Here is a 230686-nt window from a genome sequence, read left to right on the forward strand (position 1 = left end):
GGCCGAGCTGGCCGAGCAACACGTCGTGATTAAAGAGACCTTCGCCGAGGCGAGCCAGGTCCTGGGTTATGATCTGCTCAGCCTGGTGCTGGACGGTCCGGCCGAGGATCTGAACAAGACCTGGCGCACCCAACCCGCGCTGCTGACCGCCTCCGTCGCCCTGTGGCGCCTGTGGCAGCAGCAGGGTGGGGCCACTCCCGCCGTCATGGCCGGTCACAGCCTGGGCGAGTACTCCGCCCTGGTCTGCAGCGGTGCCCTGGACTTCGCCGATGCGGTCAAGCTGGTCGAACTGCGTGGCTTGGCCATGCAGGAAGCCGTGCCGGAAGGCACCGGCGCCATGGCCGCCATCATAGGTCTGGACAACGACTCCATCGCCGCCAACTGCGAGAAAGCGGCGCAGGGCCAGGTGGTCTCCCCGGTCAATTTCAACTCCCCGGGCCAGGTGGTGATCGCCGGTCACAAGGAAGCGGTCGAGCGTGCCAACCTGCTGATGAAAGAGTCCGGCGCCAAGCGTGCACTGCCGCTGCCGGTCTCGGTGCCGTCTCATTGCGCCCTGATGCAACCTGCCGCCGAAAAATTGGCAGCGGCGCTGGATGGGATCGAGATCAAGGTTCCAACCATCGCAGTCATCAATAATGTCGACGTATCCTGTGAACAGGATCCGGCCGCCATCAAGCAAGCCTTGGTGCGTCAGTTGTTCAGCCCGGTTCGCTGGACCGAAACGGTCGAGCGGATGGCGAACGACGGCGTGACCCTCGAGATCGAGATGGGACCGGGCAAGGTATTGACCGGGTTGGCCAAGCGCATCGACAAGCGCGTGGAAGGTATCCATGCCAACGATGCCGCCTCATTCGAGCAGGCGCTGGCCCAGATCAAGTAAACAGGAGCGAGTCATGAGTTTTACCGATAAGGTTGTGTTGGTCACCGGTGCCAGTCGTGGCATCGGCCGTGCGATTGCCGAAACTTTTGCGGCCCGTGGCGCGAAAGTGGTGGGGACAGCAACCAGCGAGAGCGGTGCCGAGGCTATCAGTGCCTACCTGGGTGAGCAAGGCTGTGGCATGGCGCTGAATGTGACCAGCCCAGAATCCATCGAAGCCGTCTTCGCCGCCATCAAGGCGCGCTTTGGCGACATCGACATCCTGATCAACAACGCGGGCATCACTCGCGATAACCTGTTGATGCGGATGAAAGATGATGAGTGGAACGAGATCATCGACACCAATCTCACCTCTCTGTATCGTCTGAGCAAGCCGGTATTGCGTGCCATGATGAAGAAGCGTCACGGCCGCATCATCAGCATAGGTTCCGTGGTCGGAACCATGGGCAATGCGGGTCAGGTCAACTATGCTGCCGCCAAGGCGGGCCTGGTTGGCTTCACCAAGTCGCTGGCCCGTGAAGTGGCATCCCGTGGTATCACGGTGAATGCGGTGGCGCCCGGTTTTATCGAGACCGATATGACCAAGGCCCTCAATGATGAACAGCGTGCCGGTATCATGAATCAGGTGCCTGCCGCCCGTTTGGGTGATCCGAAAGAAATTGCTGCCGCTGTGGTATTCTTGGCGTCTGATGACGCTGCTTATATCACCGGCGAAACCCTGCATGTTAATGGCGGGATGTACATGGTGTAATCAATTTGTCGTGAGATCTGTTCAAATTTGCGATAATACGCCGAAGTTTGGCGAATTTCGTGGTTTGACCAGCGGCAAGCTACTTGCAAACTCACGTCAATTGAATACACTACCCCAACCAGACGCAATAGCGTATTTTTAAAGGAAAATTCAGGTCATGAGCAACATCGAAGAACGCGTAAAGAAAATCATCATCGAACAACTGGGTGTTAAAGAGGAAGACGTTAAAAACGCTGCCTCCTTCGTCGACGACCTGGGCGCTGACTCTTTGGATACCGTTGAACTGGTAATGGCGCTGGAAGAAGAATTCGATACCGAAATTCCTGATGAAGAAGCCGAGAAGATCACCACTGTTCAAGCGGCTATCGATTACATCACCGCTAATCAGGAATAAGTTCCTGTTCTGAAAGAAGCGGCCCAAGGGCCGCTTCTTTTATGTTTACTCCCTTTCAAAATACCTCTCGGAGACTAGCTCAGTGTCAAAACGCAGAGTCGTGGTGACCGGCCTGGGGATGCTTTCCCCGGTGGGCAACACTGCCGAATCCAGCTGGCAAGCCCTGCTCAACGGGCAGAGCGGCATTTCCCTCATCGACCATTTTGATGCCAGCGAGTTCGCTACCCGTTTCGCCGGTCTGGTCAAGGATTTCGACCCCGAACAGTTCGGCATCAACCGCAAAGAAGCCCGCAAGATGGATCTCTTCATCCAGTACGGCGTGGCGGCGGGTGTGCAGGCGCTGGACGATTCCGGTCTGGTCATCAACGAAGAGAACGCGGAGCGGGTTGGCGTGGCCATCGGCTCCGGCATCGGCGGTCTGGGTCTCATCGAGCAGAACCACACCAGCCTGATGAACGGCGGCCCGCGCAAGCTGAGCCCCTTCTTCGTGCCCTCCACCATCATCAATATGGTGTCCGGTCATCTCTCCATCATGAAGGGGCTGCAAGGTCCGAACATCGCCGTGACCACAGCCTGCACCACCGGCACCCATGCCATCGGCATGGCCGGTCGCATGATCGCCTACGGTGATGCGGACGTGATGGTTGCCGGCGGTACCGAGAAGGCTTCCACCCCGATGGGGATGGGCGGTTTCGCGGCGGCCAAGGCGCTCTCCACCCGCAACGACGAGCCACAGAAGGCGAGCCGTCCCTGGGACAAGGATCGCGACGGTTTCGTGCTGGGTGATGGCGCCGGGGTGCTGGTGCTGGAAGAGTACGAACACGCCAAGGCGCGCGGTGCCAAGATCTATGCCGAACTGGTCGGTTTTGGCATGAGCGGCGATGCCTATCACATGACGGCGCCTCCCTCTGACGGTAACGGTGGCGCCCGCGCCATGCGCAACGCCATCAAGGATGCCGGCATCGCGCCTGAGGCGATTGGCTATATCAATGCCCACGGCACCTCCACCCCCCTGGGTGACGTAGCCGAGCTGCGCGGCATGAAGAAGGTGTTTGGCGAGCACGCCAGCGCCCTGATGATCAGCTCCACCAAGTCGATGACCGGCCACCTGCTGGGTGCTGCCGGCGCCATCGAGGCCATCATCACAGTGCTGGCGCTGCGCGATCAGCGGGTACCGCCCACCATCAATCTGGATAATCCGGATGAGGAGTGCGACCTGGATCTGGTGCCCCATGTGGCCAAGGCGGGTCAGTTCGATTATGCCTTGTCCAATTCCTTTGGTTTCGGCGGCACCAATGGCTCCCTGATCTTCAAACGCGTATAATTCTCGCTGGGCGGCTTGCTAAGCGAAGAGTCGGGCCCGATACCAAGTATCGGGCCTTTTTTATCGGAGGGATCCACTTGCTGATCAATGGAATACCAACAGAGACCTTATCCGCAACGGATCGTGGACTGGCATACGGTGACGGCCATTTCACCACCATGCAAGTGCTGGACGGGCGGGTGATCTGGTGGCCGCAGCACCTGGCGCGATTGCAACATGCCAATGCCAGACTCGGTTTTGCCGAGTTGCCCTGGGACCTGCTGACCGAGGAGGTGGCGCAACTTGCGGCAGGGCAGACGCAGGCTGTCGCCAAGATAGTGCTGACCCGTGGCAGCGGTGGTCGGGGCTATGACGGCGCCGGTTGCCAGTCGCCCACCCGCATAGTGTCTCTGGCCGAGTACCCGGCGCACTACCCGGAGTGGCGGCAACAGGGCATAGAGGTACTGGTCTGCCAACAGCGACTCGGCGATGCGCCCATGCTGGCGGGGCTCAAAACCCTGGGTCGGTTGGAGCAGGTGCTATTAAAAAGCGAACTTGCTGCGCGCGGCAGAGTCGAAGGTATAGTATTGAACAGCCGCGGATTTCTGGTAGAAGGAGTCAGCGCAAATCTGTTTTGGCGTCGCGGCAAGACGGTGTTCACGCCGGATCTCTCCCACGGGGGGATCGATGGCATCATGCGCCGTCGCGTGATGGCGATGCTTAAACAGATGGGCATTGAACTGCGTGTCGTGGAGGCTCCGTTGGAGTCACTGTGGCAGGCCGAAGAAGTATGGCTGACCAATACCCTGATGGGCATAGTGCCGGTGACCGGCATCGGGGATCATCAGTATCCCAGCCCGGTATTGATCCGCCGTTTACAGGAGCGTTTGGTCATTGAAGTTTAATCGGCTTTACACCCTGCTCGCGGGGGCGGCGCTGACAGTTGCCGTCGCCGGGGGCTATGTATATTACAAATGGCAGCAGGTGGAGACGCTCACCAACAAGGGGCCGACCCGCCTGTTCACCGTCGAGAAAGGGGCCCACGCGGCGCGCCTGATCGCCGAGCTGGGGGAGGGGGAAACCAGTCCCTGGGCGGTGCGACTCTGGCTGCGTGGTCATCCCGAGCTGGTCGCCATCAAGTCGGGCACCTACGAGATCAAGGAAGGGGCGCCGCTCAAGGATGCCCTCTCCCTGTTTGCCTCCGGCAAGGAGTTCCACTTCAGCCTCACCTTCGTCGAAGGCTCCCGTTTTGAGGACTGGCTGAAGCAGCTCTCCGGCGCACCTTATCTGGAGCGGTTGACCGTGGAGCAGACCGAGGAAGATCTGGCCCAGGAGCTTGGCATCGAGAACGGCAAGCTGGAGGGCTGGTTCCTGCCGGAGACCTACGCCTATACCACCCATGCCAGCGACATCTCGATCCTGCGCCGCGCCTATCAGGACATGAAGGCCTTCCTGCAGGAGAACTGGGACAAGCGTCAGGCCAACCTGCCTTACAAGACCCCGTACGAGGCGCTGATCATGGCCTCCATCATCGAGAAAGAGACAGGTCAGCCGGACGAGCGGGCGCAGATCGCCTCGGTGTTCGTCAATCGCCTGCGCCTTGGCATGAAGTTGCAGACCGATCCTACCGTCATCTACGGGGTCAAGGACAGGTACGATGGCAACATCCGTCGCAGCGATCTGACCGACGTGAACCCGTACAACACCTACGTGATCGACGGTCTGCCGCCCACCCCCATCGCCATGCCGGGCAAGGCCTCCATCGAGGCGGCGCTCAATCCCAAGTCGACCGATTATCTCTATTTCGTCGCCAAGGGGGGCGGGGCCCACCAATTTTCCAAGACCCTCGACGAGCACAATAGAGCGGTTCGTGAATACATATTGAAGAAACCCTAATGTCTAAATTTATCGTAATTGAAGGACTGGAGGGGGCAGGGAAGAGCTCCGCGGTACGCTATGTGACCGACTATTTGCGCAGCCATGGCATCGTTCGGATCGAGTGCACCCGCGAACCCGGTGGCACGCCACTGGCCGAGCGGATGCGGGCCATCGTCAAGGAGGTGCACGACGAGCGCCTCACCATCGAGGCCGAGTTGCTGCTGATGTATGCCTCCCGGGTGCAGCTGGTCGAGACCCGGATCAAACCGGCCCTGGCCGAAGGGATCTGGGTGGTGGGGGATCGCCACGATCTCTCCTCCCGCGCCTATCAGGGCGGTGGTCGTGGCATAGACGCCGCCTTGATCGACGCCATCAAGCAGGCGGTGCTCGGCAACTTCAAGCCGGATCTGACGCTCTATCTCGACATAGATCCCGCGCTCGGTCTGCAGCGGGCCCGCCATCGAGGCGAGCTGGATCGCATCGAGCTGGAGCAGCTCAGCTTCTTCGAGCGCACCCGCGCCCGCTATCTGGAACTCGCGGCCAAGGATGATTCCATCCTGGTGATCGATGCCGGGCAGACCCCGGAGCGGGTCAAGGCCGCCATCGAGGCCGCACTGGACCATTACCTGTCGAACGAGCGCCTATGTATCCCTGGCTGATCCCGGACTGGCAGGCCCTGAGTCAGAGTGCCCAGAGCGGTCGTCTGGGTCACGCCTGGTTGCTGCTCGGGGATCCTGGGCTTGGCAAGGAACAGCTGGCCGAGCGATTGGCCCGCCTGCACCTCTGTCAACAACCCGTGTCGGGGGAACCCTGCGGTCATTGTCACTCCTGCCAGTTGTTCGACAAGGGTCATCACCCGGATCTCGGCACTATCGCCGCCGATAGCAAGTCCATAGGCGTCGAAGCCATTCGCGAGATCTGCGGCCGCTTGCAGAGCACCGCCCAGCTAGGGCGCGGCAAGGTGGTGATCATTCCGGAGGCGGAGCGGATGACGGAGTCCGCCGCCAACGCCCTGCTCAAGACCCTGGAGGAGCCGGCCGGCGACAGCCTGCTGCTGCTGATCGCATCGAGGGTGTCCCGCCTGCTGCCCACCATACTGAGTCGCTGCCATAAACATGTCTGTCAGCTGCCGGCGGAGGGGGATACCCTGCGCTGGTTGGCCGAGCAGGGGCATCAGGCCACCCAGGCCCAGGTGCGGATCTGTCAGGGGGCGCCGCTGCGGGTGTTGCGCTACATCGAAGAGCAGCAGGATGTTGCCCGGCGGACGTTGCTGGAGAGTTTCGTCGCGCTGGCCCAGATGCCGACCCGCGCCACCAGCGTCTGTACCCAGCTGGCGGAGGAGAGTCAGGTCCGCCTGCACTGGCTGCAGCTATTCTTGTGTGACGCCCTCAAGACCCAGGCCGGTTGTGGCCATCACCAGCTGGCGATGCCGGATCTGGCCACCCTCAGCCAACAGCTGGCCGAGCGGCACTCCAGCGAGAAACTGCTGGAGGCGGAGCAGCAGCTCGTCGCCCTGAAAGCGGCCTGCCAGCCGGGCCAACTCTCCAATCCCACCATCCATCTGATGAACTGGCTCAGTCGCTGGTTATGACAAGCTTTAAGGTTGTGTATGTTACTCGTTGATTCCCATTGTCACCTCGATCGCCTCAGCTATGGCAGCAAGCAGACCGACATGGCCGATGTGCTGGCCAAAGCGGCCGTTCAGGGGGTGGGATACTTCTTGTGTGTGAGCGTCACTCAGCAACAGTTCCCGACCATGCTGGCGGCCATCACCCCTTATCCCCAGGTGTTTGCCTCCTGCGGCGTGCACCCGCTCAACCAGGATCCCGGTGTGGACGCGGATCTGCTGCTGACCCAGGCGGCAGACAGCCGAGTGGTGGCCATAGGTGAGACCGGGCTCGATTACTTCTATTCACCGGAAAACAAGGAGGTGCAGCAAGCCTCCTTCCGCGAGCATATCCGGGTGGCCCGCGCCCTGAATAAACCCCTCATCATCCATACCCGGGATGCCCAGCAAGATACCTTGCAGATCATGCGCGAAGAGGGGGCCGATCAAGTCGGCGGTGTGTTGCACTGTTTCACCGAGTCTTTGGAGATGGCACAAGCCGCGATGGAGATGGGCTTTTATATTTCCATCTCGGGTATCGCGACCTTCAAGACGGCCACGGCCCTGCAAGCCGTGGTCAAGGCACTGCCACTGTCACGGCTGCTGGTCGAGACCGATTCTCCTTATCTGGCCCCGGTGCCTCACCGGGGGAGGGAGAACGAACCGGCCTTCGTGCGAGACGTCGCCCAGTTTATCGCCGACCTGCGCCAGATCCCGCTCACTGAATTGGCCGAAGCCACCAGCCATAACTTCTTCGAATTATTCAAGCTGGCAAAAAAGTGATCCATGAGGCCCCATAAACCGGGGCCTCATTCTTTTAAATGTTCAGCATAATCAGCCGCACCATTCCCACCTCAATCAGTCGTTATCTCTCACATAGCATTTCCTGACCAAGCGCTAATAACCTGGAAAACCAGCTCCATTTCCCATGTTGCTTCGGAAGAGATGCGGAGGCAGATGGGGTTAAACCGAGATATCATAAGTATCGATAATATTCATTATCGATACTTGATGTACCTGAAAGATCCTGTAAGATCCTTCTAAACTCCGCATAGAATCATAGACTTAAGTGGCATATCCAACCGTCTCACCCCCTGTTCATCAGTCCTTGCAGGCCGTGTTCGATCCAGCGCTCAATAACCGGGCTCGGCGGTTCCTGCGCAGTGCCAAGGCGGACTCGACCCTCAACGCCTATCAGGCAGATACCCGCATCTTCGTGTTCTGGTGTCAGCTGCACGGGCTGGATCCACTGCAAACCAGCCATCACGACATCATGAACTTTCTGGCGGATCAGGCCGATGGCATCCTGGCCGACTGGGTATGGCTGGACAGGGAAGAGGGGAAGGGGGAGCTGCGAAACGGCGAGCCGCGCAAGCCGGCCACCCTGGTACGGCGACTCGCCGGGATCCGTTACGCCTTCAAGCAGAAGGGCATTCATCCCATGCCGACCGAGCATGCGGAAATCAAAGAGATGATGCGCGGCATAGTGCGCCTCGGTGATAACCGCAAACGCAAGACGGGAGCCTTGACCCTGCAACCCCTGACGCGGGTGCTCGATGAGATCGACACCTCCAATCTGGCCGGTTTGCGGGATCACACCCTGCTGCTGTTGATGTTCAGCGGCGCCTTGCGTCGCTCGGAAGCCGCCCGCATCGAGGTGAGCGATCTCGACTTCGTGGGGCAGGGGATAAGGCTTCGCCTCAAGCCGAGCAAGCATCAGCTCCATGAAACCGAGATCGCGCTCATTCCTGGCAAGCAACATTGTCCGGTGTCGGCCCTGAGCCGCTGGTTGAAAGCGAGCCGGCTAAGCCAGGGCCCGTTGTTTCGGCGGATGACCCGCTGGGGACAGCTCACCGCGGATCCCCTGGGCCCGCAGGGCATCAACCTGATGATAAAGCGGCGCACCGGCCAGGCCATCGACGATCTCTATGTCAGTGGCCATAGCCTGCGACGGGGATTCATCACCTCGGCCGTGACCGCCGGCAAGCCGATGAACAAGATCATCGAGGTGACAAGGCACAAGGACATGCGTACCCTGCAGGAGTATTTCGACGATGCGCACAAGTTCTCCGATCATGCCCTGGAAGGCTTGCTTTGATAAAACCGCGTCACCACATTATTTATGTTAAATACTATCTCGTTGATCCTGTTACCTATAATCCAATCCCTTCTGAAGGGAGCAGGGCGGATGGGAGACATGCCATAGGGCGGCTCTCCACCAAGAATGAGAGATAACGAGTCACAAAAGTGAAAGATGCAAGGTCATATGAACCAGGAAATAACAGCGAATGAAGCGCAAGACAATGCCGAGCGGCAGCGTCAGCATGTGAAGCGCAAGCAGGAAACCCATAGTCGGCTGCAGTGCTGGATCAGCAATCGCCACGCGCAGCGGTTGCAGGAACTCGGTCACCATCTGGAAGACAGTCAGGCGTCGCTTATTGAGCAGGCTATTGATCTGCTCTACCAACATGAGCTGGTGCCACAGATCCGCTCCGAGCAGGCGTTGGCGGAGACTATCGAATAATATGCCGAACGCTCGAACATAAAAAAAGCCAGGTACGAATTCCTTGTACCTGGCATAGGGGAATTGGCTCCTTGCAGAGCCGTGCGCTAATTGATATGCGGATTGCCTTAAGCTTAGACAAGGCTAGAGGCATTTCAAGATCTGACTAAAAGTTCAAACAGAGTGTGGGTTTTCCAGACTCGATCAGGTTTTACACTCGCGGCAACGCCCTGGTTCAGAAGGCAGTCTTGCTCCGGCTGCCAGCCTGTTTAGGCCTCAGATGTTGAACAGATTGTTGTCACGCACCAGCTCGCGGGGCAGGGCATTCTTGATGCGACTCCCGACCCATTTCCCCATCCCCAGCGGATGTCCCTGATAGCGGACGATCACCTCGCCAGTACCAGCCTCCAGCTCGGGCCAGACATCCCGCCCCATCATGAATTCACGGGCATTGGCGACATCCAGCTCGACGAATCCCCGGGTGGCCAGACTGCCATAGGCCAGCGCCCATTCGTGGGTCACTCGATAGCCCTTCTTGAAGGTCTCCGCCAACTTGATGCCGATGCGGTCGAAGCGCAGCTTGCCCCGCACCTGTTCAAACGCCTGGGGGAAGAGCCAGATCTCGTCGTTGCGACCGGACAGCTGACCGCGCGGAACTATTCCGAAGCTCGCCTCAATCTCGCGCAACATGGGCTCGGCCTCTTTCACCGGCAACAGGGAGAAGGGGAACTTGCCGAGCCTGCCCGGCTTGAACATGGTGTTCGGCACAGAGTGATGCTTGCGCAGCCTGGCGACGAAGAAGCCCTCGCTGTCGAAGATCTGGGGCCAGACATGCAGGTAGCCTTCTGCGGTGCAGGCTTGCTCGGCACCCGGGAACAGACCGGCAAGGGAGTCGAAGCTCAGGGCATCGCCGAACTGGTCCAGCAGGGACTGGCAGATGGCCTGGTTCTCCTGCTCGCTCAGGGTACAGGTGGAATAGACCAGTACACCGCCCGGTTTGAGCGCATGGAAGGCACTCTCCAACAGGCCCTGCTGCACCGCGGCGATCTCATCGATGCTCTCTATGCTCCAGTTGCGCAGGGCATCTTCGTCCTTGCGCACAGTGCCTTCTCCCGAGCAGGGGGCATCGAGCAGGATGGCATCGAAGGTCTCCGGCAACCACTGGCCAAACACCTTGGCATCGAAATGGGTCATGCCCACGTTGGTCACGCCACAGCGCTGGATGTTGGCACTGAGTACCTTGAGCCGGCTGCTGGAATATTCGTTGGCGATCAGCATCCCCTGGTTATCCATCAGGGCGGCGATCTGGGTAGTCTTGGAGCCCGGCGCCGCCGCCGCATCCAGCAACATGCCATCCCGCTTGATCTTGTCGCTCGCAAACAGTGCCGTCACCGGCAGCATGGAGCTCGCCTCCTGGATGTAGAACAGGCCGCTCAGGTGCTCGGCGGTGTTGCCGAGGGGCACTGTCTCATCGGCGCGAACCAGCCAGAAGCCGGTCTCACACCAGGGTACGGGATCCAGCTGCCAACCCAGCCCCTGCATCCGCGTGACAAAGGCCGGCACTGTGATCTTGAGGGTGTTGACCCGGATGCTGCGCCGCAGCGGTCGCCGACAACTCGCCACAAACTCCTCCATGGAGAGGTGCGCCGGCATGATGGCCGCGATATGGCGTAGGAAGTGATCGGGAAGATAGGTGTTATCGTGCACGGCGCAGTCTCGCTGACCCAAAATGAGGGGCCATATCCTATCACAGGATAAGGGTTTTCTTTAGCGAGCTTGCTGGATGGCGTGGGAGAGCAGAATGAACAAACCCGGCAGAATGCCGGGTTTGGAGATAACAGCAGAGGAGGATCAGGGCTGGATGCGGGGGCTCCACTCCAGCCACTCTTTCTCCGCCTTGCCATACAGCGGATAGCGGTGGCCAGCCTTGACGGTCGGCCCCATCTCCCGCTCCGGGGTGTTGAAGGCGATGCCGCCGGCCAGCAGGCTCTGCACGGTTTCCACCTCTATGGTGCCACCGGTCAGACCGATGTCGGCCTTGACGCCGGACACGTTCCAGAAGCGGCTGTTGGCGCGCACCAGATGGGCATACTCCCGATCGATGCTCACGTCGATCAGCACCTCACTGCCGTCCCGGGCCAGTGCCACCCCGGTGACACTGCCGACCATCATTTTGCGGAACAGCAAGGGGCTGCCGACGCTGATGCCGCTGACCGACGGGCTCCTGAGGGTCAGTGCCAGCCCGACGGGGCCGCTCTGACTCAGGGGGAAGCGATCCTTGCCCGCGCCCTGGCCCGGGCTCGCCTCGACGAAGGATCCCTTGATCAGGGTATCGAGATGGGCGACGCCGCCCAGCCCCAGCTTGGCCTGCACCAGGGTGAACCTGGCCCCGGACTGCAGGAAGCGCGCGGCATACTGCTCATCCAGCTCGGCCTTGAAGCTCACCTGACCGAGGGAGGGGTCCAGTTCGATCTGCTCCACCTTGCCGATGTCGACCCCCCGATAGCGAATGGGGCTGCCCACCCCGAGCCCGGGATTGCGCTCGGCGGTCAGCGTCAGCGTCCGCACCCGGGTTCTGGCCTGCTCCTTGCTGTCGAACAGCTGGTGACTGCTGCGGCCGGTGCCGAGCCGATCAAATTCGATGCCGCCGCGCAGCAAGGTGGCGAGGTTCCCCATCTTGACCTGTACCCCGTCCAGCCGGATCTTGCCGTCGATGGCCGCTTTCTTCCAGAACTGGGGCTGTTGCTTGAGCAGGGGCGCATAGACGGCATCGATCTCCAGGGTGATCTCCACACCGCGGTCATCCGCCTTCAATCCCTTGACCTTGCCGGCTTCCAGTCCCAGATAGAGGACCGGCGAGCCGATGCTGACGCCATCCGCCTGCTCGGCGCGCAGCAACCAGCGTTGTGGCCTGGCGTTGCGGGTGCCAAGCAAGGCCAGTTCCTGACTGGGGTAGAGCTTGTCGATGCGCTCGCCCGCGGGGGCTTGGACCAGCTTGATCCCGCCCGCCAGCCAGGCGCTCGCCGGGCTGGTGTCCACCTTGATGCCGCTCAGATTGGCCTCGATCTGCAGGGGGGCGGCGCGATAGAAACGCGCCCCCTTCAACAGGTGACTATGGTTCTCGTTCACCAGCAGGCTGACGCTGGCATTGCCCTTGGCATCCAGGGTCAAGGGACCCACCTGGCCGATCTGCAGGCCTTTGAACCATAGCGGCGCGCCTTCGCTCAAGCCGGCGAGATCGTCAGCCTGCAGGGTCAGCTTGATGCCGCCGCGCTGGGCCTGACTCTCCAGGGTCATGGTGCTGACCCTGTCACCCGCCACGTAGTCGAGCCGGATGGCCGGCCCCGCCAGCAGGCGATCCGCGTGCTTGAGCCCGCTCGGGGAGAGCGACACCGTCTCCCAGACGAGGCGGCTCTTGCCGGTCACTCTAAATGCCTGCTCCGGGTTGACCAGGGCGGTGACAATTCGGCCCTGCTCGGTCAGACGGATGGGGTCAACCCTGCCAATCTCGATCCCCTCATAGAGGATGGGCATGCCCTCCTTGATCGGCAGATCACCCGCCTGGATGCTGATGCGCTCACCCCGCGCCGCCTCGGCCAGTCCCTTGTAGAGGGTGAAGTTCAGCCCCTTCTGGGCGACCGGCGACTCTTTGGGGGAGTCGAACGCTATGCCGCCACTCAGGATGGAGGCGAGGCTGCCGGCCTCCACATTGACGCCGGTCAGGCTGAAGGAGCCCTTGATGCCGCTGATGTTCCAGAAACGGGTATCCATCTTGACCAGGTGTTCGAAGCGCGGCTCGATCACCAGATCCAGGATCACATTCTGGTTGTCCTCGCTGAGGCGGGTGTTGATGACGCTGCCGACCTCTAGCCCACGGAAGTAGATCTTGGCGCCGATGCCGACCGATCCCAGCGAATCGGCGGTCAGGTGCAGGGTCCGCCCCTGGGCCTGATAACCGGGGGGAGGGCCGTCCTGGGCATCGAACTCATCCTCCTGCGGGTTGTTGTCCCGGCCGGGCTGCAGGTTGATGTAGTTGCCGGAGACTAGGGTATCGAGGCCGGAGATCTCGGTCAGCGAGGCCTTGGGGCTCACCAGCCAGAACGCGGAGCCCTTGCGGATCAGCGGGCGGGCACGGCTGTCTATCTTGGCCAGCACCGCTATCTTGCGACCATCCTGAGCCAGTACCAGCTCCTGCACCACCCCGATGGCGACCCCCTGATAGCGTATCTGGGTCTTGCCCGGCAGAATGCCGTTGCCCTGGGCAAAGTTGATGCGAATGATCTGACCACTGCTCGTCCACTGCTGGTAGATGAAACCGCCCGCCAACAACAACGCTATGACGGGCAATAACCAGACTGGGGATAACCAGCGATGTTTCTCGATGACGGGTTCAGCCCCGATCATAACGACTCCTTATTGGCTGTGATAAACAGCGCATCCGATACAGACGAAAAAAGCATTAGCGGGACGCCTTGTCCCATAACAGGCGGGTGTCGAGCATGCGGGCCGACATCATGGTGAGCACCACCACGCCGGCGAAGGCGGTGGCACCGGGGCCCGCTCGCACGTTGAGCAACACGCCGCGATCCACCAGGGCCACCATCAGCGAGATGACGAACAGATCCAGCATGGACCAGCGCCCGATGAAATCGATGATGCGATACATGATGAGCTGACGCTTGCGCCGCACCGGCTTGGCCCGCTGCAACTGCCAGCAGATCCAGCCCAAGCCCAGTATCTTGCCGATGGGGACTATGATACTCGCGGTCAGCACTATGGTGGCGATGCCCGACATCTTGCTGCGATAGAGCGCCATGATACCGCTGAAGATGGTATCGGACTGCAGCAACCCCTTGTTGTAGAAATGGGTGATGGGCAGCAGATTGGCGGGCAGCAGCATGAAGGTGGCCAGCGCCAGCAAGCCCCATGACCAGGCCAGCGAATGGGGGATGCGCATCTGCAAGGGGCTGTGGCAGCGGGGGCAACTCAGCGAAGGCTGATAGCGCACCAGCAGGCCGCAGGTGTGGCAACGGCACAGCCCCAGCTCACGGGCGCTGGTCGGGATCATGGTGTTGCTCCTGCGAGGCTGCTTGCAAGGGTATCCGCTCCCAGTAGGGGGCGGGGTCAAACAGGATCAGCAGCGTCATGTTGAGCAGCATCAGGATCCCGAGGCTCAGCAGCCCGCCCCCCAAGCGCACATCGGCGATGTCGATGAGCTTGAACAGCGCGACCAGCAGGCTGACGATGTAGACCTCCAGCATGGCCCAATGGCGGAACACCTCCACCATCTTGAGGGTCAGGGCCAGTATGCCCCAGCGTTTGGCGATGCCGGAGGCGAGCGCAAAGATCCCCAGCAGCAAGCCGGTCGGCGCCAGCGCGGCGCACCAGAGCACCAGAGCCGCCACCCAGAACTCGCTCTCATCCAGCAATACCATGATGCCCTTGAGCAGGTTGGCATCGGAGTTGACCCCGGCCAGGCGCAGGTAGATCAGCGGCTCGAAGAAGGCGGAAGGCAACAACAAAAAACCGGTGATGGTGAGTGCCATCAGCTGGGAAGGGCGAAAGGCATAGCGCCCGTAGAGGTGCTGATGACAGCGGGGACAATGAGCATGACGGCGCAGCGGCAGCAACTTGCGTTCGATCAGCAAGTCGCAGGCCGGGCAGACGAGCACGGAATGGGGATCCGACATACGATTCAACCTGTTGAAGGAATTGATGAAATTTACCCTAAAAGTGCTCTCCTGTCTTGTTTGGGGCAGGGCGGCGGCCATAAGAAGAGCGGCTCGCCGGCCAGTTGCCGGGGGGAGGGGACATGGCATCCACCCAACAGCGCCGTACAGCAGAAGGCTGCGGCCCAGTCACGATGGGATCTCAGCGCCCCGAAGCATCGGCTCATGGCGTTATTTGCAATACTGTATATGCGTACATATACTTGTGCTCACTATCATGAGGAGGACGCCACTATGGCCGTTGAGATCAAGTATGTTGTCGTGCGTGGGGGAGTGGAGAAGATGACCTTTGCCAGCAAGAAAGAGGCGGATGCCTATGACAAGCTGCTGGATACCGCCGATGAATTGATGACGCTGCTGGCCGGGGCCCCCGTCCAGCTGACGCCCGAGCAGCAGGAGAGCCTGGCCTTTTACCTGGCCGAGCAGCGGGATCTGCTGCAAAACGTGCTGCGCGGTGGCAAGGGGCAGGGGATCAGCCCCAAGGAAGAGAAGGTGGACGTCGAGAAGCCCAAGGGAAAATCCCTCAAGAGTGTGGCCTGAGGCGAGGAGGGCGGGGTGATCTCCTGACAACTCAGATCCGCACCTTGTCTATTCATAAACTTAGAATTCACAGTCATTTTTATCGATATTCACCCGGGGAAATTTCCAACCAGGGTGCATATCCATTGAATAATGTCATGTTGCGCCGCAGCCTGAGACACTAACGCGACCGACCGGCAGTCTATGCCAGAGCAGTCCAGCCGACCCTGATGCCGATAACCCCATTTATCGGCATCAGGGTCGAGCGGCCCCCAATCTCACTTCAGTCCACAAGAACCACAAGCGCTACCATGATCCATCCGTCACTTCCGCCCGCCATGCCGCTGTTCGACAACTTGCTCCATCTGGAGGCGGGCAACCCCCAGGTTAACCAGTATCTGGCCAATCTCAGCCTGGGCGGCGTGCCCGACGCCGGCCTGGTCTATGAGCTGGCCGTCGACTGGCTGCTGGAGCAGCGCCATAGCGAGAACAACTACAAGACCTATCGCAGCGAGCTGACCACCTTCCTGCATTGGTGCTTCAGCGAGGTGGCCATCAGCCCGAAGGATCTCACCAGGCGCATCATGATGCGCTATCTCGACTACTGCCAGGCACCGCCACAGGTGCTGATCGCGTATCGTAACGTGGCCCAGTTCATGCTCGACAAGGAGTGGGGTGAGCGACTGCCCAACCCCCAGTGGCGGCCATTCCTGGGCAAACGGGAACTGGGCCTGGAGCTGCCATACCGCCTAAGCGAGCAGGCGATGAAGACCAAACTCGCCATCTTGTCGGCCTTCTTCCAGTTCCTGATCCAGGAAGAGTACATGGACCGCAATCCGGCGCTCCTGCTGCAGCGGGTGAAACGACCAGTCAGCCAGGATGCCGACGATCAGGGCCAGTCTTTTACCGAATTGCAGTGGTCCTATGTGATGCAGGCCACCGAACAGTTGGCGGACGAATGCCCGGCCCAGCACGAGCGCAGTCGGTTCCTCATCAGCCTGATGTATGCCTGCTATCTGCGTATCTCTGAGGTGGCGGCCAGACCCGGCTTCAGCCCGGTCATGAGCCAGTTTCGCCGAGACAGCAAGACGGGCGTCTGGGGCTATTACATTCCACGCAGCAAGGGCGGCAAGCGGCGCACCGTGGCCGTATCCCAGGCCTTGCTGGAGGCACTCAAACGCTATCGCACCTTTCTGGAACTCTCGCCGTTGCCTGCGCCCAACGAACAGACACCGCTCTTCGTCCGCCACAAGGCGGCAGCCCACGGCCGGGAGCAAGGTGAGCTGAATGCCAACCTCGGGATCCGCCAACTGCGGGACCTGGTGATGACGGTACTGGAGCAAGCGGCCAACCTGGCAGAGCTGGACGGCTTTCCCCAAGATGCGGCCGAGATGCGCCAGCTGACGCCACACTCCATCCGCCATACCGGCATCACCCACGACATCAACTTGCATGGCCGGCCGCTGTCCCACGTCCAAGCAGATGCGGGACACGACAGCATCGACACCACCTCCAAATATCTGCACACCGGCAACAGCGAGCGCCACGAGAGCGCCAACCATAAACCGCTGGATCGTCTACATGAATAACCGCGCATAATGTCCGGTTTGGTTAAATGCCCATTCGAAGCTTGCCGATAAGCCACTCCACGCAATTTTGCTGGTTTATCAGGTATTTACTTGGATGGAACGAGAGTTGACCAAAAACTTCATTTTTCGTTGGTTTGAATGCGGCTTATCCGAAGAGGAAGTCGCAAAACTGTGTTTCGTTTCTGTGAGGCAGGTCACATATTGGGATAAGGGGATAGAGATCCCACCTGCCTATAAACGGCTTATGCGTATGGCATCTGGGCGGGAGCTGCCCACGATCTTCAAGGCCAGGGAAGGCTGGAGGATGAAGAATGACTGCCTGATCGCTCCTAACGGTGTGATGTTCGATAGAAGAAGGATCGAGGCGATGGCCATCATCCAGGCAGAACTGTCAGAGAAGCAGAGAGAGGCATTCCACTGGAGGAAGAAGCTAGGCATCAACTAGACAGGGGAGGGGGCGAAAGCCCCCTTTTCATTTTTGCAGAATGATATGCCATAAGTGCTCAACCAGGCACACCACGAAACAGCATATATCACTACACGATGGTGCAATTACGGTACATACCTACACGCCTAAGCATATTGACTGATTTATCCACCATCAATAGCTTGTTTTGCAACCATTAGTTATTGGATTTGACCCCATAGATCCAGACACTTTTTCCCGCTTAGGGTTGTGATACCCGACTGCGCAGAAATTCCCGGGGTGAACGGTATCCCAAGGCGCTGTGCGGGTGGTGCTCGTTATAATGCTCAAACGCGATGGCCAAATTGCCTACCGCTGTTCGGCTATCTGGTTTCGGCATCATCTCGATATAGTCTCGCTTCATCGTCTTCACGAAACTCTCCGCTATACCGTTGCTCTGTGGGCTTCTCACCGCAGTCGTTCTGGGCTCCAAGCCGATTTCTCGTGCAAACGCGCGAGTCTCATGGGCTCGATACGCCGAACCATTATCAGTCAGCCACTCCACCGGTGATGCCGGCAACACATCCCCGAAGCGACGTTCGACAGACCTCAGCATGACATCTTGCACCGTGTCACTGTCGTAACCCCCAGTACTGGCAGCCCAGTCCAAGGTTTCCCTGTCACAGCAGTCCATGGCGAACGTGACACGTAGTTTCTCACCGTTATCGCAGCGAAACTCGAAGCCATCTGAGCACCAACGTCGATTGCTCTCTTTGACGGCAACACGCCCCTTATGTGCCTGCTGGGTCAATGATGCTGCCGGTTTTCTTTCGAGCAGCAGGCCATGATCGCGCATGACGCGATATACCCGCTTGGCGTTTACCACAGGCTGTCGTGTTGCCTCTGACTGACGCCGTAACAGCGCCCAGACTCGGCGATAGCCATAGGAGGGAAGCTCTGCCATCGCCTCCATGATCCGGCCAAGTAAGGCAGCATCATCACGCTGGCGATGATGACGACCATCTTGCCAACCCGGTTTTCGATGAACACGAACGGATAGCTGCGCACGCGATACATTAAGGGCCTGGCTCACAGCACTTAATCGTCGTCCCCCGGCAACAAGGGCGCATGCGCAATCCATTTTTTTGCTCGGCCATACTCCACGGCTTCTTTGAGGATCTCGTTCTCCATGGTCTTCTTCCCGAGCAGACGCTGGAGCTCTCGGATCTGCTTGATGGCAGCAGCCAACTCTGAGGCTGGAACAACATCCTCACCGGCGGTGATCGCCGTGAGAGAGCCTTCCTGGAATTGTTTGCGCCATTTGAAAAGCTGGTTGGCGTTGACGTCGTGCAAGCGAGCAACATGAGAGACGGTCATCCCGGGCTCAAAGGTCTGCTGCACAATGGTGATTTTTTCTTGCGGAGTCCGGCGTCGACGGCGCTCGGCTCCTGTTAACACTTCGACCATCTTCTCGTTGCGACTAGTACTGAACATAGTTCCAAGACTACCTCTTAAGTTAAGAGGGGCGAAGTGTCAGGATCCTCCAGGGGCCAATCTAGTTATGATACTCGCACGAAGCCATGCTGGAGCTAGTGCGGTACGGGATTTGTTCGTGCAAGCCCTGATGGCACGAACAGAAGCAACATTGATCAGGGTCTATAGTTAACGCGCTGTCGGCAAAGGAGTTGCTAGTGCAAGATGATATTTGTTTTCACCCTGGTGAGTTAGTGAGGTTGCGGAGCGGGGGACCAGACATGACGGTCAATTATGTGCGAGCAAATAATGAGCATGTTGATTGCTCGTGGTTCGACTCAGCATTAGGCCCAGAGCCTTTCTATGCAACATTCAGAGCTAATACACTGCATCTGCGTGAAGCTTTGCCCCGTAGTCGTCTGGATGAACAGCTGCAAGCTGGGCAGGTTGTGAGGCTTCGCAGTGGTGGACCAACGATGACGATTGAGTACTACTCACGAGACAATGGCAGTGAACAGGAAGTGTCATGCATATGGTTTGATGAGAGCAGCCATAAACTCTCTTCATCCCTGTTCCATCTACATGGCCTTGTCATCAAAGATGATCCGCAGAGGATCGAGGCGAGAGCCCCGCAGGGGGTCGTATGAGCTCGACCTGGGAAACATCAACTAGATAAGGGGGCGTAAGCCCCCTTATCGTCTTAGCTTGTGTGACACGTCCGGCAGCAGTGATAGCAGCCGTTAGATTTAGTGTGGCTCAGCTTAGCCTGACGCACAGCTGATGCACAGTTGTCATGGTGCCCCAAGCTGGAGACGTTCGTTGCCTGTGCTAAGTAAGTACAGCTGGAGACATGCACCTCATGATCCCCATTAGGTTGAGCCTTATTGTTCACGTAGTAATGCTGCAGCATAACAACCTCCTTATTGTCAATGAAGTCAATACTATACCATGAGATACGAACAAAAAACATACTGAAAAAGGTCTGTTCGAGACTTACAGGATGATATGTCGTGAATGCTTCACCTGGTGCGCTGCAGGACAGCACAAACCACTAAAGATGTGACCCAGGGGTCCAGGAGGCTCTGTGCAACGAATTCCCCCCGTATTACTATACGGGGGTCAACAATCACAATACAGGGCATAAAAACAAATGGATATTTTTTACAAATATACAGGCTTGTTACCTTTAAGCTATTTTGATGAGCCAACTATAAAGTTATCTCCTACCGCATATTTGAATGATCCTTTTGAATATAACGCATGTGAAAACATAGCGTCATCAATTAAGGAGTTCCTAGAAAAAGTAGGACTAGATGAAAATGCGGTAAATAAAGGAGTAAATGCATGTGAAAAGGCCATAAATATGATGTTGTCTTTGAATGGAATTGTGTCTTTTTCTGAAACGCCTAGAAATAGCCTCATGTGGGCGCATTATTCAAATCAACATAATGGGATCTGTATCGGTTACAAAAGAAATGTATTAGAACATGTGCAGTTAGATGTTCTAATAGAAAAAGAAAAGATGTTTTTACTGCTTTTTAATTCACCTAAAAAAATAAACTATGACAATTTAAGATTTGAATCATCTGGGTACACAGGTGCCGACATTAACACGCTCAGCAAGAATGCGACAATAAATCATCTATTCAAAAAAAGTGACGAGTGGATATATGAAAAGGAACATCGATGCATTATCCCATACGTTAAAGCAAATACACTTGTTGTGACTAATGACAACGCAAGGATTGACAATGAACTTAGCCCTTCAAAATCAAGGGTCAATATAAGCGAGGACATGACATATCAACACCTTATCAGCAATCAATTAGCTGGAGGTTATATTTCAAAAACCCAAACCCCAAACAAATACATTATCAATAGCGATAACATCAACTCAGTTATATGCGCAGCATTACAGTCATCCAAGGACGCAATGCATTTAATAAATATAGATAAGGACGCAATAAAATCTATATATTTCGGGTGTAAGGTAGATAAGAAAGTCATCAAGCCATACTATGATAAACTTCATGATCAATATGAGCTGTATCAATTTCACTTGTCAAAGAAAAGATTTGAACTGATACCAATTAAAATAACATCAAGCATGTTTGACACCCAATAAAAACACATCCACTATTTTCCTCACTCAGATTAGGAAAGCCCAAAGCCGGTTTAGCAGGGAAGGGGGTTATTTCAGCGGAGACGCTCAATGTCGTGAATCACCCCAGGGAGGCAGACACTTGTGGGGCATAGGTCCTCGGGACGCAAGCGCCCTCCGGCAAGGCGTTTATCATGGTTCGCTCAGCTCACCATATGCTGATGGGCTGCGGCAGGTTATGGGAGCCCAACTCCCTGGAAGTCAGTGGCCATTCTTGAGACGAGCGGCAGCAGCACTAGCACGGCGTTTAGCGCGGCAATGGTGCTGCCACTTCACCTCCAGCCCGATAAGGTGGCCCCCAAAGAGCCAGAGCAAGGGAGGCAGCGAGAACAGCGCTACCAGGGCAAAGCAGGTCCAACGAGTCTCGGCGGAATAGCTAGGATTGCTCCCAATGGCTACCAGGATGGCAATATCAATGCAGACAACGACGATGCCAATCACAGCAATCTCCCATTAGAACCGCAGTCATCTTTATGTCCGGTCATCGCTAGACGCCTCGCCATTCTTGGTGCCAGCAAAGAGCGCCCCGTTAACCCGCTTGCGCAGCGCATCCCCGTCAGGGTCGCAATACACATCCACAGACTGCCCCTGGTACTCGATCACCGCATGGCATGCCGTCATGGCCTTCACGCCCACGAAATACTGGGGCCACTCCTCGGCATAGATGGCCTGTTCGTCGTCGCCCTTGCGCAGCGCGAAGCAATACTCGACGTTGTAGACGTCTCGATCACTTTTGGTCAGCACATGGCAGTTGATGATCAGGCGGTAGCCGGCGAACGGCCCTACAGCAAGGACGCCATCAGCAGACGAAGCAGGAGCGCCACCAGGACGTACATCAGCAGTGGGCGAAGCACCCACCGCCCCAGGAGCCGGAGCAGCGGCAGGAGAGGGCGCAGAGGCCTTAGCAGGCGCATCAACATATTCAGGCTTGATGAAGCCAAAGTATAAACAGAGTCCCCAAATCGCCAGAATAAAGAGAACTTTAGGATCTCGCAGTACCGAACTGCCCGCGATTGTATCCGAGACCTTACCGGTTGTAGTCGAGTCATAAAGCTTGAAAACATATTTCGGCACCTTATTAAATGGCTTGGCTTGCAGCACATCCGAAATAGAGGTGCCGGAGTTATCGGAGAGGTGGAGCACAGTCTTATAACGGCCACCGATACCCAATACCGCCATATTGGTATGACGAATCGCCGTTTCGGCAGCTGCACGGATTACCTGGTGAACCTTTTTGATGTTCGGAGTCGTTAATACAAAGTCCCAGTTATGGTGACGGTGCATATCAAAGGCCACTTCGATAGTTTCCGGTCGGCCATCATCTTTAGCGACATCTGGCCCACCAGGATAAGCGAGCCTGTCCAGGTCACTCTGGCGCCATGCTGGCGGAAATACCCGTTGCACCTCATCGACCAGGAAAAATGCCCCCTTGGGCGCCCAATGATAGAACCGCGCCAAACGGTCGCGGCCTTCCTGGGATTCGGTCTCGATATAAAGCACCTCAAAGCCATCGGGTACATCCTTACCAAGCACCTCACGGCAACGCTCGACCGAGAAGCCGCGCACGTTGGTAATAATGAAGCGGCCCGCTTTGATAGCCGGGATCACATCGGTATGAATGGCGCCGGACGACTTATAAGAACCAGGAGCACCGTGATGGATTTTAATCGACATGGATCACCACCCGAAGATATTAAGCATAAAGCGTGTCACAAACGCCTGAGTCATCACCGACAAGCCCTTATCGAAGTGCAGATAGAGCAATATATCGCGCACCGACTCCGGTAAATTATTGAAAGAGGTGGAGATCAAATCGCTGAATTGCAGGTTAATCAGGATTTCCCTGGCAACGTCCCAGGAAAACATTAGCATGAATAATTTAAACTCCACCCACTGAATCGCCATCTTAACCGTAATCCAGGCAGTTACCTGGACAGTGAGGTTATATATGTCGTTGAATAACCCGTTGAACAAATCCCCTAACCATTCCATGATTTACCTCCTGACCACTATCATTAACGCAACGAAGTAGAAAATAAATATCATGATGGCTGCCAATATTTCCCAATAGCCATCCACCTGAGGGCAAACAGAATAAGACTTGCCGCCCATTGAAAACATATCAAAGCATTTAGGGGCCGCCCCTGACCCGCTGAGATTGAATTTGAATATATCGGCGACCTCTTCCTTGATGCCCTTGTAGGCATTTTTTAACTCTTCCTTGCTCTCATCATACTTTTTATTTATCTGACCCTGGTCAAAGAAGTATTTCACATCACCAGAGCACAATGTGGATTCATAGTCAGCCTTAGCCACCTGCAACGGATTTTGGGCCGAGCCAGGCATCTGAGAATAATCAACACCTGCACCACCTGAAGCTTGACCAGCTTGCAATAAATCGACCACTGCGAATAAATTTTAATTTATCCGCCCCAGCGTATCAGACTGCGCAGAGTTAGCCTTTACAATGTCAGCACTAATAGTGCGAAGTGAATTTCTAGAATGCCAAGTGTAATCAGAAATTTGATCTACAGATGACTGCATATCCTTCATGGCTACTGAAATAGAAAAAGGCTTATCATCCGAATCACCGCCATCAGGCTGGCCATCATGATCGCAATCATTGTTCTTGGGATTGGTGACGCAATTAGTTAAGTACTGCAACGTTTCTTGCGTTTTCACCAGCGACGTAAGCATTTCAAATTCAGTTTTTCCAGATGATTCATTATTGCTAATTTGCGTTCTTAACGCATCAGTCACCTCCATCAAATCTCGACTAAAGGTAGTAAACGTCGCCCCCATCTGCTTATTTTGCGTAAAATTGGCATTAGCAAATAGACGAAAATCCGAATCAAGCTGCCTAAGCCCTGACGTTGTCATTTCTTGATTTTCACCGCCCACGGAGATAGGGCTCTGAACCTGCTTAAACAGTGTCCCTAGGGGATCCCATGGGCCGCCGCCATCACCACCACCAGGGTCACCGCCATCTCCACCCCCATCGCCCCCACCGAGCTTGCATTCACTGCCCGTCGTTTCCATAGGGCCCTTGGTGCCATCAATAGGGAACTCGACGCACACACCCGGACAAGCCACCTGACAGCCGCCCAAGCTGGAAGATTCCCATTTCACGCAGTAAGGCAGTGCCGTGCTTATCGGCACGTTGGACAGCTTGAGCCCAGCCGGACAGCTCGCAAACGCCCCCAGCGGCAGCAGAAACAGCAAATAAAGGACTCTCACACGACCCCCAATAAAAAAGGCGACCGAAGCCGCCTTATGTCATATCGAAAACGATGATCTGTAGCCTTCGACAAAGAACAGAAACCACAGCGTCCCGATGAGCAGGGACATGGCTTAGGCCTTGCGGATGAGCCCGATGAGGATGACGCACGCCACCACAGAGGCGACGACCATCATCACCTTGGGCGAGGTGGTATCCACATCGGCCTTGGCCGCATCCAGGGCAGCAGCCGCAGCGGCAGCCGCGCCACCAGTTTCAGCATTCGCAGCCATTGCAGACATGGAACAGGTCAGGGCAATACAGCCATTGCGGAAATAGTTTTGCATTTCGATTTATCCTCTTTTTGCACCTACGATTAATCGGGCAATTGCGCCCACTTTTAAACCCAGAGCCCATATAACAATGCCAGAGCTAAAGGCTATTCCTACTTCCGTCATATCGAACTGAAACCAGTTGGATATATCGGTGAGTTTGGAATGCTCCTGGAGAGTCAGGAGCACATATTGACAGCTATCCGGCTGAGCGAGTCTGATATATCCCTCAGCGGTAATATCCGTGCAGATCATGGTTTTTCCACGCTATCGTCGTCGGTCGCTGCGCGCCCTCGCTCCTCCTCCTCAGCGCGGCATATTAAAGAGGCTTCTTGGTTGCCTGGAAGGCCACCACCACGTTGCGGGTCGGATTGCTGGGGTCAGCTTCCAGGACAAGATCCACCGCCACCAATTTAGGGCAGTCAGACAGCTCTTTAATAGTGGCCGCGTCATTACGCAAGGCCAATTGGCGCACCTCATAGCCCCAGGAGGTGATATTGCACTCCGGCTTGTTCACGTTATTTGCAGGTGCCAGGTATTCCACCTGGGCAAAGTCATAAGGAACAGGCGAACCGGATTTACGGGAGACGCCATAACCATGAGTCACGCGAGTGACCAGAACACCGGACAGAATAGACATAGATATTACCTCGTTGAAGAACCTTGATTAGGTCGTAAATAATGGCAGCTCACCCACATCAGGCGGGAGCGGCATCGTTAACCGCGCTGGAATATCCAACGGTTCCAGGTGCGCTGTTAATTGGTTAACGATCTTGTCAGGGGATAACCCCTCAATATTCGCTAACCAATTGACAAGGCGGCCCGCCATTCTCGACATATTGAATACGGCATTATCCCGCGATGTTTTAAAACGGTTTTTAAAGGTGGTGATCCGAATTGGCTCATTCTCTACCTGGGCGACTTGTTCCAGCCATTTGGCGAACTGCGGATACATGCCCGCAAAATAGGGGTCTGGGTTAATCAGCACATCCAGCGGAATGATCCGGTCTTTATTGTGCAGCTCGCCTTCGGCGCGTACCCAATCTGGGAAATCAGCCGACTGCATCTGTTTGCCTTTCTCATAGATGCGGGCGCACTTGCCATTGATACGACTGCCCACGTAGAACGAGCAGCCCTTGGAGGGCTTGAGGCCGTAGCGCTTGACGATGCCCTTGGCGACCTCAGAGGGGACGATCTCGCCGGACTGGATGGCCATCCAGCAAGGGGCATTGCCCCGTTGCGGGTGGAACTGACCAGACTCGGCCGCATCGACCGCCTTGAGGTAGCTCACCGTCTTGCCCTGGTAATCGTCCAGGGCCAAATCGACCCGGGTGATCCGAATGCCAGGAATGTGAGAGATAACGTCATGCAGAGCCGGCAAGTCGAGGGCCGCACAACCCACGCCGGAAAAACTCACCATGCAACCGTGGTTGGCCGCACCCCAGGCAATGAGGCCACAGGGCAGACCATCACACAGCAGGTCGGCAGAGTGAGCGTAACCGTGCAGACCGGAGCGGCGATCCCGTTTGCTGAACCGAGGGGAGGGGATAGGCACCCCAATCCGCTGATTCAGCTCCTCAAGCCAGAAATCGATCTCGGCGCAGCAGAGCGCATCCAGGAACTGGACGCCGTAGCTGTCGATGATGTCGTTATAGACGTGCCAGTATTTCGCATCGGCCACCACCTCGAACTCGGAGAAGTCGAGCAGGGCAGAGCAGACCGCCTTGAGCTCTTTGCGCATGTCGGCGCGAGACTTGTAGTCCGAGTGCAAGGCCCGCTCCATCATTTCTGTCATGGACGGGGTACACACAGGGGAGGGTGCCTTGATGATGGGCTGCGACTGAGCGGCAACCTTCTCACAAAGGCGCGCCGTGACCTTATCGAAGTGGGTGAGGGGATTGAACCCGGCCGGGCGCTTCCACAGGTAACGCAGGCCCTCAACGGGCGTAGCAGAGAAGGCGGCCTGGATAGCCTTGTTCTGACTCTCAAAGCGCGGGATGGCCTTGAGCAGTGCGCCTTGCTTGGCAAGGTCGGTCATCCGGCGCAATTCGTCCGGTGCCCAGGTGAAAGACAGAAAGTCGATCAGGGTTTTGTTGCCGATAACCCCATTTATCGGCATCACGGAGCTATGACCAGTCATCGAAAAATACTCCCTGGTCATAGAAGCCTTGCCAGGTCTCCTCAGTCACCTCGACCAGCTCGAAAGCGGTGTCGGGGTACGTCATGGACAAGTAGATCCGCATCTCATGCAGGTCGCGGAACATCTCGACCTGGCCCGCCACACAAGCGGAAATGTCGCCCGTGGGCTCATCCTGCCAATAGACCTTGCGCTCCAGGAGCGCAGGCAGATCGGTGTTTTGTGGGCTAGAGTGGGTCATGTGTTATCTATTTAATTAGTTACTTAAGCGCATTCAATCATGTAACCATCTAAATAGAAACGAGCTGATTTTCGCCAAAATGGGTATGATGGGCCGATTGTCTAACTACTCAGGAGACAGAAACATGGACTCTAAAACACTGATTGAGGCCTACATGAGGGCCAAAAAGTACAGCCAGTTTCAGGAAGTAGCCGCAGACCTAGGATTTACCAGCTCTTACATCTCATCCATCAAGCATGGAAAGGCGCAACTCACTGATGCGACTGCAAAAAAACTCGCCGAGGAAATTGGCCTCGACGTCAGCGAAGTGCTAATCAGCATGGCTGCCGTGAGAGCCACCGATCCCGAGCTAAAGAAGGCTTGGTACGAACTCCTGGCAAAGTACACAAAGGGAGCCAGTACGGCGCTAGCCCTTGGTGTGACGGTACTTCTGGCGCCAATGACCGGGCCTGACCTGACCGCGCATAATGTATATTATGTTAAATGATATGATCTTGTTTCCTGTTCCCGCTAATCGAACTGTGTATAATGGAAACAATTGATCCTATCCCCGACCGGATGTCTTAAGTGGCTGAATTAACATCAGAACAATTAAAACCCGCTTTTGCGATTGAGCAGTTTCCTACGCTCAGCGAGCTCGATCCCATCCCTTTTGCCGCCTTACAACCCAGAGCCATTTCTGGCATCAAACGACTGGCCAGTTTCGACGGTGACTGCCCGGTCATGCTGCTCAACGGCTTCCCGGGGGCCGATTATGAGAATGTCTGCCAGACGCTGATCGCTGCCTCCAATGGCAAGGATGGCGATCTGTTCGATCTCTGCTACACGGAGAACCTCAACAACCCGTTCAAGCCGATCTGGCTGCGCCTGCAACCCGGCAGCGGTTTCGAGTTTTGCGAGATGGTTGGCGAGCTGCTCAAGCTGATGAGCCATCATCTGGATGCCGAGCGTCTGGTCACCCGGATCATCCGCAAACAGAAAAATGACCCCAAGATCGTGGATTTTCTCTCCGATCTGGCGGCGCACGTGGCCCAGGGGCTCGAATTCCAGCATCCGGTGCTCATCAATCTGTTGATCCATCATGAGGACCAGCAAGCCCCCGTCATTTATGGCCGGGACCTGAACTGGGACACCCTGTTCGGTTCGATCAACTACCAGACGGAACAAGGCTCGGTCTATGCCAACCAGCATCTGCTGGAGCCGGGCCTGCTGCGAGAAGCCAACGGCGGCTATCTCATCCTGCAGCTCGACGAGCTGCTCGATCAGCCCCATCTCTGGTTCAAGCTCAAGAATGCCATGCAAAAAGGCGAACTGGACTGGAACGCCTATCAGGAAGGCAAGACCCTGACCCCTTTCTTTACCCCTGAGGCCACCCCGATCCGGTTCAAGCTCATTCTGGTTGGCGACCGCCTAGAGGTGGCCGAGTTCCAGATGCTGGACAGGGACATGTCGGAGCGTATCTTCCTGCGGGCCGATCTGGTGTCCGAGGTGAACATCGAAGAAGATCTGCCCGAGTTCCTGCAATACCTGGCCTGGTTGCGGCTGCGCTGGAACCTGCTGGACTTCACCCCGGGTGCCCTCCTCGCCCTGTGCCGCCATGCCAGCCGCCTATGCGACCATCAGGAGTGGCTCGCCCTCTCCGAGGTGCAACTCGGCGCCATCATGCGCATGGCCGACAGCCTGGCTCGCGAGCTGGAGGCAACGACCGTCACCGACGAACACATCCTGCTTGCCCTGGAAGAGCAGGATTACCGCCTCAACTATCTGGTGGAGCAGTCGGATCAGGGGGTGATCGATGGTCAGATCCTGCTGCAGACCGACGGTGAGGAGATCGGTCAGATCAACGGCCTGTCCGTCATTCAGGTGGCCGGACACCCCTATGATTTCGGTGAGCCCGTCCGCCTGACCGCGACCGTGCACCTGGGGGATGGCGATGTGGCGGATATCGAGCGCAAGGCCGAGCTGGCTGGCCACATTCACGCCAAGGCGATGATGATCATCCACGGTTATCTCTCCAACAAGTTTGGGGCCGAAAACCCCTCGCCGCTCTCGGCCAACCTGGTGTTCGAGCAGTCCTATCATGAGATCGACGGCGACAGCGCCTCCCTGACCGGTCTGTGCGCCCTGCTCTCCGCCCTCGCCCGCCAGCCCATCTCTCAGCGCTTCGCCGTGACCGGCGCGGTCGATCAGTTCGGCAATGTGCAGGCGGTGGGTGGCGTGAACGAGAAGATCGAAGGCTTCTTCCGGGTGTGCAAGATCCACGGCATCACCGGCAAGCAAGGCATTATTCTGCCCGGCACCAACGCCCAGCAGCTCAACCTGTCCGATGAGGTGATTGCCGCCGTCGAGGCGGGTCAGTTCCATATCCATCCGGTGGATCATGTGGAAGAGGCCATCGAGTTGCTGACCGGCTGCGTGGCGGGTGAGCCGGATATTCCGGATACCCTGTTTGGCCGGATCCAGGACAGACTGGATGAACTCAATGGCACCGCCCCCAAGAGCGGGCTGCTGCGCAGCCTGCTTGGCCGCCTATTCGGCCTGTAAATAAAGAGATCGGAGTTGTTTAGCGCACAACTGTACGCTAAATTGGCCCGGCTTTGACTCATATGAAGGATAAACAGCGTGACCCTAGATAACGACACCATTCAGCCCCGCCTTTCCCTGTGTGAACAAGGCAAAGAATCCTTTACCCGTGACGAGCTGCTTGCTTGCAGCCGCGGCGAATTATTCGGTGAAGGTAACAGCCAACTGCCCGCCCCCAACATGTTGATGATGGATCGTATCGTCAGGATCACCGACAACGGTGGCGAACATGGCAAGGGCGAGATCATCGCCGAACTCGATATCACCCCGGACCTCTGGTTCTTCGACTGTCATTTCCCGGGTGACCCCGTCATGCCAGGCTGTCTGGGTCTGGATGCCATGTGGCAGCTGGTTGGCTTCTTCCTGGGCTGGAAGGGTGGTCCGGGCAAAGGCCGCGCCCTCGGCGTGGGTGAAGTGAAGTTTACCGGTCAGATCCTGCCGACCGCCAAGAAGGTCACCTACAAGATCACCTTCAAGCGGGTCATCAATCGCAAGCTGGTCATGGGCATCGCCGATGGCGTGGTCGAAGTGGATGGCCGCCCCATCTACAGCGCGACCGACCTGAAAGTGGGCCTGTTCAAGGACACCACCGCATTCTGATATGTGACCTGCGCGCATAAGGTCAAGGGGCTGAACATGGCCCCTTTTCCTTTTTCAGGATGGGTGACCAGAGTGATCTTGCTCGAGAGGGAGCTTCTCGGGGAAACGTAAAGGGGCCAGCACGGCCCCTTTCCTTTTTTGATGAGTGATGAAGTCTCGGTTACTTCATGAAGAGGCCTGAGCCTCGCCCCTCCATGGCGTCGCGCCAACCACCAAGCCAGTGCCCTCTGGCATCCAGGCATTGGTACGGACACGCTTCTTTCTGTTTGCCGACTACGCCAGCCTGATAACCACGAGCGCGAGCTCTTTCCAGACGGTCCCGTTTCTGTCTCTTCATCATCTACGACCCTCTTCGTGGAACAAAAAAGCGACCAAGTTTTCACCGGTCGCTTTCATCTTTACCCCACGGGGGGAACAGGGTCAAACAAAAAATGTCATGTTATTCCGGCATTGTGACACAAGGTGCTGAACTGCATTAATTTTTCATTACCCCACTTTTTATCGCGGGTGGCGGCGCAGCCAGGCAAAAGGCAAGGCCAGCAGCGTCAACCAGAACAGGCTGCCACCACCGCCATCACCATCCTGACTAATCGGGTTATCGACCGGTACGTTGCTGACAATATGAGCGGCCGGGTCATTACCCTGATAATCCTTCACCGCCGGCTCCAGCTTCACCGCAACCACTGTAGCACCGGTGCGATTATTCAGATCACTCTCGCTGCTGTAGCGATAGGCGGTCGCGGCGATGGTACCATCGGGGCTGATGCCGCTGGCGTAGGCGATATGATAGTAGGCCCCCTTCTGGGAGCACTGCTTGGCGCCGGCATCGTCCAGACCACAGATCAGATCGTTGAGATACCAGTTGTTACCAGTAACCGCATCGAGCAGGAAGCCTTCCTGCATGCGGTTGGTACCGTTGGCCACAGGTTGCTTCTGATGGCGGGAGTCACGCCAACCAACTACCATATCGCGATCGTTGATGGCAGCCGCTTCCGAACTGGCACCGTTGATGGGCTTGTCTTTGAGCGGTACGCTAGCATTGATAGTCGGGTTGCTGAGGTTGAATACAAACATTTCGACGGGACGGTTCTGGCTCTTATTGGTACCAAAACGCTGATTACCGATGATGTAGCCATTGGCGTTGATGCCGATAGCCCAAGTACTACGCAAGCTAGCATCCTCATCATCATCCGGCTTACCTTCATCTAAGGGAATAGCCTTGGCTTCGCCAGCCGACTTCTTAGCCAGATCCAGGGTCCAGTAAGTAGCGAGATCCAGACTGTGCTCATCCATCTCTTCCGCGGTAGCGGAATAGCCTACCGCGACCCAGCTGCCATTCTCTTGCTTGACGGCCTGAGCAGCAGACGCGGTTTGTACCATGTCATTGCTGTTGTTGTAATAGCTAGTCGGCTGGAACAGGGTAGCAGAGCCATCGTTCACCAGCCAGAAAGCGGCCTGAGTGTCAGTGCCCGGGCAACGGAGGTAGTCACCAAAGTTGTCATCGTCACCACTGAAGCAATCTCTATATTCATCCGTATCGACCGTGCGGTTTTTGCCGGTAGCAGCAGTGCCGGTCACTAGATATTGACTGCCACTGACCAAGGCGACACTGGTGGCACTGCTCAGCACGTTGGTGTTGTTCACCTTGTAACTGCCATCCAGAGGAACCTGACCATTATTGTCGATCACGACGAAGGCGGTACGACTGTTGGCCAAACCCTCGACCGCATTTTTGCTTGCCTTGTAGCCTACGTAGGTACCGCTATCCGGCCCCATGGCCAATGCCAGACCATCGGTCTCATTGCCAGAGACACCGAAGCTGTCACGCTGGGGAGTAGAATCAAGGAAATCACGGCGCCAGCTGTAGCCATAGTTGGCGTTATCTTCCCAAAGGGCGTCACAGACGTCACCGGATAGAATACAGGCCTGCTCGAAGCGGAAGCGATCCACCAAGAAGTCAGAGAAGGGGGCCATTGAGAAGAAACTTCCCGCATCATTCTTCGGTTTCACCGCCAGTACGCTATTGTCGGCACTGATCCCTGTCGCATAGCCCTGCCCTACTTCAGTAATGGTGAAAAAGGGGCTCTGTGCCGCCTGTGCATTGAGGCTGGCGCCGACCAGGATGGCCAGCATGGATAATTGCTTTTTCATCTACTTCCTTAGTCTTGATGTTTCAACGCTTCCAACTCCTCCCAACGGGAGAAGGCGTGTTCCAATGCAGCCTCTGCTGCATTCAATGCATCCAGTTTAAGCTGGGTTTGCTCGGCAGGCAGGGAGAAGAAACTCGGGTCGTTTACCTCCGCCTGCAGGGCATCAAGTTCGGTCTCCAGCTGTTCCAGTCTGGCCGGCAGATTATCCAGCTCCAACTGCAACTTGTAAGAGAGCTTACGTGTTTTTTTCGCCTGCTCCGCCGCCAATGCGACAGGCTCTGCCACTTTCGGCGCCGCGGTCTTGACCGCCAGCTGTGCCTCTTGCAGGGCACGGGTTGCCATCATGTCGGCATAACCACCCACATAATCGCTGATCCGGCCATCCCCTTCAAACAGCCAGCAACCGGTGACAGTGTTGTCGATGAAGCGACGATCGTGGCTGACCAGCAGCAGAGTGCCAGGGTAATCCGCCAGCAACTCTTCCAGCAATTCCAGCGTTTCGACATCCAGATCGTTGGTTGGTTCATCCAAAATCAACAAGTTACTGGGTTTGAGGAACAACTTGGCCAACAGTAAACGGTTTTTCTCACCCCCTGACAAGGCCTTGACCGGGGTCCTTGCCCGTTTGGGTTCGAACAGGAAGTCCTGCAGGTAGCCGAGGATGTGGCGGGAACGGCCGCGCACCATCACTTCCTGCTTGCCCTCCCCCACGTTTTCCATCACCGTCTGCTCGGGATCGAGCTGATCGCGATACTGGTCAAAATAGGCCACTTCCAGCTTGGTACCGCCCTTGACCACACCACGGCTGGGCTCGAGTTGGCCGAGCAGCAGCTTGATCAGCGTCGACTTGCCGCAACCGTTGGGGCCCACCAGCGCAATCTTGTCGCCGCGCAGCACCTGCAGATCCAGCCCCTGGAACAGGGTACGATCGCCAAAGTCCAGCCCCAGACCTTCGGTCTCGAACACCAGCTTGCCGGAGCGATTCACATCGTCCATCTGCAGCTTGGCCTTGCCCTGCAGCTCACGGCGCTGACCACGCTCCATCCGCATCGCCTCGAGGGCGCGCACCCGGCCTTCGTTACGGGTGCGACGTGCCTTGATGCCCTGGCGGACCCACACCTCTTCCTGGGCCAGCTTGCGATCGAACTCGGCGTTTTTCAGCTCCTCGACCCGCAGCCACTCCTCTTTACCCAGCAGGTACTGATCGTAGTTGCCGGGCCAGGAGGTGATCTCGCCGCGATCCAAGTCGATGATCCGGGTCGCCAGCTTGTGGATGAACTCCCGATCGTGGGAAATGAAGACGATGGCACCACGGAAATCTTTCAGGAACTCTTCCAGCCAGTTGATGGCTTCGATGTCCAGGTGGTTGGTCGGCTCATCGAGCAGCAGCAGATCCGGATCGCAGGCCAGGGCGCGGGCCAGCGCCACTTTGCGCAGCCAGCCACCGGACAAGCTGTCGAGGGTCGCATCGGGATCGAGGTTGAGCAGGGTCAGCACCTGGCTGATCCGGGTCTCTAACTGCCAGCCATTCTGGTAATCGAGCTGCTCTTGCAGCTCGCTCATCTTGCGGATGTTGGCGTCGGAGGGATCGTGACCCAGCTCAATGGCGATATGGTGATACTGCTTGAGCAGTTCACCCACCCCGGCCAGCCCTTCGGCGGTGTAGTCAAACACCGTCAGATCGCTCGACGCGGGCGGATCCTGCTCAAGGCGGGTCACCTTCAAGTCTTGCTGCTGCACCATGCGGCCGTCATCGAGCGGCAGTTCGCCGGCGATGACCTTCATCAGGGTGGACTTACCCGCCCCGTTGCGTCCCACCAGACAGAGACGCTCGCCACGCTCGATCGCCAGTTCGGCATGGTCGAGCAGCGGGAAATCACTGAACGACAGACAGGCGCCGTGCAATGTTAATAAAGCCATGTCATTTCCTTAATTCTTCATGAAAAAGCGGGCCAGACCCGGTCTGCCCCACTCTCAATGTCATACGCACACAATAGTGTTTCGCCTACACCGCCAGCCAGAGCCTGAGCTCGGCCAAGGTGAAGGGCCAGCCCAGCTCGCGGCCGGCCTCGTCACGCAGCACCGGGATGCGCACCCGGTAAGCGGCCAACCAGTCGGCATCCTCCATGATGTCGCACTGGCGGGTCCGCGCGGCCAATCCCGCTTCCTCCACCAGCGCCCAGGCCTGTTCACACAGGTGACAGCCGTCGGTGTGAAACAGGGTCAGCATCAGCTGGCATCCGCCGCTTGGTCGGCGTGGGTGATGATCCAGCAGTTATGGATATGCACGTTGCGCTCGAAGTCTTTCGGCCGGGTCTTGCTGGTGATGTTCTGCGCCTTGAGGCCCGTGGCCTCCAGACCGGCCAGGTCCATCTTGAAGTGACGCTTGTTGTTGGAGAACACCAGGGTGCCGTCGGCCGCCAGCAGACGTTTCAAATGCTGCAACAGCAACAGGTGATCCCGCTGCACGTCGAAGCTCTCGTCCATCCGCTTGGAGTTGGAGAAGGTGGGCGGATCGATGAAGATGAGGTCGTACTGATCATCGGCCTCGGAGAGCCACTTCAGGCAGTCGGCCTGCACGAACTTGTGCTGGCGACCCACCTGGGAGTTCAGACGCATGTTGTCCTGCGCCCAATCCAGGTAGGTATAAGACATGTCGACCGTGGTGGTCTCGCTCGCACCGCCCAGCGCCGCGTGCACTGTGGCACTGCCGGTGTAGGCGAACAGGTTCAGGAAACGCTTGCCCTTGGCCATCTGACCCAGCATGCGGCGGGTCTGACGGTGATCCAGGAACAGACCGGTATCCAGGTAGTCATAGAGGTTGACCCAGAGGCGGGCACCGTACTCCTGCACCTCCATCCGGTGTTGCTCGGTGGCAAGCTTCTGATACTGCTGCTTGCCTTCCTGGCGCTCGCGCACCTTGAGGATCACCTTCTCGCCGTCCATGCCGGTCACCTTGATGGCGGCCTGTACCATGTCGAGCAGACGCTGACGGGTCTTCTGGGCGGGGATGTCCTTGGGCGCCGCATACTCCTGCACCACCAGATAATCCTGATAGCGGTCGATGGCGGCGTTGTATTCCGGCAGGTCCGCATCGTAGATGCGATAGCAGTCGATGCCCTCTTTACTCGCCCACTTCTCCAGGGTCTTGAGGTTCTTGCGCAGACGGTTCGCGAAGTCCTGGGCCACCTCTTTCTGGGACGCCACGGAGTCCAGCGCTATCTGGTAGTTGCGCAGCTGACACTCGAGCGCGCCGTTGAACAGGCGATACTGCTTGTCGGCCCGCAGGCGCAGGCAGCTTAGCAGCTCCGGCGAGGCAGACAGGATGGAGACGCGCCAGCCCTGGAAGCTGCGACGCAGGGCATCGCCCAGCGCCTGGTGCACTTCCAGCAGGGCCGGGAATTCGCCCAGGCGCTCGCCATAGGGCGGGTTGGAGATCAACATCCCCACCTGACGAGCCTCATCCTCACCGGCCGGCATGGGCAGCGGGTTCTCCAGCGCGCTCACATCGGCCTGCTTGAAGGTGATGAGGTGAGCGACACCGGCGGCTTTGGCGTTGTCACGGGCCTTCATCAGCACCCGGGGATCGGCGTCACAACCAAACAGCTTGACCTCGCAGCGCTGCATGCCGCGCTTGGCACGCACCTGGGCTTCCATCATCAGGCTCTGCCACAGCTCGGCATCGTGTTGCAGCCAGCGATCGAAACCGAAGCGCTCGCGGCGCAGGGCCGGCGCCATGTCGGCGGCGATGAAGGCCGCTTCGATCAGCAGGGTGCCTGAGCCACACATGGGGTCCATCATGGGCTCACCGGCCCAACCGCTGCGGGCTATCATGGCGCAGGCCAGGTTCTCCTTGAGCGGCGCCTCACCGGTGCCCTGGCGATAGAAACGCTGGTGCAGGGCCGGGCCGGACAGGTCCAGGGTGATGTTGGCCTTGCCCTTGCCAAGGTGTGCCATGATGCGAATGTCCGGCGACTTCTTGTCGATGTCCGGGCGCACATGACCGCGCTTGGTGAAGCGATCGACGATGGCATCCTTGATCTTCAAGGCGCCATACTGGGTGTTGCGAATGGCGGGGTTGGTACCGGTAAAGTCCACCGCAATGGTAGAGGTGCCGGGGAAGTGCTCCTCCCAGGGGATGGTGTGGGCGCCCAGATAGAGATCCAGATCGTCGTTCATCTGGAACTCGGACAGCACCAGCACGATGCGGGAGGCGAAGCGGCTCCACAGACAGGCCTTGTAGCCCATCGCCAGCTCGCCTTTGAAATGCACGCCGGCCACGGTCTCACGGACCTGCTCTGCGCCCAGGGTGGTCAGCTCGTCGGCCAACAGGTTTTCCAGCCCCTTGGGGCAGGTTGCAAAGAATTCTTTCATCACGCTCACGGGGATGCCATAAAAATAGTGCCGCATTATACCTTATCGGCCCGCACTCGGCATCCGAACCTTGGGGATCCCGCGAATATAAAGGGCCGTCCGCCATGGGCACGCGCCGGGGCGGCCTGTTATCTCGCCGATCCAGGGTCTATTTGAGGGGGCCGTCAACATCCTGCGGTTGCAGGCCAGCTACCGCTGACTCAGTCCCTGTCGCAATGACGCATTTTAAAAAAAGGGGAAATAGAGACAGCGACGATCTCGCTCGATGAGCCGCCAGGCAGAGATGGATATCATTGAAAATAACCGGAGCCGATCATTGGAAGGTGAGTTTAAAAAACGAACTATTAATGGCGGCGCGCTATTAGCTGACCTGCCGATACTGCGCCACCGTTGTCGTTCTGATCTGCATGCGATTATTCATCACCTTGATCACTCCGAACCGTGGCAGGATCTTGCTGGTCGCCAACACTAATTCCTCGGTCAGGTTCAGACAGACGCTCGCCTGTTCGCCTGCCTCTATGATCATGAATTCTCCCCTGCCATGGGAGGTATCCATACGCACCAAGGTACCGATATCGAGCGTGCAATGAGCCTGCTGTTCATTAAAGAACCAGCTCTGCGGCATCAAGGGTTTATAAAAACGACTGACGGCGATGGCATTCAGTACCAGCTGAACCTGATGGGGTGTACTCCAATCGAGTTCGGCAGCCTTGTCCATCAGCTGATAATAGAGGGCGGCGTCGTCCACACAGAATGGCTGGGTGGTGAAGGAGCTGGGGACGAGTTGTCGCCCCTTATATTCGGTGGCAAATATCATGCGATCGGACAAATCCAGCATCAGACGATCATCCTGAGCATCGTAATGCCACTGCCAATTGTCATTGGGTTGGATACACATGGAGTTGCCCTTACTTAAGCCGTTACTCGACTTTATTCCATGTCGAGAATTTGAGCAACTTTAAATAAGGGCAACCGTCTATTTTTTAAATATGGGTGACGATCTCTTTCACCAGACTCGGGCCCTTATAAATAAAGCCGCTGTAAATTTGGACCAGACTGGCACCCGCGGCTAATTTCTCCCGGGCGGCCATGGCACTGTCGATGCCCCCTACCCCGATAATAGGCAGCGCGCCATCGAGGGCCTTGGCCAGCTGGCGGATCACTTCGGTGCTCTTGTGTTGCAGGGGGCGCCCGCTCAGGCCACCCGCCTCGCCGGCGTGGGGCAGGTCATAGATCATGTCACGATCCAGGGTGGTATTAGTGGCGATGACCCCATCGATCCCGTTTTTGATCAAGGAGGTGGCCACCTGATTAATTTCATCCAGGCTCAAGTCAGGGGCAATTTTAACGGCGAGCGGGACATACTTCTTATATTGCGCCGCCAACTCCTGCTGTCGAACCTTCAACGCCGCCAGCAACTCATCCAGTGCCTCGCCGTATTGCAATTGGCGCAGACCTGGGGTGTTTGGTGAGGAAATATTGACGGCGATATAACCGGCATGATCATAAACCTTGTCCATGCAGATCAGGTAATCATCCTTGCCCTGCTCGATGGGGGTATCCTTGTTCTTGCCGATATTAATGCCGATCACCCCCTGATATTTGGCCTCCTTGACCCGGGCCACCAGATGATCGACACCCTTGTTGTTAAATCCCATCCGGTTGATGATCCCCTCCGCCGGAATAACCCGGAACAGACGCGGCTTGTCATTCCCGCTCTGGGGCTTGGGAGTCACTGTCCCAACTTCGATAAAGCCAAACCCCATGGCGCCAAATGCATCGATACACTCCCCGTCTTTATCCAGCCCAGCGGCCAGTCCCACCGGGTTGGCAAAATTAAGCCCCATGACGGTGACGGGGCGAGTGGGCAATGCGTGGCGGAAGAAACAATCGAGTGGCGTACCGAGAAGGCGGGGCAAATATTTGATGGAGAGATCGTGTGCCTGTTCAGGATTGAGCTTGAACAGGAAATGCCTTGCGAGGGGGTACAGCATGTTTGCTCCTTAAAAAAGCCCCGGCAACTGGCCGGGGCTTTTGGTGTGATGATGCCAATAAACGTTATATCGAGGTTCGGCAATTCAACTGGAGCAGGTTCAACTCTCGCAAGGCCACCGAGAACTTGGCGAACTCGTGAGTACTGGTGGTCTTGAAGTCGGCCAACATGTGGGTCCAACGGGACAAGAGTTGCTCATGCTCCGAAATCCAGTCGGCCAGTATGGTAGCGCATTCGCCCTGCTCTTTGCACCCTTCCAGTACCACGGAAGTGAGGCTGCGTTGCTGCCAGTCCAGATCTTCGCGGAAGGAGGCCCGTGCCATCGCCTGCCAGTGGTTGCCCACGGGTTGATGGTTGATCTGCTCGAGGAACCAGTGCAGGTCGAGCTTGGCACCGAGGCGGTAGTAGACGTTGGCGGCGCGCAGTATGTCGGTCTTGTGCTCAGCGGCGATCTGCGCCAGATCCAGGCTGGAGAACAGGCTGCTCATGTGCGCCACCTGACGGGCAATCTGCTCGGGGACCTGCTTGGCCACCAGCGCGGCCACCGCCTGCTGGTGCTCGGCCACTTCGCTCTCGTCCATCACCTCGTAGAGGTGCTGGGCCAGGGTCTCGAAGGCCGGGCGGAAGAAGGCGATGTTTTCGCTGATGCTCCAGCTGCGATTGCGGGCGCGCAGGAACCAGCGGGTGGCACGGCGCACGATGCGGCGGCTGTAGAACATCAGTTCGAGCTGGGTATTGGCATCCACCAGGTTGTCGCAACCCTCGATGTCACGCCAGAGCGCATTGAGGCCAAACACCTCGCGGGCCATGGCGAAGCAGCAGGCCACTTCGGCCACCGAGGCACCGGTCTCGTCCTTCATCCGGCTGGCGAAGTTGAGCCCCATGTCATTGACCAGCATGTTGGCGACGCGAGTCGCGATGATCTCGCCCCGCAGCGGATGCTGGGCAAGCTGGGCACCGAACTGCTGCTGCAGCTGGGCTGGGAAGCTGGTCACCAGCATGTTGGCGAGGAAGGGCTCGTCGATCACTTCCGGGCAGTTGAGTTGCTCCTTGAGCACCATCTTGCCATAGGCCACCAGCACGGCGAGCTCGGGACGGGTCAGCCCCTGCCCTGCCGCCATCCGCTCGGACAGCTCCTCATCGGAGGGCAGGAACTCCAGTGCCCTGTCCAGCTTGCCTTCGCGCTCCAGCCCCTGGATGAAGCGTTGCTGCTCCTTGAGCTGCTCGGCGCCACGGAAGGCGGTGACAGAGATGGACTGGGACTGACGGTAGGCGTTGGTGATGACGATCTTCGCCACCGCATCCGTCATCTCGTACAGCATCTGGTTGCGCTGCTTGAGGGTCATGTCGCCTGCAGCCACCAGCTGGTTGAGCAGGATCTTGATGTTGACCTCGTTGTCGGAGCAATCCACCCCGCCCACGTTGTCGGTGAAGTCGGTGTTGATGTGACCGCCCTGGCTGGCGTACTCCACCCGACCGAGCTGGGTGAAGCCGAGGTTGCCGCCCTCGCCGACGATGCGGGCACGCAGATCACGACCGTTGACCCGCAGCACGTCGTTGCTGCGATCGCCGACCTCGGCATCGCTTTCGCGGGAGCTCTTCACATAGGTGCCGATGCCGCCGTTCCAGAGCAGGTCGACGTTCAGGCAGAGCAGCGCCTTGATCAGCTCGTTCGGCGCCATGCTGGTCTTGTCGGTGCCGAGCAGGACCTGAGTCTGCGGGCTCAGCTTGATGGACTTGGCCGAGCGCAGGAAGATGCCGCCGCCCTCGGAGAGCAGTTCGCGATTGTAGTCATCCCAGCTCGAACCCGGCAGATCGAACAGGCGCTGGCGCTCGACGAAGCTCTTGGCGGCGTTGGGGGTCGGGTCGATGAAGATGTGCATGTGGTTGAAGGCGCCCACCAGCTGGGTGTGCTCGGAGAGCAGCATGCCGTTGCCGAACACGTCCCCCGCCATGTCGCCTATCCCCACACAGGTGAAGTCGCTGGTCTGGCAGTTGAGGCCGAGTTCGCGGAAGTGGCGCTTGACCGACTCCCAGGCGCCGCGGGCGGTGATGGCCATCTTCTTGTGGTCATAACCGACCGAGCCGCCGGAGGCGAAGGCATCGCCGAGCCAGTGACCGTATTCGTGGCTCAGCTCGTTGGCGATGTCGGAGAAGGTCGCGGTGCCCTTGTCGGCCGCCACCACCAGGTAGTAGTCATCCTCGTCGTGGCGAACCACGTCTTTGGGCGGGATCACCTCCCCCTGGATGATGTTGTCGGTCACATCGAGCAGGCCGCGGATGAACAGGCGATAGCAGGCCTTGCCCTCTTCCTGAAGGACGGCGCGGGGGGCGCCGACCGGCATCTGCTTGCAGTAGAAGCAGCCCTTGGCACCGACCGGCACTATGACGGTGTTCTTGACCTGCTGCGCCTTGACCAGACCCAGCACCTCGGTGCGGAAGTCTTCCTTGCGATCGGACCAGCGCAGGCCGCCACGGGCGACCTTGCCCCAGCGCAGATGCACCCCTTCCACTCGCGGCGAGTAGACGAAGATCTCGAATTTTGGCAGCGGCAGCGGCATGTCGGTGATGCTGGACGGCGCCAGCTTGAAGGAGATGTAGGGCTTGATCTCGCCCTGCGCGTCCCTCTGATAGAAGTTGGTGCGCAGGGTGGCGTCGATCATCTCCATGTAGCGGCGGATGATGCGATCGTCGTCCAGGTTCGCGACCTGATCCAGCTTGGCGGCGAGCTGCTCGTGCAGTTTCTCCTGCGCCTTGGCATCTTGCTTGATGGTCGGGCAGAGGCGTTGCTCGAACAGGGTGAACAACAGCTGGGCAATCTCGGGATAACGGGTCAGCGTCTCCTCGATGTAGGACTGGCTGAAGGAGACACCGGTCTGGCGCATGTACTTGGCATAGGCCCGCAGCACCGAGACCTGACGGCCGGTGAGGCTGGCACCCAGCACCAGACGGTTGAAGCCGTCATCTTCCAGGGTCTTGTTCCAGACGCCGGCGAAGGCCTGCTGGAAGCGCTGCTGGCTCTGGGCCAGATCGAACGGCTGATCGCCGCGCAGCAGCATGGAGAAGTCGAGGATCCAGAACACCTCACCGGTCGGGGTGCGCACCTGATACGGGGTCTCCCCTATGATCCGCAGCCCCATGTTTTCCAGCATGGGCAGGACGTCAGAGAGGTGGATAGGTTCGGTGCGGTGGAACAGCTTGAGGCGCACCCGGCGATCGTTCTCTTCTTCCTGGGCGCGGTAGAACAGCATGCCGAGCGGATTGCTCTCGCTCAGGCTGTCCAGCGCTATGATGTCGGCCACGGCGGAGCCCGGCAGCACATCTTCCTTGTAGGCACGGGGGAAGGCGGTGCTGAAGCGGCGACGCAGGCCGTTGCCGAGGGCCTCGCCGTAATGGGAGAGCAGCACGGAATCCAGGCGGTCATCCCAGCTGCGGGCGGCTTCAATCAGGTTGTTCTGTACTTCGTTCACATCCACATCCACGTTGTTATTGTTGACCCGCACTATGTAGTGGGTCCGGGCCAGCACGCCTTCGGAGAAGTAGACGTTGAACTCCACCTCGTCGCTGCTGCCAAAATATTTCTGCAATATCTGCTGGGTCTTGACCCGCAGCGCCGTGTTGTAGCGCTCCTTGGTGACATAGACCATGCAGGAGAAGAAGCGGCCGTACACATCGCGGCGCACGAACAGGCGCAGCATGTCGCGCTCCTGCATCTCCAGCACGCCGAGGCCGGTGGCCAGCAGCTCCTCCTCGCGAGCCTGGATCAGCTCGTCGCGCGGGTAGGTTTCCAAGACGTTCAGCAGCGCCTTGTAGGCGTGGGAGCCCTTCTCGTGACCAGAGGCGGCCATGATGCGCTCGAGACGATGGCTGATGAGCGGTATCTGGGTGGCACTGGTGTTGTAGATGGACGAGGCATAGAGACCGATGAAGCGATCCTCCCCCACCACCTTGCCGTGCTCATCGAAGCGCTTGATGCCGATGTAGTCCACATAGGCCGGGCGGTGCACGCGGGCCTTGCTGTTGGACTTGGTCAGGATCAGCAGATCAGAGCTCAGGGCCGCGTGACGGGCGCTGGCGGGCATGCTGCCCAGCCGCTGGCCCTCGTCCTTGACGGAGTTCTTCATCAGACCGAGGCTGGAATCCGACAGCGGCAGGATCTCGTGATCCCCTTCCACCGCTTTCACGTCATAACGGCGATAACCCATCAGGGTGAAATTATTGGCCGCCACCCACTTGAGGAAGGCGACACTGGAATCGACCTCGGCCTGGCTGACCGGGTTCTTGCGCCTCGGCAGTTCGTCGATGATCTCGTTCAGGCGAGCCAGCATCGGCTGCCAGTCACCCACCGCCAGCGCCACTTCGCCGGCCACGGATTTCAGTTCGGCGGCCAGGGCCTCCATCTGCTCGTCAGAGGTCAGATGGTCGATCTCGATGAGGAAGGCGGTCTCCACCGAGGTCTGCTCGGCGGTGTTGTCGAGCTCAAGAATGGCGCTGATCTTGCCCTCGCCGCTACGAATGAGGTGCAGCGGCTGGTGCAGCATCATGTGAGCGGTGATGTTGAGACGCTTGAGGGCCATGCGGATGGAATCCACCAGGAAAGGAGTGTCCTGCAAGATGATCTCGACGATGGTGTGGGGAGACTGCCATCCGTGGCGGGTCAGCTCGGGGTTGTAGACCCGGATATAGGGATCCGTGCTGGTGCGCTGGTTGAGCGCATTCCACAGGCTCAGCGCCGCCCCGTAGAGATCGCTGTCATTGCGATCGTGCAGATCGGTGCTGGCCATGTTGCCGTAGAACTTGGCGACGAAGCACTCGACCAGGGAGGCACTCTTCTTGGGCAACTTCTGATGGATCAGGCTGAGAACGTTTTCGAGCAGAACTGAGGTAGGGGCGTCTTTCAATGCCATTGCTAGTTTCCTTATCGGACGACATCACCGACACATGGGTAACCACGCTGGATACCCACCGGTACAGAGTTGCTGCGAAGTGTAATGTCTTGGATCAAGGAAGGCGAGCAATGGTGATAATGGGATGTTAAAAACAAGGGGCAGATCACGGCTTGGGTTGTGATAAATTTTGCCAAGTCGGCAAAAAATAGAAAATCACACTGGCTTATGGCAAATCTACCGGATAGATAGTGACTTAAAGCAGATAATTACTCGGGAATCTGTTCTGTTTTTGTTAATTTATGCGTTCCAGGCTGATGAAGCGATGATCGTCCTGGGTTTTCAGCCGAAAGTAGCCGTATACGCCAGTGGTTGCGACAAAACTCCGAATTTTTTCCAGCCCGAGCTCTATGGTCAACCCCTGCTCGGTACGTACCACCAGCCGCCTGGCATGGCCCTGATACATCAGCAGGATCTCCTCGCTGCTCAATGCCAGTCGAAAGGTATATTGCCTCACCTTGTTGGTTCCTCTTCTCTCTATATGCACGTCATGAATGGGTCTGCCGGATCCGAACGAGAGGGCAGGAGAACCAGGCTCCCCTGCCCTCTGTTCAACCAGGCGAGATTACTGCTGCAGCGCCTTGCTCACCTTCTCGAACAAGTCTCGCGCCAACCCGTCCAGCTTGAACAGCCGGAGCAGCTCGGCCCGGATCAGCCCCTTGCGCACCTCGTCCAGCCGTTTGAACTGGATCAGCGGGGTGATCAGGCGGGAGGCCACCTGGGGGTTGACCTCGTTGAGCTCGATCAGCAGATCGGTCAGGAAGCGATAGCCGCTGCCGTCGATGGTGTGGAACTGCACCTGATTGTTCATGGCGAAGCTGCCCACCAGGGCACGCAGCCGGTTCGGGTTGCGAATGCTGAAGGTGGGATGGCCCATTGCCTGACGCACCTCGATCAGCACATCGCTCGCCGGCTTGCTGCCGACCAGGCGCAGCCAGTTGTCCAGCACCAGACCATCCTGGGCCCACTTGCCCTCAAAATCGGCCAGCAGTTCGGCGCGGCACGGCAGCAGATGGCCATTGGCCACCTGCAACGCCATCAGGGTGTCGGTCATGTTGTCGGCCTGGGCGTATTGCTCGCGCACCAGGGCATCGGTGCCCTCACTGTCGAGCGCCGCCAGATAACCCAGCACCACCCCTTTGAGGGCGCGCTTGGCCATATCGGCATGCACCACCCGATAGCCTTGCAGGCGCAGTCCCTCGTAGTTGGCGGCCAGTCTCGCACCGAACGCCTGCGCCAGGGCGCGGTGGATGGCATCACGGACCCGGTGGATAGCATCGATGTCGGCAACCTCGAACAGCTCGGCCAGGGTCGCCTCCCCCGGCAGGGCCAAAATCTCGGCCTTGAGCGCCGGATCGAGTTCGGCCTCGTCCAGGATGGCGACGAAGGCCGCCAGCAGGGTCGCGGAGAGCTCGACATCCAGGCCCTGTTGCACCCGGGCCACCCCTGCGATCACCGCCTTGTTGATCAGCATCTGGGCCGCATCCCAACGGGCGAACTCGTTGCGCGCGAAGCGCATCAGGAAGGCCAGCGCCTCGTCGCTGTACTCATAGTGCAGCTTGACCGGGGCGGAGAAGTCCCGCAGCAGGGAGATGACCGGCTTGACCGGCACCCGATCGAAGACGAAGGTCTGTTCCGCCTCCAGCACGTCGAGCACCTGGCCGATGGCCTGGCCCTGATACTGCAGCGGGATCACGGCCCCGTTTTCGTCATACAGCTCGATATCGAGGGGAATGTGCAGCGGCAGCTTCTGCGGCTGATCCTGAGTCGGCGGCGTGTGCTGGCGCACGTGCAGGCGGTAGATACCGGTGGCGGCATCGTACTCGTCCGTCACGGTGAGCTCAGGAGTGCCGGACTGGCTGTACCAGCGACGGAAGCGGCCGAGATCTCGGCCTCCGGCATCCTCCATCGCCTGCACGAAGTCATCGCAGGTGACGGCCTGGCCGTCGTGGCGCTCGAAATAGAGCCGCATGCCGGCCTGGAAATTATCCTCACCCAGCAGGGTATGCAGCATGCGGATCACTTCCGAGCCCTTCTCGTAGACGGTCAGGGTATAGAAGTTGTTCATCTCGATCACCACATCCGGGCGGATGGGGTGCGCCATGGGGCCGGCGTCTTCGGCAAACTGCGGGCCGCGCACGGTGCGCACATTATTGATGCGGTTGACCCCGCGCGAGCCCAGATCGGAGGAGAACTCCTGATCCCGGAACACCGTCAGCCCCTCTTTCAGGCTGAGCTGGAACCAGTCGCGGCAGGTGACGCGGTTGCCGGTCCAGTTGTGGAAATACTCGTGGCCTATGACCCGCTCGATGCCGTGGTAATCGGCGTCGGTAGCGGTCGCCGGGTTGGCCAGCACGAACTTGGAGTTGAAGATGTTCAGCCCCTTGTTCTCCATGGCACCCATGTTGAAGAAGTCCACCGCGACAATCATATAGATGTCGAGATCGTATTCGAGGCCGAAGCGCTGCTCGTCCCAGCGCATGGAGTTGATCAGGCTCTCCATGGCGAAACCGGCTCGGTCCAGGTTGCCCTTGTCGACGAAGATCTCGAGGGCGACTTCGCGGCCGCTTCTGGTGCGGTAGCTGCTGCGCTCCACATCGAAGTCACCGGCCACCAGGGCGAACAGGTAGCTGGGCTTGGGGAAGGGATCCTGCCACTGCACGAAGTGACGGCCCCCGTCCAGATCGCCGCTCTCGACCTTGTTGCCGTTGGAGAGCAGGAAGGGATACTTGGCCTTGTCGGCGCTGATGCGGGTGCTGTAGCGCGCCAGTATGTCGGGGCGGTCCAGATAATAGGTGATGCGGCGGAAACCCTCGGCCTCGCACTGGGTGCAGTAGGCGTCGCCGGACTTGTAGAGCCCCTCCAGCGCCGTGTTGGCGGCGGGATCCAGATCGGTGACTAGGGTCAGCACACATTCGGCCGGCAGGTTGAACAGCGTCAGGCTGTTCTCCCCCTGCTCGTACTGAGTGAACGGAATACCATCCACACTGATGCTCCGCAGGACGAGTCCCTCGCCGTCCAGCACCAGCGGCGCCTTGTGTTCACCGTTGCGACGCAGACGGGAGATGGCTGTGACACGGGTCAGGGGCTCCTGCAACTGGAAGTCGAGATCGATGCTGTCGATCCAGTAGAGCGGCGCCTGGTAATCCTGGCGATATTTGGCCGTCATGGCCTGGGAGTGATCGGTCATTATTGTGTGCTTCCACGCTTTGTTATTGACGTGTCAGAGGCTGTCACAACGGATCGGCAGGGTCAAATGGTTTGCATTCCACTGGCTAACTGCGGCCAAAAAGAAAGGGCGACCGAAGTCGCCCTTGTCAGTTCGCATCGCTGCGTGTTCGATCAGCTTTTCTTGCTCAGGCGAGCCAGATCCGCCGTGATGTTCGCGGCTTCGATCTGGTACTCGTCAGGTGCCTCGAAATCGGTCGGCAGTGCATCCAGGCTCTTCACCGTCGGCTTGCCAAGACGGGTCAGTCGCTCATTGGCTCGCACCAGCGCCTTCTCGTCCTGCTTGGCCTGCTCGGCCAACCGCTCGGCTTCGTTCAGGGAGACCGACTTCTTGTCCTTGTCCTCCTGATACTCCTTGATGTCCTGCATCACGTAGGCAAACTCCGGATCCTTGTTGATCCGCGCCTCGTGATCGCTCTTCAGCCTGGAGAGCAGGCTGGAGAAGTCCCCCAACTTGCCATAACTGGCCGAGGCAATCTTGTCCCAGGGCAGCGCATTGAACTCGCGGCTCTCCCCCGTCTCCTCCGGTGACACGGCGGTGGGGAAGCTGATGTCCGGGGCGACTCCCTTATTCTGGGTGCTGCCACCGTTGATCCGGTAGAACTTGGCGATGGTGTACTGCACATGACCCAGCGGCTGCTCGTAGAAGTCATAGACCTTAGCCAGGCTGCGATGCTGCTGCACAGTGCCCTTGCCGAACGAGTTTTCACCCAGGATCAGGGCGCGACCATAGTCCTGCATGGCGGCGGCGAAGATCTCGGAGGCCGAGGCGCTGTAGCGATCGATCATCACCGACATGGGGCCGCCGTAGTAGACATTGCCGTCATCGTCGCCATTGACCGTGATGCGGCCCATGTGATCACGGATCTGCACCACGGGCCCGCTGGCGAAGAACAGGCCGCTCAGGGCCGAGGCCTCGGTCAGGGCACCGCCGCCGTTGCCACGCAGATCGACGATGAGGCCATCGATCTTCTGCTTGTTGAGGCTGGAGAGCTCCTTGATGACGTCGTCATGCAGATTGACGTAGAAGCTCGGGACCTCGAGTATCCCTATCTTCTTGCCTTCGGCATTGATCACCTTGGACTTGGCGGCCCTGTCTTCCAGGCGCACCTTGTCACGGGTCAGCTCGATCAGCTCGGTCTTGGCGGTTGCGCCCTTGCCGCGCTGGATCTCCAGCTTCACCTTGCTGCCTTTGGGACCCTTGATGAGTTCGACCACGTCATCCAGACGCCAGCCGATCACATCGACAATCTTGCCATCGTCCTGCCCGACCCCGGTGATCTTGTCATCGGGTTTGAGGTGGTTGGACTTGGCGGCCGGGCCACCGGGCACCAGGGAGCGGATGACGGTAAAGTCATCCTCCGCCTGCAACACGGCACCTATGCCTTCCAGCGAGAGGTTCATCTCGGTGTTGAAGCGATCGGCGCTGCGCGGCGAGAGGTAGCTGGTGTGCGGCTCGATGGCCCGGGCGAAGGAGTTCATGAAGAGCTGGAACACGTCCTCGCTCTCGGTCTGGGACATCCGCTTGATGGCGTTGTTGTAACGCTTGCCAAGCAGCTCCTTGATCTCGGGCCACTCCTTGCCGCTGAGCTTGAGGCTCAGGGCATCGAACTTGACCCGTTGACGCCACAACTCGTTGAGCTCGGCCTCGTCCTTGGGCCAGGCCGCCCCTTCCCGATCGAAGATGTAATTGTCGGGCTGGGTGAAATCGAAGGGAGTGTCTAGCAGTTTAAGGGCGTATTCGAACCGCTCATAACGCCGCTGCTGACTCAGGTTGAACATCTCGTAGGCAGGAGCCAGCCGTCCTCTTTCGAGATCGGTGTCAAAACCGGTACGGTACTTTTCAAAGCGGCTGATGTCAGAGGCCAAAAACAGGTTGCGGCTGTAGTCCAGATTCTCCAGATACTTGTCGAAGATCACGGAGGAAAAGGCATCGTCCAGCTTGAACTGTTTGTAATGGGAGCGGGTAAACAGATTGGCAATTCGCTTGCTGGCCGTAGCATGTTGGCTCTCTTGAGCCAACACAGGCAAATCACTTTCCTTGAGCACCGGCTCGATGGCCTGTGCAAGCCCGGCAAGCGCCAGGCTACAGGCAACGAGGGAAAAACGAATTACGCCATGCTTCAACATTTGTCTCCTTAGAGAACCAGATGCTCGAACTTGACCCGCAACATCATGCCGGTCTGCAATTGAACCTGTACGTCGTCCTTGGTCACTTCCTTGATGGTGGCCGGGACAGGGTTCTTGCCCAGCACGACGCGCACGCCCTGGTCCACTTTCAGCGTCGCGGCATCGACTTTCACCAGCGGAGCTTCGGCAACGGGAGCGGCCTTGGGGGCGGCTTTCGGTTTGTCGGAACGGGCGGCATCGGCTTTGCGTGGCGCGGGACGGCGCGGCTGCTTCGGCTTGTCTTCCTTTTCCTTGGTATTGGTGCGGCGGCTGGCAAAGACACGCTCTTTGCTCTCTTTCAGCGCCTGTTTGGCATGTTCGATGTGCTCTTCGGTCAGCAGCTCACCGGGGTTGCCGTCCAGATCGACACGGGCCTGGCCAGCCTTGAGGCCATGCAGGTAACGCCAGCTGGAGGTGTATTGACGCAGAGCAGAGCGCAGCATGGTCTTGGAGACTCTGTCGTCATCAGCAAGGCGCGCGGCCAGATCCTGGAAGATGCCAATCTTGAGTGGCTTGGCCTCTCCTTCAGCGATGAAGCAGGCCGGGAATTTCTCGACCAGGTAGGCAACGATCTCTTTACTGTTCTTCAGCTTTTCAGTGTTTTCCATGTATAACCTTGGCTTTCATATAGACGCACGGGCCATGCCCGAACACAACAAAGGCCCTATTATAGAGAGCTTGGGGCCTTTTGCGAACCATCTAGCAATGACTTAGAGCATGCTTTCCAAAATTTGCACCGTTTCTTCGAGGCCAATTCGGTCCTCCTGGTCAAAACGGTTAAAAATCGGACTGTCCACATCCAGGACCCCGATGATGTCACCGCCACGGCGCAGCGGGATCACGATCTCCGAGTTGCTGGCGCCATCGCAGGCGATATGGCCGACGAACTGGTGTACGTCGTCCACCAGCTGAGTCTTGCCCTCAGCCACGGCGGTGCCGCAGACCCCTCGCCCGACCGGAATGCGCACGCAGGCCGGCTTGCCCTGGAAGGGCCCCAACACCAGGGTGTCACCTTGCAGCAGATAGAAGCCGACCCAGTTGATGTCAGCCAGCTCCTGATTGAGCAGCGCGGACAGGTTGGCCAGGTTGGCGATGAGGTCCGGCTCTCCCTCCAGCAACGCCTGGGCCTGCTGGTTCAGGGTGCGATAAAATGCTTGTTTTTCAATCATGATTAAATGAACTTCACTCCTTGATAATCAGTGCAAGGTACCGTCCTGCCTGAAAAATTCAAATCAAATTTCACTCGGCCCCCTGCTTTTACCCAAACAGGCCAGCCCCATCAACGGGAAACGGAGAGCGCCAGCTGCTGGCGCTGGCCATTGCTCCACTCGATATTGAGCAGCCAGACCATGGTCGCCGAGGTGCAGGAACCCACCTGGGCTTTCCCCTGCCAACCGCCATCGCTGGCCTCAAATTGCACCGGGATCCGGCCCATGAACATCTCCTTCCCCTCCAGCCAGGCCTTGACCGGGGTGATGGCCGCATCCCCCCCCTGAAGGCGCAAAACAAAGTCATGTTCGGCCTGCACCGGCGCCCCCTCGACGCTGACCGTCAACGGCTTGTTGCCGATGAGATCGCCGCACGGGCTGTGGGTCAGATCACAAATCTGATCATTTCCTGCCTGCGGCAGCGCCGTCTGCGGGCCCGAAAACCAGGTCCGATACGCCATCAATGAGAGCAAAATGGCAAGGACAATCGTCAAGTGCCCGATTTTGCGTGAAGTGAGTCTCTCTTTCATGAAAAAACAGCCTTGTAAGGTACTTTGAAAATACGATTTTCGTGATCTCGCGCAAGGTAAAAACTGGCGAACACGAGACCCGTCAGAGCCAAATATATCACTGTTTGTACTGTTATTTTACCGGTCAGTTCAGTATCATTCTCAATGAATTTTCATTTAACCACCTTTTGCTTTTCCTTTTATTAACAGATGTTAACGAGAGGGATTTCGCAGATTTGGGGTGAAAATGGTCCTGGTCACCGGACAAAAAAATCAAACAACAGCAGCATCGGAAGCGGAATACAACGATGAGCCATACAACAAACCATCCTGAGTACAACTACACCGTTGTGCGCCAGTTCACCGTCATGACAATTGTCTGGGGAATTGTCGGTATGTCGGTTGGTGTACTGATTGCAGCCCAGTTGATCTGGCCTGCCCTCAACTTTGACACTCCCTGGCTGACTTACAGCCGATTACGCCCCCTGCACACCAACGCGGTCATCTTCGCGTTTGGCTGTAGCGCCCTGATGGCCACCTCTTTCTATGTGGTGCAACGCACCTGCCAAACCAGACTGTTCGGCGGCCCCCTGGCCTCCTTCGTGTTCTGGGGCTGGCAGGCCATCATCCTCGCCGCCGCCATCTCACTGCCGCTGGGATACACCACCTCCAAGGAATACGCCGAGCTGGAGTGGCCCATCGACATCGCCATCGCCGTGGTCTGGGTGAGTTACGCCATCGTCTTCTTCGGTACCCTGGCCAAGCGCACCACCTCCCACATCTATGTGGCGAACTGGTTCTTTGGCGCCTTCATCATCACGGTTGCCGTGCTGCACATCGTCAACAACATGGAAGTGCCGCTTTCCGGCATGAAGTCCTACTCCATGTATTCCGGTGCCATGGATGCCATGGTGCAGTGGTGGTATGGCCACAACGCGGTCGGCTTCCTGCTGACGGCTGGCTTCCTCGGCATGATGTACTACTTCGTGCCCAAGCAGGCGGGACGCCCGGTCTACTCCTACCGTCTCTCCATAGTGCACTTCTGGGCGCTGATCTCACTCTATATCTGGGCCGGTCCGCACCACCTGCACTACACCGCGCTGCCCGACTGGGCCCAGTCCCTCGGCATGGTGATGTCCCTGATCCTGTTCGTGCCCTCCTGGGGCGGCATGATCAACGGCATCATGACCCTGTCCGGTGCCTGGCACAAACTGCGCTATGACCCCATCCTGCGCTTCCTGATCGTGTCCCTGTCGTTCTACGGCATGTCCACCTTTGAAGGCCCCATGATGGCGATCAAGACGGTCAACGCCCTCTCCCACTACACCGACTGGACCATAGGTCACGTCCACTCCGGCGCGCTGGGCTGGGTTGCCATGGTATCCATCGGCGCCGTGTATCACCTGATCCCGAACCTGTTCGAGCAGGGCCGCATGTACAGCATTCGCCTGATCAACGTTCACTTCTGGCTGGCGACCGTGGGTACCGTGCTCTACATCGTCTCCATGTGGATTTCCGGTGTGATGCAAGGCCTGATGTGGCGTGCGGTCAACGACGACGGCACCCTGACCTACAGCTTCGTGGAAGCGCTGCAGGCCTCTTATCCCTTCTACTTCGTGCGCTTCCTGGGTGGCTGCTTCTTCGTCACCGGCATGTTGCTGATGGCCTACAACGCCTATCGCACCATCACTGCGCCCAAGGGTTCCCTGGAACCTGTCGCACAGCCAGCATGATTGAAGAGGTCAAAGCATGAGCAACAAAAATCGTCACGAGATCTTTGAAAAGAGCGTACCCATGCTGGTGGTCGGCATCATCTTTGCCATCAGCCTGGGGGGCCTGGTCGAAATCACCCCGCTGTTCTTCCAGAAACAGACCACGGAGCCGGTGGAGGGCCTCAAGCCCTACACCGCCCTGCAGATGGAAGGGCGCGACATCTTCATCCGCGAAGGCTGCACCGTCTGCCACAGCCAGATGATCCGTCCGTTCCGCGCCGAGACCGAGCGTTACGGTCACTACTCGGTCGCCGGCGAGAGCGTGTGGGAGCACCCCTTCCTGTGGGGCTCCAAGCGTACCGGTCCGGACCTGGCCCGGGTCGGCGGTCGCTATTCCGATGACTGGCATCGCGCTCACCTGATCAACCCGCGCGACGTGGTGCCCGAGTCCAACATGCCCTCCTTCCCCTGGCTGGAGACCAACGTCCTGACCGGCGAGTTGACCGGCAAGAAGCTGGCGCTGTTCCGGGACAACTTCGGCGTGCCTTATACCGATGAGGACATCAAGGGGGCGAGCGATGCCGTGAAGGGCAAGACCGAGCTGGATGCCCTGGTGGCCTATCTGCAATCACTGGGTCATGCCCTGAAATAAGGAGTAGGGATATGGATTACGGCACATTTCGCGGCCTCTACACCCTGCTGTTGATGGCCATCATGATCGGCATCATCGTCTGGGCTTACAGCAAGCGCCGCAAGGCCTCCTTCGACGAGGCTGCCAACCTGGTTTTTGCCGACGACGAGCAACCCAGTGCTGATAACAAGAACGCAGGAGCGAAGCAATAATGAGCACTTTGTTTAGCATTTTTGTGACCGTCATCAGTTTGGGCACCATCTTGGGCTGCTTCCTGCTGCTGATGTGGTGCATGAAGGACAAGATGGGGTCCGAAGAGGGCAAACCCATGGGGCACACCTTCGACGGCATCGAGGAGATCAACAACCCGCTGCCGAAGTGGTGGTCCTACATGTTCCTCTTCTTCATCGTCACCGGCCTCATCTACCTGCTCGCCTTCCCGGGCCTCGGCAACTGGAAGGGCCTGCTGGGCTGGCAGAGCTCCAACCAGGACATCCGCTCCCTGGCGGACTCCAAGGCCGCGGTGGCCTCCGCCAAGGCGGAAGGGCGCGCGGTCGAGTATGACCGTGAACTGGTCAAGGCCGACGAAGTCTATGGCGCCAAGTTCCGCGAGCTGGCCTATCAGGCTGACGGCAAGAGCTATCGTCCCATCGAAGACGTCGCCGCCGATCCGGAAGCCCGCAAGGTGGGTCAGCGTCTGTTCCTGCAGAACTGCTCCCAGTGCCATGGCTCCGATGCCCGTGGCGGTCGCGGCTTCCCGAACCTGACCGACAGCGAATGGCAATGGGGCGGTCAACCGGATCAGATCAAGACCACCATCATGGGCGGTCGTCAGGGCATCATGGCGGCCTGGGGCGAGATCCTGGGTCAGGATGGGGTCAAGGAGGTTGCCTCCTATGTGCTGAGCCTGTCCGGCCGCAAGGTCGATCTGGTCGAAGCCAAGAAGGGGGAAGCCCGTTTCGCCATGTGCGCCGCCTGTCACGGCCCGGACGCCAAGGGCGGTATCGCCTTCGGGGCACCGGATCTGACCAACAATACCTGGTTGTACGGCGGCTCCCGTCAGGTGGTGGAGCAGACCATCACCCACGGGCGTCACGGCGTGATGCCGGCCTGGAAGGATATCCTGGGGGAAGACAAGGTCCATCTGCTGGCATCCTATGTCTATAGCTTGTCCCACAACGATAAGTAAAATAAGCAGTAACATGTGATAAGCACGTGATTACTCAGCAAAAAGCCTCGACTCTTCGAGGCTTTTTGTTATCTTGTGTTGGTTAAAATCCCTCTATTTTGTTAATCATAGGTTTCGGTAGCACTATGACTCAACCCTGGTATCGCCAATTCTGGCCCTGGTTCATCATCGCCCTCCCCTGCGCCGCCGTCGTCGGCAGCATCGCCACCGCCATCATCGCCAGCAAGGACGGGGTCAACCTGGTGGCCGAAGACTATTACAAGCAGGGCAAGGAGATTAATCAGGACCTCAGCAAGTTTGATCGCGCCGAGGCCCTCCACATCCGCATGGCCCTGACGGTCAACGGCAACGAGCTGACCCTCAAGCCCCTCGCCGGCGATATCCCGCCCGGGCAGGCGCTGCGCCTCTCTCTGTTCCATCCGACCCTGGCCGGCATGGATAGCGAGCACCTGATGACGGCCGACGGCAATGGCGTCTATCGCCTGCTGTTCGACAAGGCCCCCACCGGCAAGTGGCACATCCGGGTCGATGCCTTCGACCACGAGTGGCGCCTGCAGGAGACGGTACAGCTGCCGACCAAGGCCCCCATCGAACTCGATCCCAAGGGACGCTAAGCCATGACGGGTTGCTTCCACTGCGGTGAGCCGGTGCCCGCTGGCAGCAGCTATGCACTCGAGATCAAGGGCATAGTGCAACCCATGTGCTGCCCCGGCTGCCAGGCCGTGGCCCAAACCATTCTCGAATGCGGTCTCGCCAGTTACTACGAACACCGCACCGCCCCCGGCCTCAAGGGGGAGCTGGTGCCCAGCGAACTGGCCGCCCTCAGCCACTACGATCTGGCCGAGGTGCAGCAGGATTTCGTCACCGACAGCGGCACGGGCAGCCAGCGCGAGATCCAGCTCAGCGTGGAAGGGCTGACTTGCGCCGCCTGCGCCTGGCTCATCGAGCGCCACCTGACCCGACTCGACGGCCTGCACTACGTCAACGTCAACACCACCACCCACAGGGCCCGCATCAAGTGGGATCCGGCGCGGCTCTCCCTGAGTGACATCCTCAAGGGCTTCGCCAAGATCGGCTATCGCGCCTACCCCTTCCAGACCCACAGCCAAGAGGCGCTCTACGCCCGCGAGGTGCGCAGCTACATGTTCCGCATGGCGCTGGCTGGCCTCGGCTCCATGCAGGTGATGATGTGCGCCGTGGCGCTCTACATGGATCTCTTCATCAGCGTCGAGGAGGAGTTCATGATCTACTTCAAGTGGATCAGCCTCTTGCTCTCGACCCCCATCATGATCTACTCGGCCCAGCCGTTCTATGTGGGCGCCTGGCGCAGCCTGAAGCAGGGCCACCTCTCCATGGACGTGTCGGTGTCGCTGGCGCTGATCGGTGCCTTCGTCGCCTCCATCTGGGCCACGGTATTCAATACGGGTGAGGTCTATTACGACTCCATCACCATGTTTGTCTTCTTCCTGCTGCTGGGGCGCCTGCTCGAGCTGCGGGCCAGGCGCAAGGCGTCGGAGTCGAGCTCCAACCTGGCGCGGCTGGTGCCCATCATGGCGACCCGCATCGACGAGGATGGCGAGCACGACGTGGCCGCCAAGACGCTGCAAGTCGGGGACAGGGTGCGGGTGCTGGCGGGGGCCACATTGCCCGCCGATGGCATCATCACCCTGGGGCAGGCCAGCCTCAACGAAGCCATGCTGACCGGCGAGCAACTGCCCCTGCTCAAACGACCCGGGGATCCCGTCTATGCCGGCACCATTAACACGGATGCGCCGCTCGACATCCGGGTCAGCCACCCCATCGCGGAGTCACGCCTGGCCCAGATCATGCGGCTGCAGGACAGCGCCCTCGATGACAAACCCGCCATCGCCCAGCTGGCCGACGTACTCTCCCGTCACTTCATCCTGGTGCTGCTGCTCATCGCCGCCGGGGTCTGGACCTACTGGCACTTCCATCAGCCGGAGCAGGCGTTCTGGATCACGCTGGCGGTGCTGGTGGCCACCTGCCCCTGCGCCCTGTCGCTGGCCACCCCGACCGCGCTCACCTCGGCCACCGCCCACCTCACCCGCACCGGCATACTGCTGCGCCGCGGCCACGTGCTGGACGTGCTGACCCGCGCCAACCGGGTGGTGATGGACAAGACGGGTACCCTGACCACCGGCAGCATCAGCCTGACCGGCACCCAAGTATTGGCCGAGCTGAGTGAGGCCCAGTGCCTAGCCATCGCCCAGGCGCTCGAGGCCTATTCCGAACACCCCATCGCCCGCGCCTTCAGGGGCTCGGCCGCCGAAGCTGCCGCACCGTTGCCGGCGAGCGAGGTGCTCCCCGTCATCGGCCACGGCATTCAGGGAACGGTCGCCGGCACCCGTTATCGCATCGGCAGCGCCCGCTGGCTCGGGCTGGCTGAGGAGCAGAGCGCGACTCAGGGGCTGGCCATCTATCTGGCCGACGACGCCCGCCTGCTGGCCCGCTTCACCCTGGCGGATACATTGCGCCCAGATGCCAGGGCGCTGATCCAGGCCTTCAAGGCCGCCGGGCTGCACACCACCATACTCACCGGGGACGGCTCGGCCGAGGCCGACGCGATCGCCCGCGAGCTGGGGGTGGATGAGCTGGTGAAAGGGGTGACGCCGGATGGCAAGCTGAGCTACCTCAAGGCGCGAGAAGCCGCGGGCGACATCAGCATCATGGTGGGGGATGGCATCAACGATGCTCCTGTGCTGGCCGGCGCCCACGCCTCCTTCGCCATGGCGGGTGGCACGGATCTGGCCAAGAACAGCGCCGATGCCATACTGCTGGCCGATGATCTCTCCCGCCTGCTGACGGCCCGCACCCTGGCGCTGCGCACCCGCAAGATCATCAAGGAGAACTTCGCCTGGTCCATCGGCTACAACCTGTTGGTGCTGCCGCTGGCGGCCAGCGGCTGGTTGCCCCCCTATCTTGCGGCGGCGGGTATGTCCCTGAGCTCCCTCATAGTAGTGACCAACTCCATGCGCCTGAACCGTTGAGGCTCAGGCGCCAGGGCCACCTGCCGCGATGACAGGGGCATGCCGGCCTCAACTGGTTTATCATGACCCCCCCCACAGCAAGGCTCGCATCATGAACATCATCTTCGTCCTCATCCCCATTGCCATCCTGTTCGTCATCATCGCGGGCGTCGTCTTCTTCTGGGCCATTCGTTCGGAGCAGTTCGAGGATCTGGATCGCCAGGGCTCCAACATCCTGTTCGACGAGGAGCAACCCACCGCCAAGGGCGAGGACCCGCAACGTGATGACAAACAGCCTTGATCTGATGGGGGCCCTGCTGGTGGGGCTGGCAGGCTCTGGCCACTGCATCGCCATGTGCGGTGGCGTCTCGGCCGCCCTCTCCATGGCGATCCCGCCCGACAAGCAGCACTTCTGGGGACGGCTCGGCTACCTGCTCAACTACAACCTAGGGCGGATCCTCAGCTATGTGATCGCGGGCGCCCTGGTCGGTGGACTGCTGGCCACCACCGGCGAGCTCGGGGCCGGCAAGCATGCCATCGCCGGCTTGCGGCTGGTGGCGGCGCTGCTGATGGTAGCCCTCGGTCTCTATCTGGCCGGCTGGTGGCAGGGCATACTGCTGCTCGAGCGTCTCGGCGCTCGGCTCTGGCCCCACATCAGGCCGCTGGCGGGCAAGTTTCTCCCCTTCCATTCGGCCCTACAGGCCCTCCCCTTTGGCATGGTGTGGGGCTGGCTGCCCTGCGGTCTGGTCTACTCCATGCTGACCTGGAGTGCGGCGGCCGGCTCCGCCAGTGGCGGGGCCTTGCTCATGCTCGGCTTCGGCATCGGCACCCTGCCGACGCTGTTTGCATTGGGCGGTCTGGCGGACAGGTTGCGTTACTGGCTGACCCTGCGCAGCCTGCGCGTCGGAGGGGCTCTGCTGCTCATCCTGTATGGACTGCATACCCTCTGGATCGGCATTGCATCCTTTTGAAACCCTATCCAAAACGGATGAGTTGATGGTAAACTTGTTTGATATAAATCAATTATTCATATGAGCCTATGATCCCGGACAAGAAACCTGGCAGACGTATTCAGAGCGGTGGCTGTGCAATTCATTGCCAGGATTGCAGCATCAGCCAGCTCTGCATCCCCTTCACCCTGAACGACAACGAGCTCGATCAGCTGGACAGCATCATCGAGCGCAAAAAGCCGATCCAGAAGGGCGAGGAGCTGTTCAAGGCCGGTGATGAGCTGAAGTCGCTCTACGCCATCCGCTCCGGGACCATCAAGTCATACACCATCACCGAGCAGGGCGACGAGCAGATCACCGCCTTCCACTTGGCCGGGGATCTGGTTGGCTTCGACGCCATCCACAAGCAGGCTCACCCCTCCTTCGCCCAGGCGCTGGAAACCGCCATGGTGTGCGAGATCCCGTTCGACGTGCTCGACGATCTCTCCGGCAAGATGCCCAAGCTGCGTCAGCAGATCATGCGACTGATGAGCAACGAAATCATGGGGGATCAGGAGATGATCCTGCTGCTCTCCAAGAAGAATGCCGAAGAGCGCCTCGCCGCCTTCCTGCACAACCTGTCGGTGCGCTTCTCCGAGCGTGGCTTCTCCGCCAAGGAGTTCCGTCTCTCCATGACCCGCGGCGACATCGGCAACTACCTCGGCCTCACCGTTGAGACCATCAGCCGCCTGCTCGGTCGCTTCCAGAAGTCCGGCCTCATCAGCGTCAAGGGCAAGTACATCACGGTGCTGGATCATGTGGCACTCGGTGTCATGGCTGGCGCCACCCGCCCCGCCTGCGGCTGATCACACCCGCCTCTCCCCCCTATTGCCGGATCGGTTCGTCCTGAAATTTGATCCGGCACAGTTCCCCGCCTCTCCCCTTGGACTAAGCTGTAAAGGCTAAAGAGTTGCCATCATTGGCGTTTTTGCCAAGGAGGAGAACATGGTCAAGTACCGAAATATTCTGGTGGTGATCAACCCGGAAGAGGAGCGCCAGATCGCGCTCGAACGGGCGGTCAAGATCGCCGAGCTGGACGAGGGCGCCCAGCTGACCCTGTTGCTGACCATCTACGACTTCTCATACGAGATGACGGCCATGCTGTCGGTGGATGAGCGGGAAGAGATGCGCCATGGGGTCATCTCGCAGCGCCGGGAATGGCTCGATGACATACTGCAGCCCTACCGTGCCAAGGGGGTCGAGTGCGAGGTCAAGGTGGTGTGGCACAACCGCCCCTTCGAATGCGTGATCCAGACAGTGCTGGCACAGCGCCACGATCTGGTGGTCAAGGCGACCCACCATCACTCCTTCCTGCAGACCTTCATCTTCACCCCGACCGACTGGCACCTGCTGCGCAAGTGTCCCTGCCCCGTCCTGCTGGTCAAGGAGGGTCATTGGCAGCGAGGCGGCAACATCATTGCCGCCATCAACTGCTCAAGCGATGATCTGGAGCAGAAGGTGCTCAATGAGCGCATCACCCGCGAGGGGGCCGCCATCGCCGATCTGCTCGGTTCCAACCTCTATCTGGTCAATACCTACCCGGGCACCCCGGTCAATGTGGCCATCGAGCTGCCCGAATTCGATCCCAACGCCTATAACGACGCCATCCGCAAGCACCACGAGGATCTGCTGCGCGAGCATGCGGATCAATTTGGCATCGGGCACATGTGGACCAAGGTGGCAGAGGGGCTGCCGGAAGAGGTGCTGCCCGACCTGGCCGACGATCTCAAGGCCACCCTGATGATCATGGGCTGCGTCGGCCGTACCGGCCTCTCCGCCGCGCTGCTTGGCAACACCGCCGAGCACGTGGTGGATCGGCTCAACTGCGACATCCTGATCCTCAAACCGGACGATTACAGCTGTCCGGTGGACGACAGGCGTCATCCGGCATAAGCGTTTCTTGCCCTCCCCCGGGACATGGCTATAATAAGCCGCTTATTTTTGTCCCGGGTTTGAGGCCATGCACGAAGAGCTTAACGCCAAAGAGAAATACAGTTTCAACAAGCTGCAGAAGCGCCTGCGGCGCAACGTGGGTCAGGCCATCGCCGACTTCAACATGATTGAAGAGGGTGACAAGATCATGGTGTGCCTGTCTGGCGGCAAGGACAGCTTCGCCATGCTCGACATCCTGATGAGCCTGAAGGCGAGCGCCCCCATCCATTTCGATCTCGTGGCCGTCAACCTGGATCAGAAGCAACCCGGCTTCCCCGAGCACGTGCTGCCAGAGTACCTGGCCGCCCTCGGCGTCGACTTCAAGATCGTCGAGGAAGACACCTACTCCATCGTCAAGGACAAGGTACCGGAAGGCAAGACCACCTGCGCCCTCTGCTCCCGCCTGCGTCGCGGTATTCTCTACCGCAGCGCCCTGGAGCTGGGTTGCACCAAGATTGCCCTCGGCCATCACCGCGATGACATCCTCGAGACCCTGTTCCTCAACATGTTCTACGGTGGCAAGCTCAAGTCCATGCCCCCCAAGCTGGTGAGTGACGATGGCAAGAACGTGGTGATCCGCCCGCTGGCCTACTGCAAGGAGAAGGACCTGGTGCGCTACGCCGAGGTCAAGGCCTTCCCCATCATCCCGTGCAACCTGTGCGGCTCTCAGGAGAACCTGCAGCGCAAGGCCATCAAGCAGATGATGCAGGATTGGGATCGCCGCTTCCCGGGTCGGATAGAGACCATGTTTACCGCCATTCAGGACGTGATCCCGAGCCACCTGCTCGATCACAAGCTGTTTGACTTCAAGAGCATCAACCGCGACTCCGGCATCATCGACGGCGGCGACAAGGCCTTCGATCCGCCCGAGCTGCCGACCGCCCCCCTGCTGAACATCGACGAGATGGACATGCTGGATGTGATAGAGGTGCGCTAAGTACCGCCTTCCCTGTACCGCACATAGAAAAAAGGAGCGCCTGGCGCTCCTTTTTTATGGATTCTATTCATGGCGGGCCCTGATCAACCCTTGTGCAACCAGGGGGTCAGTCGCAGGATCTCCCCCTGCAGCTGCAATTTGCCTGTCGCAAAGTCGGCCAGCAGCGCATTGTCGAGCAGCAGCTGGCCATCTCGCCAGGGCAGCGCCTGCTGGCGATCCCCATCGATGAGGTAGGCGGTGCCGCTCGGCTGTGCCAGGCTCACCCGTACCCCTTCCATCCCCGGCAGGAAGTACTTGCCGATCATGCCCGCCAGCTTGTCCAGCAACGCCTGCATGTCCTGCTGACGCCCCAACAGCTCGCTCACCTCGAACGCCCCCGCTGGTGCATCCGCCATCACCTGCACCGACAGATCGCAGCTGGCGTGCGGCTCGGTCAGCGCCACCACCACGGTGGCCTTGTCCAGATTGAGATCATCGTCATAGGGCAGGCGCAGTTCGCCGTCCACCGTCACCTCGGCAGCCACCTCTCTATCCTGGGTGCTGACCCGCGCCGCGCTCAAGCCACAGCGCTGGCCCGTCTGCGGATCGGTCAGATAAAAACCGAGTCTCGCCTGGCCAAACTCCCCCTTGGCGAAGGTCTTCATCTGGCTGTAGAAGGTTGAGTACTGCAGATCCAGCGAGGGCTGCGCCAGCCCAAGGGTCGGCAGTAGCAGCAAGCTTGCCGCCATGCCATGTCGAACCAGCTTCATATGCCGTCCTTTTGCATCATGCGTTGAAATGATCGGGGCCCTCTTTGCTTGCGCTCTCCCCTACCTCGGTCACCTCGACGGCGACCCCGCACAGATCCCGGTAGAGGATCCCCTTGCAGTTGAAATAGAGGGGGGCCACCCAGATAAGTCCCAGCCCCATGGGGATCAGGGCGAGGAAGAACAGCGCCAGCATGACGCCGTGCAGCAGCACTATGCTGGGCCAGCCACGGGCAAACAGCTTGAGCGAGACCAGGATGGCCTGGGCCGGCGGCAGGCCACGCTCCAGCACCAGGGGGACGGTAAACACCAACCCCATGCCCACCAGGGCGGAGGGAATGAACGCCAGCATCACCGGCAGCCCCACCAGCTCAAACAGCGGGCCAAACAGGCTGGTGATCAGGCTGCCCAGCAGACTCAGGCTACCGAGGCGCAGGAAGTGGCGAAAGAAGTCGAACACCTGGTTCGGGCGCGCTCGCACACCGACCGACTGTTGCAGCCCCAGCATGTCGAGGGCAGAGGTCATGGGGGACATCATGACGGTGATGAGCAGGCTCAACACCAGCGCCATGTCCATGTCACCTTCCCGGCTGAGATAGGGAGCCAGCAGGGTATTGCTCAGCAGGATCCAGATCGCCATGACACCGGCGATGGCCAGCGACAGGCCAAAACCGGTGCGCCTGGTCTGTTGCCAGCCCTCCTTCACCACCCCTTGCAGGTCCAGACGATATCCCTGGCTGAGGGACTGTTCGAGGGTTCCACCGATCCGCATTTTATTACTCAATTGACTGTCCAACATCGAAAGCGACTGATCCAAGGTGGCACATTATAGCGATTTGACCGGGCATGCGTAGCCGTTTTTCCTGTTATCTGTTGTTCATAAAGCCATTGATTTTGTTGGCCGGCGCCCGGCTAGGCCGCGATGGCGAGCGGGTGTCAGGCCGGTCCGGCGCCAGCGATCACGACAGCCGGCTTGGCCCATGCCCGTCATGGGCGTAGGATGCCCAAGACCCATTTGATCGCCGGCGACTCGCCCTCGGGTACAGGCCGGCGATCGTACACAAGGAGACCCGCAATGTCCGAACTGACGCTCTATCTCGCCCCCGGCACCTGTGCCATGGCGGTACGCATCGCCCTGGTGGAGGCCGATGCCCCGCACCGGATCAAGCGACTCGATCTGGTCGCCGGCGAGCAGCGCACCCCCGAATATCTTGCCATCAACCCCAAGGGGCGGGTGCCGGCACTGGTCACCGAGCGCGGCGTGCTGACCGAGACCCCGGCCCTGCTGCTCTATGTGGCACAGCGCTTCCCGGCGGCCGGACTGGCGCCGCTGGAAGACCCCTTCCTGCTGGCCAGGATGCAGGAGGTCAACCTGTTCCTCGCCGCCACCCTGCACATCTCCCATGCCCACGGGCGCCGCGGCAGCCGCTGGGCCGATGACGAGCAGGCCATCGCCGCCATGAAGGCCAAGATGCCGCAAAACATGCGCGACGGCTTCGCCGAGGTGGAAAACCACTACCTGACCGGCCCCTGGGTGCTGGGGGATCGCTTCAGCCTGGCCGACATCTACCTGTTCGTGGTGGCCAGCTGGCTGGAGAGCGATGGAGTATCCATCGACGAGTTCCCCAAGGTGGCGGCGCACTCCCGGCGGATGCAGGCCCGTCCCGCCGTGCAGCAGGCCCTGGTGATCTGATCCCGGAAGCGGGCGCCTGCCAGCGCCCGCTTTTTCAGCCATCATCCCCTCGCATTGAGATCGTTTTCACATTTTCATCATCTGTCGCTAGACCCGTTAACGGTTAACGCCTATCTTTCGCCTCACGACGCAACCGGTTGCGTAACCGGTTGCCTGACAGGATAACAGAGATGCGGGGTCCACCCGCCGAGGTGCTGTATGAAACGAGGCAAGCTGCTCAATGCCCCCCTGAGTGCCCTGGTGGCACAGATGGGTCACACCGACGAGATCACCGTTTGCGATGCCGGTCTGCCGATCCCGGCGGGCCCGGAGCGCATCGATCTGGCGCTGATGGCGGGCACCCCCAGCCTTGAGGCAGTGCTGACCGCACTCTTTACCGATCTGGTGGTGGAGAAGGTGATCATGGCGAGCGAGCTCAAGCTGATCAGTCCGCTCGCCCACCAGGCACTGCTCGATCATATTGCGGCGCACGCGCTCGATCAGGGCAAGCCCATCGCCGTCGAATATTGCCTGCACGAAACGTTCAAGAGCCGTACCCGGCAGAGCAAGGCCATAGTGCGCACCGGCGAGGTGACGCCCTACGCCAACCTCATCCTCTGCGCCGGCGTGGCGTTTTAAGGCCATCCTAAGGAAACTGCCATGAGCACCCTCTCCTCGCCTTCCCCCGACCTCACCGGGAACGCCAAGGCCCTCCCCTCGCCCATTCTGGAGCTCACCGGGATCGTCAAGACCTTCCCCGGGGTGCGCGCCCTCGATGAGGCCGGCCTGCGCGTCTACCCGGGTCAGGTGATGGCCCTGCTCGGTGAAAACGGCGCCGGCAAGTCCACCCTGATGAAGGTGCTGACCGGCATCTATCAGGCCGACGGCGGCGCTGTCAGCTATCGCGGCCAGCCGGTCCACTTCAAGGGGCCGCGAGACTCTCAGGATCAGGGCATCAGCATCATCCATCAGGAGCTGAACCTGCTGCCGGAGCTCTCCATTGCCGCCAACATCTTCCTCGGCCGCGAACCGCGCACCCGCTTTGGCAACATCGATCACCCGCAGTTGCGCGCGCGGGCCGGCACCCTGCTGGCTCGGCTCGGGGTCAAGCATGGGCCGGACACCCGGCTCGGGGATCTCTCCATCGGCGAACAGCAGATGGTGGAGATCGCCAAGGCGCTGTCGTTCGATGCCAGCGTCATCATCATGGATGAGCCCACCGATGCGCTGACCGACACCGAGACCGAGCAGTTGTTTGTTGTCATCCGCGAACTGCGCGAGCAGGGCTGCGGCATCGTCTACATCTCCCATCGTCTGAAGGAGATCTTCCAGATCTGTGACCGCGTCACCGTGCTGCGGGACGGCAAGTGGATCGGCGAGCAGGCGGTGAGCGAGCTGGACGAGGACAGGATCATTGAGATGATGGTCGGCCGCCGGCTGGAGGAGCAGTACCCGCGCCTCGCCCGCGAGCTCGGCCCCGTCAGCCTGCAGGTGAGCGATCTGAGCGGCCCCGGCGTGCGCGGGGTGAGCTTCTCCCTGCGCCAGGGAGAGATCCTGGGCTTCAGCGGCCTGATGGGCTCGGGGCGCACCGAGCTGATGAAGCTCATCTACGGCGCCAACCTCATCAGCGCCGGTGAGATTGCCGTGGATGGTCACGCCCTGCGGCCCCGCAGCCCCGCCGATGGCCTCAAGGCCGGCATCGCCTACATCTCCGAGGATCGCAAGGGGGATGGCCTGGTGCTGGAGCTGTCGGTGCGGGAGAACATGAGCCTCTGTGCCCTTAACGAATTCAACAAGGGTGGCCGGATCGACGGCAAGGCGGAGCGCCAGGCGGTGGCCGACTACGTGCGGCTGTTCAACATCAAGACCCCGAGCGGTGAACAACTGATCAAGCTGCTCTCCGGCGGCAACCAGCAGAAGGTCGCCATCGCCAAGGGACTGTTGACTCGTCCCAAGGTGCTGATCCTCGACGAGCCTACCCGCGGCGTCGACGTGGGGGCAAAAAAAGAGATCTACCAGCTCATCAACCAGTTCAAGAAGGAGGGGATGAGCATCATCCTGGTCTCCTCCGAGATGCCGGAGGTGCTCGGCATGAGCGACCGCATCCTGGTGATGCACGAGGGACGCATCAGCGCAGAATTCATGTCCCGTGACGCCAATCAGGAGAAACTGATGGCCGCGGCAGTCGGTAAACAGTGGCAAGCAGAGCAAGAGGCACAGCAATGACAACCCAAACCCTTCCCCGCCGTGGCGTCATGAGCAAGGCCTGGTGGATCGAGAACAAATCCCTGGTAGCCCTCTTGGTGCTGATCGGCGTGGTCTCCTTCCTGAGCCCGAACTTCTTCACCGCCGACAACCTGCTCAACATACTGCGCCAGACCTCGGTCAACGCCATCATGGCGGTCGGCATGACGCTGGTCATCCTCACCGCCGGCATCGATCTCTCGGTCGGCTCTGTGCTGGCCCTGTGCGGCGCCCTGGCCGCCACCATGGTGGCCATGGAGCTGCCGATCTGGCTGGTGGTGCCGCTCACCCTGGGTGCCGGCGCCCTGCTCGGCGGCGTCAGCGGGCTCATCATCGCCAAGGGCAAGGTGCAGGCCTTCATCGCTACCCTGGTGACCATGACAGCCCTGCGCGGCGTGACCATGGTCTACACCGAGGGGCGCCCCATCTCCACCGGCTTCAGCGACGGTGCCGATCACTTCGCCTGGCTGGGTACCGGTTACCTGTTCGGCCTGCCGGTGCCCATCTGGCTGATGGCCATCGTCTTCCTGCTGGCCTGGTACCTGCTCAATCACACCCGCCTCGGCCGTTATATCTACGCCCTCGGCGGCAACGAGTCGGCCACCCGCCTCTCCGGCATCAACGTGGCCCGGGTCAAGCTCGCGGTCTACGGCCTGTGCGGCATGCTGTCGGCCCTGGCCGGCCTCATCGTCACCTCCCGCCTGTCGTCGGCCCAGCCGACCGCCGGCATGGGCTATGAGCTGGATGCCATCGCCGCCGTGGTGCTGGGTGGCACCAGCCTGATGGGGGGCAAGGGCCGCATCATGGGGACCCTGATCGGGGCACTCATCATCGGCTTCCTCAACAACGCCCTCAACCTGCTCGACGTCTCGTCCTATTACCAGATGATTGCCAAGGCCAGCGTGATCCTGCTCGCCGTGATGATCGATAACAAAAGCAAGTAATGCACACACAAGGAATGAAACGATGAAAAAGCTCAATACCCTGCTCGCCGCCGCCATCATGTCCGTGCTGGGCACTGCCCAGGCTGCCGATCACACCCTGGCCATGGTGGTGTCCACCCTCAACAACCCCTTCTTCGTCACCATGAAGGAAGGGGCCGAAGCCAAGGCCAAGGAGCTTGGCTACGAGCTGGTGGTGCTGGACTCCCAGAACGATCCGGCCAAGGAGCTCTCCAACGTGGAAGATCTCACCGTGCGCAAGGTCGACGCCATCCTGATCAACCCGACCGACTCCGAGGCCGTGGGCAACGCCATCCGCCTGGCCAACAAGGCGAACATCCCGGTGCTGACCCTGGACCGAGGCGCGGCCCAGGGTGAGGTCAAGGCCCACATCGCCTCAGACAACGTGGCCGGTGGCAAGCTGGCCGGTGACTTCATCACCGAGAAGCTGGGGACCGGTACCAAGGTGATCCAGCTCGAAGGGATCGCCGGCACCTCCGCCGCCCGTGACCGTGGTGAGGGCTTCGCCCTGGCGGTGGCCGCCAACAAGCTGCAGGTGCTGGCCTCCCAGCCCGCCGACTTCGATCGCACCAAGGGTCTGAACGTCATGGAAAACCTGCTGGCCGCCCACCCCACCGTGCAGGCCGTGTTCGCCCAGAACGACGAGATGGCGCTGGGTGCCATCCGCGCCGTGCAGGCGGCCGGCAAAGAGGTGATGATCGTCGGCTTCGACGGCACGGACGATGGCAAGGCGGCGGTGGCCAAGGGTAAACTGGCCGCCACCGTGGCCCAGCAACCGGCCCTGATCGGTGCCATCGGCGTGGAAACCGCCGACAAGGTGCTCAAGGGTCAGCCGGTGGAGCAATCCATCCCGGTGCCGCTGCAGATCGTCAGCAAATAAGTCTGATAAAGGGGGAGGCTCGCCTCCCCCTTTGCTGGTTCTTACAGAGCCGCTTGGCTTGGGCCCACTCAAGCCAAGATGTTCTCAAGCAAGGGTGATCGATATGAATCGTCTCGTAGTTCTCGGCAGCGTCAATGCGGATCATGTGCTGCGCGTCCCCCACTTTCCCCGTCCCGGTGAGACCCTGACCGGCCACGGCTACCAGGTCGTCCCCGGTGGCAAGGGGGCGAACCAGGCGGTCGCCGCCGCACGGCTGGGGGCCCCCGTCTCCTTCATAGCCCGCATCGGGGATGATGCCATCGGTCACCAGATGCAGGCAGGCTTCGCCGCCGACGGCATAGACGTGAGCGCGGTCGAGCGCGATGAGGCGCTCCCCACCGGCATCGCCATCATCTACGTGAGCGACGAGGGGGAAAACAGCATCGGCATCTCCGCCGAGGCCAACGGCGCCCTGAGCCCCGAGATGGTCAAGCGCCACGAGTCCATGATTGCCGACGCCCACACCCTGCTGCTGCAGCTGGAGGTGCCGCTGGAGAGCGTCTTCGAGGCGGCCCGGCTGGCCCGTGCCCATGGCACCCGGGTGGTGCTCAATCCGGCACCCGCCCGGCCACTCTCCGCGGAACTGCTGGCGCTGGTGGATCTCATCACCCCCAACCAGACCGAGGCCGAGCTGCTGACCGGGGTCCCCGTCACCGACGAGGCCAGTGCCCGCGAGGCGGCTGCCGGCTTCCATCAGCTGGGGATCCAGGAGGTGATGATCACCCTGGGCGCGCAAGGGGTCTACTGCAGCAACCCCAGCCAACAAGCGCTCATCCCGGGTTTTCGGGTGACGGCGATCGATACCACGGCGGCGGGAGACACCTTCAACGGCGCCCTGCTGGCGGCGCAGCTGGCGGGCCATGACTTCAACGGCGCGGTGCGTTTCGCCCACGGCGCGGCCGCGCTCTCGGTCACCCGACTGGGAGCCCAGAGCTCCATCCCGAGCAAGGCCGAGGTGGAGACCTTCCTGCTCGCGCAAGCCGCGCAGGGGCACTGATGGCCAATATCAAGGAGGTGGCCGCGCTGGCGGGGGTCTCCACCACCACCGTATCCCACGTCATCAACGAGACCCGCGTCGTGAGCGATGCGACCCGCGAACGGGTCTTCGCCGCCATGCAGAGCCTCAACTATGCCCCCAGCCTGGTGGCGCGCAGCCTCAAGGTGAAGGAGACCAACAGCATCGGCATGCTGGTCACCACCTCCAGCAACCCCTTCTTCGCCGAGGTGGTGCGCGGGGTGGAGCGCTACTGCTTCGAGCAGGGTTACAACCTGATGCTGGGCAACACCGAGGGCCAGGCCGAGACCGCCCTCTCCTATCTCAAGATGATGCTGCGCAAGCGGGTGGATGGGCTGCTCATCATGTGCAGCGAGGGCCAACAGGAGGTGTTCAACCAGCTCGACTGGCTCAAGAGCCTGCCGGTGGTGGTGATGGACTGGGGCATGGAGAGCAAGGAGGTGGATCTCATCGCCGACAACTCCCATCGCGGCGGTTATCTGGCGACCCGCCACCTGCTGGCGCTGGGCCACCGCGACATCGGCTGCATCACGGGCCCCCACAGCCGGGCCCCGGCCAATCAGCGCCTGGCGGGCTTCGAGCAGGCGATGCGGGAGGCAGGCCTTGCCATCAACCCGGCCTGGATCCAGGAGGGGGATTTCGACTGTGCCAGCGGCCACGATGCCATGCAGCGCCTGTTGGCCATGCCAGAACGCCCCAGCGCCCTCTTTGTCTGCAACGACATGATGGCCATGGGGGTCATCAGCGCCGCCCATCGCGCCGGCCTCGTCATCCCGCGGGATCTCTCCCTCGTCGGCTACGACAACGTGGCGCTGGCCCAGTACATGTCACCCCCGTTGACCACGGTCAACCAGCCGAAGGAGGAGCTGGGTCGCCTCGCCGTCACCCGTCTGCTGGCACGGATCAATGGGGAGCGGATCGACAACCGGATGATCACGGTCGACCCTGACCTGGTGATCAGGGACTCCTGCGCCCCCTTCCCGTCCGCCGAGACACCGCACCACTCCTAGCCGCCAGCCATGGCAAGGCGCAAGATCAACAAGGGCGGCCCAATGGCCGCCCTTGTTGTCTATGCCGATTCAATACGGCTGCTCGCGCTGTTCTACCCTGTCCTCCATCTCCTCTTCCGCCCCGAGCCGACTCAGGCGCAGCAAGCCCAGCCGCTGCGCCAGGGGTTGCAGCAAGACATCGTTATCGGCAGGCTCGGGCAGCCAGTAGCGCACCGGCCAGCCGGATCGCAGAAGCTCGGGGACCCGACTGCCCAGCTCATGCAACGCCAGCACGCAACCACGCTGGCGCATCTTCTCCAGCAGGAGGCGATCCTCCGTCAGGGTCGGCAGCGCCAGGATCAGCGACGCCGCAGGCAAGGCGGGCAAGTACGCCAGCACATGGGCCAGCTGCGCCTGCTGATGCAGCACCAGCAACACGGGCAAGGGGTGGGTCGACTCCGCCAACAGCCGCGCCACCACCGGGCCCAGCACCCCGCGTTCCTGCATCCAATCCACATCGCACGGCTGCTGCCCCACCCGCCAGCGCAGGCTGATGGCCAGGACCCGCTGCCCCCGCTCGTCTTCCAGCTCCTCTGACACCGTCTCCAGCGGGGATGGGGCGGCACCCGCCAGCCACTCCCGCAGCTGATGCAACTGCCGCTGACCCATGTTCAGGGCCGCCTTCATCGCAGGCTGGAACCAGATCAGGGTAGCGTCGTCCCGCTTGGCCTGATTCAGGGCCAGGATGGCCTGCTCCAGCAGCATGCCGGCATCCTCCCCCTCCGCCTGCGCCACCCCGAACCGACAGGCTAGATCGAAGCTGCTCTCACGGGTCACGAACTCGAACTTCAGCAGGGCCACCATCCCTTCCATCTGCTGTTCGATGGCCTCCTGACCACCGGCCAGCACCACGGCGAACTCATCCCCTCCCAGTCGGTAGGCCCGGCCGGGATACTGTTGCCGCAGCTTGGCGGCGACCGTCTGCAGCAGGCGATCGCCGACCTGATAACCGAGCAGATCATTGACCTGCTTGAACCGCTTCAGATCCAGCACCACCAAGGCCTGGGCACGGCCCAGCCGCAAGGATTGCTTCAGCTGCGCCTGCAAGGCGCGGCGATTCCCCAGCCGGGTCATGGGATCGAGCAGGGAGAGGCGACGGTTCTGCAGATTGACGCGAATGAGGGCAAACACAAGGACGCCCCCCGTCACCAGCAGGATCAGCTGCCAGATCTGCAGCCAGAACAGGCTCTGGCGGATCTGGTTGACCGAGGCCTCCCGCTCCTGGCCGGAGAGGATCTGATTGCCGATCTGCTCCACCTGGTGGGTCAGCTCGACAATCCTGGCTTGCGTGCGATCCAGCGCGCCCCCCTCCTGTAGCGCACCGGCCTGCATCTGGGGCTCCAGCAGCTTGATTTGATCAAACAGCCGCGCCACCACCTTGCCCAGCCCGTAGCGGCCACGGGCATCGGCGGTCTCGCTGCTGATGAGGAAGATGTCCAGCCGGTTCCACAGCAGATCGTAATCCAGGCTCAGGACCTCCATCTCCAGCGCCCCCGCCCGATAGAGGCGCAAGTCATAGAGGAAGCGCTGGGACTCCAGCATGGTCTGGCTGATGTTCCAGTGGATGTTGCGATAGAGGGTATCCACCAGCTGCTCGTGGCGATGCTGCAGGTAGAGTCCCCACACCGACGAGAACAGGAACAGCAGCGAAATGGCGGCAAGCAGCAGATTGTGGCGGTGACGACGCGTCAAGGGAGGACCTCGATGCGGGTCACCTGCCACACCATGCTGTTATGGATAGCGGAGACATTGAGTTGGGGATGAGCGGAGAGCGGTACCAGCAGCCAGAGCGGCCCCTTGTTGCGACGGGTCAGCGCCTTGTCATCCTGATAGCGCGCCAGCGTCAGCGGCGCCTCGGCAAACAGGGCGAGATCCACCCGCTGCTGATAGCCATTGAGGGCGAAGACCTCGATCTCGCGGGCATCCTTCACCCCCTGCGCCGCCAGCAGACCCGCCAGGGTGGCGCCACGGTAGCGGTGCATGCCCAGGGTCCAGGGCGTTTCCGTGTTGAATTCGGCCTGCGGCAGGGCCGCCAGGGTCGCCTCGTCGAGGCTGATCTCCCGTTTGTCGGGCAGGATCAGCTGCAGCAAGGGGGTCGATGCCTGCACGCTGGCCGTGATCAATGCCAGAAGGAAAAACGCGATCCAATGCTTCAAGATGCTCATGATGATTACGCCGACTACACCCCATATTTTATGGGCCAGTGTGGCGGCTTCATCAAGCCAATGCAACTGTGGTGTTACACAATAGTTACGGACCGCGCATCTCCATCCAGTTGTGTCCGTCGACCGCCTTGGGCTGGTGCACGCCGCACCGTTGCAGCAACTCATCCACGAAGGCCGGCACCAGCACGGACGCCGGGCCGTAGCGTTTCTCATCGAACTGGCTGCCCACCTCGCTCGGTTCCAGATTGAGCTCTATGGTATGGGCACCGTTGAGCCCCGCCTCATGCACGAAACCGGCCGCCGGATAGACGGCCCCCGAGGTGCCGATGGAGATGAACAGATCGCACTGGGCCAGGGCGCCATAGATGCGATCCAGCCCGAGCGGCATCTCGCCAAACCAGACCACATGGGGTCGCAGCGGCTGGGGAAACTGGCAGCAGGAGCAGAGCTCCTCCTGGTGGAGCGCCCCGCGCCACTCGAGCACCTGGCCCGAGACCGGGCAACGCACCTTGAGCAGCTCGCCATGCATGTGGATGAGGTTCTTGCTGCCCGCACTCTCGTGCAGGTTGTCGATGTTCTGGGTGATCAGGGTAACGCGCCCAGGCAGCAGACGCTCCAGCCTGGCCAGGGCGTAATGGGCCGGATTGGGATGGATCTGGGGCTGTTGCAGCTGCTGGCGACGAGAGTTGTAGAAGCTTTGCACCAGCTCGGGATCCCGGGCATAACCCTCGGGGGTGGCCACATCCTCAACCCTGTGCTCCTCCCACAGGCCGTCACTGGCCCGGAATGTCTTGATACCGGACTCGGCCGAGATGCCGGCACCGGTGAGGATCACGATATGTTTGGCTGACTGCACCATGACTGATTTCCTCCGACGGGTTACCAGGCTGACCTTAGCACAGGGGACCGGTCCAGCCCATTCGCCCTTGGTCTTATGAGCGATCCTGATCCAGGCCGTCGAGCACGCTCAAGTCCAACCTGACGAATATCATCTCCCGCCCCGTCACCAGGGTCAGCGGCAGCCCCAAGCCCCGCAGCAGAGTCAGCATGGGCCGATTCTGACTCAGCACCTCCGCCGTCCACTCCCGGATCCCCTCCGACCGCGCCAGCAGCGCCAGCGCCAGCAGGATGCGGCGCCCCGCCCCCCGCTGCTGGAAGTGATCCGCGACTATGCAGGAGAACTCGGCCCGATCCGGGTGCAGCCGCCGCCGGATGGACTGGGCCACGGCCAGAGGGCGGCCCGCGGCATCCGTCAGCAACAAGCCAATCTGGGCGGCGCGCGGGTAATCGAGGAAGAAGGCCACCTGCGAGGGGGTGGGTGGCTGCTTGGGACGCATGAAGCGCAGGTAGACACTCTGCTCGCTGAGCTCCCCATAGGCGGCCTCGAGAGGCGCCGGATCGGCCCCCGCCAACTCCTGCAACCGGCAACTTAGGCCCCCCACCACCATCACCAGAGGCAAGGCGCCCCGGCTGGTGGGATGAGGCCAGCCCGCCAGCCCCGCGCGCAGACGAGCCACGTCGGCCGGCCAGCACAGATAGCGGGTCACCAGCGCCCCATGATGCCGCGATCCTGCCAGGGGGAGGCATCGAGCAGGTTGAAGGGATCGTCGATATAGATGGCGATCCCCAATTCCCTGGCCCGGCCGATGAAGCGGTCAAGCAGGGAGTCCGTCGCCATCGCCTCCAGCTCCGGCAACAGGTGTTGTCCCAGCAGCAGGTGCTGGAGCGGCAGTCGCTCCAGCTTGTCGAACGGCAGATGTTGAATGCTATCGAGCAGCAGCGCCAGACGGGCCCCGGCCAGGCTGGCCTGCAGCACCAAGGCGAAGCGATCCGCCTTGCTCAGCAGCTGATCGCGCCGGTGGATGACCAGGGTCAGCTCGCCCGCCAGGCGGCCGTGCTGCTCCAGCCACGTCTTGAGCTGCTCCCAGTGGGGTGGCAGCCCGCTCACGGCCAGCCAGATGGGCAAGCTGGACGAGGCCGCATCCGCCAGCAGGCCGAGCTGACCCCGCACCTCGCCATTCCAACTGCGAATGGTGCGCTTCAACCCGCTCAGCCGGCGCTGACGCTGGGGCCCCAGATAGAGGGTCTTGAGCAGGCGGAGCAGATCGTCGCTCTGCAGCGGCTTGGCCAGCGCGGCCAGCACGTTGAAACCGGCGTCGTGCAGCAGGCGACGGGCCCCGTCGATCAGGGTCTGATCGTGGGCGGAGAGCAGTATGATGGGCAGACCGCTGTGCTGATACTGGGGATGGCTCATCAACAGGCTGATGGCATCTTGCTCCGCCAGGCTGAGATCGCAGATCAGCAGTCGCACCTCGCCCTGCTCCAGGGCCCGCAGGCAGGCATCGCCGTCCTGTACCCACTGGCAGGGTAGCCCCAGCGCCTGGATCTCCTGCTGGATGCAGGCCCCCTGAAAGGGGTGATCCTCCAGCAACAGCACCTGCAATCTTGCCAACCAGTCGCGCCACCCCTGTTCCCGCTCCTGTAAGCCCACCAGCCAGGGATCGGAGAGCTGGTAGATGCCCTGCCCTCGGGTCATCAGCCGGGGCAGATAGCTGGCCCCGGCATGGGCGGCGGGCTCGAACAGCGCGATGGCACCGGCGGCAAACAACGCTTCCCACTGCCAGCCGGGCTCGGGCTGGGTGCGGTGCAAGCTGGCGTACTCGGGTACCCCTGCCGCCTGCACGGCCTGATGGGACGCGGCGTCAAGAGCATAGATGCTGACGGGATGGAAGCCGGGATCCAGGCTCACGTCCGATTCCAGCAGCGCCAATAACTCTTCGTCTGTGATGATCATCTCATACCCTCTTGCCCAATTGCCGACAGACCTCATCCACGGCATGGCGCAGTGACTCGATCAGGGGCTGCTCGGGGGTTCGCTGCCAGCGCTCAATCACCTCGACCAGCGCCGCGGCTCCCACCATTTTGGCGGCCCCCTTCATCTTGTGTAAAGCCGTATTGAGGGCCCGCTCATCCCCTTGTGTGACGCAGTCCGCAATGTCGGCCAGATCCTGGCGGGTAGAGGCCAGATAGAGGCTGATGAGCTCGGCGCTGAGCGGCGCCAGCTCTGACCAGGGCTGGGGCGTCTCCTCCTCCTGACTGGTTCCGGCGGCCTGTCCGGACAGGCTGCGCAGCAAGATGGCCAACTCTTTCAGCATCACCGGCTTGTCCAGATGGCCGTGGCAGCCACTGTCGGTCAGCCGCTCTGCCGCCTGCTCACTCAGATCGGCGGTGATCACGTAGACCGGCAGCTGTTGCCAGCGCGGGGAGTCCCGCAACTGGCGGCACAGTTCGGCACCATCCATCACCGGCATCTGCAGATCGGTCAGCACCAGATCGACCGATTCGTGCTGCAGGATATCCAGTGCCAGCCGGCCATTGGCGGCGCTCAGCACCTCGGCCCCCAGCTGGCTGAGCTGCATGCCGATCAGCACCCGGTTCACCTCGTGATCCTCCACCAGCAGGATCCGCATGCCGGCCCCCGGCAGGTCCGCGATCTCGCCGCCTGCGCTGGCGAGCCTGGGTTGCAGCAGGCTGACCACTGAGCCCGGGATCCAGGGTTCCCCCTGCCAGGACCAGTAACGCAGGCCCCGCTCGTCCAGCTCAGCGCTCAGGCAGGGCCCGTCAAGGTCTTCGCTCACGCCGATCTCGACCAGCCAGCCACGCATGTATTCCAACTCAGCGCCAACCAGCCGCAGGCTGAGGGCATTGACCCTGGGTTGCCAGGGTGACTTCTCCCGCAATGGTCGCAGCGGCAGCGAGCAGGTGAAGCGGCTGCCGCCGGTGGCCAGGGCCTCGACCCGGATCTCGCCGCCCATCTGCTCCATCAGCTGGCGACTGATGGCCAGCCCCAGCCCGGTCCCCTGTGCCCTTGGCTGGCCCGGCTCCTCCCCCTGCTCGAAGGGCAGGAACAGCCTGGGCAACAGCTCGGCGCTGATGCCGGGCCCCTGATCATCCACCCCGCAGCAGAGCCACTCCCCCTGCCGGCGGGCCCACAGCACCACCTCGCCGGTCAGGCTGAACTTGATGGCGTTGGCGAGCAGGTTGTGCAGCACCTGCTGCACCCGGTGAGGATCGAGCTCCATCAGGGCGGGCAGATTGGTATCCAGCGCGAGACGCAGCTGCAACCGCTTGGAGCGCGCCTTGGACCAGTGCACCGCCGCCACGTGTTCGCACAGCTCCACCAGATCGGTCGGCTGCGGGGAGAGTCGCAACTGGCGGCTCTCGTTGCGGCTGAAATCGAGCACGTCGTTGAGCAGCCCCAGCAGCTCGTTGCCCGCCTGCCTGACATGAGTCAGCACCGATGCCTGCTCCGCCGAGAGCTCGGTCTGATCGAGCCACTCCAGCAGCCCCAGGATGGCATTCATGGGGGTACGGATCTCGTGGCTCACGGCCGCCAGGAAGCGTCCCTTGGCGAGCACGGCCTGCTGGGCCTGCTCGTGGGAGAGCTGCAGCGCATGCTCCTGCTCGACCCTGTCGGTCACATCCTGCACCACCCCATAGACGCGCCACCCCTCCCCCTGGCTGCGCCCCCGACCGGAGAACTGCAACCAGCGCGAGCCCTTGGTCGGGTGCTGGTAACGCAGCAGATGGGAGAAGGGACTCCCCGCCTGCAACATGGCCAGCATGGGGGCGCGCATCTTGCGTCTGTCCTGGCGCGCGAGGCGGGTGAGAGTCGCATTGGAGTTGAGCCGGATCTGCTGGCTGGCCAGCCCCAGCAGCTCGTAGCTGCCGCGGCTGACGAATTCCACCCCGGTGATGGCACCGCCCTGCAGGGTGAACTGGAGCACCACCCCGGGCACCGTATTGGTGAGGGCGCGCAGCCGCCGCTCCGCCTGGCGCAGCAGCCGGGTGCGCTCGCGCAGGGCGCTGATGTCGGACAGGGCGATGAGATCGCCGGCCGGGGTCTGTGGGCCGAGTTGCAGCGGGATCTGGGCATAGGAGTAGACCTGCTCGCGCAGGGAGAGCTCCCCCTCTGCCCCTTGCAGCCGTGGCTCGGGCAGGATCAGCTCCGCTGAGTAGCGCGCCTCCAGCCGCTTGGCCTGCTTGTTGCGCTTGATGATCTCGCCCCTATCGTTGCGCAGGAACACGGGCATGGGCAGTGCCTGGAACAGGGACTCCCTGAACTTGCTCTCCTGGGCCAGCGCCTGCTCCGCCTTGCGCCGCTCGCGGGCCTCCAGGGCCAGCTGTTGGCGGGAGCGCCAGATCGACCAGATCACCGCCGCGCTGATCAACAGCGCCAGCAATACGGAGGCGAGCCAGAAGCCGTAGCTGACGCCGCTCTGCTGGGTCAGCACCAGCCGGCGCCAGCGTTGGGTCAGCTCGTCGTTCTCCTGATCGCTGATCGTCATCAGGCTCTGCTCGATCACCCCGGCCAGCCTGGGCTGATCATGGCGGATGGCAAAGCCGAGCCCGAAGCTCTCCGGCAGCTCCTTGACGCTGAGATCGGCCAGCTGGTTGTTGCGCAGCGGGTATTGCAGCTGGTAGAGCTCCGCCAGCATGGCGTCGGCCTCTCCCTCCTGCACCGCATCCAATCCCTCCATCAGGCTGTCGACCCGCAGCCAGTCATGCCGGCCGAAGTTGGCCAGCAGGCTGGTGTCATACAGCATCTTGGGCACCACTATCTTGCCCTTCACCTCATCGAGCCGCTGATGGGCCCCCAGCTTGCGGCTGACCAGGGCATAGCGGCTCATGGCCACGGTGCGGGTAAAGTCGAATTCCCGGTTGAGCGCCGGCGTCTCCAGCAGGCCGGCCATCATGGCGGCCTCGCCGCTGCGCAGCTTGGCCAGTGCCTCCTCCTTGCTGGCGACGGGGATGACTTCGAAGGTCAGCCCGGTCTGCCGGCTCACCCGCCGCAACACATCGCCACTCCAGCCGACCAGCTGGCCCTGCTGATTGACGCCGCTGTAGGGCATGAAGGCCGGATCCGCCACCAGCTTGATGGTGCGGGAGGTCCCGATGAGCCAGGCCTGCTCCTTGTCGGTGAAATGCAGCGGGTTGATGTCCTGCTCACTCTGCGGCAAGTAGCGGCCCAGATCCCGGTAGAGGCTGCCCGGCGGGAGGAAACGGATCGCCGTGTCGATCAGCTGCTGCAACTCGGGTCTGTCTCGCATCATCAGCCGGTAGCTGACCACCAGCTCGTCGCTGCGCAGGCGACGCAGACGCAGCCCCTCGTCCGGGTATTCCCGCATCAGGTAGCGCAGTTGCAGGTAATCGCCGAGGTAGGCGCTGCCCTTGCCGGCGATCAGGGCCGAATACCAGTTATCGGCATCGGTCAGAGCCAGCTGGGACGATTGGGGATAGAGCCCCTTCAGCACCTCGGTCGACTGCCAGATAGGCGAAACCAGGAAGGAGGCCTGCTCCAGCTCGCCCCGGTAGAGGATGGCGGACTCCGCTTCCAGCATGGCCCGGCTCAGCGCCATGCCGGGTTGGGCATGCAGGGAGGGACCTATGTGCGGGATGAGATCGCAGCGCCCCTCTTGCAGACCCTGCTCTACCGCCGACCAGTTGGGCAGCTTGTCAAACTGCAACGGCACCGGCAGTTGCTGTGCCAGGCGTTGCATCTGATCGATGAGCAATCCCCCCTGTTTTTCCAGATAGGGAGGGCGCTGCAGGGCGGGATAGCAGAACGTCAGCTGGGTCAGCGAATCGGCATAGGCCTGGGTATCAGGCGGCAGGGGGAGTACGGCGGCACGCAGTGGCATGGCCAGCAGCGCGCCCAACAGTAGGCTGAATTTTGTCATCGAAATGGGAAAGCCAGGCATTTGCCTGGCTTTCTGTCACTCATTGGGTTCAACATTTTCTACCCTGGCCTTGAGCTTCTGGCCAGGCCGGAAGGTCACCACCCGCCGGGCGCTGATGGGAATATCTTCGCCGGTCTTGGGGTTACGTCCGGGACGCTGATTCTTCTCACGAAGGTCAAAATTACCGAAGCCTGAAATCTTGACTTGTTCACCGCGCTCGAGCGCCTGTCTGATTTCCTCAAAGAAGGCTTCCACCATGTCTTTGGCTTCACGCTTGCTCATCCCGAGTTGGGTGAACAGGTGCTCTGCAATGTCGGCTTTGGTAAGCGCCATAGATCAATCCCTCAAGGATGCATTCAACTCTTCACCGAGAGCCCGCACGACATTGTCTACGGTCTCGGCAATCTCTTTCTCCTCCAGGGTGCGCTGGTTGTCTTGTAAAACTAGACTGATGGCCAGGCTCTTCTTGTCCTCTGCCATACCAGCACCCTGGTATACGTCAAACAAGTTTATTCCAACTAACTGATTTCCGCCAACTTTTTTAATTACTGCGAGCACATCACCGGCCAGAACCTGGTGGTCAACCACCACGGCGATGTCGCGACGGTTGGCCGGGAAGCGGGAAACTTCGGCCGCAACCGGCACCTTGGCGGGGATCAGCTTGTTCAACTCCAGCTCGAACATGATGGCACGGGTCTTGAGACCCAGCTTCTTCTCGAGGCTCGGGTGGATCACGCCGATGTGGCCGATGACGGCGCCATTGCGCAGGATGGCCGCGCTCTGGCCCGGGTGCAGGGCGCTATGCTCGGTACGCTCGAAGCTGAAGCTGGCACCTTCGGCGGTGAGATCCAGCACGGCTTCCAGATCCCCTTTCAAATCAAAGAAGTCGGCGCCACGGCTCTTGATGTCCCAGTGCTCGTCGCTCTGGTTGCCGGTGATGATGCCGGCCAGCATGGGCTCCTGACGGATGCCATTTTCGGCGCTCTCGTCCTTGATGAAGCGCAGACCCTGCTCGAACAGGCGCACGCGGCCCTGCTGGCGGTTCTGGTTGTAGACCACCGCCTGCACCAGACCCGGGAACAGGGAGACGCGCATGGCGGACATCTCGACCGAGATCGGGTTCGGCAGCGCTATGGCATCGCTCTGCGGGAACAGGGTCTGCTGGGCCTTGGGATCCACGAAGCTGTAGGTGATGGCTTCCTGGAAACCGCGGTCAACCAGCAGGTCACGCACCCGTTTGAGGGTCACTTGGCCCTCTGCCTGCTCCACCATGGCCAGGGAGGCGGCCGGTTTCAGGTTCGGGATGTTGTTGTAGCCGTAGATGCGGGCCACTTCCTCGATGAGGTCTTCCTCGATGGCGATGTCGAAACGCCAGGAGGGCGCCAGGGCGGTCCAGCCGTCGGCCTCGATGGTCACCTGCATGCCGAGGCGAGTCAGGATCTCGACCACCTGAGCATCGGCCACGCTGATGCCGATCACCTTGTCGAGCTTGGTACGACGCAGCTTGATGGGGGTCGCCTTGGGCAGATGGGCATCGGATTTGACCTCGATGACCGGACCCGCTTCACCGCCGCAGACATCCAGCAGCAGTCGGGTGGCTCTGTCCATCACCTTGGCTTGCAGCTGTGGGTCTACCCCGCGCTCGAAGCGGTGGGACGAGTCGGTATGCAGGCCATAGGCACGGGCACGGCCGGTGATGGAGAGCGGTGCGAAGAAGGCACACTCCAGCAGCACGTCCGTGGTCTCGGCGGACACGCCGGTGCGCTCGCCGCCGAAGATGCCGGCCATGCAGGCTGGACCCTGTGCGTCGGCAATGACGAGCGTGGTCTCTTTGAGCTTGACCTCGTTGCCGTCGAGCAGGGTCATCGGCTCGTCGGCCTTGGCACGGCGCACCACCAGCTCCCCGTCCAGCTTGGCCAGATCGAAGGCGTGCATCGGCTGACCGTATTCCAGCAGCAGGAAGTTGGTGATGTCGACGATGGCGTCGATGGAGCGAATGCCGCCACGGCACAGCTTTTCCTGCATCCAGAGCGGGCTCTGGGCGCGCAGGTTCAGCCCCTTGATGACACGACCGAGGTAACGGGGGCAGTCTGCCGGCGCATCGACCCGGATCGGGAAGCTGGCGTCTATGGTGGCTGGCGCCGGAGTCCAGCTTGGCTCGACCACGTCGACGCTGTTGAGCACGCCGATCTCGCGGGCAAGCCCCGCGATGCCGAGGCAATCGGCCCGGTTAGGGGTCAAGTCCACGTCGATGGCGACGTCATTGAGATTGAGGTAGTCGCGAATGTCGGTGCCGACGGGAGCATCGCTCGGCAGCTCGATGATGCCGTCCGCTTCCACTTCGATCCCCAGCTCGCTGAAGGAGCAGAGCATGCCGTGGGAGGGCTGGCCACGCAGCTTGGCCTTCTTGATGGTGAAATCACCCGGCAGGGTGGCCCCCACCTTGGCCACACACACCTTGAGGCCGGTGCGGCAGTTCGGCGCGCCGCAGACGATGTCCAGCAGCTCGGCCTCGCCCACGTTGACCTTGGTCACCCGCAGCTTGTCGGCGTCCGGATGCTGGCCACACTCGACCACTTCACCGACCACCACGTTGTTGAACTGGCCGGCCACCGCTTCGACGGCGTCCACTTCCAGACCCGCCATGGTGATCTGCTCGGCCAGTGCGTTGTCACTCAACTCGGTGCGGACCCACTCCATCACCCAGGATTTACTGAATTTCATGTTCTCTCGCCCTTACTTGAACTGCTTGAGGAAGCGCAGATCGTTTTCGAAGAAGGCACGCAGGTCGTTGACCCCGTAGCGCAGCATGGTCAGACGCTCAACGCCCATGCCGAAGGCAAAACCGGAGTATTTTTCCGGATCGATGCCGACCGAACGCAGCACGTTCGGGTGCACCATGCCGCAGCCCAGCACTTCCAGCCACTTGCCGTTCTTGCCCATCACGTCCACTTCGGCACTGGGCTCGGTGAACGGGAAGTAGGAGGGACGGAAACGGATGGTGAGATCTTCCTCGAAGTAGTTGCGCAGGAAGTCGTGCAGTATCCCCTTCAGCTCGGTGAAGCTGGCGTGCTCATCCACCAGCAGGCCTTCGACCTGATGGAACATCGGGGTGTGGGTCATGTCGTAGTCGTTACGATAGACGCGGCCCGGCGCTATGATGCGGATCGGCGGCTGCTGATGTTCCATGGTGCGGATCTGCACGCCCGAGGTGTGGGTGCGCAGCATCAGATCGGGATTGAAGTAGAAGGTGTCGTGATCGGTACGCGCCGGGTGGTGAGCCGGGATGTTCAGCGCATCGAAGTTGTGGAAACCGTCTTCGATCTCGGGACCGCGCTCAACCTTGAACCCCATCTCGCCAAACAGGCGCTCGATGCGTTCGATGGTGCGGGTCACCGGGTGCAGGCCACCGTTCTCGATGCGACGGCCCGGCAGGCTGACGTCGATGGTCTCGGCGGCCAGCTTCTGATTCAGCTCTTGCTCAACCAGGGCATCGCGGCGCGCGTTCAGGGCATCCTGAACCTGCTGCTTGGCCTGGTTGATCACGGCGCCCGCGGCGGGACGCTCTTCGGCGGACAAGGCGCCCAATGTCTTCATCTGCTCGGTAAAAAAGCCTTTTTTACCCAGATATTTGACCCGGATCTCGTCGAGGGTCGCAACGTCATTGACGCCCTCAATCTCGGCCTTGGCCTGGCCGACTACTTCTTCAAGCTGTTGCATGTCTTCCTCGTCACCACTCCCGGAACAGGAGCCTGTTAGGCTAAATAAGGGTAAGAGGGGAATAATACAAAAAAAGCCCCTTGGCTGACCATAGTTATGGTGGCCTTTTATCCCTAGAAATCATTTTGTTATAGGGGAAGGGTGCCAGTCTGTCCCCTCTTTCGCCACATAAGGTGTGATATGTCACACGTTTGTTGGCATAGATGATGGTTCATCCGGGGAAAGGAGCGGTGGGTTTGGTTGTCGGGGGAGGATTTCGGGGCAACAAAAAAGGAGGCCTAGGCCTCCTTTTATCTTTCATAACAGAACCGGATTAAACCAGAGCTGCTTTGGCCTTTTCAACCAGGGCGGTGAAAGCCAGCTTGTCGTGAACGGCGATATCGGACAGGATCTTGCGATCGATCTCGATAGAAGCCTTCTTCAGACCGTTGATCAGACGGCTGTAGGACAGACCGTTCTGACGGGCTGCAGCGTTGATACGCGCAATCCACAGCTGACGGAACTGACGCTTTTTCTGGCGACGGTCACGGTAGGCATACTGACCAGCTTTGGTTACCGCTTGTACCGCTACGCGGTAGACACGGGAACGGGCGCCGTAGTAACCCTTGGCGGCTTTCATTACTTTCTTGTGACGAGCGCGAGCAGTCACACCACGTTTAACTCTTGGCATTTTTCACATCCCCCTTATGCGTACGGCAGACAAGCGACAACACGTTTGTGGTCGGCAGCAGAAACCATGAACTTCGGCCCCAGCTTGCGCTTACGCTTGCTGCTCTTCTTGGTCAGGATGTGACGCAGGTGGTTGTGCTTACACTTGAAGCGACCTGAGCCAGTCTTCTTGAAGCGCTTTGCAGCACCCCGGTTGGTTTTCATCTTCGGCATTTCATCATACTCCGCATTGTGAGTGACAACAAAATCGCAAGGCGAACCGACTCATGGGGCGAACCCATGAGTCAATTTCTTGTGGGCCTTAAGATTTCTTCTTAGGTGCGAGGACCATCACAGCTTGACGGCCTTCGACTTTCGGGAACGACTCGACTACGGCCAACTCTTCCAGATCGGTCTTGACTCGCTCCAGAACCTTGATACCAAGATCCTGGTGAGCCATTTCACGACCACGGAAGCGCAGGGTGACCTTCGCCTTGTCCCCGTCTTCTAGAAAGCGAACCAGGTTGCGTAGTTTTACCTGATAGTCGCCTTCGTCAGTGCCAGGACGGAATTTGATTTCCTTGACCTGGACAACTTTCTGCTTTTTCTTCTGTTCTTTGGTGGTTTTGCTCTTTTCGTAGAGGAATTTGCCGTAATCCATGATCCGGCAAACGGGCGGCTCAGCGTTAGGACTGATCTCGACCAGATCCACTCCGGCCTCAAGGGCCAAGTTCAGAGCATCTTGAATGGTGGTGACGCCAATGGCCTCACCATCCAAACCGGTCAGACGAACTTCTTTCAGACGGATCTCTTCATTGATCCGGTGAGCGCGGGCTTGCGGTTGCTTGCCCAGTTTTTTTCCGCCTTTTATAGCTTATTCCTCCACTTTCTTTTGTCCGCGGGTCTGAACTTCCTGGGTCAACAGAGCGATTAGCTCTTCAACAGGATAAGTACCCAGGTCAGCCCCTTTACGAGTTCGCACTGCAATCTTGCCGGCTTCAACTTCTTTATCGCCGCAGACCAACATGAAAGGAACTCGTTTCAAAGTATGCTCGCGGATTTTAAAGCCAATCTTCTCATTTCTCAAGTCCGCTTTTGCGCGAAGACCCGCATCATTCAATGCCTTGGCTACTTTCACTGCATAATCGGCCTGATTATCCGTGATATTCATCACCACGGCTTGAGTCGGTGCCAACCAGGTTGGGAACAGTCCTGCGTACTCTTCGGTCAGAATACCGATGAAACGCTCGATGGAACCCAGGATGGCGCGGTGGATCATGACGGGCACGTGGCGCTCGTTATCTTCCCCCACATAAGTGGCACCCAGACGACCCGGCAAGGCAAAGTCGAGCTGCACGGTACCACACTGCCACGCACGATCAAGGCAATCATGCAGGGTGAATTCGATCTTGGGGCCGTAGAAGGCGCCCTCACCCGGCTGCAGATCGTACTTCAGACCGTTCAGCACCAGCGCCTCGGCCAAGGCCGCCTCGGCACGATCCCAGGCCTCGTCGGAGCCGATACGCTGCTCGGGACGGGTGGAGAGCTTGACCACGATGTTCTCGAAGCCAAAGGTGCCGTAGACGTCATAGACCATACGGATACAGGCGGACACCTCTTCCATGATCTGCTCTTCGGTACAGAAGATGTGGGCGTCATCCTGAGTGAAACCCCGTACCCGCATCAAGCCGTGCAGGGAGCCTGACGGCTCGTTGCGGTGGCAGGAGCCAAACTCGGCCATGCGCAGCGGCAGATCGCGATAGGACTTGAGGCCCTGATTGAAGATCTGGACGTGACCCGGGCAGTTCATCGGCTTGATGGCGTACTCGCGGTTCTCGGACTGGGTGGTGAACATGCCCTGGGCATACTTATCCCAGTGGCCGGAGCGCTCCCACAGTACGCGATCCATCATGGCGGGGCCTTTCACCTCCTGATAGTCATACTCACGCAGCTTGGTACGCATGAAGGTTTCCAGCTCACGGAAGATGGTCCAGCCATCGTTGTGCCAGAACACCATGCCGGGTGCTTCTTCCTGCATGTGATACAGGTCGAGCTGCTTGCCGATCTTGCGGTGGTCACGCTTGGCGGCCTCTTCGAGGCGCTGCAGGTAAGCCTTGAGCTGCTTCTTGTCGGCCCAGGCGGTACCGTAGATCCGCTGCAACATTTTGTTGTTGGAGTCGCCACGCCAGTAGGCGCCGGACATCTTCTGCAGCTTGAAATGGTGGCAGTGACGCATGTTCGGCACGTGGGGGCCGCGACACATGTCGACGTACTCTTCGTGATGATACAGACCGGGCTGGTCATCACGGGCAATGTTCTGATCCAGGATCTCGACCTTGTAGGTCTCGCCGCGGGCCTCGAACACGTCGCGCGCCTCCTGCCAGGAGACCTTCTTCTTGATGACGTCGTAATCCTTGGCGGCCAGCGCCAGCATGCGCTCTTCCAGGGCAGCCAGATCTTCGTCGGTCAGGGTACGATCGAGATCGATGTCGTAGTAGAAACCGTTATCGATGACAGGACCTATGGCCATCTTGGTCTGGGGCCAGAGTTGCTTGATGGCATGACCCAGCAGGTGAGCACAGGAGTGGCGCAGGATGTCCAGACCTTCTTCGTCTTTGGCGGTGATGATGGCCAGGGAGGCATCGGCTTCGATCAGCTCGCAGGCATCCACCAGTTCACCGTTTACCCGACCGGCAATGCATGCCTTGGCGAGACCGGGACCTATGTCCGCGGCGACGTCCATGACAGAAACGGCGTGGGCAAATTGACGTTGGCTGCCGTCAGGCAGAGTAATGATTGGCATTATGTATTTCCTTAACAGTGGTGACCCCTACCAAAGGCCACGTGTGAATTGAAAATGTCCTTTAAAATCAAGCCTCTCACTTGGATGTTTCACCGTTCACAATACGGTTGGTACACACAGTGGCACACAAATTATTTGTTGTGTGATGCTATCAATCGACAGGTACAGCGGAGGATTGTATCAGACGTGACAACTCAGACAAGTTGCCACGACGATTTTGCATACAGCGACGGGGCGGGTTATCGGATGGCGTGAGCGGGTGCGCGGGCCCATCCCTACTCAGGACGGGCCCCCTATTATGAAAATGGTTATTGCCGCCGAGCGTCCCATTGGCCCCCTCCCTGTGCTAGGTTTCCAGATAGGAGCCCGTCTGAGAGGAGATAAAGATGTACACCTATGACATTTCGTTTCCGGAGCACGCGGAGAAGATTATCCATCCGGATCACCTACTGACGACGCACTGCCCCGTGCATCTCGGTGAGCTGGTGATCCTGAGCGATGGCAGCAAGCGCGAGGTCTGCAGCATAGTGCACAGCGCCGATCGCAGCACCCTCTACGTCACCGACGTCACCCCGGGCAAGGTCAGCGCCAGTGCCTGAAGGTGCAGACTAGCTTGGCGTGCTGGCCTGGCCGGCCTCCAGGAGCGACTGCCCGTTAAAATCGAAGTCACTGCGCCCCTCTTCCGCCAGCGCCAGCTCCTGCAGGACCCGCAGCGCCAGCTTGTTGCCCTTCTGGGATGCCTGATAGAGCCACTGCTTGGCCTCGGCCACGTTGACCCGGCCGTTGGCCCCCATCAGATGGAGCACCCCCAGTTTGAGCATGGCGGGCACATCGCCGTTGTGGGCCGCCAGCTCCATCCAGTGAAACGCCGTGCGCAAGTCCCGCTGCACCCCCACCCCGCGCAGGTAGAGCTCCGCCAACCGGTATTGGCCGAAGGCATCCCCCGCCTGCGCCGACTGGCGATAGAGGCTGACGGCCTGCACCAGATCCTGCTCGCTCCCCTGCCCCACCTCGTGGCTCCAGCCCATCAGCGCCAGCGCCCTGGGCTGACCCTGATCGGCCAACGGCTGCCAGATCCTGGTCGCCTCCTCGAAGTGGCCTACGCGCCAGGCCCGGTTGGCTGTCGCCAGATCCTGCTCGGTGGAGAGCGGGATCAGACGCCAGATGACCAGGCCGATCACTCCGATAAACAGCCAGCGAGAGGTTGTGAGTTTCATGATAATTTCCGTGATCCAGTTCTCATTTTGTCTATGTAAACGAAATGTAGCGACGGGATCAAGCAGGAGATCTCTCTGTGATGTCATTTAGAGGGTGGCTTGCTGGCGGAACTTGAAATTTGGCGTGCGCCCGAGCAGAATGACTGTACATATAAACAGTATTGGTCGGCGACTATGGCAGGACGAGGCAGTACCCACAACATCGATCACCGCTTCAGCGGCCCGCTGATCGAGGTCATCGACGATGGTTGGCAGCATAAGGCCGCGCCTGAGTTTGAGGCCTCGGCGCCCCAGACCGAGGTGCGCGAGATCCAGGCCAAGAGCATCATCAGCCACAATCTCTCGCCGGATGTTCCCTTTGGCCGCTCCATCAACCCCTATCAGGGCTGCGAGCACGGCTGCATCTATTGCTACGCCAGACCCAGCCACGCCTATCTGGAGCTCTCCCCCGGCCTCGACTTCGAGACCAAGCTGTTCGCCAAGATCAATGCCGCCGAGCTGTTGCGGCGGGAGTTTGCCAGGCCCAGCTATCAGCCACAGACCATAGTGCTGGGGGCCAATACCGATCCCTACCAGCCCATCGAACACCATTACCGGCTCACTCGCGCCCTGCTGGAGGTGATGCTGGCCCACCGCCATCCGGTGGGGCTCATCACCAAGAGCGCGATGATCTTGCGGGATCTCGATCTGCTGGCCGAACTGGCCAAAGAGGGGCTGTGTCAGGTGATGGTGTCGGTGACCACCCTCAACGAGACGCTGAGGCGGCAGCTGGAACCCAGAGCCAGCACCGGGGCCGGGCGACTCAAGGTGATCGAGAAACTGGCCCAGGCGGGGGTGCCGGTCGGCGTGTTGGCGGCTCCCATGATCCCGCGCCTCAACGAGCCCGAGCTGGAGCAGATCATCAGGAGCGCGGCCGAGGCGGGCGCCGGCTGCGCCGACTACATACTACTGCGGCTGCCCCATGAGCTGACGACCCTGTTCAGCGACTGGCTGAGCGAGCATCATCCGGGTCAGAAGGAGGCCATCCTGAACCAGCTACGGGCCAGCCGTGACGGCAGCCTCAACAGCCCGGCCTTCGGCACCCGCATGCGGGGCCAAGGCCAGTTTGCGGATCTGCTCGCCCAGCGCTTTCGGCTCATCAGCAAACGGATGGGGCTCGGCAAGCGTCACGTTCAACTGAACCTGGATCGCTTCATACGCCCCAACGAGCAGTTACGCCTGTTCTGACGTCAGGCGGCCATCAACCCCTCGGTCGTGACGGATAGGAGCGCACCTGCTTGCCCTGTGCGATCAGTTCGGCGGGCAGGCGCGATGGCTCATGGGCGACTTCCTCCTCCTGCGCTTCCTGTGACGATGCCTTGGCATCCTCTCCCCACATCCGGCTCCACCAGATCTCCCACATGATCCAACTCGTCATAAGCTGTTCCTCCTGGATGATATCGGCATACTCCGGGCTCGGGCATGATCGTGCCCTTACCCCCTGATGAACAGCCGCAGTCTGTCCCGGTGGGATGACAGCCAGATGACGCAGGGATGAAGGATTGAGTATGAGAATGAACTGGCGCCCAGACTTGGGCAGAGTGGCGCCCTCACGTCGATGTGGCTCGGAGGAATTCGGGTGGATCGCCACGGCGGGAGCGAACGGCGACAAGGGCAGGACAAACAAAAAGAGCGACCCAAGGGTCGCTCTTTTTTATCGATGCGGGTAACGATTATTCGTCGCCAGCCACACCCTCTTCGCTGGAGCCTGCGTCGGCAGCACCGGCGTCTGGCGCAGTATCTGCACCTTCAACCTGCTCACCGTCGATGGCAACTACGTCGTTCTCTTCCTCGTCGCTCTCGGCGATGCGCTGCAGGCCGACCACGGTCTCGTCTTCACCGGTACGGATCAGACGGACACCGCCGGTGTTACGGCCGATGATGCTCACCTCGGCGACCCGGGTACGCACCAGGGTACCGCCGTTGGTGATCAGCATGATCTGGTCGGTATCTTCGACCTGAATCGCATCGATCACCTTGCCATTGCGATCATCCACCTTGATGGAGATGACGCCCTGGGTACCACGACTCTTGGTCGGGTACTCGGTCAACGCGGTCCGCTTGCCGTAACCGTTCTCGGTGGCGGTCAGGATGGCACCCTCGCCACGGGGGACGATGAGGGAGACCACCTTGTTGCCATTGGGCAGGCGGATGCCGCGGACACCGGAGGCGGTACGGCCCATGGGACGCACGCCCTTGAAGGCGCCCTTGCTCTCGGTGTTCTCGGCGCCTTCAACGCCGTCGCTGCCTTCATCGTCGTTGCCGGCGTCAATGACGCTGTCGTCATCCGCGTCGGCATCATCGCTGACGTCCGCATCGGCGCGGCCGCTGCCTTCAGCGAAGCGAACCACCTTGCCCGCATCGGAGAACAGCATGATCTCGTTGCTACCGTCGGTGATGTCCACCCCGATCAGCTCATCGCCCTCTTTGAGGTTGATGGCACGAATACCGGAGGAGAGCGGACGGCTGAATGCAGACAGGCTGGTCTTCTTCACGGTACCGTCGGCGGTGGCGAAGAAGACGTACTTGTCGTCGGCATATTCCTTGACCGGCAGGATGGCGGTGATGCGCTCACCCTCTTCCAGCGGCAGCAGGTTGATGATCGGACGGCCGCGGGCGCCACGGGACGCCTCCGGCAGCTGATACACCTTGAGCCAGTAGACCTTGCCACGGGTGGAGAAGCACAGGATGGTGTCGTGGGTGTTGGCCACCAGCAGACGCTCCACGAAGTCCTCTTCCTTGATCCGGGTGGCCGACTTGCCACGACCACCGCGGCGCTGGGCCTCGTAGTCGGTCAGCGGCTGATACTTCACATAGCCCTGGTGAGACAGGGTGACCACCACGTCTTCCGGGGTGATCAGATCTTCGATGTTGATCTCGGCGCTGGAAGCGTTGATCTCGGTGCGACGCTCGTCACCGTACTGATCGCGCACGGCCAGCAGCTCATCGCGGATCACTTCCATCAGCCGTTCCGGGCTTGCCAGGATGAACAGCAGCTCGGCGATCAGATCCAGCAGAGATTGGTACTCTTCCAGGATCTTCTCGTGCTCGAGGCCGGTCAGCTTGTGCAGACGCAGATCCAGGATGGCCTGGGCCTGCTGCTCGGTCAGGAAGTATTGACCTTCACGGATGCCGAACTCCGGCTCCAGCCACTCGGGACGGGCCGCGTCGTCGCCTGCTTTTTCCAGCATGCCGGCGACGTTGCCGAGCTCCCAGCCACGGGCAATCAGCTTGGCCTTGGCATCGGCCGGGGTATCGGAGTGACGGATCAGCTCGATGATGGGGTCGATGTTGGCCAGGGCGACCGCCAGACCTTCCAGGATGTGGGCCCGATCCCGCGCCTTGCGCAGTTCGAACACGGTCCGGCGAGTCACTACCTCACGGCGGTGCAGCAGGAAGGCATCCAGGATCTCTTTAAGGTTCATCACCTTGGGCTGGTTGTTATCGAGCGCCACCATGTTGATGCCGAACGTGGTCTGCATCTGGGTGTGCTTGTAGAGATTGTTCAGCACAATCTCGCCGGACTCGCCGCGCTTGATCTCGATAACGATGCGCATGCCGTCTTTATCAGACTCATCGCGCAGGGCGCTGATGCCCTCGACTTTCTTCTCTTTGACCAGCTCGGCGATCTTCTCGATCAACCGCGCCTTGTTAACCTGATAAGGCAGCTCGTGAACGATGATGGTCTCGCGACTCGTCTTCTCGTCCACTTCCACTTCGGCCTTGGCCCGCACATAGACGGAGCCACGACCGGTACGGTACGCCTGCACTATGCCGGCGCGGCCGTTGATGATGGCGCCGGTGGGGAAATCCGGGCCGCTGATGTAGGTCATCAGCTCATCGATGGTGAGATCGCCATTGTCGATCAGCGCCAGACAGCCGTTGACTATCTCGGTGAGGTTGTGAGGCGGAATGTTGGTCGCCATGCCCACCGCGATACCGGAGGAACCGTTGATCAACAGGGTGGGTATCTTGGTGGGCATGACAGCCGGGATCATCTCGGTGCCGTCGTAGTTCGGCACCCAGTCCACGGTCTCTTTGTCCAGATCGGCCAGCAGCTCGTGGGAGATGCGGGCCATCCGCACTTCGGTGTAACGCATGGCCGCGGCGTTGTCGCCGTCGACCGAGCCGAAGTTGCCCTGACCATCGACCAGCATGTAACGCATGGAGAAATCCTGCGCCATCCGGACAATGGTGTCATACACGGCACTGTCGCCGTGGGGGTGATATTTACCGATTACGTCACCGACCACACGGGCCGATTTCTTATAGGGCTTGTTCCAGTCGTTCCCCAACTCGTTCATAGCAAACAGAACGCGGCGGTGAACCGGTTTCAAGCCATCACGCACATCCGGCAGAGCTCGTCCTACGATCACGCTCATGGCGTAATCAAGATAGGAACTCTTGAGCTCTTCTTCGATGTTGACCGGCGTGATCTCTCTGGCCAGATCGCTCATAGAAAGCCTTAATCCCTAATTAGTTGTTCTTTGGCTTAAACAGCGCGACATAGTAACACAGGACGCGAAATACCTTAAGCCGGAAATCGGGCTGGTCTGACAAAGTCCGTCCGTTATAATGCCCGCCAGGACAATAGATTGCGCGCCTGTCACGCTAGTTGCGCGCCCTGCCACAGGATCCACGAAAATGAATAGTGATGCCAATGTCGATCTGACCGAAATCGCCAAATTTGAAGCCATTGCCTCCCGCTGGTGGGACATGGAGGGCGAGTTCAAGCCACTGCATCAAATCAACCCGGTGCGCCTTGACTGGATCACCGACAAGAGCGACGGCCTGTTCGGCAAGCAGGTGCTCGATATCGGCTGCGGTGGCGGCATCCTCTCCGAGAGCATGGCGCGCCGCGGCGCCAGGGTGACCGGCATCGACATGGGCAAGGAGCCGCTCGGCGTCGCCCGCCTCCACGCCCTCGAACAGGGGGTCGAGCTCGCATACCGGCAGATGACCGCCGAGCAGCACGCCGATGAGGCGCCCGGCCAGTATGACGTGGTCACCTGCATGGAGATGCTGGAGCACGTGCCGGATCCCGCCTCGGTGCTGCGCGCCATCGCCAGCCTGGTCAAGCCGGGTGGACGGGTGTTCGTCTCCACCATCAACCGCAACCCCAAGGCCTATCTGATGATGATCCTCGGCGCCGAACACCTGCTGAAAATGGTGCCGAAGGGTACCCACGATCACAAGAAGTTCATCACCCCCGCCGAACTCTGTCGCATGGGGGAAGCCGCCGGCCTGCTGGTGCGCGACATGAGCGGGGTGCACTACGCGCCGCTCTCCAACCGCTTCAAACTCGGGGCCAACGTCGACGTCAACTACATGGTGGCCTTCGTGCGCCCGGAGCAAGGCTGATGAGCGCTAACCAGACGCCGCTGCGCTGCGTGCTGTTCGATCTGGACGGCACCCTGCTCGACACGGCCCCGGATCTGGGGGCCGCCGTCAACCATGTGCTGATAAGCGAAGGCTTTGCTCCGCTGCCCGAGGCCATCATCCGCCAGACCACCTCCCACGGCGCCCTCGGGCTGCTCAGGGCGGGCCTCGGCGACGAACTGCTGGAAGAGCTGGGGGCCACGCGCCTTCGCACCGCCCTGCTCGACCATTACGCGGCCAACCTCTGCGTCGGCACCCGCCCCTATGAGGGGATGCTGGATCTCATCGAATGGCTCGATGAGAAGAAGCTGCCCTGGGGCATAGTCACCAACAAGCCGGGCTTCCTCACCGAGCCGCTGCTTGCCGCCCTGCCGGCGCTCGCCAGCTGTGGCGTCACCGTCAGTGCCGACACCCTGCCGGTGCGCAAGCCCGACCCCGCCCCCATGTTCTATGCCTGCGAGCGGCTCGGGGTCGAGGCGAGCCACTGCCTCTACGTGGGGGATCATGTGCGTGACATAGAGGCGGGACGCAACGCCGGCATGCGTACCGCGGTGGCGGGCTGGGGCTATCTGAGCGATGACGAGGATACCGCCGACTGGGGGGCGGATCTGCAGTTCGACACAGTGCAGGCCCTCCACCATTGGCTGCGCTACGAGCTGAGCTGAGCTGAGCCAGCACAACATAACGCTATAGATGGATCATCCGGGCAGCTTTAGCGTCAGAGGGTTCCCAGATGAGCACGGCGCTCATTCACCGAGCCGCACAATGGCAATGACAGGGGGCGCAGATGCGCCCCCTGTTTTGAGGGGATGACAAGTGCGTGCCTGTGGGGACAGGACAGCTTTTGACCCTGGCTGCACAAGGGATAACCAGGCTGAATTTGCTAGTAAAAACACCCTCTTTTCGCAAGCAAAAAAAGTTATTTAAATTTTCCATCTTCGATCATCGGACTTGCATTTGCCGGATCGGACGGATGAAAACCCACTCACTGTGAGCAGTCACTAACTCGAGCCCGAACACCCACAATTTATCCACAGCTAATGCGTTATCCACAGATTGCAATGCCGTGCCGACCTCACTATCTTGTAGTTCGAATTTAAAATAACACTATATCTTGTGATTCATGGCGCACTTCGCCCCCAGGCCACCCTAGAGAAGGGAACCTTGGATGCGTGGCGCCATGGTTTTTCGGGAATCAACTAAAGGTCATCAGCCAATGAACTTGTTTGTGACGAAGCGTAACGGCCACAAAGAACCCATCGATCTGGATAAAATTCACCGCGTGCTCGACTGGGCTGCCGAGAAGCTCGACAACGTGTCGGTCTCCCAGGTGGAGCTCAAGTCCCACATCCAGTTCTATGACGGTATCCGTACCGCCGATATCCACGAAACCGTCATCAAGGCCGCTGCTGACCTGATCTCCGAACAGAGCCCGGATTACCAGTACATGGCCGCCCGCCTGGCCATCTTCCACTTGCGCAAGAAGGCCTACGGCCAGTTCGAGCCGCCCCACCTCTACCAGCACGTCGCCCGTCTGGTAGACATGGGCAAGTACGACAAGCACCTGCTGACCGACTATAGCCAGGCCGAATTCGAGGAGCTGAACGGCTACCTCGACCACTGGCGTGACATGGACTTCTCCTACGCTGCCGTCAAGCAGCTCGAAGGCAAGTACCTGGTGCAGAACCGCGTCACCGGCGAGATCTACGAGAGCCCGCAGTTCCTCTACATACTGGTGGCGGCCTGCCTCTTCTCCAAGTATCCGAAAGATACCCGTCTGGACTACATCAAGCGTTTCTACGATGCGGTCTCGACCTTCAAGATCTCCCTGCCCACCCCCATCATGAGCGGCGTGCGCACCCCGACTCGTCAGTTCAGCTCCTGCGTGCTGATCGAGTGTGATGACAGCCTGGATTCCATCAACGCCACCGCCAGCGCCATAGTGCGCTACGTCTCCCAGCGCGCGGGCATCGGCATCAACGCCGGCCGCATCCGTGGCCTGGGCAGCCCCATCCGTGGCGGCGAAGCCTTCCACACCGGCTGCATCCCCTTCTACAAGTACTTCCAGACTGCCGTGAAGTGCTGCTCCCAGGGCGGCGTGCGCGGCGGTGCCGCCACCCTCTTCTACCCCCTGTGGCACACCGAGGTGGAGAGCCTGCTGGTCCTGAAAAACAACCGCGGCGTGGAAGAGAACCGGGTCCGTCACATGGACTACGGGGTGCAGATCAACAAGCTGATGTACCAGCGCCTCATCAAGGGCGGCGACATCACATTGTTCTCCCCGTCCGATGCGCCGGGTCTGTACGACGCCTTCTTCGCGGATCAGGACAAGTTCGAACAGCTCTACGTCAAGTACGAGCAGGATCCGTCCATTCGCAAGAAGACCCTCAAGGCGGTGGATCTCTTCTCCCTGATGATGCAGGAGCGCGCCGGTACTGGTCGTATCTACATCCAGAACGTGGATCACTGCAACACCCACAGCCCGTTCGATCCGAGCGTGGCCCCGGTGCGCCAGTCCAACCTCTGTCTCGAGATTGCGCTGCCCACCAAGCCGCTCAACAACGTGGATGACGAAGAGGGCGAGATTGCCCTGTGCACCCTCTCCGCCTTCAACCTCGGCGCCATCGAGAAGCTGGAAGACCTGGAAGAGATGGCGGATCTGGCCGTGCGCGCCCTGGATGCCCTGCTCGACTATCAGGACTACCCGCTCAAGGCCGCCCAGAAGGGCAGCATGAACCGTCGCACCCTGGGGATAGGCGTCATCAACTACGCCTACTACCTGGCCAAGAACGGTGCCCGCTACTCTGACGGCTCCGGCCTGGCGCTGACCCACCGCACCTTCGAGGCGATCCAGTACTATCTGCTGAAGGCCTCGGTGCAACTGGCGCGCGAGTTCGGCCCTTGCCCGGCCTTTAATGAGACCACTTACGCCCAGGGGATCCTGCCCATCGATACCTATAAAAAGGATCTGGACGCCCTGTGCAACGAGCCGCTGCGCCTGGACTGGGAAACCTTGCGCGAAGAGATCAAGACCGTGGGTCTGCGCAACTCCACCCTGACCGCCCTGATGCCGAGCGAGACCTCCAGCCAGATCTCCAACGCCACCAACGGCATAGAGCCGCCGCGCGGCCTGGTCTCGGTCAAGGCCTCCAAGGACGGCATCCTCAAGCAGGTGGTGCCCGAGTACCATCGCCTGAAAGACCAGTACGAACTGCTGTGGAAGCAGCCGAGCGTCGATGGCTACCTGCAGCTGGTCGGTGTCATGCAGAAGTTCGTGGATCAGGCGATCTCCGCCAACACCAACTATGATCCCGCCCGCTTCGAAGGCAACAAGGTACCGATGAAGCAGCTGCTCAAGGATCTGCTGACCGCCTACAAATACGGCCTCAAGACCCTGTACTATCACAACACCCGTGATGGTGCGGACGATGCCCAGACCGACATGCAAGATGACTGCGCCGGTGGGGCCTGCAAGATCTGATGAACCGGGCGGGAGCGACAAGCTCCCGCCCTCCTGTTTCCTCTCATTCAAGACATTCAAATCACCATGGCCTATTCAACTTTCTGCCAAACCCAGAACGACCAGCTCAAAGAGCCGATGTTTTTTGGCCAATCGGTCAACGTGGCCCGCTACGATCAGCAGAAGCACGACATCTTCGAGCGATTGATCGAGAAGCAACTCTCCTTCTTCTGGCGCCCGGAAGAGGTGGACGTCTCCCACGATCGCATCGACTACCAGGCGCTGCCGCCCCATGAGCAGCACATCTTCATCTCCAACCTGAAGTACCAGACCCTGCTGGATTCCATCCAGGGTCGCAGCCCGAACGTGGCGCTGCTGCCGCTGGTCTCCATCCCGGAGCTGGAGACCTGGATCGAGACCTGGGCCTTCTCCGAGACTATCCACTCTCGCTCCTACACCCACATCATCCGCAACATCGTCAACAACCCGGGTCAGGTGTTCGACGACATCATCACCAACGAGCAGATCTTGAAGCGTGCCGGCTCCATCAGCCACTACTACGACGATCTGATCGAGGCGACCGCGCTCTACCATCTGCACGGCGAAGGCACCCACAGGGTGGGCGAGCGCGAGCTGACCATCACCTTGCGTGGGTTGAAGAAGAAGCTCTACCTGTGCCTGATGAGCGTCAACGCCCTGGAGGCGATCCGCTTCTACGTCAGCTTCGCCTGCTCCTTCGCCTTCGCCGAGCGCGAGCTGATGGAAGGCAACGCCAAGATCATCAAGATGATCGCCCGCGACGAGGCGCTTCATCTCACGGGGACTCAGCATATGCTGAACCTGATGCGCAACGGCCTGGACGATCCCGAAATGGCGGAGATCGCCGCCGAGTGCGAGCAAGCCTGCTTCGACATCTTCAAGGAAGCCGCCATTCAGGAGAAGGAGTGGGCCGAGTACCTGTTCCAGGACGGCTCCATGATCGGCCTGAACAAGGACATCCTCTGCCAGTACGTGGAGTACATCACCAACCTGCGCATGGCGGCGGTCGGCCTGCAGCCAGCCTTCATTGGCGCCAAGCAAAACCCGATCCCCTGGATCAACACCTGGCTGTCGTCTGACAACGTGCAGGTGGCCCCCCAGGAGGTGGAAGTGAGCTCCTACCTGGTCGGTCAGATCGACAGCGAAGTACATGCCGACGATCTCGGTGACTTCGAACTGTGAGTGACACGCTGGCGCCGCAGCATGCACCGGAGCAGGCCACCTCGGCGGCCGCTCTGGTGCATACCCGCGACGGCGCCCTGCTCGCCCAGCCCGGCGAGAGCCTGTTGGAAACCCTGGAGCGCCACGGCCATCGGCTGGAATTTCAGTGCCGCAGTGGCTATTGCGGCGCCTGCCGCACCCCGCTGCTGGCAGGCACAGTGCACTACCCCAATGCGCCGCTGGCGTTTGTCTCCCAGGGCGAGTGCCTGCCCTGCTGCTGCCAACCGGTGGGGGCCATCCGGCTGGATATCCGGAAGACGTGACTCGGTGCCGATCGGCAAGATCGGCCCCTGACGCCCCATAAAAAAAGCCGCCGGATCGCTCCGGCGGCTTTTTGCTATCTCGCACACGGCTCCGCGTCGGGATGACGCGGAGCCGTCGCTCATTCAGAGCCAGGGCGCGGCAGTCGGCCCCTGGTGCAGGCCCAGCTTCCAGACCCGGCCAAAGTGCTTGTAGTGACCCGCGGCCACACCGGCCTTCTCGCCCATGCCGTGGTAGAGATCCAGGTGCCCCTTCTTCACCGCACCGCCCACATCCAGCGCGATCAGCAGGCGCAGCTGGTGCTTACCGGTCCAGTTGCCCGCCTTGTCGAGCAGCGGCACCTCCGCCAGGATGGGAGTGCCCATCGGCAACAGGGTCTTGTCAGCCGCCACCGCCGCCAGCGGCAACAGCGGGATGCCAGCCGCCCCGATCACGTCGTTGGTGGGACGACGTTCGAAGAAGACGTAGGAGGGATTCTGCTCCACCAGCTCCTTGACGTTCGCCTCCGGCTGGCTGTTGGCCCACTCCTTGATAGCCTTCATGGACATCTGCGCCTTGGGCACCTCGCCCCTGTCGATCAGCACCCGGCCGATGCTCACGTAGCCGTGGCCATTCTTGCCGCTGTAGCCCAGGTATTGCAGCCTGTCGTCATCCCCGTAGTGGACGAAGCCGGAGCCCTGCACGTCCATCAGGAAGTTGTCGATGAGGGATTTGCTATACCCCAGCTCCAGCCCGCGGTTGGCCAGCGCCCCCTTATGGATCTGAGCCCGGCTCGGACAGCGGCCGGCACAGTTCGGCATGGCGTAGATGGGGTACTTGTACTGGCCATCCGGGCGATGACGCACCTCCAGCACCGGTGAGTAGTAGCCGGTGAACAGCACGTTACCCATGCGATCGGCGCCGCCCAACTGGGCCAGGCTGATGCCGTACTGGCCGATCTGGGCCGGATTGCCGCCCTTGGCGACCCAACGGGAGAGCTGGCGATAGAGCTCGCCATAACGGCGGGTCATCTTGCCGGAGCGCTCCAGCACCAGCCGGCTCTGGGGGCCGAACTTGCTGAAATCCGACGCCTGTCGGCTGTTGATGCGTTCGACCCGCACCAGATCGGCTGGCAGGGTACCGTCCAGATACTGCTTGCCCAGATTCTCCGGCACCTCGCAGTTCAGAAAGCATCTGGCTTCGGTCTTCTTCTGGGGCACCTTGGCAGGGTCAGGGTTGCCCGCACAACCGGCCAACCCGACCACAGCGGCGGTCAGCCAGTACGCGTGTTTTTTCATATGTCCTCATCTAACCGAAAAACGCTAACACCATGAAAATGGTGATGAATTCAATCAAAGGCAGCAACGGATGCCACTTGGGATCCGCCTGTTCGCCCGCACGGGCCGCGCGGCCATGGCCGCGGCGCCAATGCAGGCGGCGCTATCATACAAAAACAAAGGGCCTCTTGGCCCCTTAAATTGAAAAATCCGATGCATTCATCACTAGGCCCCTGCCATGACATCTGTGGCCCGGCCATGGTCCTGATGCTCAGGCGAGCAAGCGCACGGGGCGCTGACCTTCAGGGTCCGATCGTCACCGGCAAGCCGGGCCGCCCTCCCCTGGCCGCCGGGATTTTCCAAAGGCCGACCATCTGGGTTATAACAAGGGGACAAGATGTGAGGGGTCATGGATGGAACAGCTCGAGATCTTCCCGCTGCAGAGCCCCTGTATCGGGGTGTGCGAAGTGAACAACAAGGGCTACTGCAAGGGCTGCCTGCGTAATCGGGAGGAGCGTTTCAACTGGCTTGTCATGACCCATGCCGAGCAGCAGGAGGTGATGCGGCTGTGTCGGGGTCGCAAGGCCAGGGTCGAGGCGGCGCGGCGCAAAGCGCGAGAAGCCGCAGAAAGCGATCTGCCAGCGCAGGATGGCTGGGATTTTTGACTGCCCCGGCCACCGGATTCTCTCTCCCTCTCCTCATCAGAGACAAAAAAGGCGGCCCCTGGGCCGCCTTCTTCATTCTCTATTTTTTCACTCGTGGATCATCAGGCCGTCGCCAGCTTGGCTTGCGCCTCGCCGCGCTTGAGCATGGCGTAGGCAACCCCGGTCACCAGCGAGCCGGCCGTGATGGCCAGGATGTACATGAACACGTGGCTGATGGCGTTCGGGATGAAGAGCACGAAGAGGCCGCCGTGGGGCGCCACCAGCTCGCAGCCGAACAGCATGGAGAGCGCACCGGTCAGGGCGCCACCGACCATGCAGGCCGGAATGACCCGCATCGGATCCTTGGCGGCGAACGGGATGGCCCCCTCGGAGATGAAGCAGAGTCCCAGCACGAAGGAGGCCTTGCCCGCTTCCTGCTCCGCCTTGATGAACTTGGTGCGGGCCAGGAAGGTGGCGATCCCCATCCCCAGGGCTGGCACCATGCCGGCGGCCATCACCGCCGCCATGGGGGCATAGGTCTTGGAGGCCAGCAGGCCGACCCCGAAGGCGTAGGCCGCCTTGTTGACCGGGCCACCCATGTCGAAGCACATCATGGCGCCGATGATGACCCCCAGCAGCACGGCGTTGGCTGAGCCCATGTTGTTGAGGAAGGTGGTCATGGCACTCATGATGCCGGCGACCGGGCCGCCCACCACGTAGATCATCACCAGGCCGGTAAACAGGCTGGCCACCAGCGGAATGATGAGGATGGGTTTGAGCGCCTCCAGAGTGACCGGCAGACGCACCTTGTCACTCAGGTACTTGGCGCTGTAGCCGGCCAGGAAGCCGGCGACTATGCCACCGAGGAAGCCGGCCCCCAGGGAGCTGGCCAGCATACCGCCGATCATGCCGGGGGCCAGACCCGGCCTGTCGGCTATGGAGTAGGCGATGTAACCGGCCAGCACCGGGATCATCAGGGCGAAGGCGGAGCCGCCACCGATCTGCATCAGGGCGGCGGCCAGGGTGCCCGGCTCCTTGAACGCTTCAATACCGAAGATGAAGGAGATGGCGATGATGAGGCCACCGGCCACCACCATGGGCAGCATGAAGGAGACCCCGGTCAGCAGGTGCTTGTAGGGGCCCGCCTTCTCCTCCTTCTTGGCCGCGGCGGCGCCGCTGTGGCGATAAGTTTTCGCCTCAGTCCACGCCTTGTCCAGCTCGGCGCGGGTCTTCTTGAGCGCAGCGCCCGTGCTGGTGTGATAGACCGGCTTGCCATCGAAGCGGGCCATGTCCACCTCGATGTCGGTGGCGAGGAACACCAGATCGGCGGCGGCGATCTCCTCCGCAGTCAGGGCATTCTGGGCACCGACCGAGCCCTGGGTCTCGACGCGGATCTGGTGACCCAGCTGCTTGGCCATGGTCTCCAGCGCTTCCGCCGACATGAAGGTGTGGGCCACCCCGGTCGGACAGGCGGTGACTGCGACTATGCGCTTGGCCGTGTCAGGCTTGGCTGCAACAGCAGCAACCTGATGACGATAGAGGCTGGCCTCGCGCTCGGCGGCGGCCAGCACGGCGGCCGGATCCTGCAGGGCGAGATCCATGCTGCCCTGATAGAGGCGCTTGCCGTCATAGGCGGCGAGATCCACCGGGCCGCTCGCCACCACCAGAATGAGGTCGGCGGCGGCTATCTCGTCAGACGAGGGCTGCTGACGCGGCTGCACGCTGGAGCCGACATCGAGCCTGAGCTCCCAGCCCGCCAGCTTGGCCTGTTGTTCTATCCGTTTAGCAACGAGAAAGCTGGTGGCGATGCCCGCCGGGCAGGCCGTAACCAAGATTGCTTTCATTGGGCATCTCCTGAGTTTTCCATGGAAGGGGATTGAATGGGGGCGAGGTGATCGAGCCGCTGCAACTGCACCTGTCCGAGCAGGGGGGTCAGCACCTCGATGTCGCTGAAACCGACCGCGACCTGGCTCACCGCCAGGGCGGAGACGGCGGTGGCCAGTCGCAGGGTCTGCTCCGGCGCCCAGCCGAGGCTGAGGCCATGGGCGAGCCCGGCGACCAGCGAATCGCCGGCGCCGACGGTGCTGACCACCTGCATACGCGGCGGAATGGCCTGCCAGCTGGCGTCTGGACCAAACCAGATCAGGCCCTCGGCGCCGTTGGAGACAACCACATGGGGGATCCCTTGCGCCTGCAAGGCGCGGGCACAGTCGGCCTGCTCCTCCAGGGTCTCGATGGGGCGCCCGGCCCACTGGCTGAGCTCCTCCAGATTGGGTTTGACCAGGGTCGGCGCGGCGCCGAGGCCTGCGCTGAGCGCCGCCCCGCTGCAATCGAAGATCACCCGCTTGCCCTTGGCCTTGAGCAGGCCGATGAGACGGGCGCAGTAATCGGGCTCGACCCCCTTGGGCAGGCTGCCAGCCAGCACGAACCAGTCGGCGCCCTGGCTGGCATCGGCGCACAGCGCGTCGATCGCCGTCTCCAGTTGGCACACGGCCTCAGCGTGGATCTGCAGCCCGGGCAGGTTGAGATCGGTGACCCGACCCGACTGCTCGGCGATCTTGACGTTGATGCGGGTGCTGCCCGCCACCCGCACGAAATGATCGGCCAGGATGCGCTCTTCGAACAGCGCCTCGAAAGCCTGGGCGTTGTCCGCCCCGAGCCAGCCGGTGAGCGCCACGTCACGGCCGAGATCTTTCAAGACCATGGCGACGTTGATCCCCTTGCCCGCGGCGCGTAAGTGAGCCTCGCTCACCAGATTCACCTCGCCGAGGCTCATGGCCTCTAGGCGGGTGGTGAGATCCAGCGCGGGGTTGAGGGTGATGGTCACGATTTTCATCAGTGCGCCCCCTCCCCCAGCCCGGCGGCGATGGCCTCGCCAATCCCCTTGAGAGCGGCTTCGGCATCCGCCCCTTCGGCGCGAAACGCCAGCCGGTGACCGCACTTGACGCCCAGACCGATGACCTTCATCAGGCTCTTGGCGGAAACCGCCTCACCGCTGCCATCCAGATTCGCCACCCGGATGTCGGATGCGAACTCCTTGGCGACCTTGACCAGCATGGCACCCGGCCGCGCGTGCAGGCCGTGGGGATTGATGATGGTGAAGGTCTCGCTGAGGCCGCTGGCGGGGCCCGCCTGCAACATGGCGAGCCCCTCGCTGCCCGCCAGGGTGGCGAGCTGGCCGGCGTCGGCCAGCCTGGCCAGATTCTCCAGCTGTGGCAGGTGGCTGGCGTCGCTGGCACAGAGCAGCAAGAGGGCGCCGACCGGCAGCTCTCCGGCCTGCAGTAGCGTGCTCGGGGTCGCCAGTACCCAACCGGTCTGGGTGGCTGGCGTGCGGGCCAGCCAGATCCCCTCGCCGAGGTAGGCCGGCTCGCTGGCCAGCAGGGAAGTCACCATGGCGGCCTCCCCCCAACCGGCGGACTTGGCACGGGCGGCGGCCCCCAGCAGCAGCTGGTCGCGATCCTCGGCCGGGAAGTCGGCGAGGGTCAGGTACTGCACTTCCTGCGCCGCGCCGGCGCCGGTGAGGATATTGATGATGGTGTCGGCATCGGTGGCGGTTTTCAGTTGCGCCGCCGCCTGCTCGTCACCCAGCACATGGGTGAGCTGACGCAAGATCCCCAGGTGCTCGTCGGATTTGGCGGCGATGCCGATGGCCACGTAGGCGATCTGCCCCTGGTCCCACTCGATGCCCTGGGGGAACTGGGCCACCATGACGCCGGTGTGTTTGACCAGATGACGTGTGTCCGTGGTGCCATGGGGAATGGCGATGCCGCTGCCGAGGTAGGTGGCGTGCTGCGCCTCCCGGGCCAGCATGCCGTCCACATAGCCCGCCTCCACCAGACCGGCCTCGGTCAGTTTGCCTGCCAGCAGGGCGATGGCATCCGCCTTGGTCGCCACCGATTGCCCCAGCAGGATCTGCTGCTGCGCCAACTTCAACATAGAGATTCTCCATCAGGTGCCGGCCTCGCCTGCTGGCGGTCCGGCTTAACACTCGGGTAATTTGCCTGCTGACAATAGACTGGATTGCGTCCTTCGGTGATCCAGGGCGGCTTTTCAACCCCGGTCACCCATTGCCTGCTGACAAGCTGAATCGTTTCACTTACACTCAGACTGAATCGTTTCAGCTTATTGTTCAAGTGCCGACGCCGAGTGCTTTTCAATGATATGATCCCGCGCACACTTTTCGGTGTCCCTACCCTGGGTCGTCGCGGACCTTGCAACTCAAACAGAGCCAAGATGATGAAACTGGATGAAATCGCCGCCCTCGCCGGTGTCTCGCGCACCACCGCCAGCTATGTGATCAACGGCAAGGCCGATCAATACCGCATCAGCCAGGCCACCCGTGACAAGGTGATGGCGGTGGTCAATGCCCACAACTATCAACCGGACAGCCGCGCCGCCTCCCTGCGCGGTGGCCAGACCCGCACCCTGGGGTTCATCCTGCCGGATCTCGAGAACGCCAGTTATGCCAAGCTCGCCAAGCGGCTCGAGCAGGGCGCGCGGGCGCAGGGCTATCAGTTGCTGATCGTCTGCTCGGAAGATGAGGCGGATACCGAGAAGGAGCTGGCCAGGATGCTGGTCAGCCGCCATGTGGATGCGCTGCTGGTGGCGAGCTGCCTGCCGCCGGAGGATCCCTTCTACCTGCAGCAGCAGGCCCATGGCATCCAGATCCTGGCCATCGATCGGGCCATGGCCGCCGATCACTTCGTCACTGTGGCGAGCGAGAACCAGAAGGCGAGCTTCGATCTCACCGCCTCCCTGCTCACCCCGGCCATCCGGCATGTGGCGTTGATCACCGCGCTGCCCAGCCTCACGATCAGCCAGGAGCGGAAAGCGGGCTTCGAGCAGGCGCTGGCTCAGCAAGCTGCCGCGTCACAGCCGGCGCCCCACATCTGCGAGGGGGCCCTCTTCTCTCGCGCCGAGGGCTATCGCCTGATCAAGGAGCTGCATCAGCGGCTCGGCCAACTGCCCGAGGCGCTGGTCGCCACCTCCTACATTCTGATGGAGGGGGTGCTCGACTATCTGCTGGAGCAGGAGGCCGACATGAGCCAGATTGCCATGGCCACCTTCGGGGACGATCGCCTGCTCGACTTCCTCCCCTTCGGCATCAACTCCCTGCCCCAGCAGCACGACGCCTTGGCCGGCCAGGCGCTCACCCTCGCACTCAAGGCCATCAACGGCGAATACCACTGCGGCCTGCACTACATCAGCCGCACCCTCAAGCGACGCCGCTGAGGCCCCCGCGCTGGCGGCAACCGCCGTCGGCGCGCTTTTTCACCAAAGAATCCCGTTTTCTGTCATCTTTTATTTCCACTTATTGCCACCTCACAGTACAAGATCTGCTGTCATAGGCTTGTCTCCGCTATTTTGATCCGCTAACGTGGCAACCATCTTTTACAAACGAGCGGTTTTTCGTAACGATGCGTCCACTCCGATATTGCTAGCCTCCGGCCTCAGCCCCGGAGGCGCCTCCTGACTCTGCTTCTGGCACTCTTTCTCTGATCTCGGATGGACACATGAACACCAAAACCCTGGGTTGTACCCTGTTGATTGCCGGCACCACCATAGGCGCCGGCATGCTGGCCCTGCCGCTGGCCTCTTCCTCCCTCGGCGGCCCCGCCACCCTGCTCTTGATGATCGGGCTCTGGGCGCTGATGGCCTTCACCGCCATGTTGCAGGTGGAGGCCAGCCTCAACACCGGCAAGTGGTACCTGCACCAGCTGGCGGATCACCTGCTCGGCCCCTGGGGCAAGCGCATCGCCTCCTTCTGCATCCTGATGCTGTTCTACTCGCTCGCCTCCGCCTACATCAGCGGCGGCAGCAGCCTGCTGGCGCAGGCGCTGGCCGATGCCGGCACCACCGTCAGCCAGGAGCAGGCGGCCTGGGCCTTCACCCTGCTGTTTGGCGGCATGGTGTGCGTGGGCACCAAGCAGGTGGATTACCTCAACCGGCTGATGTTCACCGTGAAATTGGTGATCATGGTAGGGGTGCTGGCGCTGCTGCTGCCCCGCGCCGAGGGCCAGCACCTGCTCTCCATGCCGCTCGGCCAGGGGCTGCTGCTGGCGGGCCTGCCAGTCATCTTCACCTCGTTCGGCTTCCACGGCTCCATTCCGAGCGTGATGCTCTACCTCGGCGATTGCCCCAAGCAGCTGCGCCGGGTGTTCGTGTGGGGCTCCGCCCTGCCGCTCATCCTCTACGTGCTGTGGCAGGTCGCCATCCTGGGGCTGCTCGGTCAACAGACCCTGATCCAGACCGGCGGGGCCCTCGACAGCCTGCTGGCCAGCGTCGGCAACCTGGTCAGCTGGCCGGCGTTCAATCAGGCGATGCACCTGTTCGCAGACCTGGCGCTGGCCACCTCCTTCCTCGGGGTGACCCTGGGGCTGTTCGACTTCATGGCCAAGGTGACCCGCCGCAAGGACAATGCCGGCGGCCGTATCCAGACCGGCATGATCACCTTCGTGCCGCCGCTGCTGTTCGCGCTCTACTTCCCGCAGGGCTTCATCATGGCGCTGGGCTATGCCGCCATCGCCCTGGCGGTGCTGGCGGTGCTGCTGCCGGTGACCCTGGTGTGGCAGAGCCGCAAGCGGGCCGAGGCGCACCACTACCGCGCCCCGGGTGGCGTGCTGGCCCTGGGGCTGGCCGGTGCCATGGGGGTGCTGATCGTCGGCGTCCAGGTGAGCGTCAGCCTGGGGCTGCTGCCGGCGCTCTGATCCTCATCTTTTGATGGAAAAAGAGAAGCCCCGCCAACCTGGCGGGGCTTTTTTGTGCCTGCTGACCCCTCGCACAAGGCCGATGCTGGCGCTGGTAGGGTCTGCCCCATAGCTGTGACCAACGCATCAGGCAGTCTGCCGCTGAAATACTCTTTAGCCCCACTTCATATTCACTTCACTCTGCCATGACAGGCTGGGACCTCTTCCAAGACCACGAGATAATATGATGATGAAATTGGCGGCGCTGTTCACGGCGCTCGGGGTGATCTCCCTCATCAGCTTCCAGCTGATCGGCTCATACGTGAATAGCCAGGGTTATCTGCACGAGCCGTTCGGCCTGTTGCCCATCGGCTTCCTGTTCATCTTCATGGGGATACTGCTCGCCCTCTTCGGCGCGCTCAGGGTGTTTTGCCGACAACAGCGCGCGAAGGCGGATAAGCAAGCCCGCTGAGGCGGCTGTCTGACACGCCGGACTCCCGGCGAACGCCACACACAGAAAAGCCCTGCCAATCTGGCAGGGCTTTTTCATTGGGCTGCATCATGGACAGCCCAGAGCCACGGGCCCGGGCCCGGGACTGCTCTGCGACGGTGACTTAACGAGCCGAGACGGTGATGCTGGCCAGATCGATCAGGTTGACCGATCCGCCCTGCCCGCCGGCATCGTTGTAGGTAGCGTTCGCCTTCAGATAGCTCATGTTATAGAAGTCACTCACCAGGATGTCGTACTGTCCCGCCGGCACCTCGGCGATGACGGGGGTAGAGTCACGCAGCGGCTTGAGGTCGCCATCCTGCATCACGTGGGGCATCTGCACCACGCCGCTCGCGACCACCTTGCCATTGCTGAGCACGGATACCCGCTTCACCCCGTTGGTCACCCCCAGGTTGATGGCGTGCTGGGCATTGCTGTATTGCAGGCGAATGGCACGCTTGCCATCCAGTGTGATGCCCCGCACCAGCAGGGTATCTTCCGGGCGACCCCAGTCCTTCAGATAGGGCACGGGAATGGCCGCATCGGCCGCCGTGAGGGTGCCGCTATGGGAGACCGCGTCGGCATCGACAGCGATGCGCTGGCGCTCGGGTTGGTAGCACACCGGCTTGGCATGATGAGAGCGGTTACCGGACTCGGGGTAGATGGCCTCCGCGCTGTAGCAGTAGGCCATGCCCGGTTGCGGCGCCAGCTCGTCGACCCAGTCCCTCGCCGTATCCAGCCCGGCGGCCACCAGCTTGCCATCCCGATAGATGTTGTAGCTGAGCGCACCCTGGTTGACGCTGTCTTGCAAGGCGACGACCAGCTTGCCCCCTTGCTCGGTGACCCCCAGCAGGGTGGGCTCGGTCGGGGCGAACACCTTGCGGTTCTCCACATCCAGCGGCGCCACGTCCTCGATCAGACGGATCCCCTGCTCATCGGCCACCCCGGCTCCCAGCTGGATCTCGATCAGGTTGCTGGCAGCCAGCATCTCCTCGGTGATCAGCTCAGCCACGGGGGCGCCATTGAGCAGGATGCCCCGCACCGGATAGTAGCTGCCCTCCTCCCCGGCCTCGGGAAGCAACAGCTTGATCTCGATCTGCTTGCCGCGGTAGTTCAGCCCCTTGAGCGCCGCCTCCGGCTTGGCCCCCATCAGCTTGTGCAGGTGGGCGGTGACGAAGGGCGAGACTCGGATCCCCTGCTCTTCCAGGTTGTAACCAAACAGGGTGCTGGTCACCATGCCGAGATAGCCGCCGACGGACCAGAGCTGGCGCTGAGAGTTGATAACCGGCCCCGTCAGATCGGGATGGGTCAGATCCATCAGCGAGGGCTGACCGGAGAGCCACTCCAGGTTCTCCATGTTGGAGAGGTTGAGCGCGGCCCCGCGCATCAGGGAGTCGACATGGCGATCGGCCACGGCCACGTTCTGCACCCTGGCGGCGGCTTTCAGCCCATAGGCGGAGACGAAGGGCCAGATGGCACGGTTATGGTAGACCGGCATATCCGGCTGCTGCGGGAAGTAGACCGGGGCGCCATAAGGCCCCATGGGATAACGGCTGACGATCTCTCTGGCCTGGCCCTCATCGGCAATGCCCGCCAGTATGGCAAGGGATTCCCCGAGCAGGTCGAACTTGTAGGCCGGGCTCGGATCCGTGCTGGTGTTGATCAGGCTGGCATACATCTTCTCATCCGCCAGCCAGAAGCCATGATTGATGGCCTGCTTGAGCTCGGCTGCCCACTGGCTGTAGCGGGTCGCCAGCTCATCCTGGCCCAGCTTGGTGGCCAGACGCGCCGCCAGCCCTAACCCCTGATAATGGAGCACGTTGGTGGAGAGAGACTTGCTCATGCCTATGTGGGCGATGTCGGCCGTGATCCACTTGGCATAGGTCTGATCACGCCAGTCGAGGAAGGATTGCTCCCCGACATAGAGACCATCACCCTCATCGAAGGCCGCCAGTCGATCACTCTCTATGGTATTGCGCAACCCCTCGAACGCCTCAGGCAGGAAGGCACTGCGCTCCCCGGCAGGCAGCGCCGCCAGCACCTGCTCGGCCGCCAGCGCCCAGCCCATGCGGTCGGTGCTGATGGGCCAGCTGCCCCCTGTCCCCGTATCCTGGATGATCTGGCGCCCCTGCGGGATCAGGCCGTCGAGGCCCTGCTTCAGCTCGGCCCTGAAGTCGGAGAGCTTGAACTGCAGGGAGTTCCGCGCCCGTTGCGGATCCAGAACCCCCAGCCCCAGATCGGTGGCGTAGGAGAGATCCCGCGTCCAGACATAATGCCACTTGGCCCCCGTTTCGAAGCAGTCGCAGGGGATCGCCTGACCGCCGCCGTAACTGCCATCCTTGACCTGGGCCACGCTGTTTTGCCGCATCTCGTGCGTCGCCAGCGCAAACAGGGCATCAAACACCATGTCGCCCGAGCGCAACCGGGGCAGATCCGCCTGCTCCTGATACGTGGTGAAGCTATCCCCCGGATCCCGCAGCTCCTGCGTCGTCGACTGGGCATAGCCGCGATAGTCGGCCCCGGCCTGCTTGACCGAGAAGGTGGCCACCTCCTTGACCCCGGCTTTGTGGGTCTGGTACTCCAGCTTCTCGATAAGCTCGTGCCCTTCATGGGGATTGATCATGCCAAGATCCTCGTCCGTCGCCGCACTGACCCGCAGCCAGGGTGCCTGCTCATCCTGACTCGCATCGAGGACAAACTTGTAATAGCCCGCCTGTGACACCGACAGGGACGCCAGCTGGCAGTTGCTGTCACAGCGCTGCATTCTGACGCTCTCATTCAATGAGATGGCGCCGCTGGGGCCAAAACCTATCCCATCCTGGGCGGAAGCCATCTTTATCTTGTGCTCGCCGGGGGCCAGCTTGGCGACCACCACATAGCGCTTGTCGCCCTGGTAGACCATCTGCAAGACGGGCTCGAGGTTGCCATCTATGCCCTTCAGATAGAGGCTTTCGCCGTAGTTGGGCTCATCGCGCACCATGGAAAATTCGATGACGGGCGCCGCCAGATCGGCATTGGTCACCTTGACCTGAATATCCAGCAACCCTTTTTCGGTCACGACCAGGCGGTTGTTCTGGCCGTTATTCTGGTAATACATGGGATAGCGCTGATCGGGGAAAATACTGGTCTCTTTGCGGCTGTCGGCAGAAAAATCAGGATATTTGGTCCACTCCGGGCCACCAACCTTGAAGGGCGACATGCCTGAATTCATCTTCAGGTTATCCAAGCGGTAGACCCCGTCCTTGAAGAGCAGCTTGAATTTGTCTGTGCGGTCCCAGCCGCTGAATTCCCCGACCAGGTAGAGATCGAAATCCCAGGGAGCCTTCACCTCGGGTTTGACGTTATTATCATTACTGGCGGAGGAGCTGTTATCGTTGCAACCGGACAAGACGACGCCGCCGCATAATAATGCCACGGATAAAGCCAATGGATGGATTCTCATATTTTCCCTTCGTTACTTTATTATTTGTTTTGTTATTTGAGTGACACAATAAAATTGCTCTCGCAGCTTACACCGGCATGCCTGAAAGCAAACATAGATGACCCGACTGGCAAGATAGATACACTCTATAACGACATGAGATTGCGTGATCGCCCGCACTAAAATGGCGCCAATGCCGGTTAAAGCGAATAGAAAACAACGTGAAGAGCCACACATAAAAACCGTTTCGGGCGACAGCCTGGCGATTGACAGCCTGGCATGCTTGCTCTAGCGTTGCGCTCCGCCTGACCCTGAACGGACGCCATTCTCCGTGGACAAACATCTAAGACAATTCATCGAAGTCGCGACCCACCAGAGCCTGAGTCTGGCAGCCCGGCATATGGGGTTGAGCCAACCGACGCTGACCCACAACATGAAGAAACTCGAAGAGAGCCTGGGCACGACCCTGCTGATCAGGCACGCCAGCGGTGTGGCGCTGACCGCGGCCGGGGAGCTGCTGCTGACACAGGCCCGCGTGATGCAGCGGATCTACGACGAGACGCTCAGACGGCTCGCGCTGCTTCGCGAGCGGGCGGCGCTGCCACTGAGAGTGGGCACCGGCCATGCCTGGTGGCAACGGGTGCTGCACCCTGTCACCCTGCGCTATCGAGAGGCCAATCCATCCTGTGCCATCAATATCGAGGTGGGCAATCATCTGCGGCTACTGGATCTGCTCCTGGGCAATCATATCGACCTGTTTCTGGGGCATGAGATCCATGGTCTGGATAAACATTACAGTCTGATCTTCATCCCGTTATTCACGTCCAGCGATGCCGTCTTTGTCAGGGCCGGGCATCCCCTCTCGGGGAAAATATGCGGCAAGCAGGATCTGGTGAATTACCCCAGCCTGTTGATCACCACGGATGAGCAACAATATCTGCATCTGGTCGAGGATCTGGCAAGAAAGCAGCAAGATCAGGCCGACATGCAGCTCAATGACAAGATCATTTATACCTGCAACTCGCTGGTCGCCGGCATCGACATGGCAAATACCAGCAATGCCGTCATGCCTTATCCGGGCAGCATGGCGGGTTATTTCGCCCGATTCGGCATAGTCCCGCTCGACATGGACGAGGAATATAACAAGGGGGTGATCGGTATCTATATTTCTCGCGAGAAAATGGATGAGTCGCATATTCAGACCCTGTGCCAGCAGATCCAGACCCAGGTCAGCAAGCATGACGGCTTGATGGCCACCTGCTGACGCCGCGCAGAGGCTTTCCCTCCCCGTCTTCGGCCGCCACCCCAGGCGCCCAGGATGGCGGCAAGAGACGGACACAAAAAAGCCCTGCCAATCTGGCAGGGCTTTTTCTATCAACCGGTGGGAGGATGAGGGCGAACCCTCAACCGCTTACTGGTTGTGGCTGGCGCGACGTGGACGACGGGCCTGGGCCGGCTTGGCGGCACCCTCGGCCGGACGCTGTCCACCTTGCGGCTTGGGCTTGCCCGCATTGCCGCCGGTGCGCGCACCGCCAGCATTGCCGGAACGACCGGCACCCTGACGCTGACCCTGCGGACGCGGCGCACGGCGCTCTTCGCTCGGATCACGCGGCTCTTTGCGCAGCGGCGCACCTATGCCACGGGCGATGTTGTCGAGGGTCTCGCGGGAGGCTTCAAAGCCAGCCACCTGCTCGCACTTGATGTTCTGCTTGGTCAGACGCTCGATGGCCTTGATCAGCTTGCCTTCATCGGCGGCCACCAGGGAGATGGCATGACCGGCGGCGCCGGCACGGCCGGTACGGCCGATACGGTGCACATAGTCTTCCGCCACGTTGGGCAGCTCGAAGTTGACCACTTGCGGCAACTTGTCGATGTCCAGACCGCGGGCGGCGATATCGGTCGCGACCAGCACCTTGACGTTACCATCTTTGAAACCGGCAAGGGCACGGGTACGGGCACCCTGGCTCTTGTTGCCGTGGATGGCGGCGGCGCTGACGCCGTTCTTGTCGAGGGTCTCGGCGACACGGTTGGCCATGTGCTTGGTACGGGTGAACACCAGTACCTGCTGCCAATCGTTGCTGGTGACCAGATGGCTCAGCAGGCCGATCTTGTTGGCCTTGTCGCAGGGGTGCACCAGCTGCTCGATACGCTCGGCGGTGCTGTTGCGCGGGGCCACTTCGATCACCGCCGGGTTGTTGAGCAGGCCGGTGGCCAGCTCGCGGATCTCTTCGGCGAAGGTCGCGGAGAACAGCAGGTTCTGACGCTGCTTCGGCATCAGGGCCAGGATCTTGCGGATGTCGCGGATGAAGCCCATGTCGAGCATGCGGTCCGCTTCGTCCAGCACCAGGATTTCCACCTCGTCAAAGCGCACGGCGCCTTGGTTGTAGAGATCCATCAGGCGACCCGGACAGGCCACCAGCACATCCAGACCACGGCGGGTAGCCATCATCTGCGGGTTGATGCTGACGCCACCGAAGACCACGTGGCTGCGCATCGGCAGATGTTTGCCGTAGTTGCGCACGCTCTCGCCCACCTGGGCGGCCAGCTCACGGGTCGGGGTCAGTACCAGGGCACGGATCCGGTTGGGAGAAACCTTACGCTTGCTCTCCATCAGACGCTGCAGCATCGGCAGGGTAAAGCCTGCGGTCTTGCCGGTCCCGGTTTGGGCCGCCGCCATCAGGTCGCGGCCAGCCAGAACGGCGGGGATCGCTTGCAGCTGAATGGGAGACGGGGTGTCGTAGCCTTGCTCGGCAACGGCACGCAACAAGGGTTCGGCCAGACCGAGGGAAGAAAAACTCATAATTACCTGCTAGGGATAGGGGCGCCGGGGATTTGTGGTGGGGCTCCTCTGCTGAGCCGATGCCATCTCACAAGATCTGGGCCTATTGAGAAAACAACGATTTCCCCGGGGAGCAGAGCAAAGGGGAAAGAATAGAGGTGCAGTCTATCGGAGTTGGCCCTGTTACACGAGAAAAATGTGACGTCCCTCCCAGCATGGATGGAAAACTGTGCCTCTGCTGGGTGGAACGACGATGATAACACCCGCTCGCGCCAGCCTCTGCCAGACGACCATGCCTGGCCGCCGTTGGCGCTTGCCTCGAAGGTCTGACAAGGAGGTTTTGCTTGATGAGGATATGCGCCCCCGGCGCGCTCTGGCGCGCGATGGGAGTGGGTCTGTTGCTCGCCCTGAGCCTGCCGCTGGCGGCCAAGGAGACGCTGTCGGTGGCCTGGAGTCCCTGGCCGCCCTTCAGCCAGATCGATGAGCGGGGCAAGCTGACCGGGCAGGATGTGGCGCTGACGCGCCAGATCCTGCACAAGGCGGGTCTGACCCCCCAGTTTCACAACTTGCCCTGGGCCCGGGCCCTGCACCTGGTCGAGCAACAGCGGCTGGATCTGGCCATGGGGGCACTCGAGACCCCGCAGCGGCGCCAGTTTGCCCGCTTCTCGGCTCCCTATAGACGCGCCAGCTTCGTGCTGCTGAGCAACGCCCCCATCCCGAGCCACGTGGATCGCTGGCAAGGGATCCAGCGCCTCACCGACCTGTGCGGGCAGACGCAACTGCGCCTTGGCAAGCTGCGCGGCACCCGCCCTGCCCCGTTGACGGCGGCCTGCCCGGCCCTCAGATTCGCCACCGAATACAACTCGGACGAGCGGCTGATCGAGCTGCTGCTGGCCCGGCGCCTGGACGGCGTCATCATGGAGTGGCAGTACGCCAACTATCGGCTGACACAGCTGGGGGCCAATCGGTACATCCGCTGCCAGTTGCTGCTCCATCGGCAACCGGTCAGCCTGATGTTTGCAAGGGATGCGGTGAGCGAGCCCGAGCTCGCCCGCATCGACGCCGCCATCGCCACCCTGCCCCCGCCAAGCCAGGCCTTTGCCCCGCCCCGCTGCCGCTTCGACGGCAGCCAGACACCGGATGATGACACCTTGGGCCAGCCCGCGTTCTGATGACAATACGCGACAATACACAATGAGAAAGGCGACCCTGGGGTCGCCTTTTTTTGTCGTGCAGCATGATCGGCCGAGAGCCCGGCACCGAGATCAGCGCAACTGGGGTGTCTGGGTCAGCACGCCCTGATTCTGGGCACGGTGGCGCAGCAGGTGATCCATCAACACCAGCGCCAGCATGGCCTCGGCGATGGGCACGGCACGGATGCCGACGCAGGGATCGTGACGACCCTTGGTGATCATCTCGGTGGCCTCACCGCTGGTGTTGATGGTCTTGCCCGGCACAGTGATGCTGGAGGTGGGCTTGAGCGCCATGCTCACCACTATCTCCTGACCGGACGAAATCCCGCCCAGGATGCCGCCGGCATGGTTGCTGGCAAAGCCTGCCGGCGTCATCTCGTCGCGATGCTCGGAGCCTTTTTGCTCCACCACCGCGAAACCGTCGCCGATCTCGACCCCTTTCACCGCGTTGATGCCCATCATGGCGTGGGCGATGTCGGCGTCGAGCCGGTCGAACACCGGCTCACCCAGGCCCACCGGCACGTTGCGGGCGATGACCTGCACCTTGGCACCTATGCTGTTGCCCTCCTTCTTCAGATCGCGCATGTACTGATCGAGCGCCTCCAGCTTGCCCGCGTCGGGGAAGAAGAAGGGGTTCTGCTCGATCTGCCCTGCGTCGAACGCCTCGGCCTTGATGGGGCCGAGCTGGGAGAGGAAGCCGATGATCTCGATGCCGTGCATCTGCTTGAGGTATTTCTTGGCGATGGCCCCCGCCGCGACCCGCATGGCGGTCTCCCGCGCCGAGGAGCGGCCGCCGCCCCGGTAGTCACGCTGACCATACTTCTGGTGGTAGGTGTAATCGGCGTGGCCCGGGCGGAACAGGTCCTTGATGTCGGAGTAATCCTTGGAGCGCTGATCCTGGTTCTCGATCAGCAGGCCGATGGAGGTGCCGGTGGTCCGGCCCTCGAACACCCCGGCCAGGATCTTCACCTCGTCCGCCTCGCGGCGCTGGGTGGTGTAGCGGGAGGTGCCGGGCTTGCGCCTGTCCAGATCCACTTGCAGATCCGCCTCGCTTATCTCCAGCCCCGGCGGGCAGCCGTCGACCACGGCGCCCAGCGCCAGGCCGTGGCTCTCGCCGAAGGTGGTGACCCGAAAGAGTTGGCCAAAACTGTTCCCTGCCATAGGTGCTCCTTGCTGCTTAGCTCTTGTAAATCGCGAAATGGTCCCGGTACTGCTCCAGCTCGGCCTTGGTCATCACGAACACGCCGTGGCCGCCGTTCTCGAACTCGACCCAGGTGAAGGGCACCTCGGGGAACTGGGACTCCAGGTGGATCATGCTGTTGCCCACCTCGACCACCAGCACGCCGTCATCCTTGAGGAAATCGGCGGCATTGGCCAGCAGGCGCTTGGTGAGCTTGAGGCCGTCGGAGCCGGAGGCGAGCGCCAGCTCGGGCTCGTGCCGGAACTCCTCAGGCAAGTCCGACATGTCTTCGGAGTCCACGTAGGGCGGGTTGGAGACGATGAGATCGTACTTGTCACCGACCGGCAGATCCCGCATCAGATCGGAGCGGATCGGAATGACCTGCTGCTCCAGACCGTGATCGGTGATGTTGCGCTCGGCCACGTTCAGCGCATCGACGCTGATGTCGATGGCGTCCACTTCCGCGTGGGGGAATTCGTGGGCCATGATGATGGCGATGCAACCGGAGCCGGTGCAGAGATCCATGATCCTGGTCGGTTCATGTTTGAGGAAGGGGGCGAAGCGGTTGGCCACCATCTCGGCGATGGGGGAGCGCGGGATCAGCACCCGCTCGTCCACGTAAAACTCCCAACCGGCATACCAGGCCTTGTTGGTCAGGTAGGCGGCAGGCACCCGCTCCTGCACCCGGCGGATGATCAGCTCGGCGATGCGGTGACGCTCACTGGTGGTCAGCCGGGAGTGGCGCATGCCGGGATCCACGTCTGGCGGCAGATGTAACGCGGGCAGTACCAGCTGCACGGCCTCATCCCAGGCGTTGTCGCTGCCATGCCCGTAGAAGATCCCGGCGTCGTTGAAGCGACTCATGGCCCAGCGCAACATGTCCTGGATGGTGTGCATCTCGGCAACCACCTCATCGATAAATATCTTGTCCAAATCCACCTCCAAGTCGAGTAATATCCGGCCCGAGAAACCTATATAGCGAGCAAGACGAGTACCTGATGAAAAAAACGCCCTCACCCACAGACGAGGAAAACCTGCTGTTTCGTGATGCTGTCAAAGGTACCCGGAAAATTAAGCAAGATACCATAAGGGCCGACCTGCGCCCGGTCAAGCAGAAACGCGAACTGCGTGAAAGCCGCGAAAAGCTTGGGGTTGGCCACTTTTTCAGCGACGAGTACCAGCCCCATCTGGACGAGGATGGCCCGACCCGTTATGTGCGTGAAGACGTCTCGAAATTCGAGCTGAAGAAGCTCAAGCGCGGCAGCTACCCGCCGGAGATCTATCTGGACCTGCATGGCATGAATCAGAACCAGGCGAAACTGGAGCTGGCCGCCCTGCTGACCCTATGCCAGAAAGAGAACATCCACGTCGCCTCGGTGATGCATGGCATCGGCAAACACATCCTCAAGCAGCGGATCCCGAGCTGGCTGGCCCAGCACCCCAATGTGCGCGCCTTCCATCAGGCGCCGCGCGAATGGGGCGGCGACAGCGCCATCCTGGTGTTGCTGGATATCGAAGAGTAAGCCGACGGCAGAATGCATAGCCTCAGATCAAAAAAGCGCGCCCTTGGGCGCGCTTTTTCTATATCCCCTTGGACCTTGCCGAGGTGGAGCTACCTAGCCCTGTTGCCAAGTGATCCGGCAAGAAGATCCGTACCAGCTCGGCAATCACGGCATATTGCGCCTTTATGGGACTCCTTCTCGGGCGTCGATGTGTTAGTCAAACAGGGCTAATCCTGCCCATCAGGGCGACTGAATCGTATCGGCGACGGAACAGAAACAAGATTGACCACCAGCCTGCCGCCGTTATGCAGTTGCCACTCGAAAAAGTCGGTGAACCCTGCGCCGGTGAGGGCCCGGATCACCTTGGCCACCACCCCGTGCGCCACCAGCAATACCCGTTCCCCCTCATGCTCATACACCAAGTCCGTCAATCCCCGGGATACCCTGGCTACCACAGCGTCCAGGGATTCCCCACCGGGGGGCGCCTCGGCCCAGCGCCGGGTGATGTTGCGTGCCCATAGCTCGGGGTAGCGCTCCCGTGCCTCCCCCTGTGTCAGTCCCTCAAACAGCCCCACGTGCCGCTCACGAAAGGCCGGGATAAGCTGAACAGGCAGCGCCAAGGTGCGGGAAATTTGCTCGGCACTATGCCTCGCCCGCAACAAGGGAGAGGACAGCAGCCGCGTAAACGGCGCCTCCCTCGCGAGCCCCTGCGCCAACTCAGATACCTGCTCCCATCCCTTGTCGTTAAGGCCAATGTCCAGCGCGCCGAGATAGCGGTTCTCGGCATTGGCCTGGGTCTGCCCATGGCGGATCACCACCAGTTCCATCCGTTCTCCTCGTTTATCGACGGTGCAGACCGCGCTAACCCTGCGCCAAGAAGTGGGCCACCAGGGCATTGGCATGACCGTGCCCCATGCCGTGCTCGCTCTTGAGCCAGGCCACCAGCGCCATGTGCTTGCGCTCCTCCTGGCCCGCCAGCAGGGCCAGCCAATGGGCGATGGGCTGACCATATTTCTGCTCGATGGCCGGGAAATAGGAGGCGGGCCCCCTCAGCTTCTCTTGTTCATCCATCTTATCCTCCTCGAGTCATGGCGCCGCGCAACCGCCGCAGCTCATCTATATAAGCGGCTCTCTGCCTCAGTCCTTGGGGGCGAACTGTTCGAACACCTGCTGACCCGTCAGGGTCGGGGTGTCGTTTTTCAGCTCGTAGAAGTCCGGCTTCTCGTCGATGAAGATCTGGCTGGCCAGCTCGAACGACTGATCCTGGAACAGGCCGGCAGGCAGTATGTATTCATCCGTCGGCAGCAGATGGTAGAAGAGATGGGTACCACAGGTCGGACAGAAGCCGCGCTCCGCCCACTCGGACGAGCGGTAGGCCACCGGGGTGAGCCCCTTGAAGCGGACATCCTTGCCGCCATGCACCGCAAACATGGGCCCCCCGGACCAGCGCCGACACATGGCGCAGTGACACAGGCTGACCTCCCGGTGTTCACCGCTCGAGACGACAATGCCGCCGCACAGACAGGTTCCTTGCATATCAAGCTCCTAAATCCATGGCCCGGGTCGGCGGAATGCCGGCCATATTCAGCATCAGATGAGTAGCATGCAGCCCAGGATCCCGCAACTGACCATGTTGGGTATCGGCGCACTCATCCCCCCTCACAGCCCCGGTGGGCCTACCTCCGGGGTGTCTTCAGGTACTCAGGGCATGCACCTTGCTCAGCTCTATCTCCTGCAGGGCGATGCGGTTGCCTTCGGGATCCTTGAACTCGGCCACCCTGATGCTATCGCTCACCCGGGTGATGGGATAGAGGCTCTCCCCTCCCCGCTGCAACACCCTGGTCAAGGCCAGCTCGATATCGGGTACGGTCAGGTAGATGCGGCTGCCATCTAGGCTGGGCACATAGCTATCCCCCTTTGCCAGGGCGCCGGAGCAGCCCGCCATCCCCTCAAACAGCGGGAACAGCGCCATCTCGTTGCCATCGATCTGCACCCGCTCGAGCGTTATCTCGAAGACACCCTCATAGAAGCGGATGGCCCGCGCCAGATCCCGCACCGGAATTTCAAAATGGATAGCGATATTCATGACTGATCCCTATCTGATGAAGCCAGATTGGCGAGAAAATAGGCCCTTGATGGGAACTTGCGCCACAAAATAAACGGCCACCATCAATAAGCTGAAAGAGCGCAAACAGCAATGGCTGCTTATTGTGCCCATCGCCGGGATAAATGGAGGGAGGCACCTCGCCTCCCTTGTGTTATTCAGGCCAACCACTTTAGCCAAAATTCATGTCGGATCGATATGCCCTAGCGCAGAGCTACCATCTCGTCATTAAATGACCTGAGCCCAGGGGCCGCCCTTGGCAGGATCATCTCCCTGGGTCCACCATTTCGCCTGATAAATAATGCCCTTGTGGCTGACCTTATTACCGGCGATATAGACCTTGCTGACGGACCAGACGGGGACATCACCCACGGGGGGATTGGGATCGACCGGCGTGGGATCCAGCTTTTCCACCACCCGCACCTTGGGCCAATTGGCGTGAGAGCCATAAAAGTTGGTCACACATTTCTCATAATCCCCTGGCACCAGCGCCGAATAGGCGGTCTGGAACCCGACCAGCTCACATTCAAAGGAATAACCACCGGGCCTGTCGGCATAATATTTCCAGTTACCGTCCCAGTTGGTATAAAGCACATCGGTGGCACCGTTCAGATTCAGGCTGCCATAGGGGGTCTGCTGCCAGCAGGTATTTTTCTCGTCGGCCTCGATGGGGATCTGGTAATGGGCCGCCAGCCCTTCCCAATACCGGATACGGTTGACCGGCTGGCCCTTGTCCTTATTCTGCTCACCACATTCGATGCCACCGTTGATGACGTTGATGGTGGTGCCAAAGCCATAGCCTATCCCCGCCGCAGTCTCGCGCTGGGAGGGCACCCAGGTGCGATCGATCACGTGCAGCATGGCGGGCTTGGGGGCCTGCGGCGTCAGGAAGAACCAGATGGCCGAGGCCAGGTTCAGCCAGGAGTCGGCGACCCGGCCGGGATCGTTGAGCAACACGTTGGCGTCGCCCGCGAACATGGCATCGGAGAAGGCGCCGTAATTGAAGTGGTAGGAGAGTTGTTTCGCCCCGCGGCCAAAATATCCCTGACCGGTGGAGCAGGGCCATTTCTTGTTTTGCCAATCATTCTGACCACAGCCCGTGGTATAGCCGGTCTGGCCCTCTGACCAGCCCATTTCGCGCACGTGCACCAGCGCCTGCTGCCACTCCTCCAGCGCCAGCGGATTATCGGAGCTGTTATTTTTGCCTATATGACCGCCGGTCTCCTGGGCGAAATGGGCAAAGGCGGTCACTATGGATTTCTTGCAGATGGCATCCGCATTGCGGCCATCGCTATATTCCCCACAGAAGGCCGGGAATTTACCGACCGCCCGCAAGAAGCGCACATAGGTATATTCAGGTGCCGCCATCTGGGTCAGAAAGTCCCAATCCGATTCGGAAAATACCCGCTCGACCCGTTTGACGTTATCCGGATTGCTGGCCTGCCTCGGCTCTATGGCATCCACTATGGTGTTGGGGCGCGTGGCCAATGCCTTGGACCAGATGCCATACATGGGATTGGCGGTCTTGGCTTTTTCCACCGCCAGCAGATCCGGCGCGGCAATCACATATCCCCCGCTATTTTGCGGATCGGGCTGGATATTCATGGCCCCCTGGCTTGGCAAGGCGCAGGCAAGGGTGATCAGCCAGGCGCTGTGCTTGAGTTTGAACATAGATAACAATCCTTGTCTCAACGTGAAGTTCAGGCCGAGCATAGGCGTTGTAATAACTAAATTCACTTCGAGAATTAAGAAAATGGCGAATATGTGAGCCATTTCACTCTGCGGGTATTTCTGCCTGATGGGGATAAAGGCGCCTATTTCCGAGTACCACCGAAAACAACCTGGATATAGTCCAGGTGGGCAAGAAGCCATAACAACCGGGATAATACTCCCGGCGAGCCAACGCCCGCGTCATCAAGGCGCGGGCGTTGGCTCGCCGGTTGCTATGGGGTGACGACGCCTCCAGGGCGGCAACGCCCTCAGCTCATCTGCTGGCGCACCGCGCGGATCAGGATGTTGCGGGGGGTCATAGGCTTGTCGCAAAACTCCCCCACCTCGACCCTGTACCCCTGCTCCTGCAAGAAGAGCGCGCGATCCAGCGCCAGCCAGATCTCGAGCGGACGGCGGAACAGGTGGCGCACCAGCTCCATGCGGGCGACATCGCCGTAGCGCGCCTCCCCCATGGCCAGAAACGCGGCCAGATCGAGCCCAGCCGGCAGGATGAGCCCCTTGCGCTGCGCTGCCCAGGCGCAAAACGCCTCGAAGCTGCCGGTGAGCAGGCTCTTTTGCATGTTGGGCACTGGCAGGTACTCATCCACCCCGCGCAGATGGCGCTGCAGGCAGTCGAACGCGAGGCGCCACACCACCTCCAGCTCGCGCAAACGGGAGATGCGGGCGCCGGCGGTCACCGTCTCCTGCAACGGCAGGCGCAAGTCGGCCTTGGTCAATTGCAGATCGCTGGCCTGGGCGGCCGTGGACAGGGGGCGATAGTGGCTGCCGCGGATCAGGTGATAACAGCAGGGAGAGACGGTGACCCCGCGGGCACCGCGTTCGACCACCCGCTCCAGCAGATGGGTGTGCAGCTCGCCGCAGGCGTGCAGCGCCATGGCGTGATGCTGCTCGGCGATAAGCGCCCCCGACTCGGCGGCGAAGGCATCGGCCTCAATAAACTGCATGCGGGCGCCATCCCGGGACGCCAGCCGGCGCCCCTCCTCGCAGAGCTGACCTTGCAGCTCCAGGCTCAGGATCTCGGCGCCCCTATGCAGGGAGACCAGCCGCCCCAGATGGCCCTTGCCCGCACACCACTCCAGATAGGGTCCCTGATGGGGGGGCAGGTTGCCGCAAAATGCCTCTATCTGCGCCTGCTTGCGCCCCGGCATGTGCATCGCCATCTCCCTGGCACACTGGATGGGCTCGGGGAGGAAGCGCTCAAGCTCGCTCAAGCCGTGCAGCGCCGCCCCCGCAGGGATCCAGGGGGCGAGCAGCGCGCACAGCGCCGCCATGTCGCCATCGAGCTCATTGAGCTGCGCGAGGGACATGGCGTTGAGCCGCGCGGCCAGTGCCGGCGCCTCGTCGGCGAAGGCGAGCGTCAGATGGTGATAGGGCTGATATTGCCACCAGCGCCGGGTCTCGGTCAGCAAGCGATCCAGTTGTTGAAAACGTTGAGCCAGCACGGCGATGGTTGTCCTGCAATTCAAAAAAGAGGCTCATTCTAGCGATCCTCCGCCAAAAAGCACTCCTCAGTGCAGGCTGGTGGTCGCGGGCCAGGGGTCAGGCTGCCTCCCCATGAATACCGGCGCTCCCCTGACCCGCCGCCATGAAGACGTTGTATTGGCCTGAGCAGCAACCCTAAGCGCTGGCGTTAGCCTGACAAAGAGCGGGGTTTTGTGCTATATTCCGCCCCCTCATTAGCGCGACTCGCCCCGGCGGGTCGCTTTACCCATATGAACGGAACCAAAACATGACCATCAATGCCATCCTGCAAGCGCGTGCGGACGCCAAGTGTGAGCTGTGTGGAGCAGAACATGCGCTGACCGCCTTCCCGGTGCCACACTCCCCCGCCAGTGACGATGATCACAGCCTGGCCCTGTGCGATACCTGTCGTGGTCAGCTGGAGCAACCGGACACCCTGGAGGTCAACCACTGGCGCTGCCTGGGTGACAGCATGTGGAGCCAGGTGCCGGCGGTGCAAGTGATGGCATGGCGCCAGTTGAAGGCGCTGTCCGCCCGGGGTGAACTCTGGGCCCAGGACATGCTGGACATGATGTACATGGAAGAAGAGACCAAGGCCTGGGCCGAGGCGGGCGTCGTGAGCGAGGATGACGACAGCGTGCCGACCGTCGACTCCAACGGCGCCGTGCTGCAGGAGGGGGACGCCGTCACCCTGATCAAGGATCTGGACGTCAAGGGCGGCGGCTTCACCGCCAAGCGCGGCACCCTGGTCAAGGGCATCCGCCTGACCAACAACCCGCTGCATATCGAAGGCAAGGTCAACGGCGTGCAGATCGTGCTGGTCGCGGCCTACCTGAAGAAGGCCTGATCCCCATCGGCTGGTTTGTCGGATGATGCAAGAGGCGCCCCCAGGGGTGCCTTTTTTGTATCCGGCCGCCGGCCAGATGGTGTCGCGGTGAGGGTGGCGCGAGCCGGAAACTGGGCTATCCTGCAAACCAGCCCCGCTGAGTGTGCAACGACATCCGCTGGGGTGTGTCGCCCCGCCAGGGGATAATGCCGACACCCGGTGTCACTGAGCACTAGCTCATATGGAAACCTTGTGGCACTCTGGGTCGTCCATGGACAGATCCAAGACATCATGACCTCATGATGTCCCTCTCGTAACAAGGAGCACTACCGATGGCCAAAGCCAGCAAGAAAGACGTCAAGAAGAAAATCGCCGCCCGCCAGGAGAAGATTGCCAAGCACGAAGGCAAGATCAAGAAGCTGAAGAAGTCCCTGAAATAAGGGTCGGCACCATGAAAAAACCGCCATCAGGCGGTTTTTTTATGCTTTGGATAACCGGATGCCTCACCTATCCCTTCCTCCTGGTGTTCGGCGCCGTTCCAACAGGCGGCGAGCACTCCAAGTCGCCACAGGGCCGCGATAGAAGCCGCTGGACGGTACCCCCGGCACACGGCATCATGGCTTTTTCACAAGGGAAATATCATGAATCTGGATACATGGATGTTGTTTCTGCTGGCCTATCTGCTGGCGACCCTGACCCCGGGCCCCAATGTGCTGCTGGTGATCAAGAACGGTCTGCAACTCGGCTGGCGCTCGGCCCTGCTCTCCATCAGCGCAAACCTGTTCTGTCAGGCCATCCTCATCTTCCTGGTCGCCATGGGCGTGGGCGCCCTGCTGCAGACGCTGCCGCCCCTGTTTATCGCCCTCAAGCTGGCGGGTGGTGGTTATCTCATCTACCTCGGCTACAAGGCGCTGCGAAGCGCCAAGGCGGGGAACCAGGAGGTTGCTCTGCCTGGCCGGACCATGAGCACAAGGAGTGACGCCTCCCTGCTGCGCGAGGCGTTTCTGGTCTCGGCCAGCAACCCCAAGACCATCATCTTCCTCTGCGCTCTGCTGCCCCAGTTTCTCGATCACCAGAGCCCGCTGCCGATCCAGTTCCTGACCATGTACCTGACCATCTGCGTCATCGTCAGCCTGGTGCACCTCTGCTACGTGGCCCTTGCCAGACGCGCCGGCAGCTACTTCAAGCCGGGGCGCAGCCAGCGTCTGTTTAGCCGTATCACGGGGGGGATCTTCATCTCTCTGGGCGGCGCTATCCTGTTGAGCGGTCGGCCCTGAGCGCATCCCGTCAGCCCCTGCTCAGGGGCTGATCTCTTCCCCCTGTGGCTTTATCTCCCCCTTCCATCCTCTGCCGATACAGCAGACCAGCGCCATAGGCCCGCCCAGTCATCACATCCACCGCGCCCGGCCGGACACCCTGATCGCACTGCCGGCTTCGGCCGGGATCTCGGCGTGCAGCCGCGACGGCATGCCCATGTCTTCCCCCTGTTCGATGTCGATGGCGCCGCCATGGGGCCAGTGCAGATCCCGCAGATATCCCGCGAACGCCGCCGTCGCCGCACCGGTGGCGGGATCTTCATAGACACCCCCATAGGCGAAGGGGTTGCGAGTGTGGAACAGCCGATCTTCCGCTGCGTAGCTAAGCAATATGGTCACCAACCCCTCACGACGCATCAGGATGCGCCCCTGAGCCAGCTCATAGTGCATGGCACTGAGCGCGGTGCGGCTATTTAAGGCCAGCAGCAGGTGGTCGGCACCGCCATGGATCAAGGCAGGCGGAATGCGGGGATCCAGATCCGCCGCGCCATAGCCAAACAGCGCCAAGGCCTCACGCACCAGATCGGCGGATGCCGGTTGACTGCGGGTCGGCGGTGACTGCAGCGCCGCCTGCCATTGTCCGGCCTCATCCTGCCAGCCAGAGACCCGAATATCGCTCTGACTGAGGTTCAGCGCATAGTCCCCTGCCCCGAAACGGTGCGCCAGCGCCACCCCGAGGGCGATGGTGGCATGACCGCAGAAGGGCACCTCGGCCTCGGGCGAAAAGTAACGCACCCGCCAGCGGGTCAACTCACCGGGTTGCAGCGGGGCGGCGAAGGCCGTCTCCGAGAAGCCCACCTCGGCGGCGATGCGTTGCATCTCCTCTGCCCCGGGCAGGCTGGCACCCGTCCAGACCCCGGCGGGATTGCCCCCTTGTGGACCATCGGAAAACGCGGCGATCCGCACCAACTCAGTTACCAGATCCATCATGATCACTCCCTGTTCTTATGTCGAAAGAATACCGGGCTCCCCTCGCGCTGTCGCCACGCTGGCCCCGTATGTGGCCACTGGCCTGGTGCGCGAAGAAAGCTATGTGTGGCACCAGCAAAACAGGCCCAGCTTAGCCGTTAAATTAACTGCCGCACAGGTGCCGCTTGGGCGCCGCGGATCCTGGCACAGGCGGCTAGAGTGTGATCACAGTGTCTGTATATGAGCCGATCTGGAGTGCCATATGTATTCTTACACCCTCAGCTTCAAGGAGGAGGTCGACAAACTGACGGCCGCCGAACACGAGATCATCCTGCAAAGCCCCGCCCAGGCCGGCGACTTCGTCATCCTCTCCGACGGCAGCCGCCACCAGGTGATGTTTGTCAGCCACCGTGCCCACTACAGCAGCCTCTATCTCGATAAGGGCGTAAGGGTTCCCCAGAGCTGAGCCCGCTGATTAATGGGCACCAGATGGATTGCACCTGTTTGCCGGTCCCCTGTGCGAGCCCTATTCCAGGTGCTAACGTGAAACAGGCCTGCTATCTCGCCCCCAGGATATTGCCGCGAACACAGGCTGTTTCTCATGGCAGTCAAGGCTGCGATGAACCGGAAAGACTCACACTTTGAGGGATTCACTATGTCCAGGAATGCTGCTCTGATCGTAACCCTGACCCTGACCCTGCTTGGCATGGCCCCGGCTCATGCCATCAACGCAAAATACGCTCAGCAGCTGGAGCACTCCGGCTGTACACAGGTCACCGAAGCCCAGGGCTGCGACATCAACAAGACCAAGGCCGAGAATGCCGCCGCCGGGTTTGGTGATGCCCCCGCGGCCGCCACCAGTGGCAGCCCCTACACCGGCAACTGGGTCGCCACCTTCCCCGAAACGGGCGCCACAGTGGCCATTATCCGCATCGATGACAAGGATCAGGTCTGGGTCAACGACAAGAAGGTCAGTGCCAAGAAATCCGATGGGGCCCTGGTGTTCAAGGACGGCATGATCATCTACACCATCCAGGGGGATCGTCGCATCAAGGGCGAGGATGGCTGGGTCGATAACGATGCAGGCACCAAGGGGCCAATCGCAGCCAAATAAGCGACATAACCGGACGTGAAGGGGAGCCTGGGTTCCCCTTCTTGTTTTATCTCTTGCCATTCCTTGCCCCCTGTCGCCACTGTGAGTGGCAGCCCTCCTCTTCCCCTACCCCTGTTTCGGATAGTCGAGCACGGCCGTCACCGGCTTTTGCGACGGGACGACCGACCAGGATGGCGCGTCAAAGGTGAAGCGGGCGACGGAGCAGGTCGGCATCCGGGTGATCTTGCCGGAGAAGCGATGGGCAAGGTCGGTGAACTCGGGGTTGTGGCCAAACAGCATCACGCACCTCAGGGGATCGCCAAGCTCCCCTATCACCGCCAGCAGGGTCTCGATGTCGCTGGCATAGAGCCGCTCATCGACGAGGATGCTCTTGGCCCGGAGATCGAGCGCCTCGGCGATGATGTTCGCCGTCGACAGCGCCCGGCAGGCGGGGCTCGACAGTATGGCGTCGGGCTTGACCCCGGCCTTTGCCAGCCGCTTGCCCATCAGGGGGGCGTCACGCTGACCGCGCTTAGCCAGCGGCCTCGCCCTGTCAGACAAGGCAACCTCCTCCCAGCTCGACTTGGCATGGCGCACCAGCAACAGCGTTCTCTCCATTGTCCCTCCCCGATGGCTTTCGTATCGCCATCCTCTGTTGAGGGCAAGCATGGCTCAGTCCGTCACTCAGTGACACCCGCTGATGGCGAAGCGCCGCGAGAGCTCTGGACGAATGCCGCCTGGGATGGCGAATGCAGGGTCTCACTCAGCCAGGGGGGCGGGTTATGGGCTCACCTCTTCCATCAAGATCAGCCGCAGAGGCTCCGCCAGCAACTCCTCGGCCTGGCCGGCAAAGGCCTGAAAATAGTCGGTCGCGCAATGATCATCCAGGGCGCCCTGATTGACGAAGGCCTCGCGCATATAGAAGGTCCCCGGCTCCTCCTGCAACTCGAACAGCACATAATCCAGGTTGCCCGGCTCCAGGCGCGTGGGCTCGATAAGCTTGAGCAGCTCGCGCCGCAGGCGCTCCCTCATCCCGGCCCTGGCTTTGAGCACTGCAATCGACACTATCTTGTCCGATCTCATCTTCATCATCACACTCCGTTATCAAGAAATTCATTGGCAAAGGATGCCCATCACAGCGGCTTGTCAGCGAGCCAAGGGCGCATCCTTCGACATGAGACGCAGTGTAAGAGCAGGCTATTGATGCGTATAGACAGACAATATGGACAGACTGTTCGCTCTATTTAACAAATCTGAGAGCAACACGGAAGGCAGGTCCCGGGACTGGTGAGTGCACCCAAGCCTCCTGAAGGGAAGCCTGCGACCGAGCCATCGAGGCTTTCGCACCAGAGCCAGCCGCTGATCACACGTGCGCCGCGCCGCTGATCACCGACTCGCGCATTCAACTCCTTGGCCTGCAGTCTTCACAGGCACGAGCGGCGCCGTTGCCCATCGGTTCGGTAATCTGGGCCCACACCCAGCCTCCTGGCTCTCTATGCCGCCCTCAGTAAGGCGTGCCGTCTTTATGCAGGGCAGACCAGGCGCCATCGGCGCCTTGTACCAGGGCCAGATCGTCATCAGGGTATTCGACCGTATCGGCAGGCAGTCTGTCGCCGACTTCAAGGTAGGTTACGTCTGCGGAGGATCTGTTCAACAGCTGGTGAGCCAGGCCACTGCTGGCCTTGAAACCGATGCAATCCCCCGGCGACATCGGGAACTCCTCATCACCATGGACTAGCGTGGGGGTCCCCGAGAGGATGTAGATGAACTCATCCTGTCTGGAGTGATGATGCTTGAGCGCCGAGATGGCCCCCGGCGCCAGGGTCGTGAAGTTGACGCCAAAGTTGGTGAGACCGAAGTGATCCCCCAATCTGCGCCTGGTGCGGTGCCTGACCAGGGAGGCGAAGGGTTCTGGATAGAGGGACTTGGCCCCCTGTACCGGGATCTGGGTTAGGTGAACGGGCCTGTGGTCAGCCATCTCGATTCCTCCGTCTCTGTGCGCTGGCAAGGGTTACCGACAAGCCGAGTCACAGACTCGTCCATCGCTCACCCCACAGTTAGAGTCCGGCTTTAGTTTCTGTCAATGCGAAGCGTCGTGACATGAGGCCTAACCGGCGTTTCTGCCAGCGCTGCAATGGGCAGCGCTGATTGACCCTGCAGCCCCTACATGACTTCGAGCTTGACCTTGATAAGGCCGGATCTGAGGTTGCCTATGCTGCTGAACGCCGCCTTGGAGAGATCGATGACCCGCCCCCTCGGGAAGTTGCCCCTGTCATTGACCCGCACCACCACGCTCTTGCCGTTGGCGACGTTGGTCACCCTCACCATGGAGCCGAAGGGTAGCGTCATATGGGCCGCCGTGTTCGCGTTCTTCTTGTAGGGCTCGCCGCTGGCCGTCCTCTTGTTGTGGTAACGGTCGGCATAGTAGGACGCCAGCCCGGTCTGGCTATAGCCGCGCCAGTTGCCGCCCTTGCCGGCTTCCGGCTGGCTGCTACAGGCTGCCAGCAGCAGGCTGAATGCCAACAGCAGGACGCTTCGCACGCTCCTCTTCATTCCGTATTTCCTCGACTGTGTATGGGGCCTCATGCCTGGCCTGCTCGCCAATGCTTCATCGCCGCTCCAGGCGCCCACTCTCGCATATTTCCCATATAAAACGGGAGGCCCAGCCTCCCGTTTTGCGTATTGCTCCGTCAGCCTCTGTCAGGCGATCAGCTTGTCATCGGCGAAACCGAAGCCGCGCAGGCCCACCACGTGCACATGCTCGTGCTTGCCCTGCACCTTGCGGATGAGCTTGTAGGTGGTGCCCTTCTCGGGGCTGATGTTTTCCGGGGCGGCGATCAGCAGCTGCATGTCCTGCCGCTCGCACAGCTCGAACAGGGTGGCGATGGACTTGCCATCCAGGCGCGCCGCCTCGTCCAGGAACAGCAGACGGCAGGGGGCTATGTCCTTGCCGCGCAGGCGGCGGGACTCCTCCTCCCAGCTGATCAGCACCATCAGCAGGATGGCCTGGCCGGTACCGATCGCCTCGCCGGTGGAGAGCGCACCGCTCTCCGCCCGCAGCCAGCCGTCGGCGCCACGCTGCACCTCGATCTCCAGCTCCAGGTAGTTGCGATAGTCGAGCAACACGTCGCCCATCACCTGGTAGCTGCGCTCCCCCTGCTCGATCTGCGGGTTCAGGCGCTGGAACAGCTTGGCCATGGCCTCGGAGAAGCTGAGCTCCTTGTCGGCGAACAGATCGTTGTGCATGGCGCTCTGATCCGCCAGCGCGGTCAAGAGCCGAGTGTGAGCCTCGCGGATATTGACGTTGAGGCGCACCCCGCGCACCAGCCCGAAGGCGATGTTCTGCAGCCCCTGGTTCAGCACCCGGATGCGGTTCTGCTCGCGGCGGATGATGTTGGTGATCTTGGCCGCCACCTCGTGGGAGGAGAGCGACAGATGGGTTTCCCGCTGCTTGAGCTCGTCGGCGAGACGGGCCAGCTCGATCTCCATCTCCTCGATGGCCTCCACCGGATCGTCCGAGCGGATGATGTCGTTGCGGATCCGATCCTTGAGGTAACGGTAGACCTGCACGTAGAAGGCGACCTTCTGCTCGGTGCTGCGGTTGCCCTCTGAGAGGCGCAGCGCATCGCGCAGCGCTTCGTCGTGGGCCACCGCCACCCGCAGGGCGCCGAGCGCCTTGTCGGACATGGAGCGCAGCTCGTCGCTGTCGAGATAGGCCAGCTCGCGCTTGTTGAGGCGCTTCTCGACGTCGGTCTCCCGCGCCAGCCGTACCACCCGCGACCAGCTCGCCTTGTGGCCCACCAGGGATTTGCGGGCACCGAAGTAGTCCTTGCCCTCCAGCTTGAGGCGACCCCCCAGGGATTCAATCTCGCGCTTGCATACCTGCAGCTGGGCCTCGGCGCTGGTGCGACGGGAGCGGGTGCGGATGAGCAGCTCTTCGATCTCTTTCTTGTGGGCGCGGGACTTCTCCTCCATGTCGGCGGACATCTTTTCACCAACAGGGGTCAACCCCATGGCGGCCAGCTCCTGCTCGAACTCGTTCAGGGTCTGGCGCTTGGCCGAGGCGCTGGAATCCAGCGCGGTGCGCAGCTGCAGCGCCTCGGTGTGGCGCAAGGCGATCTGCTTGTGCTGCTCGCCGGCGGTGCGGGCGGCCAGCTCGGCGGCCTTGAGCTTCTCTTTCAAGCGCTCGCTCATCTCGGAGGCCTTGCCGAGCAGGTCCTGGGCGTCCTGATAGGCGAAGTGCGGCAGACGGGCCACCAGCTGATCCAGCGCATAGGCGCGGCGCTTCTGCTCGGCGAGCTGCTCGTTCACCTCGTCGAACGCGGCCTGCAGGGCGGCGAGATCCTGGGGATCCTGGCGCAGCACCTGCACCAGTGTCTCGAGCCTCTCGAGCGCCTTGCCGTGCTGGCCGATAAAGGCTTCGGCCTGTTTCAGGCTCGCCACATCGGCGTGGGCGGCCTCGAGCCGCGCAGCCAGATCCCCTTCGGCAAACAGGTGGGCGAAGGGCAGCATGGCCTGCACCAGCTGGATATAGCGGGTCAGCTGGGCGCCCGCCGCCTTGGCCTCGCCAAGCTGCTTGTCGCACTCGGCTATGGTTCCCTGCAGCTTGCGCTGTTCGTTCTGCTTCGCCTGCACCTCGGCCTCCGGATCCGGGCGGAAGGCGATATCCAGATGCTGGCCGATAAAATCGCGGAAGTGGCCGTAGAGACGGTGATACTTCTGCTGCTCGAAGGCAGCCTTGGCGTAACCCTCGATCAGATTCTCGCGTTCCAGATCGAGCTGCTCGATGCGTTTCTCACGGGCGGCGCGGCCGAACAGCGGCAATTCCGGGTAGCGGGAGAAGCGCACCTGACGCTTGCTGCTGCGCACCAGCACGGCGTCGCCGAGCTCGTCCGCCTCCACCAGATCCTCGTCGAAGGAGTCGGGGTTGCCCTGGATGAGGTAGATATCCTCGGGGCAATCTTCCAGCTTCTTCAGCCGCTCGATGGCCCCTTCCAGATCCAGTACCACCAGGGCACTGCGGGCCGGGCCGTAGAGGGCGGAGTAGTAAGGCGCATCGTCGATGGAGATGTCGTCATAGACGTCGGAGAGCAGCACACCCCCCACCTGCTCGGCGATGCGGGCGAGGCGCGGATCCGCCTCCCCTGCCCCCAGCTGCAGGTTGCGGATCTGCAGCTCCAGCGCCTGTTTCCGGGCCTGGATGCGGTTGCTCTCCTGCTCGAACTCGCGCTCCTTGTCGAGCACGGTCTGCATGCCGGCGGAAAGCGCCTCGGCGCTGGCGAGCGGCAGCCCGCTCTGCTCGCGCAACTGCTCGAGCTTCTCGAAGGATTTCAGCCAGCGCGGGGCCAGCTTGGTGAGATCGCCGATGTCGCGGCCCAGCTGAACGCCCTGATGTTCGAGGCTGGCGCGACGCTGGCTCAGATCGCTCTGCTGATCGGCCAGCTCCTCCTGACGGGTGCGCTGGGCCTCGAGGAACAGCTCCAGCTCGTCGCCGCTGGCGATCTGCTGGCCAGAGGCCTGGGCCAGCTCATCGCGCAGCTTGAACAGGGCCTTCTGGCTCTCGCTCTCCTTCTCCAGGCGGGCCAGGGCGGCGCGCAGCCCCTGCCCCTGTGCGATGCGGGCCTTGTCTTCGATATGGCGCTTGAGCAGCGCCTGGGCGGTGGGCCAGGCGGCCTCGCGGGCGGTCTCGGGGGCAATGCTGAGCAGCAGCGTCAGCGCTGCCTGGTGCTCGGCCACCGCGGCCTTGGCCAGGGCCAGCTGCTGCTCGGCCCCCAGTACTCGACTGGTGAGGCTCTGCTCGACGGCGCGGAACTGATGCAGGGTCTCGCTCGCCTGCTCGGCGCTCAGCCCCGGCAACTCGCACTGCTCGCGGGCACTGTCCAGCGCCTGCACCGCCTGACGGTACTGGATGGCACGGGTCTGCTGGATGTCCAGCGCCTGCTGATAGTCGGCGAGCTGGGTCTTGAGGCTGTCCACCTCGGCTTGGGCCAGCTCCTTGCGCTCCTCCACCTCCAGCAGCTGGCTGTGGATCTCCTCCACCACCGCCTGCTGCTGCTCGAGCTTGTCGTTGAGATCCGCCAGATCGGCGCGATACAACTCGATCTTCTTCTGCAGGCTGACGGCGGCCATCACCTTGGCCAGGTGCTCGGCGGCGGATTCCAGCTCGTCGGTCAAGAGCTTCTCGCGGTTGGTGAGCTGATCCGCCTCGTCCGCCAGATAGATGGCGCGCTGCTTCTCCTCGGCCAGCAGCCGGCGCTTGCCGGCCAGCTCAGCCCGGGCCTTGAGGGCCAGCTCGGAGAGGCGATTCTTCTCGGCGGCGTTGCGCACATAGTCCGCCGCCACGTAGTGAGTGGTCTCGGTGATCAGGTTCTTGAACAGATCCCGCTGACCCTGCGTCTCCTTGATAGCTTCCAGGGTGCGGCGGTTCTCGTAGATGGCCGCCTCCATGTCCTGGAACGCCTTGCGCACGCCTGAGTTCTCCGGCAGCAGGTATTCCCGCAGGGAGCGGCTGATGGACGAGGAGATGCCGCCGTAGAGGGAGGCCTCGATCAGCCGATAGAACTTGCCGCGATCCTTCTGGTCGCGCAGCTTCTTCGGGGTGATGCCGAACTCGAACATGAAGTTGTGATAGTCGGTCACCGTATTGAACTTGGCGACCTTCATGGCACCAAGATCGGCGGCGGCCCCCTTCAGATCGGCGAAGGCGCGCACCCGCCCCTTGCCGTCCTGGAGTTTTTCCAGCAGCAGATCGGTGGGCGCCAGCCCCTCGGGCACGTCTACCAGGGCGAAGGGGGTGATGTTGACCTTGTTGTCGCGGTTGGCGACCTGCTCCAGGTGCACGCCGACCCAGATCCGCTGCTCACGGCTGTTCATCACCTCGAGTACCGAGTAGCAGTGGCCCCGCTGCAGCTTGCCGTAGAGCCCCTTGTCGCGGGAGGCACTGCTCGATCCCGCCTCTGTGGTGTTGCGGAAGTGGAGCAGAGACTGATCCGGGATCAGGGCCGCGATAAAGGCCGCCATGGTGGTGGACTTGCCGGCACCGTTACCGCCGGAGAGGGTGGTCACCAGCTGGTCGAGATCGAAGGTGCGGGCAAAGAAGCCATTCCAGTTGACCATGGTCAGGGATTTAAATTTGCCTCTCACGACTTTGCCTCCATCTGGGCCTTGGATTTAACGCTGCAGGTCATCTTCAACCTCCAGCTCGAGCTGTTCTTCATCGAGATCCGCTTCGATGTCTTCAAACAGCGAGTCGCTGCTCGGCATCTCGTCGTCGTGGAAGATGGCCTCCCCCTCCTGGATCATGCGCAGCTGCACGGCGCGGGGATCCTCGTCGGAGCGCACATCGGCGGCGAAGCGGAACACCGACTCGTTGACCCTGAACTTGTCGCCGTTGCCGAGCGCCGTGATCATGCCAAGGCGGCGCAACCGGCGCATGGAGGTGCGGATCTTCTCCAGCAGCTTCTTCTTGTCCAGATCGGTGCCGCCGGAGCGGCTGTTGACCATGCGCAGCAGCTGCTTCTCGTCCGCCAGGCTCAGCACCTCCTCTTGCAGCTCGCCCATGGCGAACACCCCTTCAGAGGCGAGCCGGTCCGGGCTCAGGAACAGGTAGCAGAGCACCTTGCCCACCAGCATGTCGAGCTCGGACAGGACAGTGGTACCGATGTCGGCGCTGGGGCGCGGGCGCAGATAGAAGAAGCCCTCCGGCGCCTTGATGAGCTCAACCTGATAGCGGCCGTAGAAGATCTCCAGCTCGCCGTGATACTCCACCAACATGGAGTGCTGTTCGAAATCGTCGGCACTGAGGTGGCGGCCCGAGCGCAAGGCGGTGTCGATGCGCGGAAACAAGGGGTTGGCGATGGCCTCTGCGAGCCGCAGCGGCAAGGGAAAATCAGTATTGATCAATGACATAGGCCTGAACCTTGGATCCAGCTTGGTTAATGGGTTTCCATGCGGGTTGCTGGTGAAGCTCGCGCTCACCGCTGGCATGGCCGAGGCGCACGGCCTGGTCTATCAAGAGGCGGGCCACGTCGAAATGGGCATGGGCCGGGTAATCCAACAGGTACTCCCGCAGCACGTCGGCCAAGTCCAGTCGCGAACTCTGCTCGGGGTAGCGGGCGAGGTAGCGATCGATGCGCTCCGCCAGCTCCTGGTTGATGTCCACCATCTCCAGGTATTCCATCTCGAGCGGCACCTCGCCGGTGACCTCCTCGTCGTGGATGGCGATGGTCTCGTCGCGCAGCTCCAGCAGGCGGGGCTCCTCGGCAATGCGCAGCAGCCAGCTGTGCTGCTCGAAGTTGCGGATGGAGTCGCGCAGCCGCTGGCTGAAGGCGCGGTTCTTGTCCATGTCGATGGCGTTGCGGATGAATTTGTGGACGTGTCTGTCGTAGCGGGCCCACAGCTCGATGCACTGCTGGCCCCAAGAGGTGATAACGTCCAGACGCCCCTGCAGGGCATGGGTCAGCTCCTCGACGTGGAACAGATCCTCACGCCCCTGGGCCGCCTCCTGAATGTTGAGCAGCCCCTCCTGCAGCCGGTGACCGGCGGCGTCCAGAGTATCCTGCAGCTCGCGCAGGGTCTGGCCTGTCTCGTGCAGTAGCTTCTCGCAGCTGTGGATGGCGTCGACCCAGTTCTGGGTCAGCAGGGCCGCTATCTCGCTCTTGACCTGATTCTGCTGCTCGTCCATGGCGCGCTGGGTGAGATCGATACGCCCCAGGGTCTCCTCGAGGGAGAAGCTGAGCCTGGGCAGCACCTCGGCGTCCCACTGTTCGCGGGTATTGGTCTCGAGCGCCGCCTCGCGGGCGGTGTCGAGTTCGGCCGCCAGGTGTTCGAGCAGGATGGAGAGCTTGATGGAGTCAACCTGGCGCTGATCCATGAAGAAGTCGACGATGCTCACCCCCAGGCGCGACAGGCGGTAGAGGCTCTCCCCCGCCACCATGTCGGTGTTGAAGCGCGACAGCAGTTGCTGGCGAATGAGATCGTTGATGGCGTTGTTGGCGCGACCGCTCTGGGTCTCGTCCATCTGGCCGAAGGCGCTGCTCACGTAACCGAAGGCATCGTGCAGCGCGGCCTCCGAGAGATCAGACTCGTCCTCGGACAGGGTCTTGATCGCGATCAGAAAGGCCAGCCGGTCGGTGGGCAGGCTCAAGGCCAGACCTTCCTGTCTGACCCATCCCACCGTCTCGGGCAGGGTACGGGATGTACTCATCATGACGTTATCATCTCGTTGTTATCGGCGAGGGACTGGCACGGGGCGCCGTTTCCGCTCGCGCTGGTATGGGCCAGGGGTGCGCGGGCGACCCCTGGCGGCTAGATCCCGCTAGCATAAAAACCGGGCATGGCTGCTTGGCTCGTGCATCGTCAACATGGGGTCTTGAGCGAGACGACCGCAGGCCCTCGACGGTGCCTGCGAGCGTCCCTTGCCCTCGTTCCCTCATCGAGGTGTCAGCCGGCTGGCTTCTGCGCCATCACATGAATGTAACGGCCGAGCGACACGAAGGGCTCCTGGCGGCAGTACTGCAGCTCCATGGCCAGCAGATCATCGAACTTCTCGACCTGATCCTGCTTGTGGCGCATGTAGTCGTGGATGACCCGCACCCCCGTCTTGCCGATGATCTTGAGCCCCCCTCGCCCTATCCAGTCGTATACCTGTTCCGGCAACTGCGGATTGGTGGGGGTCAATGCGGTCTGACGCTTCTTGCGAAGGCCGAGCCGCACATAGTCGAAATTGCCCACCACCAGGCTCTGGAACAGCAAGCCATGACGGTTGTAAAAAAGCAGCGACAGTATGCCCCCTGCATTGACGAAAGGGAACAGACCGAGCAGGGTCTGGCGCGGCTCGGCGAGCCACTCCAGCACAGCATGACAGAGCACCAGATCAAAGGTTCCGCTCACGTGCTGTTTCAGATCCTGGATGGGGCACTGGATGAGACGAATTCTGTCTTCAAGCCCCTTCTCGGCGATCTGGACCCGGGCCAGCTCCAGCATCTCCGCCGACAGATCGCACAGCTCCACCTGGTGACCCATGGTCGCCAGTTTCTGGGCGAAGTAGCCAAAGCCGCCCCCCGCATCCAGGATCCGCAGCGGCCGGTTGCCAAGGCGCGCCAGGCAGGCTTCGATGTCGCTCCACACCACAGTGGTGCGAATGCGCCCCTTGGTGGAGTCGTAAATGTTGCGGGCGAACTTGTCGGCGCGTCCGTCAAAACTCTGATCTTGCTTCAAGGCAGACTCATCTTCGGCCGCACCTGTCCGTCGGCTCACGGGATGGGAGCACAGAGGGTTGGGCCACAGGAAAAAAGAGGGGTATTCTGTCACATCCCGGATCCGCTGAAAACTCAAGGACGACACCACAGTGTTTGAGCTAAAAAAATGGCTGGGTCAGCTGCTGATGCCGCTGCCCTTCTCCCTCACCTTATTGCTGCTGGCGCTGCTGCTGCTCTGGTTCACCCGCTTTCAGAAGACCGGCAAGCTGCTGGCCACGTGCGCGCTGCTGCTGATCACCCTGATGGGGATGCGACCGGTAAGCTACGAGCTGGCCCGCCCGCTGGAACAGACCTTCCCGCCGTTTGAGACAAGCCTGCACCCGGAGATCGACGCCATCGTCGTGCTCGGCAACGGCCACGTGAGCGATCCCGCCGTGCCCATGCGCAGCTGGCAGAACAACATCGCCCAGGCACGAACCCTGGAGGGGGTGCGGCTGGCCCTGGCTTATCCCCAGGCGCAGCTCATCTTCTCCGGTTATGTGGCGGGGGATCCCTTGTCCAACGCCGAGGTCAACGCCCTCATGGCGCAGAGCTTAGGGGTAGACAGATCCCGAATGACGTTGTTTGAAAACAACAAAGACACCCATGACGAGGCGGTCAGCATCAGTCGTTATCTCAAGGGCAAGCGGGTGGCGCTGGTGAGTTCGGCCACCCATCTGCCGCGGGCCATGGCGCTCTACCGCGGCCAGGGACTCGATGCGGTGCCGGCCCCCACCGACTATACCGCCAAGCAAAGCCAGCAGCCGCAACCCCTCTACAGTTACCTGCCCAAGGGGCGTTATCTGATGTATTCCGAGGCTGCCATTCACGAGTGGATTGGGGTATGGTGGGCCCGTTTGCGGGGGCAGGTTAACGAATGAGCGATCGGCTCTTGCATTCCTGATTTGGATCAGGAAAGCGAAAAAAAATTACGTCATTTGCCGCCGGGTCAGCTATCTTGGGCTCGGTTCAATTCATATAATGTCGCGCAATCAAATGCCTAGGAGATATACAAGATGAGACAGCACCTGGTAATGGGTAACTGGAAACTGAACGGCACCAAGGCTTCTGTAGAAGCTCTGATCAAGGGACTGACCCCGGCTGCTGCCGCTCATCCTTCTGTGCAAGTCGCCGTCTGCCCGCCGGTTATCTTTTTGGGCCTGGTTGAGCAACTGACCGCCGGCAGCAAGATCGCCTACGGTGCCCAGAATGCCGACCTTCACGAGTCTGGTGCCTTCACCGGCGAGAACGCCCCCTCCATGCTGAAAGCCTTCGGTTGCACCTACTCCCTGGTCGGCCACAGCGAGCGCCGCACCCTGCACGCAGAAACCGACGACGTGGTGGCTGCCAAGTACGAAGTCATCCAGAAAGCCGACCTGATCCCCGTGCTCTGCATCGGTGAGACTCTGGCTCAGTTCGAAGCCGGCGTTACCAAGAACGTGGTCGAAACCCAGCTCAAAGCCGTGATCGATCGCTGTGGCATCGCCTCCTTCAGCAAGGCCGTGGTGGCTTACGAGCCGGTATGGGCCATCGGCACCGGCAAGACTGCCACCCCGGAGATCGCCCAGTCCGTCCACGCTCACATCCGTCAGTACCTGGCTGGCTTTGACGCGGCCGTGGCTGCCAAGGTCCAGATCCTGTACGGCGGTTCCGTCACCGGTGCCACCGCTGCCGATCTGTTCGGTCAGCCGGACATCGACGGTGGCCTGGTGGGTGGTGCGTCCCTGAAAGTGGACGACTTCTCCCAGATCATCGCTGGCGCTGCCCAGTAAATGATGCACAGAGAGGGGCCTGGCCCCTCTCTGGTATATCGCTTTCCTATGGTGTCCGCATTCCATAGGAAAGCCGATATAGTAAACATGGCTGACCCCATTTTCAGATACAGATTTTTGACAACTCAGATCCAGAGGCACTCATGACCAAGCAAATCAAACGTATTGGTGTTTTGACCAGTGGTGGTGACGCACCGGGTATGAACGCAGCCATCCGCGCCGTGGTGCGCGCCGGTCTGCATCATGGCCTGGAAGTCTACGGCATCTATGATGGCTACCTCGGTCTGCATCAGGACAGGATCGTCAAGCTGGAGCGCCACAGCGTCTCCGACGTGGTTAACCGCGGTGGTACCTTCCTCGGCTCTGCCCGTTTCCCCGCCTTCAAAGATCCGAAAGTCCGGGCCGAGGCGATCGAGAACCTGAAAAAACACGGCATCGACGCCTTGGTGGTGATCGGCGGTGACGGCTCCTACATGGGTGCCAAGAAGCTGACCGAAGAGGGCTTCCCCTGCATCGGCCTGCCGGGCACCATCGACAACGACATCGCCGGTACCGACTTCACCATCGGCTTCGATACCGCACTGAACGTGGTCGTGGACGCCATCGACCGTCTGCGCGACACCTGCAGCTCCCACCACCGCATCTCTGTGGTCGAGATCATGGGCCGCCACTGTGGCGATCTGGCCATGTCTGCCGCCGTGGCCGGCGGTGCCGAGTATGTGATAGTGCCGGAAGTGACCTTCGACAAGGACAAGCTGCTGCAACAGATCAAGGAAGGCGAAGCCAAAGGCAAGAAGCACGCCATCATCACCATCTGTGAGCACGTCACCGACGTGAACGCCCTGGCCAAGGACATCGAGGCCATGACCGGTCGCGAGACCCGCGCCACCATTCTGGGCCACATCCAGCGCGGCGGCTCGCCGACCGCCCGCGATCGCATCATGTCCAGCCGCATGGGCGCCTTCGCCGTCGAACAACTGCTGGCCGGCCAGGGTGGTCGCTGCGTCGGGATCCAGGGCAACGAGATGGTGCACCACGACATCATCGACTGCATCGAGAACCTCAAGCGCCCGTTCGATCAGGAGCTGTACGATCTCTCCACCACCCTGTTCTAAGCCAGATAGCGCTGATACAGGTTGCTGTGACAAAAACCCTCCGCCGGAGGGTTTTTTTATATGTCCGTGGCGGCTGGCCGTCGGCCCCTTCGGTGCCACACCTCAGCGCCCAGCGCTCCCGAAGACATGGAGGCACGGGACCTGACCCCCAGCAAGGGTCACTCAGCGCCCATGACGCGTTTTACTCTGCTCTGACTGTCTCACTGAGGTCGATCGCCGTGGCCAGCCACGCCCCTAATACTGTGAGCGCCTCTGCCCGTCATCCGGCTCGCTGGCCCCGGATCCCCGTCCCTAGCTTCCCGGCGCCATCCCTCCCCCGGCAAGGCGCCGCCAGCAGCCTCCATTACAGCCAGATAGGGGGGTAACAAGCACCCACCGCTACCAGATTTTCTCTCGGCCAAGGCGATATTCCCCCTGTTTTTAACCATGAATTGTGAAAACGCTGCCAGGAAGTGACGTTAAGGTACTGCCATGACTGGGGTTAGGGGTATAAGATCGAGGAAAAGTGGCTGGATAAGTCATATAGTGCATCCAGGCAAGCCAACGCCTCCATGGCGACATCTCCAGACGCAGTAACGGAGGGTTTTAGGCGAGAAAACTTATGAAACCCAATAAAAGCCCCATATAAAACCCATAAAAAAATCACCACACAAAAACGTAACACCATGTATTTATTACAAATAATGCCATGCAGATGACATGCGCATCCCCCACCTTATCACCATGGTGATAAAGTGACCTCAAAATTGTAAAAAAGACGCCTTATTCTTATCTTGCAATAAAACTGCCACATAAATACATTTATCATTGTTTTACCAGGCCGTTATGGTATCTTGATCCCATCATTAGTCAGTGAAGGGAGACAAAATAATGAAAGAGTTCGTTGTTACCGCCGTATTTACCGTGTTTTTCACTCTGGTTGCCGTCTCTCTGCCGTCACTGGCACAGCTTTGAGTCGGTTGATTGCCCAGAGAATGACATGGTCTGAACGCCATCAAGGCCTGGATGCTGGCTAATCACTCACAGAATATGTTTTTGGTGCCACTGATCTGAATATGCAGACGAATCGGCCTTTATAGCCAATCTGCGCATGTTTTACGATCAAGCCATCGCCAACAAGGGGAGCCTCATGCTCCCCTTGTTGCATTTCTGCCGACGGGATTTACTCTTGCTCCCCTGCCCGTCACAATATCTGCTGGACTAGCCATGCAGGAATTACCATGACCCAAGATGCTCTGCGCCATTGGCGCCGTGATCTTCATCGTCTGCCCGAAGCGGCCTGGTGTGAATTTAGAACCAGCTCCCTCATCGCTCATCACCTCTCTGAACTCGGTTTCTCCGTCATGCTGGGTGACCAGCTGCTGGCCAGCAACCTCATCATGGGGCGAGAGATCGACGTCGCGGCCCAGAAGGAGCGCGCCCTGCGCCAGGGTGCACACCCCGACTGGCTGGCCCGTATCGAAGAGATAACGGGCGTGATGGGACTCTGGGAGAGCGGCCGACCGGGCCCTACCCTGGCGTTTCGCTTCGACATAGACGCGGTAGAAGTGGATGAGGGCCAGGGAGAGCTGCATCCCCCCAGCCAGGAGGGGTGGCAGTCCCACAACCCGGGCTGGATGCACGCCTGTGCCCACGATGGCCACACCGCCATCGGTCTGGTGCTGGCCGAGCGCATAGCTGCCCTGGCCGAGCGGCTCAACGGGCGCATCAAGCTGTTCTTCCAGCCTGCCGAGGAGGGTTGCCGCGGTGGCAAGGCACTGGCGGCGGGCGGTCAGCTCGACGACGTGGATGCCCTGCTGGCGCTGCATATTGGCATTCATGCCAAGAGTGGCGAACTGGTGGTCAACCCGACCGAGTTCCTCTGCTCCACCAAGTTCGATGTGGAGTTTATGGGCCGTGCCGCCCACGCGGGGCTCGAGCCCAACGCGGGCAGCAATGCGCTGGCGGCGGCCTGCATGGCCACCACCGCCATGCTCGGCATTCCCCGCCATCGGGATGGCATGACCCGCATCAACATAGGTCAGCTCAGCGGCGGCAGCGGCCGCAACGTGATCCCGGGCCACGCCCGCCTGCAGGGTGAAACCCGCGGCGCCACCCCTGAGCTCAACAACTACATGTTTGGCCAGGTGCAGCAGATAGTGGAAGGGGCCGCCCTGATGCAGGGCACGACCTACCTCATCCGCAAGCAGGGGGAAGCCATCGGCATCGAGAACAGCCCGGCCCTGCTCGAGGAGATAGTGCCGCTGGCGCAGGCCCTCCAACTCGAGACCATCCACAGCCGCCGCTTCGGCGCCAGCGAGGATGCCGGCTTCCTCATCGAGCGGGTGCAGCGCAGCGGCGGCGAGGCCGCCTATCTGATCCTGGGGGCCGATCTGGCGGCGCCCCACCACCATCCGGAGTTCGACTTCGATGAAACCGTGCTGAGCCACGGGGTCGCCCTGCTCGAAGCCTGGTTGCTCAGCCGCCTCGGCACCTGAGAAATGCGAAGATGAAAAAAGGCAGCCCAAGGGCTGCCTTTTTTGTGGCTGGCGAGGAGCCGGTGCCTCATTGCCCCAGCACTATGGCGGAGAGGTGGGCGAAGTGATGGATCTCGTGGGTCGCCTCGCACGCCACCTGCTGGCGCGCCGGGTTGTACCAGCAGGTGGCCAGCCCCTGCGCCGCGGCGCCGGCGATGTCGGTCTTGGGATTGTCCCCCACCATCAGCACCCGCGCCGGGCTCGGTTGCCCCATCAGCTCGAGCGCATGCTGGAAGATGGCGGCGGCCGGCTTGGTCACATTCACCTCGTCGGAGATGATCAGCGGCTCGAACCAGTCGTCCCAGCCCAGCTTGCTGAGGCGACCACGCTGGGGCAGGCTGAAGCCATTGGTGATGATCCCCATCCTCACTTGGCCCTGCAGGAGCGCCTGCAGGGTCTCGACCACCCCCTCCAGCGGCATGCTCAGGGCGATGATCTGCTGCAGGAAGGTGTCGTTCATCGCCATGGGCGCCACATCCACCTGCTCGGCAAACAGCGAGAAGCGAGTCTGCTGCAGATGGGTGGCGTCTATCTCGCCGGAGTTGTACTGCTGCCACAGTCGGTGGTTCAGCTCGTGATATTGCGCCATCTTGGGCGCGCAGGGTGTCACCCCGTAGATCTGCAGGGTCTGCTCCAGGGCCTGGGCGACCGGGAAATCGAGCAGGGTTTCGTCCAGATCGAACAGCACCCAGTCGTAACTTGGTTGTTTCACGCTTGTCCTCATTCGTTGTCTTGCTTAGGTTGCTTGCTCATGCATCTCGATCATCGAGGCGCCGCCCCAGCGGGCCGTCGAGCAGATCCAGCGTCAATCTGACCCCGAATCCGGTCACCTCGCTGCTGACCACACCGTTGCCCCCCTTGTTGCGAAAACCGCTCAGGTCGAGGTGCAACCAGGGGGTCTGCTCGGGCACGAAACGGCTGAGGAAGCGGGCGGCATCGATGTGATCCGGTGACGCACCCGGCGCACACTGTAGCAGATCGGCCCATTCGCTATCGAGGTTGTCATCGTAATCCTCGTCCAGCGGGAAGGGCCAGACACGCTCACCGCTGCACTGGCCCAGGCTTATCAGCTCGCCGAGCCACTGGGGTCTGTTGGTAAAGGCGCCGCTGTAACGGCTGCCGAGCGCCCGCTTGCAGGCACCGGTGAGAGTCGCGTAGTCGATCAGCAGGTCCGGCTCGTCCTGCACCGCCAGGGCCAGGGTATCCGCCAGCACCATGCGCCCCTCGGCATCGGTGTCGACCACCTCGATGGTGGTGCCGTTGATGGCGGTCACCACCTCCCCGGGTTTGTAGGCCAGCGGGCCTATGTGGTTCTCGGCGATGGCGAGCCAGCAGTGCACCTCGTAGGGCAGTTTGGCCCGGCTGATTGCATAGAGGGTGCCCAGCGCCACGGCGCTGCCCCCCATGTCCAGGTGCATACCATACATGCTGCCGCCGACCTTGAGGTTGTAGCCCCCTGAGTCGTGGCAGATCCCCTTGCCCACCAGCGCCAGCCTGCGCTCCACCTTGGCCGGGTAATAGCTGAGCTTGACGATGGCGGCCTGGTTGTCTGCCGATCCCCTGGCCACCGCCAGGAAGGCGCCGGCGCCGAGTCTGGCGAGCTCGGCCTCATCGTATTCCTGCCACTGCCAGCCCTCCTGCTGTGCCAGCTGCTGTGCCCAAGCCCGGTAGCTGCGGGGGGTCAGATCGGAGGCCGGCAGCACGGCGAGATGACGGGCCAGGCCATTGCCTTGCGCCTCGGCATGGATCCGGACCAGATCGAGCTCGCACGCGGGTGACACCATCAGGTACCGGTAGCTCGGGGGCTCCTCGCTGCGCTGCTTGTGGGTTGGCAGCGGCACATTGGCCGCGAGCAGCGCCGAGAGCACCAGCTCGGCCAGCAGGGCCCGGCTGGCGTCGTCGAATCCCTCAAGATGCAGCGCCAACTGCTCCACCTTGAGGCCGGCCAGGGGTGCGACCCAGGAGCGGGCCAGCTTGTAGAGCCGATGATCCAGGGTTGGCTTGGGATCCACGAAGATCACCAGCTGCAGGCCCTGGCCGTCGGCCAGCCGATAGGGGGCCTTCTGGCCAAGGGCGAGCTGGGCCGCGACCCCGGCGAAGGCGGGTTGCGCCAGCAGGGTGCTGCGCTCGGTGTCGGCGACCAGCAGCAGCTTGATCTGCGCCTGGCTTGCCATCACCTCGTCAAGGCTAGTGGTCTGGATGTCAATCTTGGGAGGGAGATAACTGAAGGGTTGCAGCATAGGAAGCGGCCTCATCCATGAACAGAGGTCACGATGATACCGAACAAGGGCTGGCGACGACCAGTAGCTTGAAAATTAATGTTCAAGATCAGAATGATAGAATTGGAGATCAGAGAGGGAAAACAGGGGGGATAACATGAAAAGTTGGTTGCGGGGGCCAGATTTGAACTGACGACCTTCGGGTTATGAGCCCGACGAGCTACCGAGCTGCTCCACCCCGCGTCCGAATTGTTTGTCCGTTACCGGACCTATCCCACAGGGTACCGAGCAATAGTACCTTGCGTCTTCGTCTCACCGCAGCGACCTGAGCCGTGCCATGAGGACAAATAGTTGGTTGCGGGGGCCAGATTTGAACTGACGACCTTCGGGTTATGAGCCCGACGAGCTACCGAGCTGCTCCACCCCGCGTCCGAATTGTTTGTCTGTTGCCAGACCTATCCCACAGAGTACCGAGCAGAGGTACCTTGCGTCTTCGTCTCACCGCAGCGACCGAAGCCGTGCCATGAATACAAATAGTTGGTTGCGGGGGCCAGATTTGAACTGACGACCTTCGGGTTATGAGCCCGACGAGCTACCGAGCTGCTCCACCCCGCGTCCGAATTGTTTGTCCGTTACCGGACCTATCCCGCAGAGTACCGAGCAGAGGTACCTTGCGTCTTCGTCTCACCGCAGCGATCTGAGCCGTGCCATGAGGACCAATAGTTGGTTGCGGGGGCCAGATTTGAACTGACGACCTTCGGGTTATGAGCCCGACGAGCTACCGAGCTGCTCCACCCCGCGTCCGAATTGTTTGTCTGTTGCCAGACCTATCCCACAGGGTACCGAGCAGGGGTACCTTGCGTCTTCGTCTCACCGCAGCGGCATGCGCCTTGCCATGAATACAAATAGTTGGTTGCGGGGGCCAGATTTGAACTGACGACCTTCGGGTTATGAGCCCGACGAGCTACCGAGCTGCTCCACCCCGCGTCCGAATTGTTTGTCCGTTACCGGACCTATCCCACAGGGTACCGAGCAGGGGTACCTTGCGTCTTCGTCTCACCGCAGCGGCATGCGCCTTGCCATGAATACAAATAGTTGGTTGCGGGGGCCAGATTTGAACTGACGACCTTCGGGTTATGAGCCCGACGAGCTACCGAGCTGCTCCACCCCGCGTCCGAATTGTTTGTCCGTTACCGGACCTATCCCGCAGGGTACAGAGCAGGTGTACCTTGCGTCTTCGTCTCACCGCAGCGACCGAAGCCTTGCCATGAGGACAAATAGTTGGTTGCGGGGGCCAGATTTGAACTGACGACCTTCGGGTTATGAGCCCGACGAGCTACCGAGCTGCTCCACCCCGCGTCCGAATTGTTTGTCCGTTACCGGACCTATCCCGCAGGGTACTGAGCAGAGGTACCTTGCGTCTTCGTCTCACCGCAGCGACCTGAGCCGTGCCATGAATACAAATAGTTGGTTGCGGGGGCCAGATTTGAACTGACGACCTTCGGGTTATGAGCCCGACGAGCTACCGAGCTGCTCCACCCCGCGTCCGTATTTCTTCAAACTGGCCGAGCAGTAGCCAATTTGCTTTCTTCAGTAAAACGCCTTCATCTACAACCACTTAACTCGTGCTTTCGATGTCGACTCTCAGATGGTTGCGGGGGCCAGATTTGAACTGACGACCTTCGGGTTATGAGCCCGACGAGCTACCGAGCTGCTCCACCCCGCGTCTGAGGTCGCCAATAATAGGCGCCAGCGCTGAGATTGCAAGTAATTATCCTAAAAAAAGTGCATTAGGGGATGAAACCGCCATATGTTGTGTTCTTTTGCAACAAACCGTAGTTTTTTCAGTCAGCTAGCTGATGCCCTGCCCCGCAGGAAGCTTCTGACCCCTCTCTATATCTGACAGCCGATCCACGCCGGCGGTGCACCTTTCCCACGAAAAAGCCCGCGCCTATGGGACGGCGCGGGCTTCTCTGTTCTTCATGACGCGTTGCGGCGGGCTCAGACCAGCTGATGCAACACGCTGGTCGCCGCCAGCTGGGCGATGATCAGGCCACAGAGAGTGGTCGAGACCACCACAGGCGCCGTCTCCTGCTGTCGATAGAGCGGGCTGAACCAGAGCAGCAGGGCGGCGATCAGCAGCCCGGCCTGGGTCAGCACCCCGGGGATCAGGGCATCGAGGCTAGCGCCATGACCCTGCCACCCCACCAGCACCGCCAGCCAGATCAGGCTCAGGATGGCGGCGACAAGCCCCGCCATGGGCAGCAGGGTATTGAACGCCTGCAGCCTGTGACGGGCACGCAGCAGCATCAGGTGGGCAAAGGCCGATCCCAGCAGCACCATCTGCAACGCCCCGCTCAGCCAGCCCTGGATCTGCAGCAGGCCCAGCCCGTACAGGGCGAGCGGCATGGCCGGCAGCCACAGCAGACTGGACGGGATGGCGCGCTTGCCCTCCAGGCGGGACTGGGCCAGGGAGAGGACTATCCCCAGGATCATGGCGGCGCCCCCGCACCAGATCAGCCAGCCTTTCATCCCGGCCTCCATCGCCAGCATCAGGGAGAGCCCGGTGATCACCCAGATGGAGAAGAGCTGCGTCGTGATCCGCGAGCGCTGGCCCGGGCAGAGATCGCCGCGCCACAGCACCAGCCCGAGTGCGATCAGGGCACCCAGCGCCATCAGGCCGGTCAGGGGAAAGAGCCAAAAAGGAAGTTGGACGAACATAGGGTCTCCGGCAGCAAACGGATGACGGGGCCAAAGGGGCGCCCGGCAGTAAAAAAGAGAGGGGCGAGTATACCCAAACCCGCCCCCATCCCCAACGGCGATATCCGGATCTAGCCCTGGCCGCGCGCCAGGGCCACCACCCTGGCGAACATCTGCCGGATCATCGGCGGGATGCGCTCGCCGCCGAGCCGCTCCGCCTCCTCCACCACCGCCAGCGCCAGGCCGGGCTTGCTGCGATGATGGATAGCCTTGGCGATGATGCGCCCGGGGTTGAGGGTCGAGCGACCGCCGACGCCGGCCTCGCGCCGAAACACCCCCTCGAACCCGTTCTGATAGAGATAGTGCTCGATGTCGGCCGCCGGCAGCTGGGTCAGTCGATCCCGCTCCCGCTCACCCTTGAGCAAGGAGCGGGCCGAGCTGGCGTACTTGATCCCGGCCTCGTCGCCGTCGGTAAGCAGGTGCCACTCGATGCCAAAGTCCCGCGCCACCTTGATGAGCGGCGCCTGGCCGCACTGGGCGAATTCGATGATGCGCACCCCTTCCGCCCGCAGACTGTAACCGCAGATCTGGGCCAGCTCGGAGAGCAGCCAGATCTCGGTCTCCCCTTCCACCAGCAGCCAGCAGCGGGCGAACATCGACATGGGTCTGTTGATCCGCACATGGAAGGCGATTTTGCGCAGATCGTCGCTGCTGTAGCGCTCGCCCCCCAGCTGATGGCAGACGATGTCCTGCTGACGGCGCACCAGCCGGCGCACCTGATTGAGCGGCAGGGAGGAGAGCAGATCCCCCGAGTTGGTGGTGAGCAGCTTCTGGCCGGGCAGCTGCTCGAGCAGGCCCCAGGCCAGCGCCAGCATGGTGGGGTGCAGGCGGCTCTCCGGGTCTTCCAGGATCATGATGGGCCTGGCCCCCTCCTCCAGCTCGCGGTTGCCGCGGGCGTTGAGCAGCATGGCCGCCATGCCCGCCATCGCCAGCTGCAGGGCCCGGTTGTCGGCGTTGCGCAGCAGCATCTGCAGGTTGCCGGGGTTGCGCAACGTCATGGGGCGATTGACGATCTCCCGCTGGCTGCGCGGCTTGTGCTTGATGGGGGCCAGGGCGCTGAAGTAGTGCTCCATCAACTGGCGCACCGCCAGCAACGCCTCCTTCAGTTCGGGCTCGCCGATGCGCTGGGGCTCATCCGTCAGCTTGCCGGACAGCTCGCCGAGGCGCTGCTCGGACAGATCCCCCCAGGGCAGCGCCTCGACCCCATCGCGGATCGTGCGCGCATCGCGCAGGCGGAACACCGGGTTCATGGTGATGAGCAGCTGCACCAGCTCATCGTTGTCGTCGATGGCCAGGGTCTTGCCGATACCGTCGAGAAAGTCATGGGTGGTCAGCACGCTGCCGTCATCCTGCAGCTCGGCGCTGGCGCGATAGTGGACGCGGTGAAACTTGTCCCGGTGCGGGATCCAGGCCTCGCCGAGGCGCGCGAGGCGGCGTGAGTGCTGGCACATCTGGGGCCGGTACTCGCTGAAGGTGAGCACCAGTTGCAGGTTGCGCGACGACGCCAGCTCCGGATCTTCCGGTTGGTGGAAATCATCGCGGGTGAACTGATAGGGGCCGGCATCCCCCAGCAGGCACCAGAGGGCACGCAGCAGGCTGGACTTGCCCCAGGCGTTTTCACCGATGAGCACCGTGGTGTGATCCAGCCCGAGCGAGAGTCGATTTATCCCGCGAAAACCTTTGACTTCAATACGTTCCAGAAACATGAGGCCATACCCAAGTCCATGCTGATGGCGTCATAGTGGCAAAGTTGCCAGGAAAATCCTATCGGGTCGTGGCGACTTTCAGCGGGAACTGTGAGGAATGAGAGGTTCGGGGGCAGGAGGGACACAGAGCCGGATCTTGGGGCCATTCCAATGGCTGAACCAGAGATGGCGGGTACGGATCTGACGCTTGCGATGCTTCAATGGACACTCCTTGGGGATAGAGGGCAGCCAGGCTGCCGTTACCCAACGAGTCTGCCGCCTATCCGTGACAATGGGATGACAACTGGCTGCGCCACTGCCCGGGACTGAGGCCGAAGGCCTCCCGGAAGCGGTTGCCGAGATGGGCCTGGGAGGAGAAGCCGCACTGGGCGGCGATGCTGGCCAGGGGATCGGGTCCTGCCAGCAGTTGCTTGGCCCGCTTCAGCCGCAATTCCTGCAGGTAGCGATGGGGCGGGCAACCCAGGCTCTGGCCGAACATGCGGGCGAAGTGATATTCGCTGAGGCCCGCCTCCAGGGCCAGCTCGCTCAGGGTGACGGGCTCGGCCAGGTGCGCCAGCAGATACTCCTGCACCCGCCGGATCACCACGGGGGCCAGGCCGCCGCGCACCTCGGGCAGGTTGGGCGCCTCCCGGGTGTGGTGGCGATAGGCGTGCAACATCAGCATCCAGGCACCGTGGGAGAGCGCCATGCGATCGACCCCGTGCTGCCAGTCCAGCTTCATCAGCTGGGCCTGCACCAGCGCCGCGGCCTGGGGATCATCGATGAAGGTCTTGTCTTCCAGCACCAGATGACGGCCCTCCTTGTCACAGGCCTGCTCGGCGATGCGAGCGAGGTGATCGGGGCTGAAATAGAGGTGGAAGAAGCGAAACTCCTCGCGCACCAGCCATTCGGATCTGTGGTGATCCGGCATGATGCACACCTTGCCGGTGCCACCGTGGCCGCCGGGCCCGTCCAGCCGCTCGGTCTGCTCGCCCCCCTGCAGGTAGACGCTGACCGTATGATGGCCAGGTTTGTGGTAGCGGGTCTGATCGTAACAGTTGCGCCAGCTGGCGACCCCGAGCCCGGGCTCCAGCCAGCAGGAATCCTCCAGCCTTGCCCCCGTGCTGACCAGTGCATCGAATACTCCCGCCTGTCTCATCTGCTGCAACCTGCCTGTGCCTTGCGCCTCATCCTGCCCCATCTTACCCCTCCCCCTTGCCGCGCACAGCGGTCACGCCAAAAAAACCGCAAGATGCTGTAAGCCAGCGCACGCCGTCCGGCCCATGCTGATCCCCATGTCGTTTCCCTTTTCTGACCGGATCCCTTATGAACCTACTGCTGTATATTTCCACCGTCCTCATCTGGGGCAGCACCTGGATCGCCATCGCCTGGCAGTTGGGGCCCATCCCCATCGAGGTCTCGGTGCTCTATCGCTTCGCGCTGGCGGCCCTGGCGCTGTTTGCCCTGCTCACCCTCAGTGGCAAGTTCCCGCGCCTGCCCTGGCAGGGCCAGCGTTACGCCGCCCTGCTCGGCGCCCTGCTGTTCTCCACCAATTTCCTCTGCTTCTACCATGCCACCCTCTACATTCCGAGCGGCCTGTCGGCGGTGATCTTCGCCAGCGCCAGCATCTTCAACGGCCTCAACCTCTGGCTGTTCGAGGGTAAAAAGCCGAGTCTGCGCTGGCTGCAGGGCTCCCTGCTGGGGCTGCTCGGCACCCTGTTGCTGTTCTGGCCGGTGCTGGCGGATGCGCAACTGGGTGCAAACGGCTGGAAGGGACTGCTGTTCGCCTCTGCGGGGACGCTCTGCTTCTCCCTGGGCAATCTGGTGTCGGCCCGCGGCCAGCGCCAGGGCTACCAGGTGCTGCAGATGGTGCCCTGGGGCATGGTGTACGGGGTGGCACTGCTGCTGGGTTGGGTCACTGTGCTCGGCCAATCCCTGGTCCTGCCGACCGAGCCCCGCTACCTCGCGGCCATGGTCTATCTGGCCATCTTCGGCTCCGTCATCGCCTTCACCGCCTACCTCACCCTGGTGGGCCGCATCGGCGCCAGCAAGGCCGCCTACGCCACCGTGCTGTTCCCCCTGGTGGCGCTCAGCCTCTCCACCCTGTATGAGGGCTTCGTCTGGCAGACGGTGTCCGTGGTGGGGGTGCTGATCAGCCTGCTCGGCAACCTGGTGATCTTCGCCCCGCCCCTGAAGTCCTGGCGCTGGCCGCATCCCAAGGCGGCAGACGGCACTTGCCCCTGAGTCCACCAGCCCCTAAGGTAACCCCTTCCAACAGGTAGGATGGGAGGGGATATGTTACTGGAAGGGCTGGAGACACTCAGCTTGCTGGCGAGCGAGGGCACCATGGCCAAGGTGGCCAGCCGCCTCTACATCAGCCAGTCGGCGGTGAGCAAGCGCATCAATCAGCTGGAGTCGCGCCTCGGCAAGAAGCTGATCGAGCCGGATGGCCGCCAGATCCGGCTCACCCCCCAGGCCCTGGAGCTGCTCGCCCGGCTGGCTCCCAGCCTGGCGGAGATGAAGGGGGTGCTGGCAGACAGCCAGACCCTCACCGACAGTACTCCCCTGCCCGTCGCCTGCTCCGAGACCCTGCTGGCGGGCTACCTCGCCCGCTTCATGCACGACTACCTCAGCCAGGATCCCTGTCTCGCCCTCTCCACCCACCACACCCCGGTCATACTGGCGCGGGTGCGCGGGGGCGATGCCCTGCTCGGCATCTGTGCCGGTCGGCTGCCCCCCGGTCACGGCCTGTGTGCCGAGTTGCTGCTGGAGGAGCCCTTCTATCTGGTGGGGGACGCGGATCAAGGGGCGCGGCTATCTCATGATCAGGGGCAACCCATACTGACCATGGATCTGGATAATCCCTCCAACCGCTACCTGCGCGAGCCGCTGGCCGCACTCGGGCTGGTGCCCAGCATGGAGCTGGACTCCTATCTGGCGCTGATCGAGCTGGCCAAGGTGGGCATAGGCCCGGTGCTGCTGCCGGCAGGGCTGCTGGCCCTGGTGGGCGAGCAGGGGGAGCGGGCGCGTCCCCTGCCGGGGCTGGGGCGGCCGTTGCACCTGGTCTATCGTCAGAGCAGCCTGAAGCGGGCCCGCATAGGCCGGCTGGTCGAGGGGATAAGAGCCCACTTCGCCCGGCCGGCTTGAGCCCGAGGGTAACTGAAATAACAAGGCCGCGATCACGCGGCCTTGTTATCTGCAACGAAAGAGGTCTTTTAGCTGATCCAGCTAAACAGCTCGGGGTACTGGCTCCACACCAGCTTGGCCGACATCAGCAGGGAGACGGTGACCAGCAGCGGCTTGATGAGCTTCACCCCCTTCTTCAATACCAGCTTGGAACCGAAGCGGGCGCCGATGAACTGGCCGAGGGCCATGCAGAAACCGACGCTCCACACCACCTTGCCGCCGAGGGCGAAGAACAGCAGGGAGGCGATGTTGGAGGTGAAGTTGAGCAGCTTGGTGTGGGCCGTGGCCCGCGCCATGCCAAAGCCCGCCAGCGCCACGAAGCCGATGGCGAAGAAGGACCCGGTGCCCGGCCCGAAGAAGCCGTCATAGAAGCCGACCCCGCCGCCCACCAGCAGGGCGAACAGCATGGGGGTGAGGCGGCGAGCGCTCTCGGCATCGCTCACTCTGGGGGAGAAGAAGAAGTAGCAGGCAAAGGCCATCAGCAGGAAGGGCAGCAGCCGCTCCAGGATGGCGGCGTCTATGGTCTGCACCGCCAGGGTGCCGATGGCCGCGCCGATGAAGGTGCAGATCACCGCGGGCCAGATCATGGCCCACTCCAGCAGCCCCTTGCGGGCATAGAACCAGGTGGCGGAGAAGGAGCCGAAGCTGCTCTGCAGCTTGTTGGTGCCGAGCACCAGCGCCGGCGGCATGCCGGTCGCCAGCAGGGCTGGCACCGTCAACAGGCCGCCGCCCCCGGCGATGGCGTCGATAAAGCCGGCGATAAGGGCGACCCCGAACAGGGCGACCAGGGTGAGCAGTTCCAATTCCATCCATAGACCTCGTGTGATTGTGGTGCCCCGCGGCGACGCCAGGCGGGCACAGATGAGTAACGCTGGTCGCTATCCTAGCGGGCGCAGGCTCATGAGGCTAACGAAACAATGGCAGTCAATTGATTCCTGGTTTTCATCAATAGACGACCCCAGGCACAGACTCGTACAGCGAGCGAAACAGGGCGGACGGTGGATCCGATATATCATGCTCGTTGATCACCGGCGCAGCGATTCAGGCGATCAGTCTGGCCGGCGCTGTCTGCCCCCTGCCCTTTATCGCGGGCCATTCTTGCCCCGAAGACTTCATCTTCGCCATGCAACAGCTGAGCTGACGATTACACCAGAGTGGCAACGCTTGTCTCGCCCGTCTCCACGGCAGGCTCGGCGACGCCGCTGTTGATCTCGTCAAGGGCCTGCAACAGCGGCGTCTCGTCCTCGCCGGGGGCCCGGCTCACTCTGCCAGCCATATAGCGGCTGCTGAACAGATTGAACCAGAGCTGCAATGCCTGACCCGCCGCCAGCTCGCCGGCCACCTCCAGCACACAGGCCGCCACCTCGGCGGTGCAGAGGTGCTCGTCACAATTGGCCACCCGCATGCCATAGGTGGAGAGCGCATCCGGCCGCACCGACAGCACGGGGAAACCATCGAGATAGGGGCTCATGTTGAACATCTTGCGCGCCTCGGGCCAGGTGCCATCCAGCAGGATGAAGAGCGGCTTCTTGCCAGGGGCCAGGGCCACCCGCTCGGTCACCCGCGCCGGGTTCTTCTCGCAGGCGGGGAACACCACATAGGGCTGCCAGGCGGGATCCGCCAGCAGGGCCAGCAAGTCGGGGTGGGGCTCGGTGCGCTTCCAGAGGAAGGCCCAGGTCGTGTCAGGCAAGACGTCCGCGATGAGGCGGCCGGTGTTGGAGGGCTTCATCGGCTCGCTGTCGTACATCAGCAGGCAGAAGCCGGCCTCGGCCTTGAGCTCGGGCCGCCATTCGCAGGCACACCAGGCATGGCGCAGCTGGCAGGCTTCACAGCGGGGCACGCTGCCACCGCGGGCGAGAAAGGGGCGGGTCGAGATGCTCTTGCGCCAGATGCGCAGGCGATTGACGGCGTGATCGGGGATTGGCTTCATGGCGGGCTCGGCGGCACAGTCTGGGGTGCGGTTTGCAGTACAAAAGGGGGGCGATTGTAGCGAGCGGGTCTGCGGGCCGCAAGCTGCGCGGCCCTCCCCGGTCAGACTCGCGAGCCCAATGAGTCGCTCTATACTTGGTCGTCACCCCATCATCCCACACCCGGGAAGGTCGATGGGACACAGGAGGAGAAGATGGCAGAACAAGACATGGCCAGGGAGCACGCCCTGGCCGAAGGCAAGACCTTCACCTGGCACGAGCTCTATGTGCCAGATGGTGAGGCCGGGGTCCGCTTCTACACCGAGGTGCTCGGCTGGCAGACTGAGCTCATGGAGATGGAGGGCGGCAACTACCCCATGCTGGTCGCCAATGGCCGACCGGTGGCCGGGGTGCAGGCCACCCGCGACAATCCGCAGATGGCCGGCGTGCCGCCCCACTGGGCGACCTACATAGCGGTGGAAGACGTCGATGCCAGGCTGGCCAAGGTGACGGCCCATGGCGGCAGCGTGGTGGTGCCCGCCATGGACATCCCCACCGTCGGGCGCATGGCCCTGATCGCCGATCCCCAGGGCGCCCACATCTGGCTGTTCACCTCGGCACCTATGTGAGTTGTCGCGCCGGATATGACAGAGGGGCCGACAGGCCCCTCTTCATTTCACCACTGACGCCCCTCAGGCGGGCTTGCGCAGGATCTGCTCGAGGAAGCGGGCGAAGCTGTGACCGTGATGCTCCAGCAGTTTCGGGAACATGGAGATGGAGGTCATGCCAGGGAAGGTGTTGATCTCGTTGAGCAGTATCTCCCCCTCCTCGGTCAGGAAGAAGTCGATGCGCGACAGATGGGTCAACTTCAGCTGACGGAATGCCTTGAGGGCATAGGCCTGGATGGCATCAGACTGAGCCTGGGTCAGGCCTTCCGCATGCAGGGCGGTCTCGGTGTGGCTGGCGCTGCTGTACTTCTCTTCGTAGGTGTAGAACTTGTCGGTCGGCACGCAGATCTCGCCCGGATAGGTCGCCACCAGCTCGTCACCGTACTGATAGACAGCCACTTCCAGCTCGCGCGGCTTGACTGCCTTCTCGATCAGCACCTGCTCGGAGTAACCGAAGGCGTCCTTGATGCCCTGCACCAGCTCGGCTTCGTTGCTGGCGGAGTAGCAGCCAACGGAGGAGCCCTGAGAGGCGGCCTTGATGAACACCTTGCCCCACTTGGCGAGGGCGGCTTTCGCCTCGGCGATCCCCGCCTCATCCTGCTCGGTCAGGAACAGATAGGGGGTGTTGGGGATACCGAGGGCGGAGAACCACAGCTTGGTGCTGATCTTGTTGAAGCAGATCTTGCTCGCCTCGGCGTCGCAACCCAGATAAGGCAGGCCCGCCAGCTCGAGGAAGGATTGCAGATCGCCGGTCTCGCCAGGGTAGCCGTGGATGCAGGGCACCACGTAATCCACCGGGCGGGCCACGCTGTCGAAGGAGAGCAGCTTGTCCAGCCCCAGCTTGCACTCGCGGCCGTCGGCACTGAGCCAGCGATCGGCAAACATCTCGACCCGGGTCACTTCGACATTGGGCAGGAGGGCGAGTTGTTGCTCGAGGAAAGTGGCACTACGCAGAGAGACTTCGTGTTCGGCGCCACCGCCGCCGCACAGCAGCAAAACATGCATGTTCTTCATTAGATATGATCCCTTGGGAGAAGCGGCTTCGTCATGATCCGTGATGAACCACCGCACGAAAAAAAACCGGACGAAGCCAGATACGAACATTGAGTGCGGCCAGTGTAGCAAGGGAGGCAAAGCCTTGTCAGCCGATGGAAGCCCTCTTCCCCCGCTTGGGGCCACAAAGGCCTCGATTGTGGCAACCCCTGTGTCAGAAAAGGTCTCGCCGCTTCAATCAGCGAGGCGGATCGACCCGCCCGACGCCGTTGCCGTTGACCCTGAACCAGCCGGCGATGCTGTAACGCTCCTGGCTCGCGGGCAACACCTCGTGGGGAAACTCTTCAGAGAGGAACAGCACCAGTCTCCCCCCCTTGGGCGAGACGTCCATCAGAAACTGCTCGTCGTTGTCGTAGACGCGCAGCACCCCGCCCGCCTCCGGTTGCCAGCCGTTGTTGAGGTAGAACACCGAGGTGAGGCGGCGATTGGAGCGACCGGCGAAGGCGTCGCGATGGGTCGCGTAGAAGTCACCGCTGCGATAACGGGCGAAGTGTGCCTCGTAGTCGAACAGCCCCAGCATCAGGCTGCGATTGGCGGCGAGGCGCAGGGACTCCATGCGCGCAAGGTAATCCACCACGGGCGCACCGAGATCAGACTCTAGCCAGTGGATCTGATCACGGCGGATATCGGGGTTGCCCTGATGCAGCGCTTCCCGCCCGATCCCTGCCGGTTGCCAGTCCCCCGGCAGGCAGGCACGCAGCGCCTCCACCTCGGCGGCGGTTAAAAAATCATCCACTATCACCCATCCTCGGGTGTAAATGGCATCCATGACGGCTTGATAGTCCAAGATGGGCTCGCAACGAGTGGAGAGAGTGCGCTTTGTAGCGACTTAGTCCCCCTGGCACAAACCGGATTGCTTCTCCTGAGAAGTCCCACCGTCAATACGCGCAATGGCGCAGGCGCCCGCCCCCGATTTCCCCTTGCCCCACCGCGCCGGGCCAGCTAACGTGCCCATAGCGCCCGATAGTGGCCTCAACCTTTGACCCTGTTCACCCCTTCAGGAGCTCGCCATGTCCCTTCCCTCCCTCACTCTGCAACGGCTCGATGGCAGCGACTTTCCCCTGGACGCCCTGCAGGGCCAGGTCATTCTGGTGGTCAACGTGGCCAGTCGCTGCGGTTTCACCCCCCAATACCAGGGGCTGGAGGCGCTCCATCGCCAATTTGGCCCGACCGGGCTGGTGATCCTGGGCTTCCCCTGCGATCAGTTCGGCCATCAGGAGCCCGGCGATGCCGAGGAGATAGCCCGCTTCTGCTCGGTGGATTACCAGGTCAGCTTCCCGCTCATGGCCAAGTGCGAGGTCAACGGCGAGCAGGCCCACCCCTTCTACCGCTGGCTCAAGCAGCAGAAACCGGGTCTGCTCGGGAGCGAGGCCATCAAGTGGAACTTCACCAAGTTCCTGATCGACCGCGAGGGCCGGGTGGTGGACAGAGCCGCTCCCCAGACCAAGCCCGAGGAGCTGACCGACAAGATCCGGGCGCTGCTGCCAGCCTGAAGAGGCTGCGCCGCAGCCTTTCACAGGCCGGGATCCCCTCTCCCCTTGGCGAGCGCAGCAGGATGAGGGGCTTGCGGCGCGAGGGCCGGCCCCGTAAAGCACTCGTTACCCACAGGATTACTGCGTGCTCGCCGCAGTTCTGCTATATTACGCGCCCATAATCTTTTCCATGTCGTGACGGGCCCTCTGGCTGCCGTCACCCGTTGAGCCCAAGGCTCGGAGTTTCTCTCGAACATGTCATTCAATGAACTGGGTCTGTCACCGCACATACTGCGGGCCGTCAAGGAGTTGGGTTACGAACAGCCAACCCCCATCCAGCAGCAAGCCATCCCGGCCATTCTGGCAGGACAGGACGTGCTGGGCGGCGCCCAGACAGGCACAGGCAAGACGGCCGGTTTCACCCTGCCCATGTTGCATCGTCTGATGGCCAACCACGGCCGCGGCGGCCGTCGCCAGGTCCGCGCCCTGGTGCTGACCCCGACTCGCGAGCTGGCCGCCCAGGTGGGTGAAAGCATCATCAAGTACGCCCACCACCTGCCGTTCCGCACCCTGATCGCCTACGGCGGCGTCAGCATCAAGCCGAACCTGGACGCCATCAAACTCGGGGTCGACATCCTGGTCGCCACCCCGGGCCGCCTGCTGGATCTGCTGACCCAGCGCGCCCTCACCCTGACCGAGCTGGAAGTGCTGGTGCTGGATGAAGCGGATCGCATGCTCGACATGGGCTTCATCACCGACATTCGCCGCATCATGAAGGCGCTGCCGGAAGAGCGGCAGACCCTGCTGTTCTCCGCCACCTTCTCGGACGAGATCAAGGCACTGGCCGACGATCTGTTGAAAAATCCGGCCCTCATCGAGGTCAGCCCGAGCAACAGCACCGCCGAGCAGGTCAACCAGCGCATCATCAAGGTCGATCGCGAGCGCAAGCGCGAGCTGCTCTCCCACATGATCGGCCGCCATAACTGGCAGCGGGTGCTGGTGTTCGTGCGCACCAAGCAGATCGCCGACCGCCTCGCTCACCAGATGGTGAAAGATGGCCTGGATACCGTCGCCATTCACGGCGACAAGACTCAGGGGGCCCGCAACCGGGCGCTGGCCGACTTCCGGGAAGGCAAGGTCCGGGTGCTGGTCGCCACCGACATCGCCGCCCGTGGTCTGGACATCGATCATCTGCCCCACGTGATCAACTTCGAGCTGCCCCAGGTGGCCGAGGATTATATCCACCGTATCGGCCGTACCGGCCGGGCCGGCCGTGGCGGTGAGGCCATCTCCCTGGTCAGCCTGGATGAACAGGATCAGCTCAAGGCCATCGAAGCGCTGATCGGTCTGAGCATTCCGAGCGAGATCATGGAAGGCTACGAGCCGAGCGGCAAGCCGACCCGTCAGACCCTGCCGGGCAGCAAGCCGGTGCAGAACCCGCCGCGCGACCGTGGTCACGCCAACGCCAAGCACAATGCCAAGTCCGCCAGCGACAAGTCCGGCGCCAAGGGCAAAGGCAAACCAGCGGCCAGGGGCGATGCCGCCAGGAAGCCGGCCCCGGCGCGCAAGCGCGAGGTCGTGGGTGAAGACATCGGCTTCACCCCCATGCGCCGTCTGCCCAAGACCCAGCGTGACAGCTATCAGGACGACTCCGCCGAGGAGTAAGACGCCGGTGCCTGAAGCCAGGTGCCCGCAATGAAAAAACCGCCCTCGGGCGGTTTTTTGTTTTTCGACGGCCTCAACCGGCGGCGAGCACCATGTGCAGCAACGGATAGGGCTTGCCCTGGCCATCCAGCGGCGAGCGCCCCGTCACTACAAAGCCCATGCGCCGATAGAAGCCGAGCGCCTGCTCGTTCTGCTCGTTGACGTCCACCCGGGTCGCACCCTGCCGGCTGATGGCATCGGCCACCAGCAGGCTGCCGACCCCGCGCCCTCGCGCCCTGGGGTCGACGAACAGCATCTCGATGTTGCCATCATGCACCCCGCAAAAGCCGGCGATCCCCTGCGCGTCCCGGGCATGGGTCAGCGTCACGGCGGCAAAGTAGTGCTCCAGAATGAGCGGCCTGAGGGCAACAATCTCTTCCTCCGGCAAGAAGTGATGAGTGGCGCGCACCGACGCCTCCCAGATGGCGATCAGGGTCTGATAATCCCCGGGTTGCGCTTGTTCAATTTTCATTCTTTGTTGACTCCGTCTATTGGTTGGCGGGCTTAATGCCCTGCACGATCGGCCTGCCAGCACCTCGGCATCGACTTGCATGATGACAACCCAAGCCGATGCCCGACCATCCGTACAATCGGCGGGTGGCCTTGTGCCCTCCCCGGTGTCTGGCCCTAGGCCTGACGGGGCGCAAACATGATGATGGCCATGCCAAGCAGGGCTACCCCGGCACCGACCAGATCCCAGAGCGTGGGCCTGATGCCATCCACGGCCCAGAGCCAGAGAATGGCCACGAAGATATAGACGCCGCCATAGGCGGCATAGACCCGGCCGGCCGCGGTGGGATGCAGCGACAACAGCCAGGCAAACAGCATGAGGCTTAAGGCCGCGGGCAGCAGCAACCAGGCGCTCTTGCCCTGGGTCAGCCACAGATAGGGCAGATAGCAGCCCAGGATCTCGGCGACCGCCGTCACCAGAAACAGGGCCATGGTTTTGAGTTCAATCATGTGAGGTGCAGTGATCCTTGCCGATGAGGGCGCTTCTTTTGGCAAATCATACTGTTATATCGGCGCGCTTCAATCCGCTTCTCATGCCGTTCATGGGAAGGTGGCAGGATCGCGGCAGCCCTTGAGGAGGCGCAAGCAATGCGGGGATGGCTACGAGGCACAAATAACAGGCCCTCCCCCAGGAATGGGGAGGGCCGAGGGGATCAGCGGGTCTTGACCGCCTGCAGCAGGGCCGAGACGTCCGGGCCGAAGGTGCGACGACGAATGGCGTCCTGGATGTCGAGCTCGCCGTAGCGGCTGGCCGGGTAGACCACCACGCAGGAGGTGTCGCCGGGCCTGAGGAAGTGAGTCTCGCCGAAGGGGGTGTAGCGGGTGGCGCCTATGCTGATCAGCGCATGGGCCGGGCGGCCCGCCTGGGACAGCAGCCCCTGGATATGCTCGGCCGGGCCCTCGTCCTGCTGATGGTTGAACTTGTCGATGGCCCAGGCCAGCAGCTGCTGATGGAAATAGCTGTAATCCACCGCCGCGCTGTCGACCCCGTAGCCATGCAGCTCACCATCGCGCTCCAGATAGCAGGCGATGCGATAGTCATCGAGCTCGCAACCGGCGGCAAACGCACTGAGTGGCAACAGGTTCTCGGCCAAGCCCTTGCTCTCGGGGCCCCAGTTCTTCTTCTCGCTGATCTTCCTGGCGTTGGGGCGACGGATGGAGCAGTCGTTGTAGGCGCCGAAGGCGCGGGGATGGATGGCCACCACCTGCTCCCCCGCGTACTCAAGCTCGCACCAGAGCGCCACCTCAGGCTCGATCTGCACCTTCTCATCGCCGCTCACCGCCGCCTCGGGCAGGAAGATGGCATCACCGCTGAGCGGGAAGACACCGAGCTGGCCCGGATGGGACGGCACATAGAAGGGGAACAGCGCCTTGGGGGCGACCTTGTCCGTGACCTTGACGGCGACAAAATCGGCCGCCTCACCCGCCTGCTCCAGGTGGCCCGCGAAGTTGCCCGCCACCCCCAATCCGATAAAGTTGCTCAATTGCGTGATCTGCATCAATGGCTCCACTCGCGTCGGCCCATTCACCGCCGCTGTCGTTGTTCATGGGCGGCACCCTACCGCCAAAGAGGGAGCTTATTAGAGCACAGCCCCGCCACGGCGCCCAGTCACCCTGCCACGGGCTGTGCGCCAGCCCGACTTTTCAGGTGCTGACTGCACACAAAGACGGCGATCGCTCCCAAGCTGCGATCCAGGCGCTTGGGCAAGCCCCGCACTTTTGTTAGTCTGCACTATTAATTTGCCGTTTGAGCGCCAAGTGCACCTCATGAGTACACATTTTCAGGGTCGTTTCGAGGTGGAGTTCAAATACCGCCTGACGGATCGCGCCGCCTTCCTCACCGCCCTCAAAGCCCTCAATCCCGAGGTGATGGTGGAGGATAATCATGAGCGGGACTGCTACTTCGACACGCCGCACCGGCTCCTGGCCGAGCAGGGCAAGAGCCTGGTGATCCGCACCATGCAGCCCTCCGGCATCAGGCTCTGGATCGTCAAGGGACCGGGAGCCGATCGCTGCGAGGCCGTCAACATCACCGATGCCGACAAGGCCATCAGCATGCTGCACAACCTGGGTTATCAGCAGGTGCTGACCCTCACCAAGCGGCGCAGCATCTATTTCGTCGGCCCCTTTCACCTGACCCTGGATCATCTGGACGGGCTCGGCGACTTTGCCGAGCTGGCCATCATGACCGACGAGGAGGCCAAACTGCCTAGCTATCGCCAGCAGTTGCAGGGGCTGGCGGCGCAACTCGCGCTCTCGGCCGACCAGCTGGAGACCCGCTCCTATCGCACCCTGTGCGAGCAGCAGAGCGCATTTTGACAAGAGGAACTTGCCCCATGATCGATAAACTCGCCTGGCTGAGCTTCAAGGATGGGCAGCTGCTGTGCGCCCGCTCCCACGGCAAGGCCATCTACTACATTCCCGGCGGCAAGCGCGAGCCGGGTGAGAGCGACGAGGCCGCGCTGCGGCGGGAGATTGAGGAGGAGCTGGCCATCGCCCTGCAGCCTGAGACGCTGCGCTTTGCCTGCGAATTCAGCGCCCAGGCCGATAGCAAGCCAGAAGGGGTACTGGTCAACTTGCGCTGCTACACCGGCGAGGCCAGCGGCACCCCCGTGGCCTCGGCGGAGATCGCCGAGCTGCGCTGGCTGGACAGCCGCCATCTGGACCAGGTGTCCCCGGTCTCCCGCCTGCTGTTTCACTGGTTGGCCGAGCAAGAGCTGATCCGTTAATACCCGATGGAGTAGCAAGAGAGATGAGGAGTTTCAATGGAGATCATTGAGGTCGATAGCACCAGAGGCATCAAACCGGCGCTGATCACCCTGTTGCAGGACTGCGTGGCCAGTGGCGCATCTGTGGGCTTCCTGCCACCACTGCCAGAAGAGCTGGGGCTGGAATATTGGCAGGGTATCGAAGCGGATCTGGCCGACGGGGTATGCAGGCTCTGGGTGGCCTTCGATCAGCACCACCTGGTCGGGGCGCTGCAACTGGCGCTCTGCACCAAGGCGAACGGCGGTCATAGAGCCGAGGTGGAGAAGCTGATGGTACACAGCGAGGCCCGCGGCAAGGGGGTCGGCCGCGCCCTGATGAACGCCATGGAGCAAGGCGCCCGCGACGCCAAGCGCACCCTGCTGGTGCTGGACTCCCGGGTCGGCGACGTGGCCTCCACCCTCTATCGCCAGCTGGGTTATCAGGAGGCGGGCCAGATCCCGGACTTCGCTCGCAATGGCGACGGCTCCCTGGCGGCGACCCAGTTCTTCTACAAGCAGCTCTAAGCAGCTCTGAATCAGAGGTGGCGTGCGGCCAGGCGCCTGACGCTTGCAACGACAAGGCCAGCCTCGCGGCTGGCCTTGTTTATTGGCTCATTCATTGCTGAAATGGCCCCTCCATGGAGACAGGCAAGGAGCCATCATGATATTGGAAGTCGCCCCACTGCAGATCATCCCGGGTCAGAGCGCCGCCTTCGAGCTGGCCTTCGCCCAGGCCCAGCACATCATCGGCGCCATGCCCGGCTATGGCGGCCACCAGCTGCAGCGTTCATTGACCGATCCCCATCGCTACCTGTTGCTGGTCAACTGGCGGCGGCTCGAGGATCACACCCGGGGTTTTCGGGGCTCTCCCCAGTACCAGCAGTGGAAGGCGCTGCTGCATCACTTCTACGACCCCTTCCCCACCGTCGAGCATTTTCAGGCCGTCACCGCGGGCGGATCGGCGGTTACCTGATCAACCGTCGACAAGGCCCGCTGATCACTCCATCCCTCAGGCCAGCCGCTCTGCGCGATGTTCAACCTTAGGCTCGGCGAAGGCGGCCTGCGCCGCGATCAGCTGCAACTCGTAGGCATCCGCCTGCCAGGTGCGTAGCAGCACCGCATCCACCGCCGCATTGGTGCGCTCGAAGGCCGCCACGGCATCAAAGCCGGCCTGCAGGTTCGCCAGCATCAGGGCGCTGATGAGATCCCCCACCCCGACCGGTTGGCGGGCAAATTCGTAGAGCGGCCGGGCGATCAGATAATCCCCCTCGGCCGTGGCCAGCAGCATCTCGAAACGGCCAGGCTGGCTGGCGGCGCGGCCCAGGTGCTTGACCAGCACCATCTTGACGCCCCTGGCCAGCAGCCGATGAGCGGCGGCGCGGGTCTGGCTCAAGTCGGCCAGGTGAGTGTCGCACAGGGTCTCCAGCTCCAGCAGGTTAGGCGCCATGATGTCGGCCACCGGCAGCGCCTGTTCGGTCAGGAAGCGGGTCACGCCGGGGGCGACGATGCAGCCCTTCTCCGGGTGACCCATCACAGGATCGCAGAAATAGATGGCCTCGGGGTTGGCCGCCTTGACGGCCGCGACCACCGCCAGGATCTCGTCCCCCTGCTCGGCCGAGCCCAGATAGCCGCTCAGCACCGCATCGCACTGCCCCAGCACCTCGATCTCCATCAGCCCCTTGCAGAGGGCGCCGATGTGACCGACCGGCATCGCCATCCCCTGCCATCCCGCCTCGTACTGGGTATGGTTGGAGAACTGCACAGTGTTGATGGGCCACACCTCCATGCCGAGACGGCGCATGGGGAACACGGCGGCGCTGTTACCGGCACAACCAAAAACCACGTGGGACTGGATAGAGAGAATGCGTTTCATGGAAACCACCACAGAAGAAGCATGAGGAAAGCAGGCAATATATCGGATGAAGAGCGGGCTCTTCCAGCGATTCGCGGCACTTGTCGCCATTTGAGCCGAAAAACTGCGGCCCCATGTTGGATTTTCCACCCTGCTTCCCGCGCAGCTGACCCCTCTGCCTTGCCGCTTGGCCGGCTGGCACCTCGTCTGCCGGGTGTCTTATGGTGTCTCAATCCTCTTGTTTGATGGCATATGAGAACGATATTTCAACACCCAGGCCGGATTGGGCATTGAGGCATTGAGGCAAGGAGGAACAGACGAGGAGAAAAGACAGGGGCTGCCCGCGAGGGAATGCGGCAGCCCGTGTTGAAGGCTTTGTTGGAGGCTCAGTCCCGGACGAAGTGATAGACCCAGCCTTCGTCCAGCGGGAAATCGGCGGGAGCCGAGACCAGCGGCGGCAGAGCCGAGACGCCTCCCCTGGCGGCATACTGCAGCACCATCAGGGCGCAGAGGGCGGCATCATAGCGATCCGTCCCCGCCAAGACATCCGCCGGCAAACTGGCCGCTATCTCGTCTCTGGCCAGGGAGGCTCTGCCACCGATCTTGGCCAGCGCCGGATAGACCTCCAGCACGGCGCGATCGGCCAGTGGCACCTGCCTTGGCACCAGTTGCAAGTCCGCTAGCCGCGGCAGCATGGCGATCGCCAGGGTGGCGTTGTTGCCCAACCTGTCGAAGGTGGCCGAGAGCGGCTTCTTGCCATATTGCCGGTGTAGCCAGCGCTCGCAGTCGCGGTAGGCGTAAGGGTTGTCTATCTCCCGCTGCGGCACGGCGCACTCGCCTCCCCTGCCCGCCAGCAGATCGGCGAACGCCCGTGGGAAGGCGAGCGGCGCATCTATCCCCAGGGCCAGCTGCGGACAGGCCAGCACCTGCATCAGGCTCATCTCGTCTTGCAACGCCGGGCGCAGCAATGCGTCAAGATCCGGGGCAACCCGGGAGCTCAGTCGAAACAGGGGGGAAACGCCAAACCAGTGCAGCCGCTGTTCGCGGGCCTGCCAGCCCACCACGGCCACCGCCTGGGCGTTGCCCTGCCAGCCTCTCACATCCCAGCCGATGCCGATGGCATCCATATGCTCAGTTGTCATCTCAAGATCACTTCTCTGCACGGTCGATGCTGCACAGGGTAATGGTTGCCTTCGCTAATGCAAGGCTGGGCCGCGCCTTAGAAGGATTTCTTGAAGTTGATGAGTGGCAAGATGGGGAAGATGCCGTTCTCGGCGTAGTTCGCCAGACCGATCTGCAAGCCATCGAGATGCCTGGTGGCGTTGACGAAGCCAATCTGGAAAGTGGTGCGTTCGGCATAGTTGACGAAGCCGACGTTGGCCAGGGCGTTGCCCTGGGCGATGTTGACCGCGCCCCAGTTCAGCCCCCGCACGTTGTTGGTCAGGTTGACGAAGCCCAGGTTGAGCCCGGTGTCCTGCCCGCCATGCCAGTTGACGGCGTTGATGGCGACCCCGCCAAACTGGTGACGCACCCGAGCCGCACCGAAGAAGATGCCGAGCTGCAAGCCGGTGAACTGATCCACGTCGGAGAGGGCGAAGACGGGCAAGTCGATTCCCTTCACCTGCCCGGTCCGACCGTACAGGAAGGAGGCGCGCGCCCCCTCGACCTGATGGGACGCCGGCAGGTTGATACCGGGCAGCGAGATCTGGACCGGAGTACTGGCCTGGGCGGCGCCGCAGAGGGCCAGCGTGCCGCTGCCAAGCAGCAGGGTGAGCGATTTCATCGGGGATTCCTTGAGGATCTGAGCATCGGGGCAGCCTACCAGTGCCCGGCCCAGGGTTCGAGGCCGCACCGGCGGCGCTGCGTCACAGCTCGTCTGAATCCACTCTCACCAAAGACAGCCGATAAATACAGATGAAATTAAAATTCAAACTGAAATTAACATTTCTGTTATTTACATCAAACCACATCTTGTAACAATATAGTTAAACGTGTGTTTGAACAGAGCAAGCAACACGTGACCATGGATGACACGTTGTACCCACTCAGGGCCAGTTGGCTCATAACAATACAGTTCTGCCGAAATGGAGACGCATGATGAATATGGACATACTCAAGAGCTTTACCGAGCAGATGCAAGGCTTTGCCTCCCCCCTCACCCGCTACAACCAGTTGCTGGCCAGCAATATTGAACAGCTGACCCGTCTGCAACTGGCCTCCGCCAACGCCTATGCCGAGCTGGGCCTGAACCAGTTGCAGGCGGCGGGCAAGGTGCAGGATGCCCAGAGCCTGGCCGCCCTCGGCACTGTGCAGTTGGAAACCGCCAGCCAACTCTCCCGCCAGATGCTGGATGACATCCAGAAGCTCAACGCGCTCGGTCAGCAGTTCAAGGAAGAACTGGACGTGCTGACCGCTGATGGCATCAAGAAGACCACGGGCAAGGCCTGATAACCCTGGCTGCCCGCTCGGGCAGCCACATCTCCCCATGACTCGATATGACGGGATAGTCCCGCCACGGGCGTGGGTGAAGGAGAGAACATGAGCCAATCATCGTACGGCCCGCTGTTCGAGGCCCTGTCCCACTATAACGACAAGCTGCTGACCATGGCCAAGGCCCAGACCGAGCGCACGGCCCAGGCCCTGCTGCAGACCAATCTGGACGATCTGGGCAAGGTACTTGAGCAGACCAGCCAGCAGCCCGGGCAGCTGATCCATGCCCAGATGAACTGGTGGCAGGATCAGCTCAAACTGGTGCAGCACACCCTGCTCAAGAGCGCGGGTCAGGAGAGCGACCCGGTGATCCAGCCGGAGCAAGGGGATCGCCGCTTCAAGGCCGAGGCCTGGAGCGAGCAGCCCATCTACGACTATCTCAAACAATCCTATCTGCTGACGGCCAAGCACCTGCTGGCGTCGGTCGACGCGCTGGAAGGCGTGCCCCAGAAGAGCCGGGAGCGGCTGCGTTTCTTCACCCGCCAATACCTCAATGCCATGGCCCCCAGCAACTTCCTGGCGACCAACCCTGAGCTGCTCAAGCTGACCCTGGAGTCCGACGGCCAGAACCTGGTACGCGGGCTGGCGCTCTTGGCCGAGGATCTGGAGCGCAGCGCCGATCAGCTCAACATCCGGCTGACCGACGAGGCGGCCTTCGAGCTGGGGCGGGATCTGGCCCTGACGCCGGGTCGGGTGGTGCAGCGCACCGAGCTCTACGAGCTGATCCAGTACAGCCCGAGCACAGAGACCGTGGCCAAGACCCCGGTGCTGATCGTGCCCCCCTTCATCAACAAGTACTACATCATGGACATGCGTCCCCAGAACTCGCTGGTCGCCTGGCTGGTCGCCCAGGGGCAGACGGTGTTCATGATCTCCTGGCGCAACCCGGGGCCGGCCCAGGCCAACATCGATCTCGACGACTATGTGGTCGACGGTGTGCTGGCCGCCCTGGATGGCATAGAGGCGGCGACCGGTGAGCGGGAGGTGCACGGCATCGGCTACTGCATCGGTGGCACCGCCCTGTCGCTGGCCATGGGCTGGCTGGCGGCGCGCCGTCAGAAGCAACGGGTGCGCACCGCCACCCTGTTCACCACCCTGCTGGACTTCTCCCAGCCGGGCGAGCTCGGCATCTTCATCCACGAGCCCATCATAGCGGCGCTGGAGGCCCAAAATGAGGCCAAGGGCATCATGGATGGGCGGCAACTGGCGGTCTCGTTCAGCCTGCTGCGCGAGAACAACCTCTACTGGAACTACTACATCGACAGCTACCTCAAGGGCAAGAGTCCGGTGGCCTTCGATCTGCTGCACTGGAACGGCGACAGCACCAACGTGGCGGGCAAGACCCACAACAGCCTGCTGCGCCGTCTCTACCTCGAGAACCAGCTGGTGAAGGGGGAACTCAAGATCCGCCAGACCCGGATAGATCTCTCCAAGGTGAAGACGCCGGTGCTGCTGGTGTCGGCCATCGACGACCACATCGCGCTCTGGCAAGGCACCTGGCAGGGCATGAAGCTGTTCGGTGGCGAGCAGCGCTTCATCCTGGCCGAGTCGGGCCACATCGCCGGCATCATCAACCCACCGGCCGCCAACAAGTACGGCTTCTGGCAAAACGATGCCCCCTGCGAGAGCCCGGAGGCCTGGCACGCAGGTGCGACCCATCAGGGTGGCTCCTGGTGGCCCGAGATGACCGCCTTCATCAAGGCACGGGACGAGGCGTCGGAGCCCATCCCGGCACGCGAGCCCGGCGAAGGCCTGGCGGCGGCCCCCGGCAGCTACGTCAAGGAGCGCCTCAACCCCATCTTTACCAAGGCAGCAGAAGAGGTAACAACATGAGTGCAGCAACAACCCCCCTGTTCGTCGGCCAGAAGGCCAGCCTGAGCAAGCGGTTCGGGCCGGCAGAGGTCGGTGCCTTCGCCGGCTTGTCGGAGGATTTCAATCCGCTGCACCTGGACCCGGTGTTTGCCGCCAGCACCCCGTTCGAGCGCCCCATAGTCCACGGCATGTTGCTGGCCAGCCTGTTCTCCGGGCTGTTGGGCCAGCAGTTGCCGGGAAAAGGGAGCGTCTACCTGGGGCAGACCCTCTCCTTCAAGCAGCCGGTATTTGTCGGGGAGGAGGTGCTGGCGGAGGTCGAAGTGATCGCCATTCGCGATGACAAACCCATAGTCACCCTGGCCACCCGCATCTTCACCCAGAGCGGCGCCCTCGCCGTGACGGGAGAAGCCGTGGTGAAGTTCGGCTGAGATAGGCGCGACATCGCGTAATAATTCAGCCCGGCCCTCGCCAGGCTGAATTTTTTGCCTTGCGCCGAATGTTCCCTTTTTCTGCCCAATCCGGACCTAACCCTTTCCCTGCCGGCCCTAACTGCCTAAAATGGCCGCCCTGCCACGTCAGGCATTCATTTAAGCAAGAGGATTTTCCATGGAGACGTTTCTGCTCGAAGGCCACCCCTTCGTTGCCTTGTGTGACCTGATCAAGCATCAGGGTTGGGCCGATTGCGGCGGCGCGGCCAAGGCACTGGTCGCCGAGGGACTGGTGGAAGTGGATGGTCAGATCGAGACCCGCAAGCGCTGCAAAATAGTCGCCGAGCAGGTGGTCAACTTCAACGGCATGAAGGTCGTGGTGAAGGAAGGGGTGAGCCCGGAGATCCTCTGAGCCCGGCTTGAATAAGGGCGCCGACGCGCCCGTTAGCATTCAGCTGGCCTTGATCGACAGGGTCAGCACGAAGCGCGCCATCGCCTCATCCCCGTTGAGCGACGGACAGGTGGCCACCACCTGGATGGGGCGGTTGATGCGCTGCCCCGTCGCCAGCGATTCGTCGATCATGGCATCGATCGCCTCCCCCGCGGCGCAGTCAAACTGCACATCCGCCTCGGGTCGCTTCAGAAACTCCCCCTGTACATCCTTGAAGGCGAAGTGCACCTTCTTGCGCCTCGTCCGTCCCTTCTCCATCACCAGCAGGCCCCCCACCAGATCGGCGCCGGTCGCCAGCGCGCCGAAATACATGCTGCCGAGGTGGTTGCGGGTGCGCCAGCCGAGCGGGATGCGAATGCGCAGCGCCTTGGCATCCATGCTCTCGATGACGGGGGAACAGAATCCGATGACGGGAATATAGCGCCAGGCAAACAGGCGCAGCGCCAAGTTGGCTTTGAAGCGTTGCAAGTCCATATGCAAACTGATCCGATGAGTTGATGTAAAGGACATGTTGCCAGCATGAATGGCTTTCGACAAGGCTGGCGATCACGCTTTGCGCGCCAGGGGCTAGAAATAAGCGGATCGACTTGAAAAGAGAAGGCATTGCCCTAATGCCAGTCAGCTAGGCATTATTTTGACTTGATATGCATTAATTTGAATATTTTGGAATGTTCAAAGGTTATAGGGTCAATTTGACTGAAACCCTTGCCCTGACTGGCATTCAATAGAAAGAGGGAGGCATCATGCCTCCCTCGTTTTTTAGCCCTTATACCACGCGGGATGGGACTCAAATTCTCTTAACTGACTTGCATTAGGGGCATTGCCCCCTCTTTTATTTCCCGTCCCTCGATCAGGCCCGCTTCTCCTCCAGCCAGGCACCCTGGCTCTGCATCTCGAACAGCTGGGCGTAGTGGCCCCCCAGCGTCATCAGCTCGGCGTGGGTGCCGCGCTCGTTCACCTGACCGCGGGAAAGCAGCAGGATCTCGTCGGCATCGACTATGGTCGAGAGCCGGTGGGCGATGGCGATGGTGGTGCGGCCACGGCGGGCCGCCGAGAGCGCCTGGGAGAGCGCGAACTCGGTCTGGGAGTCCACGCTGGCGGTCGCCTCATCCAGGATGAGGATGCGCGGATCCCCGACCAGCGCCCGGGCAAACGAGAGCAGCTGGCGCTGGCCGGCGGAGAGGTTCTTGCCCCCCTCCTCCATCAGGGTGTCCAGCCCGTCCGCCAGGCTCTGCACGAACTCGGCCAGCTGCACCTCGGTCAGTGCCTGCCACAGCTGCGCCTCGTCGATGCCAGCGCGGCCTAGGCGCAAGTTCTCGGCCAGGGTGCCGACGAAGATGAAGGGATCCTGCTGCACCAGGCCGATGCTGCGCCGCACCGCCGCCAGGGAGAGTTCCCCCAGTGGGTGATCGTCGAAGCGGATCTGCCCGCTCGCCAGCGGATAGAAGCCCATCAGCAGGCTGATGATGGTGGACTTGCCGCTGCCGGTGTGGCCCACCAGCGCCAGCATCTGGCCGGGACGGGCGTTGAAGCTCACCTCCCGCAGCACGGGTTGCTGACCATCGTAGGAGAAGCTCACCCGATCGAAGCTGACCCGCCCCTGCAATGCGGGGCTCACTCCCCCGGTGCTCTCGCGGGTCTCGTCGAGCAGGGCAAACACCCGCTCCCCCGCCACCATGGCCTGTTGCAGCTGGTTGAGCTGGTTGGTCATCTCGATGAGCGGCTCTATCATCCGTCCCAGATAGCTGATGAAGGCGTAGAGCACCCCCACCTGGATGGCGCCATTGGCGCTCAGCCCTTCCTGGGCAAACAGTGCCAAGAGGCCGATGAGCACCATCATGTAGAACAGATCGATGAGCGGACGCAGCAGTATGCCATTGATCTTGAGGCTCTTGAGCCGCGCCGACCAGTGCTGCTGGTTGATGTCGGCGAAGGCGTTGGCGAAATGGCGCTCCTGCACCATGGCCTGGATCACCGGCATGCCCTGCAGTGACTCGTTGAGCCGGCTGTTGATATCGGACAGCAGGCTGCGCGTCGCCCGCACCACAGGCACGCTCAGGCGCTGGTAGAGCCACATCACGGCGCCCACCGTCGGCAACAGGGTCGCGCACACCAACATCAGCCGCAGATCCAGCAGCGCCATGGAGATGAGGATGCCGCACAAGAGCACCACCTTCTGCACCAAGAGCCCTATCACCTGCACATAGAGGTTCATGATCGCCTCGGTGTCGTTGGTGATGCGGGAGATGAGGGATCCCGAGCGATGCTTGTCGAAATAGCGGGCCGGCAGCCGGATGGCGGTGGCGAATACCTGCTCGCGCAGGGTCTGCACCACCGCCTGGGCGATACGGTTGAAACGCAGGGACTGCAGGTAGAAACCGGCGGCCGACAGCAGTTGCAGGCCGAGATAACCCGCCCCGAGCGCCGCGATGGCCGGCCACACCAGCTGGCGCGGTGCCAGGTAGTCATCGATGAACAGCTTGATCAGCAGCGGTCCCGCCACCTCGGCGCCGGTGGCCAGCAGCAGACAGATGCCCGCCTGGATCAGCCAGCGGGGGTAGCGAGCGCAATAGGCCAGCAGGCGTTTAATGGTTGGATTCACAGACTTGCCTCCAGCGCAGCGTTCCCAAGGAATTGACACTCTTTGCTCCCTTCTCCCCTCGTGGGAGAAGGGTTGGGGATGAGGGGAACCACTCGTCTCATCATCACGCTCACAGGCTCTCCTCCACATCTTGCTCCAGCCGTTGGTAACGCACCATGTCGGCGTACCAGCCGTTGTGGGCCATCAGGGCGCCGTGGCGACCCCGCTCACTGACGCGGCCCTGCTCCAGCACCAGGATCTCGTCCGCCTGCTCCACCGCCGTCATGCGGTGGCTGATCAGGATCAGGGTGCGTCTATGGGCCTTGAGCGCCTGCAGGATCTGCTGCTCGGTATGGGCATCCACCGCCGACAGGGCATCGTCCAGCACCAGGATAGGGGCTGGCAGCAGCAGGGCCCGGGCGATGGCGAGGCGCTGTTTCTGGCCGCCGGAGAGAGTCACCCCCTTCTCGCCCACCTCGGTGGCATAGCCCATGGGGAAGCGGCTGATGTCATCGTGCACGCAGGCGATGCGGGCCACTCGCTCGATCTCCTCCTGGCTGGCCTCGGGCCGGCCGAGGGCGATGTTGGCGGCTATGGTGGTGGAGAACAGGAAGGGCTCCTGGGGCACATAGGCAAACTGGCTGCGCAGATCGGCCAGCGCCAGCTGCTGGATGGGCACGCCGCCCATGGTGATCTGGCCGGCGTTGGGGTTGGCCAGCCGCATCAGCAGCTTGAGCAGCGAGCTCTTGCCCGCCCCCGTGCGCCCCACCACCCCGAGCATGCCGCCTTGCTGCAGGCTGAAATCTATCCCCTGCAGCAGGCTGCGTTGCTCCAACCGGTAATCCACCCCCTTCATGCAGAGGGGGAAGCTGGCCGTGAGGGGCTGCGGCGCCGCGGGATCCTGAATGTCGCTGCGCTCGGCCAGCAGGCTCTCGATGCGGGAATAGGCGGCGCTGCCGCGCTCTATGATGTTGAACAGCCAGGCGATGGCGAACATGGGCCAGATGAGCTGCCCCAGGTACATGGTGAAGCTGGTGAGCTCCCCCAGGGTCAGCTTGTCTTGCAGCACCAAGGCGCTGCCGCCCGCCACCGCCAGGAAATAGGAGCAACCTATGCAGAGGTAGATCACGGGATCGAACTTGGCATCGATGCGGGCCACCGCCATGTTGCACTCCCCCGCTTGCCGTGTCAGTTCGGCAAAGCCCTGATCCTCGAGGGATTCGACCGCATAGGACTTGAGCACCCGCACCCCGGAGAGGGCCTCCTGGGTCTTGTTGTTGAGCCTGGAGAAGGCTCCCTGCGCCGCCTTGAACTCCTTGTAGATCTGGGTCCCGAAGCGGTTCATGAAGAACGCCATCACCGGCAACGGCAGCAGAGAGAGCAGGGTCAGCTGCCAGGAGTACTGGCTGCACATGATGGAGAGCACCAGGATCCCGACGATGAAGGAGTCCACCAGGGTCAACACCCCCTCGCCGGCCGTCATCTCCACCGCCTGGATGTCGTTGGTGGCGTGGGCCATCAGATCGCCGGTACGGTGACGCTGGTAAAAGTCGGGGCTCATGCGGGTGAAGTGGTGGAACAGCCGGTTGCGCAACACATAGGCGAGCCGATAGGAGGCGCCAAACAGCATGACCCGCCACACATAGCGCAGCAGGTAGATGAGCAGGCCAAGGCCAAACAGCCCCGCCAGATAGCCCATCAGGGTGCCATTATCGAGCTCGCCCTTGGCGACCCCGTCCACCACCCAGCCCACCACCTTGGGCGGGATCACGGTCAGCAGCGCCACCATCATCAGCAAGGCGATGGCGGTCAGATAACGCCGCCACTGCTCCTTGAAAAACCAGCCAAGCCGTAGAAATACGCTCACATCAACATCCTTTCTCGCGGCGCCCAGGGGGCCGCCGTTGGTCATAAGAGAAGCTCAATACAATCGCCCCCGAGGCGGGGGCGATGCAAATGGGGCCATCATAGCCTGAAAGCGGCCAGCTTGAGAACGATGGCTATCCGCCCCGCGTCACAGCCGCTCATCCCGCGGCTCGAACAGTATGCCGGCAGACTCCTGCTGCTCGCCGGTCAGCAGGAAATGGGACACCTGCTCCCGGGTCTGATTGAAGACTTGCTGCAACTGGATAAGCTCGCTCTCGCCCAGCTCCTCTTTCAGCCGCAACCGCCATTCCAGCTCACCGGCCAGCAGTTGCAGGCGGGAGGCGGAGATGTTGGCCGACACCCCCTTCAGGGTGTGCAGCAGGCGGCAAGCCACCTCGGGTTGCTGACGGCGCAGGGCGGAGCGGATCTCCCAGAGATCGTCCTTGTGCTCGGACAGGAACAGTTTGAACAGGATCTGCAACGCCTCCCTGTCCTGCTCCAGCCGGCGCAGCGCATCCTCCAGATCCAGCACTCCCATCAGAGCCGGTGGCTTCACCTCGAGCGGTGCCCGTCGCTCGCCGTTGGCGTTCTTCACCCACTGCAGCAGGTTGTTGTAGAGATCCAGCTTGCTGACCGGCTTGGTGACATAGCCGTTCATGCCGACGCCGAGGCAGCGCTCCTTGTCCCCCGGCATGGCGCTGGCGGTCAGCGCTATGATGGGCACATCGTGTTTGTCCACCATCTTGCGGATCTGGCGCGTCGCGTCCAGGCCATCGAGCACCGGCATCTGCAGGTCCATCAAAATAACATCGAAGGGCTGCTCCGCCACCTGCTCCACCGCCTCGCGGCCATTGTCGACCACGGTGACCACCGCCTCCACCCGGCGCAGGTACTCCATGATGAGCTGCTGGTTGACCCTGTTGTCTTCCGCCAGCAGTACCCGGGTGCCGTGCAGCAGATCGCGAAAGTGCTGCTGATCCCCCTGCGCCTCGGCCTGACGCACGTTGCGATCGTGGGAGCTGCCGTTAAGCAACTCATCCACCTTGGCCAGCAGCGCATTCTCGGTCATCGGCTTGGCCAGGAAGTGGGTCAGCCCCATGCTCTCCATGCGTCCGTGCAGGCCCTCCCTGGCCCAGGCGCTGGTCATCAGGACCGGCAACCGCCGCCACTGGCTGTGCTGGTACATCTCGAGGGCGAGATCCAGGCCATCCTCCTGACCCATGCGCCAGTCGAGGATCGCCAGCCGGATATGGTGGCCCTCCTCCCGCAGCACCTGGCGGGCACGGGAGATGCTGTTCACCGTCATCACGGTGGCGCCGGCCCGGCTCAGGATGTCCTTGGCCAGCTCCAGCACCAGCTCGTTATCATCCATCATCAGGATCAGAGGCTGCTGCTCGAAGAAGACCCGCCGCCCGGAGACCCCATAGACGGCCTGGGACAGGGGGATCTCGAACTGGAAGGTCGAGCCCACCCCGGGTTTGCTCTGCACGCCGATCTCGCCCCCCATCAAGCCCACCAGCCGCTGTGAGATGTTGAGGCCGAGGCCGGAGCCGCCGTATTTGCGGGTGTTGCCCGCCTCCAGCTGGGTGAACGGCTGGAACAGCTGCGCCTGCTTCTCTGGCGCTATGCCGATGCCGGTGTCGCGCACGCTGAAGCGCACCCGCATCGGATGTTGGTTGACCAGGGTGATGGCCACCTCCACCTCCCCCCGCTCGGTGAACTTGATGGCGTTGTTGACCAGGTTGACCAGCACCTGGCCGAGCCGGAGAGGATCGCCGCGCAAGAAGTCGGGCACCGCCGGTGACTTGTTGATGCTCACCTCGATCTGCTTGCGCTCGGCCAGATCGGCGAACATGGCCGCCAGCGAGTCGAGCTGCTCGCTCAGGTCGAAGTCGATCTCCTCCAGGGTCAGCTTGCCGGACTCCACCTTGGTCAAGTCCAGGATGTCGTTGATGAGCAGCAGCAGGGTGTCCGACGAGGATTTGATCTTGTTGAGATAGTCCCGCTGCTGCTGACTGAGATCCGTCTGCAGCGCCAGGGCGCTGAAGCCGATGATCGCATTCATGGGGGTGCGGATCTCGTGGCTCATGTTGGCTAGAAAGTCGCTCTTGGCCTGGGCCAGCAGCCCGGTATGACGGGACAGCTCGCTCAGCTTCTGGTTGCGGCGCCACAAGGTGATGGCCACCAGCGAGAAGCTGAGCAGGGCACCGCCCAGCACCATCAGGTAGAACCGGCTCTTGAGGGAGGAGGCCAGATCCAGCTTGCTCTGCTTCCACAGCGGCAGCGAGTTCAACTCTTTCATCTCGATGATCTGGTTGCGCAGGCGGTGATACTCCATCACTTGGCGATTGAGCTCCTGGCTGAGCTGATTGATCGCCATGACCTGAGGCTGCTGCCCATAGCTCTCCTTGATGCGCTGCTGCAGTTGTTGCAGCTGGCGCTGATCACTCATGTCCCAGCTGCGTCTGAGATAGTGGCTGAGCCTGACCAGATCGGTGAGATCGTTGTGCAGCGCCGTCTCCCGCGGCATGGCCGCCGTCAACGACTTGAGCTGACTCTGGAAGCGGGGCTCCAGGTATTCGATGGTCATCTCCATGGTATAGAGCTTGGCCAGATCGAGCAGGTAGCCATCGATATCCCGCTGCAACGCCTGGGACTTGGGATCATCGGCCGAGTCCGGATCCTCGCGCACCCGGCTCACGAAGTTGTCGAGGCTGCTGGACAGCTGGCTGAGCCGCAGCTGCACGCTGCCATCGCTGGCCTTCTCGCGGCCCAGCAGATAGACGGTGTCGGTATTGATGCGGTTCAAGACCAGCTCCGCGGCCACACTCAGCTCGGAGGCGCGTTGTTGCTGGCTGAGCAGTTGCCAGCAATAGGTCGAAAACGCCAGCAGCGATATGATGATAAGGCTCAGGACTACGCGATTGACGCGTGCAACACTCTTCATCCCGTCTCGATTCTCATGTCATGGCCGGCCACCCGGTGACAGATGCCACCGCAGAAAGCCAACTGTGAAAAATAACTGACGGCTATGTTACCGTTAGTCAGTTCTATATATGCAATAAAGATGTTGCCGGGCCTTATGGAGGAATCAATTATGTCACTTATCACCACCTATTGTAGCCACTGCTTTACCCGCAACCGCCTGCCCAGCGATAAATTGGATTCAAATGCTAACTGTGGTCGCTGCCGCGCCGCGCTGTTCGACGTCACCCCCGTGGTGGGGCGCACGGCGCAATTCGACACCCTGATCGGCTCCGACATCCCGGTCGTGGTCGATTTCTGGGCCAGCTGGTGCGGCCCATGCCTACAGTTTTCCCCTGTTTTTCAGCAGGTTGCCAAGGAACTCGAGCCGCGTATCCGCTTCGTGAAGGTCGATACCGAACAGGAGGCGGCCATCGCCAGCCGCTATGCCATTCGCAGCATCCCCACCCTGATGGTCTTCAAGCGAGGCGAGATCCTGGCCCAGCGCAGCGGCTCCCTGCCCCCCAGCCTGTTGCGGGAGTGGCTGCTCTCCCTGACCAATAGGGATGAATGATAAATAATTGTTTAATTTATGTTTACCATTAGATCCATTTTCACTTGACTCTGTGAGTCGCGACATGGTTTGACGACTTCCCCCTGTTTCAAACGGGGGGATAAATGTAACCTCGGCAACACAACAACAACCATAAATTAACCGAGAGAACAACATGCATACCTCTGCAGTCCCTTCCGCCCCCTCACGCTGGCTGGACATCAAGGCCGGGATCGTCATTCTCGACGTCCTGCTGCTCTGTGCCATGCTCGCCTGGCTCCCCTTTGACCCCATGGTCAACAAGGGGCTCGGCATCCTGATCTTCATCGCCATCCTCTGGCTGACCGAGGCGGTGAACATCACCATCACCGCCCTCGCCATCCCGGTACTCGCCACCCTGCTCGGGGTGTTCGACATGAGCAAGTCGCTGACCGACTTCGCCAACCCTGTCCTGTTCCTCTTCTTCGGCGGCTTCGCACTGGCCGCCGCCCTATCCAAGCAGGGGCTCGATACCCAGATCGCCGCCAAGGTGATGCAGCTCGCCAAGGGCCACCTCGGCTGGGGCGCCATCGTGCTCTTCACCATCACGGCCGCGCTCTCCATGTGGATCAGCAACACCGCCACCGCGGCCATGATGATGCCGCTCGCCCTCGGCATGCTCAAGGGTCTCGATATCCACAAGGAGCGCCGCACCCTGGTCTTCGTCCTGTTGGGTGTGGCCTACAGCGCCAGCATCGGCGGGATCGGCACCCTAGTCGGCAGCCCCCCCAATGCCATCGCCGCCGCCCAGATGGGCCTCGGCTTCACCGACTGGCTGAAGTTCGGCATCCCGGTGGTGCTGATCTTCATGCCGGTGGGCATAGGTCTGCTCTATTGGGTGACGCGCCCCAACCTCTCCCATCGCGTCAGCACCGAGCAGGTCACCATCCAGTGGACCGGCCAGCGCAAGGTGACCCTGCTCATCTTCCTGGCAACCGTGCTGCTGTGGATTGGCTCCCAACCCATCGCCGCGGCGCTGGGCGGCATTCCCCAGTTTGATACCCTGATCGCCATGGCCGCCATCCTGGCCATCGCCGTCAGCCGGGTCGCCAACTGGGACGACATCAACCAGAACACCGACTGGGGTGTGCTGCTGCTGTTCGGGGGTGGCCTGACCCTGAGCTCTATCCTCAAGCAGACCGGTGCCAATGCCTTCCTGGCGGAACACCTGTCCAGCGCCCTCTCCACCATGCCGATCTTCATCATCCTGTTGTGCCTCGCCGCCTTCGTGGTGTTCCTGACCGAGCTGGTGTCCAACACCGCCACCGCCGCCCTGCTGGTACCCTTGTTTGCGGGCGTGGCCGAGGCGCTGGGGGTCTCTCCCATAGTGGTGTCGGTGCTGATCGCCGTCGGCGCCTCCTGTGCCTTCATGCTGCCGGTGGCCACGCCGCCGAATGCCATCGTCTTCGCCAGCGGCCACATCCAACAGCGCGAGATGATGCGGGCCGGCCTGGTGCTGAACCTGGTGTTCACCGTCATCCTGACCCTGCTGGCCTATTTCTTCGGCGATATACTGCACTGATCCACTGGCAGGCACATGAGCCTGTCAGTGCTGACAGATCAAGCCCTGACCCGTTGAAACACCAGAGCCCCGCATCGTCGGGGCTCTGCTTTTTCTTTCCCCGAGCATGTCACTCGCTCCTCTTGCCACGGGCCGTCCCCGTCCCGGTAAAGCACCTACCAGCGTCCTTCCTGCCCACACGCCCAGGCCATTAACACGGCCTTAAGAAAGTACCCCCATGATGCGGGCAACGGCGCTCCGGCAACAGGCGCATGGAAAACCGGTATGAGAGGAAAAAAATCATGGAGAAAGCGATGGAAAGCGGCAAGGCCATCAGGGTATGGGATCCCCTGATCAGGGTGTTTCACTGGGCCACAGTCCTGCTGTGTGTGCTCAACTTGTTCATCTTAGAAGAGGGGGAGCGCAATCACCGCTATGTCGGATACGCTTTGACTGGATTATTGGTGCTGCGCATCCTGTGGGGATTTGTCGGCTCCGACTACGCCAGGTTTGCCCAGTGGTTTCCGACCCCGGCCCGTATCACCCGCTACCTGCAAGCCACCTTGCAGGGGAAACATCCCTATTATGCCGGCCACAATCCGCTGGGCGCCTTGATGATACTGCTGCTGTTGACCTGTCTGGTGGGAACAGCCGTCACCGGGATCATGACGGGGTACGCGCAGCTGTTTAATGAGGACCTCATGGAAGAACTCCACGAGCTCTTTGCCAAGGCGCTGCAGATGGCCATCTTCATCCATGTGCTGGCGGTCATCGTCCTCGATCGCCTGACCCGGGGCGACCTGATCAGAGCCATGCTCACGGGCAAGAAACGCGTGCCGGCAGAGACCGAAGTCATCGACAAGCGTTGAGCTCTCCAGGCTGGCTAGATGGCATAAAAAAGGCTCTGTCCCAATTACATGTTGAAAGGCTAACCTTGAAGTAGGTTATCACCCTGAAGGCCACCATCATGGATACCCAAGCCTTTCAACACCTGCTGTCTCTCTTCCCACTGCTCACCTTGCGCCAGCGTCATCTTGCGCAACATGAACTCACTACTCCTCACCCCATCACCTCGCTGGTCACCCAGTTGCCAGCTTGCCGCTGTTGCCCCCACTGTCAGGCCGAGGCCACCCAATTGGCCCCTTGGGGCTGGAGTCGAGGTCTGCGCCGTTATCGCTGCAAGCTGTGCCTGCGCACCAGTTCAGTCCTCACCAAGACGCCCATGGCCAGACTGCGCAAGGCCCAATGCTGGGAGGACTACGCCCAGGCGCTTATCGAAGGGCTCACCGTCCGGCAAGCTGCCCTCCGCTGCGGGGTCTGCAAAAACACCGCCTTCTTGTGGCGTCACCGCTTCCTGAAAGCCATGGCAACCCATCAGGCGACGCGGGAAGAGGGCATTGTCGAAGTGGATGAAACTTTCTTCCTGGAGTCATTTAAAGGACAGTCCGGATTGTCCCGACCGGCCCGTCACCGGGGTGGGAAAGGCCGCACCCGCGGTACAGGGCCGGACTACATCCCGGTGATGGTGGTGCAGGACCCGGCAGGCCACCTGGCAGATTTCCAACTGGAGAGGCAGGATGCTCTGACGGTCAGGGAGGTGCTAAAACCGCTCATCGCCCCCGATGCGGTGCTGTGCAGCGACGGGGCGGCGGTGTATGCCAGTTTCAGCGAACGGCAAGGCATGACACATCAAGTGGTCCATAACCGGGCGGGAGAGCGGGTGGTGGGTGCGTATCACATCCAGCATGTGAACGGGTACCACCGGCGGTTGAAGGAGTGGATGGCGCGGTTCCATGGGGTAGCGACCCACTATCTGAGGAATTATCTGGGTTGGCGACGGATGTTGGAGCGTTATGGGCAGGCAGTGGATATCCCGCGTTGCTTGCATGAGGCGCTGGGGCGCCCCATGCAACACGTAATTGGGACATAGCCATAAAAAAACCCCGCGATGCGGGGTTCTTTCATATCGGGCGTTTATCAGCCCACGTTGCAGCTCTGCAGGCTCCAGATCTTGTCCACGTAATCCTGGATGGAGCGGTCGGAGTTGAACTTGCCCATGGTGGCCGAGTTGATGATCGCCTTCTTGGCCCAGAGCGCCGGATCCCGGTACCAGGTATCGATCAGCTTGTGCGCGTCCGAGTAGGCGGCAAAATCGGCCAGGGTCAGGTAGGGATCGCCCCCTTCCAGCAAGGAGCGCTTGATGGCGGAGAGCTCGCCCGGACGACCCGGCGTGAAGTAATCGGTATCGAACCAGTCCAGCACGGCCTTGAGCTCGGAGTTGGCATAGTAGAAGTCATAGGGGTTGTAGCCGCGCCCCTTCAACGCCTTCACCTCGTCCACGTTCAGACCGAAGATGGCGCAGTTTTCGGCACCCGCCTCCTCCGCGATCTCGATGTTGGCCCCATCCAGCGTGCCTATGGTGATGGCGCCGTTCAGTGCCATCTTCATGTTGCCGGTACCGGATGCTTCGTAACCGGCGGTGGAGATCTGCTCGGAGACATCGGCGGCCGGGATCAGCTTCTCGGCCAGGCTGACGCGGTAGTTCGGCATGAACACCACCTTCAGCTTGCCCTGGATGCGGGCGTCGTTATTGACCCGCTCGGCCAGCTTGTTGATGGCGTAGATGATGTCCTTGGCCAGCTTGTAACCGGGCGCCGCCTTGGAGCCGAAGATGAACACCCGCGGGTGCATGTCATAGTCGGGGTTCGCCAGCAGGCGACGGTAGAGCGCCATGATGTGGATGAGGTTCAGCTGCTGGCGCTTGTACTCGTGCAGGCGCTTGATCTGCACGTCGAAGATCGCCTCCGCGCTGACATCGATGCCGGTCTCGGCCTTGATGACCTTGACCAGCTTCTCCTTGTTGTGGCGCTTGATGCGCATGAACTGCTGCTGGAATGCCTGATCGTCGGCAAACTTGGTGACGGCACGCAGCTTGTCCAGTTGCAACGGCCACTCTTTACCCACCACTTCGTTATAAAGTTCGGCCAACTCGGGGTTGCAGGCCAGCAGCCAGCGCCGGGGGGTCACGCCGTTGGTGACGTTGCACATCTTCTGGGGCCACAGCTCGGCATACTCGGGGAAGAGATCCTCCTTCACCAGCTTGGAGTGGATCTCGGCCACGCCGTTGACCTTGGAGGAGCCGATCACGCACAGGTTGCCCATGCGCACCTTGCGCACGTCCCCTTCCTCGATGATGGAGAGCTTGGCCTTGATGGCATCGTTGCCCGGCCACTTGGGTTCGACCAGCTCTTCCAGGAAGCGGGCGTTGATCTCGTAGATGATCTCGAGATGGCGGGGCAGCACCTTCTCGAACAGGCTGACGCTCCACTTCTCCAGCGCTTCCGGCAGCAGGGTGTGGTTGGTGTAGGAGAAGACCCGGTAGCAGATGGCCCAGGCTGTATCCCAGTTCAGCCCTTCCTCGTCCACCAGCACCCGCATCAGCTCGGGGATCGCCACGGTCGGGTGGGTGTCGTTGAGCTGGATGGCAATTTGGGCGGCAAAGTTGTCGAAGTTGCTGCCATGAGCCCGCTTGTAGCGGCGCATGATGTCCTTGATGGAGCAGGCACAGAAGAAGTACTGCTGGATCAGACGCAGCTCCTTGCCCGCATCTGTCTCGTCATTTGGATAGAGCACCTTGGAGATGGTCTCGGCCTGGGCCTTCTCCGCCTGGGAGTCGATATAGCCGCCGGCGTTGAACACATCCCAATCGAAGAACTCGGAGGCGCGGGACTCCCACAGCCGCAGGATGTTGACGGTGTGGCCGCCAAAACCCACCACCGGGATATCCCAGGGCACCCCTTTGATCTTGCGACCGGCGTGCCACACCTTCTTCAGGCCGCCATTGTCACCAAACACCGTCTCGACGTAACCGTAGAGCGGGATCTCCTGCACGGATTCCGGACGGCAGATCTCCCAGGGGTTGCCATATTCGCGCCAGGAGTCCGGGCGCTCGATCTGGCGGCCATCCTGGATCTCCTGGCGGAACAGGCCGTGTTCGTAATGAATGCCATAGCCCACCGCCGGGTAGTTCAGGGTGGCCAGGGAATCGATGAAGCAGGCGGCCAGGCGACCCAGGCCACCGTTGCCGAGCGCCATGTCGGGCTCTTGTTCACACAGGTCGGTCAGTTCCAGACCGAGTTCGCCAAGGGCCTCTTCGCAGACCTTGTACAGGGAGAGGTTATGCAGGTTGTTGGAGGTCAGGCGCCCCATCAGGAATTCAGCAGAGAGATAGTGAATGGCACGAGTATCTTTCTTGAAGTGAGTCTGCTGAGTACGGGTCAGGCGCTCGTACACCTGTTCGTTGACGGCGGCCGCGGTCGCTTTCCACCACGCTTCTGGCGAGGCTTTCTGTTCGCTTGTCCCCAAGGTAGAACGCAGGTGACGCACGATACTCGCCTTGAGCTGATCTTTATCCAGTTGGAGATCCTGGTCTGTCTTCTTCTTGGTAGCCATAAACCATTTTCCTTCGTTACAAATAAAAAAATGTTATCCCATTCGGGACCGGCGCTGTTGTTATCTCAGAATATGTTCCGGCGTGGGCATACTAGCTAAAGCCGATGGTTCAAACGTTAACATGAGTCACACTTTAACGCATGAAAATGACAGTTCAAGCATGAAAACCCTTTCCTTAAACTTGCCTGAATGAAATAAAAATAACGATAAAAATCATCAGGTTGCTTATTAATGAAAAATATACATCCATGAATAGGTTTTCAATGATTGCCAGTGGCTGAAAATACGTGAAAATAACCGCAAGGACGGCGCTCGTTGAAACCGGTTTCAATAATCGACGGGGCCATGCATCAATTAAGAGAAGGTGCCCCGGTTGGGGCACCCTCCGTGACCGAATTAGCCATGAGCCTTGAACTGATTGCTCATGGGATCATAGTGATAGCCAATCTGCTGCAGGCGCGTGGCCAACTGATCCTCTGTCATGTCGTAGTAGGCCAACAACTCTTCCAGACCATCGCACTCCAGCCGCAGCTTCTCGTTGATGATCCCGAGCAGAATATTGGCGTCCAGCCGTTGCAAGGTGCTGACATCCATCTTGGTCTCTCCTCTTCCCATACATACTGTATAACCATGGGCGCCTGCCCTGGCTTTGTCCATAGCGCAAAAAACACCCAATTCGGTTTGAATGTAAATTTCCTTTTTATTCAATTAACTAGCTTATCGCGTTGTTAATCCGCTCACATTTTTGACCATAAATGACTTGTCACTGGCACGAGTTACAACTACTGTATGCACATACAGCATGGTTATTCATACAGGACAAACATATGAGCCAGCCCCTGAGTCACCGCCCCCTCGCTTCTACCCTCGGCCTGATCACCCCCTGGCCCACTCGCCATCAGGGCAAGGGAGAGCACGATCACCGGCTGGCGACCCATGCTCATGAAACCCAGTTGCTCGACGAACTGGGGCGGCTGAGTCAGGACAAGGGCGGCTGGATCCTGCTCATAGCCCCGCCGGGCTTGCCCGTCGCCGAACAGTTGCAGGCACAGGGGATCGATCCCGCCCGGGTGCTGGTGGTGCACGGCGCCAAGATCAAGAACTGGCAACGCATGCTGGAGCAGAGCCTGGGCAATGGCCACTGCGCCGCCGTGCTGACCTGGTTACCCGAGCAGATCGCCCTGGATCGCGCCAGATTGAACAAGCTGGGGCAACGCTTCGGGGTGCTGACCCGCTTCTTCGAACCCAAGGGTGCCCTGCCCGCCCAGAGCGGCCCCCTCTGCTACGGCGGGCAGGATGTCTACCTCAACCATTGAGAGTCGGCAGGGCGCGATAGGCGTCGCCTCGGAATGGGTTATTCCAACTCCCCTCACATCCTGCGGACACGAAAAAGGCGACCCTGGGGTCGCCTCTTGTCACATCGGTTTTTATCACAGCGGGGCTTGCCACGAGGCGTGCGCCCGCACAGGGTCATCACCGAGCGGACGACCCTCGCCATCCCGGATCAGGAGAGCTTGACATCCAGCTCGGCGATCCTGGCCGACCAGTATGCAGGGCCGGTTTCATGGATGTTGTTGCCCTGGGAGTCGACGGCCACTGTCACCGGCATGTCCTCCACCTCGAACTCGTAGATGGCCTCCATGCCCAGATCGGCGAAGGCCACGACCCGTGCCTTCTTGATGGCTTTCGCCACCAAGTAGGCGGCGCCACCGACGGCCATCAGGTAGACGGCCTGGTGCTCCTTGATGCTCTGCACCGTCTTGGGGCCCCGCTCGGACTTGCCGATCATGCCGATGAGGCCGGTCTCGCCCAGCATCATGTCGGTGAACTTGTCCATCCGGGTCGAGGTGGTGGGGCCTGCCGGGCCGACCACCTCGTCACGCACCGCATCGACCGGGCCCACGTAATAGATGAAGCGGTTGGTGAAGTCGACCCCTTCCGGCAGCCCCTCACCCTTCTTGAGCATGTCGGCGATGCGCTTGTGGGCCGCGTCGCGACCGGTCAGGATCTTGCCGGAGAGCAGCACGGTATCGCCGCTCTTCCAGCTGGCGAGCTCGGCCTTGGTGATGCCATCGACGTTGACCCGGCGCACATTGCCACCCGCTTCGCGGGTGATCTCCGGCCAATCGCTCAGCTTCGGCGGCGTCAGCTCGGCCGGGCCAGAGCCATCCAGCTCGAAGTGGACGTGGCGGGTGGCGGCGCAGTTGGGGATCATCACCACCGGCTTGGAGGCGGCGTGGGTCGGGGCAGACTTGACCTTCACGTCCAGCACAGTGGTGAGGCCACCCAGCCCCTGGGCACCGATCCCCAGCTTGTTGACCTTGTCGTAGAGCTCGACCCGCAGCTTCTCTTCAGTGGTCTCGGGACCACTGGCGATCAGCTCCTGAATGTCGATGTGCTCCATCAGGGCTTCCTTGGCGAGCACAGCGGCCTTCTCGGCGGTGCCGCCGATGCCGATGCCCAGCATGCCGGGCGGGCACCAGCCGGCCCCCATGGTCGGCACCGTCTTCAGCACCCACTCGACCACGTCATCGGAGGGGTTGAGCATCACCATCTTGGATTTGTTCTCGGAGCCGCCGCCCTTGGCCGCGATGCTCACCTCCACCTTGTTGCCTTGGATCATGTCGATGTGCACCACGGCCGGGGCGTTGTCCTTGGTGTTCTTGCGGCTGCCGGCTGGATCGGCCAGCACGCTGGCACGCAGGGGGTTGTCCGGATTGGTGTAGGCGCGGCGCGTCCCCTCATCCACCATCTCCTGCACCGTCATGTCACTGTCCCACTGCACCTGCATGCCGATCTTGACGAAGCAGGTGACGATGCCGGTGTCCTGGCACAGGGGACGGTGCCCCTCGGCTGACATGCGGGAGTTGATCAGGATCTGGGCCAGGGCATCCTTGGCGGCCGGGTTGATCTCGCGGTCATAGGCGGCCTTGGCGGCCTGGACGAAGTCGAGGGGGTGGTAGAAGGAGATGTACTGCAGGGCGTCGGCAATGGAATCGATAAAGTCCTGTTTTCTAATGATGCTCATATCATCCTCACTGGTCCTTGTCTTCGCAAACGCGAGCAAGGGCTTCCATATGAGCCGGGCTCTCGGCCTGCGAAAAACGTCCGCGGGGCCGAGAGACAACGGCGTGTTTTTTCTAAAAATTCCGGCGGCTATGATACGCTTGAGCTCCCGTACCGGCTAGGGAGCTGGGTGCAAACTGTTGCCTGTGTAACAAAAAATGAAACCAAGACTGCATATCCACCATTTCGACCCGCAAAGATCGCTCCACGAGCTGTTTGGCCGGTTGCAACCGCAACCCTGGGCCATCTTGCTGGAGTCAGCCGGTGCCCAGGGCGCCGACAACCGCTTCGACATCCTCAGCGCCGATCCCCTCGCCACCCTGGAAACCCGCGGTGCCAACACCTGCCTGCGCCGTGGCAACACCGTCGAGCATCATGATGGCGATCCCCTCAGCCTGCTCGCCAGCACCCAACGCGCCTTGCTGGGGGAGCTGACGCAGGAGGCCTGTGCACTGCCCTTTATCGGCGGTGCCCTCGGGCTCTTTGGCTATGATCTGGGGCGGCGGTTCGAGCGTCTGCCAACGCAGGCCAGCGCCGACATCCGAGTGCCGGACATGGCGGTGGGGATCTACGACTGGGCACTGCTGCGGGAGGTGGCGACCGGCGCCTGGCAGCTGGTGCATTGGGGGGACGAGGCGGGGCTCGCCAGCCGGCTGCAATGGCTAGAGGCGCAGCTGACGCAAACGGCCCCTTCCTGTACCTCGCAAGAGGCCTTCTCCTTGCAGGGGTCCTGGCAGAGCAACATGAGCCGGGCCGAATACGGTGAGAAATTCGCCCGTATCCAAGCCTACCTGGCGGCGGGGGATTGCTATCAGATCAACCTCACCCAGCGCTTCAGCGCCCCCTATCGGGGGGATGAATGGTCCGCCTATCTCAGCCTCAGCGCCGCCAACAAGGCCCCCTTCTCGGCCTTCATCCGGCTGCCAGAGAGTGCCATCTTGAGCCTGTCGCCGGAGCGCTTCCTGCTGCTCGACGGCCGCCATATCGAGACCAAGCCAATCAAGGGGACCCGCCCACGGCTTGCCGATCCGCAGCAAGATCAGGCCAGTGCCCTCGAACTGGCCAGCGCCGACAAGGACAGATCGGAGAACCTGATGATCGTGGATCTGCTGCGCAACGACATCGGCAGGGTGAGCCGCCCCGGCAGCGTCAGCGTGCCGCACCTGTTTGCGGTGGAGTCCTTCCCCGCCGTGCATCACCTGGTCTCCACCATTCATGGTGAACTGGATGCTCGCTGGCAGGGGGTGGATCTGCTGCGCGCCTGCTTCCCCGGCGGCTCCATCACAGGGGCGCCCAAGATCCGGGCGATGGAGATCATCGAGGAGCTGGAGCCCCAGCGGCGCAATGCCTATTGCGGCAGCATCGGCTACCTGAGCCAGCACGGCCGGATGGACACCAGCATCTGCATCCGCACCCTGATCGCCGAAGCCGGACGGCTCCATTGCTGGGCGGGGGGTGGCATCATCGCCGACTCGGACGCAGACAGCGAGTATCAGGAGACCTACGACAAGGTCGCCCGTATCTTGCCGCTGCTGGATGCCCTGCGCCAGTGACGGCCCCTTGCACCGCCCACAGGGAGGGAAACATCAAGATGGACAGTGCCGAACTGCTGACCCGGTTTCTGCTGCAGCGCCCTGCCCCGGCACATCGGCTGATGCTGGCCGGGCTCAAGCCGGCGGCTGTGCTGCTCCCCCTGGTGGAGCGCCCCACCGGGCTGCAGCTGCTGCTGACCCGTCGCAGCGCGCAGCTGCGCCACCACCCGGGGCAGATCAGCTTCCCCGGTGGGCGCCAGGATCCGGAGGACGAGAGCCTGATCCACACCGCCCTGCGGGAAACCCGGGAGGAGCTGGGGATCCCCTCATCCAAGATCCACGTCATCGGCAGCCTCACCCCGCTCAACACCATCTCCCTCTACGACGTGTTGCCGGTGCTGGCCATGGTCGACGCCGATTACCAGCTCACGCTGAGCCCCGATGAGGTGGAGCAGGCTTTCGAGGTGCCGCTCAACCATGTGCTGGATCTGGCGCACCACATCACCCTGACCATCCCCAGGGCCGGCAAGCACCACACCATCTACTGGATCCCCTGGCAGCAATCTTTCATCTGGGGGGCGACCGCCAGCATGATTCGCCAGCTCTCCGCGCACCTGTCAAAATAACATTCCGACAACCTCGCCGGATGAAAAATTATCCAATTAACACTCAACTAACATTGAATATGATAAAGAGATTTTGATTTTTTATTCTTTTGATCACATTTTTATAAGAAAGTACGGGGTTGCGCCTCATAAAGGTGAATCTGATCAACATTTTTGATTAAAAAAAAAGTATTCTTGCGCCGACTCAATCAAAACTACACATTCGGGGTAAGACACATGTCTAATACTGTCACCGGCGCACAAGACGTCGCGGCCACACAGGAGCAAGGTACCCGCTCCCTGCAATCTCGCAGTTGGAACAAGCAGGACACCACCTGGGTGATCAGCCTGTTCGGTACCGCCGTCGGGGCCGGTATCCTGTTCCTGCCCATCAACGCCGGCATGGGTGGCTTCTGGCCACTGGTGGTGATGGCCCTGCTGGTGGGTCCCATGACCTACCTCGCCCACCGTGGGCTGGCCCGCTTCGTGCTCTCCTCCAAGAACCCCAATGCCGACATCACCCAAGTGGTGGAAGAGCATTTCGGCGTCGGTGCCGGTAAATTAATCACCCTGCTCTACTTCTTCGCCATCTACCCGATCGTGCTGATCTACGGGGTGGGCATCACCAACACGGTGGAAAGCTTCCTGGTCAACCAGCTGCAGATGACGGCGCCTCCGCGCTGGATCCTCTCCATCGTGCTGATCATGGGGATGATGTCGGTCATGCTGGCCGGTGAGAAACTGATGCTGAAGGTCACCGAGATGCTGGTGTACCCGCTCATCGCCATCCTGGCGGGCATCTCCCTCTATCTGATCCCGGACTGGACCGGTGCAGCCCTGGCCCAGGTGCCTTCCACCAAGGACTTCGCGACCACCCTGTGGCTGACCATCCCGGTGCTGGTGTTCTCCTTCAACCACAGCCCGGCCATCTCCAGCTTCGCCCTGGCCCAGCGCCGCGACTACGGTGACAATGCCGTCGCCAAGTCCGATGCCATCCTCAAGCGTACCGCAGCCATCCTGCTGGGCTTCGTGATGTTCTTCGTCTTCTCCTGCGTGATGAGCCTGACCCCGGCCCAGCTGGCGGAAGCCAAGTCCCAGAACATCGCCGTGCTCTCCTACCTGGCTAACCAGCACTCTAGCCCGATCATCTCCTACTTCGGTCCGCTGGTCGCCTTCGTTGCCATCGTCTCCTCCTTCTTCGGCCACTATCTGGGTGCCCGTGAAGGTCTGCGCGGCATGATCAACCAGCAGATGCGCAGCGCCGGCAAGACGGGTGCAACCTCCAAGAAGGTTGAGCTGTTCATCATCGCCTTCTTCATCCTGACCCTGTGGGGCGTGGCCGTGATCAACCCTTCCATCCTCGGCATGATCGAGTCACTGGGCGGCCCCATCATCGCCACCATCCTGTTCCTCATGCCGATGTACGCCATCAAGCGTGTGCCGGCCATGGCGAAGTATCAGGGTCATATCAGCAACCTGTTCGTCACCATCATGGGGCTGATTGCCATCTCCGCCATCCTGTATCAGCTGTTCGGCTAATCCTCTCGGCCTAGCCAACAAGCAGATGCCCGCCAGTGATGGCGGGCATTTTTTATTGCCTGTATTGGCACCATGGCCTGCGCACTCTGGATTGGTAATCGCCCCCTGATCGCGACACTCCTACGCCCCCCGCTCTGCTATTGGGATCCTGGCAGCCCCTCTTTAAGCGCCAGTCGCCGAACCCTGGCCCCATACCCTAAAGCACCCGACATCCGAGAGGGACAAGGGAAGTCATCGAGGACATGGAAAGGGCGGGGCGCTTGGCACCATAAGTGACAGAAGAGCCATATCCTCTCCCCCACAGCCAGCGCCCCTAAGACCTGTCGTAGCCCATCTCCATGCGCAGTGCTGGTGCGAGTCCCCGGCTCGAAACCCATCGAGCCCCAGTCGAGATGGGATGTCAGCGGGGCACTCGTGCCACTGAGCCGCTTGCGGTTAGCTGCCCCCAAGACTCCAAGTCTGGTGGCATCTAGGCCCACCGAAGTGACGGGTTCAAGGCAAGGCGAACAACGAACAACCACCGGCTAGCCTGCCAGGGCAAATCCCCCATCCCCTCGCCCTCTTTTGCGGCCATAAAAAAACGCCCTCCGGGGAGGGCGTTTCTGGCGGTTTGACGCGCGGTTATCAGGCTTCGCGGCGAGAGAGCGGCGCTGCATCCAGCAGTGTCTCATCCTCGGCCATACAGGCGGCTGCGGTGAACAGCACGTCGGTGGAGCTGTTGAGCGCAGTCTCGGCAGAATCCTGCAGCACCCCGATGATGAAGCCGACGGCCACGACCTGCATGGCGATGTCATTGCTGATGCCAAACAGGCTGCACGCCAGCGGGATCAGCAGCAGGGAGCCACCGGCCACGCCGGAAGCACCGCAGGCACTGATGGTCGCGACCACGGAGAGCAGCACGGCGGTCGCCAGATCCACTTCCATCCCCAGGGTGTGCACCGCCGCCATGGAAAGCACAGTGATGGTGATGGCGGCACCGGCCATGTTGATGGTCGCCCCCAGCGGAATGGAGACCGCATAGGTATCTTCCGGCAGACGCAGTTTTTCACACAGCGCCATGTTGACCGGAATGTTGGCGGCAGAGCTGCGGGTGAAGAAGGCGGTCACACCGCTCTCTTTCAGGCAGGTCAGCACCAGCGGATAGGGGTTGCGCTTGATCTTCCAGAACACGATGAGCGGGTTGACCACCAAGGCGATGAACAGCATGCAGCCAATCAGCACCACCAGCAGCTGGGCATAGCCGAGCAGGGCACCGAAACCGGTCTCGGCCAGGGTGGACGCCACCAGACCCAGGATACCGAGCGGCGCGCAGCGGATCACCGCCCTGACGATGGTGGAGACCCCGTGGGACAGATCGGAGATCAGTGCCTTGGTGCTCTCGTTGGCGTGACGCATGGCGATGCCCAGACCGATGGCCCAGGCCAGGATGCCGATGTAGTTGGCGTCCATCAGCGCCTTCACCGGGTTGGTGACCACGTTGAACAGCAGGGTCTGCAGCACTTCGGTGATGCCACCCGGCGGGGTGATATCGGCGCTGTTGGCGACCAGATGCAGGTTGGAGGGGAACAGGAAGCTGGCCACCACGGCCACCACGGCGGCGGCGAAGGTGCCAAACAGATAGAGGGCGAGCAGCGGGCGAATGCTGGTCTTCTGACCCTGTTTGTGGCCGAGGATCGCCGCCATCACCAGCACGAAGACCAGCAGCGGGGCGACCGCCTTCAGGGCACCGACGAACAGGCTGCCAAGCAGACCCGCCGCCTTGGCCCATTCCGGCATGAACATAGCAAGTAGGATACCGAGTACCAGACCGACCAGGATCTGGCTAACCAGACTGGTGCTGTTGACCAGTCGTATGAGGGGGTGTTGTTGTGTCATCAAATAGTCCCTGTGCACTCAAGGTGCGTGAATCAATAGTCCTGTTGGCAACCTGCCACACGCCGGGATGCCGGCACACTGACGGCGATCCCTCTTGGCAGATCTTCTTCTGGATCCGTCCAAATACGCGCGGGGCTGCGGACAAGGAATATCCCATCTGCCACCGTTTTTTTCCACATAATCACTGAAAAATATCAGGGTCACCTCACAAAAAATCTACAACAAGGTGATAACACAATATCAACCACGGTCAAATAATAGCCATTCCAGTCCGTTCATCGGCCGAGCCGACGCCAACGTGCTATCATGCCGCTCTTTGTGCTGGAGCCCTGCCATGATCCCCACCCTGTTGACCCGACACTTCGGCTTCGATCAACTGCGACCCGGCCAGGAAGCGGTGATCAGCCGCCTGCTGGCCGGCAAGAGTGCGGCGGCCATCTTCCCCACCGGCTCCGGCAAGTCCCTCTGCTATCAGCTGCCGGCACTGGCATTGCCTCATCTGACCCTGGTCATCTCCCCGCTGATCGCACTGATGCATGATCAGCTCGCCTTCTTGCGCGGCAAGGGCATTGCCGCCGCGACCCTGGACTCCAGCCAGACCGTGGAGGAGAGCCGCCGCGTGATGCAGCAGGCCAGTGACGGTCAGCTCAAGATCCTGATGATCTCGGTGGAGCGGCTCAAGAACGAGCGCTTTCGCCGCTTCATCGCCCAGGTGCCACTCTCCTTGCTAGTGGTGGACGAGGCGCACTGTATCTCCGAGTGGGGCCACAATTTTCGCCCCGACTACCTGAAGCTGCCGGATCATCGCCGCGAGCTGAATATTCCTCAGGTGTTGCTGCTCACCGCCACCGCCACCCCGGCGGTCATGGCAGACATGCAGGCCAAGTTCGCCATCGAGGAAGAGGATCTGGTGGTGACAGGTTTCTATCGCGCCAACCTGGATCTCGCCGTCATCCCCCTGGCTGGCCCGGCGCGCGATGGCTGGTTGCGCGACGAACTGCAACGAGACCCCAAGTCCCCCACCATCGTCTACGTCACCCTGCAACACAGCGCGCAGCAGTGTGCAGAGCAGCTGCAGGCCATCGGCATCCGCGCCAGCGCCTATCACGCCGGGCTGGATCCTGCCCTGCGCAGCCAGATCCAGCATGACTTCATGGCGGGTCGACTGGATTGCATCGTCGCCACCATCGCCTTTGGCATGGGCATCGACAAGGCCGATATCCGCCGGGTCATCCACTACGACTTGCCCAAGTCCATCGAGAACTACAGCCAGGAGATCGGCCGTGCCGGACGGGATGGTCACCCCTCCCGCTGCACCGTGCTGGCCAGCCGCGCCCAGTTGCCGGTGCTGGAGAACTTCGTCTACGGGGATACGCCGGACAGGACCGCCATCCTGGCCTTGCTCGAGATCCTGCAACAGAGCGGCAGCGAGTGGGAATTTGGCCTGCTACGCCTCTCCAACGAGACCAATATCCGCCAGTTGCCGCTCAAGACCCTGCTGGTCTACCTGGAGATGGCGGGGATCATTGCCCCGGCCTACAGCTATTTCGCCGAATATCGCTTCAAGTTCGTGCTGGACAAACAAGAGATCCTGGCCCGCTTCAATCCGGATCGGCGCCAGTTCCTGGAGCAGCTGTTTGCCTGCGCCCCCCAGGCGCGCAGCTGGTGCACCATGGATTTCGATGCGCTCTGGCAGGGTTATCAGGGGGAGCGGCAGCGCGGTGCCGCCGCGCTGGATTATTTGCAGCAGCAGGGCTGGATCGAGCTGGAGAGCAAGCAGATGACGGATGTCTATCGGGTATTGCGCCAGGAGCTGGACATAGCGCCGCTGGCCGATCAACTGCATGCCCTGTTCGAGCAAAAGGAGCGAAGTGAACTGGCCCGGCTGCAGGCCCTGCTGGCCTTCTTTACCTCGACCCGTTGCCTGAGCCATGAACTGGCCCACTACTTTGCCGATGAGCAGGCGCCGAGCCACTGCGGCCACTGCTCCGTTTGCCGGGGCGAGATTGCCATCCTGCCCCAGCTGCCGACCCTGGGCTTGCCCAACGAGGCCGGCTTGCGCGCCTGGTGCGATCCCCTGGTGGCCCTGTGCCAAACCCGAAATCCCCGGGTCCTGACCCGCTTCCTGTGCGGCATCGCTACCCCGCTGACCACCAAGGCCAAGGCAAAAAGTCTGGCCGGTTTCGGCCGGTTGACCACGCATCCCTTCGCCGAGGTGCTGACGGCGGTCTCCCGCCTGTACCCCGCCGTGCCTTGATGGCGCAAGTTTACCGGACGCCGAAAAAATAAGACCCTCGCGGATGCGAGGGTCAAGCCAACGGAAACGTGCTTAAACAGAGCTTAGTATCTGCACAGCCACCCACTCTCTTGCTAAAGCGATGACTGCTCGACACAGGGCCAATCTAGTGCAGCCAGAATGTAGCGTCAATGTAAAAATTAGAGCTTAAACACAAAACAACACGCATTACGTTAACGTAAACGAAAATCAAATATCTCTGCTTCCCCCGCCAGCCTTGTCCCGCCTGACATTCCGTAAATCAGAAGTGAACGCCCCGCTTTCCCTGCCTGCCACACAAACATTTATTTTTTATGTCTTTGACATTTACATCACTGTCGTGGCAAAAATAATTTAACAGTCAGTAACATAGGTATGTCATTGACTGCACCTTCCCGCACAAGGATCGGGAAGCCCCGTGCAAACTTAAACCAATGATGGCGATGGATTACTGGGGGCTGTTGACTAGGCTTAAGAGGAAAACAGAACAAAAGTAGTGATCCACTCTTTTTCAGGGTAAGCGACTATAACGAGGGCTAAGTTATGGGCATCTTCGAGCACTATCAACAGCGGTATGAGAAAGCCAGAGAGGAGGAGTACAGCATCCAGGAGTTCCTGGACATGTGCAAACAGGATAAATCCTGCTACGCCTCCGCCGCCGAGCGTCTGCTGGTTGCCATCGGCGAACCGGAAATGGTCGATACCTCGGTCAATCCGCGCCTCAGCCGCCTTTTCTCCAACCGCGTCGTCGCACGCTATCCCGCTTTCAAAGACTTCTATGGCATGGAGGAGGCCATCGAGCAGATCGTCTCCTACCTCAAACACTCCGCCCAGGGGCTGGAAGAGAAGAAACAGATCCTCTACCTGTTGGGGCCCGTCGGTGGCGGCAAGTCGTCGCTGGCCGAAAAACTCAAATCCCTGATGCAGAAGGTGCCTATCTATCGCATCAAGGGGTCGCCGGTCAACGATCACCCCTTCTGCCTGTTCGACATCGAGGAAGATGGCGAGATCCTGGAGAAAGAGTACGGCATCCCGCACCGCTACCTGCGCCCCATCATGTCGCCCTGGGCGGCCAAGCGGCTGCACGAATTTGGCGGTGACATTTCCAAGTTCAAGGTGGAGAAGGTCAACCCCTCCATCCTGGATCAGATCGCCATCGCCAAGACCGAACCCGGCGATGACAACAACCAGGACATCTCCTCCCTGGTTGGCAAGGTCGATATCCGCATGCTGGAGCACTATGCCCAGGATGACGCCGATGCTTACTCCTACTCAGGCGCGCTGTGCAAGGCGAACCAGGGGATGATGGAGTTCGTGGAGATGTTCAAGGCTCCCATCAAGGTGCTGCACCCTTTGCTGACCGCGACTCAGGAGGGGAACTACAACGGCACCGAGGGGCTCTCCGCCCTGCCCTTCGACGGCATCCTGCTGGCTCACTCCAACGAGTCTGAATGGCAGCAGTTCCGCAACAACAAGAACAACGAGGCCTTCCTCGACCGGGTGTACATCGTCAAGGTGCCCTACTGCCTGCGCGTCTCGGAAGAGGTGAAGATCTACGAAAAACTGCTGATCAACAGCGAACTGACCGATGCCAAGTGTGCCCCTGGCACCCTGGAGCTGCTGGGTCAGTTCTCCGTGCTCTCCCGCCTGAAGGAGCCGGAAAACTCCAGCCTCTACTCCAAGATGCGGGTCTATGACGGCGAGAGCCTGAAAGACACGGATCCCAAGGCCAAGAGCTACCAGGAGTATCGCGACTATGCAGGCGTGGACGAGGGCATGAACGGCCTGTCGACCCGCTTCGCGTTCAAGATCCTCTCCCGGGTATTCAACTTCGACCACGCGGAAGTGGCCGCCAACCCGGTGCACCTCTTCTACGTGCTGGAGCAGCAGATCGAGCGGGAGCAGTTCGCGCAAGAGCTGCACGATCGCTACCTAGAGTTCATCAAGGGCTACCTGACCCCGCGCTACGTGGAGTTCATCGGCAAGGAGATCCAGACCGCATACCTCGAGTCCTATTCGGAGTACGGTCAGAACATCTTCGATCGTTACGTCACCTACGCCGATTTCTGGATCCAGGATCAGGAATACCGCGACCCGGAGACCGGCCAGCTGTTTGATCGGTCGTCGCTGAACAGCGAGCTGGAGAAGATCGAAAAACCGGCGGGGATCAGCAATCCGAAAGATTTCCGCAACGAAATCGTCAACTTCGTGCTGCGAGCACGGGCCAACAATGCGGGCCGTAACCCCAACTGGACCAGTTACGAGAAGCTGCGCACCGTGATCGAGAAGAAGATGTTCTCCAACACGGAAGAGCTGCTGCCGGTTATCTCCTTCAACAGCAAAACCTCGGCCGAGGAGCAGAAGAAGCACGATAACTTTGTCGAACGGATGATGGAGAAGGGCTACACCCGCAAACAGGTGCGCCTGCTCTCCGAATGGTATCTCAGGGTACGCAAGTCATCCTGACCCTGCCGTGGTTCAAGGGGGAGTTATGGCGCATTTTATCGACCGCAGGCTCAACGGCAAAAACAAAAGCGCTGTCAATCGGCAGCGCTTCATCCGCCGTTACAAGAAGCAGATCAAACAAGCGGTCTCGGATGCTGTCTCCAAACGCAGCATTCAGGACGTCGACAAGGGCGAGAGCATCAGCATCCCGACCAAGGACATCGGTGAGCCCCATTTCCATCAGGGGCAAGGCGGTAAGCGCGAGATGGTGCATCCCGGCAACGACCAGTTCGTCTCCGGCGACAAGATTGACCGGCCCAAGGGAGGGGGCAGTGGTCAGGGGGGCGGAGAAGGCCAGGCCTCGGATCAGGGCGAAGGGGCGGATGACTTCGTGTTCCAGATCTCCAAAGACGAGTATCTGGATCTGCTGTTTGAAGACTTGGAGCTACCCCGCCTGCAGAAAACCCAGCTCAACCAGCTGATGGAGATGAAAACCTATCGGGCGGGCTACACCTCCAACGGGGTGCCGGCCAACATCAACGTGGTGCGCTCCCTGCAAAACTCGCTGGCGCGGCGCATGGCGCTGCAGGCGGGCAAGAAACGCCAACTGCGCGAACTGGAGGAGAGACTCGCACAGCTCACCAGCGCACCCAACGATCACTTTGCCGAAATCGCCCAGCTCGAGAAGGAGATCCGCGAGCTGAAACGGCGGATCGAGGCCGTGCCCTTCATCGATACCTTCGATCTCAAGTTCAACAACTTCGTCAAACGCCCGGTGCCGTCCAGCCAGGCGGTGATGTTCTGCCTGATGGACGTGTCGGGCTCCATGGATCAGGCGACCAAGGAGATGGCCAAACGCTTCTACATCCTGCTCTACCTGTTCCTTAGCCGGACTTACAAGAACGTGGAGGTGGTCTACATCCGCCACCACACCCAGGCCAAGGAGGTGGACGAGCACGAGTTCTTCTACTCCCAGGAGACCGGCGGCACCATAGTCTCCAGCGCCCTCAAGATGATGAACGACATCATCAACGAGCGTTATCCCGCCAATCAGTGGAACATCTATGCGGCGCAGGCATCGGATGGGGATAACTGGGCGGATGACTCGCCCCAGTGCCGGGAGATCCTGATGCGCGACATCATGCCGCGGGTGCGTTATTACTCCTACATCGAGATCACCACCCGTGCCCACCAGACCCTGTGGCACGAATACGAATCTGTGGCTGGCCAATTCCCCCACTTCGCGATGGAGCACATCCGCAAGGTGGAGGACATCTATCCGGTCTTCCGTGAGCTGTTCAAGAAGCAAGCGGCTTGAGGGACGTCATATGGTAGAAACCGCGAGAAAAATAGCGCCGCTGGACGATGGTCCTGACTGGAACTTCGATTTGCTGGAAATCTATCACCAGGAGATTGCCCGGGTCGCCAGGTTTTATCGGCTGGATACCTATCCCAACCAGATAGAGGTGATCACCGCAGAGCAGATGATGGATGCCTACTCCAGTGTGGGCATGCCCATCGGCTACCAGCACTGGTCGTTTGGCAAGCGCTTCATTCACACCGAGCGCAACTACAAGCGCGGCCAGATGGGGCTGGCGTATGAGATCGTCATCAACTCGGATCCCTGCATCGCCTACCTGATGGAGGAGAACACCATGCCAATGCAGGCACTGGTGATGGCCCATGCCTGCTATGGCCACAACTCCTTCTTCAAGAACAATTACCTGTTCAAGGCCTGGAGCGATGCCTCCTCCATCATCGATTACCTGCTGTTTGCCAAGAACTACATCACCGAGTGCGAGGAGAAGCACGGCATCGATGCCGTCGAGCGCTTGCTCGACTCCTGCCATGCCCTGATGAACTTCGGGGTGGATCGCTACAAGCGCCCCCAGAAGATCTCTCTGGCCGAAGAGAAGCGGCGCCAGAAGGCGCGGGAAGATTACCTGCAGACCCAGGTCAACGAGCTCTGGCGTACCCTGCCCAAACAGCACAAGGCCTCCGGGGTCGAGGACAGGCGCTACCCGCCCGAGCCGCAGGAGAACATCCTCTATTTCATCGAGAAGAATGCCCCCCTGCTGGAGCCCTGGCAGCGCGAGATAGTGCGGATAGTGCGCAAGATAAGCCAGTACTTCTATCCGCAGAAACAGACCCAGGTAATGAACGAGGGCTGGGCCACCTTCTGGCACTACAGCATCCTCAACCATCTGTATGACGAGGGGAAGATCAGCGATCGCTTCATGATAGAGGTGCTGCACAGCCACACCAACGTGGTCTATCAGCCCCCCTACAACAGCCGTTACTATTCCGGCATCAACCCCTATGCTCTGGGCTTTGCCATGTTCACCGATCTGCGCCGCATATGTGAACACCCCACCGAGGAGGACAGATACTGGTTCCCCGACTACGCTGGCACCGACTGGGTCGAGACCCTGCACTTCGCCATGCAGAACTTCAAGGACGAGAGCTTCATCAGCCAGTTCCTGAGTCCCAAGGTGATGCGCGACATGAAGTTGTTCGCCATCGACGATGACGATCTGAAGAACTACCTCAAGGTGTCCGCCATCCACAACGAGGAGGGCTATCGCCTGGTGCGCAATACCCTGTCGGCCCAATACAATCTGAGCAACCTGGAGCCCAACATTCAGGTCTACAACGTGGCGGTGAAGGGCGATCGATCGCTCACCCTGCGCTATGTGCCCCACAACCGGATCCCCCTCGGCGAGTCGCGCCACGAGGTACTCAGGCATCTGCATCAGCTGTGGGGGTTTGATGTGGTGCTGGAGCAAGATAACGGAGAACTGCCTGCCGACATCATAGGGCGTTGCCCGGAACGCAAGGGCGTCACCTGACGTCGAGGCATAAAAAAACGCGCCGGTTGGCGCGTTTTTTCTTAGTCGATACGGATCAGTTATCGCACAGGTTGCTCGGCATATCCTGACGAAGACGAGTCCACAGCTTGCCTGACTCGATGCCATACTGGCGCACCGTCATGAACACGGCCTCGTGATTCTTGGTCTCGGCCAACCCCAGCAGGGTCTTGTAATAGGCGTCCGCCGTCTCACGCGCCTGCTTGTCGGAGAAGTAATAACGCCCGACGCGGCTGTACAACCCTTTGAAGCCATTGAGGATCAAGGCGTAGATAGGGTTGCCGGAAGCAAATGAGAGCTGATGGTGCATACGGTAGTCAAACTCGGCATACGCCTCAGGGGAGTTGTCAACCCCATCGGCGCCACGCAAGATCTCGGCCGCCTGCTCGGGATTATTCCGAATGGCGCCACGAATGAAGATGGTGCAGATGTTGGTGCGGGCCGACAGCAACTGGGCCACCAGGTCCGGTACCTTGTCCTGATCCAGCCGAGCCAGAGTCTCCAGGATGTTCAGACCGGAGGTCTCCCAGAAGTTGTTGACCTTGGTGGGTTTACCATGCTGGATGGTGAGCCAGCCATCACGGGCAAGACGCTGCAGCACTTCACGCAAGGTAGTGCGAGTCACACCTATCAATTCGGACAGCTCGCGCTCCGCCGGCAGAATGGATCCTGGAGGAAAGCGATTGTTCCAGATGGACTCGATGATGTATTCCTCGGCAAACCCTGCGGGGCTCTGCGCTTTTATGACCATGTAGTGACTCTTGTAGTGCGTAAAAAGGCTCACGAATAATAGCAAAGCCGGACATGCTGGCAAGCAGAAGGTCGGTCCTCTGCTCACATTAACCCGATCTTTTTGTTAAAAAAATGTATATGGAATCCAGATGGGTGCCAGTCAACACCAAAGGGGGTGATAAACCAGCAACGCGTCTGGGCAAGCGCCACCCCGTTATTTATAGTTAGCGCTCCTTTGATTAAAATCATGTGCAATTAATTTGATAAAGGTGAATATCCGGAAGCTCGACTGCATTGACGCAGATACCAATCAACAGAACAGAGAACCATCATTATGCCAATCAGCCTAGGGCGCGCGTTTGCAAAGAATTTTTTGGGCAATGCCCCCCGGTGGTACAAACTTGCCATCGTCTCATTCCTGCTGATCAATCCTATCGTCTTCCACTATGATCCCTTCCTGGCAGGCTGGTTGCTGGTCGTCGAGTTCATCTTCACCCTGGCCATGGCGCTCAAGTGCTACCCGCTGCAGCCAGGCGGCCTGCTGGCCATCGAGGCGGTGCTGATCGGCATGACCTCGGCCAACCAGGTCAAGCACGAGCTGGTTGCCAATATCGAGGTGCTGCTGCTGCTGGTGTTCATGGTGGCCGGCATCTACTTCATGAAGCAGCTGCTGCTCTATGTCTTCACCAAGATGCTGATCCGCATCTACTCCAAGACGCTCCTCTCCCTCGCGTTCTGCCTGGTATCGGCCTTCCTGTCCGCCTTCCTCGATGCCCTGACCGTGATCGCCGTGGTGATCAGCGTCGCCACCGGTTTCTACGCCATCTACCACAAGGTGTCATCGAGTGATGAGTCCGGTAACTTGCACAATGACGAGGGGATCGACGAGCTGACCCGCCAGCATCTGAATGAGTTTCGCGGCTTCCTGCGCAGCCTGATGATGCATGCCGCCATCGGGACGGCTCTCGGGGGTGTCTGCACCCTGGTGGGCGAGCCACAGAACCTCATCATAGGGGAGCAGGCCGGCTGGCATTTTGGCGAGTTCGCCATTCGCATGGCCCCGGTGACCATCCCGGTCTTCCTCTGTGGCCTGCTCACCTGCATCCTGGTGGAGAAGTGCCGCTGGTTTGGCTATGGCACCAAGCTGCCCGAACCCGTGCGCCGCATCATGGAAGCCTACGGGCGTGACGAAGATGCCCAGCGCTCCCCGCAAGAGAAGGCCAAACTGGTCGTCCAGGCCCTGATCGCGCTCTGGCTGATCACCGGGCTGGCCCTGCACCTGGCCGCCGTCGGCCTGATCGGCCTGACCGTCATCGTCCTGGCCACCTCCTTTACCGGCGTCACCGAGGAACATGCCCTCGGCAAGGCCTTCCATGAGGCACTGCCCTTCACCGCCCTGCTCACCGTCTTCTTCAGCGTGGTGGCGGTGATCATCGATCAGCAGCTGTTCAAGCCGGTGATCCAGTGGGTGCTGGCCGCCAAGCCGGAGGATCAGCTCGCCCTCTTCTATCTGGCTAACGGCCTGCTCTCCATGGTGAGCGACAACGTCTTCGTCGGCACCGTCTACATCAACGAGGTGAAGACGGCGCTGCTCAATGGCGCCATCAGCCGCGAACATTTCGATCTGCTGGCGGTCGCCATCAACACCGGCACCAACCTGCCTTCCGTCGCCACCCCCAACGGCCAGGCCGCCTTCCTGTTCATGCTGACCTCGGCCATTGCCCCCTTGCTGCGACTCTCTTACGGTCGCATGGTCTGGATGGCGCTGCCCTACACCATTGTGCTGGGGCTGGTGGGGTTCTTCGCGGTGGAACAGCTGCTCGCACCTGCCACCGAATGGTTCTATCAGGCCGGCTGGCTGACGCAGGGCGCCGCCATGCCGGCCCTGGCACCGGCGTCACATTGATGATGGAAGGGCCCATGGGGGCCCTTTCCTTTTAGGGCCTGCTCTGCTCTAATTCAGCCACTATTTTTATCAGTGAGATCAATCAGATGATCGAATTTCTGCGTCGTATTGCCAGCCATCGTCTGGCCTGGGGGTTGCTGGCCGCCTCCGCCCTCAGCTTCGAGCTGTGCGCCCTCTTCTTCCAGCATGTGCTGGGTCTGCACCCCTGCGTCATGTGTATCTATGAGCGGATCGCCATCCTCGGGGTGTTCGCTGCCGGCCTGCTCGGCATGGTGGCGCCAGAAAAGTGGTATCTGCGTTGGAGCGCCCTCTTGTTGTGGGGTTATAGCGCCTTCTGGGGCCTGAAACTGGCACTCAAGCATGTGGATTACCAGATAAACCCCTCCCCCTTCAATGTATGCGAAGGCTTTGTTGACTTTCCAAGCTGGGCCCCGCTCGATCAGTGGGTTCCCTGGCTGTTCTTCCCGGATGGCGACTGCAGCGAGATCACCTGGCAGTTCCTCAGCTTCTCCATGCCTCAGTGGCTGGTCGTCATCTTCGCCGCCTACCTGCTGGTGTTCGTGGTGGTGGCGGTCGGCAATCTGGTCAAGGGCCGCTGCTGCAGCTGAATCCTACACCGCCATACAAGAAAGGGAGCCACTGGCTCCCTTTTTACATTTCACATGATGGTCGACAGCGATCTCATACCTTAGCTGAAAGAAGTACCAACCTCTCCATACCGCACCTACTCTGGCTGGTTGCCATCCTCACCGCCCACCTGCGGGTGTTCTTGATGGTGGCCGTCGGCCACTTGGTCAAGGGCCGCTGCTGCGGCTGAATCACACGCCACCATATAAAAAGGGGAGCCAGTGGCTCCCCTTTTTCGTGCTCTATGTTCCGCTCAGGAGGCGGTCTTGCCCCTGCTGCGCCTCGCCTTCACCATACCGACGATCATCGGCAGCAGCGAGACGACTATGATGCCGAAGATGAGCAGGGTGAAGTTATGGCGCACCACCGGCAGGTTGCCGAAGAAGTGGCCCGCATAGACGAAGGAGAGGACCCATAGCAGGCCGCCCACCAGGTTGAATGCCAGGAAGCGCGGATAGGTCATGGCCCCCATCCCGGCCACGAAGGGCGCGAAGGTACGCACTATGGGCAGGAAGCGGGTGATGATGATGGTCTTGCCACCGTGCTTGGCATAGAAGGCGTGGGTCTTGTCCAGATAGTCACGGCGGAAGATCTTCGAGTCCGGATTGCGAAACAGCTGCTCCCCGAAGAAGTGGCCTATGGTGTAGTTCACCACGTTGCCGAGCACTGCGGCCACGATCAGCACGGCCGCCAGGGTATGCACATCCAGCACGCTGCCGACGGTGAGTGCACCAGCGGCAAACAGCAGGGAATCGCCGGGCAGGAAAGGAGTCACCACCAGGCCGGTCTCACAGAAGATGATGAGGAACAGGATGGCGTAAACCCAGACGCCATAGTGCTCAAAAAGCTCTTTCAGATGCACGTCGACGTGCAGAATAAAATCAATCGCAAACAGGATCAGATCCATTTTTTCCATACCCATGAAGTGAACGGCGTGGAGTCTACGCCAATGGCTTGCGCGCCACAATCAGCGGCGCCGGTCGCCCTAGGGGAAAGCCCTGCCCCCGGTGGTGGCGACGTCAATTCCCGCCATCGGCAGAGGCATCCGGGTGACAAGGCGCGCCTATTCCAGGGCATCCAGCCCCTGCCTGACCGCCGCCGGCAGGCAGGACTCCCAGCCCCAGAGCAGCAACAGCAGCAGGCTGATGTCATCGAACCAGCCGAAGATCGGCACCAGATCCGGGATGAGATCCACCGGACTGATGCCATAGAGCAGGATCAGGATCACCAGCCCTTTGGCCCACCAGGGGGTCGCCGGGTGGCGAAAGCCAAAGTAGAGGCGGCGCAGACGCCGCCAGAGGAGCCAGCGCTTGCCGCTCGGCTTCTTGCCAAACCCGGCACTCAACTTTCGATCAACTCACTGCGCAGCCGCTGGATCTGATCCCGCATGGCGGCCGCCTGCTCGAACTCCAGATCCCGCGCATGCTGGAACATCTGCTCTTCCATCCGTTTGATCTCCTTGGCGATCTCGCTGGCGGTGCGAAGATGATACTCCCCTTGCGGCTCGGCCGCCTTGCGACCGCCCCTGCCCGCCTTGCCGGCCGTGCGGCTGCCGCCCATGTCCATCGCGTCCCCCACCGACTTGTTGAGGCCCCTGGGGGTGATGCCATGTTCCAAGTTGTGGGCGTGCTGCAGGGCACGGCGCCGCTCCGTCTCCTCAATGGCCACCCTCATGGAGTTGGTGATGGTATCGCCGTACAGGATCACCCTGCCGTTGAGGTTGCGGGCGGCGCGGCCTATGGTCTGGATGAGGGAGCGGGTGGAGCGCAGGAAGCCCTCCTTGTCCGCATCCAGGATGGCCACCAGAGAGACCTCCGGCATGTCGAGCCCTTCCCGCAGCAGGTTGATGCCCACCAGCACGTCGAACTTGCCGAGCCGCAGATCGCGGATGATCTCCACCCGCTCGACGGTGTCGATGTCCGAGTGCAGGTAGCGCACCCGCACGTCGTGATCCGCCAGGTATTCGGTCAAGTCCTCCGCCATCCGCTTGGTGAGGGTGGTGACCAGCACCCGCTCCTCCACCGCGACCCGCAGACGGATCTCGGACAGCAGATCGTCCACCTGAGTGGTGACCGGGCGCACCTCGATCTGTGGATCGAGCAAGCCGGTGGGGCGCACCACCTGCTGCACCACATCCTCACCGGACTTCTCCAGCTCGTAGGGGCCAGGGGTGGCCGAGACGAACACCGTCTGCGGCATCAGCGCCTCGAACTCGTCGAACTTCAGCGGTCTGTTGTCCAGCGCCGAGGGCAGACGGAAGCCGTACTCCACCAGGGTCTCCTTGCGGGATCTGTCCCCTTTGAACATGGCGCCGATCTGCGGCACGGTGACGTGGGACTCGTCGATGATGAGCAGGCCATCCCCCGGCAGGTAGTCGAACAGGGTGGGCGGCGGCTCGCCGGGGGCGCGTCCCGACAGATAGCGGCTGTAGTTTTCGATGCCCGAGCAGTAACCCAGCTCCTGCATCATCTCGATGTCGAACTGGGTGCGCTGGCTGATGCGCTGCTCCTCCACCAGCTTGCCCAGGCTCAGCAACTGCTCACGGCGCCCCTTGAGCTCCTCCTTGATGTGGTCGATGGCACCCAGGATGGTTTCGCGCGGCGTGGCGTAGTGGGTCTTGGGATAGATGGTGTAGCGCACTACCGTCTGCTCTATGGCCCCGGTCAGGGGATCGAACTGGGAGAGCCGCTCCACCTCCTCGTCGAACAGCTCCACCCGCAGCGCCAGCTTATCCGATTCGGCGGGGTAGATGTCGATCACCTCCCCGCGCACCCGGAAGGTGCCGCGGCCAAACGCCACGTCGTTGCGGGTGTATTGCAGCTCGGCGAGGCGGCGCAGTATGTCCCGCTGGTTGATGATGTCCCCCACCTTGAGGTGCAGCATCATGCTGAGGTAGGCCTGGGGATCCCCCAGACCATAGATGGCGGAGACGGAGGCGACGATCACCACGTCGCGCCGCTCCAGCAGCGCCTTGGTGGCCGACAGCCGCATCTGCTCTATGTGATCGTTGATGGAGGCATCCTTCTCGATGAAGGTGTCCGTGGTCGGCACATAGGCTTCCGGCTGGTAATAGTCGTAATAGGAGACGAAATACTCCACCGAGTTCTCGGGGAAGAACTCTTTCATCTCGCCATAGAGCTGGGCCGCCAGGGTCTTGTTCGGCGCCAATATCATGGTGGGCCTGTTCAGGGTGGCGATCACGTTGGCCATGGTGAAGGTCTTGCCCGAGCCGGTCACCCCGAGCAGGGTCTGGTGGGCAAGCCCGGACTCGATGCCATCGAGCAGCCGGGCGATCGCCTCTGGTTGATCCCCCGCGGGTTGAAACTGGCTGGCCAGCTTGAAAGGCTTATTCATGACGACTCCGGACAAAAAACAGCAAGAGAGAAGTGTACTCCGACTTGGGGTGGCCTGGGTATCCACTCCATATGGCCAAGCGGCTATTGACCCCGAAAAGCGAGCTCTGTATAGTGCGTCTCCTTGCCTGATGTTCCCCCGTAGTTCAGTCGGTAGAACGGCGGACTGTTAATCCGTATGTCACTGGTTCAAGTCCAGTCGGGGGAGCCAATTCCTCACCATCTCGGTGCAAGTTATCCACTTTAGTGCTTTCCTCTGCCGATTTTAATGCACAAGCCGCCCCTCGCGGCGACACTCCCATTTGATCCCCTCCCCCCGACCAGCAGCGTTTTGTTCTGCTGCGTATAACTATATGATTTTTATAGAAACATTTTTCTTCCGGTATTTTTTGAACAGTGCTTGCATCCCAGTATTGGCGCGGCCTGCAGGCTGATCGCCAAGTTTCATGAACAGGGTTATCCACAGTTTCTGTGGGTAAGTCGACCAAAGCCAGTCGCGGCCTAGGTTGGCAGCCAGTCCCGCCGACCGGGCACCGGTTGCGCCCCTCGTCCCCATTTTCTGCTGTTTTTGCCACCCCCCCTAAATGGGTCGAATGCTGACATTCCGGCCCCTTGGTCCTGTGCTTTTTTCGCCATGCCTCATGGCATGGGTCACCATCCGGGTCATGGCAGGGAACGGTGTCGGACAGCCCCCGGCTCCCCTCAGTCAAATATGCTGAAAAGCGTGCTCAGATGTGCCACTTGCAGCAGGTAATAAATTGTCCACAGGGGCCAAGCCCTCTCCCCCGCCGATAGCAGAAATCACTAATTGACAACGGGATCGGCAGTGCGAAAGAGAGGGTTTTCGCCCCTGCCGCCTCCCGCTCCGCTCCCCTGGCGGGTAGGGGGCCACTTAACTGTCTATTAATCCGCTTTGGCGCTTCTTTCTTGGTGAGGGATACGGCACAATATCGGCCCCACTTTTTTCCTCGGTTTTTCCGGGCATGACCATAGATTTCGTGACTCTGCTACACCAAAGCGACTCCCTGCTGCTGTTCGTGGTACTGGCCTTCGGCCTGCTGCTGGGCAAGGTACGTCTCGGCAACTTCCAGATTGGCAACACCATAGGCGTACTGTTCACCGCCCTGCTGTTCGGCCAGATGGGCTTCGAATTCACCGCCACCACGGAGAATGTCGGCTTTATGCTGTTCATCTTCTGCGTCGGTATCGAGGCGGGGCCCCACTTCTTCAGCGTCTTCCTGCGCGACGGCATCCACTACATCACCCTCACCCTGGTGATCCTGCTGACGGCCTTGCTGCTGACGGTGGGGCTGGCCAAGTTCTTCAACCTGGGGCCCGGCATGGCGGCCGGGATCCTGGCGGGCTCGCTTACCTCGACCCCGGCGCTGGTCGGGGCCCAGGATGCCCTGCGCAGCGGCCTGCTCAACCTGCCCCATCAGACCGACATGCAGTCCGTGCTCGACAACATGGGGATCGGCTATGCGCTGACCTACCTGGTGGGTCTGGTGGGGCTGATGCTGGTGGTGCGCTACCTGCCGTCCCTGGCCCGGCTGGATCTGAACACCGAGGCCCAGAAGATCGCCCGCGAGCGGGGGCTGTCCGATAACGAGAGCCGCAAGACCTATCTGCCCATCATCCGCGCCTATAGAGTCGGCCCCGAGCTCGCGGCCTGGATCGGCGGTCGCACCCTGCGCGAGACCGGCATCTATCCCCACACCGGCTGCTATGTTGAGCGGATCCGCCGCAACGGCATACTGGCGAGCCCGGATGGCGACGCAGTCATTCAGGAGGGGGACGAGATCGCCCTGGTCGGCTATCCGGAGAGCCACGAGAAGCTGGACGTCAACTACCGCAACGGCAAGGAGGTGTTCGACCGCAACCTGCTGGATCTGCAGATCGTCACCGAGGAGATAGTGGTGAAGAACGATGCGGTGGTGGGTCGCCATCTGGTGGAGCTCAACCTCACCGAGAAGGGCTGCTTCCTCAACCGGGTGGTGCGCTCCCAGATCGAGATGCCGTTCGATCGCAACATCATGCTGCAGAAGGGTGACGTGCTGCAGATCAGCGGCGAGAAGCAGCGGGTCAAGCTGCTGGCCAACAAGATAGGCTTCATCAGCATCCACAGCCAGACCACGGATCTGGTGGCCTTCACCACCTTCTTCGTGCTGGGCCTGCTGATCGGCTCCGTCTCCCTGGTGTTCGGCCAGATCGAGTTCGGCCTCGGCAACGCGGTCGGCCTGCTGCTGGCGGGGATCCTGATGGGCTACCTGCGGGCCAACCACCCCACCGTCGGCTATGTGCCGCCCGGCGCCCTGCGCCTGGCCAAGGATCTGGGTCTGGCGGTGTTCATGGTGAGCACCGGCCTCAAGGCCGGTGGCGGCATCCTGGATCACCTGAGCGAGGTCGGTGCCGTGGTGCTCTTCTCGGGCATGCTGGTCACCACCCTGCCGGTGCTGGTGGGCTACCTGTTCGGGGTCTGGGTGCTAAAGATGAACCCGGCGCTGCTGCTGGGGGCCATCACGGGGGCCCGTACCTGTGCCCCGGCCATGGACGTGGTGAACGAGGCGGCCAACAGCTCGATTCCGGCGCTCGGCTACGCCGGCACCTATGCGGTGGCCAACGTGATGCTGACCCTGGCGGGCTCCTTCATCATCGGCTTCTGGTTCTAACCCGGAATATACATCTCCATATCAACAGAGGGAGCCTACGGGCTCCCTCTTCATTCTTGTGGCTGCACTTCGCCCCTCTCCTCCTGTCAGCCGACCCACTTCTCTTGGATAGTGAGAATCGTGCTATCGGCTTCTCGCGATCAAACCCAATGAGCTAAAGCGCCCTCGGCCCGCCGCTTACACTCAATGAAATGAGTGAGGTGATCGTCATGAAATACTTATGGATTGTCATGATCTGGGTACTGGGTTCCCTGACGCCGGCCTGGAGTGCCAACGCCGACAAGACAACGACCAAGGAGAATGAGGAAGAAGATCGCAGCGCCCTGATCTTCGCCAGCAAGGATCTGGCCAAACCCATGCTGGGGGATCTCGATGCCATGCTGGAGCGACGCACCATCAGGGTGCTGACCACCTACAACAAGACCGGCTACTTCATCCACAAGGGGGTGCAACGGGGGGTCACCTACGACGCCTTCATGCAGGTTGAAAAACGGCTGAACGAGCAACTGCGCAAAGACAAGGCCATCAAGCGCCACCTCAAGCTGAACTTCGTCTTCATCCCGGTCGCCCGCGAGGCCCTGCTCCAGGCTCTCATGGAGGGCAAGGGTGACATCGCCGCCGCCAACCTCACCATCACGGACAAACGCAGGCAACAGGGGGTGGAATTCACCGCCCCCCTGCTGGAGAACGTGCGCGAGCTGCTGATCTCGGGGCCGGACTCCCCCAAGGTGGAGAGCGCCGCCGATCTCGGGGGCAAGAGCGTCTATGTCAGGCCCTCCTCCAGCTACTTCGAGAGCCTGGTCGCCTATAACCAGGCGCGCAAGGAGGCGGGTGAACCGCTCATCGACATCCAGCCGGCCTCGGAGGTGCTGGAGGATGAAGATCTGGTGGAGATGGTCAACGCGGGCTTGCTGCCCTTCATCGTCATGGATGAACACAAGGCCCGCTTCTGGCAGAAGATCTTCCCGGCTATCCAGATCCACGAAGAACCGGTGTTCCGCGACGGCGGCATCATCGCCTGGGCGGTGCGCAAGGAGAGCCCCCAGCTGCTCGCCATGCTCAACGAGCAGATTGCCGCGCTGCGGGGCAAGTCGACGGGAGAAGCGCTCCTGGCCCGCTACCTCAAGCAGAACAAGTTCATCAAGAGCGCCGCCGCCGAGGCCGAGCGCAAGAAATTCCTGCAGGTGGTGGAGCTGTTTCGCCAGTATGGGGAGCGCTTCGACGTGGACTGGCTGCTGATCGCGGCCCAGGGCTATCAGGAGTCGGCGCTCAATCAGAAGGCGCGCAGCCGGGTCGGCGCCATCGGCATCATGCAGATCATGCCCGCCACCGGGAAGGGGCTGAAGGTGGGTGACATCCGTCAGCTCGAGCCGAACATCCACGGCGGCGTCAAATACATGCGCTGGATGATCGATCACTACTATGCGGACGAGCCCATGACCGCCCTCGACAAGGCCTTGTTCTCGTTTGCCTCTTACAACGCCGGCCCCGCCCGGGTGGCACGGCTGCGCGCCGAGGCCAAGAAGCGGGGGCTGGATCCCAACGTCTGGTTCCATAACGTCGAGTACGTGGCGGCGGAGAAGATAGGCCCCGAGACCGTGACCTATGTGGGCAACATCTACAAGTACTACATCGCCTACAAACTGGTGATGGAGCAGGTCACCCTCAAGCAGAAAGCCACCGACGCCATCAAGCAGCAGGAAGCGGCGGGCAAGCCGGTCTCAGGGGCGGAGAAATCCTAGCCAGGACCCAGTGACGCCAGGCCGGGCTCTCCTCTGTTCAAGAGGAGATCCCAGCTCCGTTAAAGATGGACAGCGGCTCGCGCCGAGCCGGTCAATGGCAGCAAGCAGGCCAGGGCAGGAAGGAAGGAAGGAAGGAAGCGTCCTTGCAATCCGAGTCTCATGCCTCCTTGTCACCTCGCAACAGATCCAGCAGTAGGCTGCCGTCGCGCAGGGCCTTGTGCACCTGCACCGAGGTGGGCTTGGTGGGGTCTTCGTAGAAGTGGGTGGACTCGATCTGCAGGCGCACCAGGTACTCGGCCGGCAGTTGGCTGGCAAGCGACTGATGCAGCATGGGGAACAGCAGCCGATCGGCGCGGGTGATCTCCCCCCCCAGCAGCAGCTTGCCCGGGTTGAGCAGACAGATGAGGTTGGAGAGCACCCGGGAGAGCCGGCCGGCGGCCTGATGCAAGATGTCCTGGCACAGGCTGTTGCCCGCCAGCGCCAGCTCGCACAGCTCGCGGATATTGACGCTCGCCGGCAGATCGTGCTCCTGCATGCGCTCGCGCAGATCCCGGTATTGCGCCTCCAGTGCCTGGTTGGTCACCAGGGTGCAGGCACAGCCGAAGCCGCCGCAATAGCAGCGCTGGCCGTAGGGCTCGAGCTGCAGATGGCTGAGATCGCCGAGCAGGGCCGACTCGCTCTCGATGAGCTGGCCGTTGACCACCATGCCGACCCCGATGTCGTTGTGCACAAACACCAGCACCGCATCGGCGCAGTTCTTGGCGGCGCCCCATTCGCGCTCGGCCTGGATCCAGGTGCGCACGTCGCCGCTCACCAGCACCGGCACCTCAAATGCCTGCTGCAGGGTGGGGCCCAGGGGCCAGTTGCGCAGATCGTAGAAGGGGAAGTGCTTCACCATGCCGGAGTGGCGCTCCACCTGCCCCGGCAGGCAGAGGGCGATGCAGGCCAGCCGCAGGGACTTCTTCGGCAGGAAACCGTCGATGGCCCGCACCAGGCTGGCCAGCAGATCGGCGCGCTCCGCCTCGCTGAACAGGTGGCGATGACGCGCCAGGGAGCGGCCAGCCAGATCGAACAGGGCCATGTCCACATAGCCACGGCCGAGGCGCATGGAGAGAAACTGGAAACGGCGCTCGTTGATGCGCAGCAGGGTCTGGCGCCGGCCACGGCCCACCGAGCTCTCGCCACAGGTCACCACCAGGCCGCCATCGAGTAGCTCACGGGTGATCTTGGTGATGCTGGCCGGCGAGAGGCCAGTCAAACGGGACAGATCGGTACGGGACAGCTCCTTGTGCTCCTCCAGGCTGGCATAGACCAGGCCATAGTTGAGCTGACGGATCAAATCGATACTGCCTTTCACGATCTCATTCATAGGGTATGGGTTAACGAAAAGAGCGGATGCCCAGATTTTCCCACATTCTGCGCCGATCCCCAAATTTGCCGGCGGGAAATCCCCACCTGACGGCAAAAACGTGACGGCTAACGAGAGGGGGAGCCAGGCCGGCGCAATTTATCGCCCATGCTAGCCAGGCTGGCGAACCGGCGTTGAGCGCTGGCCGAGCGGGGGCCCCTTTCGCTACAATCCCGTCCTCCTCACCATTGACCCTACGAGCTGACTCATGAGCACCTGTCCCTGCGGTTCTTCCCTCTCACTCGCGCTGTGCTGCGGCCTACTCCATGACGGTCAGCCGGCCGCCAGCGCCGAGCAGCTTATGCGCTCGCGCTACAGCGCCTTCGTGCTGGGGCTCGGCGACTATCTGGTACACAGCTGGCACCCTGATCACCTCGGTGGTCTGACGGCGGATCAGCTCTCCCACACCGACACCCGATGGGATGGGCTGGAGATCCTCGCCGCCCGGGGTGGCCCCGCGGACGACACCGGCATGGTGGAGTTCAAGGCCTGGTTCAAGGAGGAGGATGAGCGTCACTGCCTGCATGAGCGCTCCCGCTTCGTACGCCATCAGGGGCGCTGGGTCTACGCCGATGGCGAGCAGGATCCGGCGCCGCTCAAGATCGGCCGTAACGACCCCTGCCCCTGTGGCAGCGGCAAGAAGCACAAGAAATGCTGCGGCTGAGCTGAGCAGCGCGCCATGTGACGAGGGGCCCCAGGGCCCCTCTCTTGTTGTGGCTATGTGACAAAAGTCACAATTTGCTCATTCACTCGCCTTTTGTGAGCGTTTGCGAACATTAACTTGGCCCATATCAAACATTTTTACCAAAGGAGGCGCCACACTGGCCCCATCTGGACGAGATGAGACGGGCAAGAATGAAAAGAATAACCACAGAGGTCGTCATCATAGGCGGCGGCGCCACCGGCGCCGGCATCATGCGCGACTGTGCGCTGCGCGGCATCGACTGCATCCTGCTGGAGCGGGATGACATCGCCGCCGGCACCACCGGCCGCAACCACGGTCTGCTCCACTCGGGCGCCCGCTACGCGGTGACGGATCCGGAGTCCGCCCGCGAGTGCATTGCGGAGAACCGCATCCTCAAGCGGATCGCCAGCCACTGCGTCGAGGCGACCGGCGGCCTCTTCGTCACCCTGCCGGAAGATGACATCCATTTTCAAACCACCTTCATGGCCGCCTGCGCCCAGGCGGGCATCGACACCCGCCAGCTTGATCCCCGCGAAGCGCTGCTGCTCGAACCCAACGCTAACCCGGCGATGATCGGCGCCATCCATGTGCCGGATGGCACGGTCGATCCGTTCCGCCTCGCCGCCGCAAACGTCTTGGATGCCAAAGAACATGGCGCGCGTATCTTCACCCACAGCAAGGTGCTGGGGCTGCTGCGCAGTCAGGATCGGGTACACGGGGTCAAAGCGATCAACACCCGTACCGGCGAAGCGTTCGAGGTGGAGTGTCAGGAGGTGATCAACGCCGCCGGCATCTGGGGTCAGCAAATTTGCGAATACGCCGATCTCGGCATCCGCATGTTCCCGGCCAAGGGCTCCCTGCTCATCATGGATTACCGCATCAACCAGCTGGTGCTCAACCGCGCCCGCAAACCGGCGGATGCGGACATTCTGGTGCCGGGCGATACCATCTCCCTCATCGGCACCACCTCGAGTCGCATCGATTACAACAAGATTGACCAGCTCACTGTCGATCCAGAAGAGGTGGAAGTGCTGCTGCGCGAGGGGATCAAGCTCGCCCCCATCATGGCCCGCACCCGTCTGCTGCGCGCCTACGCCGGGGTTCGCCCGCTGGTGGCGGTGGACGGTGACGAGACCGGCCGCAACATCAGCCGCGGCATAGTGCTGCTGGATCACGGCGAGCGCGACGGCCTGCAGGGCTTCAACACCATCACCGGCGGCAAGCTGATGACCTACCGGCTGATGGCGGAGATGGCCACCGACCTCATCGCCAAAAAGATCGGCAACAAGGTCCCCTGCCTCACCGCCGAGCTCAGCCTGCCCGGCTCGCGGGAGCCGGAGAAGGTCTCGGCCCCCGGCCTGTCGGCCCCGGTCGAGGGCTCGGCCCAGTATCGCCACGGCGAGCGGGTCATCGCGTTTTTCCGCGACAACCCCAAGGCCAACGCCCTCATCTGCGAGTGCGAGATGGTGACCGCCGGCGAGATCGAATACGCCCTGCGCGAGCTGGACGTGGACAACCTGGTGGATCTGCGTCGCCGCACCCGCCTCGGCATGGGCCCCTGCCAGGGTGAGCTGTGCGCCTATCGCGCCGCCGGCCTGATGCAGGAGTACGGCAAGGCCGATGGCCGTGAGGCCTGCGTCATGCTGCGCCAGTTCCTGGAGGAACGCTACAAGGGCACCCGCCCCGTGCTCTGGGGGGACGCCCTGCGGGAGGCGGAGTTTACCTACTGGATCTACGAAGGACTGTTTGGCCTGGGAGAGTGGACGGCGCCCCATCTGGTGGCCGAGCCCCCCTTCCCGCTCGACACTGCGGCCAAGAGTGCCAAAGGGGACGCTAGCCAGGCCTTATCGACTCAAGGAGAGCCATCATGAAATTCGACAGTATCGTTATCGGCGGCGGCATGGCGGGCCTGTCGGCGGCGCTGCGCCTGGCCGAAGCGGGTCAGAAGACGCTGCTGATGGCCTCCGGCCAGAGCGCCCTGCACTTCTCCTCAGGCTCCATCGATCTGCTGGAAAGCGACGGGGATCCCCGCGCCGCCCTGCCCGCCTTCCTGGCCGCGCACCCCGAGCATCCCTACGGCAAGGTGGGGCTCGCCAACATAGAGGCGAGCCTCGCGGATCTGCAGCGCCACTGCGCGGAAGAGGGCCTGCCGCTGTTTCGCCAGGAGCGCAATCACCAGCGGCTGACTCCCATCGGCACCCTCAAGTCCACCTGGCTCTCGCCCGCGACCTGCGCCTGCCTGACCGATGCCCCGGCCCCCGCGGCCATCTTGCTGGCCACCCTGGCCGGCTTTCGCGACTTCCACCCGGCGCTGGCGGCGGCCAATCTCGCGGCCCAGCCACGTTTCGCCCATTGCCGCATCCTGACGGGCGAAATTCGCCTGCCCCAGCTGGCGGAGTTCAGCCGCAATCCCCACGAGTTTCGCTCCGCCGACATAGCGCGGTTGTTCGATAAACAGCAGCACGACAAACAGGATCTGCTGGCGGATCTGGCCCGCGAGATCGGCCGCATGGTGCAGGAGTGTGGCGAACCGGGCTGCCGTCATATCGTGCTGCCCGCCTGCCTCTCCCTCGGCCTGGTCGGCCCGCGCCTGGCGGAGCTGGAGCAGCGCACCGGCTGCACCATCAAGGAGGTGGCCACCATGCCGCCCTCCCTCATCGGCATGCGGATGCAGGAGGCGCTCAAGCGCCGCTTCATGGCGCTCGGCGGCACCTTCCTCACCAGCGAGCGGGTGCTGGGCGCTAGCTTCGACGGGGATAAGGTGATCGGGGTTCATAGCCAGAACGGCGACGATCAGCTGTTCGAGGCGGACCACTTCGTGCTCGCCTCCGGCAGTTTCTTCAGCCGCGGCCTGGAGTCCCGCCTCGGCGGCATTCGCGAGCCCATCTTCGACGCCGACGTGCTGAGCCTCCCCGAGCGCGACGCCTGGGCCGGCCGCCGCCTGTTCGACCATCACCCCTTCATGGGCTTCGGGGTCAAGACGGACGCGCAACTGCGGGTGCTGCGCGGCGGCAAGCCCCTCGTCAACCTCTATGGCGCCGGCAGCGTGCTGGCCCATTACGACCCCGTGCGAGAGGGGTCAGGATCCGGGGTCGCCGTCGCCACCGGCTGGCAGGCCGCCGGCCATATTCTGGCAGGGGTGTGAGATGCCCACCCTGCATTTCCTGACTGCGGGCAGCCCGCTGCCTGCTCGACAATCCCATTGCCGCGTCCCTTGCGCTTTCAATCCGGCCCGGGAGGAGTAAATCATGCTACTGGATCACGCCAATCAAACCTTCGATCAGTGCATCAAATGCACCGTCTGCACCGCCTACTGCCCGGTGGCCAAGGCCAATCCCGCCTACCCGGGCCCGAAACAGGCCGGTCCCGACGGGGAGCGACTGCGCATCAAGAGCCCTGAGCTGTTCGACAGCGCCCTCAAGCACTGCACCAACTGCAAACGCTGTGAGGTGGCCTGCCCGAGCGGGGTGCGCATCGGCGACATCATCGCCAAGGCCAAGGACAAGTACAGCGGCTTCAAGCCGGGGATCCGCGAGTTCGTGCTCTCCCACACCGATCTGATGGGCGGCATGTCCACCCTGATGGCGCCCGTGGTCAACTTCACCACCGGCCTCAAGCCCATGAAGCTGGTGCTGGACAAGGCGCTCGGCGTCTCCTCCCACCGCGATCTGCCCAAGTATTCGCAAGGCACCTTCCGCGGCTGGTACAAGAAACAGAAAGCCAGCCAGGCCCGCTTTGAACGCCAGATAGCCTATTTCCACGGCTGTTACGTCAACTACAACCACCCGCAGCTCGGCAAGGAGCTGATGCAGGTGCTCAACGCCATGAACATAGGCATGCAACTGCTGGAGCGGGAGAAGTGCTGCGGCGTGCCGCTGATCGCCAACGGTTTCATGGACAAGGCCAAGCGCCAGGCCGCCTTCAACATCCAGCAGCTGGAGAACACCCTGCTCGGCAACGAGATGCCGCTGTTGGCCACCTCCTCCACCTGCGGCTTCACCCTGCGGGACGAATACCCCCACCTGCTGGAGCAGGACAACCACAAGGTGCGGGATCGCATCTCCCTGGTGACCCGCTTCCTGTGGAACGAGTTTTACCAGGGCAACAAGCCGGCCATGAAGCCGCTCAATCTGCACATCGCTTACCACACCCCCTGCCACATGGAGAAGATGGGGGGCGTCATCTACACCCTCGAATTGCTGCGCGCCATTCCTGGGGTCAGGGTGACGGTACTGGAGTCCCAGTGCTGCGGCATCGCCGGCACCTATGGCTTCAAGTCGGAGAACTACCAGACCAGCCAGGCCATAGGCGAAGGGCTCTTCGATCAGATAAACCGCCTCAAGCCTGATCTCGTCATCACCGACTGCGAGACCTGCAAGTGGCAGATAGAGATGAGCACCGCCTTCCGTTGCGAGCATCCCATCCATCTGCTGGCCCAGGCGCTGATATGAGGGCTGGCATGGCAACAGGCGAATCGAGATGAGCACGCCGATTTACCGCTGCGAGCATCCCATTCATCTGCTGGCGCAGGCGTTGGTATGAGGGCTGGCATGACAACAGGCGAATCAAGATGAGCACGCCGATTTCCCGCTGCGAACACCCCACCCATCTGCTGGCCCAGGCGCTGATATGAGGGCAGGCATGACAGGTTGTTTGGAGGCATAGGCAGAGAGATAACAAGACCAGCACGCCAAGACGTCGCCGTGCTGGTCTCACCGACTCGCGGGCCAGGTGCAGGCCGACGAAAGAAGCATAACAACGCATCCACGCAGAAAAACAAAAGAGCCGGCAAGTGCCGGCTCTTTTCATACTCGCTGACGCATCAGGGATGCTGGATGATCAGGCTGTGGTTATCCAGCATGGACTGCAGGATGTCGTGGGAGGAGGAACCGCTCAGGTTCCAGCTATTGAGATCCACATCCTTCAGGGTGATCTGCTGGGTCACCTGGCCATCCCCCGCCGGCGAGACCGACAGGCTGACATCGCTCAGCCCGCCACTGCCGGTGGCCACGCTGGCGGAGAGGTGATTGAGCAAGCCATCCACGCTGTTGTCGGTCACCCCTTGCAGCAGATCCGCCAGGTCGATCTTGTCCCCCTCTTCCGGGTGGAAGTCGGTGATGGTGTCGATGGCCGGTTGCCCCGTCGTCCCCTCATCACCACTGCCCCACACGAAGAGATCGCTGCCGGCGCCGCCGGTCAGGATATCGTTGCCATGGCCGCCCCTGAGCACGTCATCCCCCAGGCCGCCCAGAATCCGATCGTCGCCGCTGGAGCCAAACAACCAGTCATTCTGATCCGAGCCCAGCAGATCGTGGCCGCTCTGGCTGTGGACCGTGACCGTATCCGGCGTCGAGCTGAGGGTCGAGCCACCCGCGCTCGACTCGGCGCTCAGGGTCAGGGCGTGATCCCCCATCGGCAGATCCTTGAGATAGATAGGCACGGACTGATCCATCGGCAGCAACCAGTCACCGTTGCTGTCGGCATGACCCACGCTCTGGCCATGCTCGTCCACCACCTGGGCACCGCCCAGATTCTGGATCCGCACCGAGAGCTCGCCGGTTGCCGGGTTGACCACGCTGGCACTCAGGTTGAGCGGCACCCAGGCCCCCTGCAGGGCGTGGATATCGTGGGTACCCAGGCTAAGGTGCGGATCGTCCGCCTCGGCGGTCACTGTGATGCCGACCTGGGTGCTGTCGGTCAGCGCCCCACCCGACCCACTGTTGCCCTGATCCGAGGTGGTGATGGTCAGGTTGTCCTGTCCCCAGAAGTCCTTGGCCGGCTCGTAATGCAGGCTGCCGTTGATCAGGCTGTTCAGATCGCTCAGTGAGCCCACCAGGGTGATCTCGCCGGTGCCCGCCCCCTGCACCGAGACGGCGCCCGCCGCCCCCAGCAGGGTCAGCACGCCGTGCTCGACCCGCAGCACCATGGAGAGCGGCGCACTGCCCGCGTCCACGTCCTTCACGCTGATGCCGGACAGGGACAGCGAACCATCCTCCTTCACCGACATGGCCGCCGGTACCTGGTTGATCGGCGCATCGTTGACCGGTTGCACCTCGATGGGCAGCACGTCGCTGTCGCCGAGGGCGCCACCGCTGCCGGTGTTGCCCAGATCGTCGGTGACCATGGTGAGCGCGTCCTGGCCATTGAAGTCCTGCTCACCCTGATAGGTCACGCCACCCGCCAGCAGGGCGTTGATCTCCGCCTGGGAGCCGCTCAACACCAGGGTGTCGCTGCCGCTACCCGTCACCGTCACCCCGCTACCCGCCGGCAGCTCCAGGATGCCGTGCATGACCGACAGGGTCACCTTGATGGGGCTGCCGCCCGCATCCACGTCGTTCACCTGCAGTCCCTGGATGCGGAAAGGCGTGTCCTCCTGCGCTATCTGGGGTTCGGTGGGCAACAGGTTGACCGGGGCGTCGTTGACCGGTTGCACCTCGATGGGCAGCACGTCGCTGTCGCTCAGGGCGCCGCCGCTGCCGGTGTTGCCCAGATCGTTGGTGGTCATGGTCAGGGCATCGTCGCCATGGAAGTTGGCGCTGCCTTTATAGTCGATGCCGCCATTGAGCAACGCATTGATCTGGGCCAGGGTGCCGTTGAGCACCAGGGAACCGCTGCCGTCGCCGCTCACCGCCACCCCGGCGGCATTGAGCACGGTCAGGGTGCCATGGTTCACCGAGAGGCGTACCTCTATGTTGCCGCTGCCCGCATCCACGTCCTTGACCTGCAAACCCTGGATGGTGAAGGGCTTGTCCTCCTGGGCCACCTGGGGATCGCTGGGCAGCAGGTTGATGGGCGCATCGTTGACCGCGCTCACCTCCACCTGGATGTGGCCATTGACCTCGGGGCCGAGGGCGCCGTTGTCCAGGCTCTGGGCCGTCACCTTGAGGTCCAGCACCCCGTTGGCATCCTTGGTCACCAGTTCGATGGCGTCCAGCTTGCCGCCATCCGTGGTGATCTGCCAGCGGCCGCCGCCGAGATCCACGACGCTGCCGTCCACCCCGCTGGGCAGACGGATCTCGGCGCCGTCGGGTACCCCTTCCAGGGTGACTCGCACCTGTTCGGGGCCATTCTCATGGACGTTGCCGGCCGTGCCGCCGGTGGCCTGGGTATCCCGGGTCTCCAGCCCAAGGTTCAGGGTGATCACATCCCCCTCGGTGCCGCTCGCCTTGTCCTGCATGTCGGCGATGATGGCATCCCCCACCGGATTGACGGTGACGGTGAAGTTCCCGCTGGTCTCGAGGGGCACGGTGAGCCCCTTGTCCAGGGTGAAGACGCTCAGGCCGAGATCCAGGCTGCCACTGAAGTTCGCCGGCGGGATCAGGCTCAGCTTGGCGAAGTCGGTGCCGACAGGCACCTGCCATACGCCGCCACCGTTGTTGACCGCGGGAGCCGACAGGGTGAAGCCATCCGGCACCCCCTTGATCTGCAACGCCACTATCTGCTCGGAGCCGTCGTTGTCGATCAGGCTGGCGCCGAAGCCGGCCAGGCTGACGCGGCCATCTTCGTTGCCGTTCACATCGTGCACGCTGATATTGGCCGGATCATTGACCGGCTTGACCTCGAAGCCCACCTGGCCGCTCCAGCTGCCGCGATCCTCGCCTGTGGTGGCGGTGTCGAGGATATCGACCTTGATATCGAGGGGCACCTGGCCGCTGAAGTGCTCCCTGGGCACGAACACCAGATCCTTGAGCGCCGCCGGATCCTTCACCACCAGGCTGTTGGTCGGCTGGCCGTTGCCATCGAGGAAATGGCCGTACTTGGCATCGACGGTCAGGGTGACCGACTCCACCGTCTCCAGACCACCGTCGGCCACCGAGGGGCTGATGTCCGCCAGCTTGACCGAGAGATCGAGGTGGATCTCGGTGTCTTCCAGGTTGTCAGGCTGGCCGTCGCCATTCACATCCTTGATCTGCAGTTGCAGCTCGGGCAGGCCATCGGCACCGCCGTTGATGTCGACCTCGGGGGTGATGGAGAGGGAAACCTCCTTCTCCACCACCTTGGTATCCCCGCTCACCGTGTCGGTGTTGACCAGCCGCACGTTGAAGTCCAGGTCGTTGCCGGCATAGTCCTCTGGCAGGGAGAGGGTCAGCTTGTCGAGGTCGTCCAGTCCGCCCGGCAGCTTGATGAGGTACTCGCCGTTGGCGAAGTCAAAGGTCAGCCCCTGCACGCTCACGCCCTGCGGCAAGCCGGTGATGACGATGCTGAGTTCGTCATCGCCGCCGTCTACCGAGCCCAGGGTCACCATGCTCTTGAGCTGGCTGCCGAAGTTGACGCCGTGATCCTCCACCCCTGTGATGGGGGCGCTGTTGTCGAAATCGATATCGGCGGCCTTCTGATCCGGGGTGGTCACGGGACCGAAATCGGCGCTGGCATTGAGATCCTTGCGCACCGAGGCGCTGACATCGCCGTCATCGCTGAGATCATGCACCAGGGCACTCACCTTGAACTCGACCTTGCCGGTAAAGCCATTGGGAGCATGCAGGGCATAGCTGCCCAGGGCACCATTGGGCACGGTCCAGTTGCCCTTGCCGTCGCTGATCCCCCCCACCACCACGAAACCGGGCGGCAGATCGCTGATGACCAGATAGTCGATGGTCTCGACGCTGCTCGGATCCAGATCCTGGAATTCAAACACCCCGCCCAGCGGGATATCGTGACCATCCGGGCTCTCCAGCGTTCCGCCGGTCTGCACCAGGTTGCCATCCGGCTCGACCACCGCCTGGATATCCACGTGCAGCTGGCCGTCGATCACCTTATCGACCACCACGCTGGAATCCACGTCGTGCTGGGTCACGGTCACGTGACTCTGGATATTGGTGTCCTTGTCGCTGTCTTGTGGCGCCTTCACCAACAGCTTTCCGCCGTTAAGCAGGCTCTGCAGATCCGCATCGCTCAGATCGACGGCACCACCGTTCAGGTTGAGCTGATGGGTACCGTTGGCATCCGTTACCCAGATCTCATAGCCGGGTTCGATGCCGGAGAGACTGAGGTGGGTCACCTGCTCGGCGCCGTCGGTCAGATCTGGATGCCAGTCGAGCACGACAAACTGATCCTCCAGACCATGGCTGCTCTTGTCATAGTTGCCGGCATCGATCTCGGGCTCCACCTTGATGGTGAGCGGCACATCGAAGCCCTTGCTGTCGCCGTCGTTCTCGGTCACCACCACGTGGGCGATGAGGTGGATATCGGCGGTGCTGTTGGCCGGCGGCTGGATCTGCAGGTTGCCCAGATCCGATACATCGACCTGGTAGGTCGGCTTGCCTTGGGCGTCGAGCCCGGCGAAGGTCAGGGTGAGCTCCTTGCCACTGGCATCGAACACCTTGGCCCCCTCCGGCAAGCCTTCCAGCACCAGGTTGAGGCTCTCGGAGTTATCCAGCGGAGTATCTGTCTTCTCCCCCGATTCGAGCCTGAAGTCGAGCGGCGCCCGACCATCCTCCTGGATGGTGGTCGTGTAACCATTGCCCTCGGCCGTCCAGCCGGTGGTGCCGAGATCGAAGTGAGGCTGATCCACCACCCCGATCAGGTCCACATGCAGGCTCTGGGAGCCGGTCTCCTTCTCGTTGACCACGGTGTGGGTCTGGCCATTGGCATCGGTCAGGGTCGCCGAGTCTTTCACCACCCCCTTGATGGTGAGATCGAAGTCGATGTTGCTGTTCTTCGGCGGCTGCAGTTTGAGCTCGCCGATGCGATCGGCGGGCACCTCGTAGTAACCCTTGGCATCCTGCACCACCACCACGCCACCGAGCAGCAGGGTGGCACCGGCGGGCAAACCGTCGATACGCACGAAGAGTTTCTCGGAGCCATCGCTCAGATCCCCGAGGTGAGCGAGCGAGATCTTGCTGCCCAGATCGAGTTGGCTGTCTTCCCTGCCCTGAATGTCGCGGATGCTGAGCTTGGCGTCATCCGCCTGCGGATTGACGTTGATCACCAGCTCGATGGGATCGCCGAGCGCCTTGTCCTGACCGCTGACAACCGGCGCCTTTTCGGTACTGACCGGCGTCACCGTGAGCTTGATGTCGCCGCTGTAATCCTTGTCAGGCACCACTGTGATCTTGTTGATGTCGCCCGCCTTGACGGTGTAAAGCCCATTGCTGCCGGGTTGGAGCACCTGACCGTTCAGGGTCAGGCTGCCATGACCGGACTCCCAGTGGATCTGGTAACCCAGGGTCTCGGATCCATCGGTGTCAGTCAGCTCGGCCTTCACATTGAGCGCTATGCCGTTGCCGTCTTCGTTGATGCTGTAATGCTGATCGGTACTGCCAGAGACCCAGACCGGCTTGTCGGCGATGCCCTGCACAGTGATGGCGAGATCGCCGTTCACGGCGGGCGGCGGCGTCCCTTCAGTCACCCCGACCTGCACCTGCACCTGGAAGTGCAGCGGCTGCTTGTTGTTGCTCCAGCTCGACCAGTCATCCGCCGGCACGAAGGTGAGACCCGAGGTGCTGTAGTTGACCTTGTCCGTGGTCACCATGGCTTCGGGCGGCACGATAAACCACTTGCCATCGGCCGTGGTGGTGAGTGCCACCCCGTTGTAGTAGAAGGTGCCGTGGGCGTTGGCCGGGGCCTGGATCAGCAGCTGATCCACGTGCTCGCCCCGGTCGAAGTCGCCGATATCCAGGTTCATGTGGATGGCAATGCCCTGACTCGGATCCTGCGCTCCCTGATCTTCCTGGCCCGTCGCCCCGTCCACGGTGAAGCGCACCGCCTCATCCTGCAGGTTGAGGGTCAGGGTGCTCTTGGCGGTGTCGCCATCGCCATCGACGATCTGGGCGGTAATGGTCTGGCTGAGGCTGGCATCATCGTGATCAAATCCTGGCCTTGGCGTGAAGCTGTAGTTGCCATTCTGGCCTATGGTCAGCGACCCCATCACCTGCTTGCCATCCGGGCTCATCACCTCCAGTGTCAGGCTGCCGTTGATGTCATGGACCTGACCGTTGACGGTGACCGAGGCCACCCTGGCACCATCCGCCCCCTCGTTGGCCGGCGGCAACAGATCGCCGCTCACGACGCTGCCGGCCTCGCTCAGGTTGTGAGCCAGCTCGGTGCCGATGGGCATGTCATCCTGTACCGTCACCTCGACAGTCACGTTGGGGCTGCGATCCCCATCAAAGTCGGTCACGAACAGCGGCAGCTCGATGCCAAGCTCGTCCTTGCCCTGGGAGCCATGATCGAGCTGACCCACCAGATGGAAGCTGTAGCTGCCGTTGACGTCGAGATGGACCCAGAACACCGGCTTGCCGCCTTCGGCACTGGCCAGATACCAGCCCGGGCTATGGGCCGCCAGGGTGACCTCCTTGCCGCCCGAGGTGAGGTGGTTTGCCTGGTTGAAGGCCGCCACGTCCAGCTCGAGGGAGGCAATCCTGTCCGAACCGGCGCCGATGGTCACCTTGCCACCGGCAGCCTCCCCATTCTCGGCTGGCGTGGTGCCCGGATGCTGGGAACCGCTCGCATCCAGATCCGCTTCTTCGACCCGAACGGATTCGATGGCCGAGATCAGCGGATCGGCCGCATCGGTGATCACCACTGTGGTGTCGCCGGTGATCAGGGTGCCGTCGCTGTCGGTCACCTGCAGCGGCAGGGTCAGGCTGAGGTTGTCGCTCGCGCCGTGATCCAGGTTGGTGTGGACTGTGACCTCGTAGTCGAGGGTCGCCGAGTTGTGGGCTTCGATGCGACCCGGCACGCTCGGCAGGGTCACCGTCAGCACCAGGGTGCCGCTCGCGGTGACTCCCTGGAAGCTGTGACCGTTGCTGCCCGGCACTTCCTGCCAGGTCAGGGTCTCGCCGTTGTGGGTGATGGGCTGGCCGCTGGCATCGACCACCTGACCGCTCAGGGTCAGCCGCACGCCCACCACGGGATCCGAGTCGGCGGTGATGGTCAGGGTGCCGGTGGCCTGTTGATCGTCGCCGGTCGCGCCGCTGGCGGCGCCATCGAAGCGACCTTCATTCAGGGTCACCCCGGTCAGAGAGATGACGGGCTTGTTCCCCTCGCCGATGCTGACGTTGAGGGTGCCTGTGGTGCTGTCGTTGTTGCCAGCCCCCTTGTCGCTGTCGACGATATTGAGCTTGAACGGCAGCTCTGTGCTGCTGCCATTGGCCTGGTGCACCCCTTCAAACAGGGTCACCTTGTAGTCGAAGTCGTTGCTGGCGGCGCCCTTGAGGTCGCCGCTGATCTCGACCTGCAGCACCTCGATGCGCTGGCCATTGACCTCGACGTAGCCTTTGAGGATCTGGTTACCAGGGATACTGGGGTCGCCATCGACCAGCTCGTACTTGACCTGCTGCCCCAGCGCGGTCAGCGCCGGTTGCTCCGCGACATCGGCAAAGGAGACTTCGCTCACCTTATCCGAGCCGGCATTCACGCTGAAGTGGCCGGTGCCGGTCAGGGCATTGCTGCCATCGAGGTTGCCTTCATCCAGGCTCACCCCTCTGCCCGCCACGAAACCGGGCGCATTGCCATCCTTGATGACCAGCGGCAAGGTAGTGGACGCGCTGTCCCCGTCCTTGTCGGTCAGGGTCACGTTGAGCGGCAGATCGAGGGATTCGTTGCCCTGGTGATCCAGCTCGCCACTCAGGGTCACCTTGGCCGTGACGCTCCAGTTGCCGTTGTTATCCACCAGGCTCAGCTCGGCGCGCAGCACCTCGCGGCCATCGACGCTGGTGCCCACCAGGGAGCCATCGGCATCCAGGCTGAAGGTGATCGGGCTGCCGTGGCTGCTGAACTTGCCGTCCAGGCTCTGCTGGATGGCGCCGAGGTCGAACTTGAGGCTGTCGGGCGCCAGGGCATCGGAGCCGTGGCTCACGGTGAAGCTCATGTTGCCCACCACGGCGCCATCGCCCTGATCCGCCTCGGTCAGGCTGGTGCCGGTCACGGCACTGATCACCGGATTGGCGCCATCGCCGATGGACACGCTCAGGGAAGAGGAGACCTTGTCGCCATCCGAATCGGTCAGAGTGAAGCCCGCCAAAAGCCGACTGTCGGCACTGCCCTGATCCAGCGGCTGGTTGAGGGTAAAGACGTAGTGGCCTTTCTGATCCAGGCTCAGTGTGAAGACATTCTGGCCGTTGACGCTGCCGCTGATGCTGTTGCCGCTGACGCTGATCTGAACCGGCTGGCCGCCGCTGGTGAGCCCCTGCAGGCCGGGCTGGCTGGCGTCGAAGCTGATATTGGCGAGCGGATCCGTGCCGGCTGTGATGTTGAGATCGCCGGAGAGGGTCTGACCCGCGTTCCAGTCGCCGTCTTCCACCAGGTTCAGGGAGACCGCATCCACGCCCGGCAGGGCGCCGTCGGTGATGGCGATATTCAAGGTGCCGAGGTTGCTCTGATCACCGTCGAAGTCGGTGCCCTGCACCTGCAGCCCCAGGTTGACGCTGTCGGTATTGACCGGTTGATCCAGCACGCCATCAAGCTGCACATGGTATTTGCCATCCAGATCCAGGGTCACGGTCAAGATGGTCTTGCCGCCGGCATCCAGCAGGGTGATCTGGTTACCGTTGACCTGATAGCTGGTCGGTTTGCCGCCGCTGGTCAGATCGTCCAGACCGGGCTGGCTCGCCTCAAAGTTCAGGGAGACCAGACGATCGCTGCCGACATGGACCGGCAGCTGGCCGTCCAGGCTCTGGCTGGCCCCGCCCTCTTGCAGGCTGATGCCGGCGTCTATGCCGAGGCTGGGATCGGCGGCATCGGTGATCACGGCGATGGTGTCACCGTTGATCAGGGTGCCGTCGCTGTCGGTCACCTGCAGCGGCAGGGTCAGGCTGAGGTTGTCGCTCGCGCCGTGATCCAGGTTGGTGTGGACAGTGACCTGGTAGTCGAGGGTCGCCGAGCTGTGAGCCTCGATGCGACCCGGCACGCTCGGCAGGGTCACCGTCAGCACCAGGGTGCCGCTGGCGGTCAACCCCTGGAAGCTGTGGCCGTTGCTGCCCGGCACGTCCTGCCAGGTCAGGGTCTCGCCGTTGTGGGTGATGGGCTGGCCGCCGGCATCCAGTACCTGACCACTCAGGGTCAGCCGCACGTCCACCACGGGATCCGAGTCGGCGGTGATGGTCAGCTTGCCGGTGGCGTGCTGATCATCCGCAGTCACGCCGCTGGCGGCGCCGTCGAAACGGCCTTCATTGAGGGTCACCCCGGTCAGAGAGATTACCGGCTTGTTCCCCTCGCCGATGCTGACGTTGAGGGTGCCTGTGGTGCTGTCGTTGTTGCCAGCGCCCTTGTCGCTGTCGACGATATTGAGCTTGAACGGCAGCTCTGTGCTGCTGCCATTGGCCTGGTGCACCCCTTCAAACAGGGTCACCTTGTAGTCGAAGTCGTTGCTGGCGGCGCCCTTGAGGTCGCCGCTGATCTCGACCTCCAGCACCTCGATGCGCTGGCCGTTGACCTCGACGTAGCCTTTGAGGATCTGGTTACCAGGGATACTGGGGTCGCCATCGACCAGCTCGTACTTGACCTGCTGCCCCAGCGCAGTCAACGCCGGCTGCTCCGCGACCTCGGCGAACGACACCTCGCTCACCCTATCCGAGCCGGCATTCACGCTGAAGTGGCCGGTGCCGGTCAGGGCATTGCTGCCATCGAGGTTGCCCTCATCCAGGCTCACCCCGCTGCCCGCCACGAAGCCGGGCGCATTGCCATCCTTGATGACCAGCGGCAAGGTGGTGGACGCGCTGTCCCCGTCCTTGTCGGTCAGGGTCACGTTGAGCGGCAGATCGAGGGACTCGTTGCCCTGGTGATCCAGCTCGCCGCTCAGGGTCACCTTGGCCGTGACGCTCCAGTTGCCGTTGTTATCCACCAGGTCCAGCTCGGCGCGCAGCACCTCGCGGCCGTCGGCGCTGGTGCCCACCAGGGAGCCATCGGCATTCAGGCTGAAGGTGATCGGGCTGCCGTGGCTGCTGAACTTGCCATCCAGGCTCTGCTGGATGGCGCCGAGGTCGAACTTGAGGCTGTCGGGCGCCAGGGCATCGGAGCCGTGGCTCACGGTGAAGCTCATGTTGCCCACCACGGCGCCATCGCCCTGATCCGCCTCGGTCAGGCTGGTGCCGGTCACGGCACTGATCACCGGATTGGCGCCATCGCCGATGGACACGCTCAGGGAAGAGGAGACCTTGTCGCCATCCGAATCGGTCAGAGTGAAGCCCGCCAAAAGCCGACTGTCGGCACTGCCCTGATCCAGCGGCTGGTTGAGGGTAAAGACGTAGTGGCCTTTCTGATCCAGGCTCAGTGTGAAGACATTCTGGCCGTTGACGCTGCCGCTGATGCTGTTGCCGCTGACGCTGATCTGAACCGGCTGGCCGCCGCTGGTGAGCCCCTGCAGGCCGGGCTGGCTGGCGTCGAAGCTGATATTGGCGAGCGGATCCGTGCCGGCTGTGATGTTGAGATCGCCGGAGAGGGTCTGACCCGCGTTCCAGTCGCCGTCTTCCACCAGGTTCAGGGAGACCGCATCCACGCCCGGCAGGGCGCCGTCGGTGATGGCGATATTCAAGGTGCCGAGGTTGCTCTGATCACCGTCGAAGTCGGTGCCCTGCACCTGCAGCCCCAGGTTGACGCTGTCGGTATTGACCGGTTGATCCAGCACGCCATCAAGCTGCACATGGTATTTGCCATCCAGATCCAGGGTCACGGTCAAGATGGTCTTGCCGCCGGCATCCAGCAGGGTGATCTGGTTACCGTTGACCTGATAGCTGGTCGGTTTGCCGCCGCTGGTCAGATCGTCCAGACCGGGCTGGCTCGCCTCAAAGTTCAGGGAGACCAGACGATCGCTGCCGACATGGACCGGCAGCTGGCCGTCCAGGCTCTGGCTGGCCCCGCCCTCTTGCAGGCTGATGCCGGCGTCTATGCCGAGGCTGGGATCGGCGGCATCGGTGATCACGGCGATGGTGTCACCGTTGATCAGGGTGCCGTCGCTGTCGGTCACCTGCAGCGGCAGGGTCAGGCTGAGGTTGTCGCTCGCGCCGTGATCCAGGTTGGTGTGGACAGTGACCTGGTAGTCGAGGGTCGCCGAGCTGTGAGCCTCGATGCGACCCGGCACGCTCGGCAGGGTCACCGTCAGCACCAGGGTGCCGCTGGCGGTCAACCCCTGGAAGCTGTGGCCGTTGCTGCCCGGCACGTCCTGCCAGGTCAGGGTCTCGCCGTTGTGGGTGATGGGCTGGCCGCCGGCATCCAGTACCTGACCACTCAGGGTCAGCCGCACGTCCACCACGGGATCCGAGTCGGCGGTGATGGTCAGCTTGCCGGTGGCGTGCTGATCATCCGCAGTCACGCCGCTGGCGGCGCCGTCGAAACGGCCTTCATTGAGGGTCACCCCGGTCAGAGAGATTACCGGCTTGTTCCCCTCGCCGATGCTGACGTTGAGGGTGCCTGTGGTGCTGTCGTTGTTGCCAGCGCCCTTGTCGCTGTCGACGATATTGAGCTTGAACGGCAGCTCTGTGCTGCTGCCATTGGCCTGGTGCACCCCTTCAAACAGGGTCACCTTGTAGTCGAAGTCGTTGCTGGCGGCGCCCTTGAGGTCGCCGCTGATCTCGACCTCCAGCACCTCGATGCGCTGGCCGTTGACCTCGACGTAGCCTTTGAGGATCTGGTTACCAGGGATACTGGGGTCGCCATCGACCAGCTCGTACTTGACCTGCTGCCCCAGCGCAGTCAACGCCGGCTGCTCCGCGACCTCGGCGAACGACACCTCGCTCACCCTATCCGAGCCGGCATTCACGCTGAAGTGGCCGGTGCCGGTCAGGGCATTGCTGCCATCGAGGTTGCCCTCATCCAGGCTCACCCCGCTGCCCGCCACGAAGCCGGGCGCATTGCCATCCTTGATGACCAGCGGCAAGGTGGTGGACGCGCTGTCCCCGTCCTTGTCGGTCAGGGTCACGTTGAGCGGCAGATCGAGGGACTCGTTGCCCTGGTGATCCAGCTCGCCGCTCAGGGTCACCTTGGCCGTGACGCTCCAGTTGCCGTTGTTATCCACCAGGTCCAGCTCGGCGCGCAGCACCTCGCGGCCGTCGGCGCTGGTGCCCACCAGGGAGCCATCGGCATTCAGGCTGAAGGTGATCGGGCTGCCGTGGCTGCTGAACTTGCCATCCAGGCTCTGCTGGATGGCGCCGAGGTCGAACTTGAGGCTGTCGGGCGCCAGGGCATCGGAGCCGTGGCTCACGGTGAAGCTCATGTTGCCCACCACGGCGCCATCGCCCTGATCCGCCTCGGTCAGGCTGGTGCCGGTCACGGCACTGATCACCGGATTGGCGCCATCGCCGATGGACACGCTCAGGGAAGAGGAGACCTTGTCGCCATCCGAATCGGTCAGAGTGAAGCCCGCCAAAAGCCGACTGTCGGCACTGCCCTGATCCAGCGGCTGGTTGAGGGTGAAGACGTAGTGGCCTTGTTGATCCAGGCTCAGGGTAAAGACGTTCTGGCCGTTGACGGTGCCGCTGATGCTGTTACCGCTGACGCTGATCTGAACCGGCTGGCCGCCGCTGGTGAGCCCCTGCAGGCCCGGCTGGCTGGCGTCAAAGCTGATATTGGCGAGCGGATCGGTGCCGGCGCTGATGTTGAGATCGCCGGAGAGGGTCTGGCCCGCGCTCCAGTCGCTGTCTTCCACCAGGTTCAGTGAGACCGCATCCACGCCCGGCAGGGCGCCGTCGGTGATGGCGATATTCAAGGTGCCGAGGTTGCTCTGATCACCGTCAAAATCGGTGCCCTGCACCTGCAGCCCCAGGTTGACGCTGTCGGTATTGACCGGTTGATCCAGCACGCCATTAAGCTGCACATGGTACTTGCCATCCAGATCCAGGGTGACGGTCAAGACGGTCTTGCCGCCGGCATCCAGCAGGGTGATCTGGTTGCCGTTCACCTGATAAGTGGTCGGTTTGCCGCCGCTGGTCAGATCGTCCAGACCAGGCTGATTGGCCTCGAAGTTCAGGGACACCAGGCGATCGCTGCCGACATGGACCGGCAGTTGGCCGTCCAGGCTCTGGCTAGGGCCGCCTTCTTGCAGGCTGATGCCGGCGTCGAGGCCGAGGCTGGGATCTATGCCGTCATCCAGGGTCACAACGAGATCGGCGCGGGTCTCGTCGCCGTCAATCTCCTTGGCACAGACGGAGAGCTCCAGAGAGAGCTGGTCGCTGCCCTGATGATCGAGCGGGCCTGTCAGGGAGACGGTGACCTTCCCCTCGATGTCGCTGCCCGACTGGCTGGCGCTCAGCTCGGCCTTCAGCACCTCCACCCGGTTGCCGTTGTCATCCAGGTAATAACCGGTCAGCAGGCGATCGCCGCTGAATTCGAAGCTGAGCGCATGACCGTCGCTACGCAGATCACTGCCATTGAGGCGCGCCAGGGTGCCCGCCTGATCGGCGAAGGCGACGGAGTCCGCCAGCAGGGGATCGGCCTGATGGCCGACCAGGAACTGGCTCTGCCCAACCACGGCCCCCTGATCGGTGAAGGCATCCTCGGTCAGGGTGATGGGCGCCAGCGTGAAGTCGGGCGGGGTGCTGTCCACCAGCTTGATATCGAGGTTGGCATTGACCAGGTCCCCGTCGCTGTCGCGATACTCCAGCGAGAACGGCAGGCTCAGGCTGTCCTGGCCGTGATCCAGACTCTGGTTCCAGACGATGCGGTAGCTGCCGTCATTGGCCAGGGTCAGGGTGAATACGGTCGCGCCGCCGGCGGTGGCGGTGAGGGTCTGGCCGCTTAGCTG

General features: G+C 61.4%; 189 protein-coding genes and 10 tRNA genes (2 of these 199 only partly in view). 93 read left to right on the forward strand and 106 right to left on the reverse strand.

What is annotated here, in order from left to right; translation table 11 throughout:
- From fabD to EL255_RS10545, 11 genes are all read left to right on the forward strand, one after another.
- On the forward strand, positions 1–880 hold the 3' portion of the coding sequence (fabD, locus tag EL255_RS10495; RefSeq protein ID WP_042654766.1) for an ACP S-malonyltransferase. Its footprint begins 56 nt before the window's first position; 880 of the gene's 936 nt are visible here — the last part of the coding sequence; its start codon lies off the left edge, out of view; the stop codon is at positions 878–880.
- Between the two features lie 13 nt (positions 881–893).
- Positions 894–1628, forward strand: a complete 735-nt coding sequence (gene fabG, locus EL255_RS10500; protein ID WP_042654765.1) for a 3-oxoacyl-ACP reductase FabG — start codon at positions 894–896, stop codon at positions 1626–1628.
- A gap of 157 nt (positions 1629–1785) precedes the next feature.
- On the forward strand, positions 1786–2022 hold the full coding sequence (acpP, locus tag EL255_RS10505) for an acyl carrier protein (RefSeq protein WP_005300909.1): 237 nt from the start codon (positions 1786–1788) through the stop codon (positions 2020–2022).
- A gap of 82 nt (positions 2023–2104) precedes the next feature.
- On the forward strand, positions 2105–3346 hold the full coding sequence (gene fabF, locus EL255_RS10510) for a beta-ketoacyl-ACP synthase II (protein WP_042654764.1): 1242 nt from the start codon (positions 2105–2107) through the stop codon (positions 3344–3346).
- Between the two features lie 77 nt (positions 3347–3423).
- Entirely contained in the window at positions 3424–4230 is an 807-nt protein-coding gene (gene pabC / locus EL255_RS10515) for an aminodeoxychorismate lyase (RefSeq protein ID WP_042654763.1), read from the forward strand.
- On the forward strand, positions 4220–5221 hold the full coding sequence (mltG, locus tag EL255_RS10520) for an endolytic transglycosylase MltG (RefSeq protein ID WP_042654762.1): 1002 nt from the start codon (positions 4220–4222) through the stop codon (positions 5219–5221). The genes pabC and mltG overlap by 11 nt, the downstream gene beginning before the upstream one ends.
- Positions 5221–5862: a dTMP kinase gene (gene tmk, locus EL255_RS10525; protein WP_042654761.1), complete on the forward strand. Its 642-nt coding sequence runs from the start codon at positions 5221–5223 to the stop codon at positions 5860–5862. The genes mltG and tmk overlap by 1 nt, the downstream gene beginning before the upstream one ends.
- On the forward strand, positions 5847–6794 hold the full coding sequence (gene holB, locus EL255_RS10530; RefSeq protein WP_042654760.1) for a DNA polymerase III subunit delta': 948 nt from the start codon (positions 5847–5849) through the stop codon (positions 6792–6794). Before tmk ends, holB begins: the two co-directional genes overlap by 16 nt.
- A gap of 18 nt (positions 6795–6812) precedes the next feature.
- On the forward strand, positions 6813–7592 hold the full coding sequence (locus EL255_RS10535; protein ID WP_042654759.1) for a TatD family hydrolase: 780 nt from the start codon (positions 6813–6815) through the stop codon (positions 7590–7592).
- Positions 7593–7878: 286 nt separating this feature from the next.
- Entirely contained in the window at positions 7879–8907 is a 1029-nt protein-coding gene (locus EL255_RS10540) for a site-specific integrase (RefSeq protein ID WP_126623323.1), read from the forward strand.
- Between the two features lie 168 nt (positions 8908–9075).
- The gene (locus EL255_RS10545) at positions 9076–9333 is read left to right on the forward strand and encodes a RepB family protein (protein WP_042654858.1); all 258 of its coding nucleotides are present in this window, start codon (positions 9076–9078) and stop codon (positions 9331–9333) included.
- A gap of 255 nt (positions 9334–9588) precedes the next feature.
- Here the strand turns inward: EL255_RS10545 and rsmF are convergent, their stop codons facing one another.
- From rsmF to EL255_RS10565, 4 genes are all read right to left on the reverse strand, one after another.
- The gene (rsmF, locus tag EL255_RS10550) at positions 9589–11019 is read right to left on the reverse strand and encodes a 16S rRNA (cytosine(1407)-C(5))-methyltransferase RsmF (protein ID WP_042654757.1); all 1431 of its coding nucleotides are present in this window, start codon (positions 11017–11019) and stop codon (positions 9589–9591) included.
- 144 nt (positions 11020–11163) lie between these two features.
- Positions 11164–13716 (reverse strand): MlaD family protein, encoded by a 2553-nt coding sequence (locus EL255_RS10555; protein WP_042654756.1) that lies wholly within the window; start codon positions 13714–13716, stop codon positions 11164–11166.
- Between the two features lie 55 nt (positions 13717–13771).
- Positions 13772–14380 (reverse strand): paraquat-inducible protein A, encoded by a 609-nt coding sequence (locus EL255_RS10560; RefSeq protein WP_042654755.1) that lies wholly within the window; start codon positions 14378–14380, stop codon positions 13772–13774.
- Positions 14358–15002 (reverse strand): paraquat-inducible protein A, encoded by a 645-nt coding sequence (locus EL255_RS10565; RefSeq protein WP_042654754.1) that lies wholly within the window; start codon positions 15000–15002, stop codon positions 14358–14360. Before EL255_RS10565 ends, EL255_RS10560 begins: the two co-directional genes overlap by 23 nt.
- Before the next feature lie 273 nt (positions 15003–15275).
- Between EL255_RS10565 and EL255_RS10570 the strand changes: the two genes are divergently transcribed.
- From EL255_RS10570 to EL255_RS10580, 3 genes are all read left to right on the forward strand, one after another.
- On the forward strand, positions 15276–15581 hold the full coding sequence (locus tag EL255_RS10570) for a YebG family protein (protein ID WP_042654753.1): 306 nt from the start codon (positions 15276–15278) through the stop codon (positions 15579–15581).
- Between the two features lie 317 nt (positions 15582–15898).
- A complete protein-coding gene (locus EL255_RS10575) occupies positions 15899–17149 on the forward strand; it encodes a tyrosine-type recombinase/integrase (protein ID WP_170176031.1) in 1251 nt (416 codons plus the stop codon).
- Positions 17150–17243: 94 nt separating this feature from the next.
- Entirely contained in the window at positions 17244–17594 is a 351-nt protein-coding gene (locus EL255_RS10580) for a hypothetical protein (RefSeq protein WP_042654751.1), read from the forward strand.
- A 223-nt stretch (positions 17595–17817) separates the two neighbouring features.
- On the opposite strand, the gene EL255_RS10585 is transcribed toward EL255_RS10580, so the two are convergent.
- A protein-coding gene (locus EL255_RS10585) for an IS3 family transposase (protein WP_126623264.1) occupies positions 17818–19022 on the reverse strand; the annotation gives its coding sequence in 2 pieces (ribosomal slippage) (positions 17818–18704 and positions 18704–19022; 1206 coding nt in all).
- Between the two features lie 224 nt (positions 19023–19246).
- Here EL255_RS10585 and EL255_RS10590 point away from each other — a divergent pair.
- Both EL255_RS10590 and EL255_RS10600 read left to right on the forward strand, forming a co-directional pair.
- The gene (locus EL255_RS10590) at positions 19247–19675 is read left to right on the forward strand and encodes a DUF2158 domain-containing protein (protein WP_084228352.1); all 429 of its coding nucleotides are present in this window, start codon (positions 19247–19249) and stop codon (positions 19673–19675) included.
- 503 nt (positions 19676–20178) lie between these two features.
- Positions 20179–21153 carry a DUF2971 domain-containing protein gene (locus EL255_RS10600; protein ID WP_084228354.1) on the forward strand — a complete coding sequence of 325 codons (975 nt, stop codon included), beginning with the start codon at positions 20179–20181 and terminating at the stop codon, positions 21151–21153.
- A gap of 507 nt (positions 21154–21660) precedes the next feature.
- Here EL255_RS10600 and EL255_RS10605 read toward each other — a convergent pair.
- From EL255_RS10605 to EL255_RS10640, 8 genes are all read right to left on the reverse strand, one after another.
- Entirely contained in the window at positions 21661–22863 is a 1203-nt protein-coding gene (locus EL255_RS10605) for a zonular occludens toxin family protein (protein WP_084228355.1), read from the reverse strand.
- Positions 22864–22866: 3 nt separating this feature from the next.
- On the reverse strand, positions 22867–23181 hold the full coding sequence (locus tag EL255_RS10610) for a DUF2523 family protein (RefSeq protein ID WP_042653773.1): 315 nt from the start codon (positions 23179–23181) through the stop codon (positions 22867–22869).
- 3 nt (positions 23182–23184) lie between these two features.
- On the reverse strand, positions 23185–23595 hold the full coding sequence (locus EL255_RS10615; RefSeq protein ID WP_126623324.1) for a hypothetical protein: 411 nt from the start codon (positions 23593–23595) through the stop codon (positions 23185–23187).
- A 12-nt stretch (positions 23596–23607) separates the two neighbouring features.
- Positions 23608–24411 carry a hypothetical protein gene (locus tag EL255_RS10620; RefSeq protein ID WP_126623325.1) on the reverse strand — a complete coding sequence of 268 codons (804 nt, stop codon included), beginning with the start codon at positions 24409–24411 and terminating at the stop codon, positions 23608–23610.
- Positions 24412–24540: 129 nt separating this feature from the next.
- Positions 24541–24753, reverse strand: coding sequence for a hypothetical protein (locus EL255_RS10625; RefSeq protein ID WP_042653774.1), 213 nt, complete (start codon positions 24751–24753; stop codon positions 24541–24543).
- Between the two features lie 304 nt (positions 24754–25057).
- Complete coding sequence (locus EL255_RS10630) at positions 25058–25378, reverse strand: hypothetical protein (protein WP_042653776.1); 321 nt, start codon at positions 25376–25378, stop codon at positions 25058–25060.
- A 27-nt stretch (positions 25379–25405) separates the two neighbouring features.
- The gene (locus tag EL255_RS10635; protein ID WP_042653777.1) at positions 25406–26878 is read right to left on the reverse strand and encodes a replication initiation factor domain-containing protein; all 1473 of its coding nucleotides are present in this window, start codon (positions 26876–26878) and stop codon (positions 25406–25408) included.
- Complete coding sequence (locus EL255_RS10640) at positions 26865–27116, reverse strand: hypothetical protein (RefSeq protein WP_042653778.1); 252 nt, start codon at positions 27114–27116, stop codon at positions 26865–26867. The genes EL255_RS10635 and EL255_RS10640 overlap by 14 nt, the downstream gene beginning before the upstream one ends.
- A gap of 124 nt (positions 27117–27240) precedes the next feature.
- Between EL255_RS10640 and EL255_RS10645 the strand changes: the two genes are divergently transcribed.
- The 3 genes from EL255_RS10645 to fabA all read left to right on the forward strand — a co-directional run bounded on the left by EL255_RS10645 (position 27241) and on the right by fabA (position 30299).
- A complete protein-coding gene (locus EL255_RS10645) occupies positions 27241–27603 on the forward strand; it encodes a helix-turn-helix domain-containing protein (RefSeq protein WP_042653779.1) in 363 nt (120 codons plus the stop codon).
- 80 nt (positions 27604–27683) lie between these two features.
- Positions 27684–29660 carry a Lon protease family protein gene (locus tag EL255_RS10650; protein ID WP_042653780.1) on the forward strand — a complete coding sequence of 659 codons (1977 nt, stop codon included), beginning with the start codon at positions 27684–27686 and terminating at the stop codon, positions 29658–29660.
- A gap of 78 nt (positions 29661–29738) precedes the next feature.
- Positions 29739–30299, forward strand: a complete 561-nt coding sequence (fabA, locus tag EL255_RS10655; protein WP_042653781.1) for a 3-hydroxyacyl-[acyl-carrier-protein] dehydratase FabA — start codon at positions 29739–29741, stop codon at positions 30297–30299.
- A 160-nt stretch (positions 30300–30459) separates the two neighbouring features.
- Here fabA and rmf read toward each other — a convergent pair whose 3' ends face one another.
- The 14 genes from rmf to EL255_RS10725 form a co-directional block, all read right to left on the reverse strand.
- The gene (gene rmf, locus EL255_RS10660; RefSeq protein ID WP_005315693.1) at positions 30460–30639 is read right to left on the reverse strand and encodes a ribosome modulation factor; all 180 of its coding nucleotides are present in this window, start codon (positions 30637–30639) and stop codon (positions 30460–30462) included.
- Between the two features lie 158 nt (positions 30640–30797).
- The gene (locus tag EL255_RS10665) at positions 30798–32450 is read right to left on the reverse strand and encodes a DUF3466 family protein (RefSeq protein WP_042653782.1); all 1653 of its coding nucleotides are present in this window, start codon (positions 32448–32450) and stop codon (positions 30798–30800) included.
- Positions 32451–32458: 8 nt separating this feature from the next.
- A complete protein-coding gene (uup, locus tag EL255_RS10670) occupies positions 32459–34369 on the reverse strand; it encodes an ATP-binding cassette ATPase Uup (RefSeq protein ID WP_042653783.1) in 1911 nt (636 codons plus the stop codon).
- 85 nt (positions 34370–34454) lie between these two features.
- Complete coding sequence (locus EL255_RS10675) at positions 34455–34679, reverse strand: glutaredoxin family protein (protein WP_042653784.1); 225 nt, start codon at positions 34677–34679, stop codon at positions 34455–34457.
- The gene (gene rlmKL / locus EL255_RS10680; RefSeq protein ID WP_042653785.1) at positions 34679–36859 is read right to left on the reverse strand and encodes a bifunctional 23S rRNA (guanine(2069)-N(7))-methyltransferase RlmK/23S rRNA (guanine(2445)-N(2))-methyltransferase RlmL; all 2181 of its coding nucleotides are present in this window, start codon (positions 36857–36859) and stop codon (positions 34679–34681) included. The genes EL255_RS10675 and rlmKL overlap by 1 nt, the downstream gene beginning before the upstream one ends.
- A 325-nt stretch (positions 36860–37184) precedes the next feature.
- Positions 37185–37721, reverse strand: coding sequence for a cell division protein ZapC (locus EL255_RS10685; RefSeq protein WP_042653786.1), 537 nt, complete (start codon positions 37719–37721; stop codon positions 37185–37187).
- A gap of 85 nt (positions 37722–37806) precedes the next feature.
- Entirely contained in the window at positions 37807–38817 is a 1011-nt protein-coding gene (gene pyrD, locus EL255_RS10690) for a quinone-dependent dihydroorotate dehydrogenase (RefSeq protein WP_042653787.1), read from the reverse strand.
- A gap of 64 nt (positions 38818–38881) precedes the next feature.
- A complete protein-coding gene (locus EL255_RS10695; protein WP_042653788.1) occupies positions 38882–43723 on the reverse strand; it encodes an NAD-glutamate dehydrogenase in 4842 nt (1613 codons plus the stop codon).
- Positions 43724–43997: 274 nt separating this feature from the next.
- Positions 43998–44219, reverse strand: a complete 222-nt coding sequence (locus tag EL255_RS10700; protein ID WP_042653789.1) for a DUF2835 family protein — start codon at positions 44217–44219, stop codon at positions 43998–44000.
- Positions 44220–44327: 108 nt separating this feature from the next.
- On the reverse strand, positions 44328–46952 hold the full coding sequence (gene pepN / locus EL255_RS10705; RefSeq protein WP_042653790.1) for an aminopeptidase N: 2625 nt from the start codon (positions 46950–46952) through the stop codon (positions 44328–44330).
- Between the two features lie 152 nt (positions 46953–47104).
- A complete protein-coding gene (prc, locus tag EL255_RS10710) occupies positions 47105–49120 on the reverse strand; it encodes a carboxy terminal-processing peptidase (protein WP_042653791.1) in 2016 nt (671 codons plus the stop codon).
- An 8-nt stretch (positions 49121–49128) separates the two neighbouring features.
- Positions 49129–49767 (reverse strand): RNA chaperone ProQ, encoded by a 639-nt coding sequence (gene proQ / locus EL255_RS10715; RefSeq protein ID WP_042653792.1) that lies wholly within the window; start codon positions 49765–49767, stop codon positions 49129–49131.
- Positions 49768–49869: 102 nt separating this feature from the next.
- Positions 49870–50328 carry a GAF domain-containing protein gene (locus EL255_RS10720; protein WP_042653793.1) on the reverse strand — a complete coding sequence of 153 codons (459 nt, stop codon included), beginning with the start codon at positions 50326–50328 and terminating at the stop codon, positions 49870–49872.
- Between the two features lie 110 nt (positions 50329–50438).
- A complete protein-coding gene (locus EL255_RS10725) occupies positions 50439–50897 on the reverse strand; it encodes a hypothetical protein (protein ID WP_042653794.1) in 459 nt (152 codons plus the stop codon).
- 287 nt (positions 50898–51184) lie between these two features.
- On the opposite strand from EL255_RS10725, the gene ccoN reads away from it, so the two are divergent.
- From ccoN to ttcA, 11 genes are all read left to right on the forward strand, one after another.
- Positions 51185–52609 carry a cytochrome-c oxidase, cbb3-type subunit I gene (ccoN, locus tag EL255_RS10730; RefSeq protein WP_042653795.1) on the forward strand — a complete coding sequence of 475 codons (1425 nt, stop codon included), beginning with the start codon at positions 51185–51187 and terminating at the stop codon, positions 52607–52609.
- A 16-nt stretch (positions 52610–52625) separates the two neighbouring features.
- Positions 52626–53240: a cytochrome-c oxidase, cbb3-type subunit II gene (gene ccoO / locus EL255_RS10735; protein ID WP_042653796.1), complete on the forward strand. Its 615-nt coding sequence runs from the start codon at positions 52626–52628 to the stop codon at positions 53238–53240.
- Positions 53241–53251: 11 nt separating this feature from the next.
- Complete coding sequence (locus tag EL255_RS10740; protein ID WP_042076232.1) at positions 53252–53431, forward strand: CcoQ/FixQ family Cbb3-type cytochrome c oxidase assembly chaperone; 180 nt, start codon at positions 53252–53254, stop codon at positions 53429–53431.
- Positions 53431–54408: a cytochrome-c oxidase, cbb3-type subunit III gene (gene ccoP, locus EL255_RS10745; protein WP_042653797.1), complete on the forward strand. Its 978-nt coding sequence runs from the start codon at positions 53431–53433 to the stop codon at positions 54406–54408. Before EL255_RS10740 ends, ccoP begins: the two co-directional genes overlap by 1 nt.
- A gap of 125 nt (positions 54409–54533) precedes the next feature.
- On the forward strand, positions 54534–55022 hold the full coding sequence (locus EL255_RS10750; protein ID WP_042653798.1) for a FixH family protein: 489 nt from the start codon (positions 54534–54536) through the stop codon (positions 55020–55022).
- 3 nt (positions 55023–55025) lie between these two features.
- On the forward strand, positions 55026–57416 hold the full coding sequence (locus EL255_RS10755; RefSeq protein WP_042653799.1) for a heavy metal translocating P-type ATPase: 2391 nt from the start codon (positions 55026–55028) through the stop codon (positions 57414–57416).
- Positions 57417–57507: 91 nt separating this feature from the next.
- Positions 57508–57696 carry a cbb3-type cytochrome oxidase assembly protein CcoS gene (ccoS, locus tag EL255_RS10760; RefSeq protein ID WP_042653800.1) on the forward strand — a complete coding sequence of 63 codons (189 nt, stop codon included), beginning with the start codon at positions 57508–57510 and terminating at the stop codon, positions 57694–57696.
- Positions 57680–58366 carry a sulfite exporter TauE/SafE family protein gene (locus tag EL255_RS10765; protein ID WP_042653801.1) on the forward strand — a complete coding sequence of 229 codons (687 nt, stop codon included), beginning with the start codon at positions 57680–57682 and terminating at the stop codon, positions 58364–58366. Before ccoS ends, EL255_RS10765 begins: the two co-directional genes overlap by 17 nt.
- A 68-nt stretch (positions 58367–58434) precedes the next feature.
- A complete protein-coding gene (locus EL255_RS10770) occupies positions 58435–59190 on the forward strand; it encodes a fumarate/nitrate reduction transcriptional regulator Fnr (protein WP_042653802.1) in 756 nt (251 codons plus the stop codon).
- A gap of 139 nt (positions 59191–59329) precedes the next feature.
- On the forward strand, positions 59330–60277 hold the full coding sequence (gene uspE, locus EL255_RS10775; protein WP_042653803.1) for a universal stress protein UspE: 948 nt from the start codon (positions 59330–59332) through the stop codon (positions 60275–60277).
- A 67-nt stretch (positions 60278–60344) separates the two neighbouring features.
- On the forward strand, positions 60345–61253 hold the full coding sequence (gene ttcA / locus EL255_RS10780; protein ID WP_042653804.1) for a tRNA 2-thiocytidine(32) synthetase TtcA: 909 nt from the start codon (positions 60345–60347) through the stop codon (positions 61251–61253).
- 83 nt (positions 61254–61336) lie between these two features.
- Here ttcA and EL255_RS10785 read toward each other — a convergent pair whose 3' ends face one another.
- The gene (locus EL255_RS10785; RefSeq protein ID WP_042653805.1) at positions 61337–62002 is read right to left on the reverse strand and encodes a DUF2987 domain-containing protein; all 666 of its coding nucleotides are present in this window, start codon (positions 62000–62002) and stop codon (positions 61337–61339) included.
- Positions 62003–62018: 16 nt separating this feature from the next.
- Positions 62019–62771: a DUF2189 domain-containing protein gene (locus EL255_RS10790; protein WP_042653806.1), complete on the reverse strand. Its 753-nt coding sequence runs from the start codon at positions 62769–62771 to the stop codon at positions 62019–62021.
- Positions 62772–63074: 303 nt separating this feature from the next.
- On the opposite strand from EL255_RS10790, the gene EL255_RS10795 reads away from it, so the two are divergent.
- From EL255_RS10795 to EL255_RS10825, 7 genes are all read left to right on the forward strand, one after another.
- Positions 63075–63692, forward strand: a complete 618-nt coding sequence (locus tag EL255_RS10795; RefSeq protein ID WP_042653807.1) for a glutathione S-transferase family protein — start codon at positions 63075–63077, stop codon at positions 63690–63692.
- Positions 63693–63890: 198 nt separating this feature from the next.
- Complete coding sequence (gene rbsD, locus EL255_RS10800) at positions 63891–64310, forward strand: D-ribose pyranase (protein ID WP_042653808.1); 420 nt, start codon at positions 63891–63893, stop codon at positions 64308–64310.
- Between the two features lie 21 nt (positions 64311–64331).
- Entirely contained in the window at positions 64332–65897 is a 1566-nt protein-coding gene (rbsA, locus tag EL255_RS10805; protein WP_042653809.1) for a ribose ABC transporter ATP-binding protein RbsA, read from the forward strand.
- Positions 65894–66859 carry a ribose ABC transporter permease gene (gene rbsC, locus EL255_RS10810; protein ID WP_025327024.1) on the forward strand — a complete coding sequence of 322 codons (966 nt, stop codon included), beginning with the start codon at positions 65894–65896 and terminating at the stop codon, positions 66857–66859. Before rbsA ends, rbsC begins: the two co-directional genes overlap by 4 nt.
- A 22-nt stretch (positions 66860–66881) precedes the next feature.
- A complete protein-coding gene (gene rbsB / locus EL255_RS10815) occupies positions 66882–67757 on the forward strand; it encodes a ribose ABC transporter substrate-binding protein RbsB (protein WP_033131835.1) in 876 nt (291 codons plus the stop codon).
- Positions 67758–67860: 103 nt separating this feature from the next.
- Complete coding sequence (gene rbsK, locus EL255_RS10820) at positions 67861–68793, forward strand: ribokinase (RefSeq protein ID WP_042653810.1); 933 nt, start codon at positions 67861–67863, stop codon at positions 68791–68793.
- Positions 68793–69821 carry a substrate-binding domain-containing protein gene (locus EL255_RS10825; RefSeq protein WP_042653811.1) on the forward strand — a complete coding sequence of 343 codons (1029 nt, stop codon included), beginning with the start codon at positions 68793–68795 and terminating at the stop codon, positions 69819–69821. The genes rbsK and EL255_RS10825 overlap by 1 nt, the downstream gene beginning before the upstream one ends.
- A gap of 69 nt (positions 69822–69890) precedes the next feature.
- On the opposite strand, the gene EL255_RS10830 is transcribed toward EL255_RS10825, so the two are convergent.
- The 13 genes from EL255_RS10830 to thrS all read right to left on the reverse strand — a co-directional run bounded on the left by EL255_RS10830 (position 69891) and on the right by thrS (position 85936).
- Entirely contained in the window at positions 69891–71552 is a 1662-nt protein-coding gene (locus EL255_RS10830) for a GGDEF domain-containing protein (RefSeq protein ID WP_126623327.1), read from the reverse strand.
- On the reverse strand, positions 71549–72025 hold the full coding sequence (locus EL255_RS10835; RefSeq protein WP_042652208.1) for a putative pterin-binding protein: 477 nt from the start codon (positions 72023–72025) through the stop codon (positions 71549–71551). Before EL255_RS10835 ends, EL255_RS10830 begins: the two co-directional genes overlap by 4 nt.
- An 85-nt stretch (positions 72026–72110) precedes the next feature.
- The gene (gene cobB, locus EL255_RS10840) at positions 72111–72884 is read right to left on the reverse strand and encodes a Sir2 family NAD+-dependent deacetylase (RefSeq protein WP_042652209.1); all 774 of its coding nucleotides are present in this window, start codon (positions 72882–72884) and stop codon (positions 72111–72113) included.
- Between the two features lie 73 nt (positions 72885–72957).
- Positions 72958–73572 carry a GNAT family N-acetyltransferase gene (locus tag EL255_RS10845; protein ID WP_042652210.1) on the reverse strand — a complete coding sequence of 205 codons (615 nt, stop codon included), beginning with the start codon at positions 73570–73572 and terminating at the stop codon, positions 72958–72960.
- Complete coding sequence (locus EL255_RS10850; protein ID WP_042652211.1) at positions 73569–74819, reverse strand: response regulator; 1251 nt, start codon at positions 74817–74819, stop codon at positions 73569–73571. Before EL255_RS10850 ends, EL255_RS10845 begins: the two co-directional genes overlap by 4 nt.
- A gap of 1 nt (position 74820) precedes the next feature.
- Positions 74821–78765 (reverse strand): ATP-binding protein, encoded by a 3945-nt coding sequence (locus EL255_RS10855; protein ID WP_408608770.1) that lies wholly within the window; start codon positions 78763–78765, stop codon positions 74821–74823.
- Between the two features lie 36 nt (positions 78766–78801).
- Entirely contained in the window at positions 78802–79098 is a 297-nt protein-coding gene (gene ihfA / locus EL255_RS10860; protein ID WP_005300715.1) for an integration host factor subunit alpha, read from the reverse strand.
- 3 nt (positions 79099–79101) lie between these two features.
- A complete protein-coding gene (gene pheT / locus EL255_RS10865; RefSeq protein WP_042652212.1) occupies positions 79102–81489 on the reverse strand; it encodes a phenylalanine--tRNA ligase subunit beta in 2388 nt (795 codons plus the stop codon).
- A gap of 12 nt (positions 81490–81501) precedes the next feature.
- Complete coding sequence (gene pheS, locus EL255_RS10870) at positions 81502–82485, reverse strand: phenylalanine--tRNA ligase subunit alpha (RefSeq protein ID WP_005315542.1); 984 nt, start codon at positions 82483–82485, stop codon at positions 81502–81504.
- Between the two features lie 313 nt (positions 82486–82798).
- On the reverse strand, positions 82799–83155 hold the full coding sequence (gene rplT, locus EL255_RS10875) for a 50S ribosomal protein L20 (protein ID WP_005300683.1): 357 nt from the start codon (positions 83153–83155) through the stop codon (positions 82799–82801).
- A gap of 14 nt (positions 83156–83169) precedes the next feature.
- Entirely contained in the window at positions 83170–83367 is a 198-nt protein-coding gene (rpmI, locus tag EL255_RS10880) for a 50S ribosomal protein L35 (RefSeq protein ID WP_005315535.1), read from the reverse strand.
- Between the two features lie 88 nt (positions 83368–83455).
- Positions 83456–83911, reverse strand: a complete 456-nt coding sequence (infC, locus tag EL255_RS10885; RefSeq protein WP_456297957.1) for a translation initiation factor IF-3 — start codon at positions 83909–83911, stop codon at positions 83456–83458.
- A 96-nt stretch (positions 83912–84007) separates the two neighbouring features.
- Complete coding sequence (gene thrS, locus EL255_RS10890; protein ID WP_042652214.1) at positions 84008–85936, reverse strand: threonine--tRNA ligase; 1929 nt, start codon at positions 85934–85936, stop codon at positions 84008–84010.
- Positions 85937–86322: 386 nt separating this feature from the next.
- Here thrS and EL255_RS10895 point away from each other — a divergent pair, with 386 nt between their 5' ends.
- A complete protein-coding gene (locus tag EL255_RS10895) occupies positions 86323–86535 on the forward strand; it encodes a hypothetical protein (protein WP_042652215.1) in 213 nt (70 codons plus the stop codon).
- A 9-nt stretch (positions 86536–86544) separates the two neighbouring features.
- Here EL255_RS10895 and EL255_RS10900 read toward each other — a convergent pair whose 3' ends face one another.
- Complete coding sequence (locus EL255_RS10900) at positions 86545–87153, reverse strand: tetratricopeptide repeat protein (RefSeq protein ID WP_042652216.1); 609 nt, start codon at positions 87151–87153, stop codon at positions 86545–86547.
- A 174-nt stretch (positions 87154–87327) separates the two neighbouring features.
- Here EL255_RS10900 and EL255_RS10905 point away from each other — a divergent pair, with 174 nt between their 5' ends.
- On the forward strand, positions 87328–88380 hold the full coding sequence (locus EL255_RS10905; RefSeq protein WP_042652217.1) for a PA0069 family radical SAM protein: 1053 nt from the start codon (positions 87328–87330) through the stop codon (positions 88378–88380).
- A 13-nt stretch (positions 88381–88393) separates the two neighbouring features.
- On the opposite strand, the gene EL255_RS21350 is transcribed toward EL255_RS10905, so the two are convergent.
- Entirely contained in the window at positions 88394–88570 is a 177-nt protein-coding gene (locus EL255_RS21350) for a hypothetical protein (RefSeq protein ID WP_170176006.1), read from the reverse strand.
- Positions 88571–88865: 295 nt separating this feature from the next.
- Positions 88866–91649: a DNA topoisomerase (ATP-hydrolyzing) subunit A gene (gene gyrA, locus EL255_RS10910; RefSeq protein WP_042652218.1), complete on the reverse strand. Its 2784-nt coding sequence runs from the start codon at positions 91647–91649 to the stop codon at positions 88866–88868.
- A 187-nt stretch (positions 91650–91836) separates the two neighbouring features.
- Here gyrA and ubiG point away from each other — a divergent pair, with 187 nt between their 5' ends.
- The 5 genes from ubiG (at position 91837) to yfaE (ending at position 97554) form a co-directional block, all read left to right on the forward strand.
- Positions 91837–92553, forward strand: coding sequence for a bifunctional 2-polyprenyl-6-hydroxyphenol methylase/3-demethylubiquinol 3-O-methyltransferase UbiG (gene ubiG / locus EL255_RS10915; RefSeq protein ID WP_042652219.1), 717 nt, complete (start codon positions 91837–91839; stop codon positions 92551–92553).
- The gene (locus EL255_RS10920; RefSeq protein WP_042652220.1) at positions 92553–93236 is read left to right on the forward strand and encodes an HAD family hydrolase; all 684 of its coding nucleotides are present in this window, start codon (positions 92553–92555) and stop codon (positions 93234–93236) included. Before ubiG ends, EL255_RS10920 begins: the two co-directional genes overlap by 1 nt.
- A gap of 551 nt (positions 93237–93787) precedes the next feature.
- A complete protein-coding gene (nrdA, locus tag EL255_RS10925; RefSeq protein ID WP_042652221.1) occupies positions 93788–96052 on the forward strand; it encodes a class 1a ribonucleoside-diphosphate reductase subunit alpha in 2265 nt (754 codons plus the stop codon).
- Between the two features lie 66 nt (positions 96053–96118).
- Positions 96119–97252 (forward strand): class Ia ribonucleoside-diphosphate reductase subunit beta, encoded by a 1134-nt coding sequence (gene nrdB, locus EL255_RS10930; RefSeq protein WP_042652222.1) that lies wholly within the window; start codon positions 96119–96121, stop codon positions 97250–97252.
- Complete coding sequence (gene yfaE / locus EL255_RS10935; RefSeq protein WP_042652223.1) at positions 97249–97554, forward strand: class I ribonucleotide reductase maintenance protein YfaE; 306 nt, start codon at positions 97249–97251, stop codon at positions 97552–97554. The genes nrdB and yfaE overlap by 4 nt, the downstream gene beginning before the upstream one ends.
- Before the next feature lie 123 nt (positions 97555–97677).
- Here yfaE and mltA read toward each other — a convergent pair whose 3' ends face one another.
- Positions 97678–98829 carry a murein transglycosylase A gene (mltA, locus tag EL255_RS10940; RefSeq protein WP_042652224.1) on the reverse strand — a complete coding sequence of 384 codons (1152 nt, stop codon included), beginning with the start codon at positions 98827–98829 and terminating at the stop codon, positions 97678–97680.
- 392 nt (positions 98830–99221) lie between these two features.
- On the opposite strand from mltA, the gene EL255_RS10945 reads away from it, so the two are divergent.
- A complete protein-coding gene (locus EL255_RS10945) occupies positions 99222–99473 on the forward strand; it encodes a DUF1289 domain-containing protein (RefSeq protein ID WP_042652225.1) in 252 nt (83 codons plus the stop codon).
- 101 nt (positions 99474–99574) lie between these two features.
- Here EL255_RS10945 and fruA read toward each other — a convergent pair whose 3' ends face one another.
- From fruA to fruB, 3 genes are read right to left on the reverse strand one after another with little or no spacing between them, the layout of a single operon-like run.
- Positions 99575–101296: a PTS fructose transporter subunit IIBC gene (fruA, locus tag EL255_RS10950; protein ID WP_042652226.1), complete on the reverse strand. Its 1722-nt coding sequence runs from the start codon at positions 101294–101296 to the stop codon at positions 99575–99577.
- Positions 101293–102288, reverse strand: coding sequence for a 1-phosphofructokinase (gene pfkB, locus EL255_RS10955; RefSeq protein ID WP_042652227.1), 996 nt, complete (start codon positions 102286–102288; stop codon positions 101293–101295). The genes fruA and pfkB overlap by 4 nt, the downstream gene beginning before the upstream one ends.
- A complete protein-coding gene (gene fruB, locus EL255_RS10960; protein ID WP_042652228.1) occupies positions 102288–103388 on the reverse strand; it encodes a fused PTS fructose transporter subunit IIA/HPr protein in 1101 nt (366 codons plus the stop codon). Before fruB ends, pfkB begins: the two co-directional genes overlap by 1 nt.
- A gap of 297 nt (positions 103389–103685) precedes the next feature.
- Here fruB and cra point away from each other — a divergent pair, with 297 nt between their 5' ends.
- The 3 genes from cra to EL255_RS10975 all read left to right on the forward strand — a co-directional run bounded on the left by cra (position 103686) and on the right by EL255_RS10975 (position 106610).
- On the forward strand, positions 103686–104684 hold the full coding sequence (gene cra / locus EL255_RS10965; protein ID WP_042652229.1) for a catabolite repressor/activator: 999 nt from the start codon (positions 103686–103688) through the stop codon (positions 104682–104684).
- A gap of 281 nt (positions 104685–104965) precedes the next feature.
- Positions 104966–106159 carry an aromatic amino acid transport family protein gene (locus EL255_RS10970; protein ID WP_042652230.1) on the forward strand — a complete coding sequence of 398 codons (1194 nt, stop codon included), beginning with the start codon at positions 104966–104968 and terminating at the stop codon, positions 106157–106159.
- Positions 106160–106382: 223 nt separating this feature from the next.
- A complete protein-coding gene (locus tag EL255_RS10975) occupies positions 106383–106610 on the forward strand; it encodes a DUF3955 domain-containing protein (RefSeq protein WP_042652231.1) in 228 nt (75 codons plus the stop codon).
- A 142-nt stretch (positions 106611–106752) separates the two neighbouring features.
- Here EL255_RS10975 and EL255_RS10980 read toward each other — a convergent pair whose 3' ends face one another.
- Positions 106753–109854: an MGH1-like glycoside hydrolase domain-containing protein gene (locus tag EL255_RS10980; RefSeq protein WP_042652512.1), complete on the reverse strand. Its 3102-nt coding sequence runs from the start codon at positions 109852–109854 to the stop codon at positions 106753–106755.
- 526 nt (positions 109855–110380) lie between these two features.
- Between EL255_RS10980 and EL255_RS10985 the strand changes: the two genes are divergently transcribed.
- Positions 110381–111313 carry a LysR family transcriptional regulator gene (locus tag EL255_RS10985; protein WP_042652232.1) on the forward strand — a complete coding sequence of 311 codons (933 nt, stop codon included), beginning with the start codon at positions 110381–110383 and terminating at the stop codon, positions 111311–111313.
- Between the two features lie 147 nt (positions 111314–111460).
- Here EL255_RS10985 and EL255_RS10990 read toward each other — a convergent pair whose 3' ends face one another.
- A complete protein-coding gene (locus tag EL255_RS10990; protein WP_042652233.1) occupies positions 111461–112849 on the reverse strand; it encodes a DEAD/DEAH box helicase in 1389 nt (462 codons plus the stop codon).
- A 326-nt stretch (positions 112850–113175) separates the two neighbouring features.
- Here EL255_RS10990 and EL255_RS10995 point away from each other — a divergent pair, with 326 nt between their 5' ends.
- Positions 113176–114000 (forward strand): substrate-binding periplasmic protein, encoded by an 825-nt coding sequence (locus tag EL255_RS10995; RefSeq protein ID WP_042652234.1) that lies wholly within the window; start codon positions 113176–113178, stop codon positions 113998–114000.
- Positions 114001–114093: 93 nt separating this feature from the next.
- Here the strand turns inward: EL255_RS10995 and aroC are convergent, their stop codons facing one another.
- Complete coding sequence (gene aroC, locus EL255_RS11000) at positions 114094–115182, reverse strand: chorismate synthase (protein ID WP_042652235.1); 1089 nt, start codon at positions 115180–115182, stop codon at positions 114094–114096.
- A 16-nt stretch (positions 115183–115198) separates the two neighbouring features.
- Entirely contained in the window at positions 115199–116134 is a 936-nt protein-coding gene (gene prmB, locus EL255_RS11005; protein WP_042652513.1) for a 50S ribosomal protein L3 N(5)-glutamine methyltransferase, read from the reverse strand.
- A 65-nt stretch (positions 116135–116199) separates the two neighbouring features.
- Here prmB and smrB point away from each other — a divergent pair, with 65 nt between their 5' ends.
- Positions 116200–116724 carry an endonuclease SmrB gene (gene smrB / locus EL255_RS11010; protein ID WP_042652236.1) on the forward strand — a complete coding sequence of 175 codons (525 nt, stop codon included), beginning with the start codon at positions 116200–116202 and terminating at the stop codon, positions 116722–116724.
- Positions 116725–116930: 206 nt separating this feature from the next.
- Here the strand turns inward: smrB and EL255_RS11015 are convergent, their stop codons facing one another.
- The 6 genes from EL255_RS11015 to EL255_RS11040 all read right to left on the reverse strand — a co-directional run bounded on the left by EL255_RS11015 (position 116931) and on the right by EL255_RS11040 (position 121980).
- Positions 116931–117530, reverse strand: a complete 600-nt coding sequence (locus EL255_RS11015) for a histidine phosphatase family protein (protein WP_042652237.1) — start codon at positions 117528–117530, stop codon at positions 116931–116933.
- A gap of 34 nt (positions 117531–117564) precedes the next feature.
- Positions 117565–117774: a DUF4287 domain-containing protein gene (locus EL255_RS11020; RefSeq protein WP_042652238.1), complete on the reverse strand. Its 210-nt coding sequence runs from the start codon at positions 117772–117774 to the stop codon at positions 117565–117567.
- 66 nt (positions 117775–117840) lie between these two features.
- The gene (locus EL255_RS11025; RefSeq protein ID WP_042652239.1) at positions 117841–118239 is read right to left on the reverse strand and encodes a GFA family protein; all 399 of its coding nucleotides are present in this window, start codon (positions 118237–118239) and stop codon (positions 117841–117843) included.
- 157 nt (positions 118240–118396) lie between these two features.
- Positions 118397–118789 (reverse strand): VOC family protein, encoded by a 393-nt coding sequence (locus EL255_RS11030; RefSeq protein ID WP_042652240.1) that lies wholly within the window; start codon positions 118787–118789, stop codon positions 118397–118399.
- Between the two features lie 246 nt (positions 118790–119035).
- Complete coding sequence (locus EL255_RS11035) at positions 119036–120478, reverse strand: chitinase (RefSeq protein WP_084228271.1); 1443 nt, start codon at positions 120476–120478, stop codon at positions 119036–119038.
- A 308-nt stretch (positions 120479–120786) separates the two neighbouring features.
- A complete protein-coding gene (locus EL255_RS11040) occupies positions 120787–121980 on the reverse strand; it encodes a methyltransferase (protein WP_197720884.1) in 1194 nt (397 codons plus the stop codon).
- Between the two features lie 287 nt (positions 121981–122267).
- On the opposite strand from EL255_RS11040, the gene EL255_RS11045 reads away from it, so the two are divergent.
- Positions 122268–122846 (forward strand): PhnA domain-containing protein, encoded by a 579-nt coding sequence (locus tag EL255_RS11045; protein WP_042652242.1) that lies wholly within the window; start codon positions 122268–122270, stop codon positions 122844–122846.
- A 620-nt stretch (positions 122847–123466) separates the two neighbouring features.
- The gene (locus EL255_RS11055; protein WP_042652243.1) at positions 123467–124102 is read left to right on the forward strand and encodes a LysE family translocator; all 636 of its coding nucleotides are present in this window, start codon (positions 123467–123469) and stop codon (positions 124100–124102) included.
- A gap of 111 nt (positions 124103–124213) precedes the next feature.
- On the opposite strand, the gene EL255_RS11060 is transcribed toward EL255_RS11055, so the two are convergent.
- A complete protein-coding gene (locus EL255_RS11060) occupies positions 124214–125071 on the reverse strand; it encodes a PhzF family phenazine biosynthesis protein (protein ID WP_042652244.1) in 858 nt (285 codons plus the stop codon).
- A gap of 241 nt (positions 125072–125312) precedes the next feature.
- On the opposite strand from EL255_RS11060, the gene EL255_RS11065 reads away from it, so the two are divergent.
- Complete coding sequence (locus EL255_RS11065) at positions 125313–125516, forward strand: hypothetical protein (protein ID WP_042652245.1); 204 nt, start codon at positions 125313–125315, stop codon at positions 125514–125516.
- Between the two features lie 189 nt (positions 125517–125705).
- Entirely contained in the window at positions 125706–126164 is a 459-nt protein-coding gene (locus EL255_RS11070) for a hypothetical protein (protein WP_042652246.1), read from the forward strand.
- Between the two features lie 105 nt (positions 126165–126269).
- Here the strand turns inward: EL255_RS11070 and EL255_RS11075 are convergent, their stop codons facing one another.
- The 8 genes from EL255_RS11075 to cmoM all read right to left on the reverse strand — a co-directional run bounded on the left by EL255_RS11075 (position 126270) and on the right by cmoM (position 136361).
- Positions 126270–126761 carry a SixA phosphatase family protein gene (locus tag EL255_RS11075; protein WP_042652247.1) on the reverse strand — a complete coding sequence of 164 codons (492 nt, stop codon included), beginning with the start codon at positions 126759–126761 and terminating at the stop codon, positions 126270–126272.
- Between the two features lie 162 nt (positions 126762–126923).
- Positions 126924–127232: a putative quinol monooxygenase gene (locus tag EL255_RS11080; protein ID WP_042652515.1), complete on the reverse strand. Its 309-nt coding sequence runs from the start codon at positions 127230–127232 to the stop codon at positions 126924–126926.
- 415 nt (positions 127233–127647) lie between these two features.
- A complete protein-coding gene (locus EL255_RS11085) occupies positions 127648–128121 on the reverse strand; it encodes a cupin domain-containing protein (RefSeq protein ID WP_042652248.1) in 474 nt (157 codons plus the stop codon).
- Positions 128122–128306: 185 nt separating this feature from the next.
- The gene (locus tag EL255_RS11090) at positions 128307–128696 is read right to left on the reverse strand and encodes a septal ring lytic transglycosylase RlpA family protein (protein ID WP_042652249.1); all 390 of its coding nucleotides are present in this window, start codon (positions 128694–128696) and stop codon (positions 128307–128309) included.
- A 147-nt stretch (positions 128697–128843) separates the two neighbouring features.
- Entirely contained in the window at positions 128844–133286 is a 4443-nt protein-coding gene (mukB, locus tag EL255_RS11095) for a chromosome partition protein MukB (protein WP_084228273.1), read from the reverse strand.
- A 27-nt stretch (positions 133287–133313) separates the two neighbouring features.
- Entirely contained in the window at positions 133314–134051 is a 738-nt protein-coding gene (gene mukE, locus EL255_RS11100) for a chromosome partition protein MukE (RefSeq protein WP_042652250.1), read from the reverse strand.
- A complete protein-coding gene (mukF, locus tag EL255_RS11105) occupies positions 134032–135351 on the reverse strand; it encodes a chromosome partition protein MukF (RefSeq protein WP_042652251.1) in 1320 nt (439 codons plus the stop codon). Before mukF ends, mukE begins: the two co-directional genes overlap by 20 nt.
- Before the next feature lie 233 nt (positions 135352–135584).
- Complete coding sequence (gene cmoM / locus EL255_RS11110; RefSeq protein ID WP_042652252.1) at positions 135585–136361, reverse strand: tRNA uridine 5-oxyacetic acid(34) methyltransferase CmoM; 777 nt, start codon at positions 136359–136361, stop codon at positions 135585–135587.
- 130 nt (positions 136362–136491) lie between these two features.
- Between cmoM and elyC the strand changes: the two genes are divergently transcribed.
- The 4 genes from elyC to EL255_RS11130 all read left to right on the forward strand — a co-directional run bounded on the left by elyC (position 136492) and on the right by EL255_RS11130 (position 141745).
- Positions 136492–137262 (forward strand): envelope biogenesis factor ElyC, encoded by a 771-nt coding sequence (elyC, locus tag EL255_RS11115; RefSeq protein ID WP_042652253.1) that lies wholly within the window; start codon positions 136492–136494, stop codon positions 137260–137262.
- A 135-nt stretch (positions 137263–137397) separates the two neighbouring features.
- Positions 137398–138153, forward strand: a complete 756-nt coding sequence (gene tpiA / locus EL255_RS11120) for a triose-phosphate isomerase (protein WP_042652254.1) — start codon at positions 137398–137400, stop codon at positions 138151–138153.
- A 143-nt stretch (positions 138154–138296) separates the two neighbouring features.
- The gene (pfkA, locus tag EL255_RS11125; RefSeq protein WP_042652255.1) at positions 138297–139268 is read left to right on the forward strand and encodes a 6-phosphofructokinase; all 972 of its coding nucleotides are present in this window, start codon (positions 138297–138299) and stop codon (positions 139266–139268) included.
- A 1220-nt stretch (positions 139269–140488) separates the two neighbouring features.
- Positions 140489–141745: an amidohydrolase gene (locus EL255_RS11130; protein WP_042652256.1), complete on the forward strand. Its 1257-nt coding sequence runs from the start codon at positions 140489–140491 to the stop codon at positions 141743–141745.
- Positions 141746–141812: 67 nt separating this feature from the next.
- On the opposite strand, the gene yjjG is transcribed toward EL255_RS11130, so the two are convergent.
- The 14 genes from yjjG to EL255_RS11200 form a co-directional block, all read right to left on the reverse strand.
- Positions 141813–142496 carry a pyrimidine 5'-nucleotidase gene (yjjG, locus tag EL255_RS11135; protein ID WP_042652257.1) on the reverse strand — a complete coding sequence of 228 codons (684 nt, stop codon included), beginning with the start codon at positions 142494–142496 and terminating at the stop codon, positions 141813–141815.
- A gap of 37 nt (positions 142497–142533) precedes the next feature.
- Positions 142534–144024 (reverse strand): M17 family metallopeptidase, encoded by a 1491-nt coding sequence (locus tag EL255_RS11140; RefSeq protein WP_042652258.1) that lies wholly within the window; start codon positions 144022–144024, stop codon positions 142534–142536.
- Positions 144025–144169: 145 nt separating this feature from the next.
- Positions 144170–144246 (reverse strand) — tRNA-Met (locus EL255_RS11145).
- A gap of 109 nt (positions 144247–144355) precedes the next feature.
- Positions 144356–144432, reverse strand: a tRNA-Met gene (locus EL255_RS11150).
- A gap of 109 nt (positions 144433–144541) precedes the next feature.
- A tRNA-Met gene (locus tag EL255_RS11155) sits at positions 144542–144618 on the reverse strand.
- 109 nt (positions 144619–144727) lie between these two features.
- Positions 144728–144804 (reverse strand) — tRNA-Met (locus EL255_RS11160).
- A 109-nt stretch (positions 144805–144913) separates the two neighbouring features.
- Positions 144914–144990: transfer RNA gene (locus EL255_RS11165), tRNA-Met, on the reverse strand.
- Between the two features lie 109 nt (positions 144991–145099).
- Positions 145100–145176, reverse strand: a tRNA-Met gene (locus tag EL255_RS11170).
- A 109-nt stretch (positions 145177–145285) separates the two neighbouring features.
- Positions 145286–145362 (reverse strand) — tRNA-Met (locus EL255_RS11175).
- Positions 145363–145471: 109 nt separating this feature from the next.
- Positions 145472–145548, reverse strand: a tRNA-Met gene (locus EL255_RS11180).
- A 104-nt stretch (positions 145549–145652) separates the two neighbouring features.
- Positions 145653–145729 (reverse strand) — tRNA-Met (locus tag EL255_RS11185).
- A 275-nt stretch (positions 145730–146004) separates the two neighbouring features.
- Positions 146005–146724: a hypothetical protein gene (locus EL255_RS11190; protein ID WP_042652259.1), complete on the reverse strand. Its 720-nt coding sequence runs from the start codon at positions 146722–146724 to the stop codon at positions 146005–146007.
- 110 nt (positions 146725–146834) lie between these two features.
- Positions 146835–148469 carry an ATP-dependent endonuclease gene (locus EL255_RS11195; RefSeq protein WP_042652260.1) on the reverse strand — a complete coding sequence of 545 codons (1635 nt, stop codon included), beginning with the start codon at positions 148467–148469 and terminating at the stop codon, positions 146835–146837.
- 259 nt (positions 148470–148728) lie between these two features.
- On the reverse strand, positions 148729–149607 hold the full coding sequence (locus EL255_RS11200) for an AraC family transcriptional regulator (RefSeq protein ID WP_408608809.1): 879 nt from the start codon (positions 149605–149607) through the stop codon (positions 148729–148731).
- Between the two features lie 167 nt (positions 149608–149774).
- Here EL255_RS11200 and EL255_RS11205 point away from each other — a divergent pair, with 167 nt between their 5' ends.
- Positions 149775–150692: a DMT family transporter gene (locus EL255_RS11205; RefSeq protein WP_042652262.1), complete on the forward strand. Its 918-nt coding sequence runs from the start codon at positions 149775–149777 to the stop codon at positions 150690–150692.
- Positions 150693–150743: 51 nt separating this feature from the next.
- Positions 150744–151595 carry a LysR family transcriptional regulator gene (locus EL255_RS11210; protein ID WP_042652263.1) on the forward strand — a complete coding sequence of 284 codons (852 nt, stop codon included), beginning with the start codon at positions 150744–150746 and terminating at the stop codon, positions 151593–151595.
- Positions 151596–151663: 68 nt separating this feature from the next.
- Here EL255_RS11210 and EL255_RS11215 read toward each other — a convergent pair whose 3' ends face one another.
- Both EL255_RS11215 and EL255_RS11220 read right to left on the reverse strand, forming a co-directional pair.
- On the reverse strand, positions 151664–152443 hold the full coding sequence (locus EL255_RS11215) for a TSUP family transporter (protein ID WP_042652264.1): 780 nt from the start codon (positions 152441–152443) through the stop codon (positions 151664–151666).
- A gap of 335 nt (positions 152444–152778) precedes the next feature.
- A complete protein-coding gene (locus EL255_RS11220) occupies positions 152779–153564 on the reverse strand; it encodes a tRNA-uridine aminocarboxypropyltransferase (protein ID WP_042652265.1) in 786 nt (261 codons plus the stop codon).
- A 192-nt stretch (positions 153565–153756) separates the two neighbouring features.
- Between EL255_RS11220 and EL255_RS11225 the strand changes: the two genes are divergently transcribed.
- Positions 153757–154170: a VOC family protein gene (locus tag EL255_RS11225; RefSeq protein WP_042652266.1), complete on the forward strand. Its 414-nt coding sequence runs from the start codon at positions 153757–153759 to the stop codon at positions 154168–154170.
- Positions 154171–154233: 63 nt separating this feature from the next.
- Here the strand turns inward: EL255_RS11225 and EL255_RS11230 are convergent, their stop codons facing one another.
- Positions 154234–155223 carry a D-alanine--D-alanine ligase gene (locus EL255_RS11230; RefSeq protein ID WP_042652267.1) on the reverse strand — a complete coding sequence of 330 codons (990 nt, stop codon included), beginning with the start codon at positions 155221–155223 and terminating at the stop codon, positions 154234–154236.
- A 217-nt stretch (positions 155224–155440) separates the two neighbouring features.
- Complete coding sequence (locus tag EL255_RS11235; protein WP_042652268.1) at positions 155441–156049, reverse strand: 2OG-Fe(II) oxygenase; 609 nt, start codon at positions 156047–156049, stop codon at positions 155441–155443.
- Positions 156050–156272: 223 nt separating this feature from the next.
- On the opposite strand from EL255_RS11235, the gene EL255_RS11240 reads away from it, so the two are divergent.
- Together EL255_RS11240 and EL255_RS11245 are read left to right on the forward strand one after the other, a co-directional pair.
- On the forward strand, positions 156273–156755 hold the full coding sequence (locus EL255_RS11240) for a glutathione peroxidase (protein WP_042652269.1): 483 nt from the start codon (positions 156273–156275) through the stop codon (positions 156753–156755).
- A gap of 234 nt (positions 156756–156989) precedes the next feature.
- On the forward strand, positions 156990–158399 hold the full coding sequence (locus tag EL255_RS11245; RefSeq protein ID WP_042652270.1) for a DEAD/DEAH box helicase: 1410 nt from the start codon (positions 156990–156992) through the stop codon (positions 158397–158399).
- A 73-nt stretch (positions 158400–158472) separates the two neighbouring features.
- Here the strand turns inward: EL255_RS11245 and EL255_RS11250 are convergent, their stop codons facing one another.
- From EL255_RS11250 to EL255_RS11260, 3 genes are all read right to left on the reverse strand, one after another.
- Positions 158473–158910 (reverse strand): acetyltransferase, encoded by a 438-nt coding sequence (locus tag EL255_RS11250; RefSeq protein WP_042652271.1) that lies wholly within the window; start codon positions 158908–158910, stop codon positions 158473–158475.
- A gap of 155 nt (positions 158911–159065) precedes the next feature.
- Positions 159066–159398, reverse strand: a complete 333-nt coding sequence (locus EL255_RS11255; protein WP_042652272.1) for a YnfA family protein — start codon at positions 159396–159398, stop codon at positions 159066–159068.
- Between the two features lie 203 nt (positions 159399–159601).
- Positions 159602–160447, reverse strand: a complete 846-nt coding sequence (locus EL255_RS11260; protein ID WP_042652273.1) for a DUF5718 family protein — start codon at positions 160445–160447, stop codon at positions 159602–159604.
- Positions 160448–160715: 268 nt separating this feature from the next.
- Between EL255_RS11260 and cyaB the strand changes: the two genes are divergently transcribed.
- The 4 genes from cyaB to EL255_RS11280 all read left to right on the forward strand — a co-directional run bounded on the left by cyaB (position 160716) and on the right by EL255_RS11280 (position 162668).
- Positions 160716–161267 carry a class IV adenylate cyclase gene (cyaB, locus tag EL255_RS11265; protein ID WP_042652274.1) on the forward strand — a complete coding sequence of 184 codons (552 nt, stop codon included), beginning with the start codon at positions 160716–160718 and terminating at the stop codon, positions 161265–161267.
- Positions 161268–161284: 17 nt separating this feature from the next.
- The gene (locus tag EL255_RS11270; protein ID WP_042652275.1) at positions 161285–161677 is read left to right on the forward strand and encodes an NUDIX hydrolase; all 393 of its coding nucleotides are present in this window, start codon (positions 161285–161287) and stop codon (positions 161675–161677) included.
- A gap of 36 nt (positions 161678–161713) precedes the next feature.
- Positions 161714–162220, forward strand: a complete 507-nt coding sequence (locus EL255_RS11275; protein ID WP_042652276.1) for a GNAT family N-acetyltransferase — start codon at positions 161714–161716, stop codon at positions 162218–162220.
- 136 nt (positions 162221–162356) lie between these two features.
- The gene (locus EL255_RS11280; RefSeq protein ID WP_042652277.1) at positions 162357–162668 is read left to right on the forward strand and encodes an antibiotic biosynthesis monooxygenase family protein; all 312 of its coding nucleotides are present in this window, start codon (positions 162357–162359) and stop codon (positions 162666–162668) included.
- A gap of 36 nt (positions 162669–162704) precedes the next feature.
- On the opposite strand, the gene pdxY is transcribed toward EL255_RS11280, so the two are convergent.
- The 3 genes from pdxY to EL255_RS11295 form a co-directional block, all read right to left on the reverse strand.
- Entirely contained in the window at positions 162705–163568 is an 864-nt protein-coding gene (pdxY, locus tag EL255_RS11285; protein ID WP_042652278.1) for a pyridoxal kinase PdxY, read from the reverse strand.
- A 365-nt stretch (positions 163569–163933) separates the two neighbouring features.
- A complete protein-coding gene (locus EL255_RS11290; protein WP_042652279.1) occupies positions 163934–164689 on the reverse strand; it encodes a DUF429 domain-containing protein in 756 nt (251 codons plus the stop codon).
- Positions 164690–164766: 77 nt separating this feature from the next.
- Positions 164767–165330, reverse strand: coding sequence for a VC2662 family protein (locus EL255_RS11295; RefSeq protein ID WP_042652280.1), 564 nt, complete (start codon positions 165328–165330; stop codon positions 164767–164769).
- A gap of 314 nt (positions 165331–165644) precedes the next feature.
- On the opposite strand from EL255_RS11295, the gene EL255_RS11300 reads away from it, so the two are divergent.
- From EL255_RS11300 to ybcJ, 4 genes are all read left to right on the forward strand, one after another.
- The gene (locus EL255_RS11300; RefSeq protein ID WP_042652281.1) at positions 165645–165995 is read left to right on the forward strand and encodes a phasin family protein; all 351 of its coding nucleotides are present in this window, start codon (positions 165645–165647) and stop codon (positions 165993–165995) included.
- A 90-nt stretch (positions 165996–166085) separates the two neighbouring features.
- The gene (locus tag EL255_RS11305; RefSeq protein WP_042652282.1) at positions 166086–167870 is read left to right on the forward strand and encodes a class I poly(R)-hydroxyalkanoic acid synthase; all 1785 of its coding nucleotides are present in this window, start codon (positions 166086–166088) and stop codon (positions 167868–167870) included.
- Entirely contained in the window at positions 167867–168277 is a 411-nt protein-coding gene (locus tag EL255_RS11310; RefSeq protein ID WP_042652283.1) for a MaoC family dehydratase, read from the forward strand. The genes EL255_RS11305 and EL255_RS11310 overlap by 4 nt, the downstream gene beginning before the upstream one ends.
- A gap of 178 nt (positions 168278–168455) precedes the next feature.
- The gene (gene ybcJ / locus EL255_RS11315; protein ID WP_042652284.1) at positions 168456–168689 is read left to right on the forward strand and encodes a ribosome-associated protein YbcJ; all 234 of its coding nucleotides are present in this window, start codon (positions 168456–168458) and stop codon (positions 168687–168689) included.
- A 39-nt stretch (positions 168690–168728) separates the two neighbouring features.
- On the opposite strand, the gene EL255_RS11320 is transcribed toward ybcJ, so the two are convergent.
- The 4 genes from EL255_RS11320 to EL255_RS11335 all read right to left on the reverse strand — a co-directional run bounded on the left by EL255_RS11320 (position 168729) and on the right by EL255_RS11335 (position 176122).
- Positions 168729–169202: a DUF4442 domain-containing protein gene (locus EL255_RS11320; protein WP_042652285.1), complete on the reverse strand. Its 474-nt coding sequence runs from the start codon at positions 169200–169202 to the stop codon at positions 168729–168731.
- 376 nt (positions 169203–169578) lie between these two features.
- Positions 169579–171330 carry an ABC transporter transmembrane domain-containing protein gene (locus EL255_RS11325; RefSeq protein WP_042652286.1) on the reverse strand — a complete coding sequence of 584 codons (1752 nt, stop codon included), beginning with the start codon at positions 171328–171330 and terminating at the stop codon, positions 169579–169581.
- A 109-nt stretch (positions 171331–171439) separates the two neighbouring features.
- Positions 171440–173176 (reverse strand): ABC transporter transmembrane domain-containing protein, encoded by a 1737-nt coding sequence (locus EL255_RS11330; RefSeq protein ID WP_042652517.1) that lies wholly within the window; start codon positions 173174–173176, stop codon positions 171440–171442.
- 147 nt (positions 173177–173323) lie between these two features.
- A complete protein-coding gene (locus EL255_RS11335; protein WP_126623331.1) occupies positions 173324–176122 on the reverse strand; it encodes a hybrid sensor histidine kinase/response regulator in 2799 nt (932 codons plus the stop codon).
- Positions 176123–176272: 150 nt separating this feature from the next.
- On the opposite strand from EL255_RS11335, the gene trxC reads away from it, so the two are divergent.
- From trxC to EL255_RS11355, 4 genes are all read left to right on the forward strand, one after another.
- Entirely contained in the window at positions 176273–176713 is a 441-nt protein-coding gene (gene trxC / locus EL255_RS11340) for a thioredoxin TrxC (protein WP_042652288.1), read from the forward strand.
- A 154-nt stretch (positions 176714–176867) separates the two neighbouring features.
- The gene (locus tag EL255_RS11345; protein WP_042652289.1) at positions 176868–178253 is read left to right on the forward strand and encodes an SLC13 family permease; all 1386 of its coding nucleotides are present in this window, start codon (positions 176868–176870) and stop codon (positions 178251–178253) included.
- Between the two features lie 293 nt (positions 178254–178546).
- On the forward strand, positions 178547–179101 hold the full coding sequence (locus tag EL255_RS11350; RefSeq protein WP_042652290.1) for a cytochrome b/b6 domain-containing protein: 555 nt from the start codon (positions 178547–178549) through the stop codon (positions 179099–179101).
- 98 nt (positions 179102–179199) lie between these two features.
- Entirely contained in the window at positions 179200–180162 is a 963-nt protein-coding gene (locus EL255_RS11355; RefSeq protein ID WP_042652291.1) for an IS1595 family transposase, read from the forward strand.
- Between the two features lie 47 nt (positions 180163–180209).
- Here EL255_RS11355 and EL255_RS11360 read toward each other — a convergent pair whose 3' ends face one another.
- Both EL255_RS11360 and EL255_RS11365 read right to left on the reverse strand, forming a co-directional pair.
- Positions 180210–182684 (reverse strand): glycogen/starch/alpha-glucan phosphorylase, encoded by a 2475-nt coding sequence (locus EL255_RS11360; protein ID WP_042652292.1) that lies wholly within the window; start codon positions 182682–182684, stop codon positions 180210–180212.
- A gap of 396 nt (positions 182685–183080) precedes the next feature.
- Positions 183081–183278 (reverse strand): DUF4250 domain-containing protein, encoded by a 198-nt coding sequence (locus EL255_RS11365; protein ID WP_005323525.1) that lies wholly within the window; start codon positions 183276–183278, stop codon positions 183081–183083.
- Between the two features lie 233 nt (positions 183279–183511).
- Here EL255_RS11365 and EL255_RS11375 point away from each other — a divergent pair, with 233 nt between their 5' ends.
- Positions 183512–184000 (forward strand): cell division inhibitor, encoded by a 489-nt coding sequence (locus tag EL255_RS11375; protein WP_042652293.1) that lies wholly within the window; start codon positions 183512–183514, stop codon positions 183998–184000.
- Between the two features lie 188 nt (positions 184001–184188).
- On the opposite strand, the gene EL255_RS11380 is transcribed toward EL255_RS11375, so the two are convergent.
- Entirely contained in the window at positions 184189–185712 is a 1524-nt protein-coding gene (locus EL255_RS11380; protein ID WP_042652294.1) for a fumarate hydratase, read from the reverse strand.
- Between the two features lie 196 nt (positions 185713–185908).
- Here EL255_RS11380 and pabB point away from each other — a divergent pair, with 196 nt between their 5' ends.
- The 3 genes from pabB to EL255_RS11395 all read left to right on the forward strand — a co-directional run bounded on the left by pabB (position 185909) and on the right by EL255_RS11395 (position 189426).
- Positions 185909–187303 carry an aminodeoxychorismate synthase component I gene (pabB, locus tag EL255_RS11385; protein WP_042652295.1) on the forward strand — a complete coding sequence of 465 codons (1395 nt, stop codon included), beginning with the start codon at positions 185909–185911 and terminating at the stop codon, positions 187301–187303.
- Between the two features lie 38 nt (positions 187304–187341).
- Positions 187342–187908, forward strand: a complete 567-nt coding sequence (locus EL255_RS11390; protein ID WP_042652296.1) for a CoA pyrophosphatase — start codon at positions 187342–187344, stop codon at positions 187906–187908.
- A gap of 216 nt (positions 187909–188124) precedes the next feature.
- A complete protein-coding gene (locus tag EL255_RS11395; RefSeq protein WP_042652297.1) occupies positions 188125–189426 on the forward strand; it encodes a serine/threonine transporter in 1302 nt (433 codons plus the stop codon).
- A gap of 624 nt (positions 189427–190050) precedes the next feature.
- Here the strand turns inward: EL255_RS11395 and sstT are convergent.
- The gene (sstT, locus tag EL255_RS11400; RefSeq protein ID WP_042652298.1) at positions 190051–191301 is read right to left on the reverse strand and encodes a serine/threonine transporter SstT; all 1251 of its coding nucleotides are present in this window, start codon (positions 191299–191301) and stop codon (positions 190051–190053) included.
- 334 nt (positions 191302–191635) lie between these two features.
- Here sstT and EL255_RS11405 point away from each other — a divergent pair, with 334 nt between their 5' ends.
- From EL255_RS11405 to EL255_RS11420, 4 genes are all read left to right on the forward strand, one after another.
- The gene (locus EL255_RS11405) at positions 191636–193558 is read left to right on the forward strand and encodes a RecQ family ATP-dependent DNA helicase (RefSeq protein WP_042652299.1); all 1923 of its coding nucleotides are present in this window, start codon (positions 191636–191638) and stop codon (positions 193556–193558) included.
- 561 nt (positions 193559–194119) lie between these two features.
- Complete coding sequence (locus EL255_RS11410; RefSeq protein ID WP_042652300.1) at positions 194120–196042, forward strand: PrkA family serine protein kinase; 1923 nt, start codon at positions 194120–194122, stop codon at positions 196040–196042.
- A gap of 25 nt (positions 196043–196067) precedes the next feature.
- Positions 196068–197339, forward strand: coding sequence for a YeaH/YhbH family protein (locus tag EL255_RS11415; protein ID WP_042652301.1), 1272 nt, complete (start codon positions 196068–196070; stop codon positions 197337–197339).
- 10 nt (positions 197340–197349) lie between these two features.
- Positions 197350–198870 (forward strand): SpoVR family protein, encoded by a 1521-nt coding sequence (locus EL255_RS11420; RefSeq protein WP_042652302.1) that lies wholly within the window; start codon positions 197350–197352, stop codon positions 198868–198870.
- A 55-nt stretch (positions 198871–198925) separates the two neighbouring features.
- On the opposite strand, the gene fadR is transcribed toward EL255_RS11420, so the two are convergent.
- Positions 198926–199639: a fatty acid metabolism transcriptional regulator FadR gene (gene fadR / locus EL255_RS11425; RefSeq protein WP_042652303.1), complete on the reverse strand. Its 714-nt coding sequence runs from the start codon at positions 199637–199639 to the stop codon at positions 198926–198928.
- A 315-nt stretch (positions 199640–199954) separates the two neighbouring features.
- Between fadR and nhaB the strand changes: the two genes are divergently transcribed.
- The gene (gene nhaB / locus EL255_RS11430) at positions 199955–201526 is read left to right on the forward strand and encodes a Na(+)/H(+) antiporter NhaB (protein WP_042652304.1); all 1572 of its coding nucleotides are present in this window, start codon (positions 199955–199957) and stop codon (positions 201524–201526) included.
- An 86-nt stretch (positions 201527–201612) separates the two neighbouring features.
- A complete protein-coding gene (gene dsbB / locus EL255_RS11435) occupies positions 201613–202134 on the forward strand; it encodes a disulfide bond formation protein DsbB (RefSeq protein ID WP_042652305.1) in 522 nt (173 codons plus the stop codon).
- Positions 202135–202406: 272 nt separating this feature from the next.
- Here dsbB and EL255_RS11440 read toward each other — a convergent pair whose 3' ends face one another.
- The 3 genes from EL255_RS11440 to uvrB all read right to left on the reverse strand — a co-directional run bounded on the left by EL255_RS11440 (position 202407) and on the right by uvrB (position 205507).
- The gene (locus EL255_RS11440; RefSeq protein WP_042652306.1) at positions 202407–203060 is read right to left on the reverse strand and encodes a DedA family protein; all 654 of its coding nucleotides are present in this window, start codon (positions 203058–203060) and stop codon (positions 202407–202409) included.
- Positions 203061–203216: 156 nt separating this feature from the next.
- The gene (locus tag EL255_RS11445; protein WP_042652307.1) at positions 203217–203498 is read right to left on the reverse strand and encodes a YkvA family protein; all 282 of its coding nucleotides are present in this window, start codon (positions 203496–203498) and stop codon (positions 203217–203219) included.
- On the reverse strand, positions 203495–205507 hold the full coding sequence (uvrB, locus tag EL255_RS11450; protein ID WP_042652308.1) for an excinuclease ABC subunit UvrB: 2013 nt from the start codon (positions 205505–205507) through the stop codon (positions 203495–203497). Before uvrB ends, EL255_RS11445 begins: the two co-directional genes overlap by 4 nt.
- A 134-nt stretch (positions 205508–205641) precedes the next feature.
- Here uvrB and EL255_RS11455 point away from each other — a divergent pair.
- The 3 genes from EL255_RS11455 (at position 205642) to EL255_RS11470 (ending at position 209917) form a co-directional block, all read left to right on the forward strand.
- Positions 205642–205717 (forward strand) — tRNA-Asn (locus EL255_RS11455).
- A gap of 772 nt (positions 205718–206489) precedes the next feature.
- Positions 206490–208175, forward strand: coding sequence for an aspartate:alanine antiporter (locus EL255_RS11465; RefSeq protein WP_042652309.1), 1686 nt, complete (start codon positions 206490–206492; stop codon positions 208173–208175).
- Positions 208176–208531: 356 nt separating this feature from the next.
- On the forward strand, positions 208532–209917 hold the full coding sequence (locus EL255_RS11470) for an MltF family protein (protein ID WP_408608810.1): 1386 nt from the start codon (positions 208532–208534) through the stop codon (positions 209915–209917).
- 157 nt (positions 209918–210074) lie between these two features.
- Here the strand turns inward: EL255_RS11470 and EL255_RS11475 are convergent, their stop codons facing one another.
- Positions 210075–211286 (reverse strand): ROK family transcriptional regulator, encoded by a 1212-nt coding sequence (locus EL255_RS11475; protein ID WP_042652310.1) that lies wholly within the window; start codon positions 211284–211286, stop codon positions 210075–210077.
- A gap of 247 nt (positions 211287–211533) precedes the next feature.
- Between EL255_RS11475 and EL255_RS11480 the strand changes: the two genes are divergently transcribed.
- From EL255_RS11480 to glpC, 4 genes are all read left to right on the forward strand, one after another.
- The gene (locus EL255_RS11480) at positions 211534–211989 is read left to right on the forward strand and encodes a YchJ family protein (RefSeq protein WP_084228277.1); all 456 of its coding nucleotides are present in this window, start codon (positions 211534–211536) and stop codon (positions 211987–211989) included.
- Positions 211990–212180: 191 nt separating this feature from the next.
- Entirely contained in the window at positions 212181–213881 is a 1701-nt protein-coding gene (gene glpA / locus EL255_RS11485) for an anaerobic glycerol-3-phosphate dehydrogenase subunit A (RefSeq protein ID WP_042652312.1), read from the forward strand.
- On the forward strand, positions 213878–215155 hold the full coding sequence (gene glpB, locus EL255_RS11490; RefSeq protein ID WP_042652313.1) for a glycerol-3-phosphate dehydrogenase subunit GlpB: 1278 nt from the start codon (positions 213878–213880) through the stop codon (positions 215153–215155). Before glpA ends, glpB begins: the two co-directional genes overlap by 4 nt.
- A gap of 103 nt (positions 215156–215258) precedes the next feature.
- Positions 215259–216461, forward strand: coding sequence for an anaerobic glycerol-3-phosphate dehydrogenase subunit GlpC (gene glpC / locus EL255_RS11495; RefSeq protein WP_042652314.1), 1203 nt, complete (start codon positions 215259–215261; stop codon positions 216459–216461).
- A 371-nt stretch (positions 216462–216832) separates the two neighbouring features.
- On the opposite strand, the gene EL255_RS11500 is transcribed toward glpC, so the two are convergent.
- Positions 216833–230686, reverse strand: partial view of a retention module-containing protein gene (locus tag EL255_RS11500; RefSeq protein WP_126623333.1) — the 3' portion only. The gene runs 1539 nt beyond the window's last position; the window shows 13854 of its 15393 coding nt (coding positions 1540–15393); its start codon lies off the right edge, out of view; its stop codon occupies positions 216833–216835.

Origin of the sequence: Aeromonas encheleia, assembly GCF_900637545.1 — a bacterium.
GTDB classification, from domain to species: domain Bacteria; phylum Pseudomonadota; class Gammaproteobacteria; order Enterobacterales; family Aeromonadaceae; genus Aeromonas; species Aeromonas encheleia.

Excerpts from the sequence above, each read along its gene's own strand:
- tmk (WP_042654761.1), top strand. The coding sequence starts at position 5,221 with ATGTCTAAATTTATCGTAATTGAAGGACTGGAGGGGGCAGGGAAGAGC.
- EL255_RS11055 (WP_042652243.1), top strand. The coding sequence starts at position 123,467 with ATGAATCTGGATACATGGATGTTGTTTCTGCTGGCCTATCTGCTGGCG.
- EL255_RS11190 (WP_042652259.1), bottom strand. The coding sequence starts at position 146,724 with ATGTTCGTCCAACTTCCTTTTTGGCTCTTTCCCCTGACCGGCCTGATG.
- nhaB (WP_042652304.1), top strand. The coding sequence starts at position 199,955 with ATGCCAATCAGCCTAGGGCGCGCGTTTGCAAAGAATTTTTTGGGCAAT.
- uvrB (WP_042652308.1), bottom strand. The coding sequence starts at position 205,507 with ATGAATAAGCCTTTCAAGCTGGCCAGCCAGTTTCAACCCGCGGGGGAT.
- ihfA (WP_005300715.1), bottom strand. The coding sequence starts at position 79,098 with ATGGCGCTTACCAAAGCCGACATTGCAGAGCACCTGTTCACCCAACTC.
- EL255_RS11310 (WP_042652283.1), top strand. The coding sequence starts at position 167,867 with ATGAGTGCAGCAACAACCCCCCTGTTCGTCGGCCAGAAGGCCAGCCTG.
- cyaB (WP_042652274.1), top strand. The coding sequence starts at position 160,716 with ATGAGTACACATTTTCAGGGTCGTTTCGAGGTGGAGTTCAAATACCGC.
- rmf (WP_005315693.1), bottom strand. The coding sequence starts at position 30,639 with ATGATGAAGAGACAGAAACGGGACCGTCTGGAAAGAGCTCGCGCTCGT.
- ccoO (WP_042653796.1), top strand. The coding sequence starts at position 52,626 with ATGAGCAACAAAAATCGTCACGAGATCTTTGAAAAGAGCGTACCCATG.
- EL255_RS11035 (WP_084228271.1), bottom strand. The coding sequence starts at position 120,478 with ATGTTCAAACTCAAGCACAGCGCCTGGCTGATCACCCTTGCCTGCGCC.
- EL255_RS11395 (WP_042652297.1), top strand. The coding sequence starts at position 188,125 with ATGTCTAATACTGTCACCGGCGCACAAGACGTCGCGGCCACACAGGAG.
- mltA (WP_042652224.1), bottom strand. The coding sequence starts at position 98,829 with ATGAAAAAACACGCGTACTGGCTGACCGCCGCTGTGGTCGGGTTGGCC.
- EL255_RS10970 (WP_042652230.1), top strand. The coding sequence starts at position 104,966 with ATGAACACCAAAACCCTGGGTTGTACCCTGTTGATTGCCGGCACCACC.
- EL255_RS10580 (WP_042654751.1), top strand. The coding sequence starts at position 17,244 with ATGGAACGAGAGTTGACCAAAAACTTCATTTTTCGTTGGTTTGAATGC.
- smrB (WP_042652236.1), top strand. The coding sequence starts at position 116,200 with ATGAAAAAAACGCCCTCACCCACAGACGAGGAAAACCTGCTGTTTCGT.
- EL255_RS11270 (WP_042652275.1), top strand. The coding sequence starts at position 161,285 with ATGATCGATAAACTCGCCTGGCTGAGCTTCAAGGATGGGCAGCTGCTG.
- EL255_RS10765 (WP_042653801.1), top strand. The coding sequence starts at position 57,680 with ATGACAAACAGCCTTGATCTGATGGGGGCCCTGCTGGTGGGGCTGGCA.
- EL255_RS10795 (WP_042653807.1), top strand. The coding sequence starts at position 63,075 with ATGTCCGAACTGACGCTCTATCTCGCCCCCGGCACCTGTGCCATGGCG.
- EL255_RS11320 (WP_042652285.1), bottom strand. The coding sequence starts at position 169,202 with ATGGACTTGCAACGCTTCAAAGCCAACTTGGCGCTGCGCCTGTTTGCC.
- EL255_RS10610 (WP_042653773.1), bottom strand. The coding sequence starts at position 23,181 with ATGGAATGGTTAGGGGATTTGTTCAACGGGTTATTCAACGACATATAT.
- EL255_RS21350 (WP_170176006.1), bottom strand. The coding sequence starts at position 88,570 with ATGACGAGTTGGATCATGTGGGAGATCTGGTGGAGCCGGATGTGGGGA.
- ccoN (WP_042653795.1), top strand. The coding sequence starts at position 51,185 with ATGAGCCATACAACAAACCATCCTGAGTACAACTACACCGTTGTGCGC.
- EL255_RS10825 (WP_042653811.1), top strand. The coding sequence starts at position 68,793 with ATGGCCAATATCAAGGAGGTGGCCGCGCTGGCGGGGGTCTCCACCACC.
- EL255_RS10555 (WP_042654756.1), bottom strand. The coding sequence starts at position 13,716 with ATGATCGGGGCTGAACCCGTCATCGAGAAACATCGCTGGTTATCCCCA.
- EL255_RS11200 (WP_408608809.1), bottom strand. The coding sequence starts at position 149,607 with ATGAGACAGGCGGGAGTATTCGATGCACTGGTCAGCACGGGGGCAAGG.
- pheS (WP_005315542.1), bottom strand. The coding sequence starts at position 82,485 with ATGCAACAGCTTGAAGAAGTAGTCGGCCAGGCCAAGGCCGAGATTGAG.
- EL255_RS11290 (WP_042652279.1), bottom strand. The coding sequence starts at position 164,689 with ATGACAACTGAGCATATGGATGCCATCGGCATCGGCTGGGATGTGAGA.
- EL255_RS11470 (WP_408608810.1), top strand. The coding sequence starts at position 208,532 with ATGCTGGGGGATCTCGATGCCATGCTGGAGCGACGCACCATCAGGGTG.
- EL255_RS11375 (WP_042652293.1), top strand. The coding sequence starts at position 183,512 with ATGAGCCAGCCCCTGAGTCACCGCCCCCTCGCTTCTACCCTCGGCCTG.
- EL255_RS10895 (WP_042652215.1), top strand. The coding sequence starts at position 86,323 with ATGTACACCTATGACATTTCGTTTCCGGAGCACGCGGAGAAGATTATC.
- EL255_RS10565 (WP_042654754.1), bottom strand. The coding sequence starts at position 15,002 with ATGTCGGATCCCCATTCCGTGCTCGTCTGCCCGGCCTGCGACTTGCTG.
- EL255_RS10560 (WP_042654755.1), bottom strand. The coding sequence starts at position 14,380 with ATGATCCCGACCAGCGCCCGTGAGCTGGGGCTGTGCCGTTGCCACACC.
- EL255_RS11205 (WP_042652262.1), top strand. The coding sequence starts at position 149,775 with ATGAACCTACTGCTGTATATTTCCACCGTCCTCATCTGGGGCAGCACC.
- EL255_RS11090 (WP_042652249.1), bottom strand. The coding sequence starts at position 128,696 with ATGAAGAGGAGCGTGCGAAGCGTCCTGCTGTTGGCATTCAGCCTGCTG.
- EL255_RS11030 (WP_042652240.1), bottom strand. The coding sequence starts at position 118,789 with ATGAATATCGCTATCCATTTTGAAATTCCGGTGCGGGATCTGGCGCGG.
- EL255_RS10990 (WP_042652233.1), bottom strand. The coding sequence starts at position 112,849 with ATGAGTTTTTCTTCCCTCGGTCTGGCCGAACCCTTGTTGCGTGCCGTT.
- cra (WP_042652229.1), top strand. The coding sequence starts at position 103,686 with ATGATGAAACTGGATGAAATCGCCGCCCTCGCCGGTGTCTCGCGCACC.
- EL255_RS11220 (WP_042652265.1), bottom strand. The coding sequence starts at position 153,564 with ATGAAGCCAATCCCCGATCACGCCGTCAATCGCCTGCGCATCTGGCGC.
- cobB (WP_042652209.1), bottom strand. The coding sequence starts at position 72,884 with ATGGTGCAGTCAGCCAAACATATCGTGATCCTCACCGGTGCCGGCATC.
- EL255_RS11250 (WP_042652271.1), bottom strand. The coding sequence starts at position 158,910 with ATGAAAATTGAACAAGCGCAACCCGGGGATTATCAGACCCTGATCGCC.
- EL255_RS10995 (WP_042652234.1), top strand. The coding sequence starts at position 113,176 with ATGAGGATATGCGCCCCCGGCGCGCTCTGGCGCGCGATGGGAGTGGGT.
- EL255_RS11280 (WP_042652277.1), top strand. The coding sequence starts at position 162,357 with ATGATATTGGAAGTCGCCCCACTGCAGATCATCCCGGGTCAGAGCGCC.
- ccoS (WP_042653800.1), top strand. The coding sequence starts at position 57,508 with ATGAACATCATCTTCGTCCTCATCCCCATTGCCATCCTGTTCGTCATC.
- EL255_RS10630 (WP_042653776.1), bottom strand. The coding sequence starts at position 25,378 with ATGTCTATTCTGTCCGGTGTTCTGGTCACTCGCGTGACTCATGGTTAT.
- fruA (WP_042652226.1), bottom strand. The coding sequence starts at position 101,296 with ATGAAAGCAATCTTGGTTACGGCCTGCCCGGCGGGCATCGCCACCAGC.
- ccoP (WP_042653797.1), top strand. The coding sequence starts at position 53,431 with ATGAGCACTTTGTTTAGCATTTTTGTGACCGTCATCAGTTTGGGCACC.
- gyrA (WP_042652218.1), bottom strand. The coding sequence starts at position 91,649 with ATGAGCGATCTGGCCAGAGAGATCACGCCGGTCAACATCGAAGAAGAG.
- uspE (WP_042653803.1), top strand. The coding sequence starts at position 59,330 with ATGGTCAAGTACCGAAATATTCTGGTGGTGATCAACCCGGAAGAGGAG.
- EL255_RS11410 (WP_042652300.1), top strand. The coding sequence starts at position 194,120 with ATGGGCATCTTCGAGCACTATCAACAGCGGTATGAGAAAGCCAGAGAG.
- EL255_RS11020 (WP_042652238.1), bottom strand. The coding sequence starts at position 117,774 with ATGGATGAACAAGAGAAGCTGAGGGGGCCCGCCTCCTATTTCCCGGCC.
- EL255_RS11345 (WP_042652289.1), top strand. The coding sequence starts at position 176,868 with ATGCATACCTCTGCAGTCCCTTCCGCCCCCTCACGCTGGCTGGACATC.
- EL255_RS10545 (WP_042654858.1), top strand. The coding sequence starts at position 9,076 with ATGAACCAGGAAATAACAGCGAATGAAGCGCAAGACAATGCCGAGCGG.
- ybcJ (WP_042652284.1), top strand. The coding sequence starts at position 168,456 with ATGGAGACGTTTCTGCTCGAAGGCCACCCCTTCGTTGCCTTGTGTGAC.
- rlmKL (WP_042653785.1), bottom strand. The coding sequence starts at position 36,859 with ATGCGGCACTATTTTTATGGCATCCCCGTGAGCGTGATGAAAGAATTC.
- EL255_RS10945 (WP_042652225.1), top strand. The coding sequence starts at position 99,222 with ATGGAACAGCTCGAGATCTTCCCGCTGCAGAGCCCCTGTATCGGGGTG.
- EL255_RS11065 (WP_042652245.1), top strand. The coding sequence starts at position 125,313 with ATGTATTCTTACACCCTCAGCTTCAAGGAGGAGGTCGACAAACTGACG.
- sstT (WP_042652298.1), bottom strand. The coding sequence starts at position 191,301 with ATGACACAACAACACCCCCTCATACGACTGGTCAACAGCACCAGTCTG.
- pyrD (WP_042653787.1), bottom strand. The coding sequence starts at position 38,817 with ATGCTGTACCCCCTCGCAAGGCATTTCCTGTTCAAGCTCAATCCTGAA.
- EL255_RS11365 (WP_005323525.1), bottom strand. The coding sequence starts at position 183,278 with ATGGATGTCAGCACCTTGCAACGGCTGGACGCCAATATTCTGCTCGGG.
- pdxY (WP_042652278.1), bottom strand. The coding sequence starts at position 163,568 with ATGAAACGCATTCTCTCTATCCAGTCCCACGTGGTTTTTGGTTGTGCC.
- EL255_RS10900 (WP_042652216.1), bottom strand. The coding sequence starts at position 87,153 with ATGAAACTCACAACCTCTCGCTGGCTGTTTATCGGAGTGATCGGCCTG.
- fadR (WP_042652303.1), bottom strand. The coding sequence starts at position 199,639 with ATGGTCATAAAAGCGCAGAGCCCCGCAGGGTTTGCCGAGGAATACATC.
- EL255_RS11305 (WP_042652282.1), top strand. The coding sequence starts at position 166,086 with ATGAGCCAATCATCGTACGGCCCGCTGTTCGAGGCCCTGTCCCACTAT.
- EL255_RS11060 (WP_042652244.1), bottom strand. The coding sequence starts at position 125,071 with ATGATGGATCTGGTAACTGAGTTGGTGCGGATCGCCGCGTTTTCCGAT.
- rbsA (WP_042653809.1), top strand. The coding sequence starts at position 64,332 with ATGAGCACCCTCTCCTCGCCTTCCCCCGACCTCACCGGGAACGCCAAG.
- EL255_RS11025 (WP_042652239.1), bottom strand. The coding sequence starts at position 118,239 with ATGCAAGGAACCTGTCTGTGCGGCGGCATTGTCGTCTCGAGCGGTGAA.
- EL255_RS10695 (WP_042653788.1), bottom strand. The coding sequence starts at position 43,723 with ATGGCATTGAAAGACGCCCCTACCTCAGTTCTGCTCGAAAACGTTCTC.
- EL255_RS11275 (WP_042652276.1), top strand. The coding sequence starts at position 161,714 with ATGGAGATCATTGAGGTCGATAGCACCAGAGGCATCAAACCGGCGCTG.
- thrS (WP_042652214.1), bottom strand. The coding sequence starts at position 85,936 with ATGCCAATCATTACTCTGCCTGACGGCAGCCAACGTCAATTTGCCCAC.
- EL255_RS11245 (WP_042652270.1), top strand. The coding sequence starts at position 156,990 with ATGTCATTCAATGAACTGGGTCTGTCACCGCACATACTGCGGGCCGTC.
- holB (WP_042654760.1), top strand. The coding sequence starts at position 5,847 with ATGTATCCCTGGCTGATCCCGGACTGGCAGGCCCTGAGTCAGAGTGCC.
- EL255_RS11045 (WP_042652242.1), top strand. The coding sequence starts at position 122,268 with ATGACCATCAATGCCATCCTGCAAGCGCGTGCGGACGCCAAGTGTGAG.
- EL255_RS10920 (WP_042652220.1), top strand. The coding sequence starts at position 92,553 with ATGAGCGCTAACCAGACGCCGCTGCGCTGCGTGCTGTTCGATCTGGAC.
- EL255_RS10600 (WP_084228354.1), top strand. The coding sequence starts at position 20,179 with ATGGATATTTTTTACAAATATACAGGCTTGTTACCTTTAAGCTATTTT.
- EL255_RS10570 (WP_042654753.1), top strand. The coding sequence starts at position 15,276 with ATGGCCGTTGAGATCAAGTATGTTGTCGTGCGTGGGGGAGTGGAGAAG.
- aroC (WP_042652235.1), bottom strand. The coding sequence starts at position 115,182 with ATGGCAGGGAACAGTTTTGGCCAACTCTTTCGGGTCACCACCTTCGGC.
- prc (WP_042653791.1), bottom strand. The coding sequence starts at position 49,120 with ATGTTGAAGCATGGCGTAATTCGTTTTTCCCTCGTTGCCTGTAGCCTG.
- pfkB (WP_042652227.1), bottom strand. The coding sequence starts at position 102,288 with ATGAAAATCGTGACCATCACCCTCAACCCCGCGCTGGATCTCACCACC.
- EL255_RS10785 (WP_042653805.1), bottom strand. The coding sequence starts at position 62,002 with ATGAAGCTGGTTCGACATGGCATGGCGGCAAGCTTGCTGCTACTGCCG.
- EL255_RS11195 (WP_042652260.1), bottom strand. The coding sequence starts at position 148,469 with ATGTTTCTGGAACGTATTGAAGTCAAAGGTTTTCGCGGGATAAATCGA.
- nrdB (WP_042652222.1), top strand. The coding sequence starts at position 96,119 with ATGGCCTATTCAACTTTCTGCCAAACCCAGAACGACCAGCTCAAAGAG.
- EL255_RS10575 (WP_170176031.1), top strand. The coding sequence starts at position 15,899 with ATGCCGCTGTTCGACAACTTGCTCCATCTGGAGGCGGGCAACCCCCAG.
- EL255_RS11440 (WP_042652306.1), bottom strand. The coding sequence starts at position 203,060 with ATGGATCTGATCCTGTTTGCGATTGATTTTATTCTGCACGTCGACGTG.
- pfkA (WP_042652255.1), top strand. The coding sequence starts at position 138,297 with ATGACCAAGCAAATCAAACGTATTGGTGTTTTGACCAGTGGTGGTGAC.
- EL255_RS11240 (WP_042652269.1), top strand. The coding sequence starts at position 156,273 with ATGTCCCTTCCCTCCCTCACTCTGCAACGGCTCGATGGCAGCGACTTT.
- EL255_RS10770 (WP_042653802.1), top strand. The coding sequence starts at position 58,435 with ATGATCCCGGACAAGAAACCTGGCAGACGTATTCAGAGCGGTGGCTGT.
- EL255_RS10645 (WP_042653779.1), top strand. The coding sequence starts at position 27,241 with ATGGACTCTAAAACACTGATTGAGGCCTACATGAGGGCCAAAAAGTAC.
- glpB (WP_042652313.1), top strand. The coding sequence starts at position 213,878 with ATGAAATTCGACAGTATCGTTATCGGCGGCGGCATGGCGGGCCTGTCG.
- EL255_RS11070 (WP_042652246.1), top strand. The coding sequence starts at position 125,706 with ATGTCCAGGAATGCTGCTCTGATCGTAACCCTGACCCTGACCCTGCTT.
- fruB (WP_042652228.1), bottom strand. The coding sequence starts at position 103,388 with ATGTTGAAGTTGGCGCAGCAGCAGATCCTGCTGGGGCAATCGGTGGCG.
- EL255_RS11130 (WP_042652256.1), top strand. The coding sequence starts at position 140,489 with ATGACCCAAGATGCTCTGCGCCATTGGCGCCGTGATCTTCATCGTCTG.
- EL255_RS11405 (WP_042652299.1), top strand. The coding sequence starts at position 191,636 with ATGATCCCCACCCTGTTGACCCGACACTTCGGCTTCGATCAACTGCGA.
- EL255_RS11355 (WP_042652291.1), top strand. The coding sequence starts at position 179,200 with ATGGATACCCAAGCCTTTCAACACCTGCTGTCTCTCTTCCCACTGCTC.
- rbsC (WP_025327024.1), top strand. The coding sequence starts at position 65,894 with ATGACAACCCAAACCCTTCCCCGCCGTGGCGTCATGAGCAAGGCCTGG.
- EL255_RS11415 (WP_042652301.1), top strand. The coding sequence starts at position 196,068 with ATGGCGCATTTTATCGACCGCAGGCTCAACGGCAAAAACAAAAGCGCT.
- pepN (WP_042653790.1), bottom strand. The coding sequence starts at position 46,952 with ATGACCGATCACTCCCAGGCCATGACGGCCAAATATCGCCAGGATTAC.
- EL255_RS11380 (WP_042652294.1), bottom strand. The coding sequence starts at position 185,712 with ATGAGCATCATTAGAAAACAGGACTTTATCGATTCCATTGCCGACGCC.
- ttcA (WP_042653804.1), top strand. The coding sequence starts at position 60,345 with ATGCACGAAGAGCTTAACGCCAAAGAGAAATACAGTTTCAACAAGCTG.
- EL255_RS11335 (WP_126623331.1), bottom strand. The coding sequence starts at position 176,122 with ATGAAGAGTGTTGCACGCGTCAATCGCGTAGTCCTGAGCCTTATCATC.
- nrdA (WP_042652221.1), top strand. The coding sequence starts at position 93,788 with ATGAACTTGTTTGTGACGAAGCGTAACGGCCACAAAGAACCCATCGAT.
- pabB (WP_042652295.1), top strand. The coding sequence starts at position 185,909 with ATGAAACCAAGACTGCATATCCACCATTTCGACCCGCAAAGATCGCTC.
- tpiA (WP_042652254.1), top strand. The coding sequence starts at position 137,398 with ATGAGACAGCACCTGGTAATGGGTAACTGGAAACTGAACGGCACCAAG.
- glpA (WP_042652312.1), top strand. The coding sequence starts at position 212,181 with ATGAAAAGAATAACCACAGAGGTCGTCATCATAGGCGGCGGCGCCACC.
- rpmI (WP_005315535.1), bottom strand. The coding sequence starts at position 83,367 with ATGCCGAAGATGAAAACCAACCGGGGTGCTGCAAAGCGCTTCAAGAAG.
- mukE (WP_042652250.1), bottom strand. The coding sequence starts at position 134,051 with ATGTCATTGATCAATACTGATTTTCCCTTGCCGCTGCGGCTCGCAGAG.
- EL255_RS10725 (WP_042653794.1), bottom strand. The coding sequence starts at position 50,897 with ATGAAAGAGAGACTCACTTCACGCAAAATCGGGCACTTGACGATTGTC.
- EL255_RS11080 (WP_042652515.1), bottom strand. The coding sequence starts at position 127,232 with ATGAAGATGAGATCGGACAAGATAGTGTCGATTGCAGTGCTCAAAGCC.
- EL255_RS10855 (WP_408608770.1), bottom strand. The coding sequence starts at position 78,765 with ATGACAAAATTCAGCCTACTGTTGGGCGCGCTGCTGGCCATGCCACTG.
- pheT (WP_042652212.1), bottom strand. The coding sequence starts at position 81,489 with ATGAAATTCAGTAAATCCTGGGTGATGGAGTGGGTCCGCACCGAGTTG.
- EL255_RS10625 (WP_042653774.1), bottom strand. The coding sequence starts at position 24,753 with ATGCAAAACTATTTCCGCAATGGCTGTATTGCCCTGACCTGTTCCATG.
- EL255_RS11210 (WP_042652263.1), top strand. The coding sequence starts at position 150,744 with ATGTTACTGGAAGGGCTGGAGACACTCAGCTTGCTGGCGAGCGAGGGC.
- EL255_RS11390 (WP_042652296.1), top strand. The coding sequence starts at position 187,342 with ATGGACAGTGCCGAACTGCTGACCCGGTTTCTGCTGCAGCGCCCTGCC.
- EL255_RS11465 (WP_042652309.1), top strand. The coding sequence starts at position 206,490 with ATGACCATAGATTTCGTGACTCTGCTACACCAAAGCGACTCCCTGCTG.
- EL255_RS10640 (WP_042653778.1), bottom strand. The coding sequence starts at position 27,116 with ATGACCCACTCTAGCCCACAAAACACCGATCTGCCTGCGCTCCTGGAG.
- acpP (WP_005300909.1), top strand. The coding sequence starts at position 1,786 with ATGAGCAACATCGAAGAACGCGTAAAGAAAATCATCATCGAACAACTG.
- rplT (WP_005300683.1), bottom strand. The coding sequence starts at position 83,155 with ATGCCAAGAGTTAAACGTGGTGTGACTGCTCGCGCTCGTCACAAGAAA.
- proQ (WP_042653792.1), bottom strand. The coding sequence starts at position 49,767 with ATGGAAAACACTGAAAAGCTGAAGAACAGTAAAGAGATCGTTGCCTAC.
- EL255_RS10675 (WP_042653784.1), bottom strand. The coding sequence starts at position 34,679 with ATGCTGACCCTGTTTCACACCGACGGCTGTCACCTGTGTGAACAGGCC.
- fabG (WP_042654765.1), top strand. The coding sequence starts at position 894 with ATGAGTTTTACCGATAAGGTTGTGTTGGTCACCGGTGCCAGTCGTGGC.
- EL255_RS11085 (WP_042652248.1), bottom strand. The coding sequence starts at position 128,121 with ATGGCTGACCACAGGCCCGTTCACCTAACCCAGATCCCGGTACAGGGG.
- EL255_RS11475 (WP_042652310.1), bottom strand. The coding sequence starts at position 211,286 with ATGAATGAGATCGTGAAAGGCAGTATCGATTTGATCCGTCAGCTCAAC.
- rbsD (WP_042653808.1), top strand. The coding sequence starts at position 63,891 with ATGAAACGAGGCAAGCTGCTCAATGCCCCCCTGAGTGCCCTGGTGGCA.
- trxC (WP_042652288.1), top strand. The coding sequence starts at position 176,273 with ATGTCACTTATCACCACCTATTGTAGCCACTGCTTTACCCGCAACCGC.
- EL255_RS11420 (WP_042652302.1), top strand. The coding sequence starts at position 197,350 with ATGGTAGAAACCGCGAGAAAAATAGCGCCGCTGGACGATGGTCCTGAC.
- EL255_RS10720 (WP_042653793.1), bottom strand. The coding sequence starts at position 50,328 with ATGATTGAAAAACAAGCATTTTATCGCACCCTGAACCAGCAGGCCCAG.
- EL255_RS10740 (WP_042076232.1), top strand. The coding sequence starts at position 53,252 with ATGGATTACGGCACATTTCGCGGCCTCTACACCCTGCTGTTGATGGCC.
- EL255_RS11215 (WP_042652264.1), bottom strand. The coding sequence starts at position 152,443 with ATGGAATTGGAACTGCTCACCCTGGTCGCCCTGTTCGGGGTCGCCCTT.
- rbsK (WP_042653810.1), top strand. The coding sequence starts at position 67,861 with ATGAATCGTCTCGTAGTTCTCGGCAGCGTCAATGCGGATCATGTGCTG.
- EL255_RS11295 (WP_042652280.1), bottom strand. The coding sequence starts at position 165,330 with ATGAAATCGCTCACCCTGCTGCTTGGCAGCGGCACGCTGGCCCTCTGC.
- ubiG (WP_042652219.1), top strand. The coding sequence starts at position 91,837 with ATGAATAGTGATGCCAATGTCGATCTGACCGAAATCGCCAAATTTGAA.
- mukF (WP_042652251.1), bottom strand. The coding sequence starts at position 135,351 with ATGATGAGTACATCCCGTACCCTGCCCGAGACGGTGGGATGGGTCAGA.
- EL255_RS10755 (WP_042653799.1), top strand. The coding sequence starts at position 55,026 with ATGACGGGTTGCTTCCACTGCGGTGAGCCGGTGCCCGCTGGCAGCAGC.
- EL255_RS11015 (WP_042652237.1), bottom strand. The coding sequence starts at position 117,530 with ATGGAACTGGTGGTGATCCGCCATGGGCAGACCCAGGCCAATGCCGAG.
- EL255_RS10850 (WP_042652211.1), bottom strand. The coding sequence starts at position 74,819 with ATGATCATCACAGACGAAGAGTTATTGGCGCTGCTGGAATCGGACGTG.
- EL255_RS10750 (WP_042653798.1), top strand. The coding sequence starts at position 54,534 with ATGACTCAACCCTGGTATCGCCAATTCTGGCCCTGGTTCATCATCGCC.
- dsbB (WP_042652305.1), top strand. The coding sequence starts at position 201,613 with ATGATCGAATTTCTGCGTCGTATTGCCAGCCATCGTCTGGCCTGGGGG.
- EL255_RS10665 (WP_042653782.1), bottom strand. The coding sequence starts at position 32,450 with ATGAAAAAGCAATTATCCATGCTGGCCATCCTGGTCGGCGCCAGCCTC.
- EL255_RS10535 (WP_042654759.1), top strand. The coding sequence starts at position 6,813 with ATGTTACTCGTTGATTCCCATTGTCACCTCGATCGCCTCAGCTATGGC.
- EL255_RS11350 (WP_042652290.1), top strand. The coding sequence starts at position 178,547 with ATGGAAAGCGGCAAGGCCATCAGGGTATGGGATCCCCTGATCAGGGTG.
- EL255_RS11480 (WP_084228277.1), top strand. The coding sequence starts at position 211,534 with ATGAGCACCTGTCCCTGCGGTTCTTCCCTCTCACTCGCGCTGTGCTGC.
- rbsB (WP_033131835.1), top strand. The coding sequence starts at position 66,882 with ATGAAAAAGCTCAATACCCTGCTCGCCGCCGCCATCATGTCCGTGCTG.
- EL255_RS11075 (WP_042652247.1), bottom strand. The coding sequence starts at position 126,761 with ATGGAGAGAACGCTGTTGCTGGTGCGCCATGCCAAGTCGAGCTGGGAG.
- EL255_RS10975 (WP_042652231.1), top strand. The coding sequence starts at position 106,383 with ATGATGATGAAATTGGCGGCGCTGTTCACGGCGCTCGGGGTGATCTCC.
- EL255_RS10635 (WP_042653777.1), bottom strand. The coding sequence starts at position 26,878 with ATGACTGGTCATAGCTCCGTGATGCCGATAAATGGGGTTATCGGCAAC.
- EL255_RS10685 (WP_042653786.1), bottom strand. The coding sequence starts at position 37,721 with ATGTGTATCCAACCCAATGACAATTGGCAGTGGCATTACGATGCTCAG.
- glpC (WP_042652314.1), top strand. The coding sequence starts at position 215,259 with ATGCTACTGGATCACGCCAATCAAACCTTCGATCAGTGCATCAAATGC.
- EL255_RS11255 (WP_042652272.1), bottom strand. The coding sequence starts at position 159,398 with ATGATTGAACTCAAAACCATGGCCCTGTTTCTGGTGACGGCGGTCGCC.
- EL255_RS10905 (WP_042652217.1), top strand. The coding sequence starts at position 87,328 with ATGGCAGGACGAGGCAGTACCCACAACATCGATCACCGCTTCAGCGGC.
- EL255_RS10835 (WP_042652208.1), bottom strand. The coding sequence starts at position 72,025 with ATGAGCATCTTGAAGCATTGGATCGCGTTTTTCCTTCTGGCATTGATC.
- EL255_RS11140 (WP_042652258.1), bottom strand. The coding sequence starts at position 144,024 with ATGCTGCAACCCTTCAGTTATCTCCCTCCCAAGATTGACATCCAGACC.
- EL255_RS10790 (WP_042653806.1), bottom strand. The coding sequence starts at position 62,771 with ATGCGGATCGGTGGAACCCTCGAACAGTCCCTCAGCCAGGGATATCGT.
- EL255_RS11225 (WP_042652266.1), top strand. The coding sequence starts at position 153,757 with ATGGCAGAACAAGACATGGCCAGGGAGCACGCCCTGGCCGAAGGCAAG.
- EL255_RS11360 (WP_042652292.1), bottom strand. The coding sequence starts at position 182,684 with ATGGCTACCAAGAAGAAGACAGACCAGGATCTCCAACTGGATAAAGAT.
- EL255_RS10605 (WP_084228355.1), bottom strand. The coding sequence starts at position 22,863 with ATGTCGATTAAAATCCATCACGGTGCTCCTGGTTCTTATAAGTCGTCC.
- EL255_RS11300 (WP_042652281.1), top strand. The coding sequence starts at position 165,645 with ATGAATATGGACATACTCAAGAGCTTTACCGAGCAGATGCAAGGCTTT.
- EL255_RS11230 (WP_042652267.1), bottom strand. The coding sequence starts at position 155,223 with ATGAAGAACATGCATGTTTTGCTGCTGTGCGGCGGCGGTGGCGCCGAA.
- EL255_RS11260 (WP_042652273.1), bottom strand. The coding sequence starts at position 160,447 with ATGCAGATCACGCAATTGAGCAACTTTATCGGATTGGGGGTGGCGGGC.
- uup (WP_042653783.1), bottom strand. The coding sequence starts at position 34,369 with ATGGCTTTATTAACATTGCACGGCGCCTGTCTGTCGTTCAGTGATTTC.